Source organism: Rhizobium hidalgonense, from assembly GCF_005862185.2.
Lineage (GTDB): Bacteria > Pseudomonadota > Alphaproteobacteria > Rhizobiales > Rhizobiaceae > Rhizobium > Rhizobium hidalgonense.
Genome location: NZ_CP054027.1, coordinates 173,015 through 396,828, shown reverse-complemented (window position 1 = coordinate 396,828; position 223,814 = coordinate 173,015). Strand labels below are relative to the sequence as shown.

Below are 223,814 nucleotides of genomic sequence, written 5' to 3'. Positions count from 1 at the left end.
AATCGGCCTCCAGCTTTTCCTTGCGCTTGACGCGTTTGTCGAGCAGCACGGCGATGGTGACGTTGCGCGCGCCGCGCTCGAACAGCAATTCCTTGGCAAACAGCAGCGTCCGGCCGGACTCGAGAATATCGTCGATCAGCAGGACGTCGCGGCCATGGACGTCGCTGTCGATATCCTTGACGATGCGGACGCCCTGCGAAACCGTGCCGATGCCATAGCTCGACAGCGTGATGAACTCGACCTCCGGGGCAAGTCCGCTATCATGCAGAGCGCGGATCAGGTCGGCGGCGAAGATGAACGAACCCTTGAGCACGGCGATGACGAGCAGGTCCTTGGTCGGGCCGTTGGCGATCTCCCGCGCCATCGAATGATTGCGCTCGGCGATCTGCTCGGCAGTGAAGAGCGGCTCGATATTTTTTCCGCGCACGACAGGCATAAGGGCTTGCTCCATGAAAAGAAGGGTAAGCCGTTAGCACATATGCGAGCTTGAAACAGCCTCGTCAGCCATGAATTAACGGGATTGGCGCGACCTGCAGCGGGAATTTCCGCCACTCGGTGCGGAAGTGGCGTCTACGGCAGGAACGAGAGCCGGACCTCCGGTAGTTTTCCGCCGGCATGCTGGACGCGCGCCGAGAAGCCTCGGCTCTGGCCGCTATAGATGACATCGGAGGGCGGATTGATGACGATGCTTGCAGTCAGCCGCTCGTCGGTGACGAGATCGGCGCGGATCGGCTGCACCATCTGCGTAGTGCCGCTGTCGTTTTCGATGATGCCGTTGATGACGAGCACCCGCATGCCGTTCGCGTCGCGCGGCGCCACCGTCACATGGGTGAAATGCAGCGGCGCTCCGGAATAGGCCGGCTCTGCCGAAAAACCGGAAAAGCCGCCCGCAAGCCCGAAGACGAGCACGGCGAGCGCCAGCACCAAGCCTGCGAAGCTCCGCATCGACGCGCGCTGCAGGAAAGCTTCCGCATCGCGCAGAACAGTTGCCATTGCCGGCGCCTGCTGCGGCGGCGCTGCCTGTGTTTGGGCCGCGCGCCTGCGGTTGTCGTTATAGGTTCTTGCAGCAAACTCCGTCGGTCGGACTTTGCCGAGCGTTACGAATTCGGCGTCGGAAATATCGGCGGGACGCGCCGCGCGATATTGGCGGCGTGCGGGTTCCGGCGGCAGGAAATCATAGGCCTGGCCCGGCGTCCGGCGGCTGAAGGAGGATGCTTCCATGATGGCTGCCTCGCAGATGTCCACATGGTTTCGCTGCCAGGGGGAATCTTGGCATTGAAACGAATCCTCCTCAGTCGTAAATTTTAATGGTTAATGCTTCGCAAAGATCGCCATCAAACGGGCGTCTTTCCAGCAAAATTTACCGGCTGTTAACGGTGTTGGTTAACAAGTCACACGGTGAAACCAAGAACAGACTGAGCTGCCCGTTGATCCACTTCGAGAATGTCGGTTTGCGCTATGGCATGGGCCCGGAAATCCTCCGGGACCTGACCTTCGACATTCCGAAAAAATCCTTTCAGTTCCTGACGGGCCCATCGGGTGCCGGCAAGACGTCGCTGCTGCGGCTGCTCTTCATGTCGCTGCAGCCGACCCGCGGCCTGATCCGCATGTTCGGGCGCGACATTTCCGAAATTCCCCGCCCGGAACTGCCGCTGCTGCGCCGCCGCGTCGGCATCGTCTTCCAGGATTTTCGCCTGCTCGACCATCTGACGACCTATGAGAATGTCGCTCTGCCCTTACGCGTGCGCGGCAAGGATGAGAGTTCCTACAAGACCGACGTCCTGGAACTGTTGAAATGGGTCGGCCTCGGCGAACGCATCAACGTGCTGCCGCCCGTGCTCTCAGGCGGCGAGAAGCAGCGCGCCGCGATCGCCCGGGCACTGATGGACCGGCCGGAAGTGCTGCTTGCCGACGAACCGACGGGCAATGTCGACCCGCCGATGGCCAAGCGCCTGCTCAACCTTTTTCTCGAGCTGAACCGCCTCGGCACGGCCGTTGTCATCGCCACGCATGACCTGGCGCTGATGGAACAGGTGGAGGCCCGCCGCATGATCCTTTCGGGGGGGCATCTCGATATCTATGACTGAGCCCCCATCCAGAAACCCGGGCAAGGCGCCTGATAAGGCCGAGCAGAAGCGGCCGGAAATGCGCGTGCGTCCGACCGCGCCGATCCTGCCGCCGTCCAACATCCAGGGCAGCGCCTTGATGGTGGTGATATCAATCATGGCTTTTCTCGCCTGCCTGACGCTCGGCGGCGTCAGCATGGTGCGCTCGACGGCGGCAAGCTGGGAGAGCCAGATCTCCCGCGAGATCACTATCCAGATCAAGCCGGACGACAATCTCGACATGGAAAAGGCGCTGGCGCAGGCGCGCGACCTGGCGCTGACCTTCGTCGGCACCAAGAGCGGCCAGATCGTCGACGAGGCGGCGACCGCCCGACTGCTCGAACCCTGGCTCGGCCCCGGTCTCGATCTCAAGGATCTCCCCGTCCCCCGCCTGGTCGTCATTACCATCGACGAGAGCAATCCGCCGGATTTCGATGGCATGCGGGCGATGCTCAAGGACAGCATCCCGCAGGCCAGCCTCGACGATCACCGCACCTGGGTCGACCGGCTGGTGTCGATGGCGCACACGACCGTCATGATCGGCACGGGCATCCTCTTGCTGGTCTTCTCGGCCATGGTGCTGACCGTCGTCTTCGCCACGCGCGGCGCGCTGTCGGGCAACCGCCACATCGTCGAAGTGCTGCATTTCGTCGGCGCCGAAAGCTCCTTCGTCGCCACCGAATTCCAGAAGCATTTCCTCAAGATCAGCCTCAAAGGTTCGGCGATCGGCAGCGCCCTTGCCGCTCTCTTCTTCGCCACCGCCGGTTTCTGGCAGAGCCGCACGTTGGCCACCCCGGAGACGGACCAGGCCACCGCGCTTTTCGGCACCTTTTCCGTCGGCGTGCTCGGTTATGCCGGCATCTTCGCAACGATGATCGTCATCGCGCTGCTGACCACCTTCACCGCGCGCCTGACCGTCATGCGGACGATCTATGAAATCGATACATTGCGCTCGGACCCAACACGCACCGACGGCATTGCGAGTTGATCGTCACCATGCCGTTTTGTTCTGAAAGCGTCTGTTCCGCGCCGCAATCAGCGTATAGTCACGATTCATGACGATGGGAGATACGACACCCAACCCGATTCATCAGGGCCCGGAGCTTGACCGTCCGGCGGCTTTGCCGCCGCGGCGCGGGCTGATCCGCCGCTTGCTGCGCTGGGGCGGCTTTGCCTGCGTGCTGGCAATGGCGCTGGTGTTCGGCGGCTTCCTGCGTTTTGCCGATTCCGTCACGACTCTGAAGCCTCCGGTCGAGCCGAAGGCGGATGCGATCGTCGTACTGACGGGGGGCTACCAGCGTATCGACCAGGCCGTCGAATTGCTGCAGAAGGGCGCCGGCAAACGGCTGCTGATCTCCGGCGTCCACCCGACGACGACGCCACGGCAGATCCGCAGGATGACGCAGGGATCGGCCGACCTTTTTTCCTGCTGCGTCGACATCGGCCACGACGCCATCGACACGATCGGCAATGCCGAGGAAGCCTCTAACTGGATCCACGCCAACGGCTACAGGAGCGTCATCGTCGTCACCAACAATTACCATATGCCGCGAAGCCTCGCCGAACTCTCCTATGTCGACCCCGACATCGAATTCATCGCTTATCCCGTGGTCAATTCGGATTTAAAGAGCCGCAACTGGTTCACCGACCCGAACGCGATGCGCGTCATGCTTGCCGAATATGTAAAGGTGCTGCTGACCGGCGCCCGCAACATCACCGGCTTCGGCCGCCACACCGGGCTGCGCTCGGCAAGTGCGTCTGGCCAGAACTAGAGCCTTTCCTTGAGTCGGGAGAAATCGGCAAAATGCTCGAGGCTTTTGCATCGAGGCGTCATCAAACGCTTTTTATGGCGGCTAATATCGTGTAGGCCGGTCGCGTGAGCATGCCTCGGGAAAGTTTCATGATCGCTCTGCGTTCCGTCCTCTTCAACACGATCTTCTACGCCAACCTCATCATCCGGATGATCGTGCTCTCGCCATATTATTTTCTGGCGCCACGCCTGACCGCCTATGCGATCCCGAAGAACTGGGCGCGCTCCAACCACTGGCTGATGCGGGTGATCGTCGGCACCACCTTCGAGATCGAGGGTCTGGAGAACCTGCCTGATGGCAGCTACATCCTGGCGCCGAAGCACCAGTCCTTCTGGGATACCTATGCCTTGCTGCCCTGGCTGAAGGACCCGGTCTACATTCTGAAGCGCGAACTGATGTGGATTCCGCTGTTCGGCTGGTATGCCAAGAAGCAGCGGGTGATCCCCGTCGATCGCGGCGCCCGCGGCAAGGTGATGGTGGAAGTGTTGAAGCGCACAAAGCAAGAGCTTTCGACCGGCCGCCAGCTGATCATCTATCCCGAGGGCACCCGCCGCCCGCCGGGCGCCGAGCCGGTCTATAAATACGGCATCGCCCGTATGTACCGCGATCTCGCCATTCCCGTGGTGCCGATCGTCATGCATCCCGGTCTGTTCTGGCCACGCCGGAGCATTCGTCGTTATCCCGGCCATTTCAAGGTCAGGATCCTGCCGCCGATCCTGCCGGGCATGGATCCGGACGCGTTTTTCGCCCATCTGATCGAGGTTTCGGAACGGGCAAGCGACGAGCTTCTGCTTGAAACCGTCGAGGCGAACCCGCATCTGCCGCTGCCGCCGACCGCAGTCGAAAGGCTGGCGGAGCTGCGCAAGCTCAAGGCGGCGACCGCCTGAAGTCAAGCGGCGCGCAGCCGCTCCACTTCGTTGACGACCTGCTCCAGCCAGTGATCGCGAATGCCCATCTGCCTCAGATGTGCCAGCGTGTTGAAAACATAGGCATCGTTCGGCCCGGACTGGCCCGTGGCCTCGTTCACCACGCGCGCCGCCTCAAATGCGTCGAGCGTACCGGCATATTGCTCATGGTCGCGATCGGCAACATAAGTAACCGCACCCACCCTGCGGCCTCCGGCAAATTGCAGCCGCACCCGCCGCTCCAGATAGACATTGGTGACCAGTTCGCGGGCGCGCAGATAATCGATCACCTCATCCCATTTATCCGGGGAAATACGGAAGGCCATGCCGCGGCAGGCGCCGCCTCTGTCGAGGCCGAGGACGAGGCCCGGACTGTCGCGCGTGCCGCGATGGACGAAGGAGCGTACACAGAGCGAACGCCTGTAGCCGTGCACCAGAGCATCTGCCCGTTCCAAAAACTCGAAGCCCGGATTCCACATCAGCGAACCGTAGCCAAACACCCAAAATTCGTCCATATCGCACGCCAGACCGGAATCACATTTGCGATTCACCATTGGAGAACATCATGGCAGCGTCAAGCCAATCCGGCAGCAGCCAATCCGGTAGCAGTAAGAAATTCTGGCTGCTGGGCGGCGGCATCCTCCTGGTGATCGCGCTTTATACCGGCGGCTGGTTCTATGCGGCCTCGGCGTTGAAGACCACGGTGCTGAAGGCGATCGCGCCGCGCGACCAGGCAGGCGTGACCGGCGAATGCTCCGATATCGAATTCCGCGGCTATCCCTTCCGCATCGGCCTGTTCTGCTCCAAGGTCGATGTCGACGACAATGTCAACGGCGTCTCGGCCAGCTTCGGAGCGCTGCGCTCGGCAGCCCAGGTCTACGCACCCGGGAATATCGTCTGGGAACTCGATTCGCCGGCTGAGATCCGCACCACCAACGGCCTTTCGATCTCGGCGCAATGGACGGATCTGCAGGCGAGTCTGGCGACCAGGCTCAGGGGCATCAACCGCAGCTCGACCGCCATCGAGGGCCTGAAGGCGACGGCCGTCTCCTCCTACACCGGCCAGACAATCAGCTTCGATGCGGCTCGGACCGAAATCCATCTGCGCCAGAACGGCGGCGATCTGGACGGCGCGATCTCCGTGCAGGATGCGAATACGGCGATCAAGGACTGGCCGCAGATCTTCCCGAAATTCTCTGCCAGCATCGATCTGACCGTCGCCGGCAAAGCCGGCTTGATCGACGGCAGTGATCCGAGCGGCCTCAACGGCGCCAGCGGCGAACTGCGCCGCATCGTCGCCGACATCGGCGACGGCAAGGTAATGACGCTGACCGGCCCCTTCTCCTTCGACGAGCAGGGTCTGCTCTCCGGAAAATTCAAGCTGGAGATCGAACAGCTCGGCCCCTGGGGCCACAGCTTGAAACAGGCCTTTCCGGATGTTGCCTCGACCGTCGATACGGCGACGAAGCTCTTGAAATCGCTTGCCGGCGGCAAAGACAAGGTCTCGGTCGATCTCGTCGTCGATCACGGCAACGCCACCGTCAGTGGCTTCATCCCGCTCGGCCGGATTCCGCCTATCTAATCAATCCGTTTGACGAAGAACACCTCAGGCACCAATTGCAGGCCTGGCAGCTCGATCGCACCGGTTTCGGAAAATCCGTTGCGGCGATGCCAGTCCTGAGGACGGCTCTCGTCGCATTCGCTTGAGGTCATCAGCAGGCGGGCGCCCTCGCCGCGCATCGCCTCTTCCCAAGCGAGAAACAGTGCGGTCCCGACGCCCGACCGGTGGTGGCCGGGCAGGACGCGAATCATTTCCATATAGGGAACCCTGCCCCAGAAGCGGGAGAAGCGCAGGAAGCCGACGATCTCCCCAGCCTGCCTGGCGATGAGATATTCGCCAAGCGCCACGCATCGCGATACCCATGCCTTGCCGGCACTGGCATCCTCGCGAGCCAGCCAGTTGATATCCGCCTGACTTGCGCTCGCTACCTCCACCATCGCGAGGTTACTTCTTGTCCAGTGCGTGGGGGCGACCGAAATCCGGTGCGTCGACGTCCTGGCCGGCCTGGACGATCGAGCGGCGGATGGCGCGTGTGCGGGTGAAGAGTTCGAAGATCTTGTCGCCCTCGCCCCAGCGGATCGCCCGCTGCAGATAGGCGAGATCCTCCGAGAAGCGCGCCAGCATTTCGAGGATCGCATCGCGATTGTGCAGGCAGACATCGCGCCACATGGTCGGGTCGGAGGCCGCAAGGCGGGTGAAGTCGCGAAAGCCGGAGGCGGAATATTTGATGACTTCCGATTCCGTCACCGTCTCCAGATCGTCGGCGGTGCCGACGATGTTGTAGGCGATGATGTGCGGCAGGTGCGAGACGATCGCCAGCACCTTGTCGTGATGCTCCGCATCCATCTCATCGACCTTCGAGCCGAGCGCTTCCCAGAAGCCGCGCAGCCGCTTCATTGCCGTCTCGTCGGTGCCTGCGACCGGCGTGAAGATGCACCAGCGACCTTCGAAGAGACCGGGGAAGCCGGCATCCGGGCCGGATTTTTCCGTACCTGCCAGCGGATGGCCGGGAATGAAATGCACACCGGCCGGAATATGCGGCAGCATCTGCGCGATCACCGAGGCCTTGGTGGAGCCGACATCGGTGACGACAGCCCCCGGCTTCAGGCTTGCTGCTATCTCTTTGGCCACACTTTCCGAAGCGCCGACCGGCACCGAGACGATCACCAGATCGGCATCCCTGACGGCATCGGCCGAAGAGGTCGTGTAGCGGTCGCCGAGACCGAGTTCCTCGGCACGCTTCAGCGTATCGGGGCTGCGTGTGGCGACGACGATCTCTCTTGCCAGGCCGAGCCGCCGGATGTCGTAGGCAAGCGAAGAGCCGATCAGACCGATGCCGATCAGCGCGATACGATCGAACTGCACGTTCATACCTTGCGTCCCATGAATTCGCTGAGTGCGGCGATGACGCCGCGGTTGGCCTCTTCGGGGCCGATGCTCATGCGCAGCGCATTGGAAAAACCATAGCTGCGCACGGCGCGCAGGATGTAACCGCGGCTCGTCAGCAGCTCGTCGGCATCGGCGGCGCGCTTGCCGTCGATGTCGGGAAAATGGATAAGGACGAAATTGGCGACCGACGGCGTCACCTTCAGGCCGATCGCCTCAAGCGCCTGGGTCAGCGTCTCCACCCACATCTGGTTGAAGGAAACGGCCTGCTGCACGAAGGCTTGGTCGCGGATGGCCGCGGCACCCGCAGCGATTGCCGCCGCGTTCAGATTGAAGGGCCCGCGCACGCGGTTCACCGCGTCGACGATCTCAGCGGGCGCATACATCCAGCCGACGCGCAGCGCCGCAAGTCCGTAGGCCTTCGAGAAAGTGCGGGTCATCACCACGTTGGCATTGGAAGACACGACCTCGATGCCGGCCTCATAATCGTTGCGGCGGACATATTCGGCGTAAGCCGCATCGAGCACCAGGACGACATGTTTCGGCAGCCCGGCCTGCAGGCGGCGAATCTCGCTGACCGGGACATAGGTGCCCGTCGGATTGCCGGGATTGGCGATGAAGACGATCTTCGTCTTCTCCGTCACCGCGGCAAGGATCGCATCTACATCGACGGTATGATCCTTTTCCTTGACGACGACGGGCGTCGCGCCGGCGCCCATGATCTGGATCTTGTAGACCAGGAAACCGTGCTCGGTGATGATGCCCTCGTCGCCGGCGCCGAGATAGACATGGCAGAGCAGGCCGAGCAGCTCGTCGGAGCCGTTGCCGCACAGGATGTTCGCCGGGTTGAGTCCGTGCACGGTGGCGATCGCCTCACGCAATTCCACCGACTGCCCGTCGGGATAACGCCCGAGATTGTCGGCAGCCCCCTTGCAGGCTTCGATCGCCTTCGGGCTGGCGCCGAGCGGCGTTTCGTTGGACGAAAGCTTGTAGACGCGAGCAACCCCCGGCGCATGTTCCTTGCCCGGCACATAGGATGCGATATCGAGAATACCGGGACGCGGAACAGGCTTGCTCATCTCAACGCTCATGGGTCGACCTTGGAATTGCCGGAAATGACCACGTCGCATTAAAGCGGAATGCCGTTCTTGTCGAGAGCAGGCAACGGCGTCAGCGATTGCGTGTGGTCGGCACGCCGTGGGGTGCCAGAACCGGCACGAAGACGCGGCGGGAGGCGCGTGCAGCGACCGGCAGCCCCTGATAGAGCCGCTTCTGCGCCTCGACGATGATGACGCCTGAGAAGGCCGGCCACAGCGTCCGGCCGATCCGCTCGAAAGCGCGGCGAAGCCGCAGGATGGTCCTGAGCTTCGAGGGCGGGAAGAACAGCGCTTCAGCGGTCGCGCCGGGCGTGAAATTCGTCTCGCGCAGCAGATGGGTCAGCTGCCCGCGGGAATAGGGCCGGCCCGAGCCGAAGGGTGTATGTTCCATCCGCGCCCAGACACCGCGCCGGTTCGGCACGACGATGACCAGCCGTCCGCCCGGCGCCAGCACCCGCCAGAGCTCTTTCAGCGTTTCGCGCGGGCTTTCGGCGAATTCCAGCGAATGCACCATCAACACCCGGTCGATCGAGGAATCCGGCAGCGGCAGTTCCTCGTCGAAGACCAGTGTCGTCGTCGAGAGCGAGCCCATTGGCCAGTTAACCGCGCCCTGACCGGCCGGCATGAAGGCGAAGGTGCGTTCGGTGTCGGCCTGGAAGCGATCGAGGAAGGGCACGGCATAACCGAGGCCGACGAGACGCTCCTGCGGCAGCCGCACCCAGAGCGACGACAGCGCCATGGCGATCGACTGCTCGGCAAGACGCCCGAGCTCGGAGTGGTAGAACTGGCGTAGGTCGACGATATCGGCGTGCATTGCGATAAATGTTATCAGCGGGCGGTTGGACTTCAAGGCCGGACCCTCTACATTTCCGCGAGACTCGCATGACAAGGGATTATTGCACGATGAAACCTTTGGAATTGGACGTTTTTCTCTGCCGCACCGACAATTTCGGCGTTCTCGTCCACGACCCGGAAACAGAATTGACCGCGGCGATCGACGCGCCGGAGGAAGCGCCGATTCTGCAAGCGGCGGCGCGCCGCGGCTGGAAGATCACCCATATCTTTACCACCCATCACCACACCGACCATGTCGCCGCCAACCTGGCGCTGAAGGAACAGTTCGGCTGCGAGATCATCGGCCCGATCAACGAGGCCATCGCCATTCCCGGCCTCGACCGGACGATGGCCGATGGCGACAGCTTCCTTTTTGGCGATCACACGGTCAACGTCATCGAAACACCGGGCCATACCGCCGGCCATATCTGCTATCACTTCGCCGACGACAAGCTGCTCTTTGCCGCCGACACGCTGTTTGCGCTCGGCTGCGGCCGGCTGTTCGAACGCCCCGCCGCCGACATGTGGCATTCGCTGCAGAAGCTTGCCGTGCTGCCCGATGAGACCGCCGTTTATTTCGGCCACGAATATACGCTCTCCAATGCCCGCTTCGCACTGACGGTCGATCCCGGCAATGAACGGCTGAAAAGCCGTGCCGCCGAGATCGAGGCCTTGCGCACTGAGGGCAAATTCACCATTCCGACGACGCTGGGGCTGGAGAAGGAAACCAATCCGTTCCTGCGCGCCGCCGATCCGGCGATCCGCCGCAATCTGCTGATGGAAGGCAAGACCAACGAAGAAGTGTTTGCAGAGATCCGCAAGCGCAAGGACAATTTCTGATGTCGCCCGAGGATATCATCCGCGACCTCGGCATGCAGCCACATCCGGAAGGCGGCTGGTATGTGCAAACATTCCGCGACGCGGCAGGCGGAGAACGCGGCCACTCAACGGCGATCTATTACCTCTTGACCCGGGGACAGCGCTCGCACTGGCACCGCGTCCACGACGCCGCCGAGGTCTGGCATTATTACGCCGGCGCCCCGCTCTCGCTGCATCGCTCTGAAGACGGAACGACGAGCGAAACGCTGACGCTCGGAACAAACCTTTCCGCCGGCGAACGGCCGCAGGCGATCATTCCCGCCAATTGGTGGCAAGCGGCCGAAAGCCTCGGCGATTTCACCCTTGTGGGATGCACCGTCTCGCCCGGCTTCGAATTTTCCAGCTTCGAGATGGCGCCATCCGGCTGGACGCCCGGCGGCTAGATCATTCCGCCGCAACCGGCGGCTGGATCCTGCGGCGGAACATGTCCTGGGCGGCCAGCACCGCCCCGCCGGTGACGAGCAGGCAGGCGAGAGCGATGCGCCAGCTCGGCTCGGCAAAGCCGAACAACGTCAGGATCAGCGTCGACAGCAATGGTGCGGCATAACTGGCCGCGCCGAGAATCTGGATATCGCCGTTCTTGACGCCGTAGTCCCAGGCATAGAAGGCAGCCCCGACGGGCAGGAGCCCGAGCCCGATGACGGCGAGCCATTCGAAACCGGTTGCCGGCCAGACGGTCGTCTCCAGGCCGAGATGGCAGACGAGCGACAGGAGCGAGGTCGCCAGGCAGAAGCCGGTGACGACATCGGTGGAGACGGCGTCGAAGCGCCGGGTCAGCAGCGAGTAACCGGACCAGGTGAAGGCGCTGAGAAAGGCGGCCCCGTAGCCGACCGCATAAGCGCCGTTAAAATCGATGCCGTTGCGGGCGACGATCAGGAAGGTGCCGCAGAGCCCGGCGAGGGCGCCGGTAACATGATACCAGCGCAGCCGTTCGCCCGGCAGCAGCGCCGAGCCGACGACGATCAGCAGCGGCCAGAGATAGGCGACCAGCCCCGCCTCTACCGCCGGGGCGTTTCTGAGCGCGGTGAAATACAGGAAATGATATCCGAACAGGCCGGCGATGCCGGTCAACCAGACCTTGGCCGGCTGCTTCAGCAGCGCCAGGCGTGACGGGTTGACGACAAGCACGACGAGGCCGGGAATGCTGCCGATCGCAAAGCAGATGGCCGAAAGCTGAAACGGCGGCATCTTGCCGGAGGCTGATGTAAACAGCGCCAGGAACGACCACATCAAAATGGCCGTGAAACCGATCAATGTCGCGCGAAGCTTCACCCGCCCCCTTTGACGGAGACATGAACTCCGTTAGCTGCTGCCGTATTTGACGGCAGTGATCGTCACCATGCCATATTCGGTCGGAATGCGCACATAGACGGGAGCGTATACATTTGCCGCCTCCGACTTGGCAAACCAGATTTCCATCCGGTCGCTCTTGCTGAGATAGACGATGTCCTTGCGGCCCTTCTTGTAGCCCGAGCGCGGCACGAAGCGCACGCCGCAGACAATCGCCTTGCCCTTGAAGCCGTTGGTCGAAAAATCCTCGTCGCCCTTCGGCGACAGCACCAGATCCATGCGCGTCTCGCCGTCGAAGATCGGCAACGTCTGCGAGCAGACCTTGGTATCGCCGGTGAAGACCAGGCCGGAGATCGGATCCAGCACCGAGCGCATGTCGCCGGGCGTCACGTCGATCCAGTTCTTCGGCCGTTTCGGCGTCGGTGTCGTCGTCGCCGAGACGATGTTGCCGTTGCGGTAGCTGACCTCGTAGACGCGGGCCTTCTTGCCGGTCTTGTAATAGAGCGAATATTTCTGCGCCTGCAGCCGATCGTCTCGCACGACGCCGGTGACGCTGGTCTTGGCCGAAATCGTCGTGATGAGATCGGCAAGACCGGCCGAATTGATGCTGCCGGCAATCTTATAGCTGTGATCGTCCTCGATCTCCGTCAGGAACGCGGCGCGCGCGATCGGCAGGCCGGCAAGTGTCACCCGATATTCCGTCCGATGCTGGATTTCGGCCGCCGATGCCGGTATGGCAAGAAGCGCTGCGATGGCCGAAATGAAAATCCGTCTGCCCGAATGAGCCATGAAAAGAGCCTTGTCTTGCCGCGCGCCGGCAGCCTTTGCCGAGCGCTCTATACTCCTGCCGTGAAGGGAAGAAAACAGCAGCTTTTTGACAGAATTGCGGGAAAGGCCAAGGTTTGGCTTGACGCGAGCAGCCGGTCTGACTATAGAACCGCAACTTTCCAATCATGCCCGTTGGATTGCGCGCCTGGTTTTGACCGGGATGGCAATTCGATGGCCCGACAAAAACAAGAATAGGTGTTCCATGTCCCGCGTGTGCGAATTGACCGGCAAGGCCGTCCTGACTGGTAACAATGTCAGCCATGCCAACAACAAGACCAAGCGCCGGTTCCTGCCGAACCTGTGCCAGGTGACGCTAATTTCCGACGCTCTCAACCAGCGTTATCGTCTTCGCGTTTCGGCTGCTGCCCTTCGCTCGGTCGAGCATCGCGGCGGCCTCGATGCCTTCCTGATCAAGGCAAGCGAAACCGAACTGTCGATGCGCGCCCGCCTGCTGCGCCGCCAGATCGTCAAGAAGACCGCCGAAGCGGCTGTTGCTGCCTAAGCTTCTGCCCGTCTTTCATACGGCTTCGAAAGGCTTGCACGGATAAACCCGGTCAAGCCTTTTGCTTTGCCTGAGCACTCCAACTGGTGGCATCACCCAGGATAAAAAAATGCTGAAGACGCGCTATACGATCGCCTATGTCGCCCTGATGACGCTGGTCGTCGTCGCCTCCAACTTCCTCGTCCAGTTCCCGCTGAACGCCGAAGTCGCCGGCATCAACCTTGCCGATATCCTGACCTGGGGCGCCTTTTCCTATCCCGTCGCCTTCCTGATCACCGATCTGACCAACCGCCAGTTCGGCCCGCAGGCAGCCCGCAAGGTCGTGCTGGCCGGCTTCGTCGTCGGCGTGACGCTGTCCTTCTTTACGTCAGTGCCGCGCATCGCCATCGCCTCCGGCTCGGCCTATCTCGCCGGCCAACTGCTCGATATCGCCGTCTTCAATCGCCTCCGCCGCCAGGCCTGGTGGCGCGCGCCGCTCGTCGGCTCGCTGATCGGCTCGGCGCTCGATACGGTGATGTTCTTCTCGCTGTCCTTCGCCGCGTTTTTCGTTTTCCTCGGCCCGAACGAACCTTTCGCGCTGGAAGCCGCTCCCGTCTTCGGCGTTTTGACCACAGAGGCGCCGCGCTGGATTTCCTGGGCGCTCGGCGATTTTGCCGTCAAGATGATCGTCGGCCTGGTCATGCTGCTGCCCTACGGCGCCCTGATGAACGTGCTGCGGCCGATGCAGGCCGCCCGCGCCAGTTGAGCAACGAGATCACCGACGCCGCCGGACAGCCCCGGCGGCGATCACAGGGTGCAGAAGCACCTCTGCCGTCAGATCGTCGATCTCGCGTGATGAATCGAGCCGCAGCACCGGCGCCGTCTGCGTTTCCAGCCATTGCTCATGCGCGGAAAGACTGCGGCGTTCGGGACCTGCCGTATCGTAGCTTGCCGCCCATTTCAGGAACTGCCCGCTTTTCACTTCCATGTCACCGCCGGGTCCTATCCTGTTTCCGTAGCGGGCAATCTCCCGCGCACGGATGCGCGTCATGCGAAGCTCCGGCTCGATCCTGAGGAACACGATCAGATCGTAGAACGGCTCGATCGGCCTTCCCCATTTCAGCGCCGATCCGGAGAGAACCCAACCACCCGGCCGGCCCGTCTCCTTAAGCAGCAGCCGGATGCGCTCGTCTGCATCCCTCGACGTCGTGAACGGCGGATCGGTCGGCAGCCAGAAGAAATCGTCGGTGTCGAGATGGGCGATAGCGAGCTTTTCGGCAAGCGCCAGGCCGAGCGATGTCGTGCCGGAACCGGACGCGCCCATGACATGGATATGCACCATGATTTCCCTCCGAGAGCGGCGACAGGACCAAAGGCTCAGATCGACCGACTGCGGTTCAATCCGATAGCCAAAGCTTGTGACGTCAGTCTGACGCCGCCTGCTTCACATTGTCGGAAAGTCGGAATTCCAGCATCAGATTGCGCTGCAGGATCGAATGGTTGTCGTCCGATACCAGGATAATATGGGTCGTGCCGTCGGCGGCCTGGAACGTGTCGATCCCTTCCATATTGTCGATCTGCGAGTTGAAATTGCCTTCGAGCAGCAATTCGCCGTCGACGACGGCGCCGGGCCGGATATCGGCGCCCTTGATGCGCCGAAGGCGCATGCCGATGCCTTCGGCCATGTTGAAGCGGCGTTCCAGCAGCAGCAGGTCACCGTTCGGCAGGAAGGCGCCATCGGTGACGTCGAAACTGCCGTCGCGTGCGACCGCGAACTGCCCTTTCAGCGGCCCGCTCAGAATGGCCGCCAACCGGTTGCCGTCGCGGTCGAGACCGCGTTCCGAAACGATGACCACGCCGCCCTTGAGTGGGCTCGACGCGGGCGCGACGGTGATGGTCTCGATACCGCGGTTGTCCCTCAGCATCTTGCGCGGGATGAGGATCGGCAGAGTGCCGATCGCTCCCGATTGGGCAAAGCCCGGGTCGGGATAGACGTCGACGCGATGATCCTGCTCGAAGGAGACCAGGATACGGTCGCCATCAAACGCCAGGCCCTCGGCATCCATATGCCCCTTGCCCTCGAAGCTGCGCCCGGCGCTGTTCTTCATCGGGGTGATCTCGACATCGGAAAGGCCGGAAAGCCTGCCCTTGACGTCGCGCTCGATACTGCCGGTCAGCCATTGGCCGGTATCGAGCACCACGACGAAATGCCTTTGATCCTGCCGGAAGCGGATGGAGGAGAGCGAGCCGAACAGCGCTCTGCTCGAGACCATCTCCAGCCCGCCGAGAAATTCCAGCGATCCGAATTGCATCTGCGAAGAGCCGATCCTGAAATCGGATATTTGCCGGCTAATGACCGGCACTTCGCCCGCCCATGACGGGCACGCGCCGGCTGCGACGCAGAGAGCGATCGACGCCGCATGGCAGAGGCGCTTGCCTATCATTCCCGTTTCCCTGGAGCAGCGTCAGCCGGCACGGCGGAGCCGGCCGCCGCGCGGCTGGGTGGCTTGATCTTCGAACAGTGAGGCCAGCTGCTCGGTCATCGCGCCGGCGAGTTCGTCGGCATCGACGATCGTCACGGCGCGGCGATAGTAACGCGTCACGTCGTGACCGATGCCGATTGCCAGCAATTCCACCGGCGAGCGCGTCTCGATCCGTTCGATGACGGCGCGCAGGTGCCGCTCGAGATAATTGCCCGGATTGACCGACAGCGTCGAATCGTCGACCGGCGCCCCGTCCGAAATCATCATCAGGATGCGGCGCTGCTCGCGGCGGGCGAGCAGGCGGTTATGCGCCCAGATCAGCGCTTCGCCGTCGATATTTTCCTTGAGCAAGCCCTCGCGCATCATCAGCCCGAGATTGGCGCGCGCGCGCCGCCACGGCGCATCGGCCGATTTGTAGATGATGTGCCGCAGGTCGTTGAGGCGGCCCGGCGTCTGCGGCTTGCCGCCAGCCAGCCAGCTTTCACGCGCCTGCCCGCCCTTCCAGGCTTTCGTCGTAAAGCCGAGGATCTCGACCTTGACGCCGCAACGCTCCAGCGTGCGAGCGAGAATATCGGCACAGGTGGCAGCAACCGTGATCGGCCGGCCGCGCATCGAGCCGGAATTGTCGATCAGCAGGGTGACGACGGTGTCGCGGAACTGCGTGTCGCGCTCCATCTTGAAGGACAGCGCCTGCATCGGATCGATGATGATGCGCTGCAGCCGGGCGGGATCGAGATAGCCTTCTTCCAGGTCGAAATCCCAGGACCGGTTCTGCTGCGCCATAAGGCGGCGCTGCAGCCGGTTGGCGAGGCGGCCGACCGCGCCCTGCAGATGCGCCAGCTGCTTGTCGAGGAAGGCGCGCAGGCGTTCCAGCTCGGCGGCGTCGCAGAGTTCCTCGGCGGTGATGATCTCGTCGAACTCCTCGGTGAAGACGTGATAATCGACCTTCTCGTTGAAATCGGCGAAGGGTGTGTTCGGACGGCGGGTCTCGCCCGGCGTTTCCGAATCGTCCTCACCCTCTTCCATCATGTCGTCGTCGGAGATTTCGGCGCCTTCGGTCTCGCCGTCCTCCATCTGCTCGTCGGCGACTTCGCTGTCCTCGACCGGGGCGGCATCGGTGCCGGCATCCTCGTCGACCTCGTCCTGATCCTGCTCGTCGCCGCTCGGCTGGTCTTCCTGATCCGACTGGTCGTCATTGTCGGCGTCGCTGTCGTCGTCGCCGTATTCCTCGGCCATTTCCATGGCCGACAGCATGTTGCGGATGACCTTGGCGAAGGCCTGCTGGTCGTTGATCGCGCCCGACAGATTGTCGAGCTCGGTGCCGGCCTTGTCTTCGATGAAGCCGCGCCAGAGGTCGAGAACCTTGCCGGCGGAAGCTGGCGGGCGCTGCCCGGTCAGCTTCTCGCGCACCATCATCGCCACGGCTTCGCCGACAGGGGCGTCTTCCTGGCGCTCGATGCCGGTGAAATTCGCCTTGGAATATTTCTCTTCGGTCATGGAGCGCAGATTCGACGCCATGCCCTCCATGCGCAGCGCGCCGATCGATTCGACACGCGCCTGCTCGACGACGTCGAAGATCGCCCGGGCGTCGGAGCCCTGCGGCGCCATCGTCGCATGCATCTTCTCGTCATGGCAGGCAAGGCGCAGCGCCATGGAATCGCCGAGCCCGCGGGTAACCGCCAGCTCGTGCGCCGTCGGCCGCTTGGAAAGCTCCGGCAGCCGGATGCGCTCGCCGGTCATCCCCGGCCGTTCATTGGCGAACGTCACCTCGACATCGCCGTCGCCGGCGATCGAGCGCACGCAGCCGGTTATCGCCCGGCGCAATGGCTCGACGTCGACGGGCGCGCCGGGCTTTGCTTTCGAATTGTCACCGCGAGCTGCCATGATCGGTCGGGCCTCAGGCTCCGAGAACGATATTGGCGGCACTTTCCCTCAGCTCGACGCCGAAGGCCCGCTGATAATGCTCGGCAACCAGCGGACGCTCCAGTTCGTCGCACTTGTTGAGGAAGGTGACGCGGAAGGCGAAGGCGAGGTCGCCGAAGATCTCGGCATTCTCGGCCCAGGTGATGACGGTACGCGGGCTCATCACGGTGGAGAGATCGCCATTCATGAAGGCGGCGCGCGTCAGGTCGGCCACGCGCACCATCTTCGAAACGGTCTCGCGGCCTTCCCTGTCCTTGCCGAAGCTCTTCACCTTGGCGGCAACGATATTCACTTCGTGATCATGCGGCAGGTAGTTCAGCGTCGTCACGATCGACCAGCGGTCCATCTGTGCCTGGTTGATCTGCTGGGTGCCGTGATAGAGGCCGGTGGTATCGCCGAGGCCGATCGTGTTGGCGGTCGCAAACAGGCGGAAGGCCGGATGCGGCCGGATGACGCGGCTCTGGTCGAGCAGCGTCAGGCGGCCGGAAGATTCCAGCACGCGCTGGATGACGAACATCACGTCGGGGCGGCCGGCATCATATTCGTCGAAGACCAGTGCGACATTGTGCTGGTAGGCCCAAGGCAGGATGCCGTCCTTGAATTCGGTGACCTGCAGCCCGTCCTTGACGACGATCGCATCCTTGCCGACGAGATCGATACGGCTGACATGGCTGTCGAGGTTGATGCGCACGCAGGGCCAGTTGAGGCGTGCCGCCACCTGCTCGATATGCGAGGATTTGCCGGTGCCGTGATAGCCGGAAATCATCACGCGGCGGTTATGGGCGAAGCCTGCAAGAATGGCGAGCGTCGTGTCGCGGTCGAACAGGTAGTCGGTGTCGAGATCCGGCACATAGGCGTCGCCCTTGCTGTAGGCGGGAACGCGGATGTCGGAATCGATGCCGAAGGTCTCGCGGACCGAAACGGTGGTATCGGGCTGTTCTGAAATATCCAGGTCGATCTTGCTCATCATGTCTCCAAGGCGGGTGATGCCACCCGGCCATACTGTCTCAGCCATGTCGCAACCGTGACGCCGGGATTTTATTCCGCGCCCGTCCAGGTCGGAACGTCGGCGATGCTTCTCCGGGACTGAAACGAAACCTCGGCGGGATAATGACCGCGTGCGAGCATTCTTGAAGAGTCCCGGACAAGAAACGCCGCGTCCGGAAGGTCGGCGGAGGCGATGTCGGGAAAACGCACAAATATGAGCCGCGTTTGCCTGCGGCCTCAGCCGATTTGGACCATACCCGATTGAAGCCCAAGAGCAAGGACGGGAACTAACAAAAACCGTTCTGCTTCAACAATTGATAGGCCTGAATGACGGCGCGGAAACGCTCCTCCGAGCCACGGTCGCCGCCATTGGCATCCGGATGGTGCTTCTTGACCAGTTCCTTGTAGCGGCTCTTGATCTCCGCCGAGGTCGCATTGGCGTCGAGACCCATCGTATCGAAGGCCTTGCTTTCCAGCGATTTCAGCTTGCGCGCCTGGGGAAAACGCGGCCCGCTGCCCTTGCCGCCTTCCTTGACGAAGCCGAAGGGATCACGAACGCGCGTATAGGCGCCGGAGCGTATCTCCGAATGCAGCGGACTGTCCTTCGCCGACTTGTTGACGCCGACGGTCCAGGTCGGCCGGTGGCCGGTAATCGCCTCTTTCTGGTAGCGGGCGATCTCGCCGTCCGAAAGACCGGAGAAATAATTGTAGCCCTTGTTGTAGTCCTTGACGTGCTCGAAGCAGAACAAAAAGAACTGGCCTTCCGCATTGCGTCCGACAGGAGCGCGATGCGAGCCTTTCTTGTCGCAGCCGTCCCATTGACAGGTAGGCGGGGCCTGCTCTGTCTCCTGCTCGCGTTTGCGGCGTGTTCGGATGCGATCGAAATATTTGGAATCAAGTCTCATAGCGGCGCTAATTATGGGGCTGTCGTGAGGCGACGACAAGAATTGACAAATGGGTTTGTTGCTGGCTTGGTGGGAACCTTTTTCGCGAAACAGCAAGACCGGACGATGACCCTGCGAACCCGCATCGAAGAAAAACTAGTCGAAGCCTTCGCGCCGGAGCGCCTGAGCGTCATCGACGAAAGCCATCTGCATGCCGGCCATCAGCCTGACATTACTGGCACCGGCGAAACCCATATGCGGGTGAGAATCGTCTCGACCAAATTCGCCGGCATGTCGCGGCTGGCGCGCCACCGATCGATTACCGATCTGTTGAAACCGGAACTCGATGCCGGCCTGCATGCGCTGGCCGTCGAACCGGCAGCCCCCGGTGAGCCGACCCGCTGGTAGAAAAGCCTATATGGAGACTGATCGGCCGCGACCCAAGCCGGATCAGCCAGGTTTTGCGCCGTCTTCGCCGGCGGGCCGGATGCGCAGCTTGGTGATGCGGTTCTTTTCCCGCTTCATGACCACGAAACGCTTGCCATAAAAAGTGAAGGCCTGGCGCTCCTCCGGGATGGTCATCGATTCATGGATGACCAGGCCGGCAATCGTCGTCGCCTCCTCGTCGGGGAGATGCCAGTCGAGCGCGCGGTTCAAGTCGCGGATCGGCACGCCGCCGTCGACGACGACCGAACCGTCGGCCTCCTGGCGCACGCCCTGGATCTCGATATCGTGCTCGTCGGAAATATCGCCGACGATTTCCTCGAGAATATCCTCCAGCGTGACGATACCCTGCACCTCGCCATATTCGTCGACGACGACGGCAAAATGCTGCTTGCGGCGCAGGAAGGCGTTGAGCTGATCTTCGAGGTTGGTGCTGTCGGGCACGAACCACGGCTTCTGCGCGATCTTCACGATATCGAGGTTCTGCGGCTCCATGTTCGGCTCGGCAAGCGCCCGCAGCAGATCCTTGGCATGCACGACGCCGATGATGTTGTCGATCGTCCCGCGCCACAACGGCATGCGCGTATAGGGACTTTCGAGAATGGCGCGCACCACCGCTTCCGGCGGATCGTCGGCGTTGATCGCCCGCATCGCCGTGCGGTGGACCATGATGTCGGAGAGTTCGAGCTCGCCGAGATCGAGCACGCCGCCGAGGCGGTCGCGGTCGGCCTTCACCACCGATCCCTCGCGGTGCAACAGGTCGACGGCGCCGCGCAGCTCCTCATGCGCCGTCAGCATCGATACCTCGCGCGAGAGGTTGATGCCGAACAGCGCCAGGATCCGGCGGACGATCGCATTGACGAAGGAGGAAATCGGGCCGACGACGAGAACGAAGAGCCTGGCCGGAACGGCGATGGCAAGCGCGAAGCGGTCGGGCGTCGAAATCGCCCAGCTCTTCGGCAGCACTTCGGCGAAGATGACCAGAATGACGGTCATCGCCAGCGTCGCCAAAGCCACGCCGGAACTGCCGAACAGGCCGAGGAACAGGCTGGTGGCGATCGAGGAAGACAGGATATTGGCGAGATTGTTGCCGATCAGCAGCGCGCCGATCAGCCGGTCGCGCCGCTCGATCAGCTGCCGGACGAGGCCGGCGCGTTCGTCGCCGTTGACCTCAAGCGTATGGATGCGGCTGCGCGACACGGCGGTCAGGGCGGTTTCCGAGCCGGAAAAGAAGGCGGACATCAGCACGAGCGCGGTGATCGAAAGGATCTCCGGCCAATAGGTTGCAAGAAATGCCAGAGCGCCTTCAATCGTCGTCAAGGATGTTTTTCCCGGAGAAAGCTGATCACTTCGGAGGCCGGAACGTCGTCGGCGACGAAGGACTGGCCGATGCCGCGGGTCAGGATGAAGGTGAGCTTGCCGCTCTTGACCTTCTTGTCCTGGGCGATCGCATCCATCAGCGTTTCGGCCGGCGGCAGTTCGCCCGGAATCTCCGCCATGCGGGTCGGCAGACCGACCTCCTTCAGGTGCCGCTCGACGCGCCGCGCATCGTCGGGGCTTGCCAGATTCATCCGCGCGGAGAACTCATGGGCCAGCACCATGCCGATCGAAACGCCTTCGCCGTGCACGAGGCGGGAACTGTCATAGGCGGTCGCCGCCTCAAGCGCATGGCCGAAAGTATGGCCGAGATTGAGCAACGCCCGCTGGCCGTTTTCGCGCTCGTCGGCAACGACGACATCGGCCTTGGCCTGGCAGCTGGCGGCAATCGCCTCGATGCGTGCGGAGCCGCCTGCAAAAACCGCTTTCCAATTGGCTTCGAGCCAGGCGAAAAAATCCGGCTTGTCGATCAGCCCGTATTTGGCGACCTCGGCATAACCGGCGCGGAATTCGCGCTCGCTCAGCGTATTCAGCACGTCCGTATCGGCCAGAACCAGGTCCGGCTGGTGGAAGACGCCGATCAGATTCTTGCCGTGGCGGGAATTGATGCCGGTCTTGCCGCCGACAGACGAATCCACCTGCGACAGCAGCGAGGTCGGCACCTGCACGAAGCGCACGCCGCGCCTGACGATGCCGGCCGCAAATCCGGAGAGATCGCCGATGACGCCGCCGCCGAGCGCGATCACGCAATCGTTGCGCTCGACGCGGGCTTCGAGCACCTTGTCGCAGGCGGTCATCAGATGTTCGAAGCTCTTGGTCTTCTCGCCGGCCGGCAGCACGACCGCAGCCGAGGCGATGCCTGATGCATCAAGGCTGGCAACGAGGGCGTCGAGATAGAGCGGCGCGACATTTTCATCGGTGATGACAGCCGCCTTGCGGCCCTTGAGGCGGGAGGCGATTTCGGCGCCGGCCCGTGCGATCAGCCCCGGCCCGATCAGGATGTCGTAGGCCCGCTCGCCGAGCGGCACATGCACCGTCTGGACTGATGAGGCGGAGGGTATCGCATTCATGACGCTGCATTTTCCTTCTGAGCTTCGATCACCGCCTTCAGCACCTCGTCGGCCATGATTTCCTTGCGCACGTCGCGCGACAGCACCGTGAGGTCGGCCTGCGCATAGATCGGGTAGCGCGCATTCATCAGGCCTTCGAGCGTCTGCTTCGGATTTTCGGTTTTGAGCAAGGGCCGCGTGTCGCGCTTGTTGACCCGCTCCCAGAGCACCTCGAGATCCGCCTTCAGCCAGACGGAGACGCCGCCCTTCCTGATATGCCGGCGCGTCCGCTCGTTGATGAAGGCGCCGCCGCCGGTGGAGACGACCCGCGGCCCGCTCTTCAACAGCCGCTTCATCACCCGCGTTTCCAGCGCCCGGAATTCGTCCTCGCCATAGGCGGCGAAAAGTTCGGCGATCGTCATGCGCGAAACGCGCTCGATTTCGTGGTCGCTGTCGATGAAGGGAATGCCGAGCTGGCTGGCGACGATGCGGCCGACGGCGGATTTTCCAGCCCCCATCAGCCCGACGAGGATCAGATTGCGTGAACCGAGCGCGGCGCGAGCTCTGTCTTTCAAGCTGTCAGCAACGGTCAGCAGTGGTTCACTCATCGGTCCATTCACACTTTGTTTGCAAACCGTATCGACAAATGCAGGTAGAGCGTCAAGTCGCGGACAAGGGAATCATGGCTTGAATACCGCTTCTTGCACTTGCAGATACGCTTCTTATAACAGAAGCAGAGCATGAAGGAGTTGCCGGATGCCGACCCTGTTCCGTTTTCTGTTCGTCTGCGCGATCCTCGCCGGGACGGTCTACGGAGCGATGTGGGCGCTTGTGACCTTCGTCGAGCCGCAGCCGCGCGACGTGACGATCCGTATTCCGTCCGAGCGGGTCAATCCGCCGTCGACGGGCACGATCGACACGACCAGGAAGTGACCGCCATGGTGGATCTCAGCCGCGTCCATGTGGAGTCCTTCCTGGAAATGATGAGCGCCGAGCGCGGCGCGGCCGTCAACACGCTGCAATCCTATGAGCGCGACCTCGACGATATCCATTCGTTCCTGACCGGGCGCAGCGTGCGGCTGACCGAAGCCGCCTCCGCCGATCTGGCCGCCTATCTCGCCTCGCTCGCCCGAAAGGGTTTCAAACCCTCCTCGCAGGCGCGCCGGCTTGCCGCCATGCGGCAGTTCTACAAGTTCCTCTACGCCGAGGGCCTGAGGACCGACGACCCCACCGGCATTCTCGATGCGCCGAAGAAAGGCCGCCCGTTGCCGAAGACGATGGGTGTCGAGGAGGTCGGCAAGTTGCTTTCGCAGGCTGAGGCCGAGGCAGCCGATGCGGCGCCGGGCCAGTTGCAGCGCCTGCGCATGCTGGCGCTCTTGGAGCTGCTCTATGCCACCGGCATGCGTGTCAGCGAACTGGTTTCGCTTCCCGCCCGAGTGCTCGACCAGGAAGGCCGTTTCCTGATGATCCGCGGCAAGGGCAACAAGGAGCGGCTGGTGCCGCTGTCGCAATCGGCGATATCGGCGCTGAAATCCTACGGGCGCCTGCTGGCGGCGGAAAATGCGGCGGCCAAGGCGCCGCAGGAAAGCCCCTGGCTGTTTCCCGCCGCCTCGAAAGAGGGTTATCTGCCGCGCCAGGTTTTCGCCCGCGACCTGAAGAACCTGGCGATCCGCGCCGGCCTGACGCCGTCGATGATCTCGCCGCATGTCATGCGCCACGCCTTTGCCAGCCATCTGCTGGCCAACGGCGCCGATCTGCGCGTCGTCCAGGAACTCCTCGGCCATTCGGACATTTCGACCACACAGATTTACACGCATGTCCTCGAAGAGAGGCTGCAGCAGCTCGTCCAGACGCATCACCCCCTTGCCAAACAGGCGAAAAAGCACGAATAGGACCGGCGACAAGGGGCGGAGCCAGGAAAACGCCCCGCGGCACAAGGAACGGAAACGCACCTCATGCACAATTATCTCGACTTCGAAAAGCCGATCTCCGACCTCGAAGGCAAGATCATCGAGCTGAAGAAGCTCGCCACGGAAGACGAGAGCATCGACACCACCGATGAGATCGGCCGGCTGGAGGTTCGTGTCCGCGAGGCGATCGTCGAAATCTATTCCAAGCTCAATCCCTGGCAGAAGACCCAGGTCGCCCGCCATCCCCAGCGCCCGCATTTCGTCGACTACGCCAAGACCCTGTTCCAGGAATTCACGCCGCTCGCCGGCGACCGCAAATTTTCCGAGGATGCCGCGATCCAGGCAGGCCTTGCCCGCTTCCGCGGTCAGCCAGTCGCCGTCGTCGGCCAGGAAAAGGGCAACGATACCAAGACCCGTCTGAAGCATAATTTCGGCAGTCCCCGCCCGGAAGGCTACCGCAAGGCGATCCGCATCCTTGAAATGGCCGATCGTTTCGGCTTGCCGGTGATTTCGCTGGTGGATACGGCCGGGGCCTATCCCGGCGTCGGCGCCGAAGAGCGCGGCCAAGCCGAGGCGATCGCCCGCTCGACGGAAATGTGCCTCGGCATCAAGGTTCCGCTCGTTTCCGTCGTCATCGGCGAAGGCGGCTCGGGCGGCGCGATCGCCATCGCCACCGGCAACAAGGTCTACATGCTCGAGCATTCGATCTACAGCGTCATCTCGCCGGAAGGCGCCGCCTCCATCCTCTGGCGCGATTCCACCCGCGCCCGGGAAGCGGCGACCAATATGAAGATTACCGCCGAAGACCTGAAATCGCTCGGCGTCATCGACGGCATCATTTCCGAGCCGCTCGGCGGCGCCCATCGCGACCCCGACAGCGTCATCGCCGCGACCGGCGACGTGATCGCCAATGCGCTCGGCGAAATGGCCTCCCGCTCCGGCGAACAGCTGCGCAACGAGCGCCGTCAGAAATTCCTCAATATGGGCCGCAATCTCTAGAACAGGATGGTTTTAGGCCGGATCGGCCTAAAACCTGAATCCTGTCGCGCGGGTTCCGCAGGTCGATCACCCGGCGGGTGGGCGTGCTGAGTGCGGACACAATAATCTCCGCGCCCAGCCCCATCTTTCGCAAGCCGGCGTCTCAGCCGGCAGAGAACTTCTGGACGGCGGTAACGTCGAAATAGTCCCGCCACTCGACAATCTTGTCGCCCTCGAGTTCGAAAATGCCCATGATCATCACGCGTCCGATTTCGCTGCCGTCAGCACGCTCGAACCGGTCGAGCCTTTCGGTGAGAACGCGAGTCCCGTCAGTGGCGATCGCAAGCATGTCGATATGGACCGTGGAGATGCCCATCGACGTCTCCAGTCCATCGATCATTGCAATGGCCTCGTCGGCGCCGGTCGTGACTGAAATGCCTTCGTTGACCCAGCGCGTAGTGGGTGTGAACCAGCGCCGGACGGCTGGTCTTCCGCCGTCTTCAACGAACGTGGCGCAAAAAGCCGATACAGTTTCGATTGGGGTGGGCATGGCAGTTTCTCCTGGACCATCAGAAGCCCCGATGGCCTCTGTCTTGGCCCGATAGTAAGATTTGAACCCCAAGGCCACGATGCCGAAACTTCCATCACCCTTGCCTGATCTTCCGAAATGTTCGATAGAACTGGGCAATCGGTTTAGGATGGCTCAATGAGCGAACTCGAAAAAATGCGCGCCATCGCGATGCGCCACGCCGGCCGTCCGAGTCTTAAATTGCCGCGGCTGTTCGCTTACACCCTCGACCATACGACCGAGATCGACCCGCTGATCTACGATCCCGCGGCGTCCCTGGTAATACAGGGCACTCAGCGCATGTTTATCGGCGACAAGAGGTTCGAGTACGGACCCGGTCAAAGCATGATTGTCGCGGCCGAGATCGCCGCGTTGGGGCAGGTCTGCGAGGCTTCGCAAGATAGACCATTTGTCGCGGTCGGTCTATTTCTGGACCCGGCACTGCTGTCCGACCTCGTCCTTGAGATGGCAGCGATGCCAGAGCCGCCGATTGAATCGGGATACGGGGTTAGCACCGCGAGCGCGTCGCTTCTGGGCGCCTGGGGAAGACTGTTGGAGTTACTCGAGCGCCCAACCGAAATCCCCGTCATGGCTCAGTCCCTGGAACACGAGCTCATGTTTCGGCTGCTGATGGGACCGCATGGCGGCCTGCTCCGCCAGATTGCCGGATCTGACTCCCGCCTGATGCACATCCGAAAGGCCATGGCCTGGATCCGCGACCACTACACCGAGCGCCTCAATTTCAAGGCGGTCGCTGCGCTCGCGGGCATGAGCGTATCCGTCTTTTACGACCGCTTTAAAGCCGTCGCCGCCGTCAGCCCGCTTCAGTATCAGAAGTATATCCGGCTCCACGAGGCCCGCCGTCGCATGATCGCGAACCAGTCGAGTGCAGCCGAGGCGGGTTTCGCGGTCGGCTATGAAAGCGCTTCGCAGTTCAGCCGTGAGTACAAGCGTCTCTTCGGAGCGCCGCCGGGTCAAGACACCGGGAGAGCGAAGGCGGGCTTGGGGGGAATCAACCGGCCAAGAGCGCTTGGTGCTCGACCAGATGTTGATTGAAATGGCGAGCGTAGTCTCAACCCACGGCTACGACGACGCTCGCTCGTAAATGGACTTCTTCACAGCTCGTTACCATGCAGATTGAGGTACCGCCGGAATCGCTCGGCATAATCTCCTCCCACCGCGGCAACGACGCTTTGTCGTCCCGCCAGTGCCGCTCGCCACGCCGTGACGCGCGGAAGGTCCTCGAAGATCGACTGCGATACTGCAGCGTCAATAATGTCGAAATAGCGGAAGAGAGGCGCGTATACGGCATCGACCATGCTAAAGGCAGTTCCGCTGAAATAGGGTTCTGCTGCGATTACTGACTCCAGTCGCTGTAGCTTGTCCCGAAAGGCGGCACGTTTGGCGTCTGAGGTCGTGCGATCCTTAGCGTTAAGGAATTACCAGGCCTCGGCGAGGGTCGCCGTGCCATATTCGATCCACGCGCGCTGCTGCGCGCGCGACAGCGCATCCTCGGCGTAGAGCTTGCCGCCGCCCTGCGTCTCTTCGAGATATTCGCAGATCGCCATGCTTTCGAACAGAGTTGCGTCCCTGTCGCCTGCCCGCTCCACCTTCAGCAGCGGCACCTTGCCTGTCGGTGAAAGCGCCAGAAACCAGTCCGGTTTGTCAGCGAGATCGACGTTGACCCTTTCGAAGGTGACGTTTTTCTCCAGGAGAACAATGGCCGCGCGCTGAACGAAGGGGCATAGCGGATGGCTGATGAGGGTGAGCTTGCTGGTCGTCATGATGGCCTTTCGATATCTGGGGAGAGCTTGCCTGGTCTAAAGCAATTGTCCTCCCGAAATGTCGAACGTAGTGCCATTGGCCCAACCCATATCGTCGGACAGGATGGCGGCGACGGCACCGCCGACATCGTCGGGCAGCCCAACGCGGCCAAGCGCGATGCCCTGCGCCACATACGCGTTCACGCCCTCATTATCGCGCACTGCGCCGCCGCCAAAATCGGTTGCGATGGCGCCCGGCGCGATGGCGTTGACGCGAATCCTGCGTTCACCCAACTCCACAGCCAGATAACGCGAAAGCACTTCAACCGCCGCCTTCATAGCCGCGTAGAGGCTGTACCCCGGCAAGGTGAAGCGCACGAAGCCAGAGGACACGTTCAGGATGCGCCCGCCATCCGCGATCAGCGGCAGGAGCTTCTGGGTCAGGAAAATTGGCCCCTGGAGATGGGTAGAAACCAAGGAAGCAAACTGCTCCTCGGTCGCATCGACAAAGTTCGAGAACAGGCCGTTGCCAGCGTTATTGACGAGATAGTCGAAACGATCTCGGTGGAAATCCGCCTTGAGCGTCTCGGCAACGGCGCCTGCGAATGCCGCGAAGCTCGCCGTATCGGTCACATCGAGCGCCAGCATCGAGGCCTTCCCGCCCAGCGCTTCGATTTCCTGACGCAAGGCGTTGGCCTCGACCTCGCCAGTACGGTAGGTGCCGATAATGTGGACCTCTCGTTTGGCCAGCTGAAGCGCCATGTTACGGCCAAGGCCGCGGCTTGCGCCGGTGATAAGTGCGATTGGGTGGGTCATGGATGCCTTTCTCGGATCGTAGCGCCCTGAGGCGCGCTGTGTTCGGATCCAAGATAGGCTAATGCTGGGTTGGGAACCCGCCCGATCGGCTCAAGTTCTTGCCTGATCGTCTCAACGCCTTTGCTTTTCTGCAGAGCGGTGGCACACTGAAGAAATGACAGACGATCTCGCACCGCATCTGGACATTGTTTTGCGTCATGCCGCGACAGGCTTGACGGACACACCGATCCCCCGCCTCGACATGTTCGTAGGACAAGATTCTCCGGTCAACGTGCCTTGCCTTTATCGCTCAATGATCTGTTTCATCCTGCAAGGGTCTAAGCGCGTTGCAATCGGCGACACCCTTCTGAGTTACGACAGCGCGCAGTATTTCATCAGCGCTCTCGACCTGCCGCTGATTGGGCAAATCCTGGATGCCGGCAAAGGCCGCTCCTATGTCGCGGTCTCACTCGTCCTGGAGCCGGCGCTGCTGGCCGAGTTGGCTGCGACCATGCCCCCTATACGCGAGAGCGATCAGAAAGGCATGGGCGTCGCGGTCAATCCGATGATCGCTCCGCTTCGCGATACATTGCTCAGGTTGCTGTCGTTGCTCGATAACCCGGCGGACATTCCCATTCTCAGCCCGATGATCGAGCGCGAGCTACTCTACCGGTTGCTACAAGGTCCCCAGGGGCGATTGCTGCGTCAGATCGCACGGCCTGAAGGCGCCTTGGACCGCGTCCGGCGCGCCATCGCGTGGATTAGGGATCACCCCGACCAGCACCTTCGCATCGAGGCCCTTTGCGATGCCAGCGGGATGAGCCGCGCAAGCTTGCATCGCCATTTCCTGGCGATCACTGGCTTCAGTCCTCTTCAGTATCAAAAGCAGCTCAGATTGCAGGAAGCCCGCCAACTTTTGCTAGCGGGCGGCCATAGCGCGTCGGACGCGGCGTTCGCGGTTGGATACGAGAGCGCCTCCCAATTCAGCCGCGAGTATCTTCGGCAATTTGGCGCGCCGCCGGCGCGGCATGTCAAGGAGATGCGTCAAGCGATTAAACACCCGACGATGGCTTAGACCTGCGGGCGGGCCAATCTCCAAGACGCCGAGCCGAGTCCAGCGGCCTAATGTCGCCCGAAAACCGCTGACACTTTTCTGCATCATGCTCTGGAGAAGAGCGGCTTTCATCGATTGGGGCCAAATCTTGGCCACATTGATGTTATCTGTAACTTTCGCGCTTGCGGGGATGTTCAGGGCAGGTCATAGGCTGGTAAGCTTTTGTAAAGTATAAACCGCCTATGATTCCTTCCAATGCCCGAACTCCATAGGCGGACCGGGTCGCACAATCTTTATGGGCTAGTTTGGATGCGCATACGTCATTTTGCCTATGTTTCCCTCATGGCGCTGGCTCTGACCGGCTGCAATGACGCGTTGGAAACCGCGCAGGTCGACCTCTCCAAGGTCAAGAACAAGGTCGAGCAGCCGCTTCCCTCTCATATCCTCACCGCCATGGCCGCCAAGGGCATGGACCGCAATTCGCCGATCATGATCCGCATCTTCAAGGAAGAAGGTGCCATGGAAATCTGGAAGGCGAAGACCGACAACCGTTTCGACAAGATCGCCGATTACAAGATCTGCGCCTGGTCCGGCCGTCTCGGCCCGAAGGTCAAGACCGGCGACCGGCAGGCGCCGGAAGGTTTTTACGACCTGACACGCGCCAACCTGAACCCCAATTCCAAATATTATCTGGCAATCAACACCGGCTTCCCGAACCGCTATGACGCGGCCAACGGCCGCACCGGCTCGGATCTGATGATCCATGGCGCCTGCTCTTCCTCCGGCTGCTATTCGATGACCGACCAGCAGGTGCTGGAGATCTACGCTTTTGCCCGCGACGCCTTCAAGGGCGGCCAGGCGACGGTGCAGCTGCAAGCCTTCCCCTTCCGCATGACGGCGGAAAACATGGTCAAGCATCGCCTCGACTCCAGCTACGATTTCTGGAAGATGCTGAAGGTCGGCTACGACAATTTCGAAGTGACGAAACGCCCGCCCGAGGTGAACGTCTGCGAAAAGAAATACGTCTTCAACCAGCAGGCAACCGATGGCGGCGCCTTCAATGCCGCCGGCAAATGCCCTGCCATGTCGACGCCGCCGGCGCTGACGGCAGCCCTTGCCAACTACGGCAAGACCTATGATGCCGACTATGCCAAGGCGATGGGCAAATTCGACGGCATGGCCTGGTACGACCCGTCCGAAGCCGAGCGCAAGGCCGTTGTCGCCAAGACGCGCAAGGGCCGCGAACTGGCTTATGCCCCGACCGGCACCTCGCTGGAAGCCGGGCGCATGGTCAAGGTCGCCGAACTCGAAGACCTGATGGCCAAGCGCACCGCGCAGGGCATCGCCGCCAAGACCGCGACAGGCGCCACGCCGGCACCGCCTGCCGGGCCGCAGGCAATCTCCGCCCAGCCGCAGGCAACCGCAATCGCTGCCGCGACACCGGCGGTCGTGCCGGTCCCGACGCAGAACCCGCTGGCCTTCACGGCGCCCGAACCGCAGGAAACGGCGGAAGCCGCGGCAAAGAAGCCGTTCTGGAAATTCTGGGCGCGGAACTGAACGGCTTGAGCCCCGTTCTTTACGACCTTCGCGGCCTGAAATGCCCATTCCCCGTGATCAAGACGCGCAAGAAGCTCGCCGCCATGGCAAGCGGCACCCTCATCCGCGTCGACACCACCGATCCGCTGGCTGTGATCGACATGCCGCATTTCTGCAATGAGGACGGCCACGAACTGGTCGAGGCCGAAAAGACCGAAGACGGCCACCGCTTCCTGATCCGCAAGGGCTGATGCGCTTTGTTTTATGCATGTCGTTATCCCGGAACCGCTACACACTTCCGGGCGACATGCATCAAATTTTCATACCGGGAATGGCGAGCGGGTTGTCGGAGAGCGCAGCACGATCGGGCTTGTCGATGCGCGGCTTGCCGAGAAAGGCGTCGAACAGATCCTTCACGAAGGCTTCGGGCAGATCCTTGGTGATCAGCACCATGCGCGTGCGCCGGTCTTGCGGATCGGGCCAGGCGGGAAGCCGCACCGGCGGATGGAAGATGCTTTGCACGCCATGCAGCACCAGCGGCCGTTCCGGTCGGTCGGAGACGGCAACGATCGCCTTCATTCGCAGCAGCTTCTCGCCATGGGCGGAGCGCAGGAGATCGATGAACATGTCGAGCGCCATCGGGTCGATCGGCTTCGCCTCGATGATCGAGAAGGAGCGGATCGAGGCATCGTGACGATTGACGTCGTGCGCGTCCTGCTGGGCATGACCATGATGATCATGATGGTGGTGGCCGTGATCATCGTGATCATGATCATGGCCACCATGATCGTGATGATGATGCGCCTCGTGCGCGTCCTCGTCCTGCAGCCAGCGGCCGACATCGGCGATCTTCGTCGCGGGATCATAGAGCCCGTTGACCAGCACCGCGGCACTGCTCGCCTCGCTGCTGTCGGCATCCATCATCGCGGCGCGCGGATTGAGCGCCCGCAACCGCTTTTCCAAGGCATCCGTTCCAGCGCCGGCCATCGATTTTTTCGAGACGATCAGCCGGTCGGCGACCGCCGCCTGCTTGCGCGCTTCCTCGTGATTGTCGAGCGTCTGCAGCCCGTTGACCGCATCGACGACGGTGACGACGCCGTCGAGCTCGAAATTCGTGGCAATGACCGGATTGCCCATGATCGCCTGCATCACCGGCGCAGGGTCGGCAAGGCCCGTGGTTTCGATGACGACGCGCTTCACCGGCTTGACGCGGCCGGTCTGCACCGCATCCATCAGGTTGGCGAGCGTATCGACAAGCTCGCCGCGCACGGTGCAGCACAAGCAGCCGTCCGAGAGTTCGATAATCGAATCCCCGGAGCTTTCGACCAGCAGATGATCGATGCCGACATCGCCGAATTCATTGATGATGACGGCCGCATCCTTCATCTGGGGATGTTTGAGGATGCGGTTGAGCAGCGTCGATTTGCCGGCGCCGAGAAAGCCGGTCAGGATGGTGACCGGAATCCTGTCGTTAAGCGCGCTCATCTCATCTAACCTTGAAACTTAAAAGGAGGTCGGGCGCGGCATCGGCACCGGCACGTTGGCGATCCCTCCCGCCGTATCACCCCTTGCCATTTTTTCAGGCTGCGCCGCCGGCTGCGGATCCTGGCCGGGGATGAGCCCGGCAAAGACGAACCGCGGATCGTGATCCATTTCCAATATATAGGGCGACTGCACCCGCATGCGGCCGACCTCGTCGCGCGTTTCGCTGCGCACCTTGGCGCCCTTGGCGCTGCAGATGTCGGCGGAGATGTCGGTCACCTGGTCCTGTCCCTGCCCGTAGGGCTTCAGCGAACCCAGCGTGTCATTGCCGGGAAACTGGGTGGTGAAACCCTTCTGCAAAAGGTTCGCCGTCGCATCGGCGCGCGCCGCAAGGCTGTCGGTGCCGAGCACGACAGAGACGATGGTGCGGCCGTTGCGTGTCGCCGAACCGATCTGATTAAAGCCCGAGGCGCAGATGAAGCCGGTCTTCATGCCGTCGGCGCCGGCGAAGCGGCCGATCAGCATGTTGAGGCTCGGCACGTTCTGCTGGCCGTTGGTGAAACCTTCAAGTGCGAAATAACCGGCATATTGCGGAAAATCGCGGCGCAGCGCCACCGTCAGCACCGCAAGGTCGCGCGCCGTCGTATACTGTCCCTTGCCCGGCAGGCCGTTCGGATTGACGAAATGCGAATCCGTCATGCCGAGCTTCAGCGCCTCGCCGTTCATCCGGGTGACGAAGCCTTCCTGCGTGCCGCCGATGGCTTCGGCGACCGCAACGGCGATGTCGTTGGCCGATTTCACCATCAGGATCTTCAGCGCGCTGTCGAGCGTCAGCTTCTGCCCCGGCTTGAAATACATCTTGGCGGCCGGCTGCGCGGCGGCGCGCTTGCTCATGACGATGGGCGTATCGAGGCTGATCTGGCCGGCGCGGATCGCATCGAACACGGTATAGACGGTCATCAGCTTGGTCAGCGAGGCCGGATACCATTTGCGAAAGGCTTCTTCATGCTCGAGCACGCGGCCGGTCTGCACATCGACGAGAATATGCGGGTTGGCCTGGGCAAGCGAAACGGAGGCCAGAAAAACGGCAGTCGCCGCTGATACGAAAGAAAGCGGCCGCATGGCAGCAAACAAACGGAAGTGGCTCGTCGACACGGTTCGTCCTTCGGATATCAGGAAAATCTCGAAATCTTCCCCTATTTAGCCTATATGGCTATGACATGGCAAAGGTCATTGACTAAGTAATTTCCAAAAGCCTCACAGCCCAGCCTCAACACCCTTGTGATGCGATGAAAGATGGTCGGGTTTTCAACAGGAACGTCAGTATGCCGATTTTGAACAGAGCCGCGGAATTGCAGGACGAGGTCGCCGAGTGGCGCCGCCACATCCACGCCCGGCCCGAGCTGCTCTTCGCGGTGGAAAACACCGCCGCCTTCGTCGCTGAGAAACTCAAGGAATTCGGTGTCGACGAGATCGTCACCGGCATCGGCCGCACCGGCGTCGTCGGCCTGATCAAGGGCAAGGGCGAAGGCCACCGCACCGTCGGCCTGCGCGCCGACATGGACGCCCTGCCGCTCACCGAAATATCAGGCAAACCCTGGGCCTCGAAGACGCCGGGCAAGATGCATGCCTGCGGCCATGACGGCCACACCGCCATGCTGCTCGGCGCGGCGAAATATCTGGCCGAGACCCGCAATTTCAACGGCAATATCGCCGTCATCTTCCAGCCCGCCGAAGAAGGCGGCGGCGGCGGCAACCTGATGGTCAAGGACGGCATGATGGAGCGCTTCGAGATCGAAGAGGTCTACGGCATGCACAATCTGCCGGGCCTGCCGGTGGGACAGTTCGCCACCCGCAAGGGCGCGATCATGGCGGCGACCGACGAATTCACCGTCACCATCAAGGGCCGCGGCGGCCACGCCGCCCAGCCGCACCGGACGATCGACCCGATTGTGATCAGCGCCCAGATCGTCGCCAACCTGCAGATGATCGCCTCGCGCACCGCCGATCCGATCAGCTCGGTCGTCGTTTCGGTGACCAAGTTCAATGCCGGTTTCGCCCATAACGTCATCCCGAACGATGCGACCTTCGCCGGCACCGTCCGCACCCTCGACCCCGAGATGCGCACGCTGGCCGAGACGCGGTTCCGGCAGATCATCGAGGGCATGGTCGCAGCCCACGGCGCCGAGGCCGAAATCAGCTTCCACCGCAACTACCCCGTCACCGTCAACCATCCCGACGAGACCGAGCATGCGGTCGCAACCGCTGCCGCCATCGCCGGCGAGGCGAACGTCAATGCCGAGATCGACCCGATGATGGGCGGCGAAGACTTTTCCTACATGCTGAACGCCCGCCCCGGCGCCTTCATCTTCATCGGCAACGGCGACAGCGCCGGCCTGCACAACCCGGCCTACGACTTCAACGACGAAGCCATCGCCCACGGCATCTCCTACTGGGTTCGCCTGGCCGAACAACGGCTCGGCCTCTGACGACAATTAAGGCTTGGCTTCGCGCCAAGCCTTTTGTATGCATGGCATCAAGTGGTCCCGTAGCTCAGCAGGATAGAGCACCAGATTCCTAATCTGGGGGTCACGCGTTCGAATCGCGTCGGGATCACCATTTATTCTCAAATAGCTAAGGTGCTCGTGAAGGCACTGAAACAATGAAAACGCGGCTCGGGCTAACCTCGGGCTTACGAAATTGAATTCTCGTCGCGACGATTCGGCCCCGCCAGCAAGTTTCGAGCGCTTCGGGAGGCGATGGATGCAAAGGTTCCGGAGCTATCGACTATAGCGCCGGGAACATTTCGACGGCCAAAGCCCGCGATCCGATCATCGAACGGCAGATGCACGCGGCCGATGTATTGCGCCTCTTTCACCGCGCTCTCCGCGATCAAGGCTATTGGCTTGTGTGCAGGACATGCAGCGAAGGCTGCGCGGCTATTGCGGCCCAAATCAGCAACAATGCGCGGCAAGTGGATGGGGAAGAACACCTATGTGCCGGTTCACGAGCTTGACGGAGACGGCGATGTTGATGGAAGTGCCTGAGCCGCACTATTCCAAATTGGAACCGGGCTTGCGAACACGAAATGGAGCCCAGCATGACAAGCCTCGCGCAGATGACCGGGTCACTGCATATACAATTTCTATATCGGAAAGTTGAAAACTAAGCAGGAACAGCTTTTCGACAGCGATCCCGACCTGGCGATGCTTCTCGATAATTTGGCTGCGGTTTTATCAGAGCACGCTACGGAGTTGGCCGAGGACATCGCTGACATGGAAGATGACGAGTGACCCGAGATGCATCTGCCGCTGGATGGATCAATTTCGATGATCAAGCCTGAACTCGCATTCGTCATCATTTTTACGAGCAACTTCGTAGCTCCGCTCTTGGCTTTTATCGCTGGGCGGAAATGGCCAAGTTGCCGGAAGACATTGCATTTTTTGGCGCTGGTCTGGATCGTTCTGTCAGTCTACTTATGCGACAGAGTGACCTTCACACCAGCTATGACCACTGTGGATGACTCTTATGAGCCAGACGAAGTAAAACAGTTTCTTGCCATCGTCGCCGTCTTGTTGCAGCAGCTAGCAATTCTAGTGACCTATCTAGCTTGGTATGTGTGCCGCGCATTTGTTAAGCGGCTGCGGGCATCTCGAAGAGAAGCATGACGTTCGTGTGAAGGGAAGCCACCGACATTTCAACCATGCTGTAGGCGGCGGCAACATCCTCGCGGTGCGCGACCCCTTATCATGCTGAAGGGCGCCGCCGGACTATTGATTGCCTTGTGGAATTTTATAAGCTGCCGCTCATTTCCGAGAGCCGTTTGAGGGCGCTCCAAAGGGCATCCAGCATGAGGAGGATCCGATGATCCACGAATTGCGCATCTATACATGTCTGCCGGAGAGGCTGCCGGCACTGCAACAGCGTTTCGAGACCGCGACGCTGGCGATCTGGGAACGCCTCGGCATCCGCTCACTCGGCTTCTGGACGACGATGATCGGTTCTTCCAGCAACGATCTGACCTACCTGATCGAATGGCGGTCGCTGGCGGAGCGCGAGCAGAAATGGGCCGAGTTCATCGCCGATCCGGAGTGGCTGGAAGCGAAGGCGAGGAGCGAGGCGGATGGGCCCATCGTAGCCAACATCGTCAGTTCGCTGCTGAAGCCGACACGTTTCTACCGCGGCATCTCCGACCCGTCGGACTAGCGGCTACGGCCGGCCGAGCCCCATGACCATGCCCAACACCATCACCCTCATTGAAGACGCCGCCGATCGGATTGCCGATGTCTCCCGGGCTGATCTGCAGATCATCCTCCGCCGCGCCGCGCACACCTTTCTGTTCAACAAAACTAACGGAGCGGGTGGAGACCATGATGCGATTCGGCTAGTCGTCGTCCATGCTTAAGTTTGTAGAACTACAACTCGGCCAGGGTTGGGTTGCCGAGCCAAATGCCCCCCAGCCTGAAGTTTCAGTTGCGGGCTCCAAGGTCAACGTCTGTTTCCGCTCGCATAGGCCCGTGCGAGACGAAAAACCGTCGGGTATTCTTAGGGCTTTGAACCTATTTTCGAAGGCCGGCCCGAAGTTTGATGAGACATGGGGCACTCTAAGTTTCATTTGCTGCTGCCGGTGGCGCTGGGACGACACCAACGATCATGAATGGTATAAGGTAGATGGCCATGGTCGCTACAGTGGCATAGCTCCCCGATGGGGCGAGTTCTATGAGTTAGTTGGCCACGACCCGATCCGCGATGCCGTGCCGTGGGAAACAATCCAGGAAGACACCGCTAACTCACGACATTTCCTCTATTATTTTCGCGACGAAACGCTTGAATTCATGGCCGAGGAGTGGTCGTTCATCCCTAGCCTGACGGTCTAATTTTGCGGTCGTTTGGCGCTGAGACTTTCTTGTCGTGACGCTGTGGTCCGAGTTCCATGACCGCCGCGCTATCCTGCTCCTCCCTCAACCCCTTATATGATGGATGCCGCAGCTTCCCGTCACGCGTCCAGTCTCGATATTCGATCTCAGCAACAAGCTTCGGATCAACGAAGACCGCATCTCGTTTCCGCCCGGTATCGACCGCAGGCTTGTTGATCATCAGCTTGTCCATCTGCTGCCGGAGCTCGACTGCGGAACGCTCGTTCAAGCCGGTCCCCACTCCCCCGACATAGACGAGCTCCCCTCCCTTGCGCGCGGCGAGCAGAAGCCGTCCGATACCCCCGAACGATGCGGTGGACTTCTCATAGCCGATGATCACGAACCCATCGCTATGGATGCATTTGATCTTCAGCCACTCGCCACCGCGGCCGCTGCGATAGGTGCTATTCCGATCTTTCGCTATGATGCCCTCGAGCCCATGCTCGCAGGCGATGCGCAGAAGCGTTTCTCCATCTGCCTCGATCTCCTCGGAGAGCCGAATGGCCTCTTCCCCGCCGGCTGGCACCAGACCCTCGAGGAGATGGCGCCGCGCGGTGAGCTCGATTCCGGTGAGGTCATGGCCATCAAAATAGAGAAGATCGAACACCAACAAGACCGCTTCCCGGGACGTCCGCTTTCCGCCGCGTCCGCCTAACGACTGCTGAAGCCGACCGAAATTAGAACGGCCCTGCTCATCGAACACGACGGCTTCACCGTCGAGGATCGCTGTCGAAACGGGAAGGCGTTTTGCTTCGGCCGCGATTGCCGGAAAGCGGTCGGTCCAGTCAAGGCCGCCGCGCGTCAGGATGCGAACTCCCGACGGCTCGACGTGGAGGGCTAGGCGATAACCATCCCACTTGATTTCATAGATCCATTGGCTGCCCTTCGGCGGCCGCGGCTTCGGCTGCGCCAGACAGGGCTCAACGCGCGCCGGCATAGGGTCCAGAGGAAGATTAGGCTGGGTGGGATCTCGGCGCCGGCGCGGCCGGCTGCGGAGCGGCGCGTCGGCTTCACCGAGCAGCGGCATGGATGGCTTGGGCGTCGTTGTCATGCAGGCAGTTCATCAGCAACACTTAAAAAAGCAATTTGCCCAGATTGATTATTGACTCATCTTTCTCCGCGAACATAATAAGAACATCGGCGTGCGGCCGCCAATCTGACAAACGAAGATGTGGAGAACGGATATGCGAGAGCAGCCGATCGGCGAAGCCGTGGAAGATGATGAATTGGATCTAACCGGGGTGATGTGGCCGCCGGGGACGGAGATCGAGGTCTCCGAGGTCCACGCGAGCCTGGCCAAGGCCATCGCAGGCAGTCGCGGCGTGAGGTTTTTTGCTACTCGCCTGATTGACGTTCCCAGCGACTGCCATTTGGGAAATTTACAGATGGCTATCGATGAAACAGCAGGCGAGGCATGTGGCATCTATCTGACCACTCACATAACTGACCTGGATGCAGAAACCGGAGAGCCCGTTCTGGTAGAGGAGGCCACGCGGCCATTCAAGTTCCCGTGCACTGGTGGTGTTGAGGAAGCTATATCCAGCCTTTGCGAAAAGATGACACTGGCAGGCGTGATCCCTTGAGTGCAGCAATGAAACCTGAAGGGTCCCCGAAACCAGCGGATAGCGAGCTCGCTGAGGTGATCGCCTATCACGAAGGCGATATGCAAGCCGCGATAAACACGCCGCTTGGTGATGTCCGCCATTTGCGCCAGCAGCTTGCGTTGGCGGAAGTCGCCCTGAGCCGCGGCATGACGCGCGGCTGGCGGCCGAGTTACGATCGAGACTGACAATGCCGGAAATGAACGAAGCCAAGAAGTTGCGCGGGTGGAGCCTGCGCGACGCGGCCGAGGCCGGTCAACTGCTGGAAGTCAGATGTCAATTCTGCCGAAGGACATACCGCTTCTTTCCGCGGGACTTGCTGCAACTGACGACGAATGTCAGCCTGGACCGCTTGGCTAACCGCTTCCGCTGCGAGCGCTGCAACCGCAGGGACTACATGAGCTTGAAAGTCGTCCAAATTTGGGGGTCCGAACCTGGCAAGCTCACGGTGCGGCGGCTGGTCAGGGTCACCAGCGTCAAGAAGCCGATATGGGAAGACGGAGTTTTATAGGATGGCGTCCCGCCGAGATAATCCGCTCGCCCGCTGGCGGCTAAACGCCGAGCTTCCCCAACACGTCATCATCTGGTGGGGCAACTATAATTCCGGGGAACATCCCCATGACTTTCGCCAGAGACGCGAGATCATCAATTCTGCGCTGGCTCTCGATGGCGCATCGAAATCATATTCCGCTGCCATAGAGCCGGACCAATACCTTGTTTTCTGTTTTGGGAGCCGCGAAGCTGCTGAGCATTTTAGGGACCGCTGGAACGGCCAGTTCATCGATACGGATGAAGTAAACCGGAACGGCGCGTGGACGCCCAGGGAGGGAGATGTGTGCAATCTATACCAGATGATGAGCAATCAGGAGGCTATCCGCGCGATCACCGGCGCGATGGTGGACAGCACCGGCAATCTGGAACCGCTTCAAGAGATCTGGCCCGACCGAATGGCGCCGATTGTCCGCAACACCCCGGCAGGTCGAGAACTGGCAAACGTCCGATGGGGATTGCCGAGCTCCTCAAAAGCACTCTTTGACGCGGCGTCCAAACGCGCGGACGGGCTGCGCAAGAAGGGGAAAGCAGTCGATTTCGACGAACTCCTCAAGATGGAGCCGGACGGCGGCACGACAAATGTCCGCAATGTCAGCAGCAAGCACTGGAGACGCTGGCTTGCGGTCGAGAACCGATGCCTGGTCCCTTTCACCCGCTTTGCCGAGCCAGACCCCGCAAACAAGCCAGAAGGCGGCAAGACACCAAATGCTTGGTTCGGAGCACCCGACGAATCTCTGATGTTCTTCGCGGGTTTGTGGACGCCACAGTGGACGTGCGTGCGGAAGATCAAAGAGGGAATGACGACGAACGATCTGTTCGGGTTCCTGACCACCGAGCCGAACGCCGTGGTCGCGCCGATCCATCGGGCAATGCCAGTGATCCTCTCGACCGAAGAGGAAATCGAAACGTGGCTTACGGCACCTTGGGAGGATGCAGGCAAGCTGCAGCGGCCGCTGGCGAACAATAAGATTGTCTTGCTGCCGCCGCAGCCTACGCTGATTTGAGCAGGTGAAGCCAAGTTAATCGGCCGCTTGAGCCGCAAATAGCCACCATTCGCAGCATCCACGGGCGTTTACCCTGAGCCGACACCAAACTAGCTTGCAATTGCGAGAGTAGGGCTCAAACGGACGGACGGGATCAACCTATGTGGATCAGCAGTCTGCGCTCGCCGCACGGTCAACTCACCCGACGAACGCCCTTCGGTCTCGGCACAACCCGCCGCGCCCCCAATCCCAACAGCGCCGCCACAACCCAGCCACCGATAAAACCGATCGCGCCCCAGACAAGCCCTGCAAAGCTGACCGGCACGCCCGGCACAAAATCCCGCCAGGTATTGGCGAAAACGACGTCGTCCGGTTCTCCCAGCAACACGAAGGGCTTGGCGACGGGGGCGGCGGTGCCGAGTTTCAGTTGCTGCGACAGCAGTGTTTCGTAGCGCGTGATCGTGCTCTGCATCGAGACGCCGCGGTCGCGCAGGAAATCGTCGGAGGATTGCGCATAGGTGTTCAGCGCCTGCTGGCGATCGAGATGGTGGTCGGCTGCCTGTTTGTTGAAATCCTCGACGATGACGCGCAATTCGTCGATCGCGCCGCCGATCCGCTGGCGGTATTGCTGCGCAAATTCCGGCGCCTGGGAAAAGACCGTGCCGCCGGCAAGCCCGGCGACGATGGCGATAATCCTTGCAATCGGTCCCATTCTCGATCTCTCCGGCTCTCCCCAGCACTAAAGCGAGTTTCGATACGCTGGTCGCGCTTTAGTTCTTTGTTTTACGCACGTCGTTATCGCAAACCGCGGACACTTTTGCGCGACATGCTTTAACGATCCGCGGCCGCAAAGGTTTCTCTTCGACACAATCGGTAACGCTATGTGATTGAACCGACAGCGCTTCCGCCGAGTTGATCCGATGACCAACTCAAAAAGAGAGGCTTGTCATGAAACAGATTATCCTTGCCTGCACGCTCGCTGCTGCATCCATTTTTTCCGCCATGCCGTCGCAAGCGGCCAGCGTCACCATCACCACGGATGACGCCCGCCCCTACTATCGTGATGCGGAACGCCCTTATTATCGTCATGCGGAGCGGCCCTATTACCGCGAGCATATGCGGGCGCGCCACGTGTCCCGCGATTGCTTCACCAAGACGGAAAAGATCCGTCGTCATGGCCATACGGTCATCAAGGAAACCAGGGTCTGCCGATAGGCGATCCAACCACGAAGCCCGGCCGATCAGCCGGGCTTTTCATTTGATCTTTCGATGCGGAACTTCGGCCATATCAGCCGCGTTATGGGCGAAAGGGAGAAGCGTCATGCGTATCAAGCTCAGTCTTTTGGCCATCGCCTATGTCGCCGTCAGCGCCGTCCTTCTGGCAATCGCCTATCACCCACAGGGATCGGGTGCCATGCAGAAGACAGATCGCCTGGCCGGTTCGTCCTTCCTGGTCGAACGTTTCGCTGGTTGAGGCTGAGCGCTGGATTGGGAGACGCGAAGGCGCCCCCTCAATGCCGCTCATTGATCGCAGGACCGCCGAGCAGTATCCGGTTCTGCACCGAATGCACGCCTTCCACGGCCATGGCTACCGCGGTCGCCCGTTCGATTTCGCCGACTGTGCCGACCGTACCGGTCAGCACGATCTGATCATTTTCCATCGTCACTTCGACATCGGCCGCGTCGATGCCGCCGGCAATTGCCAGGGCGTTGGCGACGGCCGCTTCGACCGATGCGCGATTGGCAATTTCCGCTTCGATCTCGGGCTCGAGCCCGTGAAATGTCTGTTCCTTGAAAACCATGATCCGTTTCTCCGTAGAAGCTGGGCGTCAAACCTTCGGAGGAAACGCCCGTCGGCTGGATTTGGTTTCAGGCCCGCTACCAATTGAGGCGATAGCGCAGATTGACGCTGCCGGCCTCAGATGGTGAAAACGGGTTGCTCACCGAGGCATCGAGATTGAGGTTCGGCAGGATCGCCTGGTTGACGGCAACCGAACTCGAAAAATCGCCGCTGGCATTGCTGATGCCGGCACCCGCCGAAAGCGAGGTTCCCGTCCAGGGATGGATCAGCTTCAGCGCCTGCGACGCCGTCACCGAAGCCTGTTTGATATCGACCGCGTCATATTGGACACTGATCGACCGGCTCGATTGCATATCGAGCGAGTCCGATAGGATCCAACTGCGTGAGCGGCTGAGCGTCAGCGCGCCGCTGCCGCGCAGCGTATCGACGCTGATCCTTGCGCCCCGCTGGGATTGGCCTGCCGGCGTGACGTTTGTCCTGACGATCCGTCCCCAGAGCATGGCCTGTTCGGAATCGGGCAGCGGCGCTCCGCCTTTGGTCGAGGCGAGCGCAATATCGGCGCCGGCGCTGGTTTCCCATTCGGCCGGCAGGCGAAAACCCATCGTCGCCTTGTAGGAGCGGTCGGAGAGTTTTGCCGGCGACCAGATCAGCAGGTCGTCGGCCTTTGCAGCCGAAGTGAGCGACGGCAGGGCCGCCAGAAGAATGCAGGCTGTTTTGAAGATCGTCATGAAATCCAACATTTTGACCAGGCACAGGGCTGCGGCGCCGACACCGCAACAGCAGGTATGAATGCGCTTGCAGCGCACGCGATGAGGGATCGCGGCCAAGCCGTCTATCCCGGTTTCATCCTCGATTTTCATGTTTGGCCGAAGGCCGCCGGCACCTCAGTACCGGTTTCGATGGGTGCCGCAGCGTCCCGAATTGCCTCTGCGACCGTGAACGGCGCGACGAATTTCGAATCCGCCAGCAACGTCACAAGGATCACATCCAGCCGCCGCTCTGTAAACCCCTTGAGGGATGAAATCTGCTGCACTGCACACTTGCCGCCCCCCGCAAAGCCTAGTAGAGCCTGAGCCTACAAGGGAAATTTTCGCGAAATTGCAGATAATGACCGGCAAAACCGCGCCGCGGCGCCTCAGCATCTTCGGCTCGACCGGCTCGATCGGCCGGAACACCCTCAAGGTCGTCGATCACCTGGGCGGGCGGGAAAACTTCGAAATCTCCGTGCTGACCGGCAACGGCAATGTCGAATTGCTGGCCAAGCAGGCAAAAGCCTTCGGCGCTGGGATGGCGGTGACGGCAAATGACCGGTTTTACGAATCACTGAAAAACGAACTTTCCGGCAGCGGCATTGCGGTCGCATCGGGAAAATCCGGCCTGATGGAAGCGGCCGACCGCGACGCCGACTGGGTGATGGCGGCGATCGTCGGCACGGCCGGCCTGGCGCCGACGCTGGCAGCAGCCAAGCGCGGCGCCGATATCGCCCTTGCCAACAAGGAATGCCTGGTCTCGGCCGGCGATCTGTTCATTGCAGCGATCCGCAAGGGCGGCGGCCGGCTGCTCCCGGTCGATAGCGAGCACAATGCAATTTTTCAGGTACTGGAGGAAAACCAGCGCCATGCCATCGAGCGGGTCGTGCTGACGGCCTCGGGCGGCCCGTTCCGCACCGCCTCGCTGAAGGAAATGGCCGGTGTGACGGCGGAAACCGCGCGCGCCCACCCGAACTGGTCGATGGGCTTGAAGATCTCGATCGACAGCGCCTCGATGTTCAACAAGGCGCTGGAGATGATCGAAGCCCGGCATCTGTTCGGCCTGACGCCCGAACAGATCGAGGTCATCATCCATCCGCAATCGATCATCCATTCGATGGTCGGCTATACCGACGGATCGGTGCTGGCCCAGCTCGGCGCGCCGGATATGCGCACGGCGATCGGCTATGCCCTGTCCTTTCCGCGCCGGCCGAACCTGCCGATCGAGCGGCTGGATTTCGCCAGGCTCGCCAGGCTCGATTTCGAGGCGCCGGACGAAGTTCGGTTTCCGGCATTGCGGCTGGCGCGGCTGGCGATGACACGCGGTGGCGTTCAGGGCGCGGTGCTGAACGGCGCCAAGGAAGTGGCACTCGAAGCCTTCATCGAAGGGCGGCTGCCCTTCCTCGCCATGGCCGAGATCACCGAACGGGTGATGGACGATCTGGCCGGCCTGCCGCCGGCCACCACCATGGACGAGGTCTTTGCCGCCGACAGGCAGGCGCGGCAAAGGGCAGCTGATCTGATGAACCTGGAGGTCGCTGGCTAGCTCTTACCGCAGCCGGTTGCCAGCCTCGTCGAACAATCGGCAATCCGCCGGTTCGAACAGCAGGCCGACCTCTTCGCCCGCCGCGATGCCGATCGGTGAGCGGTGCTCGACCGTCAGCGACTGGCCATCGGCAAGCTGGCAGTAGAGATATTGCGTTCCGCCGAGATATTCCGAGAAATCAACCCTGGCGGTCAGCTTGCCCGACTGATCGGCCGCCACCTTCAGATGCTCCGGCCGCAGACCGAGCGTCACCGCGCCTCCGGCTGGCCGGTCCGTCCCGATCAAGGCGGTTTCGATGCGAGCGCCGGCGACCTCGACGCCCCCCTCTCCCCAGCGGGCATTCAGCAGGTTCATCCTCGGCGAGCCGATGAAGCCCGCCACGAAGGTATTGGCAGGATCTTCGTAGATCTGCCGTGGCGTTCCGGCCTGCTCGACCCGGCCGTCACGCAGCACGACGATCTTGTCGGCGAGCGTCATCGCCTCGGTCTGGTCGTGCGTGACATAGATCATCGTGTTGCCGAGCTCGCGGTGCAGGCGGGCAATCTCGATGCGCATCGAAACGCGCAGTTCCGCATCGAGATTGGACAGCGGTTCGTCGAACAGGAAAACGTCCGGCTTGCGCACGATCGCCCGGCCGATCGCCACCCGCTGACGCTGGCCGCCGGAAAGCTGGCCCGGCCGCCGGTCGAGAAGGTGGTCGATCTTCAGGATGGCGGACGCAGCCTTCACCCGCGTCTCGATCTCCGTGGCATCGGTGCGCGCCATCCTCAGCCCGAAAGCCAGGTTGTCGCGCACGCTCATATGCGGATAGAGCGCATAGGACTGGAAAACCATGGCGATGCCGCGTTCGGACGGGTCGAGATCGGTGACCATGCGTCCCTTGATCTCGACCTCGCCGTCGGTGACGTCCTCCAGGCCGGCGATCATGCGAAGCAGCGTCGATTTTCCGCAGCCGGACGGGCCGACGAAGACGACGAACTCCCCTTCTTCGATCGTCAGGTCGATCCCGTGGACCACCTTCAGATTGCCATAGCTTTTTCGCACGTCCTGGAGCACGACGCTCTTGTTAGCCATACCGTTCGTCATCCCCAAACGACCTACTTGTCCGACTGGACCCAGACGAGCATCTCGCCGGGCGCACGGTTATCCCAGAGATGATAGGGCACGAAACGCGCCGTGGCGACCTGCCTTTCGGCCGGCGCCTTGCGGTAGAGCGGCGCGCCCCAATTCGACGTCTCCTCGCGCTCGACCTTGAGATCGAGGGCGACTGCATCGTTGAGGTCCTTCAGCACGACGGCTTCGGCCGCCGGCAGCTCGCGTGGCAGGACGATGGCATTGAGATCCTGGCCGTTGTCCGTTGTCTCGACGCAATAGACCAGCGGGCCGCGCATCAAGGCGACGCGGCCAGCATCCTGGCGCACCTTCGGATTGGCATATTGCGGGCGAAGCGATAGCGGCAGGAAAAGATCGACACGATCGCCATCGGCCCATTGCCGATCGAGCCTGGCATAGCCGTCACGCATGGTGGCGCCGAGATCGAGCCTTTCCCCATTGACGCTGAGGGTAGCCCCCTCCGCCCAATCGGGAATGCGCAGCGACAGCGCGAATCTCGCCGGCGTCTTGAGCTTGGTGGCAAAGGCGACCGCACCGTCCCACGGATAGTTGGTCACCTGCTGGAGTTCGACTTCGGCGCCGTTGGCAAGCTTCAGCCGGGCGGTGCTTTCGCCATAGAGATGCACGGCGATTTCATCGTCGGCAACCGCATACATATAGGAGCCGATCGAGGTCACCAGCCGGGCGATATTCGGCGGGCAGCAGGGGCAATGATGCCATTTCCAGCGGTGGTGCTTGCCCGCACTTTCGAGCGGATTGTCGTAGAAGAAGCTCTTGCCGTCGGTGGAAAGGCCGGGCAGCGCGCCGTTATAGAGTGCCTGCTCCATGATGTCGGCATAACGCCGGTCCGGCCCGCGGCCGAGCATGCGGCTTGCCCAGAAGACCAGGCCGACGGAGGCGCAGGTTTCCGCATAGGCCGTATCATTGGGCAGGTCGTAATAGTCGGTGAAGCCTTCATTGGAGGCTGCCGGGCCGATGCCGCCGGTGATGTACATCTGCTTGGTGGTCAGATCGTCCCAGAGCGTTTCCAGCGCCGCCGTCAGGCTGTCGTCCTTATATTCGGTGGCGATATCGGCCATGCCGGAATAGAGGTACATGGCGCGCACCGCATGGCCGACGACCTTCGTCTGCTGGCGCACCGGCTGGTGTGCCTGGCCATATTCATAGGTCTTCTGATGGAAGTCGGCAGCGCTCCGGCCGTCGCGAGCGGCTTCCGCCGTGAAGAAGTGCGGCTCGGTGCCGCGCTCGTCGATGAAGAACTTCGAAAGGTCGAGATATTTCTTCTCAGCCGTGACACGGGCGAGCTTGACCAGCGCCAGCTCGATTTCCTCATGGCCGCAATAGCCCGGGAGCTGGCCTTCGCCATGGCCGAACATGGTGATCATGTAATCGGCAAAACGGCACATGATATCGAGCAGCTTGCGCTTGCCGGTCGCCTGATAATAGGCGACCGCGGCCTCCATCAGATGGCCGGCGCAATAAAGCTCGTGATGGTCGCGCAGGTTGGTCCAGCGGCGGGCGGGCTCGACGCGCTGGAACCAGGCATTCAGATAACCGTCCTTATCCTGCAGTCTCTCATACATGTCGATGATTTCGTCGGCGCGCGCCTCCAGCTTCGGGTTCGGCCGGCGATAGAGCGAATAGGCGATGGTCTCGATCGACTTGCCGAGATCGGAATCCCAGAACATCTGCGTCGTGCCGCCCCAGGGCTGAATGGGAATGACGACGCCGGGGCTCGGCTGATTGACGTCGATCGCCTTCAGCATGCCGGCCTCGACGCAGCGGTCGAGCAGGGTTTCGGCGGTGGAGTTACAGACGGCGTCCTGCCATCTGCCCCAGAAGCCGCCGAGCTCGACATCGGGAACGGCGACGGGACGAAACTGGCGGTCGTTGCTTGATTTGGTCATGGCTCGACTTTCCCTATGATCATTTCACCGCGCCGGCCATCAGCCCGCGCATGTAGTAGCGTTGCAGCAGCAGGAAGACGATCAGGCAGGGGATCGTCATGACGACGACACCGGCCTGCACCGCTCCCCAGTTAATGGCGCCGAGCCGTCCGGCGCGAACCGCCGTCATCAGCACCGGCAAAGTGTATTTCTCGTTGCTGGAGAGCAGTACGAGGGCGGCCAGAAACTCGTTCCAGGCATTGAGGAAGGCAAAGATCGCCACTGTCGCCACCCCCGGAAGCACTAGCGGCAGCAGAACGCGCGCAAGCAGCCTGAGGTCGCGGGCGCCGTCGATGCGCGCCGCCTCTTCGATCTCCTTCGGCACGGCATCGAAGGCATTGCGCATCATGAAGACCGAGAAGGGCAGCTGCAGCGTCACATAGACCAGCGTCAGCCCAAGCAGCGAATTGTTGAGGCCGAGCTTTGCCAGAATGATGAACAGCGGCGTCAGGATCGACTGGAACGGGATCATCAGCGTGGCGATGATCAGCACGAAAAGCGCATTCTTCATCGGGAAGCGATAGCGCGAGAAGCCGTAGCCGGCGAGCAGGCTGACGGCGACGGTCAGCACAACGGTGGCGACCGAGACGAACAGCGAATTGATCATATGCCGCCAGATGCCGGCGCCGAACGTGTCGAGCAGCGCATAGGAATCGATGCTGACGCCCGAGGTCGGCCATGGCGGCAAGGGCGGCAGGCTGGCCTCGGTGCCATGCCGGAAGGAGGACAGCAGCGTGATCGCAAACGGCGCCAGGAAGAAGATCGAGATGGCGATGCCGGTGAGATGATAAGCGGATTTCACGCGGATCGCTTTGCGGGCGCGGCGTTGCCGTGAGGTGCTCATGGGCGTTCCTCCCCGACGCGCAGCAGCCAGAGCTGCACGACGCTGATCGCCATCAGGATGGCGAGCAGCACGATCGACAGTGCCGCGCCATAACCGAGATTGAACGACACGAAGGACTGGTTGAAGATGTAGTAGACCACCGAGATCATCTTGTTCTGCGGTCCACCCGCCGTCATGATGTAGAACTGGTCGAAGGCGAGGATAGAGCCGGTGACCGAGACGATCAGCGCCAGCGCGATCGTCTTGCGCATCAGCGGCAGCGTCAGGTGACGGAAACGCTGCCAGCGGCCGGCGCCATCGATGCGGGCGGCCTCCGTCAGTTCGGACGGAATGGCCTGCAGCCCGGTCAATAGAATGATCATGGTGAAACCGGCGATCTTCCAGACGACCATCACCACGATTGTCAGAAAGGCGGTGTCGAAGGTCGCCAGCAGATTGGGGCTTTTTTCGACAAGACCGAGCGCTTTCAGGGCCGGGCCGATAAAGCCGCTATCGACATTGGCAAGCCAGACCCAGAGCAGCGAGGCGGTGGCAAGACCGACGACGACGGGCAGGAAGATGATGGTGCGATAGGCACTGACGAACTGCCGTTCCTTCTCGACGAAGATGGCGAGTGGAAAGGCGATGGCGAAAATCGCGATGGTGACGATCACGGTATAATAGGCGGTGAAATTCAGCGCCGTCATGAAGCGGGTGTCGTTGACCATGCGGTAATAATTGTTGAGGCCGATCCAGCGCGACGCGCCCATCAGCGGCCAGTTATGCAGGCTCATCCAGCCGGTGAAGACCACCGGCATGACGAAGAAGACGATGACCAGCGCCATAGCCGGCGCGATATAGGCAAGGCCGCGCCAATTCGATTGGCGCCGTCGCCTGCGCCGAGGCAATAGGGTCTCTGAACCGGAACCGGTCATCAACACGCTCCGCATCTGTCAATTGAAATTGGCCGGGAAGCTGCCACCGCTCCCCGGCCGCGGCCTTGGGAGAGTTATTGGCCGCTATCGATGATCGATTGCATTTCCGACTGGGCGCTGGAGAACGCACCGTCGACATCGTCGCCGAAGATCGCGGCGTTGGTGAAGCTTGCCCACGGGCCGTTGGCGCTGTTGATCAGATCGTTGAATTGCAGCGTATAGGGCGTCTTGGCGACACTGATCGCCTTCAGGCCGACCTGCATGCGCGGATCGAGACCTTCCAGCACCTTGTCGGCGATATCGCCGCGCGTCGGCAGGCTGCCGTATTTCGCCATGATCTTCTGGCCGTCCATCGAATAGATATATTCGAGGAAACCCTTCACCGCGTCGATCTTCTTGGTGCCCTTGGTGATGACGAAATTGTCGCCGCCGGCAAAGGACGACGGCTTGCCGTCGACGCCGGGAATGAGGGTGACGCCGAAGTTGATATCGGGATGCTGGGTCACCAGCGTGCCGATCGCAAAGGCGCCGAGGCTCTGCTGGCCGATCTTGCCGTTGGTGAAGGACAGGAAGTTGGCTCCGTTATCGCTGGCCGCACCCGCCGGCACCAGGTCCTTCTTGACCATGTTGCGGTAGATATCGACGGCCTTGCGCATCTGAGGCGTATCGAGCGTCGCTTTCTTGCTGTCGGTCGACAGGATATCGGCGCCGGCACCCCAGGTGAGCGGCGTGAAAGTGAAGATCATGCAGCCGCCGCAGCCGCCGCCGGAGAAATAGAAGCCGTAGGTATCGTCACCAAGAGCCCGGATCTTCTCGGCATTGGCGGTGATTTCATCCCAGTTATCAGGCGCCTTTTCCGGGTCGAGACCGGCCTTCTTGTAGAGATCCTTGTTCCAAGCGAAGACCGATGTCTCGACGGAGAGCGGCAGGCCGTAAATCTTGTCCTGATAGGTGCCGAGGCGGACATGCGACGGCGACAGCGAATTGAAATAGGGCAGCGATTTTGCCCAGTCCGTCAGGTCTTCCAGCTGGCCGGCCGCGGCAAAGGCGGGATTGTAGATGAGGTCCATCGACAGCGCGTCCGGCGCCTGTCCGCCGGCGATCGCCGTCGCATATTTCTGCACCAGCTCGGAGAACGGCACCTCGGTCATCACGACCTTGTTCTCATGGCTGGAATTATAGGATTCGACCACCTTCTTGAAGGCGTCGCCGATGCCGGAACGAACCCACATTTCGACATTTTCAGCCGCCGATGCGGCCGAAAACAGACATAGGGTAGCGATGCTGGTCGCCGCCAATAGACGCTTGATCATGACTTTCCTCCCGATATGGCGCATCTCCCTGCGCCCTTGCTCATTTCCTGCTTCTCATTCCTTGGGGGCATTGCCCCCGCATGATTGCCGGACGATCAGCCGGCACGGCAATTTCCGGACACCCGGCTCGACGGACCGTCCTTCCGCAAGCGCCAGCACCGTCAATCCGGCCTGCCGCCCGAGCTCCTTCAACTCCATATCCACCGTCGTCAGCGGCGGCCGCGTCTGCGCCGCGACAATCTCCCAATTGTCGAAGCCGATCACCGAAACGTCCCGCGGCACCTTGACGCCGCGCTCGCGCAGCGCATCCGAGGCGCCGCGGGCGATCTGATCGTTGCCGCAGAAGAGCGCGTCCGGTTTTTCTCCCGGCCTCTTCCAGAGCTGTTCGACCGCCTCATGGCCCCAGCTTTCCGCCCAGACGCCGTAAAGCACCGGCTCGCGATGGCCTGCCACCTCATGATAGGCGCCGGCCCGTTCGCGCACCGAGAAGAACTCCTCCGGCCCGGTGATATGCGCAATCCGCCGCCGACCGGCCTTGACTAGCCATTCCACCGCCAGTCGCGCGCCCTGTTCGTCGTCCGAACGAAAGGTAACGCTGTTCGGCGTCCCCTCGGTGAAGGCGTAGACGACAGGCACATGCAAATTCGACAGATCGACAGGCAGACGCCTGTCCAGGCGCTTTCCCGTGGCGATGATGCCGTCGACCTGCTTGTCCAGCATCGCATCGACATGGATCTGGGCGAGCGCCGGATCGTCTTCGATGGCGCACAGGAAAACCGAAACCCCGTGATCGACGAGCGCGTCCGAAATACCCGCCATCACAGGCAGCGTGAAACGACCGTAGGTGTCGTTGGTCAGCAGCCCGATGGTGAAGCTGCGTTTGCTGAGAAGACCTCGCGCCAGCGCGTTCGGCCGATATCCGATTTCGCCAGCGATCCGCTTCACCCGTTCGCGCGTTTCCGCTCCCATCCGACCGGTGTCGTTGAGCGCCTTCGACGCGGTCGAGATACTCACCGCGGCAGCCGCCGCCACCTCATGGATGGTGATCCTGCCTCTTTTTCCTCCCGATATGTTCAGACCGTCCTCCTGCTGAATTGGCTTGAGAAAAGCTTTTACCAACCTCAGTGTCAAGTGAGAAAAGGTTTTCTCATGCAATTCGAAAGAAGGATGGAGGCGGCAGGCGCAGCGGGGAAGGAATGCAGGGGAAGACAGATCCCCATCGACCAAGCCGGCTTGCGACATACGCGGCCGCTGAGCGCAGCAGCACAGCGGCGGCAACGGATGCTCTTGCGGGGCGATCGGGGATTTGTGGGGGAGCTCGGGCGCGCAGAAGCGAGCGCGGTCAGAACCTCCGAGGGAGGTCCTGATTCGCGGTTTGAACCCGGGCGATCATCGAATGATCAGGCGACGTGCCTTGCCAGCGCGCAGCGCGACCAGAGCGAATGCAGCGCCTCGACCAGATGGGCGATATCGGCGTCGGAATGCAGCGGCGTCGGCGTGATGCGCAGGCGCTCGGTCTTCTTCGGCACTGTCGGATAGTTGATCGGCTGGACATAGACGCCGCAATTGTCGAGCAGCAGGTCGGAGATCCACTTGCATTTGGCGGCATCGCCGACCAGCACCGGCACGATATGGCTCGGATTGGGCACGTGCGGAATGCTGCGCTGGTCGAGCAGCGCCCGCAGCTTGCGCACCCGGTCCTGATGGCGGGCGCGCTCGAACTGGCTGACCTTCAGGTGCTGGATCGAGGCGACCGCACCGGCGGCAAGCGCTGGCGGCAGCGCCGTGGTGAAGATGAAGCCGGAGGCGAACGAACGAATGAAATCGCAAAGGGCCGCCGACGCGGCGATATAGCCGCCCATCACCCCGAAAGCCTTGCCGAGCGTGCCTTCGATCACCGTCAGCCGGTCCATCAGCCCCTCGCGCTCGGCAATGCCGCCGCCGCGCGGGCCGTACATGCCGACCGCATGCACTTCGTCGAGATAGGTCATCGCGCCGTATTTGTCGGCGAGATCGCAGATCTCCTTGATCGGGGCGATATCGCCGTCCATCGAATAGACGCTCTCGAAGGCGATCAGCTTCGGCGCCGTCGGATCGGCGGCAGCAAGCTTGGCTTCGAGATCGGCGACGTCGTTATGCTTCCAGATCACCTTGCCGCATTTGGCATGACGGATGCCCTCGATCATCGAGGCGTGGTTCAGCGCGTCGGAGAAGATGATGAGGCCAGGAATCTTGGCGCCGAGCGTGCCGAGTGCTGCCCAGTTGGAGACATAGCCGGAGGTGAAGATCAGTGCTGCTTCCTTGCCGTGCAGATCGGCAAGCTCACGCTCGAGCATGACGTGATAGTGGTTGGTGCCAGAAATATTCCGGGTGCCTCCCGCACCCGCGCCACAGTGGTCGATGGCGTTTTTCATCGCCTCGATCACCTTCGGGTTCTGGCCCATGCCGAGATAGTCGTTGGAGCACCAGACCGTGACTTCCTTTACGCCATCGGCCGTATGGCGCGTCGCGCGCGGAAAATTGCCGCGGTGACGTTCGAGATCGGCAAAAACGCGGTAACGGCCCTCGGCATGAAGCCCGTCCAGTTCGTTTTTGAAAAACGCTTCGAAATCCATCATATGCTCCAGTATCGCGCGGCCGTTCTTGCCGACCGGACGTCCGCGCGTCAATGCTTACCCTTTGCTTTAACATCAACTGCGGCAAAAGGCCCAGTTTTTTGAATGATTCCAGATAAAAAATCTGCACGCCGCGAGCAAGGAAATTGATGCCGTAGACGCAGTCGGGTTTGCGATCCCTGGGGGAGGACGTCGACCGCCCCTATCGCAAAAAAAACAGTGCAGTAGTGGACAACCCTTTCTTCCGACATAGTTTTCGAGCTAGCGTGCCAAAAAACAATAGGGACGGCCTATGCCCATTGGGCGACAACCCAGGAGAAAACGATGAAAAAAGCTGTCATACTTGCATTGATCGGCCTGTCGATCGCAAGCTGCACCCCGACTCAGCAGGGGGCCGGCATCGGCGCTGCATCCGGTGCGGTCATCGGCGGCGTCGTCACCGGCGATGTTCGCGGCGCAGCGGTCGGTGCCGCTATCGGCGGCGTCTCCGGCGCCTTGATCGGCAGCGTCGCCGAACAGCCCGGCCAGTGCTACTATCGCGACCGTTACGGCCGCCGCTACATCGATGCCTGCCCGCGCTGAGACCGCTTGGCAAATCGGCAAAAACAGGAAATCCCGGACACACCTCCGGGATTTTTTGTGCTGAAATAACGCGCTGGCAATTTAAAATGGTACACCCGGCGCAATTTTGCCGCTAAGCTGTTCACGGCTGGGCAACGAAGCTTCATTTTAGACGTAACCAAAAGCGGCGTATGCGGATTAGAGGGACAGGCCCGAAAACAGGTATTGCGTATCGGCGAACAGGCACCATGATGGTGGTCGCAGCGGCAGCTGCGTTCTCACCGGTCCTGATCGGCGACGCTTACGCCTTCAAGCTTTTCGGCATCACCATCTTCGGCAAGGACGAGGACGAAGCTCAGCAAGTGCCCGATCCGGTGCGCTATGAGGTCGACCTCAAAGCCGAAACCGCCGATCCCGACCTGAAAGAAGCGCTGCAAAACAGCTCCCGCCTCCTCAGCGACCAGAAGCAGCCGGTTTCCGGCGATCTCGGCGTCGTTGTCAAGGCGCGCGACGACCGCGAGCGGCTGATCGCAGCCTTATATGAAAAAGCCCGGTATGGCGGCGTGGTGACGATCACGATCGACGGCAAGGATATCGACGCCCTGCCGCCCAATCCGACCTTCGACCGGGCGGGGCCGGTCCCGGTCACCGTCGACATAACCCCCGGCCCGGTTTTCAAGGTCAGGGAGGTCCAGTTCGGCGGCGATGCCGCAAACCATAATCCCGCCGATTACGATCTGGCCCCGGGCGCCGAGGCCGGATCGCTTGCCATCATCAAGGCCGGTGACAAGATCGTCGAACAGTTGAAGAGCGAGGGCCGGCCCTTCGCCAAGCTGACCGAACGCAAGGTGGTCGCCGACCACAGGAGCGATACCGTCGATATCGTCCTTGCTGCCGAAGGCGGCCCGGTCGCCCCGATCGGCGATGTCGGCGTCACCGGCGAAAAGACCGTCAAGCCGGCTTTCATCCAGCGTTATTCCCGGCTCGACAAGGGCGAAGCCTATTCCCCGGAAGCGCTGAAAAAAGCCGGCGAGCGGCTTCGCGCCCTCGGCGTCTTTTCGAGCGTCACCATCCACGAAGGCGATGCGCTGGCCCCGGATGGCACGCTGCCGATGACGATCGAGGTTTCCGAAGGCAAGCGGCGCTATTTCGGTGTCGGCGCGCAATATTCCACCACCGACGGCTTCGGTCTTCAGGGCTATTGGGGCCATCGCAACCTGTTCGGCGAAGCCGAAACGCTGCGGATCGAGGGATCGGTCTCGCGACTGGGCGAAACCACCGATCTCGGCAGCCTCGACTATTCCGCCGGTATCCTCTTCACCAAGCCCGGCGCCTTCTTCCCGGCCGCCACACTGAAGGCCGGCATCGTCGCCAAGACCGAAAACCCGGATGCCTATAATGCGACGCTCGTCACCGCCTCGCTCGGCCTCTCCTACGAATTGACCGACCGCGACACCGTCTCGGCAAGCGGCGAGGTCAGCTGGGAGCGCGACGACGACGCTTTCGGCATCAACGACTATCTGACCTTCACCCTGCCGCTTCAATATGACCGCGACGCCCGCGACGACAAGTTCAACCCGACCGAAGGCTATCGCGCGACATTTTCGGCCAAGCCGGGTTACGAGATCTTCAACGCCACGCCCTATGCCGCCTTTCAGGGCTCGGTCTCCGGTTATCTGCCCTTCGGCGCCGAAGATCGCCTGGTGCTCGCCGGCAAGGTCGCCGCCGGTGTGCTGATCGGCGGTGATGGCATCGAGAATATTCCCGCCACGCAGCGCTTCTTCGCTGGCGGAGGCGGCTCCGTGCGGGGCTACAGCTATCAGGAAATCTCGCCCTATAACGACAATGGCGACCCCACCGGCGGCCGGTCCTATGTCACCGGTTCGCTGGAGGCCCGCATCAAGATCACCGATACGATCGGCATAGTGCCCTTCGTCGACGTCGGCACCGTATCGGACAGCACTTTTCCCGGCTTTTCCGATATCCGCGCCGGCGCCGGTGCGGGAATACGATATGCCACACCTTTCGGCCCGCTGCGGCTTGATTTTGCCGTGCCACTGAACAAGTACGAAGATGGCACAGATTATGGAATCTACGCCGGCATCGGCCAGTCCTTCTAGAATGACCAATGCCGATTTGTGAGCCATTATGAAAACGGGGTAGTGTCCGCGCCGATGCAAACGCTGGCAAAAATCGTCAACTGGTTCCTGCGGCTCACCGCCTATGGTGTGGGCGCCACCTTGATTCTTGCCGTCATGGCACTGGCGATCTTCGGCTTTACCGCCTTTGGCGCCCGCATCGTCACCGAAAAGATCGCCTCGACGCTTTCCAACCGCGACATGACAATTACGGTGCGTGAACCGCAAGGTCTTTTGACCGGCGGGCTTCGCGCCGCCGACATCACGGTCTCCGACACCAGGGGCGTGTTTGCGGAAATTCATGGGCTGGCGATCGACTGGAACCCGCTGGCGCTGCTGACCGGGACCTTCCACGCCAAACGCTTCGAGATCGAAGCGATCAACGTGCTGCGCAAGCCGGTGCGCACCCTGCCCTCGCGGCCCAAAGCAGAAGATGCCGGTGGCTTCGCTCTTCCGATCAAAGTCGATATCGACCGTGTGGCGCTGCCCGATATCAAACTGGCCGAACCCTTTGCCGGCCGCGCCTTCGCGCTCGCCGCCGAGGGTAGCCTGTCGGCAAACCGCGAGGGCGGCGAGGCAATCGTCAATGTTCGCCGGCATGCCGTCCCGGATGCACGGCTCGCCGCCGATATCGCCTATGCGCCGGCCGAAAACCGGCTGCGGCTGAAGGCGCAGCTTTCCGAACCGAAGGGCGGGCTGCTGGCGGGCTTTCTCGGCCTGCCCGACAATCCCGCCGTCAACGTCGATCTCGACGGTCAGGGACCGATATCCGACTGGCGGGGCAAAGTGCAGGCCGCTCTCGACGGCCAGCAGCGCGCCGCAATCGAGGCCCGGCATCAGATCGGTGCAGACGGATTGCACCACCTCGACCTCAAGGGCGGCGGCGACCTGAGCTCGCTGCTTCCATCGGCATTCCGGCCGCTTTTTGCCGGCCAGACCAATATCGATCTCGCCACCACCTTCGACGATCACGGCAGGATCGATATCCAGACCGGCAATATCGCCACCGGCAGCGTCGTCATCGCCGCCTCAGGCACGCTCGATCCGGCCGGCAACAACAGCCTAAACGCCAATCTGCTCGGTACATCGGGGCCTGTCGATTTCCGCTGGCCGCTCGCCGAAGGCGAAGCTCGCTTTTTGATTTCCGGTCTCAACCTGGCACTGACGGGCGATGCTCGCGCGGCGCGGCTGAATGTCAGCGGCTCGCTCGACACCGCAACCCTGCCGCAGGGCAATATCGGCAATATCAAGCTGACGGCAAAGAGTGATGCCTTCAATCTCGCCGCCCGGTCCGGCAGCGTCCAGCTGCGTCTCGTTGCCGGCGACATGACCTTTACGGAGCCGAACCTCAATCGCGCCGTCCAGGGCCCGGTCACGATCGCCTCGCCTCTGCAGATAACGCCCGGCAGCATCGGCTTTAACGGCACCACCGTCGAAAGCGCCAATATCAACGGCGGCCTCAACGGTTCCTACCGGCTGACAGACCAGGCGCTGACCGGCAACGTCAAGCTGACCATCGCGCCGGCAGCCCTGCCAGTTGCGGTCTCAGGCAGGTTTGACGGACCGATCTCGCTCGAAAGCCAGCTGGCCGGCACCATCCCATCGAAATTCGCGCTGTCCAACCTGGTCTTGAACTCCGGCACGCTTGAGGCCTCCGGCAATGTCGCGATCGACGGCTCGAAGTTGAATGCCGATCTCTCCGGCCGGCTGCCCGACATCGGCAAACTCATGACTGGCGGTAGCGGCGGGGCTGGTTACGCGTTGAGAGTTGGCGGCGAGCTGCCGGCAATCTCGGTGACGGCCAATCTCAAGGCCCCCCGCGTTGAGATGGCCGACCGCGTACTCGGCAATCTTAATATCGACCTGTCGGGTCTTGCCGATCCCAAGGCGCCGCAGGGCAAGATCGCCGCCACCGGCACGATCGATGGCCAGCCGATTGGCATCAACGGCGACATCCGCTCCGAAGACGGCAAGATCAGCATTCCGGCGCTGACCGCCGATATCGGCGGCAACCGGCTGACCGGCAATCTGGATTTTTCGCCGGCCCTGGAACCGACAGGCGCCCTGAGCTTCGACTTCCCCAATATCGGCCTGCTCGCCGCCCTCGGCGGACAAAGGCTGAGGGCGATCTGAAGGGGTCGCTCGGCGTCGAGAGCGACGGCAGCAAGATCGCCCTGAAGCTACTGGCATCGGGCGGCTCGATCCGCCGCGACACGCTTGCGATCGTCAAGCCGGATATCGATGTCAACATCAGCGATCTCCGCGCCCTTGCGGCAAACGGCACGGTCAAGGCCGACGCGGTGGCGGCCGGAGAAAACAGGCTCGCCGACCTTTCGCTCGGTTTCACCAAGCAGCAGAACCACACCGATTTCGATCTGAATGCCGCCTATGACGGCAATCCGGTTGTCGCGGCAGGCAATATCGAGGCCGCAGGCGGCGTGATCGACCTCAACCTCGATCGCTTCTCGGCAAGCCCCCGCAATATCCCGGTCGAGCTTGCCGCACCGACAAAGGTCGCCATCGGCGGCGGTGCCGCCAGTCTGAACGGGCTGACGCTGAAGACCGGCACCGGTTCTGTGAGCGTCACCGGTTCCGCCGGCGAGACGCTGAAGCTCAATGCCGACATCCACGAACTGCCGGCGGCGCTGGCCAATGGTTTCGTGCCGAACCTTTCCGCTGGCGGCACGATCTCCGGAACGATTGCGGTGACAGGAACGCCGGCCGCCCCCGTCGCCGATTTCAAGCTCGACTGGAAGGATGCGACGACCGGCCAGACCAAGGGCGCCGGGCTGGCGCCGCTCGGCATCACTGCGGGCGGCAGGTTCGCCGACAACAGGCTCGATTTCGATACGACGATGGGCAGTGATGACGGCCTGTCGCTGAAGGCCGCCGGCAATGTCGGGCTCGCCGACCCAAAGGCACTGGTCCTGGATGTTAACGCCGATATAATCAACCTGCCCGCCCGCATCGCCAATGGTTTCGTTGCCGATCTGGCCGCCGAAGGCACGGTTTCCGGAAAGGTCTCGGCGACCGGGCCCGTTTCCGCTCCGATCGCCAATTTCGATCTCGATTGGAAAGGTGCTGCAACGAGCCACACGAAACGGGCTGGCCTTGCGAATCTCGCCGTGAAGGCTTCGGGAAAATTCGCCGACAGCAAACTCGATTTCGACACGGCGATATCGGGCGCCGACAAGCTGTCGCTGAAAGCAAACGGCAATGTCGACATCACAGATACGACAATCGGCAACGCCAATGTCGATGCAGTGCTGGCGAATGTTCCGGCTGGTATCGCAAATAGTTTCGTCGCCGATCTCGCCGCCGAAGGCACGATCTCCGGAAAGCTTTCGGCCGCAGGTTCCTTAGCCGCTCCCACTGCGAATTTCGATCTCGATTGGAAAAAGGCAGCGACGAGCCAAACGAAACGTGCCGGCCTTGCCGCCGTCGATCTGATCGCATCGGGAAAGTTTGCCGACAACAAGCTTGATTTCAACGCGGCGGCCAGCGGTGACGAAGGTCTCTCGCTGAAAAGCGCGGGCAATGTCGCCATATCAGGCACGACGGTCGAGAACATCAAGGTCGATGCAACGCTGGCAAATATTCCAGCAAGGCTGGCAAACGGCTTCGTTGCCGATCTTGCAGCCGAAGGCATGATTTCCGGGAAGGTCTCGGCGAGCGGTTCACTTTCGACTCCAACCGCGAATTTCGATCTTGATTGGAAAGACGCGGCGACGAGCCACACGAAACGTGCCGGCCTTGCGGGCCTCGACATGACCGCATCTGGAAAATTCGCCGACAACAAGCTTGATTTCAATGCGGCAGCGGGCGGCGACAAGGGCCTGTCGTTGAAAGCCGACGGTAACGTCGCGCTGGCCGGCACGACGATCGACAGCGTCAAGGTCGATGCCGAGATCGGGAAGGTTCCGGCCAGTCTCGCCAATGCCTTTGTCCCTGACCTAGCGGCAGAGGGCACAATATCGGGCGGCCTTTCCGCCGCCGGCAAAATCGCCGCACCGACGGCCGAGTTCAAACTCGCCTGGACGGATGCCGCGACCAGCCACACGAGAACTGCTCATCTCTCGGGCCTCGCGCTTGCCGCATCGGGTCGTTTGGCCGACAACCGGCTCGATTTCGATGCCAATCTCGGGGGCCAGGATGGCCTCTCGCTGAAAGCCGCAGGCAATATCGCCATGTCAGGCACGTCGGTCCGCAACCTTGACGTCAAGGCCGATCTCAACAACTTGCCCGCGGCCCTTGCCAACGGCTTCGTCCCCGGTCTTGCCGCCGAAGGCACGGTGTCGGGAACGGCATCCGCCTCCGGCGCGCTTCCCAAACCGGCCGTCGATTTCAAGCTCGACTGGAAGAACGCCGCCACGGCCCAGACCAAAAGCAGCGGCCTTTCGGGCCTGAATGCCGCGGCATCCGGAAAATACGCCAATGACCGGGTCGACTTCGACGCCAACCTTGCCGGCAAGGACGGGGTGCTGGCCAAGGCGACCGGCGGCGTCACCATCGCGGGTACCGCCATCCGCGACCTTTCGGTCAATGCCGATATTCCCGCACTGCCGGCCAATATCGCCAATGCCTTCGTTCCCGGTCTCGGTGCCGAAGGCACGCTTTCGGCAAGCGCCGTCACTTCGGGAACCTCGACCAATCCGATCGTCGATTTCAAGCTCGATTGGAAAGATGCCGCAACCAGCCACACCAAGGCTGCCGGCCTCTCCCGCCTGGCGCTGGCGGCGACGGGTAAATACGCAGGTGACCGGCTCGATTTCGATGCCAATCTCAGCGGCGGCGGCGGCATTGCGGTGAAAGCCGCCGGCAATCTTTCGCTCGCCGGCACGTCGATCCGCGCGGTCGATGTCACGGCAAATGCCGCCAATGTTCCGGCTGCGATCGCCAATGGCTTTGTTCCGGGCCTTGCGGCCGAGGGCGCGGTTTCGGCGACCGCAAAGGCCACCGGCGCGCTATCGGCGCCCTCCGTCGATTTCAAGGTCGACTGGAAAAACGCCGCAACCAGCCAGACAAAAGGCGCCGGCCTTTCGCCGTTCACCATCGGGGCATCAGGCAAGCTTGCCGGAAACAGGTTGACGGTCGACACCAGCCTTGCCGGCGATGCCGGCATGTCGCTGAAGGGCGGCGGCAGCGTGGTGATATCAGGCAATCGCGCCCTCGACATGCGCTTCAACGGCAATCTCCCCTTCGCCGTGCTCGGCGCGCCGCTGGCGGAGCAGGGACTCGTCGCCGACGGCGTCGCCACCGTCAACCTGCAGGTTGGCGGAACGGCCGCAGCACCCGTCATCAACGGCACCGTCTCGACATCAGGCGCGAAGCTGGTCGATGTCCGGCGCAATCTCGCCGTCAACAATCTGACGGCGGCCGTCACCTTCAACGGCAGCCAGGCCGTGATATCGCGCCTCAACGGCAATCTCGGTGGCGGCGGCACGATTTCGGCGAGCGGCACCATCGGCATCCAACCGGCCGGCGGCTTTCCCGCCGATATTTCGATCAAGCTCGACAAAGCGGTCTATGTCGATGGGACGCTTGTCGTCTCGACGGTCGACGGCACGCTCGGTCTGCGCGGGCCGATCATGAATTCGACGTTGACCGGCAAGCTTCGCCTGGACAAGACTTCGATCACCGTGCCTGAAAAATTGCCGACCTCGCTCAGGGAAATCGATATCCGCCACAAGAATGCGCCCCGAGCGGTGCTTGCGCAGTTGCGCGACGATGGCGAGCGGAAACCCGGCGAGAAATCCTCGACGATGACCCTCGATCTCGTAATCGACGCGCCTTCGCATATTTTTGCACGCGGCCGCGGCATCGATGCCGAGCTCGGCGGCCAGGTGACGATCCGCGGAACGGCGGCTGCACCCATCGTGACCGGCGGATTTACCATGCGCCGCGGCCGCCTGACCATTCTCAACCGCCGTCTGGATTTTACCGACAAAAGCAGGATCACATTTGCCGGTGACCTGACGCCGGCCCTTGATATGGAAGCGAGCTCAACCTCCGGCTCGACGACACTGACCGTCGACGTCGCGGGCCTCGCCACCGATCCGGCGATTACCTTCTCCTCTTCGCCGCAGCTGCCGCAGGATGAGGTGCTGGCGCAGCTGATCTTCGGCCAGTCGATGTCAAAACTTTCGCCGGTGCAGATCGCCCAGCTCGCCGACGCCGTCAGCCAGCTGGCCGGCAACCGCTCGACCTCGCTTTTCGAAGGCCTGCGCAATCAGCTCGGCGTCGACGATCTCGATATCAGCACCGATTCCAAGGGCCAGACGAGTGTCAGCGTCGGCCGTTATCTGAACGACCGCACCTATTTCGAATTGCAGCAGGGCGGTGCGGCCGGAGCTAAGGCGATCATCAACCTCGACGTCGGCCGCGGCGTCAAGCTCCGCGGCGCGGCCGGCGGCAACGGCGCCGGCGAAGCGGGCATCGTCTATGAACGGGAATATTGAGCCGGCTTAATTCAGGAGAAGCACGTAGCGGATGGTGGTCCAGTTCGAATCCCAAAACTGCCCCACACCCTAACCCTCTCCCGTTTTGACGGGAGTGGGGACGTGCCACGCGAAAGGTTGGAGAGGGACGGAGAGGTCGCGTGCGGGGAGAAGGTGGCGGCAGCCGGATGAGGGGCTAGTTCCGCAGATCATACGCTAAAAACCCGTCTTGCTGGTCTTGAGCAGAATATTGCTCTCCGTCGAGTTGATGCCGTTGATCAGCCGGATGCGGCGCAGCGTCTCGTCGAACGAAACGAGGTCGCGATCCTCGAGTTCGGCGACGAAATCCCATTTGCCGTTGGTGCTGTGCAGGGCACGGACCTGCGGCAGGCCACGGAGCTGATCGGCCACCCGGTCGGCGAGTTTGCCGAGCACCTCGATCATCACGATGGCGCGCACGCCGGCCGACCGCGTCTCATGACCGGTGCGGATGGTGAAGCCGACGATGGTACCGCCGGCGACCAGCCGGTCGATACGGGCGGCAACCGTTGCCCGCGAGGCGCCGGTCATAGCCGCAAGCGAGGAAACGGAAATCCGGGCATTGTGGCGAAGTGCACTCAGAAGTTCGGTATCGAGATCGTCCACGCTGATCACTTTGTCAAAATAGATTTATCAATTTGCGCAATCATAATCCATTTCTGACACTTTTCCATCTTTTTGCCGTCAGCGCTTTATCCCACTATCGGCCCAAACAGGCCTCAACACGGAGCCCTTCGAATGAATGCCCAATCGCGATCTGTCACCCTCATCGGCGCGCCGCTGGAAGAAGGCTCCGGCCGCAGGGGCGCTGCCATGGGGCCTGCGGCCCTGCGCATCGCCGGCGTCGACCAGACGCTGATCGAGCTCGGCCATGACGTCGCCGATATCGGCGATCTCAGGATCGTGCCGGCGATGGACCTGCCAAACCATCCGAAAGCTCACAATCTGAGAATCGTCGGCGCCTTCACCCGTGCGCTCGAAAGCAGCGTCCACGACGTCGCCGCCTCCGGCCGCTTCCCGCTGATTCTCGGCGGCGACCACAGTCTTTCCATGGGCAGCGTCTCCGGCATGGCCCGTTATGCCACCGGCAAAGGCCGACCGCTTTTCGTGCTCTGGCTCGATGCCCATGCCGATTTCAACTCTCCCGCCACCTCGCCCTCCGGCAATATTCACGGCATGCCCGTCGCCTTCTTCTGCGGCGAGGCGGAGTTCGCTGAGATCCTGCCGAAGGATCGTCCCTTCGTCGACCCGAAGAATGTCTTCCAGGTCGGCATCCGTTCGGTCGATGCGCGTGAGCGCGAGGAAATTCACGAACACGGCGTCAACGTCTTTGATATGCGCGCGATCGACGAGCAGGGCATCGGCGCCATCATGCGGGAGATCCTCGATGCCGTCGCCAGGGCGAACGGCCTGCTGCATGTCAGCCTCGATCTCGATTTTCTCGATCCCGAAATTGCCCCCGGCGTCGGCACGACGGTGCCCGGCGGCGCGACCTTCCGCGAGGCGCATCTGGTGATGGAAATGCTGTCCGACAGCGGCCTCGTTTCGTCGCTCGATCTCGTCGAACTCAATCCGTTTCTCGACGATCGCGGCAAGAGCGCCCGCGTCCTGGTGGAACTGACGGCAAGCCTGTTCGGCCGCCGCATCTTCGATCGCCCGACACGTGCGGCTTAAAAGGCACGCGCCGCCTGGAACTCACATTTTTCGGCCATGATCTAGAGGGGAAGAAACATGAACACTTCGGAAAAACTGATCGCCACCGAACAGCGTCTCGGCGCCAACAACTACAAGCCGCTCGACGTTGTTCTGACGCGCGGCGAAGGTGTTCATGTCTGGGATACCGACGGCAATCGTTATCTTGATTGCCTCTCGGCCTATTCCGCCGTCAACCAGGGCCATTGTCACCCGAAAATCCTCGCTGCCATGGTCGAGCAGGCGGGCAGGCTAACGCTCACCTCCCGCGCCTTCCGCAACGACCAGCTCGCTTATCTCTACGAAGAACTTGCGGCGCTCACCGGCTCGCACAAGATCCTGCCGATGAATTCCGGCGCCGAAGCGGTGGAGACCGCCATCAAGGCGGTGCGCAAATGGGGATACGAGGTCAAGGGCGTGCCGGAAGGCCAGGCCGAGATCATCGTCTGCGCCGACAATTTCCACGGCCGGACGCTGAGCATCATCAGTTTCTCCACCGATCCCGACGCCCGCACCGGCTTCGGCCCCTACACTTCGGGCTTCCGCACCATTCCCTTCGGCGATGCCGAGGCCTTCGAGTCCGCCATCAATGGCAATACGGTCGCCGCGCTGATCGAGCCGATCCAGGGGGAAGCCGGCGTCATCATCCCGCCGGCAGGATATTTCACCCGCATCCGCGAGCTCTGCACCGATAGCAACGTCACCCTCATCCTCGACGAAATCCAGACCGGCCTCGGCCGCACCGGCAAGCTGCTGGCCGAGGAGCACGAAGGCATCGAGGCCGATGTGACACTGATCGGCAAAGCGTTGTCCGGCGGCTTCTATCCCGTCTCGGCAGTGCTTTCCAATTCCGCGGTACTGGGGGTGCTGAAGCCCGGCCAGCACGGCTCGACCTTTGGCGGCAATCCGCTCGCCTGCGCGGTGGCGCGCGCAGCACTCAAGGTGCTGACGGAAGAGGGCATGATCGAGAATGCCGCTGTCATGGGCGACTATTTTCTCGAAGGCCTCAGGTCGATCCGCTCGAACATCGTCAAGGACGTGCGCGGCCGCGGCCTGATGATGGCTGTCGAACTGGAACCCGAAGCCGGCGGCGCGCGCCAATATTGTCATGCGCTGAAGGAACGCGGCCTGCTCGCCAAGGATACGCACGACCATACGATTCGCCTCGCTCCGCCGCTGGTGATCACGAGGGAGCAGGTCGATTGGGCGGTCTCGCAGATCGAAAAGACCATTAGCTGACCTCAATCGAGGACCAAACCTTCGCAAATCCGGTTGCCGATTTAGATTTGGGCAACACTCTTCCGTTAATGTCGTCGATAACCGTAACGATGCTTGGCCGAGCGCAAAGCCATCGCGTGGTGTGAAGGCAAAGCTCGTCCGCGCCAATGGTGGCGCGCCCGCTTCTGCCCTGGCTTACGACAGTTGGGAAGAATTCTATGACCACGATCAATTCCACTAGCTTCAGCGGCGATACGCTCGAGATCATTGCCTTCCGCCTGCATGATCAGGAATTCTGCGTCAAGACGACGACCATCCGCGAAATCCGCGGCTGGGCGCCGTCGACGCCGATCCCGCATGCGCCGGCCGATGTTATCGGCGTCATGAACCTGCGCGGCTCGGTCATCCCGATTATCGACCTTGCCTATAAGCTCGGCATGAAGAGCACGGTCGCCAATGAACGCAGCGCCATTGTCGTCGCCGAAGTGCACAGCATGGTCATCGGCATGCTCGTCGACCGCGTTTCGGATATTCTCACCATTTCGTCCAGCCAGGTCCAGCCGGTGCCCGAAGTGACCGCCTCCTTCGATCGCGCCTATTGCGAAGGCATCATCGCATCGGAAAATGGCATGATCTGCTTCCTGAACCTCGCCAAGATGTTCAAGGAAAACGAGACGGATGAACTGGCGGCCTGAAAGGCCGTTATCATTCGTAACTTGAAAGCCGCCCTACCGGGGCGGTTTTTTATTGCCGTCTTCGCCAAACTTGCTGTATCACTACCATATTATTAGCATTAGCTTTTATACGTAATATTAACCACGCTCCCTCAGCATCGTCAGGAAGCATACGGATGGCAAATCCGGCGCAGACGGAACGATAAGCGAATATTGTTTCTTCCCGGCACCGGCATACCTCGTCCGCCCTCTCGCTTCTCCAGCCAAACAGCAGACGCTGTGCATCTCAAAGGGACAGAAATGCTTGGTCTCACCTCCGATTCGAAATATATTCTCGACGCCATCTCCAAATCGCAGGCGATCATCGAATTCGATCTCAGCGGCAATATTCTCACGGCGAACGAGAATTTCTGCAACGCGCTTGGTTATCGCTTGAACGAGATCATCGGCAAGCACCACAGTATGTTCTGCGAGCCGGCCTATACGGCAACGCCTGAATATCGCGCCTTCTGGGCGCGGCTCGGACGCGGCGAATATGATGCCGGCGCCTATAAGCGTCTTGCCAAGGGCAGCAGGGAAATATGGATCCAGGCGTCCTACAACCCCGTTACAAAAGGTGGAAAGCCATTCAAGGTGGTGAAATTCGCCGCCGATATCACGGCGGCGAAGAAGCAGGCGGTCGAAGATGCGGGCAAGCTGGAGGCGATCTCGCGCTCGCAGGCGGTGATCGAATTCACTCCGAAGGGTGAAATCCTGACAGCGAACGAGAATTTCTGCCAGGCCATGGGATATTCGCTGGCCGAAATCGCCGGCAAACATCACAGCATCTTCTGCGACCCGGCCCATATCCGCACCGAGGAATACGGCAACTTCTGGCGCCGTCTTGCCGATGGTGAATTCATCGCCAACGAATTTGTCCGTTTCGGCAAGGGCGGGCGCGAAATCTGGATCCAGGCAGCTTATAATCCGATCGTCGATGCCGACGGCAAGGTCTACAAGGTCGTCAAGTTTGCGACCGACGTCACCCAGCGGATGAGCGCAATTTCCCAACTCGGCGGTGCGCTGCGCCTTCTCTCGGAGGGCGATCTGACGAAGACGGTAGATACCCCCTTCGTCCCCTCGATGGAGCAGTTGCGCCACGATTTCAACACTACCATTCAAGGCCTTGCTGAGACGATGAAGACGATCGGCGAGAATGGCGGCGCGATCGCCGCCGGCTCGCGCGAGATCGGTGCATCGGCCGACTCCTTCTCCAAGCGAACGGAACAACAGGCTGCATCCGTGGAGGAGACGGCAGCAGCGCTGGAAGAGATCACCACCACGGTCAACGATTCCAGCCGTCGCGCCGACCAAGCAGGCCGCCTTGTCGCCAAGACCAAACAAGGTGCCGAACAATCCGGCACGGTCGTCCGCAATGCCGTCGCGGCCATGGATCAGATCGAACAATCTTCACGCGAAATCACCAACATCATCGGCGTCATCGACGACATTGCCTTCCAGACCAACCTGCTGGCGCTGAATGCCGGCGTCGAGGCGGCGCGCGCCGGTGAAGCCGGCAAGGGCTTCGCGGTCGTCGCCCAGGAGGTTCGCGAACTCGCTCAGCGCTCCGCCAAGGCCGCCAAGGAGATCAAGGCGCTGATCAACACCTCGAGTGAGCTCGTCAAGAACGGCGTCGGCCTCGTCGGCCAGACCGGCAAGGCACTCGAGGAGATTGTCGCTCAGGTTGGCGATATCAACGGCAATGTCGTCGCGATCGTCGAAGCATCGAGGGAACAGGCAACCGGCCTCAAGGAGATCAACCAGGCGGTCAATTCGCTGGATCAGGCAACCCAGCAGAATGCCGCAATGGTCGAGGAAAGTACCGCCGCCAGTCACAAGCTTGCGACGGAAGCCGAAACGCTGCGTGTCCTCCTGTCGCGGTTCCGCCTCCCGGGCGAAGTCCAGAGCCCTGGCAGGCACGACGTAAAACAGGGCTCGCCGGCGCTGCATCTCGTTTCGCGGGTGGCAAGGGCGCATGGCGCGACCGTAGCTGGCGCCAAAAGCTGGGAGGAGTTCTGACCCTGTCCTCCGTTCCCGGCATAAAGCCGACAGCGTTTTAAAATAACAACAGGCACAAAACAGGGATAGGCGCGCCGCATGAGGTTCATGCGGCGCGCTTTCTATATGTCAGCCGAACAGCGCGAAGGTCGCCTTCAACGTTACCCAGACACCCCACAGCAGCGGAATGCCGACGACGGCCCAGGCAAGCACCGCCTTGGCGTCCAGCCCGCCGGTGCCGATGCCGAAGGAACCCGTCGGTCCGGCATTGGCGGCCGCCGACTTTGCCTGCAGCGCGGCGACCTCGTCATCGGACATGAACCACTTGTCCGATAACGGCCTGATCAGCGCGTTGGCAACCAGCCCGAGGGCCAACATTCCAGCGAGGATATACATCGTGCCGGTGTAGAGGCTCGGTCCGGGCGCAACGCCGGCGGCAATCTGTGCTTCGCGGGTATAGTTGACGACGACAGGTCCGACGATGCCGGCCGTTGCCCAAGCCGTCAGCAGCCGGCCGTGGACGGCGCCGACGAACTAGCGCAGGCAGCGAACTGCCGCCTCCTCCCGCATGCGTCGATCGTAATTACCGGACTTGGTTAGCCTCCGCCGCAGGTTTGCGGATCATGGGAGCGGCCTGGAGCACGAGCGCATCCAGGCCGTTTTCCTCCGTCTCGAGGATTTCGAACAATTGCCGCCGCATGCGCGGCTCCCAGAATTTATTGATATGATTGGCAACCCCCTCCACGGCCTCGCTTGCCGGCTGGCTTTTGAAGAAAGTGGCGATCTGGTTTGCCATATAGACGAGCTTGGACTTGGTATCATGCGACATCGGCGATGCTTCCAGGCAAGATGCGGTGCGGGTGGGTGAAAATCTCGAAATCCTCGCCGCGCACCAGCGCGACGAGCGTCATGCCGGCTGCTTCGGCCGTGCGGATGGCCAGAGCCGTCGGCGCTGAAATGGCGATCAGCACCGGGCTGCCAAGGATCGCCGTCTTCTGCACCATCTCGACAGACAACCGACTGGTAACGACGACAACACCGTCCCCGCCTTTTTGGCCCGAGCCGATGACAGCGCCGCAGAGCTTGTCCAGCGCATTGTGCCGGCCGACATCTTCACGCACGGCAAACAGTTCCCTGCCGGGAAGATAAAAGGCGGCGCCATGTACCGCCCGCGTCTCGCGATGCAGCGGCTGCGCCTCGTTCAGAAGCGAAACTGCCCGAACGATATCCGCGTGCGATAGCCCCAGCGGCGATGCCGAGACATCCGGCACGGGCCGGACCGCCTGTTCGATCGATTCGATGCCGCAAAGCCCGCAACCGACCGGCCCCGCCATGCTGCGGCGGCGCGCCCGCAGCCGGTCGGCGACGTCATCGACGAGACTGACCTGCACGTCGATGCCCTGCTCACCCTCGAGGATCTCAATGCCTGATATCTCCGCCCGCCCGGTGATGATGCCTTCGGTCAGACTGAAGCCGACGGCAAAATCCTCGAGATCGGCGGGCGTCGCCATCATCACCGCATGCGAACTGCCGCCATAAGAAAAGGCGATCGGCACTTCCTCCGGCACGATACGAGAGCCGCTGTGCATGAGGCCGTTGCGGCGGGCGGTTTCGGGGGCAGGGGCGGTGGTGATGAATGCGCGCTCCCCCCTCTCCCCAGCGGGGGGCCGAAGGGGAGAAGGGGAGGCCTCGTCGACAAAGCCGGACCGTTTCCCCATCCTCACTCCGCTGCTTCGAGTTTGCCGGCGATGCGGCGCGATTGCCGTGCCTGCTCGTCATATTCCATCTGCCAGTCGCTCGGCCCGTTGGAAGGCGAGACCTGCACCGCGGTCACCTTGTATTCCGGGCAGTTGGTAGCCCAGTCGGAAAAGTCGGTGGTGATGACGTTCGCCTGCGTATTCGGATGATGGAAGGTCGTGTAAACGACGCCCGGCGCCACGCGATCGGTGATCAGCGCCCTCAGCGTCGTGTCGCCGGAGCGGCTGACGAGCTTCACCCAGTCGCCGTCGCGAATGCCGCGCTGTTCGGCGTCGTGCGCATGGATTTCCAGCCGGTCCTCCGCATGCCAGGCGACATTCTCGGTCCGGCGCGTCTGCGCCCCGACATTGTACTGGCTGAGGATTCGGCCGGTGGTGAGCAGCAGAGGAAAGCGCGGGCCGGTGCGCTCGTCGGTCGCCACATATTCGGTCCGGATGAACTTGCCCTTGCCGCGCACGAAACCGTCGACATGCATGATCGGCGAGCCGAGCGGGTTCTTTTCGTTGCAGGGCCACTGCACCGAGCCAATCTGGTCGAGATAGTCGTAGGAAACAAGCGCGAAACTTGGCGTCGTCATGGCGATCTCGTCCATGATCTCCGACGGATGGGCATAATTCCAATTAAGCCCCATCGCCTGGGCAAGCTTCTGCGTCACCTCCCAGTCACCATAGCCGTTGCGCGGCGACATGACCTTGCGCACGCGGTTGATACGGCGTTCGGCATTGGTGAAGGTGCCGTCCTTCTCGAGGAAGGTCGAGCCCGGCAGGAAGACATGGGCGTAATTGGCGGTCTCGTTGAGGAACAGGTCCTGCACGACGACGCATTCCATCGCCGCCAGCCCGGCCGCGACATGTTTGGTATCGGGGTCGGACTGGAGAATGTCCTCACCCTGGACGTAGAGACCCTTGAAGGAGCCGTCGACCGCCGCATCCAGCATGTTCGGAATGCGCAGGCCCGGCTCGTTGTCGAGCTTCACGCCCCAGAGCTTTTCGAAGATGTCACGAGTCGCATCGTCGGAAATGTGCCGGTAGCCTGGCAGCTCGTGCGGGAAGGATCCCATGTCGCAGGAGCCCTGCACATTGTTCTGGCCGCGCAACGGGTTCACGCCGACGCCCGGACGACCGATATTGCCGGTCGCCATCGCCAGATTGGCGATCGCGATGACCGTGGTCGAGCCCTGGCTGTGTTCGGTGACGCCGAGGCCGTAGTAGATCGCGCCGTTGCCGCCCTTGGCATAAAGCCGTGCCGCGCCGCGCAGATCCGCCGCCGGCACGCCGGTGAATACCTCGGTCTGCTCCGGACTGTGCGTCGGTTCGGCGACGAAGGCGGCCCAATCCTCGAATTCCGACCAGTCGCAGCGCTCACGGATGAAGCGCTCGTCATAGAGCCCTTCGGTGACAAGCACATGCGCCAGCGCCGTCATGACGGCGACGTTGGTGCCGGGCTTCAGCGGCAGGTGGTAGGAGGCCTCGATATGCGGCGACCGGACGATATCGGTGCGGCGCGGATCGATGACGATGAGTTTGGCGCCCTGACGCAGCCGCTTCTTCAGCCGCGAGGCGAACACCGGATGCCCGTCGGTCGGATTGGCGCCGATGATGACGACGACATCGGATTGTTCGACGCTGTCGAAATTCTGCGTGCCGGCCGAGGTGCCGAACGTCTGGCCGAGGCCATAGCCGGTCGGCGAATGACAGACGCGGGCGCAGGTATCGACATTGTTGTTGCCGAAGCCGGCACGGACCAGCTTCTGCACCAGGTAGGTTTCTTCATTGGTGCAGCGCGACGAGGTGATGCCGCCGACCGCCTCGCGGCCATATTGATACTGGATGCGACGAAACTCCGATGCAACATGTGCGAAGGCCTCGTCCCAGCTCACCTCGCGCCAGGGATCGCTGACCTTTTCACGGATCATCGGGTTGAGAATGCGGTCCTTGTGGGTGGAGTAACCGTAAGCAAAGCGGCCCTTGACGCAGGAATGGCCGCGATTGGCCTGGCCGTCCTTCCAAGGCACCATACGCACCAGCTCCTCGCCACGCATTTCCGCCTTGAAGGAACAGCCGACGCCGCAATAGGCGCAGGTGGTAACGGCCGAGTGCTCGGGCTGGCCGATCTCTATCACCGACTTCTCCGTCAGCGTCGCCGTCGGGCAAGCCTGGACGCAGGCGCCGCAGGAGACACATTCGGAATCGATGAAACTTTCGTGCGCACCCGCTGAAACGCGCGAGCCGAAACCACGCCCCTCGATCGTCAGCGCGAAAGTGCCCTGGACTTCCTCGCAGGCCCGCACACAGCGCGAACAGACGATGCACTTGGAAGAATCAAAGGTGAAATAGGGATTGGACTCGTCCTTCGGCATCCATTGCAAATTGATGTCGCCGTTGTTGCGCGCCCTGACGTGGTTATCGCCATCATAGCCGTAGCGCACATCGCGCAGACCGACGGCGCCCGCCATATCCTGCAATTCGCAATCGCCATTGGCGGCACAGGTCAGACAGTCGAGCGGATGGTCGGAAATATAGAGTTCCATCACGCCGCGGCGGATATCTTTCAGCCGTCCCGTCTGCGTGTGCACCACCATATTGGCCGCCACCGGCGTCGTGCAGGAGGCCGGCGTACCATTGCGGCCCTCGATCTCGACAAGGCAGAGTCGGCAGGAGCCGAAGGCGTCGATCATGTCGCTGGCGCAGAGCTTCGGCACCGTGATGCCGGCCTCCATCGAGGCGCGCATGATCGACGTGCCTTCCGGCACGCTGATCTGTTGCCCATCGATGGTGAGCGTCACCATGGTTTCGGATGTCGAAGCGGGAGTGCCGTAGTCGATTTCATGGATGAGAGACATGGTCGGCCTCCTGTATGGAAATAGAATTGAGCAAGTCAGGGCGGCGTTCGAGGTCCCCCACAAGTGGGGAGATCACAAGCGGCTCACACCTCCAGTTTTGGCGTTTCACCGCGCTACGGGAATTGTTTGGGGAAACCAGCGCGCCCAGCCAATCTCCCCACCTGTGGGGGAGATGGCCGGCAGGCCAGAGGGGGGCTGGCACGTAGAAAGTCATCATTCCGCCGCCTCCGCGATCGGTGCCGGCGAAAAATCTTCCGGGAAATGCGTCATGGCGCTCATGACCGGATAGGGCGTGAAGCCGCCGAGCGCGCAGAGCGATCCGAACTTCATCGTGTTGCAGAGATCGGTGAGCAGCGCCCGGTTTTTCTCCGGCTCGATGCCATGGGCGATCTTGTCAGCTGTCTCGACGCCGCGTGTCGAGCCGATGCGGCAGGGCGTGCACTTGCCGCAGCTTTCGACGGCGCAAAATTCCATGGCGAAACGCGCCTGCTTCAGCATATCGGCGGTGTCGTCGAAGACGACGATGCCGGCGTGACCGATGAGTCCATCCTTCGCCGCGAAAGCTTCATAATCGAACGGCGTATCGAACAGCGCTCTCGGGAAATAGGCGCCGAGCGGCCCGCCGACCTGCACGGCCTTGACAGGCCGTCCCGTCGCCGTGCCGCCGCCGATCCTGTCGACGATATCGCCGAGCGAAAGACCGAAGGCTGTTTCGTAAAGCCCCCCATATCGGACATTGCCGGCGATCTGCAGCGGAATGGTGCCGCGCGAGCGGCCCATGCCGAAATCGCGGTAGAAGGCGGCGCCTTTCTCCATGATCACCGGGACGGAGGCAAGCGAGATCACGTTGTTGATGACGGTCGGACAGTCGAACAGTCCCTTATGCGCCGGCAGCGGCGGCTTGGCGCGCACGACGCCGCGCTTGCCTTCTAGGCTGTTCAGCAGAGCCGTTTCCTCGCCGCAGACATAGGCGCCGGCGCCGGTGCGCACCTCGATATCGAAGGCGCGGCCGGAGCCGAGCACCGACAGGCCGAGAATGCCGGCCTGCCGAGCGATGCCGACGGCTTCGGTCATTACAGCGATCGCATGCGGATATTCCGAGCGCGTATAGACGAAACCCTTCGTGGCGCCGGTGGCGAGGCCCGCGATCGCCATGCCCTCGATCAGCACGAAGGGATCGCCCTCCATGATCATCCGGTCGGCAAAGGTGCCGCTGTCGCCCTCATCGGCATTGCAAACGATATATTTGCGGTCGCCGCCGGCATCGAGAACGGTCTTCCACTTGATGCCTGTGGGGAAGCCCGCACCGCCGCGGCCTCGCAAGCCGGAATCGGTGACTTCCTTGACCACTTCGGCAGATGTCATCGAAACGGCGCGGCGAAGGCCGGCAAGGCCGCCATGCGCTTCGTAATCGGCCAGCGAGAGCGGATCGATGACGCCGCAGCGGGCGAAAGTCAGGCGGGTCTGTTCTTTCAGGAACGGGAGGTCTTCAACCTCCCCGAGACAGAGTGGGTGTTCGCCGCCGCTCATCATTCCTGCCTCGAACAGCGCAGCTACATCCTTGGCTTTCACCGGTCCGTAGCCGATGCGCTTGCCGGCCACCTCGATTTCGACCAGCGGTTCCAGCCAGAACATTCCGCGCGAGCCGTTGCGCACGATCTCGGCATCGAGGCCGCGGGCGGCGATCTCCTGGGTAATCGCCTTTGCCACCTTTTCGGCCCCGAGCGCCAGCGCAGCGGCATCGCGCGGAACATAAATCCTGACTGTCATCGGCGGGCCTCCGTAACGAGTTCGGCCGCCAGCTGCTCGTCGATCCGGCCATAGACCTCGCCGTCGAGCATCGCCGACGGAGCGCAGGCGCAGAGCCCGAGACAGTAGACCGGCTCCAGCGTCACGCTGCCGTCGAGCGTCGTCTGGTGAAAGTCGATGCCGAGCAGCGCCTTGACGCGCTCGGCCACCGCATCGCCGCCCATCGACTGGCAGGCCTCGGCACGACAGAGCTTCAGCACATGCCGGCCGGGCGGGTGGTCGCGGTAATCGTGATAGAAAGTCACCACGCCATGGACCTCGGCACGGGAGAGGTTCAATTCTTCGGCAATCACAGGGAGAGCTTCCGGCGGCACATAGCCGAATTCTTCCTGAACTTCGTGCAGAATGGGAAGCAGCGGCCCTTCGCGGAAGCGAAGATCGGCGATGATGGCACGAGTGCGCGCTGTGATATCGCCTTCGGCGATATGAATGGTCATAAGGCAGCCCTCCCGACGGCTTGCTCGTTGCGGAATGGCGGCCTCCCCAGCCCAAGTGCTATTCCGTGGGCAGCATCTCAGGGAAGCCGCTAGCGATCAATAACGCTATCACGTCGGTTGATAGGTTTTTCCTATCAAAGTTCTTCATCTCGAACGAGCACTCTGGCTTCATGCAGCAAGGCCGAGACGAGCGGCGTGAAGGGCTCGCGATAAGGCGCGACAAGGCCGACCAGATGATGCGCCTCCGGCTCGACGATCGGGATCATCCGGATTTCCACCGGAAAACCAAAGGATTTCGCGACGTTGCGCGGCATGATGCTCGCCCAGCGTCCGGTCCTGACATGCGAAAACAGCACGATCATCGAATTGGACTCGAGCGTCGGATGGACCGTGGCGCCCGCTTCCGTCAGATGCCGGTTGATGATGCGGCGGTTCTGCATGTCGGCGGTCAATAGACAAAGCCGAAGATCACCGACTTCCTTCCAGGTCACATTGTCGCGATCGGACAGCGGGCTGCCTGCAGCGGTGATCAGATGATAGCGCTCGGCATAGAGCGGAACGCTGGTGACACGGCCGAGCGGCTCGTTTTCGAGATAGGTGATGCCGGCATCGATTTCGAGGTTTTCCAGCATGCTCAGCACCTGCAGCGAATTGCGCGAGACGATCGAAAAGGTGACGCCGGGATGCCGTTCCTGAAAGGGCGTGGTGATGCGCGAAAGCATGGCGAGCGCCGTCGGAATGGCGGCAAGGCGAATGTGGCCGGAAAGGCCGCGGCGGGCGGCGCGCATTTCCTCGCGCATGGTTCGGGCATCGCCGACGATGCGCCGGGCCCATTCCAGCACGCGCTGCCCCTCCGGCGTCAGCCCCTGGAACCGCGAGCCGCGCTGCACCAGCATGACCCCCAATTGATCTTCGAGCTGCCGGATGGCGGCCGACAGCGTTGGTTGCGAGATCCCGCACTCCTCGGCGGCGCGGCCGAAATGCTTTTCATTGGCGAGGGTGATGAAGAATTCCAGCTTGTCGATCATCCGGTCTCCCGCGACATTTCGCGTCCGGCCTCATCTTCGACGTAGCAGCCGTGCTCCGCAAGGGCGGTCGCTGAAGCGCGTCGCGATCTTTCAGATTCGCTTGTCGCACTTTTAAATGTTTTTTCGCGTGTCGTTATCTCAAAACCGCCGCTCACTTTTGCGCGGCGGGTTTCAATAGCTTTCGACAATCGGAAAAAGCTCGAACAGTGATTCGAGGAAGGCAAGCACGCTGACATTGCCGATACTGTAATAAACCAGCCTGCCCTGGCGGCGCGTATTGACCAGGCCTTCGAGCCTCAAACGCGCAAGCTGCTGCGAAACCATCGCCTGCTGTATGCCGAGAATATTTTCGATTTCACCGACCGTCCGCTCCTGTTTCGCCAGTATGCAGAGGATCAGAAGGCGGGTGTGATGCGCCAAAGCCTTCAGCAGATCGCTCGCTTCATGGGCTTTTCCAGCGAGTATGTGCAAGTCCTGGCCGGTCATCCCCGGCTCCGGTTTAGGCAACGGCATTCGATATCTCGGAAGGGAGAAAGTGTAGTCAATCAGCACAATAGCATATTCGCACAAGCGAATTGGTCAATAGCGATGAAATGCCAAAAAAGGTCCAAACAAATCAGCAGATAAGCTGTCCGCCATTGATCTCGATCACCTGGCCGGTAATGTATCCCGATAGTAAGGGAGCCGCCAGGAACAGATAGGCGGGAGCGCAATCCTCCGCCGTGCCGAGCCGCTGCAGGGGGATGGATTTCCGGGTTTGCTCCAGCTTTTCTCGGGAGGAATAGCGCTCGTGGAAATCCGTCTCGATCGTTCCCGGCGAGACGCAGTTGACGCGGATGCCATCCGGGGCAAGCTCGCGGGCAAGCGCCTTGGAATAGGTCGCAACGAAGGCTTTCGAGGCCGAATAGATCGAGGAGCCGGGGCTGCCGCCGGTCAGCGCCGAGATCGATACGGTGTTGACGACGGCAGCACCCTCGGCCGCCTTCAATGCCGGCAGCAATGCGCGCGTCAGCGCCACCACCGACGTCTGGTTCAACCGTATGACCGCCTCGTACTCCGCGTCGGTCAGCGTGGCAGCGGGAAAACGGCCAAGCATGGTGCCGGCATTGTTGACGAGCACATCGACCCTGTCGAAGAAACCGAGAACATCTTCGGCAAATTGCGCCGCCCCGCCGGCGGCGGAGAAATCGGCATGCAGCAGCAGCGCCCGTCTTTCCGATTCAGCCGTCAGCAGGAAATCCGGCAGGTCCCGCCCCGGCTTGCGCCCGGTATGGACGATCACCTTGGCACCGCAATCCAGGAACTGCCGAGCGACTTCGAGGCCGATGCCGCGGCCGGCGCCGGTGACGACGACATTGCGATTTTCGAACAGTCTGGGATGAAACACGAAGCCGTCCTCTTAGAGCATGACGCCGAAAAGTGTGAGCGGTTTTCGGACGACGTCATGCTCTGGCTCTAGAATTTGGAACAGGATTCAGATTTGAGGCCGACACGGCCTAAAATCATCCTGTTCTAGCGGCCAGTGCCGCCGGTTGCAGCACTCGCCCTTAACATATGAGCGCGCCGGCCGAAAGAAAGGAGCGTATCGATCTTTCCGCGGGAGCTCGTCTAAACCCCTTGCTTAGCTTTCGGTCTCCAGCAGCCGCGCCCCCGGCCCTTCCTTGCCGAGCCGGTCGCCGGGATTGCGCAGCGGACAGCTATCGACCGACAGGCAACCGCAGCCGATGCAGCCGGTCAGGCGGTCGCGCAGCAGGCTGAGCCGGCTTATTCGCGCGTCGAGATCGTCCTTCCAGCGCGCCGACAGCGTCTGCCAATCGGCGGCCGTCGGCGTGCGCCCCTGCGGCAGAGATTCGAACGCCGCCTGGATTTCGGCAAGCGGAATGCCAACCCGCTGCGCCACCTTGATGATCCCGAGCCGGCGAAGCACATCACGCCCATAACGGCGCTGGTTGCCGCGGGTGCGAATGCTCGAGACCAACCCCCTGGTCTCGTAAAAATGCAGCGCCGAGACCGCAATGCCGCTGCGTTCCGCCACCTCGCCGACCGTCAGCAGCTTGCCGAGCGGAGTTGCAGGAATCCTATCCATTGCCTCTTGACCTCAATATTGGTTGAGGTTTTATATCTCTTGCTCCAGCAATCGTAAAGCCCAATCGGGCGCTCGCACCTTATGCCGATATTGCCGCCTGAGGCAGCAAGCTGTCGTCCCGTTCCCGGCAGGTACGGGACCGCCGAGGACCACCCGAGCGGGATCCCGCTCGGGTGTTTCCCTGACATTGGGTCCCTTCCGACCACGCGGACCGGTTGGCAATTTTGCGGTTGCCGGAAGAAAAGCCGGGTGATAGTTTCCGCCGAAATAACAGGGGAGCTCCGTATCGCCGGGGCTGAGATGTGAGGCGCAAACCTCTGGACCCTTCAAAGCTGATCTGGGTAATGCCAGCGGAGCGAGGTTCAGATGGTCTCAGGCGCACAAGTGTCACTCTATCCGATGTCCGGCAATTTCGTCGGCATCATCCGCGATGCCGTCACGGCGCCCGATCCCTATCGCGACCGGCTGCGCATCGAGACCGACCATATATCCTGAAATCGAGCGCTGATGACACCGTCGCAACCTTCCCGCCTCGCCGCGCTCGGCGCCGCTCTCACCCGGGGCATACCCGCCTTGCTCGCAGGCTGCGCCTTTTTGGCGGCATGGGAACTCTATGTCGATCTTTCCGGGATCAAACCGTCCATCCTGCCGGCGCCTTCGCGCATCGTCACCCAGGGCTGGCTGAACCGCGAGGCGTTGATCGCAAATACCTGGCCGACGCTCGGCGCCACACTCGGCGGCTTCGCGCTGTCGCTGGCCTTCGCCTTCGTCGCATCGATCCTGATGGATTTCATGCCCTTCATGCGCCGGGCATTGCTGCCGATCTTCATCGCCAGCCAGACCCTGCCGCTAGTGGCGATCGCACCGCTCGTCGTCCTCTGGTTCGGTTTCGGCCTCCTACCGAAGATTCTGCTGGTGGCGCTCGTTACCTTCTTCCCGCTGCTCGTCGCCCTGCTGCAGGGCTATGAATCGACCGACCGCGACATCGCCGAATTGCTGCATTCGATGAAGGCGAGCCGCTGGCGCATTTTCCGCCTGGCACGGCTTCCCTCCGCGCTGCCCTATTTCTTCGCCGGCCTGAGGATCTCGATCACCTATGCCGTCGTCGGCGCGATATTTGCCGAATATGCCGGCGCCGCCCGCGGCCTCGGCATCTACATTCTCAACGCCAAGAACAATTTCCGTCCCGATCTCGTGCTCGCCGCCGTCCTCGTCAGCGCCGTGCTCACCCTCTGCCTGTTCGGGCTGACGCTATTGATCCAGCGCCTGCTGATGCCCTGGCAACCATCCGGGGAGCGGCGCCGATGAGCGACAGAATGGTTGAACTGCGCAATATCTCGAAATCCTTCGACGGCATGCAGGTGCTGGGCGATATTTCGCTCAACGTCGCAGACGGCGAATTCGTCTCGATCGTCGGCCCGTCCGGCTCCGGAAAATCGACGGTGCTGCGACTGCTGACGCAGGCACTTCGTCCCGATTCCGGCGCACTGCTTTTCAACGGCACGCCACTGGAACAGGCACCGCATGCCTTCGCCTTCATGCCACAGCGCGATGCGCTGATGCCCTGGCGCCGGATCATCGACAATGCGGCACTTGGCCTCGAGGTGCGGGGCATGGGCCGACGGGCTGCCCGCAATGTTGTGGCGCCCCTGTTCGAAAGCTTCGGTCTTGCCGGCTTCGAACACCATTATCCCTCCGAACTGTCAGGCGGCATGCGCCAGCGCGCCGCCCTGCTGCGCACCGTCGTCCAGACCCAGGACATGCTGCTGCTCGACGAACCGTTCGGCGCGCTCGACGCGCTGACGCGCACGCAGATCCAGGAATGGCTGCAGGGCATGTGGACGGAACACCGCTGGACGGCGCTGCTGATCACCCATGATGTTCGCGAGGCCGTGTTCCTCTCGGACCGCATCTACGTGCTTTCGGCCCGCCCGGCGCGTATCATCCGTGAATTCCGCGTTCCCCTGCCCCGCCCGAGAAGCCTTGCCGATCTCGGCTCGCCGGCGGCCCAGGCGATCGAAACCGAAATCCTGCAAACCCTGCTTCATCCGCTGGAACAGGATGATTTTAGGCCGATCGGCCTAAAATCGGAATCCTGTTCGAATTTAAAGAGTTAGAGCATGATGCCGAAAACAGCTCACGCATTTCGGCACCATGCTCGAGAGACCTGAGGAGGTCACAATGCTGCTTCTCACCCGTCGCCAGACGATCTTCGCCGCCATCGCGGCAAGCCTTGTCGGCCGGCCTGCCTTCGCCCAGTCGGCGCCCGCAAAGGCTCGCATCGCACTCGACTGGACGCCCAACACCAACCATATCGGCATCTATGTCGCCAAGGCGAAGGGCTTTTATGCCGCGGCTGGCCTCGATGTCGAAATTCTTCCCTTTGCCGATACCAGCGCCGGAACGCTGGTATCGAACGGTGTCGCTGATTTCGGTATCAGCAGCGAGATCGAGGCGATCACGCAGCGCGCCGCCGGCGGCGACGTGAAAATGGTCTACGGCGTCGTCCAGACCGAAACAGCGCGGCTGATCTTCAAGGGCGGACGCGACGACATCAAGAGCCCCAGGGACCTCGACGGCAAGACCTATGGCGGCTTCGGCGGCACGTGGGAAAGCGCGTTGGTCTCTGCGATGATCCGCAATGATGGCGGCAAAGGCGAGGTCAAGACTGTCACCCTCGGCACCTCCGCTTACGAGGCGCTGGACAACGGCTCGATCGACTTCACCCTGGAGATCTATACCTGGGAAGGCGTTGCTGCCGAATTGGAAAACAGGAAGATTGCCCGGTTCCACTATTCCGACTATGGCATTCCAGACGAGCAGACCACGGTCATCGTTTCCAGCGATACCTATCTCTCGGCCAATCGGGACAATGCCCGCGCCTTCATTCAGGCGACGCGAAAAGGTTATGCCTATTCCATCGATCATCCCGACGAAGCCTGCGCGCTGCTGATATCAGAGAGCAACGGCGCGCTGATGAATACCGAATTGGTGAAAGCTTCGCAGACGGCACTGATCGAAGGACACTTTTTGAAGTCCGAGGCCGGTGTGATCGGCACCCTCGATCCGACAAAGGCCGATGCGATCGGCGGCTTCCTGGTCGAGAACGGCATTCTGGTCGATGCGAATGGCGCCGCACTCAAGGACAAGCCGGACTTTTCGACCTTTTATACCAACGAACTGCTGGACTGAGCTCAGCCCCGACCTTGCCCGCCGCGGCGTTCCACGGCAAAGTCCTCGGGCACTGCATGATTTCTTAAATCGGAATCGGTATAAGAAAAATGATGCAGCATTCAAAGTGTTACAGCGCCTTTGCGCATCGCTAGAGCAATCCCAGGAAAAGCGCGACGTGGTTTTCCGTCCGGGATTGCGTAAAAACAAAGGGTAGAGCGGTTCGGCGCTTCCGTGAGAACTTGAACCGCTCTAGGACCGCGCGGCGCTGTAAGGCGAGGACAAGATGCGACAACAGGAGCGACTGGCCGGAGCCGACTTTCTGCGCGCAACGGCCTGTCTTCTGGTGCTTGCCCATCATCTGACGCTCCGGCTGGATATGCGCAGAATTCCCGACGAATTGGGGCCGGCCGCAAACATCCTCCGCTTCGGCAATTTTGGCGTCGCCATCTTCTTCGTGCTCAGCGGCTTTCTTCTTGCCCATCCCTTCTGGCGCGCGCTCGACGCGGGCGGCAACATGCCGAGCCTTGGCCATTACACGATCCGCAGAGCGGCGCGCATCGCACCGGGCTTCTGGGTGGCCGCAACCGTCAGCTTCGCCCTCAGCCTGACGCTGCTTGCCCTACCGCTGACGCCGGAGTTGACACTTCGCTACGTCTCCGGGCTGATGTTCATGAGCCAGTGGCATTGGCGCACATTGTTTCCCGTCGAAGCCGACGGGCCGCTGTGGTCCATTCCCTTCGAGGTCACCAGCTATGTGCTCCTGCCGATCTGCTTTCTCCTGCTGTTTCGTTTGCCTCTTCTCAGGCGGCATCCACTGCTTGCCCGCGTCGCCTGGCTTTGCGTCATCGCAGGCGTACTCCTCGTCCATCTGCTGATCCTCACCGTCTTTCCGCTGGACGACATCGGACGCGGCTGGGATTACGGCCTCCAGGGCGGGGCGAAGGAGTGGATGCCGAGATTTAATCCGATCGGCTTCTTTTCCATCTTCGCCCTCGGCGCGTTCGCCGCCGGCGTCGAGGGCATGCTGAGAAGACGGTCCACCTTCTGGTTCGATGCTGCAGCGCTGCTGGCCCTTGCCGTTGCCGGCTACCGCCTCGCCATATCGCTCGGCGGCACCCCTGAAGCTTACGGCTGGCTCGGCATGCCCTATGGCTTTCCGGTCTTTCCCCTGGCGATCGCAACGGCGCTGGTTTCGCTCTGTCATTCACAGCACCTGGGCAGGCTGCTCGACAATGCGCCCGTCCGCTACATCGCCAAGATCTCCTTCGGCATCTATATCTGGCAGGAGATCATCCTGATATCGATCCAGAGGCTCGACCCCGGCTCGTTCGGCGTGTCCACGGAAAATGTCGTCACCGGCTGGCTGCAGTCCTGCGGACTGGCGGCCACACTGGTCCTTCTCGTCGCCAGCCTCAGCTACCACCTGCTGGAGAGACCGGCGATCGACCTCGGCAACCGCCTGACATTCAACCCATCCAATCGGGCTACTCCTTTCAAAGTATAAATTTCCGACCATTTCAACTAAGGCGCTAAGGTTAATGGCGTAATACTCCCATTTTTGGCTACTTTATGATTACGGGATTCTTATTTATACCGATGACAAACGATACATGACGATGTATCTGTCTCCCTACAGTTCAGTATCGCATCTAAACTTGTGGGCCTTGCGTAATGAATGCTTATACTTCGAAGACGAATTCACGCTTCGATCCGTCTCAGCGTCAGGACAAAATCAGGTCCCTGGTTGTCGCGAATTCCAACATTCGCCAGCCGGACAGCTTTTCGCCTGTCGACAGAAAGATGGCTACGCGACTGGGCGTCAAGCGGCTGTTCGACATCGTCGCCTCAGTCAGCGCCCTCACCGTGCTGGCGCCATTTTTTCTGGCGATCGCGCTCTTCATCAAACTCGACGATGGCGGTCCGGTATTTTTTCGGCAGATCCGCTGGGGCCTGAACGGCCGAAAGATCGTGGTCTTCAAGTTCCGCTCGATGCGCGCCGAAGATTGTGATCCGAGCGGCATTCAGCAGACCGTCGAGGGCGACAGCCGGATGACCTCCATCGGAGCGGTCCTCCGAAGGACCAACATCGACGAGCTGCCGCAGCTTTTCAACGTGCTTATCGGCGAGATGTCGCTGGTCGGTCCGCGCTGCCATGCGATCAATATGCGTGCTGCCGGCAGGCTTTACGAGGAGCTGGTGCCGGACTACCACCAACGCCACATCATGCGCCCCGGCATTACCGGCCTTGCGCAGACACGCGGCTGGCGCGGCCCGACGGCGCGACCGCTGCAAGCGCGCGCCCGCATCGCCTGCGATATCTACTATGTCCGGAATTTCAGCCTGTTGCTCGACTTGAAGATTTTATTGAAGACACTGGTCATCGAGCTGCGTGGCGGCACCGGCTTCTGAGACGCGTTGATAATGCGACGGTCCTAGCCGGTTTTTCGCCAACAGGCAGCCCGATGGCGCTGCCGTCCGCCTGCCGACAGGTCAACGGACGCAAAAAAGGCGGCTGTTGCAGCCGCCTTTGATCATCGCAGTCGATTGCGATCAGTCCTGTTGAACGATGCCGCTCAGATGCGTCAGTTCCATGATGAAGTGCTCGAGCTTCGACTTGTGTTCGTGCAGCTCGGCATGTTCGAGCTCCAGGCGGGCAGCTTCAATCCGACGGGTCAACTCGTCCTTGTGGAGTTCCTCGACCGGAACGGCGGATTCGGCAAGCAATGTGCAGCCGGTCGGCAGAATATCGGCAAAGCCGCCGAACACGACGTAGTCCTGCTTCTTGCCGGAGGCCGAACGCACGCTCACGACACCGGGCTTGACCGTCGTCATCGTCGGCGCATGGTGCGCCATGACGGTCATTTCGCCTTCAGTCGCGGGAATGACGACCTCGGTCACCATCTCCGACAGCAGCAGACGCTCCGGCGAAACGAGCTCAAAGTTGAAATTGTCAGCCATCAGTGACTTACCTTCTCGGCTATGGCTTTCGCATCTTGCAATTGGGTCCCGCAGAACGGGCAGTGCATTATCGCTTGGTCGAGATAACCGAGGCCTTCCTCGCTCTGGACCAGACCGACCACCATCATCAGCACGCCGTTATCTGCGCGATAGATGGTCGGTGCGGCTGGTTCCGGGAGATCCGCCACGACCCCTTTCAGAGAATCGCAGCAGAATATCTCGTCTAGCGCGTCGCTCATCAAGCAGCTGCGAGCTTCTTGGCCTTTTCGATCGCTTCTTCCATCGAGCCGACCATGTAGAAGGCAGCCTCCGGCAGGTGATCGTATTCGCCATTGACGAGGCCCTTGAAGCCCTTAATCGTGTCTTCGAGAGCAACCAGCTTGCCCGGCGAGCCGGTGAAGACTTCGGCGACGAAGAACGGCTGCGACAGGAAACGCTCGATCTTGCGGGCGCGGGCGACGGCAATCTTGTCCTCTTCGGACAGTTCGTCCATGCCCAGGATGGCGATGATGTCCTGCAGAGCCTTGTAGCGCTGCAGCGTCGACTGAACCTTACGAGCGACTTCGTAATGCTCTTCGCCGACGACCATCGGGTCGAGCATGCGCGAGGTCGAGTCGAGCGGATCGACGGCCGGGTAGATGCCCTTTTCAGCGATCGAGCGCGACAGAACCGTCGTCGCGTCAAGGTGCGCGAACGAGGTTGCCGGCGCCGGGTCGGTCAAGTCGTCGGCCGGGACGTAAATGGCCTGGACCGAGGTGATCGAACCTGTTGTCGTCGTGGTGATGCGCTCCTGCATCTGGCCCATGTCGGTTGCGAGCGTCGGCTGATAACCGACGGCCGACGGGATGCGGCCGAGCAGAGCCGATACTTCGGAACCTGCCTGGGTGAAGCGGAAGATGTTGTCGACGAAGAACAGAACGTCCTGGCCCTGATCGCGGAAATGTTCGGCGACCGTCAGACCGGTCAGAGCGACGCGGGCGCGGGCGCCCGGCGGTTCGTTCATCTGGCCGTAAACAAGTGCTGCCTTCGAGCCTTCGCCGCCGCCAAGCTTGTTGACGTTCGATTCGATCATTTCATGGTAAAGATCGTTGCCTTCGCGGGTGCGTTCACCGACGCCTGCGAAAACCGAATAACCACCATGCGCCTTGGCGACGTTGTTGATCAGTTCCATGATCAGAACGGTCTTGCCGACGCCGGCGCCGCCGAACAGGCCGATCTTGCCGCCGCGTGCATAGGGTGCCAGAAGGTCGACGACCTTGATGCCGGTGACCAGGATCTGCGCTTCCGTCGACTGTTCGACGTAGGAAGGTGCGTCCTGGTGGATGGCGCGCTTGTGGGCGGTGACCAGCGGACCGGCTTCGTCGACCGGCTCACCGATGACGTTCATGATGCGGCCGAGCGTCTCGTTGCCGACCGGGACCAGGATCGGTTCGCCGGTGTCTGTGACTTGCTGGCCGCGAACGAGACCTTCGCTCGAGTCCATCGCGATGGTGCGGACTTCGTTTTCGCCAAGGTGCTGCGCAACTTCGAGAACCAGACGGTTGCCGTTGTTGGTGGTTTCCAGCGCGTTCAGGATCTTCGGCAGTTCGCCTTCGAAAGCAACGTCGACGACGGCGCCGATAACCTGGGTGACTCTGCCGACAGAGCCGGTCTTGGGGGTAGCTGCCTCAGCCATTTTCTGACCCTCTTTTCCTAGCTTCAGAGCGCTTCCGCGCCCGAAATGATTTCAATGAGTTCCTTGGTGATCTGCGCCTGACGCTGGCGGTTGTAGCTCAGCGTCAGCTTATTGATCATCTCACCGGCATTACGCGTCGCATTGTCCATCGCGCTCATCTTGGCGCCCATTTCGCCGGCGACGTTCTCTAAGAGCGCGCGGAAGACCTGGACAGAGATGTTGCGCGGGATCAGATCGTCGAGGATCGACGCCGGATCCGGCTCGTATTCGTAGACGGCGCCGGCATGCGCTTCATCCTCGGCAACAACGTCAGGAGCTTGGGCAGGGATAAGCTGCTGCGCCGTCGGAATCTGCGAGATGACCGATTTGAACTCGGAGTAGAACAGCGTGCAGACGTCGAACTCGCCGGCCTCGTACATCTCGATGAGACGCTTGCCGATCTGGTCGGCATTCTCGAAGCCGATGCGCTTGACGTCGCGCAGTTCCTTGCGCTCGACGATCAGCGAAGCATATTCGCGGCGAAGGATGTCGTAACCCTTCTTGCCGACGGTGAAGATCTTCACCGTCTTGCCCTCGGCAATCAGCCTGCGGACGTGATCGCGGGCAAACCGCGCAATCTGCGAATTGAAGCCACCGCAAAGACCGCGTTCGGCGGTGCAGACCACCAGCAGATGGACCTGGTCCTTACCGGTACCGGTCATCAGCGTCGGCGCGCCATCTGCATCGGTGACTGCCTTGGCGATGTTCGCCAGAACCGCACCCATGCGCTGCGAATAGGGCCGGGCGGCCTCGGCCGCCTCCTGCGCACGCCGAAGCTTCGCCGCGGCGACCATTTTCATCGCCTTGGTGATCTTCTGCGTCGCCTTGACGGAGGCGATCCGGTTTTTCAGATCCTTAAGTGAAGGCATCCGTGATCTGTCCTAACTTAGGGCCTGATTACGAGAAAGACTTTGCGAAGCTATCGAGAGCAGCGGTGAGCTTGCCCCTGGTATCGTCGCTGATTGCCTTTTCCGTGCGGATCGCGTCGAGGATGGCGGAGCCTTCCGAACGCAGATACGAGAGGAAGCCCTGCTCGAACTTGCCGACCGAAGCAACCGGCAGCTTGTCGAGATAGCCGTTGACGCCGGCAAAGATCACGGCGACCTGCTCTTCCGTCTTCAGCGGCGAGAACTGCGGCTGCTTCAGGAGTTCGGTCAGGCGCGCGCCACGGTTCAGCAGGCGCTGCGTCGCAGCGTCAAGGTCCGAACCGAACTGGGCGAAGGCGGCCATTTCGCGATACTGGGCGAGTTCGCCCTTGATCGAGCCGGCAACCTGCTTCATCGCCTTGATCTGCGCCGACGAGCCGACGCGGGAAACCGAGAGACCGACGTTCACGGCCGGGCGGATACCCTGGTAGAAAAGGTCGGTTTCGAGGAAGATCTGGCCGTCGGTGATCGAGATCACGTTGGTCGGAATGAAGGCCGACACGTCGTTGCCCTGCGTTTCGATGACCGGCAGAGCGGTCAGCGAACCGGCGCCCTGATCGTCATTCATCTTCGCAGCGCGCTCGAGCAGGCGCGAATGCAGGTAGAAAACGTCGCCCGGATAGGCTTCGCGGCCCGGCGGGCGGCGCAGCAGCAGCGACATCTGGCGGTAGGACACGGCCTGCTTCGACAGGTCGTCGTAACCGATCAGCGCATGCATGCCGTTGTCGCGGAAATATTCACCCATGGCGCAGCCGGCAAACGGTGCCAGATACTGCATCGGCGCCGGATCGGAAGCGGTGGCGGCAACGATGATCGAATACTTCAGCGCACCGCGCTCTTCGAGCACCTTGACGAACTGGGCGACGGTCGAACGCTTCTGGCCGATGGCGACGTAGACGCAGTAAAGCTTTTCGCCTTCCGGACCGTTGTCGTGAATGGCCTTCTGGTTGAGGAAGGCGTCGAGAAGAATAGCGGTCTTGCCGGTCTGGCGGTCACCGATGACCAGTTCGCGCTGGCCGCGGCCGACCGGGATGAGCGCATCGATGGCCTTGAGGCCGGTCGACATCGGCTCATGAACCGACTTGCGCGGAATGATGCCGGGAGCCTTGACGTCGACGCGCGAGCGGCGCGTCGCGTTGATCGGGCCCTTGCCGTCGATCGGGTTGCCGAGCGCGTCGACGACGCGGCCGAGCAGTTCCGGACCAACCGGAACGTCGACGATGGCGCCGGTCCGCTTGACGGTGTCGCCTTCCTTGATGTCACGGTCGGAGCCGAAGATAACGACGCCGACATTGTCGGATTCGAGGTTCAGCGCCATGCCGCGGATGCCGCCCGGGAACTCGACCATTTCACCGGCCTGGACATTGTCCAGACCGTAGACGCGGGCGATACCGTCACCGACGGAGAGAACCTGGCCGACTTCCGAGACTTCTGCCTCTTTGCCGAAATTTTTGATCTGGTCTTTGAGAATTGCGGAAATTTCCGCGGCGCGGATATCCATCAGCCAACCTCTTTCAATGCGAGCTTAAGAGTGGAGAGTTTGGTACGAAGAGACGTATCAATCTGGCGGGACCCGACCTTGACGATCAGACCACCAAGAATTGACGGATCAACCGCGACGGCAATCGTCACGTCTTTGCCGGTAACGCTCTTGAGTGCCACCTTCAATTCGGTTTCCTGCGCTTGCGAAAGCGCATGCGCCGAGGTGACCTCGGCGGAGATTTCACCGCGATGGTTCGCGGCGATGATGCGGAAGGCCTTGATCATGCCCGGCAGGGCAAACAGGCGGCGGTTGCGCGCCACGACCTTCAGGAAATTGGCGAAGAAGCCGCTGATTCCGGCCTTCTCGCTGATGGCGACGATCGCCTTCAGCTGGTCCTCGGCAGAGAAAACCGGGCTTACGACGAAACGCTTCAGATCGGCACTCTCGTCCAGCATGGCCTGGAAACGGTCAAGATCGGCGGTTACGCTGTCGACGGCGCCCTGCTCGAGCGCCAGATCGAAAAGCGACGAGGCATAGCGCTCGGCAACACCAGATGTAAGCTGGGACGTGTCTGCCACTGGCACAAATTTCCCTGATTTCAACCCAAAATCCGGCTCTCGGCGGGCGCCGAACCTATGATCTTGAATTCGTTTTGATTTCCCCCAGAAATCACAAGAGAAGCCTCTTGCTTCTTCCGAAATTCGGGGTCCGTCTAACATAGGATGTTCGGACTCGCAACACGCGTAATGCCCGAATACGCCTTTCACATGAATTTCTGTTCGCAAAATTGCGCGATGGTCTGGACGCAGGCCGAAGAAGCCGCCCGCGGACTGCGAGATTCACGTTTGGATGAAGCCGAAAACATAGAGCAGCGGCAGCGCAGCCAAGGCAATTTGCACAACCAGGAGTAAATAGTTGACGATATTACTCCCCTTATCGGACAGGATCGATATGATGCGGGCAAAGGCCGCCATCGCAAAGGAGGCGCCGAGCGCCATGTAAATCCAGTCCTGGGCGAGCATGATCGCCGACAGGCCGAAGCCGAGATAGAAACCGCCCATCGAGCGGCCCTCGCCAAAACCTTCCGGCCGCCCCTCCTGCGCCGGGAGGCCGAGAAGGCGGAAGGTCTGACCTGGCGCAAACATCATGATGAAACCGGCGAGCGCCGTAAAAGCGGCGGAGCAAAAGGCAAGCTGCTCGCCAAGCTCGGTCGGGAAATAAAAATCCATGCATCAGCCCCAAATCGCCCGGATGATTCGGTGTTTTATCGCATGCGCCGGAAACGGAGGAAATGGCGGCGCACTGTTTTAGAGAAAACTCTGCGGATCGATATCGAGCTGCACCTGCACCGAGCCGCGCTCCTTGGGCGATTGCGACAGCATCGCCCGCAGGAACCCCTGCATGTCCGAGTTGCGCCGACCGTGCACCAGGAGGCGGAAGCGATGGCGGCCGCGCACCAGCGCCAACGGGGCTTCGGCCGGGCCGAGCACCGAAATGCCGGAAATCTGCGGCGCCGCATTGCGCATGCCGCGCGCATGGTTTTCGGCATCGTGGCGGGTTTCAGCCGAAACGATGATCGAGGCGAGCCTGCCGAAGGGCGGCAATATGGCGCGTTCGCGTTCGCCAATCTCGCGCTCATAAAAGGCGTCGGAATCGCCCGACACAATCGCTTGCATGACGGGATGCTGGGGCTGGTAGGTCTGCAGCAGCCCCTGGCTTTTGAGACCAGTGCGCCCGGCGCGGCCCGTCACCTGCGACAAAAGCTGGAAGGTGCGTTCGGCAGCGCGCGGATCGCCATTGGCCAGGCCGAGGTCGGCATCGACGATGCCGACCAGCGTCATCAGCGGAAAGTTATGTCCCTTAGCGACGAGCTGCGTGCCGATGACGATATCGGCCTCACCCTTGGCAATCGCCTCCAGCTCCAACCGCAGCCGCTTCACCCCGCCCATGATATCGGAGGAGAGAACGATCGTCCGCGCCTCCGGAAAATGCCGCTCCACCTCCTCGGCGATGCGCTCGACGCCTGGTCCGCAGGCAACGAGATGGTCGAGTGTGCCGCATTCCGGGCATGCCTCCGGCGTGCGCTCGGCATGGCCGCATTGATGGCATTGCAGCTGTTTGCGGAAGCGGTGCTCGACCAGCCAGCTCGAACATTGCGGGCATTGGAACCGGTGACCGCAGACCCGGCAGAGCGTCAGCGGCGCATAACCGCGCCGGTTGAGAAAGAGCAGCGCCTGTTCGCGCCTTTCCACCGTCTTGCCGATTGCCCGGATCAGCACCGGCGACAGGAAACCGCCGCGCTCCGGTGCGTGCCGGCGCATGTCGACAAGATGCAGGTCCGGCAGCGCCGCGTCGCCGAAACGCGTCGGCAGATGGACGGTGCTGTAGCGCCCGCTCTGACCGTTGACCTGGCTTTCGACCGAGGGGGTCGCCGACACCAGAATGACGGGAAAATCACCGATGCGACCGCGCACCACGGCCATGTCGCGGGCATTGTAGAAGACGCGATCCTCCTGCTTGTAGGCGGGATCATGCTCCTCGTCGACGATGATCAGGCCGAGATCCTCGAAAGGCAGGAACAGCGCCGAGCGGGCGCCGGCCACGACGCGCACCTCGCCGGTCACCGCCTGGCGCCAGACCTTTTCACGCATGCGCGGCGCCAGATCGGAATGCCATTCGGCCGGCTTTGCCCCGAAGCGATCCTGGAAGCGCTCCATGAAACTTGCTGTCAGCGCGATCTCCGGCAGCAGGATCAGCACCTGCTTGCCGCGTTTCAGCGTCTCGGCGATCGCCTCGAAATAGACTTCGGTCTTGCCGGATCCGGTCACCCCGTCGATCAGCGACACCGAAAATTCGCCCTTGCGGATGTCGGAAACGATCTCCGCCGCCGCCTCCTTTTGCGGCCCTTCGAGACGGGCGGCGGCAAATTCCGGATCGGGCAATGCCACGACCGGCGGCGGCGGCAGAAATATGGTTTCGAAGATGCCGAGCGTGATCAGCCCGTCGACGACGCTGGTCGAAACACCCGCCGCATGTGCCAGGCCGCTACGTGTCCAGGACAGGCCGTCGGAGGCCGTTTCAAGTACCCGGGCGCGCGCCGGCGTCATCCGCTCCGGTTCGCCGCCGACAAATTTCAGCCCCTCGACCATCGGTTCCGGTTCGAAGGCGTTCGGTGCCCTGAGCGCCATACGGGCGACGAGGCCGGGCGGCGAGAGCGTATAGGCCGCAACCCAATCGATGAAATCGCGCATCTCCCGGGAAAGCGGCGGGCAGTCGAAGACATGGCTGATCGGCCGAAGCTTCTTCGGATCGACACCATCCTCGCCGCCGTCCCAGACGACGCCGATCACCTGCCGCGGCCCGAGCGGCACCTGTACGACCGAGCCGGGCTCGACCGCCATGCCATCCGGCACCGAATAGGAATAGGGTTTGGGCGCCGGCATCGGCACCAGCACGGGAACCGTTCGGTTCGCGGGCGGTGCCTCGAAAAGCGCGCCAAAGAGATCGGACGAATCTATGCTCATCGCGCGAGACCATGCCCGCAAATCGACGGAATTGGAACCGTAAAGACAAGGCGGCGCCTCCGTCGGTAAATGTGGATGACGAAGCTGTACGGCGATTTCCTGGACCCGAACGAAAAGGTTGCTGGACAAGCGGTTGGCCGCATAGATTGCCGAAAGATCTTATTCGAAATGCCGAAGCGTTGCTCTTCGGCCGCTGAAACGGAGAAGACGAATGGCCAGACTGACCGAAGATGCCAAGGGCGTCTATGTCATTGCCGTGACCCCGTTCACCGATGACGGCGCGCTCGATCTCGGCAGCATCGACCGCATGGTCGATTTCTACGAGGGCGCCGGCGTCAGCGGCCTGACGGTGCTTGGCCAGCTCGGCGAGGCCCCGAAGCTGACCGCCGCGGAATCGCGGACCGCAGTCGAGCGTGTGCTGAAGCGCCTCGACGGGCGGCTTCCCGTCGTCGTCGGCGTGTCGGCGCCGGGGCTTGCGCCGATGCACGAACTGGCCGAAGCCGTCATGGGCGAAGGCGCCGCCGGCGTCATGGTCGCACCGCCCTGGACCGTCAAGACCGACGACCAGTCTTTCGCCTTCTACCAGTCGGTCGGCGAGACGCTCGGCGATACGCCCTTCGTGCTGCAGGATTATCCGCTCACCACCAATGTGACGATCGCGCCCAAGCTTATCGAGCGCATCGTCAACGAGGTGCAAAATTGCGTCATGCTCAAGCACGAGGACTGGCCGGGGTTGTCAAAAATCACCGCACTCCGCACCGCCAGCGACAAGGGCAGCATGCGGCGCATCTCCATCCTCTGCGGCAATGGCGGGCTCTTTCTGCCCGAAGAGATGGGCCGCGGTGCAGATGGCGCCATGACCGGTTTTTGTTATCCCGAGATGATGGTCGGCGTCGTCGCGGCCTATGCATCCGGAAATCCGGATCGCGCCCACGAAATCTTCGACGCCTATCTGCCGCTCGCCCGCTACGAACAACAGCAGGGCATCGGGCTTGCCTGCCGTAAATACGTTCTTGCCAAGCGCGGCGTGATCAGATCCGCCACTCTGCGCAAGCCGGGCGCCAAGCTTTCGGCGCTCGATATTGCCGATATCGAGCGGCTGCTGGCGCGCCAGGCCATTCGTCTCAAAGAGATCGGGGCCTAAAGCTTAAAGCGTGTGGAACGAGCCTGAAACATCCCGACCGGAGGGCATGGGGGCAATGTCGAGACAAAGTGTATCGCCGTCCGGCGCACAGGGCCGAAAACCGAGAGCCTCCCAGAACCTGGCTGCGCCGGGATTGCCCGGATGAACGGTGACAACACGGCAGAAATCCCGCGCATGATCGAGCAGAGCCAGGGCCAGCAGCCGACCGATGCCGCACCCGCGCATCGCGGGACTGAGGTAGAAACGCCGCATCCGCAACGCCCCCGATAGGGCAGGCTCGACGGTCATGCCGCCGACGCCGGCAAGCGTCTCCCCGACATAGGCGCCGAGGAGCCTTTCGACGATACGCTCGAACCTGACGTCGCCTGCCGACCATTCGTCGACAAGGCGGGTGATATGGCGATACCCTTCCTGCCGGGCCTCACTGTCGAGGTCGCCGATCTCCCGCGGCAATCGATCGCGGATCATACGGATGTCGACCAGCATGGCAAAACCTGTTTAGACCGCAGGAACGGCAAGCTCTCGCGGCGTTGCAGCGGCCGGAAGGCTGACCGGCACGAAGGTCGCGTCGCCATCCCTAGCCATGTCGTGCACCGTATGTTGCTCCAGCGCCTTGGTCACCTCATTGAGATCGCCGTCCAGATGTTCGGCCGGAATGAGATTGCCGATCAGGAAATCGAAGCGGTCGCCGCGTTTGTTCAAGAGCTCGTGGAACACCGTCATGTCGCGGAGCTCCGTCGACCATTTCGCCAGCCAATAGAACAGGCCGGAATTGCGCGCCGTCATATGGACGGGAAGGATCGGCAGATTGTATTTGCGCGCCAGCCCGACCGCCGAGGTCTTCCACGGGCGCTCGTTCAGCCGGCCGTTCGCCCAGTAGGCGATGCGGCCTGATGGGAAGAGCACCGTCGCCTTGCCTTCCCTGACCGCATGGTTGGTCAACTGCAGCGTCTCGCGCGCCTTGAGCTTGCTCTTGTGCTCCTCCCGCCATTCGACGGGGATGATCATCTCGGCAAACCGTGGATTGACGCGGATCGCATCGCGATTGGCAAAGAACATCATATCCGGCCGGCGCGTCTTCAACAGATCGAACACGGCAACACCGTCGGCAATGCCTGTGGGGTGATTGCTGACCAGGATGAAGCCGCCGGTATCGGGGATGCGTTCACCATTGGTGATGCCGATATCGAGTTTCAGCACGTCGCTCAAATATTCGAACGACTGGAAACCCGGCATCTTGGCCACCGCATTGGCAAATTCGATCGCCTTGTTGTAACGCAGCAGCGTGTAGAGGAACGGGCGCATGACCGGCCAGAGCGGATTTTTGACGATCCTCCGGCCACGTTCGGCAATCAGCGTATCGACGATATGACCCGGCTTTCCCTGTGAAACGAGAGCGATCGCTTCCGCGAGCTGTCCGAAAGCCGTCATGGAGTCGCGCCGTGCCATGAAAGATCCTGTCTATGGGCTATAAGCTATCGCAGTGGAATATGATCTAAGGATGACAAAGGCTTGGCCGGCATTAGCAATTCCATAACCGTTCCTGCTTCAAATTGGCGGACTTGAAGGCAAATTCAAGGCCCCGCGACGTGAACGAACTGCTTGTTATCGCCGATCCCAGCCTGATGGCGGAACGGGCCGCATGGCTCGAAAACCTCGCCCGCGAGCGCCGTCTTTCCGAGCATACACTCGATGCCTATGAGCGCGACACCCGCCAGTTCCTGACCTTTCTGACCGGCCATCTCGCCGGCCCGGCGACGCTTGGGGATATCAGGGAGCTGCGTCCCGCCGATTTCCGCGCCTTCCTGGCGGCCCGGCGCAAGCAGGGCTCCGGCGCCCGCTCGCTTGGCCGCAATCTCGCCGGCCTTCGTTCACTGCTGCGCCACCTCGAAAAGAAGGGCTTGGTCAATGCCGCCGGCGCCGGCGCGATCCGCTCGCCGAAACAGCCGAAATCGCTGCCCAAACCCCTCTCGGACACGCAGGCGATCACCGTCGTAAGCAACGAAGCCCAACTCCACGACGAACCCTGGATCGCCGCGCGCGATGCGGCTGTCATGACGCTGCTTTACGGTTGCGGCCTGCGCATCTCCGAAGCGCTGGATCTCATTCCCTCAGAGCTGAAGAAGGGCGCCACAACGCTGCGCATTACCGGCAAGGGCAACAAGACGCGGCTGGTGCCGTTGCTGTCGGTGGTGTTCGACGCGGTCGAGAAATATCGCACGCTCTGCCCCTATGATCTCGAGCCCGGCGAACCGCTGTTTCGCGGCGCCCGCGGCGGCAAGCTACAGCCCGCGATCATCCAGCGCGCCATGCAGAAGCTGCGCAGCGCCTTCGGCCTGCCGGAGACGGCAACACCGCATGCGCTTCGCCACTCCTTTGCCACCCACCTGCTGGCCGGCGGCGGCGACCTGCGCACCATCCAGGAACTGCTCGGCCATGCCAGCCTTTCGACGACACAGGTCTATACCGGCGTCGATGCATCGCGCCTGCTTGAGGTGTATGATCGTGCTCACCCACGCGCGTAGAGCCTTTTCTGGTCAGATTGCAACATTCTGCCGAAGCAAGAGGACTCTAAGCTTTCGTTAACGCATTCTCTTAAAGGATTATGCGCAAGCCGGGCGTAGAGCATGAAACAATAAGGCATGTGACCGGAACATCATCATGACGACATCAATCGGCCGCCGAACTTTTCTCGCAGCACCGGGCAATCTGCTGCTCTGGCTGATTGCGGCCTTTCATATCCTGCTTCTTGCCGCCCTGTTTGTGGCCTTCCTGACTGCAAGGCCGGCGGCGGCCGAAGACGCGGCCTGCACCGGTCGCAACCTGATGGTCGAGCTGCAGCAGAACGATCCCGCCCGCTATGCCGAGGCGCTGAAGGAAGCCGACGCTACGCCAAACGGCAAGGGCATCTTCTGGAAGATCGAGAAAGCAGGACTTCAGCCTTCGTGGCTGCTCGGCAGCATGCATGTCACCGATCCGCGCGTACTTGCCCTGCCGCCGCGTGCCCAGGCAGCCCACGACGCGGCCAGTACGATCCTTATCGAATCCGATGAGATACTCGATGAACGCAAGGCGACCGCGGCCCTGCTCGCAAAGCCGGAGCTGACGATGTTCACCGACGGCACGACGATCGACAAGCTGCTCTCTCCCGAGGATTACAAGCGCCTCGAAGCCGGCCTCAAGACGCGGGGGATTCCGCTCAGTGCGGTCTCCCGCATGCGGCCCTGGATGATCTCGAGCGCCGTCGCCCTGCCGGCCTGCGAAATCGCGCGCAAGGCCAAGGGCGTGCAGTTCCTCGACCAGAAGATCGCGACCGATGCCGTTTCTCAGGGCAAACAAGTCAAGGGGCTGGAGACACTAGCCGAGCAGATCCAGGCCATGGCCGACCTGCCGATCGAATTCCATCTGAAGTCACTGATCGAGACGCTGGAACTCGGCGACAAGATGAGCGACGTCGTCGAGACGATGACCGACCTCTATCTCTCCGGCGATATCGGCATGACCATGCCGATGCTGAAGACCGTAACGCCGGAGACGGAAGGCGAAGATAGCGACTACGCCGCCTTCGAACAGCGCGTCATCCTCGACCGCAACAAGGTGATGGCCGAGCGCGCCGCCCCCATTCTCGACGGCGGCAACGTCTTCATGGCGGTCGGCGCCCTGCACCTGCCCGGCAAGGCCGGCGTCATCGAACTGCTGCGCCAGCAGGGGTTTACGGTGACGGCGGTGAATTGAGTCAGCCGAGCGTCATGCGGCGCAGCACATTGGTTTTCCAGTAGAACTGGTGCACGAGCGCGCCCGCGACATGCGCCGCGATCAGCGCCCAGAGAATGATCTTCAGGATATCCGCGTGGAACGACCCGGCGGGATTGATGCCGAAATAATAGGCGGCGATGCCCGAAAGCGGCATGGCGAAGATCAAGATGTAGAGGCCGGCATGGGCAAGCTTCGCCGCGAGGCGGAAGATCGGCGGCTCCGCCGCCGCCTCGGCCGGCACGCCCTTGGCAAAACGCAGTCCGAGCCTGACGACGGCGAGCAGCAGAATGGCGATGCCGACATAGGCATGGATATTCGCCGACGCAATCTGCTCGGGCGTCGGCACCTCGCCCCTGCGCATCAGCCGATGCCAGGTATTCATGCCGTCGGGAAACAGCAGATTGAAGAAGATCAAAAGCGCGATCGCCCAATGCAGGAAGCGTTGGTTGAGACTGTAAGCCATGGTGGACGGCTGCTGCATTTTCTCGACCTTGGTCAAATGTTTATCTCTGCGATTCACAAACATTAGACTAAGGGTAATCCATGGCTAAGTTGTTCCCGAGTGGTTTGTTTTCCGCCACTCTTCGTACTCTTCGCGGGCGTCGTCATGCAGCGGATAGTAACGCTGCAGCGACCCGCCCCCCATCAGCTTCACTCGCGAGAACTCCTCCCAATCGTGATGCTTCTGCGATTCTTCGATGACCTTGGCGGCCATCGCGACTGGAAGCATCACCACCCCGTCGTCGTCGGCGACGATGATGTCCCCGGGGATGACAGTGACTCCGCCGCAAGCAATCGGAACGTTGACGGCGTTGGGATAGATGCCAGTCTGCACATGATAGTTGGGCGTCCAGCCGCGCAGCCATAGAGGGATATTCAGCTTCTCGACATTGGGCCGATCGCGCATGCATCCATCGATCACGATGCCGGCGCCGCCTCTGCCCTTGAAATACGTCGACATCATATCGCCGAAGACGCCCGAGCTCATGTCGCCGCGCGCGTCAACCACGACCACATCGCCCTCCTGCACGTGGTAAAGCACGTGGCGGTGCAACTGCGTCTCCGGATCTGCATATTCTCCCTCGGTGAAAAGGTCCGGCCGCTGCGGCATGAATTGAAGCGTCAGGGCCGGCCCGACGACCGACCTCCCGCGGTTCTGCGACACGGGACCGACCATGTGCGGATTGCGAAAGCCCATGTGGCCAAGCGTGCCGGCAACCGTCGCGGCGCCAATTTCCTTCAGCGCGTCGATCAGCTCTTTGGGCGGTCGCGTAATGTCGGGCGTCTGCGTCATTTTAGGCTCCGGTGGATGAAACTACCAGTTTGTGACAGAACCGTCGCGGCGCTTCAGGTGGGGCGCTTCCCAGAAACGAAAGCTCTCTGCCTTGACCACCTCTTCGTTGACATCGACGCCGAGCCCCGGCAGGTCGCTGACCGGATAGTCGGGGCCGTCGAGCCGGGGTTGCACGGGGAAGAAGTCGGAATTATCGAAGCCGAGCTTTGCTTCGGGCGCCCTGGTCTCAAGCCAAGCGAAATTCGGTACCGCGGCGGCGAGATGGATGGTCGCGGCCGTGCAGACTGGGCCGAGGGGATTATGCGGCATCAGGTCCACATAATGTGCTTCGCTCCAGCCAGCGACCTTCATCGCTTCAGTGAGCCCGCCCACATTGCACACATCGAGCCGGTTGAACTGATGGATGCCACGTTCGATGTAGGGCAGGAATTGCCACTTGCTGGCAAACTCCTCGCCGATGGCGAACGGGATGTCGGTCATCGTGCGCAGGGATTCATAGGCCTCGGGTGTCTCGTCTCGTATCGGCTCCTCGAGGAAATCAAGCACGCCACGACCGAGCTTGTTACAGAAGCTCGCGGCTTCCGCCACCGACAGCCGATGATGATAGTCGATGCCGAGGACGACCTCGTCGCCCAGCGCCTCGCGCGCTTTGTTTAGCATCGCTGCGGTCGCGCCGATCGACTCCCGCGGCTCAAAGATGTCCTTGTTGTTTTGCCCGATGGGGAAGAAGCGGATCGCCTGCCATCCTTGTGCGCGGAGTTCCCGGGCTCGTTCGATGGCAACATCGCCCTCGGCCTCGTCGCCGGTCGAGGCGAAGGTCGGAATGCGGTCGCGCTGCTTGCCGCCCAGCAGCTCGTAGGCCGGCACCCCCAGCGCTTTGCCCTTGATGTCGTGAAGGGCAATATCGATGGCGGAAATCGCCGCCTGCAGGACACGCCCGCCTTCGAAGTATTGGCTGCGATAGATTTCCTGCCAGATCCGACCAATCTGCATCGCGTCGCGGCCGATGAGAAATTCGCGATAGTGCTCGATCGCGCCGGCCACCGCCTTCTCGCGACCGCTCAAGCCGCTCTCGCCCCAGCCGAAGATGCCGTTGTCGGTCTCGACCTTGACCAGCATCTGATTGCGCGTTCCTACCCATACTGGATAGGGCTTGATCGCCGTGATTTTAAGCTTCGTCGTCATCCATGCCCTCGTTTTCACGCGCATCCACGCGGTCATCAGTTGGCCCTGAGGGCCATTTCTGTTTCGCCGTCGAACAGATGCATCCGCTCCTGATCGAACTCGAGCCAAATCTGTTCGTCGGGCGCGACGGCAATGGTTGGCGGCACGCTGACATTGACGATGGCGCCGGACAGGAACGCTTGTACGAAGGTGACGTCTCCGGTCGGCTCCACCGTGTATGCCTTGGCCGGCACGCTTCCAGGAATCGCGCTCTTGTGCAGCTTGATCGTTGAGTGACGCGCGCCGAGCACGACCTTTCTGGTTGTTGCCCTCGCGACCTTCTGTGCGTTCTGGGGCGAGAGCTCGAGGCGCCAGCCCTCCGCGCCGGTCAATACAGTGTTGCCGCTTGCCGTCGATGCCTCCAGCGGAACAAGGCTCATCGCCGGGCTGCCGACGAAGCTAGCGACAAACATGTTCACCGGATGGGCAAAGACCTGCGCCGGTGAATCGTATTGCTGCAGGTAGCCGCCGTTCATCACCGCCATCCGGTCAGCCATGGTGACCGCTTCGAGCTGGTCATGGGTCACGTAGATGATCGTCGCCCTGAGGTCCTGGTGAAAGCGCTTGATCTCCGACCGCATCTGCACGCGCAGCTTTGCGTCGAGGTTTGAGAGTGGTTCATCCATCAAAAATACCGCCGGATCGCGAACGAGGGCACGGCCGAGCGCCACGCGCTGCTGTTGCCCGCCCGAAAGTTCGCGCGGCTTGCGCTCAAGCAGCTGCGTCATGTCGAGCACGCGCGCTGCTTCCTTGACCTTCTTGTCGATCTCGTCTCTTGGCAGTTTGCGCATCTGCAACGGGAACGCCAGATTTTTGTAGACCGATTTCTGCGGATAGAGCGCGTAGTTCTGGAACACCATTGCGATGTCCCGGTCCTTGGGGTCGAGGTCATTGACCACCCGGTCGCCGATGACGATGTCGCCAGATGTGATGGGGATGAGCCCCGCCACAAGGTTGAGCGTGGTTGTCTTGCCGCAGCCGGAAGGGCCGACGAGCGCAACGAATTCGCCGTCGTTGACCGTCAGCGAAACGTTGTTGACAGCTTTGAAGCTGCCGTAGGTCTTGACCAGATCTTTGAGGACCACGTGGGCCACCGGCAACTCCCCTAGAGCATGATGCCGAAAAGTGTGAGCGGTTTTCGGAAGACATCATGCTCTAACTCTTTAATTTAGAACAGGATTCAGATTTTAGGCCGACCGGCCTAAAATCATCCTGTTCTAGTGCTTGACTGCACCTTCCGTGAGGGCGCGTACGAAGTATCGCTGCAGGACAAGGAACAAGACCACGACGGGCACGCTCATCATGAAGCTGGCCGCCATAAGGCCCGGAAAGTCCGTTGTATTTTCCGAGAAGAAGCGCTGGATGCCGACTGGCAGTGTCAGCTGCTCGTTCTTGGAGAGAAAGGTGTAGGCGTAAATGTACTCGTTCCACGCGCCGATGAAGGAATAGATCGCCGTGGCGATGATACCTGGCGCCGAGAGCGGCATCACGATCAGGATAAAGGCCTGGAACCGCGTTGCCCCGTCGATGCGGGCCGCCTGCTCGAGTTGCACCGGGATGTTGTCGTAGAAGCCCTTGAGGAGCCAAATTGCCAGCGGCAGGCCGAATGTGAGGTAGGTCAGGACGAGCGACGCATGCGTGTTCACCAGCCCGATTGCCCGCATCAGGATGAAGAGCGGCACGAGGAAGATCACCGCAGGGAACATATTGCGGAGCAAGACGGCGAAGAACAGAAAGTTCCGGCCCGGGAAGGTGAAGCGTGAAAAGGCGTAGGCCGCAGGAACCGCCACGATCACCGAAAGGATGGTCGTGGCGGTGGAGACGAAAAGGCTGTTCCAGAAGAAGCGCAAGAAGTCCTGGCCGACGCTGTTTTGCGGATCGAGCAGCTTCTGGTAGCTGGCGAGGGTGGGTTGATCCGGCCACCATTGCGGCGGGAACTGCATGGCCGCGAAGCCGGACTTGATCGAGGTGATCAGCATCCAGATCATCGGCAATGCGGTGTAAAGCAGCATGAACACAAGGAAGACGCGTCCGCCCCACCGCCATCCATCGATGCGCATACGGCGGTGCGCCTGGCCTCGATGGGCAATCTCGGCAATCGTGCTCATGCGCTCCCGTCCTTCTGCTCGTTGCCGCTCAGCGCACGGACGTAGAAGTATCCGAGCGACATCAGGATCACGAACAGCAGCACCGAATAGGCCGATGCCACACCCCAGCGCTGGCGGCCGAAGGCGAGTTCATAAATATGGGTGATCCAGATATGCGATGCGTTCGACGGCCCGCCGCCGGTCATGATCCAGGGGATGATGAAAGAATTGAAGTTGGCCACCGCCAGCAGAAGGATCGTCACCGTCGAGACGTTTCTCAAGTGCGGAAAGGTGACGTGCCAGAACCGCTGCCATGCATTGGCTCCATCGACTTTTGCGGCGCGCAGCAACTGGTCGGGAACCGTCTGCAGGCCGGCCATCATCATGATCATGGCAAACGGAAACTCTCGCCAGATATTGACGACGATCAGCGAGGGCAGCACGGTGCTGACGCTGTCGATGAAATTCGGCGGCCGGTCGGCCAATCCGAGGCCGACCAGCACCGCGCCAATGATCCCGAAGTCCGAATGGTAGATCCACTTCCAGATATAGGATGCCGCAACCGCGCTGATGACCCAGGGAATGATCAGGACGGCGCGTAGAATCCCACGGCCGACAAAGTCACGATGGAGCGCCAGGGCGCAGGCAAACCCCAGGACAAATGAGATGAGCGTGGATCCCAGCGTCCAGATAAGAGTGTTCGAGGTGACCTTCCAGAATACCGGACTTGTGAGGATGGAGGTGTAGTTGTTGAGACCGATGAAAATCTTGTCCCGGAGCTGCAGGCCGGGCGGCGTATTGAAGAACGACAGCTCGATCGTGTAGTAGATAGGGTAGGCAATGACGATGAGCATCACGGCGATCGCCGGAAGCACATAAGCGTAGTCAGCGCGATGCTCCCAAATCTTTCGCAGCAACCCGGACCTATCGGGTTGCGGTCTTCGACGAGCCTCGGCCTTGCCAGTCAATATCGTCACTGTGCCCGTGCCCTTATTCTTGGGAATAAACCGGCTGCACGCGAGGCGCAGCCGGTCAAATCGTCAGGCTGGACTAGAGCCCGCCGTCCATCAGGTCTTTTACCTTTTTGGCTGCGTCGTCCGCGGCCTGGTCGACGCTCATGGCTCCGGTCAGGGCATTTTGCAGCATGTCCGGGACGATGATGTTCATGATCTCGGGGGACTGTGGCAGCGCTGGGAACGGAATGCCGTATGGCAACATCGAGGTCGTGACATCGAGGAACTTGATGCTATCAAGACGTTCCTTCATCCATTTGGTCTTGAAGCCATTGAGGTTTCCCGGGTTCGAGCCGGCATAGGCCATCTTCAGCGACCATTCGGGGCTCGTCCACATGCAGATGATCGCCTTTGCGGCCGGCTCGTCTACCTTGCCGCCCTCGACATATTCGGGCTTCAGGATGTGAATGTTGGAGCCGCCGAACACGACGGCACGCTTGCCGTCGGGGCCAGTCGGAATCAGGCCGTAGCGCATGTTGTCGATGACGGTCTGCGCCTTGTCCTTGTCGGTATCCGTCGCCTTTTTCTGCAAGTCGAGCATGACGTTGTAGTCGGACGGGTGCGAGATCATCATGCCGAGCTGGCCCGCAAGGAAGAGGGGCTGGTTGTCGGCTTGCTGGTTGGTGAGCGCCGAAACCGGAACCGACTTGTCGCGAACATACATATCGTAGGAGGCTTGCAATGCCGCCTTGCTCTGCGCGCTATTGAGCTCGACCTGCTTGTAGGTCGGGTTGGCGGTCGCTTCGTCGAAAACCCCGCCGCCATAGGCCCACAGCTGCGGCATGAAGCGATATGGCGTATTGCCGGCATTCTTGCGAGCCACGAGGCCGTAACCGGCAATGCCGAGCTTGTCGTGGATCTGTTTGGAATATTTGACGACGTCGTCCCAGGTTGCCGGGGCCTTGTCCGGATCGAGGCCTGCCCGCTTGAAGATGTCGGCGTTCCAGATGAAAGCCATCGTCTCGTTGTTGGTTGGAATGCCGTAGGTCACTCCCTCCCAGGTTACAGCCTTCATTGCGCCGGGCCAGAAATCCTCGGTCGAATACCCGACATCTTCGGGCTTGAGCGGCTCCAGATAACCCTTTGAGGCGAACTCGGTGCCGCCCAGGATCTGCAGTCGGACCGCCATCGGCGCTGCATTGCCGAGGAGCGCGGTCCGGAACTTGTCCAGCAGGTCGTTATAGGTGAGGGCCTGCTCCTCAAGCTGGATATTTGGATAGGTTTTGCGGAAGGTTTCGAAGAACTCCTTATAATACTGGCGCAGGAGGTCGGGGTCGCCCTCGAACACGCCCTGGTACCAGAAAGTCAGTCGCCCCTTATAGTCGAGTGGGGTGACCTTGCCGCAATCGGCCGCCGTGTCAAAATCCTGCGTGCCGGCAATCGAGCGCACATATTGCGGCGACCACTTGCTCAGGTCGACCGGCGCCCCCAGCGCAGACGCGGACATCAACGATACCATCAAAGCAGTGGAGACAGTGCCGCGCAGGACGGCACCACCGAGTGAAATCCTCGTCATAGGTATCCTCCAGGTTCTCTCCCATGCCGCGCTTCTCGAGGCGGGCGGTCTTTGCTCGCTGGCCGCGGGATGTTTTCAGCCAATGTATCACTTTGAGCTTATCATACGTTTTCAGATCACAGATTGCGTGTCAACTAGCGAAATCGTACATTGTTTACGGGAACCTCGCGTGATATTCGAGCGATATGTGGATTGATTGGGGACAGCTTTGACCGAAACAAGCGATTTTAAAGCACAGCCACCCGAAGGGATCGACGCGATCGGGGCCTCCAGCGAGGGTGCCTCGCTTTATCAGCTGATCAGGGAAGACATCATCGAGGGGCGGCTCGCGGCCAACGAACGGCTTGTGATCACCGATCTCGCCCGGCGCCACGGCACCTCGACCAACCCCGTGCGCGAGGCTCTGCAACTGTTGCGCGGGGAGGGCTTTGTCACTTTCGTTGCCAACCGCGGAGCGCGCGTCCGGCCCATAGATCAGGATTTTGTTCGGGACATCTACGAGATAGGAGTTTTGATCGAGCCGGCACTGACGCGATGGTTTGTGAACATGGCCACTGTCGAGGACATTGCTGAACTCGAACGCATCCAAGGCTTGATTGAAGAGAACGACTTCGCCGACACGTTCCGGCACAGCGAGCTGGACACCGCCTTTCACACCGTGATGTACCAAAGGCACTACAACCGCCATGCCGCCGAACTTTGGTGGAAGCATCGCGAAGTGCTTCGAGCCGTGAGCCGGCGTTTCAACTTCACGCTCGCCCGGCGTGCCGCGATCCTTGGCGAGCATCGCGAGCTCATCGCGCATGTCAAAGCGGGAAATGCCAACGAGGCGGGCGAACTCATTGCACGCCATGTCGAGGGCTCGGGCCGGCACATCCTCGAACACATGCGAGCGCGTAACGCCGCCCGGGCAGGATAGAATGCACGCCTGAAACGTCGTTATCCCCACCACTTCACACAAAGGCAGTTCAGATGAAAATCACCAGCGTTCGGCCGTGGCTGATCAAGTCCGATGCTTCCTATTGGGGAGAGTTTCTGTTCGTCGAAGTGACGACCGATGAGGGGGTCAGCGGCTGGGGCGAGATCACCACCACGACAAGACTTGCCAATCGCGCCCTCTGCACGATCCTGCGGCAGATCGGGGCCGCTGTGACAGGCGAGGACCCGGCGCGCATTGAGCATCTGTGGCACAAGATATTCCGCAGCTTCACCTACATGGGCAGTCGCGGCGCCGCAGTCGAATGCGTGAGCGGCATCGACATCGCCCTCTGGGACATCCGAGGCAAAGTCCTGGGCAAGCCGATATACGAGCTGTTGGGTGGACCGGTGCGCGATGAAATTGCGCTCTACACCCATCCCAACCAGGCCAAGTTTACCAGCAATGAGGCTGTGGTCCGCGAAATCAGAGATATCGTCGAGTCCGGTCACACGGCGCTCAAGTTCGATCCTTTCCCCTACCAAGGCCGCACCGCCGATGGACTGCCTCGCGAACAGCGGGACGGCTACCTCGACGGCAGCATGACCCGCAAGGATGAGCGCGAAGCCGCCGAACTCACGGCCCTTATCCGCGAAACGGCGGGCCCTGATGTCGATATCCTTATCGATGCGCATGGCCGGTTCGACGTTCCCACCGCCATTCGCCTTTGTCGGAGCCTCGAGGAAGCTGGTCAGATCGACTGGTTCGAGGAGCCCTGTCCGCCGGAGAGCCTCAACGCTCTCAGACAGGTCCGCGAGAAGGTCAGCGCCGCCATCTCGTGGGGCGAGCGCGGCCACACGAAGTGGGATTTCGTGCCGGTGCTCGAAAACAAGCTCGCCGACTACATCATGCCTGATGTCACCTGGACCGGCGGCATTACCGAACTCAAGAAGATTTCTGCCCTATGCGAAGCCTACTACATCCCCGTCTCGCCGCATGACGCCGCGGGGCCGATCAACGTGGTTGCGGGCGCGCAGGTGATGATGACCATTCCCAACTTCTACAAACTCGAAACGTCGGAGTGGAACCTCAGCAAATACGATCACCTCATCGACAGACCACTCGATGTTTCGAACGGCAACCTCAAGCTGACACCCAAGCCTGGTCTCGGTGTCGAAATGAACCGCGACTACCTTCAAAGCCACGAAATAGAACTGCACTAGCAACGCTTTACGCCGTGCGAGCGTACGCGGCGACCCCCGCCCACCAGAACGAGGATAAATCATGCCAGAGGCAGATGGAGCCGACGAGGCGCTCAATCGGGTGAACACGCATTCCAAGCCGTCCGACCTTCGCATCACCGACTTGCGGGTAGCCGAAATTGTCGGCGCGCCATTCACCTCGGTGCTGCTCAAGATTTACACCAACCAGGGCATCGTCGGGCTTGGCGAGGTGCGCGACGGCGCCAGCGCCAGCTATGCGCTGATGTTGAAGAGCCGGTTGCTCGGCGAGAACCCTTGCGACATCGATCGACTGTTTCGCCGGATCAAGCAGTTCGGCGGGCACGGCCGGCAAGGCGGCGGCGTATCGGCGGTGGAAATCGCGTTGTGGGATCTTGCCGGCAAGGCTTATGGCGTCCCCGTCTACCAGATGCTCGGCGGCCGTTTTCGGGAGAAAGTGCGCGTCTACTGCGATACCGACGCCACCGTGCCGAGCGGCACCGAGACGGGCAAGCGCCTCAAGCAGCGCATGGAGCTCGGCTTCACCTTCCTCAAAATGGATCTGGGACTGATGCAGATCGCCGATGTGCCCGGTGCGGTCGTGTTTCCTGCCGGCTCACTGGAAGGCTACCGCGACCATCCCAGTCGCGGGCCGCTGAAGACCATTGAAGAGCGGCGTGTCCGCAACGCTGCCTACGATTTGCATAACATCCAGCACCCGTTTACCGGCCTCCATTTTTCCGACAAGGGCCTCGACCTGCTCGAGCAATACATTGCCGAGGTTCGTGAGGTCATCGGCATGGATGTGCCACTGGCGATCGACCATATCGGCCATATCTCGATGCAGAACGGCATTCGCCTGGCCAGGCGAATTGAGAAATACGTGCCGGCCTGGCTCGAGGATGTGATCCCATGGCAATATACCGAGCAATACCGACAATTGCAGGACGCCACCACGGTGCCGATCTGCACTGGCGAGGACATCTACCTCAAGGAAGGCTTCGAGCCTCTGCTCAACAGCGGCGGCGTCTCCGTTATCCATCCTGACCTGCTCACCAGCGGGGGCATCCTCGAGACCAAGAAGATCGGTGATATGGCGCAGGACCGGGGTGTCGCCATGGCCATCCATATGGCAGAAAGTCCGATCGCAGCCATGGCCGCGGCACATGTCGCGACCGCGACCGAAAACTTCATGGCGCTCGAATACCATTCTGCCGATGTCGACTGGTGGGACGATATCGTCACGGGCCTTCCCAAACCGCTGGTGAAAAACGGCTTCATCACGGTTCCGGATAAGCCGGGCCTCGGGATTGAAGACATTGTCGACGAGGTGATCTCGCAGCATCTGCGGCCGGCTGTCACCGGCATTTGGCAACCGACTGACCAGTGGGATGATGAATATTCCTGGGATCGCACCTGGAGCTGAGGCGAAAAGGAACGAGGATGAAGATCACTGATTTGCGCTGCGCCGTTATCGGCAAACACCCGATCGTCCGCATCGTGACAGACGAGGGCCTCTACGGTTTGGGCGAAGTCGAATTCACCAAGTCCTATCTCAAGCCCTGGGTGCTGCATTTCCGCGAGGCACTGGTCGGCGAGGACCCGACCGACGTCGAGCGAGTCATGCTGAAAATCCGCCAACGCGGCTCTTTCAAGCCCTACGGCGCGGCGGTGAGCGCTATTGAGCACGCGTTGTGGGATATTGCTGGCAAGGCCGCGGGTGTGCCCGTCTACAAACTGCTCGGCGGCAAAGTCCGGGACAAAGTCCGCGTCTACAACGGCTCGGTTCGCCAGAAACGCACTGGCGATCGGCCGGAAGATTACGCCGCCGACGTCAAATGGATGATGGAGCAACCCCAGAATTTCTTCATGGTCAAGCAAGGCATCTCGTTCCACTCCAACATGAAGGACAGCATCGAGGACTTCCATTACGGCGTGACCCAGAAGAAGGCCGGCTATCACGGCGCCATGGATCAGGGTTTGATCAGCGAGCGCGGTTTCAATCACATGCTCGACTGCGTGATTGCGATGAAGGAAGTGCTGGGCGACAAGGTCAGCCTGGCGCTCGACTGCGGCCCGGGCTGGATGCTGCCCGATGCGATTAAGTTCGCGCGCGCGGTCGAGAAGTACAATTTGATGTGGCTGGAGGACATGCTGACCGGCGACTACGTGCCTTGGGTCAATCCGCAGGCCTATCGGGAACTGACAACCTCCACCTCGACGCCAATTCACACTGGTGAGCAAATCTACCTGCGGCACAATTTCAAGGAACTGATCGAGACGCAGGCGGTCCGCGTCATCGGCCCCGATCCCGCCGATGTTGGCGGCATTGCCGAGCTAAAATGGGTCGCCGAGCACGCCTACATGCACTCGATCCTGATGGCACCGCACGGCACCGCTAACGGCCTGCTCGGCCTCGGCGCCTTGATCAATGTCTGCGCCACCTTGCCGGCAAATTACATCGCATTCGAATATCCGACCGCCTCCGACCCCTGGTGGGAGGATCTGGTAATCGGCTTGCCGCCGCGGATCGTGAAGGACAGCATGGTGGACCTGCTGGAAGCGCCGGGGCTGGGCCTCGATATCGACGCTGAGGGGGCCAGGAGGTACCTCAGGGAAGAGGATGCGGGCTTTTTCGACTGAACCTCCCTCCACCTATCGCGGCCAGCTTGTCGGGCACCAGGCAATAGAACGAAAACAGCCGCCTGCCTCGCGGCAAGCGGCTTTGTGCTTTGTTAAGATTATCTAAGATTACATATGGATCGGCTTGAAGAAGGTCGCAAGCGCGGCTTCCTTCACCGCTTCCGACATCGTCGGATGCGCATGGCAGGTGCGGCCGAGATCTTCCGACGACCCGCCGAACTCCATCAGCACGGTGATCTCGTGGATCATCTCGCCGGCGCCGAAGCCGACGATATGGCCGCCGAGCACGCGGTCGGTTTCCTTATCGGCAAGGATCTTGACGAAGCCGTCGGTCGCCAGCATCGCGCGGGCGCGGCCGTTTGCGGTGAACGGGAACTTGCCGACCTTGTAGGCGATACCAGCCGCCTTCAGCTCTTCCTCGGTCTTGCCGACCGAAGCGATCTCCGGCTGGGTATAGACGACACTCGGGATAACGTCGTAATTGACGTGGCCATGCTGGCCGGCGAGGATTTCAGCGAGCGCCACGCCCTCGTCTTCGGCCTTGTGCGCCAGCATCGGGCCCTTGACCACATCGCCGATCGCATAGATGCCGGCGACATTGGTCTTGAAGTGACCGTCGATCTCGACGCGGCCGCGATTATCGAGCGCGACACCGGCCTGTTCCAGGCCGAGCCCCGCCGTATAGGGCTTGCGGCCGGTGGCGATCAGCACGACTTCGGCGTCGAGCGTCACCTTGTCGCCGCCCTTGACCGGCTCGAACGTGACCTTGGCGCCCTTTTCGCCCTTTTCGACGCCGGTGACCTTGGCGCCGAGATGGAAATCGATGCCCTGTTTGGCGAGCATGCGCTGGAACTGTTTGGAGACTTCGCCGTCCATGCCGCCGAGGATGGTGTCGAGATATTCGACGACAGTGACCTTGGCGCCGAGGCGCGACCAGACCGAGCCGAGCTCGAGGCCGATGACGCCGCCGCCGACGACGATCAGCGTTTCCGGCACTTTCTCCAGCGCGATGCCGCCGGTGGACGAGATGATGGTCTTCTCATCGATCTCGACCTGCACACCGGGAATGCCGGCGACGTCCGAGCCGGTGGCGATGACGATGTTCTTGCCTTCGATCTCCTGCACCGTGCCGTCGTCGGCGGTGACGGCGACCTTGCCGGCCGAGACGATCTTGCCGCTGCCCTGGAAGGCATCGATCTTGTTCTTCTTGAAGAGGAAGGCGACACCGTCGACATTCGACTTCACCGTCGCGTCCTTGTGGGCCATCATATTGCCGAGGTTGAGGGTCGGCGGCGCGATATCGATGCCGAGTGCGCTCATGCCATGACCGGCCTGATGGAACATTTCGGAGGCATGCAGCAGCGCCTTCGACGGAATGCAGCCGACATTCAGGCAGGTGCCGCCATAGGTCGCGCGCTTTTCGACAACGGCGACCTTGAGGCCGAGCTGGGCTGCCTTGACGGCGCAGACATAGCCACCCGGGCCGGTTCCGATAATGATCACATCGTAGGACATTGCTTCTTTTCCTTTGGATTTTTCAATTAGTCGGCCGCGCGCGTGAGCGCGAGGCGGAAGCCGAAGCCGACGAGCGCCGCTCCGGTAATGCGGTTGAACCATTTGCCGCTGGCGATGAAGCGGTCACGGATCGCCTTGACCGTGAAGAAATAGGCGACCGAGAAGACGGCCATCATGCCGAGGAATTCGAGAATAGACTGCATGCTATTTTTCGCCCTGTCGCTCTAGCGGCCGCCGCTCACATTGAGGATCGCGCCGGTTACATAGGAAGCCGAAGGAGAAAGAAGATAGAGGATTGCATTCGCCACCTCCTCGGGCGTACCGGCGCGCTGCATCGGGACTGACGGCGCCATTTCGCGCGCCCGGTCCGGCAGGCCGCCCGAAGCATGGAGGTCGGTTTCGATGATGCCGGGCCTGATGGCGTTCACACGGATGCCCTCGGCGGCAACCTCGCGCGAAAGCCCCACCGTGAACGTGTCGACCGCCGCTTTCGAGGCGGCATAATCGACATACTGCGTCGCCGAACCGAGGATCGCCGCCATCGACGAGACGTTGACGATCGCGCCGCCCTGGCCACCATGGCGGCTCGACATGCGGCGTATGGCCTCTGCGGCGCAGAGTATGGAGCCGGTGACATTGACGCGCAGCATGCGCTCGATCCGCTCTGCCGACATCTCGTCGACCCGCTGCGGATAGTCGACGATGCCGGCATTGTTGACGAGGCCGTCGAGCCGGCCGAAATGGCGGTCGACCGTGGCAAACATCGCGGGGATATCCGCAGCCTTGCCGACATCGCCCTCAATCGCCACCGCCTCGCCGCCATCCTCGACGATCGAAGCCACGACGGCATCCGCAGCCTTGCGGTTGGAGGCGTAATTCACCGCGACGCGCCAGCCCTGGCGAGCGGCGAGGCGGCAGACGGCAGCGCCGATGCCCCGGCTTCCGCCGGTCACCAGAACAACAGGGGTATCGCTCATGTCGCACACTCCTTGAAAACAAGCACGTCCCAGGGCGCCACGGAAGCCTTGCCCTCGCCCCAGGCGCTGGATTCGCGAATTGCCGGACCAAGCCCCGGAAGCACCAGCTTTTCAGCCGCTTCGGCGCCTTCCGGCTGCAGATTGTCCATCTCGCCCTCGGCATCGATGCCGTAGACGGCGCCCTGCCAGACCGTGCAGGCATTGAGATCGGCGCCGGTCGCATCACCCTCGGGGCAATTGAACATCAGGATGCCGATGGCACGCACCGGATCTTCCGATGCCATGACATAGCCTTCCATCACGACGGCTGTCCTGAGGGCGCTGACCTTGAACTGATTGCTGGCGGCAGCGGATGGCGAATTCAGCGGCGTAAACCGCAATTCATACGCCGCGTCGCGATCGACGTAGACGGCCTGTTCCTGCTTGCAGGCGGCGCCGAAGGCAGTCACAGGAACGCCGAAGAATGCAGCGGCCGCAATTGCAGCCACGCCCTTCCGCCCCCCCGTGATCCTGATCCCCGCGCTCATTGCAGCTTTGGCTCCCTTCGCCCGTCAGCATTCTCGATCACGCTGAAATCCGTCAGCAGCACCAGCGCCCGGCCGTCTTTGTCGAGCCCCCAGAAAACCGGATAAAAACCGTCGCCCCAGCCGCTCCAGAACACTGCGACATTGCCCTTCTTGCCGGCAACCGGCCGGTGCAGCGCATAGGTGCCCTTGTTGGCATCGAGATCGGCGGCCAGCACGTCGTCGTAGTAATTGATATCGGCGTCAGGTTTTTGCGCCTGCACCTGCGCTTGACGCTCGTCGATCAAAGCAAGCGTCTGCGCATCCATGTAGCAGCCGACGCCGGCATCGACCGGATAGCCGAAAATCTCGTCATCCTTCAGCGTCGCTGGATCCTGCCCAGGCAGGACCGCGAGTTCCCAACGATCCGGCTTACCCTCGGCAAACCGCATACTGGCGGCGGCAATGCGCCCGAAGGCCTGGTAGAGCGTCACCGGATAGTCGCCCGGCGCAACCGTTTTTGCGAGTGCTGGACGATCGGGCTGGGCGAGAGGGTCGGCCGCGACGATACGTCCCGAGGTCAGCTCGACATTGCCCATATGGATCACGTTGATCGACCGTCCGGAAAGTTCGGCGTCGCTGAGCGCCACCAGCTCGAAATTGCTGCTGATCCAGCCGGCCGCCGACGCGGAGACCGGGACATGCGCGGCGGCAGCGCAAAGAACAAGGCGCGCCGCTCGCATGATCCGGTTCCGCATCGAAACGCTCCTTAGAGATCGAGAACCAGACGCTCCGGATCTTCCAGGCTTTCCTTGACGCGCACGAGGAATGTCACCGCTTCCTTGCCATCGACGATGCGGTGATCGTAAGATAGAGCCAGATACATCATCGGACGGATGACCACCTGGCCGCCGATCGCCACCGGCCGCTCCTGGATCTTGTGCATGCCGAGAATGCCGGATTGCGGCGCGTTGAGGATTGGCGAAGACATCAGCGAACCGTAGACGCCGCCATTGGTTATGGTGAAGGTGCCGCCCTGCATGTCGGCCATGGAGAGCGAGCCGTCACGGGCTGCCTTGGCAAGACGGCCGAGTTCCTTCTCGATTTCGGCGATCGACATCTGGTCAGCATCGCGGATGACCGGAACGACGAGACCCTTGTCGGTGCCGACGGCCATGCCGACATGGCAGTAGTTCTTATAGATGACGTCAGTGCCGTCGATTTCGGCATTGACCGCCGGCAGTTCCTTCAGCGCATGCGTCACCGCCTTGGTGAAGAAGCCCATGAAGCCGAGCTTGACGCCGTGCTTCTTCTCGAAAATGTCCTTGTACTTGTTGCGCAGATCCATGACCGCCTTCATGTCCACCTCATTGTAGGTGGTCAGCATGGCGGCGGTGTTCTGCGCATCCTTGAGGCGCTTGGCGATCGTCTGGCGCAGGCGCGTCATCTTCACGCGCTCTTCGCGCGAGGCATCTTCGACCGTCGACGGGCCGCGCGCGGCGGCAGGGGCGGCGGGTGCTGCCGCCGGAGCCGAAATGCCCTTGGCGACGGCGGCAATGACATCGCCCTTCAGCACCTGGCCGCGTTTGCCGCTACCATCGATCTGATCGGCGGAAAGGTTGCTTTCGGCAAGCATCTTCGAAGCCGCCGGTGCCGGCGGCATGGTGGAGACGGAGGCGCTCGATGCTGATGCGGCAGCAGCGGCAACCGGCGCCGGCTGAGCGGGAGCAGCCGCGGCCGGCTGGGCAGGAGCGGCAGCCGGTGCAGCAGCAGCTGGTGCGGCGCTAGCCGCGGCACCTTCGGCGATCTGGCCGAGCAGCGCGCCGAGGCCGACGGTCTCGCCGGCTGCGACAACGATTTCCGAAAGCGTGCCGGAGGTGGGTGCCGGAACTTCGATGGTCACCTTGTCGGTTTCAAGCTCGAGAATCGGCTCGTCGGCCTTGATGGCGTCGCCGACCTTCTTGAACCAGGTGCCGACGGTTGCCTCGCTGACGGATTCACCGAGAGTTGGAACGCGGATTTCTGTGGCCATTGTTCAGATCCTGATTTCGTGTGTGTTCGTTTTAAGCGTTTCAGACGGCGGGCGGCCGCAAGATGATCGAGGGCATCGGCAGGATATCGAAACGGAAACCGAAACCGGAAGCAATGATCGGGTCGCCGTCGGCAAGAAGCTGTGCCGCCGCCTGATCCTCGACTTCGACGATCGCCATGCCGAAGGCGCCTTCACCCTCGAAGACGGGGCCGACGACGATCGCCGTTCCCGCAAGGGCGTGCCGATGCCAGTATTCGACATGGCGTTTCATCGCCGCCATTTCCTCCCCGGTCCCGTCATGCGGGAAAGTGGGGCGCGGCGGCAGCAGTCTCAGAAAGAAATAAGCCATTTGCGCCCCCTTGTGTTAGCCGCCCAGTGCATCCTCGAGGAATGCGGCGAGCTGCGACAGATGCTTGGACATAAGACCCGTCGCCGGCGAGGCGGCGGCCGGACGGCCGGTATAACGGACGCGCTGGTACTTTGCATCGATGTGGGCAAGGACCCATTCCAGGAAGGGATCGATGAACGACCATGCGCCCATGTTCTTCGGCTCTTCCTGGCACCAGACCATCTCGGCATTGCGGAAGCGCGACAGCTCGTTGATCAGCGCCTTCGCCGGGAACGGATAAAGCTGTTCGACACGCAGGAGATAGATGTCGTCGATACCGCGCTTTTCTCGCTCTTCCAGAAGATCGTAATAGACCTTGCCGGAGCACATGACGACGCGGCGGATCTTGTTGTCCTTCTGCAGCTTGATCGGGCCGTCCTTGATCACCTCGGCATCGTCCCAGAGCAGGCGATGGAAGGCAGATTCGCCGGCCATTTCGGCGAGCGTCGAGACCGCCCGCTTGTGGCGCAGCAGCGACTTCGGCGTCATCAGGATCAGCGGCTTGCGGAAGTCGCGCTTCAGCTGCCGGCGCAGGATGTGGAAGTAGTTCGCCGGCGTCGTGACGTTGGCGACCTGCATGTTGTCTTCAGCGCAAAGCTGCAGGAAACGCTCGAGGCGGGCCGAAGAGTGTTCCGGGCCCTGACCTTCATAGCCGTGCGGCAGCAGGCAGACGAGGCCCGACATGCGCAGCCATTTGCGTTCGCCCGACGAGATGAACTGGTCGAAGACCACCTGCGCGCCGTTGGCGAAATCGCCGAACTGGGCTTCCCAGAGCGTCAGCGCATTCGGGCGGGCGAGAGAGTAGCCATATTCGAAACCGAGCACGGCCTCTTCCGACAGCATCGAATTGATGACTTCGTAGCGCCCCTGCGTCGGCGAAAGATTGGCGAGCGGGATGTAGCGTTCTTCGGTTTCCTGATCGTAGAGAACTGAATGGCGCTGCGAGAAGGTGCCGCGTTCGCAATCTTGGCCGGACAGGCGGATCTTGCTGCCTTCGACGCAAAGCGCGCCGAAGGAGAGCGCTTCGGCCATTGCCCAGTCGATACCCTCGCCGGTGGCGATCATATTGGCGCGGTTTTCCATGAAGCGCTGGATCGTGCGATGGGCATTGAAGCCCGCCGGGATCTCCGACAGCTTGCGGCCGATCTCCTTCAGGGTCTTCATCGGCACGGCGGTCTTGCCGCGGCGCTGCTCGTCGGCATTGTCGGCCGCGCGCAGGCCCGACCACTCACCGTCCAGCCAGTCGGCCTTATTCGGCTTATAGTGCTGGCCGGCCTCGAACTCCTGTTCGAGATGAGCTCGCCAGTCAGCCTTCATCTTCTCGACTTCACCGTCGGTGAGCAGGCCTTCGGCGACGAGGCGCGCCGCATAGATCTGCAGCACGGTCTTGTGGCCGCGGATGACCTTGTACATCTTCGGCTGCGTGAAGGACGGTTCATCGCCTTCATTGTGGCCGTAGCGGCGATAGCAGAACAGGTCGAGCACCACAGGCTTGTGAAACTTCATGCGGAATTCGGTCGCCACCTTGGCCGCATAGACCACCGCTTCCGGATCGTCGCCGTTGACGTGGAAGATCGGCGCCTCGATCATCTTGGCGACGTCGGACGGATAGGGCGACGAACGCGAGAAGGCGGGGTTCGTGGTGAAGCCGATCTGGTTGTTGATGATGACGTGCATGGTGCCGGCGACGCGGTGGCCGCGCAAGCCGGAAAGGCCGAGGATTTCGGCAATGACGCCCTGGCCGGCAAAAGCCGCGTCGCCATGGATCAGCAGCGGCAGGACCTTGGCGCGTTCGGAAAGCGGAATGATGTCACCGTCCCAGACGGCGGCGTTCATGTCCTGCTTGGCGCGGGCCTTCCCCATGACGACAGGATCGACGATTTCCAGATGCGAGGGGTTTGCCGTCAGCGAAACATGCACCTTGTTGCCGTCGAATTCGCGGTCGGAAGAGGCCCCGAGATGGTACTTGACGTCGCCCGAACCTTCGACTTCGTCGGGTGCGTAGGAGCCGCCCTTGAACTCGTGGAAAATCGCCCGGTGCGGCTTGCCCATGACCTGGGAGAGCACGTTGAGGCGGCCGCGATGGGCCATGCCGAAGACGGCTTCCTTAAGGCCGAGATGACCGCCGCGCTTGAGGATCTGCTCCAAGGCCGGGATCAGCGACTCGCCGCCGTCGAGGCCGAAGCGCTTGGTGCCCTTGAATTTGACGTCGAGAAACTGCTCATAGCCTTCGGCTTCGACCATCTTGGCGAGGATCGCCTTCTTGCCCTCAGCTGTGAAAGCCACGCCCTTGTCCGGGCCCTCGATGCGTTCCTGAATCCAAGCCTTCTCTTCCGGGTTGGAAATATGCATGAATTCGACGCCGAGCGTCGAGCAATAGGTGCGCTCGAGAATATCGATCATCTCGCGGATGGTCGCGTATTCCAGGCCGAGCACGTTGTCGATGAAGATTCTGCGGTCGTAATCGGCTGATGTGAAGCCGTAATTCTCCGGCGACAGCTCGCGATAGTCGTCGACCGAAGCGGCGATGCCGAGCGGGTCGAGCTTGGCATGAAGGTGACCGCGCATGCGGTAGGCGCGGATCATCATAATAGCGCGCACGGAATCGCGCGTCGCCTGCAGAACGTCGGCGCCGTCGGCAGGCTTGCCCTGAGCTTCGGCCTTGGCCTTGACCTTGGTCTCGATGACCTTCTCGACAACGCCCCAATCACCATCGAGAGCCGACACCAGATCGCCGCCGGCCGCAATCGGCCAGTTCTTCTTGCGCCAGGAAGCCCCCTTGGCCGCCTTTTTCACATCGCTGGGATCTTCGTCCAGCGCCTTGAAGAAGGTGCGCCACTGATCGTCGACCGACGCTGGATCCTCTTCGTACCGCGCATAAAGCTGCTCGATATAGGCAGCGTTGGCGCCATCCAGAAACGAGGTGACCTGAAACTGCTCGTTGGCTTCTTGCCGTGCCATGGTGTTATGCGGACGCTTCCGTCCGCCTCCTGACTTTGATGATTTTGCCGGCTCGATCACCGGCTGCCGCATTTCGATTGCCGCCTGTCCGCGGCGCATCTGCATGTCTCGTGCCGTCAAGGCCGGGCGAAAGGCTGAGATGCCGCTCCTCCGCCCGGGTATAAGTTGGATTAGCCCTTGAGGACTTCAACCAGTGTCTTGCCGAGGCGGGCCGGAGACGGCGACACTTTGATGCCTGCCGCTTCCATCGCCGCGATCTTCGATTCCGCATCGCCCTTGCCACCGGATACCACGGCGCCGGCATGACCCATGGTGCGGCCCTTCGGTGCGGTGCGGCCGGCAATGAAGCCGGCCATCGGCTTCTTGCGGCCCTTCTTGGCCTCGTCGATGAGGAACTGGGCCGCGTCTTCTTCAGCTGAGCCGCCGATTTCGCCGATCATGATGATCGAGGTCGTGGCTTCGTCGGCGAGGAACATTTCCAGCACGTCGATGAACTCGGTGCCCTTGACCGGGTCGCCGCCAATGCCGACGGCCGTCGTCTGGCCGAGGCCTTCGTTGGAGGTCTGGAACACGGCTTCATAGGTCAGCGTACCCGAGCGGGACACGATGCCGACCGAGCCCTTGCGGAAGATCGAGCCCGGCATGATGCCGATCTTGCATTCTTCCGGGGTCATGATGCCCGGGCAGTTCGGCCCAAGCAGTCGCGACTTGGAGCGGTCGAGGCGAGCCTTGACGCGCACCATGTCCATGACCGGGATGCCTTCGGTGATGCAGGTGATGAACGGGATCTCGGCGTCGATCGCCTCGATGATCGCATCGGCAGCACCGGCCGGCGGAACATAGATGACCGATGCGTTGGCGCCGGTCTTTTCCTTGCCTTCGGCAACGGTTGCGAAGATCGGCAGGCTTTCACCCTTCGAGCCGGCCCAAGTTTCGCCACCCTTCTTCGGGTGGATACCGCCGACCATCTGCGTGCCGTAATAGGCGAGCGCCTGTTCGGTGTGGAAGGTGCCGGTCTTGCCGGTCAGGCCCTGCACGAGAACCTTGGTGTCTTTGTTGACGAGAATGGACATGCGAGGCCTTTATTTAGGAGAGGTTGGAAGACGTGGAGGACGCGCGACGATAGATGCCGCTGACGACCTCCTGCCAAGTATCGCTGCCTGCAGGCGAAAAGCTGACGCCCATCCGGTAGCAGTCTTCATTTTCAAAAGTGAATGCGGTGCGCTGTCTGCCCCGCGGCGAAGTCTTCATCAGCACCAGGTCGTTGCCATTCCAGGTGCCGGAAGCCGGCGAGGGAGGCGCAAAACCGGCGCTGTCGAACTGGTAGAGCTTGTAGCTCTCATCCGAAGCATCGAAGCCGAAAACATTTCGGGCCTCGAAGGAAACAGCCCCGTCACGCGTCTGGCGATAGCGCTGCTCGATGAAGAACCCGCCGAACAGGGCCTCGCCGGAAAGCGCGGCACTGGCCTTGCCTTCAGTCGTCCACGCCGACGCCGCAATACGCTCTTCCCCGTCCCATGCGCCGGCGAAGGCGTTGAGGCGGAAATGCGCTGCGGAGGGCGTGGACTGGAAGGTCATGATCGTCTCAGCCTTTGATCGCCGCGACGATCTTCTTGGCCGCATCGTCCAAGTCGTCGGCCGCCGTGATGGCGAGACCCGACTCGTTCAGGATCTTCTTGCCGAGCTCGACATTGGTGCCTTCAAGGCGCACGACGAGCGGAACCTTGAGGCCGACTTCCTTGACCGCGGCAATGACACCCTCGGCAATGACATCGCACTTCATGATACCGCCGAAAATGTTGACGAGAATGCCTTCGACCTTGGGGTCGGCGGTAATGATCTTGAAAGCCGCAGCAACCTTCTCCTTGCCGGCGCCACCGCCGACGTCGCAGAAGTTAGCCGGCTCTTTACCGTAGAGCTTGATGATATCCATCGTCGCCATGGCAAGACCGGCACCGTTGACCATGCAGCCGATATTGCCGTCGAGCGCGACATAGGCGAGGTCCCATTTCGAGGCCTCGATTTCCTTGGCGTCTTCTTCGGTTTCGTCGCGCAGCAGCTTGACGTCGTCGTGACGGAAAAGCGCATTGCCGTCGAAGGACATCTTCGCATCGAGAACGCGCAGATGACCATCCTTCATGACGATCAGCGGATTGACCTCGAGCAGCGCCATGTCCTTCTCGTTGAAGGCCTTGTAGAGCGCCGGGAAGAGCGACTTCGCATCTTCGGCGGCAGCGCCGTCGAGCTGCAGAGCTTTGGAGATCGCGGCCACGTCGGCAGCCGTCACGCCGGTTTCCGGATCGATGGCGATCGTGTGGATCTTCTCCGGCGTGTCGTGGGCGACAGCTTCGATGTCCATGCCGCCTTCGGTGGAAACCACGAAAGCCACACGACCGACCGAGCGGTCGACCAGCAACGAGCAATAGAGCTCGCGAGCGATGTCGGCACCGTCTTCGATATAAAGGCGATTGACCTGCTTGCCGGCGTCGCCGGTCTGGGCCGTCACCAGCGTATGACCAAGCATTTCCTTGGCATGGGCGACCACTTCGTCGATCGACTTGGCGAGACGCACGCCGCCCTTGGACTCAGGCGACAGTTCCTTGAACTTGCCCTTGCCGCGGCCGCCGGCATGGATCTGGCTCTTGACCACGTAAAGCGGGCCGGGAAGCGACTTGGCGGCAGCCTCGGCTTCCTCGACCTTGAGAATTGCCACACCCTCGGCAACCGGCGCGCCATAACCCTTCAGCAGAGCCTTGGCTTGATATTCATGAATGTTCATGGGTCTGTCCCTGTTTTATGACTTCAGCGCAGGCGCGATGTTGATGCAGGCTTCGCAGAGACCGGCGACGGCACCGACGGATTTGTCGAAGGCTTCCTTCTCGGTCTTGTTGAGGTCGATCTCGATGATGCGCTCGACGCCGCCCGCACCGATGACGGTGGGAACGCCGACATACATGTCCTTGACGCCATACTGGCCGCTCAGATGAGCCGCGCAGGGCAGAACGCGCTTCTTGTCCTTGAGGTAGGATTCGGCCATCTCGATCGCCGAAGCGGCCGGCGCGTAATATGCCGAACCGGTCTTCAGCAGGCCGACGATTTCAGCGCCGCCATCACGCGTGCGCTGAATGATCTCTTCGAGACGTTCCTTGGTAACCCAGCCCATGGTGACGAGGTCGGTGAGCGGAATGCCGCCGACGGTGGAGTAACGGGCGAGCGGCACCATGGTGTCGCCGTGGCCGCCGAGCACGAAGGCGGTCACGTCCTGGACCGAGACGTTGAATTCCTTGGCGAGGAAAAGGCGGAAGCGCGAGGAGTCGAGAACGCCGGCCATTCCGACGACCTTGTTGGCCGGGAGGCCGGAAAACTTCTGGAGCGCCCAGACCATGGCGTCGAGCGGGTTGGTGATGCAGATCACGAAGGCGTTCGGGGCATATTTCTTGATGCCGGCGCCGACCTGTTCCATCACCTTGAGGTTGATACCGAGAAGATCGTCGCGGCTCATGCCCGGCTTGCGAGCAACACCGGCGGTGACGATGCAGACGTCAGCGCCTTCGATCGCGGAATAGTCGCTGGCGCCCGTCAGATTGACGTCGAAGCCTTCGACCGGCGAGGACTGGGAAATGTCGAGACCCTTGCCCTGGGGGATGCCGTCCGCAATGTCGAAGAGGACGATGTCGCCCAGTTCCTTCAGGCCGGCGAGGTGTGCCAGCGTGCCACCAATCATGCCAGAACCAATGAGTGCGATCTTGTTACGCGCCATTTCGCTGTTTCCTTTGCGATCAAATTCGTCGAGCGACGCGCAACAAGGCACCGCTCAATGACGAAATCGCATAGACCGAAAGCCTAAAAATGGCAATCCATTAATTTTGATGCAGCGTTTTCAATCGTTTAGATACAAAAATTCTTACGTAAACGTAAGACAATCTGTCACCGGATTGTTACTCGGCCGCGCGCTTTTCATGGTGCAGCGCCAGATATTCGGCACTGCGCATCTCGAACAGGCGCGAGGCCGTGCGGTCGAATTCGAAACCTTCGGTGCCGCGGCGGTGCACTAAAAGTTCCTCCGGCATCGCGGCGGCGGAAATGTAGAGGCGCACGGCATGATCGTAGAATGTATCGACGAGAATGATGAAGCGTTTGATCTGATTGCGTTTTTCCGGCCCCAGCAAGGGAACGTGATCGACGAAGACCATGTCGAAACGCTCGGCGATGGCCAGGAAGTCGGTCGCCCCCAGCGGCTTCTCGCACAGATCGGCGAAGGAGAATCGCGCCATGCGGTCGACGGCGAGCGGCACGTGGATGTGGCGCCCCTTCATCGGAATGTCCAGCGGCTGCGCCTTGCGCCCGTGCAGCGCCTGCGTCCAGGACGCGTCCATCGCCATGTCGTTGTGATCGTTGATCGGCACCAGATAGACCGGCTGGCTGCTCAGCTTCTCCATCCGGTAATCAGTTGGCGAATCCAGGGTGACGACGTCGACATGCTGCTTGAGCAGGCCGACGAAGGGCAGGAAGAGGCCGCGGTTGAGGCCATCCATGTAGAGATTGTCGGGCTCGACATTCGAGGTCGCGACCAGCACGCAGCCACGCGCGAAAAGCTCGGAGAACAGCCGCGACAGGATCATCGCATCGGCAATATCGGTGACCGTGAATTCGTCGAAGCAGAGCAATTCCGCTTCCTCGTAAAGGGCTGCGGCGACCGGCGGCATCGGATCGGCCTGCTTGGTCTCGCCGTTCTTGAGCTTCAGCCGGTGCGCTGCAATGCGATTATGCACGTCCGCCATGAATTCGTGGAAATGCGCCCGGCGTTTCTTCCGGCACGGCGCCATCGCAAAGAACATGTCCATCAGCATGGTCTTGCCGCGGCCGACGCTGCCGTGAATGTAAAGCCCCCTGGTGCCGTCGGCGGATTTCTTCTTGGCGGCGAACAGCCAGCCGAGCGCGCTCGATTTTGCCGCCGGCCGCCGCTGTTTCAGCCCGGCCAACACCCTGTCGAGGTTCTTTGCCACCTCCATCTGGGCGGAATCGATCTGCAGCATACCCGAGGCGGTCAGCGCTTTGAGCTGTTCGCAGACGCTGAGCGCGTAATCCGGCATGGGTTGCATGAGGGCATCCGCCTGTCAGTCATCGGCGGAGACCGCCGGATCGTTTACCGCGCCGGTTGGTTTACCGCGCCGGTTGGTTTACCGGCTGAGGCTGATCTGCTGACCCGTGCTGGTCTGGCCCTCGAAGCGGTTGTCGGCCGTCTTGTAGACGCTGCCGAGCTGGTTGCCCGAGCGGTCCTTGAGCAGCACCTGCTTGCCGGCAACCTCCCAGGACCCCATCGCCGTCAGCTCGCCGACGCAGCCGCGCGTGCCGCCGCGCGAACCGCTGCCGAGATTGGTCAGCGTCAGGAACATGTCGCAGCTGCCATTGACGCGCCAGCTTCCGACCATCGATTCCTTGGTGACATCAAGCGCATTTGCGGTCATTGCGCCAGGCTGAGCCCCACCCTGCATCGGCGCCGTCGTCGTCGGCGCCGCCGGAAACGACGAATTGTTCACCGGCGGAAGCTGCCCGCCCTGCACCGAGGGTACCGGCTGTGCCGTCAGCGGCGTCGGCATCGAATTGGGGCTGGAGTTGTAATTATATGCCGTCCGATCACAACCGGCTAGCGCGAGAGCCACCACCAGACCTGTCATCGCATATCGCAACTGCATCATCATACTCCTGAATTCGGCTATCGCCGCAAAGAAACGGGCGTGAGACAAGTCCGATTATCGTAATTCGCTTTGGTTAATCAAGTCGAACTGCATAAATTGACCGTGACAACCACTAACCGAAAAACGATACAGTTCAACTGCCCCGCTGCAGAACTTCCTGCACATAGAATTTGTCAGCAAGGTGTTGCGCGCGTTGATCTCTGTCCGGACCCCTGTCGAACTCCCGCAATATCTCGGAATAAGGCTCGACACGAGCTCTCCACCAGCACTGCGGCGCGACCTGGCCTGCGAAACGGCTCGAAGCCGTCTCTTCAGCCGTCGGCATGCATCCTGATCAGACCCGGCGCTCGACCATCATCTTCTTGATTTCGGCGATCGCCTTGGCCGGGTTGAGGCCCTTCGGGCAGGTCTGCGCACAGTTCATGATCGTGTGGCAGCGATAGAGGCGGAACGGATCCTCGAGATTGTCGAGGCGTTCGCCGGTTGCCTCGTCTCTGGAATCGATCAGCCAGCGATAGGCCTGCAGCAGAACGGCCGGACCGAGATAACGGTCGCCGTTCCACCAGTAGCTCGGACAGGAGGTCGAGCAGCAGGCGCAGAGGATGCATTCATAGAGGCCGTCGAGTTTCTGCCGGTCCTCGTGGCTCTGCTTCCATTCCTTGGCAGGCGCCGGCGACACCGTCTTCAGCCAGGGCTCGATCGAACGATGCTGGGCATAGAAGTTGGTGAGGTCCGGCACCAGATCCTTGACGACCGGCAGATGCGGCAGCGGATAGATCTTCACCGCGCCCTTGATGTCGTCGAGGCCCTTGGTGCAGGCAAGCGTGTTGGTGCCGTCGATATTCATCGCGCAGGAGCCGCAGATACCCTCGCGACAGGAGCGGCGCAGCGTCAGGGTCGGGTCGATCTTGTTCTTGATGTAGAGCAGACCGTCGAGCACCATCGGGCCGCAATCGTCGACATCGATATAGAAAGTGTCGATCGACGGGTTCTGCCCGTCATCCGGGCTCCAGCGGTAAACGCGGAACTCACGGGTGTTCTTGGCACCCGCCGGCTTCGGCCAAACCTTGCCTTCGCGCATCTGGGAATTCTTGGGGAGAGCGAGTTCAACCATATCCGGTTCCTCTTGAGATCAGTACACGCGAGCTTTCGGCTCGATCTTGTGCGGATCGATGCCTTCGGCGATGAGCTCGGTGTGAACCGGCCGATAATCGAGCTTGACGTCACCCGCCTCGCCGACCCAGGCAAGCGTATGCTTGCGCCAGTTGACGTCGTCGCGGCCGGCGAATGCACCTTCGGTATAATCCTCGCGGGCATGCGAACCGCGGCTCTCCTTGCGGGCCTCGGCGCCGTAGATCGTCGTGATGGCGTTGGCCATCAGGTTCTGCAGCTCCAGCGTCTCGACCAGATCCGAGTTCCAGATCATCGAACGGTCGGTCACCTTGATGTCGCGCATTTCCTGCCAGATCGCCGAGATGCGCCGGCAACCGGATTCCAGCGATTCCTGGGTGCGGAAGACGGCGGCGTCTTCCTGCATGGCGCGCTGCATTTTCTCGCGCAGTTCCGCCGTCGGCGTACCGCCGCTGGCGTGACGCAGTCCGTCGAAGCGGTCCATGATCTTGTCGCAGGAAGCAATATTAAGATGCGGGATCGGCGCTGCGCGGTCAATCACCTCGCCGGCGCGGATCGCAGCGGCGCGGCCGAAGACCACGAGATCGATCAGCGAGTTGGAGCCGAGGCGGTTGGCGCCGTGCACCGAGGCGCAGCCGGCTTCGCCGACGGCCATCAGCCCGGGGATGATCCGTTCCGGATTGGCGCTGTCGGCATTCAGCACTTCGCCCCAGTAGTTCGTGGGAATACCACCCATATTGTAGTGAACGGTCGGCAGGACCGGGATCGGCTCGCGCGTGACGTCGACGCCGGCAAAGATCTTGGCGCTCTCGGAAATGCCCGGCAGGCGTTCATGCAGAACGGCCGGATCGAGATGGTCGAGATGCAGGAAGATGTGATCCTTGTTCTTGCCGACGCCGCGGCCTTCGCGGATTTCCAAGGTCATGCAGCGCGAAACGACGTCACGCGAAGCAAGGTCCTTGGCCGACGGCGCATAACGCTCCATGAAGCGTTCGCCCTCGGAGTTGACGAGGTAACCACCTTCGCCGCGCGCGCCTTCAGTGATCAGACAGCCCGAACCATAGATGCCGGTCGGGTGGAACTGGACGAATTCCATGTCCTGCAGCGGCAGGCCTGCACGCGCTACCATGCCGCCGCCGTCGCCGGTGCAGGTATGGGCAGACGTTGCCGAGAAATAGGCGCGGCCGTAGCCGCCGGTCGCCAGCACCACCATCTTGGCGGCGAAGCGATGGATCGTGCCGTCATCGAGACACCAGGCGACGACGCCGGTGCAGCGGCTGCCGTCTTCCGACATGATCAGGTCGAGCGCGAAGTATTCGATGAAAAATTCGGCGTTGTGGCGCAGCGACTGGCCATAAAGCGTATGCAGGATGGCGTGGCCGGTGCGGTCGGCAACGGCGCAGGTGCGCTGCACCGGCGGGCCTTCGCCGTAATTCTGCATATGGCCGCCGAACGGGCGCTGGTAGATCTTGCCTTCCTCATTGCGCGAGAACGGCACGCCGTAATGCTCGAGTTCATAGACCGCCTTCGGCGCTTCCATGGTGAGATACTGCATGGCATCGACATCGCCGAGCCAGTCGGAACCCTTGACGGTGTCGTAGAGGTGCCACTGCCAACTGTCGGGCGTCATGTTGCGCAGCGAGGCGGCAATGCCGCCCTGGGCGGCGACCGTGTGCGAGCGGGTCGGAAACACCTTGGTGATACAGGCGGTGCGAAACCCCTGCTCAGCCATGCCGAGCGTGGCGCGCAGGCCGGCGCCGCCGGCGCCGACGACGATCACGTCGTAGGAGTGATCGACATATTTGTAGGCCTTGCCGTTCTGGGCGGGTGAAGTCGGTGCCATATCGAGCTTATCCTACGAATGCGATTTTCAGAATGGCGAAGAGACAGAGGCCGGCGATCAGGATCGCAAAAAACGTGTTCAGCATCAGCAGCGCGATCTTGCCGAACTCGCCATGCACGTAATCCTCGATGATCACCTGCATGCCGAGCTTCATATGGATGACACCCGATATCACCATCAGCCCCATGACGACCGCGACGAAAGGGTTCGACAGCGCGCGGACCACATCCGCATAGGGCGCGCCGGCATAGGCGATCATGAAGAAGAGGAAGAACAGGATGAGCGGGACGTTGGCGACCGCGGTCAGCCGCTGGCGCCAGAAATGGTCCGTGCCGTCCTTGGCGGAGCCGAGCCCGCGAACCTTGCCGAGGGGGGTGCGCATATCCATGAGAGAACCTTTAGAAGCGAATGAGGAAACCGATCACCCAGACCAGCACGGTCAGACAGAGCGACCCGATGACATTGGCGATGGCGAGCTTGGTCGAGAATTCCTTCTCGAAGCCGTAGCCGAGATCCCACATAAAGTGGCGGAAGCCGCCGAGCATGTGGTGCAGCAGCGCCCAGGTATAGCCGAGCAGCACGAGCTTGCCGAGAAGGCTGCCGAGCACCCAGTTAGCCCAGTCATAGGAGCTCTGGCCGCTTGCCGCCGCGATCAGCCACCAGGCGACCAACAGCGTGCCGACGTAGAGCGCGCCACCGGTAATGCGGTGGACGATCGACATGACCATGGTGGGAATAGGTTTGTAAATTTGCAAATGCGGCGACAGGGGCCGATTATTTGTCACGTTCGCCATCAGAACCTCGCGGCGGCTTCTCTGCGCTCCCGGATTTCGGAGCATGCTCAGTCAACCACACGAATGACGAATTCTCTGTGTGCGTTGCATCAATTGCGACGTTTAATCACCGGAAACGCCGACGACAAGCACAATCGCTGTCTCGCCTTAATTTAATCGATTCGGGTTACCAGGAAATTTGCAGGCTAACGAAACTGGGGTTTTCGGCTCAATAATCAGGCCGATCTCCTGAGCCGCATGGACAAGCTGCCGCTTTTGGCGCAATCTTGCGTTAACGATTTGTTAACCCTCGGAATTCCGGAGGCCGGCGCCCATGTTTCGCAGTCTATCCGCAGTCACTCTGCTTGCTCTGTCTGCACTTGCCGTGTTCCCCGCTACCGCCGGCGAGCGCCGTCTTGATCATCGCTTCCCCGATCATCGCTTTTCCGGCCATCGCCACGCCGTCCATAACGGATTGTTTCTCGGTGAGCGTGCAGGCTGGCGCAATCGCGGCATCCGTTTCGATCATGCTTTCGGCCACCGATACGTCAGGGAGCGGATGCCGTTCTTGAAGCAGTATTCATCTCCGGCGACAAATCGCGTCGCTCGCGGCGCTCTGGTCATCATCGCTCCCCAGGCGCCACGTGGCGACAGCGGCGGCACCTATGCCGGCTCATCCTATGCCTATCAGGTCGATGGCGGAACGTATGTCGGCGGCTATGGCTATGGATACTATCCCGCAGCACGGCCCGAGCCGCAGGCCCCGAAGGCGAAGGTCATCGACGTCGCCATCCAGGACGACCCTTGCACCTACGAGGCCAATGTCTGCGTCATTCGGCCTTAGAATATTGCCGAACGCAGGCGGCTCAAATTTGCCCGGTCCCGCTTTTTCGCGACGCGGCTACGTCGATACGGATGGCGCACATCGGTGGGAGATTCTTGTCCTCGAACGTCGCCCGCCGCGGCGTTCCGCCATCCGGCATCCAGGCATCCCAGGCTCTGTTCATTTCCTCGAATGAGGCAAGGTCCCTGAGCCAGATGTTGGCGAGAATGATCTCCGACTTGTCTGTACCTTCGCGCAGCAGCAAATCATTGATACGCTCCAGTATTTCGTTGGTTTGCGCTGTCACGCTCGCTCCCCTCGTCAGGTTTGCGACCTGGCCGGGCAGATAGGCGGCATCTGCGAGGAGAGTTTCGTCAACTTTGGCTTGGCCCATCATCGTATTCGCAGACTTCCATGAATGCTGGAGATCGGGCCGTCGACCCTTCGTCGGATCACTATGGAGCTTCGCTCGCCATCCCGGTAGAGAGAATAAAATTGACCCGATATAATGGAAGCTGAACGCGCCTAAAGCGCGTCGCGATCTTTCAGCATCGCTCTTAGACCAATTCCAGGAAAAGTGAATTAACTCGACAATATCGCGGTATGCCGCGAAATGAAATCCACGAGGTACCGCGCGCCTTCGGCCGTCTCGGACTGAGCATACAGACCGATTTCGATGCGTACCGGACCGGGCAGGTCCGTCGATCTGTCAAGTGTCCGGCAGCCTTCCGGTTTCGTTGTAAGCATCATCGGTGCGATACCGATACCGACGCGAACCGCGGTCGCCATGGCCACCAGCGTCGATGCGACGCATGCCGTCTTCCACGTGAAGCTGCGCTGCGACAGAGCCGCAATCGTCGGGAGCGTCCAGGGACACTCCTCCTCGAACATAATGATGGGAAGCGGTTTTTCCGCATCCACCACAAAGTCGGATCTGACCGTCCACATCAAATATTCGGTCCAGATCAGGGTCGGCTTTCGCGAGAGACAGGTAATGTCGCAAACCACGAGATCCAGCTTCCCGTCTTCAAACAGATGGGCGAGGCGGCGATTCGGTTCGACAATGATGTCGATGTCGACCTTCGGGTTCTGGGCTCTGAAATCGCTCAGAATGTCGATCAGGTGGCCGGCAGCGAAGTCCTCAACGACGCCGAGGCGAATGCGATCCTCGATCATCTTGCCGGTCAGTCTTTTCTCGACTTCGTCGCTGAGGGCGACCAATTCGCGGGCATAGGCCAGCATGATCTGCCCATGGCTCGTGAGCTCGAGGCCTTTTGACGAACGCGAAAACAGCGCAACGCCGACCAGCTCCTCCAGCTTGCGGATCTGCATGCTCACGGCCGCTTGCGTTCTGTTGAGCTTAACCGCTGCTCCATTAACGGTGCCGATCTCAGCGACGGTCAGAAACGCGCGAAGCAGATAGGAATCAAGATCAAGCATCGGAAGCCGCATTCCATACTTTGTGACGCTCGAGAGCCGAGGGCCTCTCTGCTATAACCGATATTGGACGAACCATGTTCTTCCGGCAACTGGCGATCCTGCGCCCGTCAATGAGAGTTTATCGCGCGAAGAGAACGCATGCCTCGGGGGGAATGGAAACGCTGACCTCCTGCCCGCGAGTGAAAGCTATGTCTGGACGGTTCGTGCAAGCCGAGATTATGCGGTCGCCACTGACCAAGTCGAGAACGACATGCCTGAAGGCACCGAGTGTCACCACGTCGGCAACACGTCCGGGCATGGCACCGGAGCTCGGAGCGCCGGACGATATCTCGACGCTTTCCGGCCTCACGCAAATCTCGGCGGCACCTGAAATGTGTTCCCTTGACGCGACCGAAAATTCCCAGCCGAATTCGGAGCGAAATTTGCGGGCCGTTTCGCCCGCTGCCGAAATCGAGCCGTGGATCCAATTCGTCCGCCCCATGAAATCCGCGACGAAACGCGAATCTGGACGCCAATACACATCATCCGGCCTGCCGGATTGCATGATTGCGCCGCGATTCATCACGAATATGCGCTCCCCAAGGCTCATCGCCTCCTCCTGGTCGTGGGTTACCACGATTGCGGTCGAGCCGACCGCGGCAAGCACATCCTTCAGTTCGGTGCGCAGCTCATGCCGAAGTTTGGCGTCGAGCGCCGACAGGGGCTCATCCAGAAGAACGAGGCTCGGATGGGTGGCGAGCGCCCGCGCAAGCGCAACGCGCTGCTGCTGGCCGCCGCTCAACTGGTGCGGCCGCCGCTGTCCGAAACCGACGAGCCGGACGAGCTCAAGCATCTCGGCAATGCGGCGCGGTATTTGCCCCGGCGGATGGTTGCGATGGCGAAGTCCGTAGCCGATATTCTGTTCGACGGTCATATGCGGGAAAAGAGCATAGTGCTGGAACAGCAGCCCGACGTTGCGTTCATAGGGTTTCAATCCAGCCATCGGCATGCCGTCGATCAAGATCGACCCTTTGTCAGGCCGCTCGAATCCGGCAATAAGACGAAGAATGGTGGTCTTGCCGCAGCCGCTCGGTCCAAGCAGTGCAATTGTTTCACCTGGGTTCACCGAAAAGGAGATATTACCGAGGGCGACGGTTTCGCCGAAGCGCTTGCTCACCCCTTGAAATTCCACGGCAGAAATCATCGTATTGTCCTCAAGAACGAAACAAACCCTGACCCACGACCGTGTCGAAGCCGACGACACGCTCCAGTATGACGATCAGCAACGCGGTGACGGCAATCAGCACCACGGCCGCTGCAGCGATCGTCAGATCGAAAGCCGCGCGCATGTTGCTGACCAGCGTAACAGGCAAGGTCGTTGCGGACGGATCGCTCAGGAAGAGACTGATGGACACGTCATCTATCGAAATCGCGAAGGCGAAGATCGCACCGGTGACGACGCCCGTCCGCATGAGCGGCAGGGTAATGGACCAGAAGGCCTGGCGCTCGGTAGCACCGAGAACCATCGCGGCTTCCGTCAATCGTCGGTCGCTGCCGAGAAGGCTGGCGAGACTCGTCCTTATGCAGTAGGGCAGCGTCACGATCACGTGGCCGAGGAGCAGGCGCGCCATACCATTTGCAATACCGACCTTGGAAAGGAAAAGCAGCAGGCCGAAGCCGATGACGACCGGCGGGACGATGAGTGGCGAGAGAAAGACCGAAGTCAGCGCTCCCTTTCCTGGAAAATTGCCACGGGCAAGGCCGACAGCCGCCGCAGTTCCGATCGTCACGGACAGAACCGTCGTGAGGACAGCCAAGATGAGGCTGGTGCGCAGGCTGGCAAGGATATCCGCCTGGGAGACGAGCCGTTCGAACCAGTGAAGCGACAAGGCAGGCGGCGGCAGTGGACCAAGGTAGGTCCTAGCGTCGAAAGCCATGAGACATGTTATCGCCAACGGAATGGCGAGGAACGCCAATCCAAGGCCGATGACACCGTAGGCGAAGGAACCGGCGATCCGGTCTCCGGTTCGCGCTGCAAGAGACTGTATGCTCATCGGGAAACCCTCCAGGGCTGCGCAAACGTTATGACAGCGACAACCGCCAACGCCACGGCAAGCATGACGAGCGAGATCGCCGCGCCGCTCGGATAGTTGGCGATATCGCTGAACCGGGTGTAGATGACGTTCGACATGAAAAGCACCCGGCCCCTCCCGAGCACCATGGGAATAACGAAGGCGCTGATCGCGAAAGTCAGCGAGACAAGCGCGCTTGAGATCAGAGCCGGGAAGCTTAAGGGAAGCGTGATCGACAGATGGGCTTTCCATCCCGGCGCGCCGAGGGATTGGGCGGCATCGAGCAGACGCGGATCGATCGATTGCATCGCGCCGATCATTGTCAGCGTTGCGACCGGTATGATCGAGTGAACGAGACCCGCGGTAACGACGATATTGATATATTCGCGGCTGTTGGGCGAAAGGCCAAGCGTCAGGAGGAGGGGTCGGAAGATGCCGACCGACCCGAAGGTCAGTTCGATCGCATAGGTCTTGATCAGGACGCTGGATAGAACAAGCGTAATCAAAAAACCAAGGGTGAGTGCGCGCATCCGCGGGGAAATGCGCCGCACGATGACGTAGGCCAGAGGAAACGCCACAAGCTGACCGATGATCGCAGCGGCTCCGCCGATCCAGAAGGTTGTCAGCAGCACACTCGCAAACGCCTGGTTTGCAAGCTCGTAATAGTTTTGAACCGTTGCCGCGGCATTTTCAACGGAACCGACACGCCCCGGCGTAAACTCCTTCAGGCTTTCGACTGCCAGATTGACTAGCGGTGACAGAAAACCGAATGCGAACACCAGGAGAGCCGGCCCGAGCGTCAGGGCAGCATCTCGGCGATCGGGAATTGAAATGGCAACAGGTTGCCGCCTTGCTTTGGTCATGATGGAACAGCCTTTTCCTCGCCCTTGACCGGGCATGAGAAAGGGAGGTTATCGAAGTCCGCATTCACGCCTTCGATAACCTGCCGCGAGGTGCCTTCGAGCACTTCCGTGAAAACCTGAACCGCTCTAGAGCAACGGGGCGATGTCCTGTTCCCAGCGTTTGGACCAGGCATCCTGCTGTTCGAGAACGACATTATAATCCGGCACGTAAACGAAGTTCGAAAACTCGTCCGACGTGAAGGACAGATGCTTGAGACTGTCCGGCGTGACCGCCTCGCTGTTCAACGGCGCTTCACCAGCCACCTTGGCATAGAGCGAGTTCATGTCCGGGCTGATCGCGAAGTTGACGAAATCGAGCGTTGCCTTGGTGTTCGGTCTATTCTTCAGGACGCCGAAACCGCTCTGGTAGAGGAAGACCTTGAAATTGTTGTCCTTGGTAAAGCGAGTAACGGGAAAGTTCTTCGCCACGGCCGCCCAACCGGGCTCAGCGAAGAAGCCGACGGAGGTCTCGCCCGACGTCAGCGAATTGGTGAAGTCGATGTCGGTGACGGCGACGCGGCCGATATTGCCGGATTTCGCCAATTCCTTCATGAGCTTCCATCCGGGCTCCATATTCGTTTCACTGCCTCCGGCGTGAAGGGCGAGCGCGACAATCTGGAGCATCATGCTCTGTGTCGGGCCCGGCCAGCAGATCGCGCCCTTAAGATCGGGACTCAGCAGATCATCGATGGTTTTCACGGCGAGAGGAGCCGTGTCGGTTCGGGCACCGAAATACATGCCGCCGACCGCGCGTGGCACCGCTTTGATATTACCCTTGCCGTCACGAATGATGATTTTCTCAGGAATATTCGCAAGGTTGGGAATATCGGCAGGATTGATGGTCTCGAGCCAATCCTCCTTCACCATGCTGTTGAATGAGCCTTCCCACCCGGCGACATAGTCGTAGTCGACATTCGGCCAGACGGCCTTGATCTTTGGAAGGATCGCGCCCGCGCCGCCCTGATGAAGAACCCAGTTGAATGTCGCTGCACTCTGGTCGGCGGCAATCTGCTTCATGGCTTCGACGACATCGCCGCCCCATTCGACGGCGGTCAGATTGCCGCTGCCGGCTGCGGCGGATCTCGCAAACCCGGTCATCGTGCCGGCAATCCCCGCGGCAGCGGCGGACCCGAGGAAGCGGCGGCGTGTCATATCGTGCAACATGGTAGTTCCCTTTGTTGTCGGCCCTCTGCCGGACCGTTCGCATCGGAGACTGCTTGGAGGTTGCCAACCGCGGTAGTGGGAAAATTCTCGCCGGGTTATAAGGTTTTCTGAATATCTCGATGAAACGCGCTGCCCGCATCGCTGAGCTCAGCGGATCGAAGCTATCAATAATCGTTATATCCCCTCTCGAATTTTCGCGGTTCCAACAGTAGCAGGCGGAGCCGATGATGATGTCAGCATCAATACCGTGGGAGCCTGCCTTGACCATTGACCGGGATTTTCTGGAAGACTTGAGAAAGCGCTTCGGCAGCGCCGCGGGCGGGGAGATGGAAGATCCGCACTTCCGTGCCGTGGCGGCGAGTGTATTCAAGGACGGCGACAGCCGCAAATGGCCCTTCGCCGATCCTGCGACCTTTCTGGACGCCCGTTTCATCGAGAACGGCTTGCGGCCCGAGGTGCTCGAGGCGCTTGACGTGGCTCTGATCGGCGTGCCGATGGACCTCGGCGTCACCAATCGCGCCGGCGCGCGGCTGGGGCCGCGGGCCGTCCGGGCGATCGAGCGTATCGGTCCCTACGAACATGTTCTGCGTGTCGCGCCGATGGGAGGGCTAAGGGTCGCCGATGTCGGCGACGTGCCGATGCGCAGCCGGTTCGGCCTGGCCGAATGCCATGCCGACATCGAGGCATGCTATCGGATGATCGCGGCAACCGGGGTTATCCCGCTGTCGGTCGGCGGCGATCATTCGATCTCCGGCGCCATCCTCAAGGGCCTAGCGGCCAGCCAGCCGGTCGGCATGATCCATATCGACGCTCATTGCGACACCGCAGGTCCCTATGAGGGCTCCAAGTTCCATCACGGCGCGCCTTTTCGCGAGGCGGTTCTGGCCGGCGTGCTCGATCCGAAGCGTACGATCCAGATCGGCATCCGCGGCGGCGGCGAATATCTCTGGGAGTTCTCCTTTGCCTCCGGGATGACCGTCATCCACGCGGAAGAGGTGGCGGAGATGGGTCTCAAGGCGGTGATCGCAAAGGCTCTGGAGGTTGTCGGCGCCGGTCCAACCTATCTCAGTTTCGACGTCGACAGCCTTGATCCGGCTTTTGCTCCGGGAACCGGCACGCCAGAAGTGGGCGGGCTTCAGCCGAGGGAGGCCCTGACCTTGCTGCGCGGCTTCAAAGGCATCAACCTCATCGGCGGCGACGTCGTGGAAATCGCGCCGCAATACGACAACACCACCAACACTGCGCAGATCGCCGCGCAGGTCCTGTTCGAACTCCTGTGCCTCGCGATGTTCAGTCCCGCGGTCAGGACAAACGTGACTTGAGACCCAGCTTACAGCGGGAGCGGGCCTGGTGCCCGTTGCCGTCCAACGCCTGTCGCACAATACATCTCAAAAAGGGGAACGACATGAATGCTCTTATGAAATTGCGCTACACCGCCACCGCGGCAATTGCCGTGTTCGGCATTCTGGCAGGGGCCGCTCAGGCCGACGAACTTGCCGATATCAAAGCCGCAGGCGAGATTAACATCGGCATCTTCTCCGATTTCCCACCCTTCTCTTCGGCAAGCGCCGATATGAGCATCAAGGGCTATGACATCGACGTCGCCCAGAAGATCGCCGATGGGCTCGGCGTGAAACTCAATCTCGTCAGCGTCACCGGCCAGAACAGGATCGCCTACCTGAACGACGACCGCGTCGACCTGCTGATGAGCGTCGGCTATTCGAAGGAGCGCGCCGAGGTTATCGATTTTGCCGCCCCGTACGCCCCCTATTATATCGCCGTCATCGGTCCGGCTGCGCTGAAGGTGAGCGGCAAGGAAGATCTTGCCGACAAAACCGTTGCCGTCAATCGCGGGACGCTCGAAGACACGTCGCTGACCGCCGCCGCTCCCGGCTCGGCCGCGATCCAGCGCTTCGAGAACTACAATTCGGTCATCCAGGCCTTCATTTCAGGCCAGTCCGAGTTGATGGTGGTCGGCAACGATGTCGGTGCGCAGGTTCTGGCACGACAGGACGCCCTGAAGCCGGAGCAGAAATTCCAGCTGCTCAGCTCGCCCTCGCACATTGCGCTCCGCAAGGGCGAGGAAGGCCTGAAGAAGGCTGTCAATGACAGCGTCGCCGCAATGGTCGCCGACGGTTCACTCGACGCAAGCTCGAAGAGCTGGCTGAAAGCGCCGCTCAACCCTGAAAATCTGAAGGACTGACGAGGCCGGCCTCCCGCTCAGCAGAGCATGATGCCGAAAACCGTGAGCGATTGCGGTGGCATCATGCTCCAATTCTCTGGTTGAGAGGCGGATCCGGATTTCGAACCGACCCGGCCCGGATCATCCGGCCCCAAAGGACAAGCGATGAGATACAGCCTCGATTTCAATTGGCTTTGGGACGGAATGGGAGCTCTGGCTTATGGCGCAGGCACGACGCTTGCATTGACAGCCTCGACAACGATGCTCGGGATCGTTCTCAGCGTTCTCGGCGCGGCCGCGCGCCGAGGACCTTATCCATGGTTGCGCAAGGTCGTCGGCCTGTATGTGGAAGTCATGCGCAATACGCCATTCCTGGTGCAGCTGTTCTTCATCTTCTTCGGGTTGCCTAGTCTGGGCATTCGCCTCGATCCGATTTCTGCCGCCGTACTCGCCATGACCCTCAACATGGCGGCCTACACGATCGAAGTGGTCGGGGCCGGGCTCGATGCCATACCGAGAGGGCAGAAGGAAGCGGCGCAGGCACTCGGCCTCCGGCCTCGGCTCGTATTCTTCAAGATCGTCCTGCCGCAAGCGCTCGCCATCATCTTCCCGGCGCTGACAAGCCAGATCATCATCATGATGCTGGAATCGGCGGTGGTTTCGCAAATATCCGTCCGCGAGCTGGCGCAGGAAGCCGATCTGCTTCAGTCGCGCACCTTCCGCTCCTTCGAGACCTATCTGGTGGCGACGGTGATCTATCTTTCGATGTCCGCCGCACTTCGCCGGCTTCTTTTCGCCGGGAAACGCCGTTTTCTGGGAGCTGGTCTGGCATGATCGAGTTCACGTTCTGGGACATTCTGCGCAATCTCGTTTTCGCGACACGCTGGACCCTGCTGCTTTCGCTCGCGGCCTTTGCCGGTGGCGCCATCGTTGGCCTGGCGATCCTATCTGCACGGATATCGGAAATGCGCTGGCCGCGCAGCTTGGCGTCCGGCTACATCGCCCTGTTTCAGGGAACGCCGCTGCTCATGCAGCTCTTTTTGATGTTCTTCGGCCTGCCGATGCTCGGCTTCCGGATCGAGTCATGGACCGCCGCCGTCTGCGGCCTGACATTCTATGCCAGCGCTTATCTCGCCGAAATCTGGCGGAGCGGCGTCGAAGCGGTGCCGCGCGGGCAATGGGACGCCGCATCCAGCCTGGGTTTGCATCGTCTCCTCGAACTTCGCCTTATCATCCTTCCGCAGGCTTTCCGGATTACGCGCGCGCCGACCGTCGGGTTCCTGGTCCAGTTGATCAAGAGTACCGCACTGGCCTCGATCCTCGGCTTCGAGGAACTGCTGAAAACCGCAAACGCCATCAACAACGCGACCTTCGAACCTTTCAAGGTCTACGGTCTCGTCGCGGTGATCTTCTTCGCCCTGTGCTATCCGCTAACGCAATTCGCCAGAATTCTGGAGAAGAAAGCGGCGTTTGGCTGAGTGCCCAAAAGGCCGATGCCGGTTGAAAAGCTGGTGCGCCGCGCAGCGGCGACGCTGCTCTCGTTCAATCACACAGAACTCGCCTTGTCCAGCAATCGGAACGTCCTGAGAGATCGCTTCAATGACCGACACACAAATCCGTATTCTCGATGCCCGGACGACGGGCGAGCTTCTCCCTTTCGGCGCGCTGGTCGCGAACTTGCGGCAAGCATTTGCCGAAGGCTGTGTTGTCCCGGTACGGCATCACCACACGATAGCCAACGGCGACGAGCCGGACGCGACGCTGCTTCTGATGCCGGCCTGGCATGAAACGCACCGGTCCGAGCGCTATCTTGGCATCAAGATCGTTACCGTCTTTCCGGGCAACACGGCGCGCGGCATTCCCGGTTTGACCTCGACTTACATGCTCTATGATGGCCGCACCGGGATGCAGCTTGCGCTCCTTGACGGAAACACGATCACGGCGCGCCGTACGGTAGCGGCATCGGCCCTTGCCGCGGACTATCTCGCCCGAAAGGACGCGAGCCGTCTGCTGGTGATCGGCGCGGGCCGCGTCGCGGGTCTCATACCCGATGCCTACCGCGCCGTCCGGCCGGTCGCACAGATCGATATCTGGGATATCGATCCCGCCAGCGCAGAACGGCTGGCACAGAGCCTCCGGCAACGGGGACTCCAGGCCACTGCCGTCACGAATCTGGAAGCCGCGGCGCGGCAAGCCGATATCGTCAGCGCTGCGACGCTGGCGACCGCACCGCTGATCCGGGGCGAATGGCTGAGGCCGGGCACCCATGTCGATCTGATCGGCGGCTTCACCCCGGCGATGCGCGAGGCCGATGACGAGGCGGTTCGGCGCTCCTCGGTCTATATCGACACTCACGAAGCCCTTCACGAAGCGGGCGATCTGGTTCAGCCGATCGGCGCAGGCGTCATTTCTCAAGATGCGGTGCGTGCGACACTGAACGAGCTGTGCCGCCGGGATATTCCGGTGCGGGTGTCCAACGATGAGATCACTCTCTACAAGGCAGTCGGAACGGCGTTGGCTGATCTTGCCGCCGCAACGATGGTATATGAAGCCGCCTTGATTGTCGGCTGACATCTTCGGGCCCGGCGATCGCGAATGATCGATCCGACCTAAGAAACGAACCGCCACACCGTGGTCTTCTTGATTTCGCTATCCTCCAGCGCCCGCGTTACCGGCACCTCATAGACCGCGCAGAATTCCAGCCGATCTCTAGGCAGGTAGCTGCGCCCGGGATCGCCGACCAGCACCAATTTGCCGTCGACCGCCAGCCTGGCGAGCCAGGGAACGAGCGCAGCCGCGAAAGCGCTGTCGTAGAAGACGTCGCCGGCAAGCACGATATCCGCATCGACGGCCTTGCCGATCAGGTCGGCGCCGGTAAATCCGAGCGAAACGCCATTGACCTCGGCATTCAGCCGGACCGCCGTCTCCGCCCAGGGATCGATATCACAGGCCGAGACCTCAAGGGCGCCGGCCATGACGGCCGCAATGCCGACGAGGCCGGAACCGCTGGCGAAATCCAGCACGCGCTGGCCGCCCACCATTTCCGGGTTATCGAGGATGTAGCGGGCCAGTCCCTGGCCGCCCGCCCAGGCGAAAGCCCAGAAGGGCGGCGGCAGGCCGATCGCTTCGAGCTCCTCCTCCGTCTTCAGCCAGAGCTCATGCGCCTCGCTCGCCAGATGAAGCGAAATTTCCGGCACATGCGGTGGCGCCATCACGCTGGTATGGGCGCGGATGAAGGCTTGCGGATCGGTTTTCACCGCGGCGGATTGTCCAGCCCGCCCATGCGGCAGACTTCGGCCCATTCGTCATCCGTCACCGGCTGCACGGAAAGGCGCATGGAGGTGACGAGCGCCATCTTGGCAAGCTTCTCGCTCGCCTTGACGTCCTTCAGCGTCACCGGCTTCGGCATGTCCATGACGGCGCGGATGTGGACGCAATCCCACTTCGGATCGCCCTTGGCGGTAGAATCGGGCTGCGACAGGGCTGAGACTTCGACGATCCCGACGATCTCTAGCCCGTCATTGGAATGATAGAAGAAGCCCTTGTCGCCGATCTGCATCGCCCGCATGTTGTTGCGCGCCAGATAGTTGCGGACACCCGTCCATTCCGTGCCCGTTTCGCCGGCAGCCTTCTGCTGCTCCCAGGACCAGGAGGCGGGTTCGGATTTATAGAGCCAGTGCGCCATGCTTATGCTTCCGGTTTGTTGAAGACCCAGTTGTAGGCCTTGACGTCAACACTTTCGAACAGCCCGGCCTTGGCGTAAGGATCGGCATCGGCAAGCGCACGCGCCGCCTCTTTCGATGCCGCTTCGACGATGATCAGGCTGCCGCAGGCCTTACCCTCATCATCGAGAAACGGGCCGGCGATCTTCAATATGCCCTCGGCGTTCAGCCCGTTCAGATACTCAAGATGCGTCGGCCGCGTTTCCATCCGCACGTTTAGATGTCCCGGCTTGTCCTTGCAGAGAAGGGCGAAAAGCATGTCTGTCTCCTATTCGGTGGTGATCGGGCGCGTCATCAGCTGCTCTATCGCCTCTGATAAATCGAGCTTGCCGTCGATGATGGCGGAAATGGCATCGGTGATCGGCATGCTGATCCCAAGCTCGGCCGCAAGCCGCGCGGCGACGGAAGCGGCAAGCGCGCCTTCGACCAGCGCGCCCTGCAGCGGATCGACCTTTTCGCCGCGCCCGAGCGCGATGCCGAAGCGCAGGTTTCGCGATTGATGGCTGGTTGCCGTCAGCACCAGGTCGCCGAGCCCCGAAAGCCCGCGCACCGTATCGGCCTGCCCCCCCTTGGCGACGACGAAACGCGACATTTCTGCAAGCCCGCGGGCAATTAGCGCCGCACGGGCGGAATCGCCGATGCCGCCGCCTTCGACGATGCCGCAGGCAATCGCCAACACATTCTTCAACGCGCCGCCGAGCTGCACGCCGATGCGGTCGTTAGAAGCGTAGAGCCGAAAGGTTCGGCCTGATATCGCCTGGGCGAGCCGCTCCGCAGTCTCCAGGTCAGCTGCCGCGATCGCCATCGCCGTCGGCAGGCCCTTGGCGATATCGGCGGCAAAACCCGGGCCGGAGAGCACGGCAACGGCATGGTCGGGCAGTTCCCGTTCCAGCATGTCGGTCAGAAGATTGCCCGTCGCGCGCTCGATGCCCTTGGCGCAAGTGACGACAATGGCGTCCTTCGAGAGATAGGGGCCGTATTGCCGGGCCGCATCGGCCTGCGCCTGCGACGGCATCGCAAAAAGCACGATGGAGGCGTCGGCGACTGCTTCCGCCTCGGCGGCAAATTCCAGCGTATCGGGCAGGAGAATGCCGGGCAGCGCTGCATCATGCAGGCGTTCGGCCTTCAGATCTGATATCAGCGACGGATTGCGCCCGACAAGCGTCACCGCGCTGCGGCCGGCAAGCGCGATGACGGCGGCAAGCGCCGTTCCGAAAGCCCCCGATCCGACAACGGCGATATTTTCGCTCATGCCTTGGCCCCTCTCTTTCCGAATCCGATCAGCGTTTCCGCATTGGAATCAAGCGGCCAGCGCGAACGCGGCTGGACGTCGAGCGGATCAGGCGCGGCACCCGTCGCCATCCGCTCCAGCCCCGCCCAGGCGATCATCACGGCATTGTCGGTGCAGAGGTGCAGCGGCGGCGCGATGAAGCGGAAGCCGTTTTTGTCGCATAGTGTCTGCAGCGTGCCGCGCAATTCGAGATTGGCGGCGACACCGCCGGCAACGACAAGCGCCGGCTTTTCGCCAGTCGCCGGGGCAGCCGCTGGAAATGTCGCGGCAAATTCCGTCTTGAACCGCTGCAGGCCGCGGCCGATCCGGTCCTTCAGCGTCCGCGAAACCGCCTTCTGGAACGACGCGCAGATATCGGCCACGTCCTGATCGCTGAGCGGCGCAATATCCTGCGCCGCCTGCCGCACCGCCGTCTTCAGGCCGGAGAAGGAGAAGTCGAGCCGCGCCTCGCCGACCAGCGGCCGCGGAAACGCGAAGCGATCGGCATTGCCGTCCCGCGCCATCCGTTCCACCGCCGGGCCGCCGGGATAGGGCAGACCAAGCAGCTTTGCCGTCTTGTCGAAGGCCTCGCCGAGCGCATCGTCGATCGTCGTGCCCCAGCGTTGATAATCTCCGACACCGCGCACCAGGATGAGCTGGGTATGGCCGCCGGAGACGAGCAGCATCAAATAGGGAAAGGAAAGCCCGTCCGTCAGCCGCGCCGTCAGCGCATGGCCTTCGAGGTGGTTGACCGCATAAAGCGGTTTGCCGGCGGCTCTCGCGATCGCCTTGCCGGTCATCAACCCCACGAGCAGCCCGCCGATCAGCCCCGGCCCTGATGTGGCGGCGATGGCGTCGACCTCGTTGAGCGACACGTTGGCGCGCGTCAGCGCCTCCTCGATCAGTTCGTCCAGCGCCTCGACATGGGCGCGCGCCGCGATCTCCGGCACCACGCCGCCATAGGCGCTATGCTCGTCGAGCTGGGACAGCACGACGTCGGACAGCACCTTGGAATGTCCCTCCGCATCGCGCTCGACGACGGCGGCCGCGGTCTCGTCGCAGCTCGTTTCGATGCCAAGGATGCGCAGAAAGGGAACCATGAGGCCTGTTCGTTGATTGCGATGGGATGGAAACCCGTTTACGAGAACTCCGGTAACAACGGAACTGAGCGGATGCAAACAAAACCTTTCCGGATCGGCACGCGCGGCAGCCCGCTGGCGCTCGCTCAGGCGCACGAGGCCCGCGACAGGCTGATGGCGGCGCACCATCTGCCTGAGGAAATGTTCGAGATCGTCGTGCTGACGACCAAGGGCGATCGCATCACCGACCGGTCGCTCTCCGAGATCGGCGGCAAGGGCCTGTTCACAGAGGAGCTCGAACAGCAGCTTGCATCAGGCGAGCTGGATTTTGCCGTGCACTCCGCCAAGGACATGCCGACCCACCTGCCGGACGGCCTTCATCTTTCCGCCTATCTGCCGCGCGAGGATATTCGCGACGCCGTCATCGGCCGCACTGCGCGCAAACTGATCGACTTGCCGCATGGCGCCACCGTCGGTTCCTCGTCACTGCGCCGCCAGGCGCTGATCCGCCGCATGCGGCCGGATATCAACGTCGTGACTTTCCGCGGCCTGGTGGAAACGCGCCTGCGCAAGCTCGAAGAGGGCCAGGTCGACGCGACCCTGCTGGCGCTCGCCGGCCTGAAACGCCTCGGCAAGGTCGAGGTGATTACCGATATCCTCGACCCCGACACCTTCCCGCCGGCGCCGGCGCAAGGGGCGATCTGCATCGAAAGCCGCATCGGCGACACTGGGATCGACGATCTGCTGGCGCCGGTCAACGATGCCACGACCTTCGACACCGTCTCCTGCGAACGAGCCTTCCTCGCCGCCCTTGACGGCTCCTGCCGCACGCCGATCGGCGGTTATGCCGTCTGCGAAGGCGACCTGATCCGCTTCTCCGGCCTCATCATCACCCCCGATGGCCGCAGCCAGCATGCGGTAACAACAGACGGCCACCGCCGCGATGCGGCCGCACTCGGCACCCGCGCCGGCCAGGACGTGCGCGCCAGGGCCGGCAGCGCCTTCTTCGACGACTGGCACTGAGGCCGCCATGCGCGTGCTCGTCACCCGCCCCGCGCATTCGGCGACGAAAACCGCACAACGTCTGCGCGATATGGGCCACGAGCCGCTGCTGCTGGCGCTGCGCCGGCCGGTGCATGACAGCGCCGCAGCCGCAGCCGCGCTTGCAAGAACCAGCGGCGCGATCGCCGTGACCAGCGCCGAAGCCGTCAGGGTCATCTCCGCGCTCGGCGAACGACTCCGTCCGCATCTTGCCCGCCGGCTTTTCGCGGTCGGAGATGCGACAGCGGAAGCAGCGAAGCGCCTCGGCTTCCGATCGGTTTTCTCATCTGAGGGCAATGGCAGCGATCTCGCCGATCTCGTCGCGGCGCAGGGCGCGGACGGACTGCTCTATCTCGCCGGCATGCCGCGCGCCGAAACTTTCGAAGGAAAATTGCGCGAACGCGGCATCCGCTTTTCCGTCGCTGAATGTTATCGCATGCAGCCGGTTGCCCCCGACCCGGCGGAGATCGAAGCAGTTTTTGCGGGCGGTCGGCCGGATGCGGTTCTGTTCTATTCCCGGCAGACGGCCGACGATTTTTTTGGCGTAGCGGAACTCCGCTCGGCCCTGCCGGAGGAAAGCGCAATCCGCCTTCTCTGCCTCAGCCAAGCGGTGGCTGAAGCCGTTCCGGCAGCCTTGAAAAAAAACGCGGCGATTGCGCCGATGCCGGATGAGAAAAGTCTTTTGTCGCTGCTTTGAATGCTTTAGCCGCCCAAATTTGATCTAACCTCTTCCCTTAATTGGCATCACTGTCTAGTTTCGTTGCAATGCAGGATAAAGAGGACCTCATGGTATCGGGAAACCCGCCACGCCATTCGAAGAGCGCCGACGAGCCGGTCACGATCGACCTCGAAGCACAGGATTTCGCCTCTGCAGCCGATACCGAAAAGCCGGTGGAGAATGATGTCGGCGACGCCGCCAACAGCGCCGCCGGCGCCGGCGTGACGCCCGAAACCGAGGCTGCGCCGCAGTTGGAACAGGGACGGGCCGAGCAGGAAGACGCCGAACACGAACAAGCCGAACACCAGGACCGGCCTGCGGTGCCCGAGGAGCCGGCAGCCCCCGAGCCTGCCTTCATGCCTCCTCCCGAACAGCCGCGCCGCGCCGCCACCTCCGGTCTCATCGCCGCCGGCATCTTCGGCGGCCTCGTGGCGCTGCTTGGCGCCGGCGCCATTCAATATGCCGGCTATCTCCCCGGTTCCCCCGCGCCGCAGACGACCTCGCCTGATGTCGCCGATCTCTCCGGCGAGATCGACGGCCTGAAACAGGCGGTCGCCAACCTCGCCGCCAATCCGGCGAGCGCAGATGACGGTGAGATTGAAAAGCGCCTCGCCGCGCTGGAAACGGCTGCCAAGACGCCGGCAGCCGCCGCTCCGGCCGATTCGGCAAATGTCGAGGCGCTCAACCAGAAGATTGTGGAATTGAGCGGTCAGCTCGACCAGCTGCGCGCCACACTTGCCCAATCCTCCGAGCAGCAGACGAGCAGCGGCGCCGATATCGCCAAGCGCCTCGCCGAGGCCGAAAAGAAGCTGAACGAGCCGCGCGAGGATGTCGCCGTCGCCAAGGCGATCGCCGCGGCCGCCCTCAAGGCGGCGATCGATCGCGGCGGGCCGTTCCTGGCCGAGCTCGATACCTTCGCCGGCGTCGCAGCCGACGATCCCACCGTCGCCGACCTGCGCGGCTTTGCCGAAACCGGCATTCCCTCACGCGCCGAACTCATGCGTCAGGTTCCCGATGTCGCCACCGCGATCGTCGAAGCCGTCAACCAGCCGGATCCGAATGAGAGCTGGTCGGACCGGCTGATGTCGAGCGCCAAGTCGCTGGTATCGGTCCGCCCCGTCGGCAATATCGAAGGCGACAGCGTCGAAGCCATCGCCGCCCGCATGGAGGATAAGGTGAAGAGCGGCGATCTGCCGGGCGCTTCCGCCGAATGGAACAAGCTGCCGGCTCCCGGCAAGCAGGCTTCCACCGCCTTCAAGCAGTCGCTCGAAGCGCGCATCCGCGTCGAGGAACTGGTCGGGGGCGCGCTGTCGAAAGCGGTTTCCGGCACCGGCAAGGAAGGATAAGACCATGCTGATCCGTCTTGTCGCCTTCGCCCTCTTCGTGTTGGCCCTCGCCTATGGTTTCTCCTGGCTTGCCGATCGTCCCGGCGACCTCTCGCTGATCTGGGAGGGCCAGATCTATCAGACGAAGCTGATCGTCGCCGCCAGCGCCATCATCGCTCTGGTCGCCGCCGTGATGATCACCTGGTGGTTCATCCGCCTGGTCTGGACCTCGCCGCATTCGGTCACTCGTTATTTCCGCGCCCGCAAGCGCGACCGCGGTTATCAGGCGCTGTCGACCGGCCTGATCGCTGCCGGCGCCGGCAATGCGCTGCTCGCCCGCAAGATGGCAGCCCGCTCGCGCGGTCTCATCCGCGCCGACCAGGAGCCGCTGATCACTCTGCTCGAGGCCCAGGCCGCCCTCATCGAAGGCCGCTATGACGAGGCGCGCGCCAAGTTCGAGGCCATGGCCAACGATCCAGAAACACGCGAACTCGGTCTGCGCGGCCTGTATCTGGAAGCCCGCCGCCTCGGCGCCAACGAGGCCGCCCGCCAATATGCCGAGAAGGCTGCCGACAGCGCGCCTTATCTGCCCTGGGCCGCACAGGCAACGCTCGAATATCGCAGCCAGTCCGGCCGCTGGGACGATGCGATCCGCCTTCTCGAACAGCAAAAGGCCGCCCGCGTCGTCGAAAAGGCCGAGGCCAACCGTCTGCACGCGGTCCTCTTGACGGCGCGCGCCGGCGAAAAGCTGGAAGGCAACCCGACCGGCGCCCGCGACGACGCGCAGCAGGCACTGAAGCTCGCCGCCGATTTCATTCCGGCAGCCCTCATTGCCGCAAAGGCGTTGTTTCGCGAGGGCGGCGTGCGCAAGGCCGCCTCGATCCTCGAACAGGCATGGAAATCGGCGCCGCATCCCGAGATCGGCCAGGCCTATGTCAGGGCCCGCAGCGGCGATTCCACGCTCGACCGGCTGAAGCGCGCCGAACGACTGGAGGGGCTGCGCCCGAATAATGTCGAATCCCTTCTCGTCGTCGCCCAGGCCGCACTCGACGCGCAGGAATTCGCCAAGGCCCGCGCCAAGGCGGAAGCGGCAGCGCGCATGCAGCCGCGGGAAGCCGCCTTCCTGCTGTTGGCCGACATCGAAGAAGCCGAGACCGGAGACCAGGGCCGGGTGCGCCACTGGCTGGCCCAGGCGCTGAAAGCCCCGCGTGATCCAGCCTGGGTGGCTGATGGTTTCGTCTCCGACAAATGGCTGCCGGTATCGCCCGTGACCGGCCGCCTCGACGCCTTCGAATGGAAGGCGCCCTTCGGTCAGATCGAGGGTCCGCTCGAAGACGGTTCGGCGCCGGCCTCGATCGAGACCGCCCTGAAGACCTTGCCGCCGCTGCGCGACGTCAGGCCGGAAAGTCCGGTCAACGACCATCGCATCATCGAACTGGAACGCGCCGCGACGATCGCCGAGGCCGTGCGCCCGGCGCCGGCACCGGCACCGGCGAAACCGAAGCCCGTCGAACCCGTCAGCGATAAAGCGCCTGCACCGGGCGAAGCGAAACCTTTCTTTGGCGGCCTGCCGGATGATCCCGGCGTTCGCGACCCCAGGGTGGAACCGGGACCCAAGACACGGCTCCGCCTTTTCTGAAATGGAACGAAAACCGCATGTTCGAACGCTTTCAGGCATTCTTCCAGAAGCTCACCGCCGACCACCCCAGGAAAGGTTTTGCCCCTGACGACCCCCGCATCGCGGTGGCAGCCCTCTGCATGCAGGTCATGGAGGCCGACGGTCAGATCAAGGCCAGCGAGAAGAAGCGGCTGCGCAAGCTGTTGAAGGAGCAATATGCACTCGACGGCAAGCAGCTGGATGCCCTGATGGCGGCCGGCCTCGAGGCCGAAAGCACCGCCGTCGATTATTATCGGTTCACCGCCGACCTGAAACGCCATCTCAATACCGAGCAACGGCTGGAGCTGATCGGCATTCTCTGGGACATCGTCTATGCCGATGGCGAACGCAGCGAAATGGAAGACCATGTGATCTGGCGAATCGCCGATCTGCTCGGCGTCTCCTCACGCGAGCGCATCCAGAAGCGGCAGGAGGCGGCCGCCAGGGTGACGGATGTCCGGGTTGCGCAAGATGATAGCGACTGAGCAAAACACGAACCACGACCGGCGCCCGATCCTCATCGTCCTGCACCAGGAGCGGTCGAGCCCCGGGCGTGTCGGCCAATTGCTGGTCGAGAAGGGTTATCGCCTCGATATCCGCCGCCCGGTTCTCGGCGAAGTGCTGCCGACGACGCTTGAAAACCATGCCGGTGTCGTCGTCTTCGGCGGGCCGATGAGCGCCAATGATCCCGAGGACTTCGTCAAAAAGGAGATTGGCTGGATCGATGTTCCGTTGCGGGAAAAACGCCCCTATCTCGGTATCTGCCTCGGCGCGCAGATGCTGGTGCGTCATCTCGGCGGCAAGGTGCAGTCGAATGCCGACGGCTCGACGGAGATCGGCTGGTATCCGCTGCACCCGACCGAGAAAGGCCGCCTGCTGATGCATTGGCCGAAGATGGTCTATCACTTCCACCGCGAAGGCTTCGAACTGCCGCACGGCGCCGACCTGCTGGCCGAAGGCGATGCCTACCCGAACCAGGCTTTCCGCTATGACGGCAACGCCTGGGGCCTGCAGTTCCATGCCGAACTCACCCGGGTGATGATGCATCGCTGGGTGGTGCATGGCGCGCACCGCTTCATCCTGCCGAACGCCCAGCAGGGCCGCGAACATCTCGAAGGCCGCATGCGGTTCGATGCGCCGCTGAAAGCCTGGCTGAACGAATTCCTGGATATCGTCTTCGAAGGCAAGCCGGCAAAGGCCGCATCCCCGATCACGCTTCCCGCATAGAGCCCCACCGCTGGCAGCGCGCGCTATTATGTACTGGGCGCGTCGAGCGTATCGATCCTGCGCAATTTGGGGAAACTCGAAGCCCAGATCGCCGCCACCGCCAAAGTCCCGATTCCGCCGATAACAACCGCCGGCACCGCGCCGAAGATCGATGCCATCGTACCCGCCCTGAATTCCCCGAGTTCGTTCGAGGCGCCGACGAAGACCATGTTGACCGCGTTGACGCGGCCGCGCAGCTGATCCGGCGTCCAGAGCGCAATCAGGCTCTCGCGCACATAGACCGACACCATGTCGGCCGCCCCCATCAGCGCCAGCGCCGCGATCGAGACTTCGGTGTTGGTCGATAGGCCGAAGACGATGGTTCCGACGCCGAACAGGGCGACGCCGATGAACATATAGATGCCGGCGCGGTGTTTGAGCGGATAGGCGGCCAGGAAGATCGCCATGACGATGGCGCCAAGCCCAGGTGCTGCGCGCAGCAGCCCCAGCCCCCAGGGACCGAGCGTCAGGATATCGCGGGCGAAGATCGGCATCAGTGCCGTCGCCCCCCCGAGCAGCACGGCGAAGAGATCGAGCGAGATCGCCCCGAGCACTACTCTTTCGGCGCGGATGAAGCTGAAGCCGCCGAGGATCATCGCCCAGCTCTTGGTCTCGCCCGTGGTCTTTTGCTCCGGCTTCGGGATCATGTAGAGAAGCGCCGCACCGAGCACTGAAAAGATCACCGCCACCGTATAGGCGGTCGTCGCGCTGACGCCGTAGAGCAGGCCGCCGATCACCGGCCCGGTGATCGCGGCGAGCTGCCAGGACGACGAGTTCCAGGCAATCGCATTGGAAAGTGCGTGCTCCGGCACGAGATTGGGCGCCAGAGACTGCACCGCCGGCGACATGAAGGCGCGTTCGATGCCGAAGATCAAAAGCACGGCGAAAACCGGCAGCGGCGTGAAGGTTCCCATGACGGTCATGACCAGCAGCGCCAGCGTGCAGAGCGCACTCACCAGCGAGCAGAGTGCGGCGATCGCCCGACGATTGTACCGGTCGGCCACCGAACCGGTGACGAGCATGAGCAGCAGCGACGGCAGGAACTGTACGAGACCGATCAGGCCGAGATAGATCGCCTTGCCCGTCTGGTCGTACATCTGCCAGCCGACGGCGACGCTGACGATCTGCTGCGAGAAGGACAGCAGGAAACGCGCGAAGAAGAACCGCGTGTAGGACGAATGCCGGAACGCGGCAAAACGGTCTCCGGTGGGCGAAAACGACATGGATGTTTTCCGAGGAGACGGGCGCCGGAATAGCTGCAAGGCCGCCCGTTAAACATGATTCACCGCGCGTTCCCACACGGCACTTGCTCGTTTAGTCACCAATGTCTACATGTCTGTCAACAACGAATTGGAGAAGACGATGTTTGCGCTGTTTCAAACCATTGATTTGGCTTTGAATATTTACACCTGGATCCTGATTGCCAGTGCCATTTTTTCCTGGCTCTATGCCTTTAACGTCATCAACTCCAGCAATCAGTTCGTCAATTCGGTCGGCACATTCCTCTATAACGTCACCGAACCGGTGCTGAAGCCGATCCGCAGCCGCTTGCCGAACCTTGGCGGCATCGACATTTCGCCGATCATCCTGCTGCTGATCATTTTCTTCCTGCGCACCTTGCTTTGGACAACGCTGTACCCGCTGGTCGCTTGAGCCGTCCCTGGAGCCTTTTCGGCGATCATCTGCGCCTCGCCGTCCGGCTGACGCCGAATGGCGGGCGTGACGGCATCGATGGCATCGAGGCGGATGGAGAGGGCGAAACGCACCTGAAGGCGCGCGTCACATCAGTCCCGGAAAAGGGTAAGGCCAACAAGGCCCTGATCCTTCTCGTCGCGCAATCGCTGCGCATCCCCAAATCCAGCATCAGCCTCGTCTCCGGCGACACCGCGCGCAAAAAAATCCTCCGGATCGACGGAGACCCGGAGGATTTGGCAAAAAAACTAGAAGCACTTTTCGGCTGAGCGATCAGCCCTTTGTCTTGGCGCGCTCGACGGCTTCGAGAATGAGCTGGCCGGCTTCCTTGGAATCGCCCCAGCCGTAGATCTTCACCCACTTGCCCGGCTCCAGATCCTTATAGTGCTCGAAAAAGTGCTCGATCTGCTTCAGCGTGATCTCGGGAAGATCGGTGTAATCCTTCACCTTCTCGTAGCGCAGCGTCAGCTTCGGCGACGGCACGGCGATGATCTTCTCGTCCTTGCCGGAATTGTCTTCCATCTTCAGGACGCCGATCGGGCGCACATTGATGACGCAGCCCGGAACCAGCGGACGGGTGCTGGCGATCAGAACGTCGATCGGGTCGCCATCCTCAGACAGCGTGTGCGGCACGAAACCGTAATTGCCCGGATAGGTCATCGGCGTATAGAGGAAACGATCGACCACCAGCGTGCCGGCTTCCTTGTCCATTTCGTACTTGATGGGATGGCCGCCAACCGGAACCTCGACGATAACGTTGACGTCCTCAGGTGGATTATTACCGATGGAAATGGCGTCGATGCGCATAGGAACTCCCGCGAGGTTGAATTGCTGGCAGCCAGATAATCAGTTTCATGTCGCAACGCAACATTTGAGATCACCAATGCGTGATGGCGCCGGCGCAGAGAGCTCGAATCTTTCGAATAGGAAACAGGCGATTGCTGACCAAGCCGGTCAGTTCCAGATGAAGCCGATCTTCTTCAACTGCTTGTGGTCGAAATTTTCCATGCCTTCGCAGAAATCGACACCGCCGTGATGGCGATAGAAACGGCCGGCGGTCTCGTTTTCCTCGAGGCACCAGACGACCATCCCGTTGCAGCCGAGCGACTTCAGCAGCCGCCGCGCCTCGCCGAACAGCATGCGGCCGAGACCGATGCCCTGATACTCCGGCCGAAGATAAAGCTCGTAGATTTCGCCTTCCTGCGGCAAAGCGCGGGCGCGGTTGAGGCCGAGAGTCGCGTAGCCGGCAACCGTTCCGGCGACATCGAGAACCAGCAGCGTCGCCGGTCCGCGCGTCGCCTTGCGCCACCAGTTTTCACCGCGCCGCTCGATCATCTGCGTCAGCGCCCGATGTGGGATAATGCCTGCGTAAGTGTGCTGCCAGGCAAGCCTGTGCGTTTCCGATATGGCTCGGGCATCGTGTGGTTCGGCCCGCCGAACATCGATCGACAACGTCTTCATAACGTTTACTCTGGTCCCGCCAAAGGCAATTAACCATATGCGGTCAGCGCATCGTGATCGATTGCCCACAGACTTGATATGTGGACGACGGATAAAATTTAACGCTTTTTTAACGATTGTCACAAGTCGGAATCAGCGCGGCGCACAATAAAAAACCCCGGCACGAAGGCCGGGGTTTCAAAGGGTGTTTGAAGCTCTCAGAGAGCCGCTTTGGACTTTTCGAAACGCTTGCGATCGTTTGCGTCGAGATACATCTTGCGCAGACGAATATTCTTCGGCGTCACTTCCATCAGCTCGTCATCCTGGATCCAGGAGAGCGCGCGATCGAGGGTCATGCGGATCGGCGGCGTCAGCTTCACCGCTTCGTCCTTGCCGGCGGCGCGGATGTTGGTGAGCTGCTTGCCCTTCAGCACGTTGACTTCGAGGTCGTTGTCGCGCGAATGGATGCCGATGATCATGCCGGCATAGACCTTTTCACCCGGCTCGATGATCATCGGGCCGCGATCTTCCAGGTTGAACATCGCATAGGCGACGGCTTCGCCGGAAGCGTTGGCGAGCAGAACGCCGTTGACGCGGCCACCGATCACACCCTTGTAGGGCTGGTAGTCGTGGAACAGGCGGTTCATGATCGCCGTGCCGCGCGTATCCGTCAGCAGCTCCGACTGGTAGCCAATCAGGCCACGGGTCGGTGCGTAGAAACGCAGGCGAAGACGGTTGCCGCCCGACGGACGCAGCTCGACCATTTCGGCCTTGCGCTCGGACATCTTTTGCACAACGACGCCGGAATGTTCTTCGTCGACGTCGACGACGACCTCCTCGATCGGCTCCAGAAGCTGACCGCTTTCATCCTTGTGCATCACGACGCGCGGACGCGACACGGCAAGCTCGAAGCCTTCGCGACGCATGGTTTCGATGAGAACGGCAAGCTGAAGTTCGCCGCGGCCAGATACGTAGAACGAGTCCTTGCCTTCGGCTTCTTCGATCTTCAGCGCGACGTTGCCTTCGGCTTCCTTGAAGAGACGGTCGCGGATGACGCGCGAGGTCACCTTGTCGCCTTCGGTGCCCGCCAGCGGGCTGTCGTTGACGATAAAGGACATGGTCACCGTCGGCGGGTCGATCGGCTGCGCCTTCATGGCTTCCGAGACGGCCGGATCGCAGAAGGTGTCGGCGACGGTCCCCTTGGAGAGACCAGCGATCGCGACGATGTCGCCCGCATGTGCTTCTTCGATCGCGGTGCGCTCAATGCCGCGGAAGGCGAGAATCTTGGAGATGCGACCGGTTTCGATCAGCTTGCCATCCTGGCCGAGAACCTTGACGGCCTGGTTCGGCTTGATCGAGCCCGATGCGATGCGGCCGGTGATGATGCGGCCGAGGAAGGGGTTGGCCTCGAGGATCGTGCCGATCATGCGGAACGGGCCTTCTTCGACCGTCGGCTCCGGAACATGCTTGAGCACCAGGTCGAGAAGCGGTGCAAGACCCTCATCCTTCGGCCCTTCCGGATTGACGTTCATCCAGCCGTCGCGGCCCGAACCGTAGAGGATCGGGAAGTCGAGCTGCTCGTCGGTCGCGTCGAGATTGGCGAAAAGATCGAAGACTTCGTTGATGACTTCTTCGTGGCGGCCATCGGGACGGTCGATCTTGTTGATCGCGACGATCGGGCGAAGGCCGACCTTCAGCGCCTTGGAGACGACGAACTTGGTCTGCGGCATCGGCCCTTCGGAGGAGTCGACGAGAACGATCGCGCCATCCACCATCGAGAGAATACGCTCGACCTCACCGCCGAAGTCGGCGTGGCCGGGTGTATCGACGATGTTGATACGGACACCCTTCCACTCGACCGAGGTTGCCTTGGCGAGAATGGTGATGCCGCGTTCTTTTTCGAGATCGTTCGAGTCCATCACGCGTTCAGCGACACGCTGATTTTCGCGGAACGAGCCGGACTGCTTGAGAAGCTCATCCACCAGGGTCGTCTTGCCATGGTCAACGTGCGCGATGATCGCGATATTGCGAAGTGCCATATGTGAAATCTCTGAGGCTGCGGCGCACGCTCTTGAGGACGCGCCTATTGGTTTGGGGCGTCCATACAGTTTTTTTTGCGTTTGCGAAAGAGGGGAACGCGCAAAAGCTGCGGCATGGCTGCCGCCATGCCGCATCGAAGCGTGTCATCAAATTGTCTTAGGCGTCGCTGCCTGTCAATTCCTCGAAGGTCGAAAGCCCCTTTTTCACTAGCATCGCATCCGGGCTCGGCAGCTTGCCGCGGAAGGCCTTGTAGGCGTCCTCCGGATCAATCGAGCCGCCGACGGAATAGATGTTTTCCCTGAGCTTGCGCGCCATCTCGCCGTTGAAGGCGTCGCCCGTTTCCTCGAAGGCGGCAAAGGCGTCGGCATCGAGCACCTCCGACCACATATAGGAGTAGTAGCCGGCCGAATACCCGCCGGAGAAAATGTGCTGGAAGTGCGGCGTCGCGTGGCGCATGACGATCGATTTCGGCATGCCGATCTCGGCCAGCACTTCGGCCTGCACCGCCATTGGATCCTCGACGGCCGTTCTCGTGTGGAACGCCATGTCGACAAGCGCCGATGAGGTGAACTCGACGGTGTTGAAACCGGCATTGAAGGTGCGGGCGGCCAGCACCTTGTCGAGCAGCGCCTGCGGCATCGGCTCGCCGGTTTCGACATGCACGGCATAGCGCTTCAGAATAGCGGGCACCGTCAGCCAATGCTCGTACAGCTGCGATGGCAGCTCTACGAAATCGCGCGAAACGCCGGTGCCGGAGACCGAGGGGTAGGTGACATTCGAGAGCATGCCGTGCAGCGCGTGGCCGAATTCGTGGAACAGTGTGCGCGCATCATCGAGCGACAGCAGCGCCGGCTTGCCCTCGGCCGGTTTGGCGAAGTTGCAGACATTGTAGATGATCGGCAGCTCGCCATGGCGGCCGTTCTTCAGCTCCAGTCTGTGCTGCGATTGCAGCGAACTCATCCATGCGCCCGATCGTTTCGAGCCGCGGGCGAAATAATCGCCGAGGAACAGCGCCACCAGCCGGTCTTCGCGGTCCCTGATTTCGAATACCCTGACATCCGGATGATAGACCGCCACGCCTTTCTTCTCGACGGCGCGGATACCGAACAGCCGGCCGGCCACATCGAAGCAGGCCTCGATGATCTTCTCGAGCTGCAGATAGGGCTTGAGTTCAGCCTCGGAGAAATCGAATTTCCGCGCCCGGATCTTTTCGGCGTAGTGCCGCCAGTCCCAGGGCATCACCTCGTGGTTACGCCCCTCCTCGGCGATCAGCGCCGATATATCGACCTCCTCCTCGCCGGCGCGTTTGACCGCCCGCGCCCAGACCGCTTTCAGCAGGTCATTCACCGCCTCCGCCGTTTTCGCCATTGTGTTGTCGAGCTTCAGCTCGGCGAAATTGCCGTAACCAAGCAGGCTCGCCACCTGATGGCGCAGTGCCAGCGTTTCCTTGATGACGGCGCGATTGTCCGTCTCGCCGTCATTTTCGCCGCGCGCCACCCACGCCTTGAAAGCCTGCTCGCGCAGGTCACGGCGCTCCGAAAAGGTCAGGAATGGCTCGATGATCGAGCGTGACAGCGTCACCGCATATTTGCCCTCCTCGCCGCGTTCGCGCGCAGCTGCGGCCATTGCGTCGCGCAGGAATTCCGGCAGCCCGTCGAGCTCGGCTCCATCAGAGAGCACCAGTGCCCAGGCTTTCTCGTCGGCCAGCACGTTCTGGCCGAATTGCGTGCTGAGTCCGGCAAGCTTTTCATTGATCGCTGCGAGTTTCTCCTGCTCGGCCTTCTCGAGCTTGGCGCCCGACTTGACGAAGCCTTTCCAGTGGCGCTCGAGCACGCGTGTCTGTTCGAGCGTCAGGCCGAGGCTTTCGCGTTTTTCCCAAAGCGTGTCGATGCGTGCGAAAAGTGCGGCATTCATGCCGATCTTCGAATAGTGGCGCGACATCTTCGGGGAGATTTCCCGCTCCAGCGCCTGGATCACATCATTGGTATGGGCGCCCGCCTTGTTCCAAAACAGCGCCGAGACGCGCGACAGTGCATCGCCGGCGATCTCCAGCGCCGTGACCGTATTGTCGAATGTCGGCGCCTCGCCATTTCCGGCGATCTCGTCGATCTCCCGTTCATGGGCGGCAAGCGCCGCTTCGAAGGCGGCGGCGAAATCGCCGTCATCGACAGCATCGAAACGTGGCAGGCCGTGTAGACCGTCCCAGTTGACCAGCGCCGGATTGAAATCAAGGGGAGAAGGCATCGAAGAATTCCTTTTTGGCATGCACGGGTTCGTCAATATAGGAGAGCTGTCGTAGAATTGGTATGCGGGCAGGGCCATTTGCCTCGCCTGCAAAATCTGGTGGACAAAAATTGACGCGCTAGAATTAACCAACCGTTAACGATTGACGCGAATCAGGGCCGAGCGCTAGTTTCCCCATGTTTCTTCTTGTCCGGGGACATGCGCCATGGAAATTTTTTCTGTGCGGTCTTCTCAGAGTTTGCTATTTAAAAACAATCCTAATAACGCAAAAAGTTCGAAGACCTCTGATATTGAAATCGAGACCAGAGCTTCCGCCCCGGCCTCATTCCAGCTCGACGACAATCTCGACGAAGGGCCGGATTTCACCGCGGTCAGCCCTGGCGAATTGCGCAATTACGCGCGTCAGAGTTTCGACAGCGGCCTGATCGACCAGAGCACCTACGCCGCGATCTCCGAGCCGCTGCCGATGCATGCGATCGATCCGCTCGGCAATGTCATCGATCTTTCCAGTGTCACCGACGGCACCAGCTTCAATTTTCTCGATTATTACAAAAATCAGTTGCAGATCGCCATGTCGATCGGCGATCCCGATGAGGTCCAGACGCTGAAATCGATCGTCAATTTCCTGGATAGTTGAATTAAGCCTTGCGCCAGCCGATGAGGCCGGGGGTTGCGTGCCAGAGTGCCTGGGCAGCAAACCCCATGAAAAGCACGCCGGAGCAGCGCACAATCAGCCGTTCATGCGCGCGATAGAAGCGCCGCACCGCGCCGGCGCCGATGACGCCGATCAGGATGATGTCTGCCGTCACGAAGCCGACGAAGGACACGCCGAGAAGCATCGGCAATGCCTCGAAATCAAGCGCCCCGGCCGAGCCCGCAACCAGTGCGGTGAAGGTGGCGAGGGCCACGGGATAGCCCTTCGGATTGGTGACGCCGAAGATCAGCCCGCGACGAAACGGCCGCTCGACCACCATGAGAGCCTGTCCCTCGGCTTTCGGCTTGGCATTGACGGCGCTCCAGCCGATCCAGGCGAGATAGAAACCGCAGGCAAGGCCGAGCAGGTCGAAGACGAAGGTTCCGATCGTCTTCGCGCCGACGATCGCGATCAGCGCCAGCGACGACCAGATCAGATCCCCGACTAGATGCCCCATCATGAAGAAGGCGCCAGCCTTGCGGCCTTGCCCGGCACCGATGCCGAGCAGCTGCAAGAAGGCGGGCCCCGGAATGAGCACGTAAAAGAGCGCCGCCAGAAAGGCGCCGAAGACCAGGGACTGCGTCATGGAGATGCTCCGGAGGATGATCGCGGCAGAGTAAGCCATCCCGGGCATCCGTCAAGGGCGACGAATGCCGATGAAAAGGGGATGAGGTAGCAAACGCCGCTGGCGGCAGCTGCCGGCTCGAAGCGGACGCAGCCGAATTGAGCCACTATGTCGGAGTGACCTCTAATGGTGCGCGCTGTCGATCGCCGGGACAGTGAACTTCACAGCCTTTCCGCCAAGCACCTCGTGTTCCGGCGTGGCGATTTCGATCAGCACCTTGTGTTCGCCTGGCGGCAAGCCTGTCAGGACTACAGCGCCGGTACCACCCGCATCAGCCCACCGCCAAGGCAGGCCGTCGGTGCTGACATGGAGATGGCCGGCCCTTGGCGAGACGTCGCTGGCGCTGGCGCCAAAGATTGGCAGGATGCGGAAATTCTCGGTTCGATAGGGAATGATGACCACCGCTCTGCTCGCCAGTGGTCCCGGAAGGGGCTGATCCACGAACAATTGGGGCGCAGGCTCGTCCTTGATGGGAAGAAACTGCGTGGCTGCGGGATACGGTGTTTGCGCGTAGACGGGTGTGCTGGCGGCAAACAGAAGACCTGCCGTTGCGAGAGCTCTTGCGATCACGGTCATGACAAAATCCCTGCGTAGTGCGCCGGTTATGACCGACGACTGTCGGGACGCCGGCGCAATGTTGGGGTGGAGAGCGCTTGATCGGAGACCGATCAAGCGACGTTCAGTTCGACGGCGATGTTGCCCCGGGTGGCCTTGGAATAAGGGCAGAGCTGGTGAGCACGTTCGATCAGGGACTTGGCGAGGTCCGCCGCGATGCCCGGCAGCCTCACATTAAGCCGCGCCTGCAGCTCATAGCCGTCGTCATTCGAAACCAGGTCGATCTCGGTATTGATGGCGGCGTCGGCGGGGACGCGCAGCTGGCGCTCGGCGGCCGCTCTCCCGATCGCACCGAGGAAACAGGCGGACCAGCCCGCAGCGAAGAGCTGCTCGGGATTGGTGCCCGAGCCCGCGGAACCGGGCGGGGACAATTTCACGTCGAGGCGCCCATCGGAACTGCGAGACGCGCCGTCACGCCCGCCGATGGTGTTGGTGGTGCCAGTGTAGATGACTGTCGACATTCAGATACTCCTTGTTGGTTTGACGAACGCCGCCCAGGATCAAGGGGCCGCGCGATGACGAGAAGATGAGCGTCGCAAGTCCGGCCCAGTAGTGAGCTGAAACGAGAGTGAGCCTCTCGTTTTCGATCGGCATGTGAGCAGCAAAGATCATATCCGCAGCGCGCCAGGCGATCGGCGTAGACAAGGCCAGTCACACTGGGTGCATGAGTGGTGGAGCTCGGGGCGCGTTGGCGACAGGGGAGTTTGTCGCTTCTCGACCGATCTCACGGTTTCCCGGCCGTTGAGACCTTTCAGGATTCAAGAGGCTGGCTCTCGGGTTCTCTCGCTACCGCCGATGCCGGAATTGCGCGATCGTCACAGCGCCAACCCGGGGTCGCAACCGCTGAAGCGATCCCGCTTTCACATCCAGCCGGGAGACCGACATGAACACGGATTTCAAACGTAAGATCGTCTTCGCTCTGTCGATGGGCATCGTAACGACAGAGCTGATTTCCTTCACGCTGATTGCGCTCAATCTGGGCTTTTCGAAAGGATTCGCCCTGACATGGCTCCGCTCGTGGAGCATCGCCTATCTCATCGTCATTCCCGCCATCCTGCTGGTCGGTCCCCGCCTTCAGGCGCAGGTCGATCGCGTCGTTCGTTGAGGCGAAAGAGGAGCCACCGAGATGACAATGATGGGCGACTACGGCATATCGCCATAGTTGCTGCAAGCCGCGCGAAGCCGGGGCAGCGCCCAATCGACGAAGGCACGCACCTTGAGGGCGAGTAAGCCCTGACGCGAATAGACGATGTTGATCGGCTTGGACTCGCCGCCATAGTCCTTCAAAATCTGCACGAGCGCGCCCGAGGACACTTCCTCCGGAACTTGATAGTCGAAGAGCCGGGCGACGCCGGCTCCATTGAGCGCGGCGGCGACGCAATTGGCGGCCGTGTTCACCTCGATCCGGCTCTGGGGCAACAGTTCGACGGACTTCCCGTCGATCTCGAAACTCCAAAAGAACGACCGGTTGTGGAACATGATCCCATCGTGATTGATAAGCTCGGTGGGATGTTGGGGAACGCCATGCCGTTCCAGATAGGCCGGGCTCGCGCAGGTCAACAGACGAAACTCGCCGGCCTTGACGGCGTGGAGCGAACTGTCGACCAAATCACCAAGCCGGATGGCGACATCGACCTGTTCATTGACGAGATGGACAGAGCGGTCGAGTGAAAGAACGTTCAATATCACCTCCGGATGCTTGTCCATGAAGTCGAGTGCAATCGGCAGGACATACCGGTGGCCAAACTCGATCGGCATCGTGACGGTCAGCAATCCCCGGGGCGTCTGATACTCACCTGACGCCCTGCGTTCGACCTCCTCCAGATCGGCAATAATCTTGCGCGCCGCGTCGACATAGTCGCGACCGGCATCGGTGAGTTGCAGGTTGCGGCTTGTTCGGATGATAAGGTTTGTGCCGAGATATCGCTCCAGATCGGCAACCTTGCGGCTGACGCTCGGCAGCGGTGCGTTCAGCTTCCGGCTGCCCGCCGACAAGCTCCCGGCGTCAACTACGGCAAGCAGAACCCGCATTGCATCAAGCCGATCCATAACGCCCCGACAATTAGAAGCCTTGATATTTGAGGATATGAGGAATCGCTTCCGGTGAATAGGCGGCACAGCGCGGTTGCCCCAGAAGTGTCGCGGCCACATCGCTGCAGGCGACGCTCGAGAAGCGGGGAGCAATGGTCGGGGCATTGCACCATCATCGCGCCGGATAGGCCTCCTGCCGTTCAACTCGGCCTCGGAGCAGAACTGATTGGCGATTGCCTGGATGAGCGTCGAGAGGGTGGTTCTCATTTTCGCTGGCTACCGGTCAGGGCTTTCGGCAAGTAACTTTCGCCCATTCGATCAAGGGTTTCCCTTGATAGCGAACCGACTGTCGGCGTCACCGGAGTCAAGGCTCAGCGACGCAACTTCAAGAGGGTGAACATTATGGACAGACTCTTCCATGTTGGCGTGTCAGCCGCTCTCTTTGCGACCTTTGCCTTTTCGCTCAACTTTGTTGTGCCCTTCATCATCGGTGACTATTCCACCTTTGATTTTGCCCTCATCCGTCATGTTGTCTCGGGTCTGGTGGGGTTCTACATTCTGTTTTCGGAGAAGCGTGTAATGCGCCACGTCACGCTTCGGAACTGTTTGCAGGCCATCTGGCTCGCCTTCGTCGGATATGTCGGCTACTTCCTGACGGTGACCGGAGCGGCCGTCTTTGCCGGCCCGGTAATCGCTCCGGCCTTTCTCGGTCTGGTACCGATCGTATTGATGGTCATTGGCAACCAGCGTCAGGGATCATTGCCGTGGCGATCCCTGATGATGCCTTTGGCGCTGGTGCTGGTCGGCCTTGTTCTCGTCAATGGCACGGCATTCACGGTTGAAGGATTGAGCTCCGTCGAATCATTGTGGGTTGGCGTGCCGCTAGCGCTTGCTGCCGTGGGGCTTTGGGTCTGGTTCGCGCTCGCCAATCAGGCTGCACTCGCCGCCCGACCAGACATGCCCTCCAGTGTGTGGTCGGCGCTGATATTGGTCGGAGGTGGTGTCTTGATGCTGGCCTTCTATCCCGTCGGTGCCGAGATCGGCCTCTTCCAGCTTCCAGCATTGGGGTTCGGCTGGAGTGCCGCCGGTAACCTGTATATCTGGGGTGCATCGTTCGCGCTGCTGGCAACCGTAGGCGGCGTCTGGGCCTGGAACATTGCGTCACGGAGCCTGCCCGTCGCCCTGGCGGCGCAACTGATCGTTTCGGAAACAGCCTTCGGTGTCATTGGGGGACTTGTCGTGCATGCTCGTTGGCCAACCCCGATCGAAGTCGCTGGCGTGGTTGTCCTGATCGCCGGCGTCGTTCTGTCAGTGCGGATTTTCTATGATCGCCAATTTGCATCGGGAAAGACATTGCTTGCGCACGAATGATCTGTCGAATGCAGAGCCAGGAAGAGGCGCGTCCTTCTGGTCGCTCAAATTCGCCGATCGAACACAGCGACCGGCGTCTTCAACCGATAGAGCGTCGTCGGTCGCCGGGCTCGCTCGGTCTGTCGTTTTTCGCCCTCGACGACTTCGAGCAGATCAAGATCGTTGATCTTGCGGCGAAAGGCGCTCTGGTCCAGTCGCTCGCCCATCACCGTTTCATAGATGGCCTGAAGTTCGGACATTGTGAAGATCTCGGGAAGCAGCCTTGCCGGAATGGTCGAATAGGCGCCCTTGCCGCGCAACCGCTCCAGCGCCGCTTTGAGGATCTCATTGTGGTCGAAAGGCAGTTTGCCGGCGGCCTCGGCCGGCCGCAATTCCAGAGGGCTTGTGCCGCCCTCCAAGGCTCCCTGTGGGACCAGCGCAAAATACGCAATCGATACCGACCAGTCGCGGGGGTCGCGCCGCGCCGAAGCGAAGGTTGCGAGTTGTTCGAAGAATATGCCGCCGAGCCCCGCCTTGACGCTGAGGATACGCCGCACCGCCGCCTCGGCATCGGCGTCCTCATCGATGTGCAGATAGCCGCCGATCAGCGCCGGAACGCCGGCAAACGGCTCGGCGGACCGAGGCAGCAGCGCGGTGCACAATCGTCCTTCGTGCAGCGTCAGCAAGACGATGTCGACCGTCACGATCGGTCGTGCGAATTCTGCCTCTGCCATCAGGATCCTCCTTGGCTCATGAAAGTCATCCGGAAGAGCGCAGCGGATCCGGGATAACGATGTGACGCGCTCTTGCATTCTCAGGCTCTCATAACCGCCAACCTCAAAAATAACAATTTGCAAATAGCAACTTGCAAAATGCAATTTGCAAGTCTATATAGTTCTTAACGAGGGCAGCGGGCAGAACCGGCGCCTGATCGCCAAGGCAACAGCAAAGGAGTAATGCCATGGGTATGGGACGTTTCAGCACAGCCGATTGGGCGGCCTACAATGCACGCCATGTGGATGGTCGCAGCCGGTCGGAAGTTTTCGGCGCCACCGGCATCGACCCGCGGTTCGATCCGGCGCGCTTTTCCACCCGCGAGAGCCGCGACAGCCCCTACAATCCACAATCGACCCCGATTATTCTGGCCTCGGATGTGACCGGCTCGATGGGCATGATCGCCCACGAACTGATGCGTGGCGGGCTCATCACCCTGACATCGGAGATCTACGACCGCCGTCCGGTATCCGATCCGCATATCATGGTGGCGGCGGTCGGAGATGCGGATACTGATGTGGCACCGTTGCAGGCTACCCAGTTCGAGGCCGACATCTCGCTTGCCAGCCAGATCCGCGCCTTGTGGCTGGAAGGCAATGGCGGTGGCAATGACGGCGAGAGCTACAGCGCCGCCCACCTTCTGGCAGCGCTCAAAACCTCGACCGATGCCTTCGAAAGACGCGGCCGCAAGGGCTATCTCTTCACCATCGGCGACGAGCCGGTTCACAATGGCCTGACCGCCCCTCAGATTGCCCGCATCTTCGGCATCGCACCGCCGCGCGGTCTGAGCGCCCGGGAATGCCTGGCGATGGCGCAAAGATCCTATGAGGTCTTCCACATCGTCATCCGCGAGGGCTATGCGGCCAGGAGGCTCGGCCGGGTGCTCGAAAGCTGGCAGCCGCTGCTGCCCGGTCGCACCTTCGTGCTCGATGATCACAGGCGCATTGCCGAGCTGGTGGTTTCGATCATCGAAATCACCGAGGGTCGTGACGCCGACGACGTAGCCGCCAGTTGGCCGGGTTCGGCGGCTGCAGTCGTCGCCAAAGCCATCGGCGAACGCCCGAAGCGGCACCTGCTGCCGTTCTTCTAATCCGGGACAGTGCTGCGCGCTTTCCCCGGTTATTTAAAACCAAAGGTTGGAGCGGTTCTGAGCTGCCATAAAGAGCTGAACCGCTCTGCCCATATCTTCCAGTACAAAAGCCCCGGTGCCCTCCGGGACCCATTTTGAGGAGCAGAACATGAGCACCCAGGCACAAGCCGTGATCGGCGCGCTTTATGGCGACGAAGGCAAGGGGCTGATGGTCGATCGGCTCGCTGCAGCCACGCCGGGAGCCGTGGTGGTTCGCAGCAATGGCGGTGCTCAGGCCGGCCATACCGTGGTCGATCCCGCCGGGGTGCGCCATGTCTTTCACCACATTGGCGCGGGCAGCTTTGCCGGCGCTGCCACCCATTTCAGCCGCTTCTTCGTCGCCCATCCGATGCTGCTGCTCGATGAATTGACCGCCCTCGGCCAGCTGGGTGTGGAGCCCGAGATCAGCAGCGACCCGCGTGCCCCGGTCACCACACCCTTCGACGTCATCATCAACCAGGCCTTGGAGCTGGCGCGCGGCACTGCCCGTCACGGCAGTTGCGGCCTCGGCTTCGGCGAGACCATCGAGCGCAATCTGCGCCCGGAATTCGCCCTCTCGACGAAGGATCTGTTTCGCCCCGATCTGCATGCCCGGCTTGTTTCCATCCGCGATGCCTGGGTGCCTGTCCGGCTGGCCGCGCTCGGCATCACCGCCCTGCCCGCGGAACTGGCCGCCGCACTGGCTGACGACATCACCACCGCCCGCTTCGAAGCCGATTGCGCCGCCTATCTCGACCGCGCCGCGCTCTGGCCCGACCGGCGACTGTGCGAACGCGGCCCTGTCATCTTCGAAGCGGCACAGGGTCTGGAGCTTGATCAGGACCGCGGCGTGTTTCCCCACGTCACCCGTTCGAATACCGGGCTCGCGAACATGCTCGCGATCTCAGTCGAGGCCGGCATCACAGAGCTGGCCGCGACATATGCGACGCGCTGCTACACCACCCGGCACGGCGCAGGTCCCCTCAAGGGGGAAGTTCCCGCACTATCAGGCATCAATATCGTCGACCCCACCAACGCACCGAACGAGTGGCAAGGTACTCTGCGGCTCGCTCCGCTCGATCTCGACACGTTGCGCCAGGCCATTGCCCGCGATCTGACGTTGGATCGCGGCGGCATCACAATCAGAGGCGGACTGGCCGTCACCTGTCTCGATCAGGCCGAAGATGGGTTTGCCATCACGGATCACGGCGAGGCCATCCGGCTTGATCCTGCCGAAGCGGCGTCCGAGATAGCCGATCTTGCCGGCCTGCCGCTCTGGGCCGAAAGCTGGGGACCGCGTCGCGGCGAAGTCAGGCTGCGTATGGATGCAGCCGCCGCGTGAACCACGGCAAAAAAAGAGCCCGCGCGGCAATGCCGGCGGGCTCCTATTCAACTCGAAAAGCGAGCGTGATTACTTCACGAGGTTGCGCTTGCCGAGCGTGCGCAGGCGCAGCGCATTGAGCTTGATGAAGCCGGCCGCATCCTTCTGGTCGTAGGCACCCTGGTCGTCCTCGAAGGTGACGAGCTTGTCGGAATAGAGCGACTTTTCGCTTTCACGGCCGATGACCATGACATTGCCCTTGTAGAGCTTCAGCGTCACTTCGCCTTCGACATGCTCCTGGCTCTTGTCGATCAGCGCCTGCAGCATCTCGCGCTCCGGCGAGAACCAGAAGCCGTAATAGATCAGCTCGGCGTAACGCGGCATGATCTCGTCCTTGAGATGGGCCGCACCCCGGTCGAGCGTGATCGATTCGATGGCGCGGTGCGCCGAAAGCAGGATCGTGCCGCCGGGCGTCTCGTAGACGCCGCGCGACTTCATGCCGACGAAACGGTTCTCGACGAGGTCGAGACGGCCGATGCCGTTATCGCGTCCGTAATTGTTGAGGGTCGCGAGCAGCGTCGCCGGCGACATCTCGACACCGTTGATCGAGACGGCGTCGCCCTTGCGGAAGCCGACCTTGATCACCGTCGCCTTGTCGGGCGCAGCCTCAGGCGAGATCGTGCGCATATGCACATATTCCGGCGCCTCCTGAGCAGGGTCCTCGAGAACCTTGCCCTCGGAAGAAGAATGCAGAAGGTTGGCGTCGACGGAGAACGGCGCCTCGCCCTTCTTGTCCTTGGCAACCGGGATCTGGTGCTGTTCGGCAAAGGCGAGCAGGTCGGTGCGGCTCTTGAACGCCCAGTCGCGCCACGGCGCGATGATCTTGATGTCGGGGTTCAAAGCATAGGCGGACAATTCGAAACGAACCTGGTCGTTGCCCTTGCCGGTCGCGCCATGGGCGATCGCATCGGCGCCCGTCTTGCGGGCGATATCGATCAGATGCTTGGAAATCAGCGGCCGGGCGATCGAGGTGCCGAGCAGATAGACACCCTCATAGACGGCATTGGCGCGGAACATCGGAAAAACGAAATCGCGCACAAATTCCTCGCGCACGTCCTCGATATAGATCTCCTTGATGCCGAGCATCTCGGCCTTCTTGCGCGCCGGCTCCAGCTCTTCGCCCTGGCCGAGATCGGCGGTGAAGGTGACGACTTCGGCGCCGAGCTCGGTCTGCAGCCACTTCAGGATGATCGAGGTGTCGAGGCCGCCGGAATAGGCGAGCACGACTTTCTTCACGTCTTTATATGATGCCATGATGATGAGGTCCGTTGCATAAAAGGCCGGCGAAAACCCGGTATCGCGGCACTTTTAGCGAGATTGACGCGTGACGCAAGGGCAAGTGCGGCACCGCCGGCGCGATAGCGTTGACAGCGCGAAAGCGGAGCCCATATTCGCCAACGTCAGAGCAACGACCGAGGAGGGGCTCCCCGTGACGAATATTCAAGACATTTTCAAGAAATCCAATGTTGCAGTCGTCACCGGCGGCGCGTCCGGCATCGGCCTGGCTGCCGCAAGACACTTTGCCAAGGCCGGCATGAGCGTGGTCATCGCCGATCTCGGCGGCGACCGGCTGGCGGGCGCCGCAGACGAACTCAAGGCCATTGCCGGCGAGGAAGAGGTGATGGCGGTCGAGACCGACGTCGCCAGCCGGGACTCCCTCGAGGCGCTCGAACGCGCCGTGCTCCAGCGTTTCGGCCGCGTCCATGTGCTAATGAACAATGCTGGCATCGGCCCGGAAACCTCGATCTTCAGCCCGCAGGCGAATTGGGACCATATCTTCGCCGTCAACCTGATGGGGGTGATCAATGGTACGCGCACCTTCGGCCCGAAGATGCTGTCGCATGGCGAGCCTGGGCTGATCATCAACACCGGCTCGAAGCAGGGTATCACCACGCCGCCCGGTAATCCCGCCTACAATATCTCAAAGGCCGGGGTGAAGGTCTTTACCGAAGCGCTCGAGCACGAGCTTCGCAACATCGAAGGCGCGAAAATCTCCGCGCATCTTCTGATCCCCGGCTTCGTCTTCACCGGCCTCACCAAGGGCGACCGCGCGGAAAAGCCGGCCGGCGCCTGGACGCCGGAGCAGACTGTGGATTTCATGGTCGAGAGCCTCAAGCGCGGCGATTTCTATATCCTGTGCCCCGACAATGACGTGGCCCGCCCGGTCGACGAGCGCCGCATGGCCTGGGCTGCTGGCGACATCATCGAGAATCGCCCGCCGCTGTCACGCTGGCACGAGGACTATGCCGACAAGTTCAAGGCCTTCCTCGAACAGAAATAATGGCACTCATGCATGTCGCCCGGAAGTGTGCAGCGGTTCCGGGATAATGACATGCATAAAACAACAGCGAATGCGCGTGGCATGGATCAAGTTTAATGCGACGCGCATTCGAAGGTTTGATTGGTAATTTTCTGAAAGCCGGGTAAAAAATCCTCCGATCTTCCCGGCTTTCAGAGCGTGTCATGGATTTCCTGCCCAGCCTGTCGACTCTTTTGGCCTTTGCCGCCGCGACCCTGCTGCTCGCCGCGACGCCGGGTCCCGACATGACGCTGTCGATCAGCCGTGCGCTAGCCCAGGGCAAGAAAGCGGCTCTTTTCGTCGTCATCGGCACCAGCCTCGGCATCGTCGTCCACACCATGCTGGTCGCCTTCGGCATTTCGGCGCTGATCACGGCCTCGCCGACCGCCTTCCTGTTCCTGAAGACCGGCGGCGCCGCCTATTTGCTCTGGCTGGCGGTGCAGGCGATCCGCTTCGGTTCGAAGCTCACTGTCGCCAAGGTCGAGGCGCAGAAGGGCACGGCGCTTGCGAACATCTCGTCGGGCTTCTGGGTCAATCTTCTGAACCCGAAGGTCATTATCTTCTTCATGACCTTCCTGCCGCAATTCGTCAGCGCCGGCGACCCGGCCGTGACGCAGAAGCTGCTTTTCCTGGGCTTCTGCTTCATCCTGTTCGGCATGCCGGTCAATGCCGGCGTGGTCCTTGCTGCCGACTGGCTGGCCTCCTGGCTGCAGAACAACAGGAAGGTGCTGCGCGGCATGGACTATACCTTCGCCGGCGTCTTCTCGATCTTCGCCGCGAAGATCCTGCTCACCCAGGCCAGATGATCAGCGGATCCGCTGTCGGTTAACCGATCAGCACGCTGTTGGCTTAGCCAATCAGCAAAGCATCGTCGTCGAGCGTCTGGCCGCGCATCTTGCGGAACATGGCGATCAGGTCCTCGACTTGCAGGTTCTTTCGGTTGTCGCCCGCCACGTCGAGAACGATCTCGCCGCCATGCAGCATGATGGTGCGGTGGCCGTAATCCAGCGCCTGGCGCATGGAATGCGTCACCATCATCGTCGTCAATTTGCGCTCGGCAACGATCTTCTGCGTCAGGTTCATCACGAACTCGGCCATGCCGGGATCGAGGGCGGCCGTATGTTCGTCGAGCAGCAGCACTTCGGAACCGGCAAGCGTTGCCATCACAAGCGACACGGCCTGCCGCTGCCCGCCGGAGAGCAGATCCATGCGGTCCTTCAGCCGGTTTTCCAGCCCGAGATTCAGCTCCGCGATCCGCTCCTTGAAATAATCCCGACGTTTGCCGCCTAATGCCGGCGCAAGCCCGCGCTTTTCGCCCCGGCGGGCAGCCAGAGCAAGATTTTCTTCGATCGACAGCGAACCGCAGCTTCCCGTCAGCGGATCCTGGAACACCCGCGCTACCAGACCTGCGCGTGATGCCGTCGACTTGCGCGTCACATCGCTCTTGCCGATCAGCACCTGTCCCTCGCTCGGCAGGACGTCGCCGGCGAGCACACCGAGCAGCGTCGATTTGCCGGCGCCGTTGGAGCCGATGACGGTGACGAAGGAGCCTTGTTCGATGGTCAGGCTGACGCCGTTCAGCGCCTGCTTCTGCAGCGGCGTGCCGCGCCCGAAAACAACCTTGATATCCTTAACGCTGATCACGATGCGGCACCTCCGCGAAGACGGGGAAGGATGAGCGCCACGGTTACCAGCACCGCCGTCACGAAATTGAGGTCGGAAGCCTGCAGGCCGATGACGTCGCTCGACAGCGCCAACTGGATCGAGATGCGGTAGAGGATCGAGCCGAGCACGCAGCCGATCAGTGCGATCAGCAGACCGCGGCGCCCGAGCAGCGTCTCGCCGATGATGACGGCGGCAAGCCCGACGACGATCGTGCCGACGCCTGAAGTGACGTCGGCAAAGCCGTTCGTCTGGGCAAACAGCGCGCCGCCGAATGCCACCAGCGCATTCGATATCGCCATGCCGAGATAGATCTGCCGGCTGGTATCGACGCCCTGGGCGCGCGCCATTCGCGCATTGGCGCCGGTCGCGCGCATGGCCAGCCCGGCATCGCTTTCGAGGAAGCGCCAGACCAGGATGAGGGCGACGATCACAAGAACGCCGACGAAGAGCGGCCGCACATAGAAATCGCGAAGGCCATGGCCGAAGAACGGGCTGATCATCGTATCGGCATTGATGAGAGCGACATTCGGTTTGCCCATCACCCTGAGATTGACCGAAAACAGCGCAATCATCGTCAGGATCGAGGCGAGCAGATTGAGGATTTTGAAGCGCACGTTGAGCAGCGCCGTCACCATGCCCGCGCCCGCGCCGGCAGCCATCGCGATCAGAGCTGCAAGCCAGGCATTGACGCCGGCAATGATCAGCACGGCGGTCACCGCCGCACCGAGCGGAAAGGAGCCGTCGACCGTCAGATCGGGAAAGTCGAGAATGCGGAAGGCGAGATAGACCCCAAGGGCGACGAAGGAATAGACCAGTCCTAGTTCGACGGCCCCCCAGAATGCGATTTGGCTCAAGGCTTTCAGCCCCTTTTTTCCGTTTCTGTTCCGCATGCCTGCGAAACATTTAGGCTTCCAATAGCATCAGCCGCCCTTGTGTGGAACGAGAGCGGCTGCAAACTTGACCGACGGCGGCAGCCGCGCTGTCTATTCGATGACTTTGTTGGCGCGGGAAAGCACGCTCTGCGGCAAGGTGACGCCCATCTTGGCAGCCGCCGCCTTGTTGACGACGAGATCGCTGCCGGCGGCGGTCTTGACTGCGATATCGCCCGGGTTCTCGCCCTTCAGCACACGTACGACGATGTCGCCCGTCTGCTTGCCGACATCGTAATAGTTGAATCCGAGGGCTGCGACCGAACCGCGCGAAACCGAATCGGTATCGGCGGTGAAGAGCGGCAGCTTGCTCTCTTCGGCAACGGCAACGGCGCCTTCGAGCGCAGAGATGATCGTGTTGTCGGTCGGGATATAGATCGCATCGGCACGGCCGACGAGGGCGCGAGCCGCACCCTGGACCTCGGCCGATTTTGTGGCGGCGGATTCCACCACCTTCAGGCCGGCCTTTTCGGCCTCGGGCTTCAGCACGGCGAGGAGCGAAACGGAGTTGGCCTCGCCTGAGTTGTAGAGATAGCCGACGGTTTTCACATCAGGCAGGATTTCCTTGATCAGCGCCAGGTGCTCGGCGACCGGTGACATGTCGGAAAGGCCGGTGACGTTACCGCCGGGCTTGTCCATGTTCTTGACAAGCTGGGCGCCGAGCGGATCGGAGACCGCAGTGAAGACAACGGGAATGTCGCGCGTCGAGGAGACGACGGCCTGAGCCGAGGGTGTGGAGATCGGCACGATCACATCCGGCTCGTCGCCGGCGAACTGGCGGGCGATCTGGGCTGCGGTCGCCGGATTGCCCTGCGCCGACTCGAACAGGAATTTCAGGTTCTCGCCTTCCTTGTAGCCGGCGGCCGTCAGCGCATCGAGAACGCCCTTGCGGGCAGCGTCCAGCGCCGGATGCTCGACGATCGCCGTCACGGCAACGGTCACGTCATCGGCCTTTGCAGGCAGCGAAAGCGCCAAAGTGGCGGCAAGAGCGAGCAGAATCGGGCGCATTATATCCTCCTGATTGATTTTGGCGGCACTATTAGGAAAAGCGCATGCTTAAATCAATGCAGGAGAATTGTAGCGAGGATCAAACTTGCTGATCAGTCGTCGGCGCCGTGATTGGCGATCATCATCGCCTCGAAGGCCAGGCGCTCGGTCTTGCGCATGCGTTCGGATTCCGATTTCAGCTGGCCGCAGGCTGCCAGAATATCGCGGCCGCGCGGCGTGCGGATCGGCGAGGCGTAGCCTGCCGAGTTGATGAAATCGGCGAACTTCTCGATCTGCTCCCAGTCGGAACATTGGTAATTGGTGCCGGGCCAGGGGTTGAAGGGAATGAGGTTGATCTTCGCCGGCACGCCCTTCAGGAGCTTGATCAGCCCCTTGGCGTCCTCCAAACTGTCATTGACGTCCTTCAGCATCACATATTCGAAGGTGATGCGCCGCGCATCGGAAAGGCCGGGATAGGCCTTGCACGCCTCGATTAATTCCTTCAGCGGATACTTCTTGTTGATCGGCACCAGAATGTCGCGCAGATCGTCGCGCACCGCATGCAGCGAAATAGCCAGCATGACGCCGATCTCCTCGCCGGTGCGGAAAATCTCCGGCACGACGCCGGAGGTCGAAAGCGTCACCCGGCGCCTGGAGAGCGATAGGCCGTCGCCATCCGTGGCGATCAGCAAGGCCTGCTTGACGGCATCGAAATTGTAGAGCGGCTCGCCCATGCCCATCATCACGATATTGCTGACCTTGCGGCCCTCAGCAGGCATGATCGTGCCCTGCGGCGCTTCGCGATCCGGGAAGTCGCCGAGCCGGTCGCGAGCAAGCAGCAGCTGCGACAGGATTTCCTCCGCCGTCAGGTTGCGCACCAGGCGCTGCGTACCGGTATGACAGAAGGAACAGGTCAGCGTGCAGCCGACCTGGCTGGAGATGCAGAGCGTGCCGCGGCCCTCTTCCGGAATGTAGACGGCTTCGATCTCGACCGGGCGGCCGGCGCCGCGCGGCGGAAACCGCAGCAGCCATTTGCGCGTACCGTCATTCGAAACCTGCTCCTCGACGATCTCCGGACGCGCGATGGTGAAATGCTGCTTCAGCATCTCGCGCATGTCCTTGGCGACGTTGGTCATATGGTCGAAATCGGAGACGCCGCGCACGTAGATCCAGTTCCAGAGCTGCGCGACGCGCATCTTGATCTGCTTCTCGGCTACGCCCTTATCCCGCAGTGCCGCCGCCATCTCCTCGCGCGACAGCCCGATCAAGGACGGCTTTTCGAGGCTGGCGGACGTGCGCGCCTGCGGCTTGGTGACATCTATCGCTTCCATGACGGACATAGGCATTCATCCCGAATTCGAACATATAACCGCCCTACAAGCCCGCGGACTTCAGGACAGACCGGAAGACTTGCGAGCACATGGCGGCACATGGGCAGAAATTGAATGGCGGAGCGGCGATTGATATCGCGATCTGTCCGCTGTTGGCGCGGGCTTTAGCATCATTTTGCCCGCGCGTCACTAATGCATGTCGCCCGAAAGTGTGCAGCGGTTTTGGGACAACGACATGCATAACGTCAAAGATCCAAGCGTGTTGCGTGATGCGATACGCTTGGAGATGGAAACGACAAAGGCCGGCGCAAGGCCGGCCCGTGAGATTTTTGCGGGCGAAAAGCCGCTTACTTGCAGCTTTCGATCTGCTTCAGCGCAGCCGAGATGCCCGAGAGCGAATAGCTATAAGAGGTGCCGGTACCCTTGCGCGAGACGGCATTGACCGTCATCGAATGACCGGTCTTCATCGCCGCGACCAGAGCGGGCTCCTGCGCCGCATTCTCGACCCAGCCGGCCTTGTCCTTGGTGAACATCACGAAGGTCTTGTTGTCGATGACGACGTTGATCTTCGAATTTTCCTTCACCGTATAGCCCATCATCGCCTGCGGCTCATAGGAGATGTTCTGGCCCGGACGTTGCGAGACGATGAAGAAGTTGTCGCCATGGTCGACGCTTGCCGGCTGCTTTGCCGTCGGAACCGACAGCACATAGCAGACGGTGCTGTTGCCCGACTTGTAGGAATAGGCGCCCCATGCCTGGAACTGCTGGATGCGGTTCGGCGCGGCCTGCTGCGCTGCCGCAACTCCGGCCATGACAAGGGTGAGTGCGAGAGCGGATACGATACTTTTTACAAACATGGATTCCTGCCGGTTCTTGCGATCAAGGCCCGAAGCGATCATTGCGGGCGCCGCATAATCACGATCTGCTTTATTTTGACTTAATTCAGGTTACCAAATGGTCAACAATGGCTGCGATTTGTATCTGCCTGTGTCATTTCAGCTCGGGTAACAATTTTCGCCCTTTGACGGTAATGGCCGTGACACCGTGACCCGATGGCACCGGCCGTCCGTTCGGCTGAATTTAAGACACAAAGATTCAGGCAAGAGTTTGACCTTTCAGAATTCCGTTGTACCTCAGTAAAGCTTGGAAATTCGGTCCGAAAATTTCGCCGCAGGGGGCTCGTGAGGGGACATGGATGCCGAGGAAAGACAGCGTTTCGCTGCCCTCGCAAAGGCCGTCGCCAGGGATCGCGACCAGCAGGCCTTTTCCATCCTGTTCGACTATTTCGCACCCCGGCTGAAGGCTTGGCTGATGCGCCAGAAGATGACATCAGGCGAGGCCGAGGAACTGGTCCAGGAGGTCATGATCGTGCTTTGGCATAAGGCGGATCTCTACGATTCCACGCGATCTTCGCTCTCCACCTGGCTTTTCCGCATTGCCCGCAACCGCCGCATCGACCTGCAGCGCCGCATCAATACCCGCATCTTCGATGAGACCGACCCGGCCCTGCAGCCGCCGGCCGAGATCGGCGCGGAAGACATCATCGCCAATGACGATCGCGACGCCAAAATCCGCGCCGCCGTCGGCCAATTGCCGGAGGAGCAGCGCGACATGCTGCGCGCCGCCTTCTTCCTCGGTCAATCGCATTCGGAAATCGCCGAATCGACCGGGCTGCCGCTCGGCACGGTGAAATCGCGCATTCGGCTTGCCTTTGGCAAACTGAGGAAGGTGCTGGAGCGCGAAACCGCCTAAATCGTCTTCATCGTTTCCTCAGACGAGTCGGCGAGAACGCGATCGGCGGCCTCATAATGGCCTGGGCGGATATGGCCGCGCACCATGGCGAACGCGGCTGACAGGACGGCGATATCGTCGGAAAAGCCGATGACGGCGAAGACATCCGGGATCATGTCGATCGGCATGACGAAATAGGCGAGCGCTGCGAGAAGCACGCCGCGCACCTTCGTCGGCGTCTGCGGGTCGAGCGCGCAATAAAAACCGGCGACGACATCGCGGGAGAAGGGAATTTGCCGCACAGCCCGCCGGAAGGTCGGCCAGAATTTCTGCCTTACGGTCTTTTCCCGTCGGCTCTGGGTGTCCTCGTCGCCCGGCAACAGGATTTCCCCGAATTTGACCTCATCCATCCCTGCATCCCTTTTGTCCAAGCGAACATATGGTGATGGCGGCCCGCCTTTCAAATGGCCCCGCTTTCAAACCATACGTCGCGCCGCAGCCTTCTCCATGGCCTTGGCGAGCTTGAAATCCAGCTCCGTCAGCCCGCCGGCATCATGCGTGTTCAGCGTCACATCCACCCGGGAATAGACGTTGAACCATTCGGGATGGTGGTTGAGCTTCTCGGCCGTGATCGCTGCCTCCGTCATGAAGCCGAACGCCTCGATGAAATTCGAAAACTTGAATGTCTTCGATATCGCGGAGGCCGCCTCATTCAGTGTCCAGCCCGCAAGCCCGGCCAGTTGCGCCTCGACCGCCGTCCGTTCCAGTTTTTCCATTTTCATGCGATCGTCCTTTCATCTGTCGACAGGTCTACCGATGAAACGCATCAGCATCCTCTTCGTCTGCATGGGCAATATATGCCGTTCTCCGCTCGCGGAGGGAATTCTTCGTCACCTCGTCGCCGAGGCAGGTTTGACTGGCCAGTTTACGGTCGATTCGGCCGGCACCGGCGGCTGGCACAAGGGCGAGCCGCCCGACCGGCGTTCGATCGCCACCGCGCAACGCCACGGCATCGATATATCGGCACAGCGTGCCCGCCGCATCCGACCGGGAGATTTCAGGGGTTTCGACCTCGTCCTCGCCATGGACCGCGACAATGTGGCGGCGCTCGCCGAAATCGCGGCGCCCGAGGCGAACATCCGTCTTTTCGGCGATGCCGCACTCAGAACCGGAGAGGATATCCCCGATCCCTATTATGGCGGCCCGGACGGTTTCGAGCTGGTCTATACCAGGCTCTTGACCGGCTGCAGCAGCTTGCTCGAAACGCTGGGCGTCGAGCGTGCCTCATGCAGCGGGAACACTTCCTCGGTGAGGTAAGGCCCGCCGCCGACCGATTCGCGCGACGACAGCAGCACGAAGCGCGGCGCCGTGAAGGTCGATGTGTGGAAGTTGCCGCGCCCGGCCAGATATTGCACGACATCGTCGAGCCGCGACGATTTGAGCCGCGCCAGCGTCACATGTGGCATGAATTTGCGCGGATCCGGCGGCAGGCCGATACGCTGGCAGATGCGCTCGATCTCGCCCTGCAGGGCGTACATTTCAGGCGATTGCGAAACGCCGGCCCAGACCGAATGCGGTTTCTTCGAGCCGAAGGAACCGATGCCTTCGAGCCGGAACTGGAATTCCGGCCGGTCGATGCGGTCGAGACGTTCTACGATTTCATCGGCCGTGCGGCCGTCGACATCGCCAATGAAGCGCAGGGTGATGTGGTAATTTTCCACATCGATCCATCGTGCTCCGGGGAGGCCACCGCGCAGCAATGAAAGGCTCATCGCCGCATTGCGCGGAATTTCGAGGGCGGTAAACAGTCTCGGCATAACGAGCACTCCCCGAATCTTTTGCAGGTGCTTACACGGAATCACGCAATCAATGAGCGCGCAAGTCCCTATTTCTTCACAGTAGAAATCGTTCCGACGAAATTTGTGACATCGGCTTCCATCTTCCCGACCATAATGTCGACGCCTTTCGCATTGGGATGCATGCCGTCCTCGAGTTTCAGCGCCGCATCGAGCGCCACGCCGTCCAGGAAGAAGGCATAAAGCCGAACTCCGTGTTTCTCAGAAAGTTTCCGGTAAATCGGATTGAAGCGTGCGGCATAATCCGCCCCCATATTGGGCGGCGCCATCATGCCGACGAGCAGCACATCGATGCCACGCTGCTTCAGCCGGGCAATCATCTGATCGAGGTTCTTCTCGCTCACCTCCGGCGGGATGCCGCGCAGCGCGTCGTTGGCGCCGAGCTCCAGAATGACGCCGTCGGTACCGTCGGGCACCGACCAGTCGATCCGCGCAAGCCCCCCTGTCGTCGTGTCGCCGGACACCCCGGCATTGGCGACGGCGACGTCGAGCCCCTTCGCCTTGAGGGCCGACTGCAGCTTTTCCGGAAAGCCGTCGCCGGGAGGCAATTGATAGCCCGCCATCAAACTGTCCCCGAAACCGACGAGATTGATCGTCCGGGCATTCGCTGCGGCGGTAAAGATCAGTGAGACGGCAATGACGGTGAATTGAAGCGCGGCAACTTTAAATCTCATTCTGGCTTCCCTAGATTGGCGAAGTGCCGTTATGCGGCCATTCGATTATGGATTTATATAGGGCGATTTCTGTTGGCAAAAACCATCATCGAGTTGAAGGGCGCCGATCTGACCCTTGGCAGTGCGGCCGCTTCCGTGCACGTGCTGAAGGGGATCGATCTCGATATCGATGCCGGCGAATCCGTCGGCATTGTCGGCCCGTCCGGGTCCGGCAAGTCGACCCTGCTGATGGTGCTTGCCGGGCTGGAGAAGCTCGACAGCGGCGAAATCAATATCAACGACACGCCGATCCACGCGCTGAGCGAGGATCAGGTGGCCGATTTCCGCGGCCGCAACATCGGCATCGTCTTCCAGTCCTTCCACCTGATCGCCAACATGACGGCGCTGGAAAACGTCGCCGTGCCGCTCGAACTCGCCAATGTTCCCAACGCCTTCGAGATTGCCCATCGCGAGCTGAAATCGGTCGGCCTCGGCGAACGGCTGAACCACTATCCCGGCCAGCTTTCCGGGGGCGAACAGCAGCGCGTGGCGATCGCAAGGGCGCTCGCTCCCTCGCCCGCCCTGTTGATCGCCGACGAACCCACAGGCAATCTCGATACCGAGACCGGCCGCCAGATCGCCGACCTCTTGTTTTCCAAGCAGGCCGAACGCGGCATGACCCTGCTTCTCGTCACCCATGACGTCTCGCTGGCCAATCGCTGCTCGCGCCAGATCCGTGTCCGTTCCGGCAGGATCGAAGGCGACAGCGCCGCCCGTCACAGCGAGGCGGCGATCGCATGAGGGTGATCACGCCGCGCGTCTCGCTCGCTTTTCGCCTGGCGCTGCGCGAGCTGCGCGGTGGCATCCGCGGCTTCTACATTTTTCTCGCCTGCATCGCCCTCGGCACCGGTGCGATTGCCGCCGTCAATTCCGTTTCGCAGTCGATCACCGATACGATCGCCACGCAGGGGCAGGAACTGCTGGCCGGCGACGTCCGCTTCGAACTTAACAACCGCGAAGCGACGCCTGAGGAAATGAGTTTCCTCGAAGGCCTGGGCAGCGTTTCGGTGTCGACGGGCCTGCGTTCGATGGCGCGCAAGCCTGACGGTTCCGATCAGGCGCTGGTCGAGGTCAAGGCCGTCGACGATGCCTACCCGCTCTACGGCAGCTTCGTGGCCAAGCCGGATTACCCGCTCGCAGCCCTGCTTTCAGGCCAGGGCGGCACCTATGGCGCCGTCGCAGCCCCGCTGCTTCTCGATCGGCTCGGGCTTGCGGTCGGCGATGAATTGCTGCTCGGCAATGTTAAGCTCAGCATCACCGGCACCGTCAAAACCGAGCCGGACGCGCTGTCGGAAGGTTTCGGCTTTGCGCCGCGTCTGCTTGTCAGCCGCCGGGCACTGGAAGCCTCCGGATTGATCCAGACGGGAAGCCTGGTCGAGCATGCCTACAAGATCCGGCTGGAAGACAAGGGTGCGATGTCGGGCATCCAAGCGCGCGCGACCAAGGAATTTCCCTCCGCCGGCTGGGCCGTTCGCACCAGCGACCGCGCTGCGCCCTCGCTCACCGAAAACATCACCCGATTCTCGCAGTTTCTGACGCTGGTCGGCCTAACCGCACTGATCGTCGGCGGCGTCGGCGTCGCCAATGCCGTTCGCGCCTTCCTCGACGGCAAGCGCACCACAATCGCCACCTTCAAATGTCTCGGCGCACCGGCGCAGGTCGTCGTTCTGATCTATCTCTTCCAGATCGCCATCATCGCCCTTGGCGGGATCCTGATCGGCCTCGTTATCGGCGCCCTGTCGCCGATCTTCGCCGCCCAGTTCCTAGCGCAATTCCTGCCGGTCTCGACGACGCCGACGCTTTATCCCGGCGCCTTGCTGCTGGCGACGCTGTTCGGCATCCTGACGACACTCGCCTTCGCCATCCTGCCGCTCGGCCATGCCCGCGAAGTGCCCGCCACCGCACTCTTCCGCGAACAGGGCTTCGAGGCCCGCCGCCTTCCCTCCTGGCCCTACATCCTGCTGGCCGCGCTGTTCATGGCGGCCCTTGCCGGCCTTGCCGTCGTCACCGCCTATGACCGGTTCATCGCCGTCGTCTTCGTCGGTGCGATCGTCTTCGCCTTCGTCGTGCTGCGCCTCGTCGCGGCGTTGATCGCCTGGCTTGCGCGCCGCAGCCCGCGCGTCAACTCGCCGGCATTGCGGCTTGCGATCGGCAACATCCACCGCCCCGGCGCGCTGACGCCCTCGGTCGTGCTCTCGCTCGGCCTCGGCCTGGCATTGTTGGTAACTTTGACCCTGATCGACGGAAACCTGCGCCGGCAGCTCACCGGCCGCATGAACGAGGGCGCGCCGAACTTCTTCTTCGTCGATATCCAGAGCGCCGAGGTCGATGCTTTCCGTGCTCTCGTCCAGGCGCAGGCGCCGAAGGGCAAGCTCATGGAAGTGCCGATGCTGCGCGGCCGGATCGTCGCTTTTAACGGTGAGGACGTCAGCAAAATGAACGTGCCGGCCGCCGGCCGCTGGGTGCTGAACGGCGACCGCGGCATCACCTATGCCGATACCCTGCCGGAAAATGCCGCCCTTACCGAAGGCAGCTGGTGGGACAAGGATTACAGCGGCGAGCCGCTCGTCTCCTTTTCCTCGGAAGAGGCGCACGAACTCGGCCTGAAGATCGGCGACAAGGTCACCGTCAACGTGCTCGGCCGCAACATCACCGCAAAGATCGCCAATCTCCGCCGCGTCCAATGGGAATCGCTATCGATCAATTTCGTCATGGTCTTTTCGCCGAACACCTTCAGCGGCGCCCCGCATGCATGGCTGGCGACGCTGACGGATCCCTTCTCGACACCGGCCGAAGATGCGGCGATCCTGAAATCCGTCACCAACACCTATCCGACGATCACCAGTGTCCGCGTCAAGGACGCGATCGACATCGTCAACCAGCTGGTTGCGCAGCTGGCGACCGCAATCCGCGCCGCCGCTTCCGTCGCCCTCATCGCCTCGATCCTCGTCCTCGCCGGGGCGCTTGCTGCCGGAAACCGGGCGCGCACCCATGATGCCGTGGTGCTGAAGACGCTCGGCGCCACCCGCGCCATGCTGATTCGCGCCTTCAGCTACGAATATCTGATCCTGGGGCTGGCGACCGCCATCTTCGCGCTGATCGCCGGCGGTGTCGCCGCCTGGTTCATCGTCGCCCGCATCATGCGCCTGCCCTCGACCTTCTTGCCCGATGTGGCGGGGCTGACGCTGTTGACCGCCCTCGTGCTGACCGTCGGCATCGGCCTGATCGGCACCTGGCGCATCCTCGGGCAGAAGGCCGCGCCCGTCCTGCGCGAGCTTTGACCGGAGAACGGCGCTCAAACCCTTCACCTTACGGCGATTTAACCGGCCGGGCCTTTGCAACCCTCTTGTTTGCAAGAGGCGAAAGCCTCATATTGTTTGCAGGCATGCTGGAGCTCCGCAGCGGCGCCCGGGTCGAAAACCCCGACACCGTATCTCCATCGGAGCTTGTAAGAGGAAACTATGGCTGACCTTCGTAACTATCAAAGCCGCGCTCAGACCGGCGAGATGATTGATCAAGGCCTGCGCGCTTATATGCTCAAGGTTTACAACCTGATGGCGCTGGGTCTGGCGATCACCGGTGTGGCCGCATATCTCGGATTCAACTTCGCTGTTCAGGACGGCCAACTCACCCAGTTCGGCGTACTCCTGTTCCAGTCGCCCTTGCGCTGGGTCGTCATCCTTGCGCCCCTTGCGGCCGTCTTCTTCCTGAGCTTCCGCATCAATAGCATGAGCGTGGCCGCCGCACAGACGACCTTCTGGGTCTATGCCGCACTGGTCGGCCTGTCGCTCTCGTCGATCTTTCTGGTCTACACCGGCCAGAGCGTCGTTCAGACTTTCTTCGTCACCGCCGCCTCCTTCGGCGCGCTGTCGCTTTACGGCTACACGACGAAGCGTGACCTGTCGGCGATGGGCTCGTTCCTGATCATGGGTCTTTTCGGCCTGATCATCGCTTCGATCGTCAACATCTTCCTGGCTTCGTCGGCCATGCAGTTTGCGATCTCGGTGATCGGCGTTCTGATCTTCGCCGGCCTCACCGCCTACGACACGCAGCGGATCAAGGAACTTTACCTGGAAGCCGATGACGTCGCCGTGGCCGGCCGCAAGGCGATCATGGGTGCGCTGACGCTCTATCTCGACTTCATCAACCTCTTCATGTTCCTGCTGCAGTTCATGGGCAACCGCAAATAACAGGACGGACTGAGATCGAAAAGGCGGCTTCGGCCGCCTTTTTTATTGCGCTGATTTTCTTCAGATGGTTTTAGAGGGGCTTGCCTCCTGATGGACCCGCCGCCGAAATGTCCTTTCTCCTGCGCGATGGCTCTGAAGCCGATATTCCCGCCATTACCGGTATCTACCGGGAATCCGTCCTGAACGGCACCTCGAGCTACGAGATCACGCCGCCCTCCGAGGCCGAGATGGCGCAGCGTTTTTCGGCAATCGTCAGCCAGCGCTATCCCTATATCACTGCAGCCGGTGCGGATGGAGGCCTGCTCGGCTATGCCTATGCCTCGGCCTTTCGCGTCCGCCCGGCCTATCGATGGATGGTCGAGGATTCGATTTATTTGGCGCCCGAGGCCCGCGGCCGCGGCATCGGCAAAGCGCTGATGACCGAGTTGATCGACCGCTGCACCGGTCTCGGTTTTCGCCAGATGATCGCCGTCATCGGCGGCGCCAGCCCCGCCTCGATCGCGCTTCATCTCAAGGCGGGCTTTGTGGAGGTCGGTTTGATGAGGGGCGCCGGCTACAAACACGGCCGCTGGCTGGATACGATGCTCATGCAGCGCACCCTCGGCGACGGCATGACGACCGATCCGGATCCCTCCGCCTATCCCGGCACGCTGTTTAGCGCATAACCGACAAATCGGAATCGATTTTCGGAAAGGCAAATTCAAAGTATTAGAGCGTCCTCAGCGCGTCTCGTTAGACGCGCAGCGCTCTAACGGCTGATAGCGCCTACTTGTCGACGAGCTTCAGCGCCTTGTCGAACACCTTCAGCACCTGGTTCAACTCGTGACCGCGCTTCAGGATGGTGCCGTGGACGTTGATCACAGAATAGGCGCCCTGTTTGGCGGCGAGCTTGGGATTTTTCTCGATGCGGAAGAGTGGCATTTCACCGGAGCGTTTGAACACAGAGAAGACCGCCCTGTCTTTCAGATGATCGATGGCGTAGTCGCGCCATTCGCCGTCACCGACCATACGGCCGTAGATCCAGAGGATCGCATCCAGTTCGCGCCGATGAAAGGTCACCGGAAGCGGGTCCTTGCTCTGCTTGTATTCCCTGAGATCGACGACGACTGAAGAATTCTTGTCGACGGAACGGCTTTCGCCGTGTCGTAAATCCGGCTGATCTGTCATTCAGTCTCCAAGGCCTCTGCGTGTGACAGGAGGGTGACAGTGTGCCCGAGCCGCCGCAAATTGCAAGAGCGCCGGCCGTTACATTCGGCCGCGCCTGACAGCGCCGCGCGTCTGCCGAGGCGCGCAAAGGACGCTGCGGCACTTTGAATCTGCGCATCGTACAATGCCCAGAGGAGCGCTGACGCTTTCTCGGCAACGCCGCATTTCAGTCAAAACAGCGCCTCATTTGCAGGGGAATTATGAATCCCGGTTTGGCGCCAGCGCGCCAAAGGGCCCGGCGGAGCGTATCGACCTTAACCCCAGCCCCGAATACGCTCAGCCGGGCCGCCCGGTACTTCACCCGCAAGCGGATGAAATCTCAGATATTTTTTCCAGCCATCACCACGGTCGCGCCAAGGATCGCAGCCGGATCACCATTGTCGGTCGCCGATTGCAGCAGGATCGCGCAGCCCTCGAGTTGCGGCCGCTGCAACACGCTCGCCGGCAGTGTCAGGCTGGTCGCTTTGCCGTCCCACATGCCGACCGTTTCGACATTAGTGACGCTGTGCAGATAGGATAGCTTCTTTCCGCTGTTCTCGCCTTTTTCGACCTCGATCGTCTTTTCCTTGTCGAAATAGACCATCACCACATTGGCTTTGCCCTGTCCCGCGCCGATCTTGATCTCCAGCTCGTCACCGCGCATCGCCGCGCTGATCGGAACGGTCAGCCCGTTGCCTTCGCCGCTATAAGTATCGATCTTGCCGTTGATGCCGCTGAGATCGGCGCCGGCCAGATGGCCGCGGCCGTTGACGATCGCCTGCGGCGTATAGACGTTGCTGCGGCCCATCGTTCTGGCATAGCCGTATTGCCGCTCGGTATTTTCCTTGGAGCTCAGCGTATCGGCCCAGCCGAGGTAGTTCCAGTAATCGACATGGTAGGCAAGCGCGATCACATCGCCTTGGCTCACCAGCTTGCGGAAAGCGGCGTCAGCAGGAGGACAGGAAGAGCAGCCCTGCGCGGTGAAGAGTTCGACGACGCCTTTCGGCGTGCCGTCTTCGGCCTGCAACGAGCCTGCGAGAACAACACCGGCGATCAGCGGAATCAAGAAACGGGGGGACATTCACCTGCACCTCTTTTTCAGCGCCGCCGGCGGGTTGGAACGGAAGCTCTGACATATGAACGTACGAATAATCCTTCCGGGTCCAAACGAAAAGTCACGAACGGGTGAGACGCAGCGCCATCGGAAGGCGCGGAAAACAAATCATCGTGAGCCCCTCGAAACCGTCGCCCGTAAAGAAAAGCCGCCGGAAATTGCTCTCCGGCGGCCATTATCATGCGAGGCTATTAACAATCAGGCAGCGAGGTCGCGCAGAACCGTCTGCAGGATGCCGCCATTGTTGAGGTAGACCACCTCGTCGAGCGTATCGACGCGCGACAGCAGCGGAACGTCCTTCACGGTGCCGTCGCTATAGGTGATCCTGGCGATCTTCTTCTCACGCGGCTTGATCTTGTCGAGGCCTTCGATGGTGACGAGCTCGTCGCCCTTCAAGCCGAGGCTCTGCCAGGTCGTGCCCTCTTCGAAGACGAAGGGGATGACACCCATGCCGACCAGGTTCGAGCGATGGATACGCTCGAAGGACTGGGCGACCACGGCCTTGACGCCGAGCAGGTTGGTGCCCTTGGCAGCCCAGTCGCGGGAGGAGCCATTGCCATATTCGACACCGGCGAAGATGACGAGCGGCACGCCTTCGGCCTTGTACTGCATGGCGGCGTCGTAGATCGAGGTCTCTTCCTTCGACGGGTAGTGGATGGTGTAGCCACCTTCCTTGCCGTTCGGGCCAAGCATGTGGTTGCGGATGCGGATATTGGCAAAGGTGCCGCGCATCATCACTTCATGGTTGCCGCGACGCGTGCCGTACTGGTTGAAGTCGGCCACGGCGACGGCGTGGTCGATCAGATAGGCGCCAGCCGGCGAAGCCGCCTTGATCGAACCGGCCGGGGAAATGTGGTCGGTGGTGATCTTGTCGCCGAACAGGCCAAGGACGCGGGCGCCCTTGATGTCGGAAACGCCGGTGCCCTTCTTGCCCATGCCGACGAAGTAGGGCGGGTTCTGAACATAGGTCGAATCGTCGTCCCAGGCATAGGTCTGTCCCGGGGGAACCTGCACGGCCTGCCAGTTGACGTCGCCCTTGAAGACGTCGGCATACTTGCTCTCGTAAAGTTCGCGAGTGACGTATTTCTGGATGAACTCCTGCACCTCGTGCGAGGTCGGCCAGATATCCTTGAGATAGACCGGGTTGCCGTTCTGGTCTTCACCGATCGGCTCCTTGGTCAGATCCGTCTGCACCGTGCCGGCAAGCGCGTAGGCGACGACGAGCGGCGGCGAAGCCAGATAGTTCGCCTGAACATCCGGAGAAATACGGCCTTCGAAGTTACGGTTGCCCGAGAGTACGCCCGATACGATCAGGCCCTTGTCGTTGATCGTCTTCGAGATCGGCGCCGGCAGCGGGCCGGAATTGCCGATGCAGGTGGTGCAGCCGAAGCCGACGAGGTTGAAGCCAAGCTTGTCGAGATCGGCCTGCAGGCCCGATTTGGAAAGATATTCGCCGACGACCTGGGATCCCGGTGCCAGCGAGGTCTTGACCCACGGCTTGGTCTTCAGGCCCTTGGCAACGGCGTTTCGGGCGAGAAGGCCGGCAGCGATCAGCACCGACGGATTGGAGGTGTTGGTGCAGGAGGTGATGGCGGCGATCGCCACGTCGCCATGGCCGAGATCGAAATCCGTGCCTTCGACCGCATAGCGGTTGTTGATCTGGCCCGGCTTCTTGTAATCGGCATCCATCGAACCGGCGAAACCGGAAGCGATATTCTCCAGCGCGATACGGCCTTCCGGACGCTTCGGACCGGCCATCGACGGCACGACGTCGCCGAGGTCGAGTTCCAGCGTATCGGTGAAGACGAGATCGGAGCCGTCGCCGTCGCGCCACATGCCCTGGGCCTTCGAATAGGCTTCCACGAGAGCAATCCGGTCATGTGTGCGGCCGGACATGGTGAGGTAGTTGATGGTTTCGCCATCGACCGGGAAGAAGCCGCAGGTGGCGCCGTATTCCGGGCCCATATTGCCGATCGTCGCGCGGTCTGCGAGCGGCATGTTGTCCATGCCGGGCCCGAAGAATTCGACGAATTTCGAAACGACGCCCTTCTTGCGCAGCATCTGCACGACGGTGAGGACGAGGTCGGTCGCGGTGACGCCTTCCTTGAGCTTGCCGGTCAGCTTGAAGCCGATGACTTCAGGCAGCAGCATCGAGACCGGCTGGCCGAGCATCGCCGCTTCCGCTTCGATACCGCCCACGCCCCAGCCGAGAACGCCGAGACCGTTGATCATCGTTGTATGGCTGTCGGTGCCGACGCATGTATCCGGATAGGCGATCGTCTCGCCGTCCTCTTCCTTTGTCCAGACGGTCTGGCCGAGATATTCGAGGTTGACCTGGTGACAGATACCGGTGCCGGGAGGCACGACGCGGAAATTCTTGAACGCCTGCTGACCCCACTTCAGGAAGCGATAGCGCTCGCCGTTGCGCTGGTATTCCAGCTCGACGTTCCTCGCGAAAGCCTGGGGCGTGCCGAATTCGTCGACGATGACGGAGTGGTCGATGACGAGGTCGACGGGAACGAGCGGGTTGATTTTCTCGGGATCGCCGCCGAGCGACACCATCGCGTCGCGCATCGCGGCAAGATCGACGACGGCGGGAACACCGGTGAAGTCCTGCATCAGCACGCGCGCCGGGCGATAGGCAATCTCGTTTTCGACCGCACCCTTATTGTTCAGCCATTCGGCAACGGCCAGGATGTGCTCCTTGGTGACCGACTGGCCGTCTTCGAAGCGTAGCAGGTTTTCCAGCAGCACCTTCATCGAATAGGGAAGCTTCGACACGCCGGGCAGACCGTTTGCCTCAGCCTTGGGCAGGCTGTAATAGACATAGTCCTTTCCACCAACGGAAAGCGTGGAACGACAATTGAAACTGTCAAGAGATTTAGACACGAGAGACCCCGTTTCTGATAGCCAACACAGTCGTGCGAACGCCTATGCACTTAATGCACATCAGGATGCGGGTACGGCCATTTCCGCTGTCCGCACGTGGAACGAATGCTCCAAGTTCGGCGCAAGGATGAAATTCACGCCGACCGCTGGCGTGGTTGCGGGTCTTATAGATAATTTCCTAAAAACTTGCCATACCCGAGCACGGTCAAAACCGGAGATTTTTTGACCCTCCCGCGAGCCGAAACCAAGAAAGAGCCGACGCATGCATCTCACCGCCGAAAATCTGGCTGCAAGGCGCGGTGAGGATTTAATTTTCGCTAATATTTCCTTTCACTTGGCAGCCGGCGAGGCGCTTGTGCTGACGGGGAGAAATGGATCGGGAAAGTCCACTTTACTGCGCGTCGTCGCCGGCCTCCTGAGGCAGGAGAAAGGCACCGTCATTTTCTACGAAGAAGCAAGCGCGAAAGGCCGGCCTCCCTGTGAGGCCAGCCACTACCTCGGCCACAAAAATGCAATGAAGAATGAACTTACGGTTGCAGAAAACCTGGATTTCTGGCGGAGCTTTCTCGGCAGTCCGGACACCCCCGGCCTCTCCATCGAGGACGCCGCCGAAGCCGTCGGCCTCTCGGGTATCACCCATCTTCTCTTCGGTTATCTCTCCGCCGGCCAGCAGCGCCGCTTCGCCTTCGCCAAGCTGCTCGTCGCCCACCGCCCCATCTGGATCCTCGACGAACCCACAGCAGCGCTGGACACCGCCGCCGACCGGCTCTTTGCGGCACTGATCGAAGCGCATCTTGCCAAAGGCGGCATCGTGCTGGCGGCGACGCATCAACCGCTGGGGCTGAAGAGTATGCAGGAATTGAAGATGGCGGGCTTTGCCGGTGTGGAGCAGGAGTTATGGGGTTGATGTTTCTCGGTGTGGCTACCCTCCTCTGCCCTGCCGGGCATCTCCCCCACAAGGGGGGAGATTGGCAAGACGCGCCCACCTCCCGAAATCTTGGACCTGCGCCGAGCGGCGTCGATCACCTGCGGCGATCGGAGTGCCGAACGCTCGGCAGGTGTGTCCCGTCCACCGCCCATGCAGAGAGCCGCCCCGCATGACCTCCCTCTTCCTCCGCGACCTCAAGCTCTCCATCCGCGCCGGCGGCGGCGCGCTGATCGGCGTGCTGTTCTTCCTCACGATCGTCGCCGTCATTCCCTTCGGCGTGGGTCCCGATCTCAAGCTGCTGTCGCGCATCGGCCCTGCCATCGTCTGGATCGGCGCGCTGCTGGCCGCCCTTCTCGGCCTCGACCGCCTATTCCAGGCCGAGCGCGACGACGGATCGCTCGACCTGATGCTGATGCAGGACACGCCGCTCGTCCTGACCGTGCTGATCAAATGCCTCGCCCACTGGACGGCCACCAGCCTGCCGCTGGTTATCGCCTCGCCGCTGCTTGGCCTGTTCATGAATATGGACGAGGCAGCGATCGGTGCGACCGCGCTGACGCTGCTTGTCGGATCGCCGGCCATCACCTTCATCGGTGCCGTCGGCGCCGCCGTCGCCGTGGCGCTACCCCGCGGCGGTCTGCTGGTTTCGATCCTCGTGCTGCCGCTGACCATCCCGGTGCTGATCTTCGGCGTCAGCGCCACCTATGCCGCGGTCGAGGATCCCGCCCCGTTCCTGCCGCCTTTTCTCATCCTGATCGCGCTGACGCTCTTCTTTACCGTCATCGGCCCGGCTGCCGCCGCCCTGGCGCTGCGAAACACGGCGGATTGATGGGCCATTCGATTGCGGGAAAAGCCGGATCAAGGTAAGGAAGCGGTCATGAGCCAAACGAGCCTTGCCATCAGCAAATTCAGCGATCTCGCAAACCCGACGCGGTTTCTGGCGCTGGCGGCGCGCACCATTCCGTGGATGGCGGGGATTACCGCTCTCTGTTTCGCGGTCGGTCTGTATCTGAGCTTCGCCACTGAAGGCGATTATCAGCAGGGCGAGACCGTGCGCATCATGTATATCCATGTGCCGGCAGCCTGGCTGTCGATGATGTGCTACACGATCATGAGTATCTCGGCGATCGGCACGCTGGTCTGGCGCCATCCGCTGGCCGACGTCTCCGCCAAATCGGCAGCGCCGCTCGGCGCCGCCTTCACGCTGCTCGCGCTTGTCACCGGCTCGCTCTGGGGCAAGCCGATGTGGGGCACCTGGTGGGTCTGGGATGCGCGGCTGACCTCCGTCTTCGTCCTCTTCCTGATGTATCTCGGCCTGATTGCGCTCAGCCGCGCCATCGACGACCCGTCAAAGGCCGCGCGCGTTTCCGCCGTGCTCATCCTGGTCGGCTTCGTCAATATCCCGATCATCAAATTCTCTGTGGAATGGTGGAACACGCTGCATCAGTCGGCAAGCGTGCTGCGCCTCGACGGCCCGGCGATCGATCCGGAATTCCTGCGGCCGCTCTTCGTGATGGCGCTCGCCTTCACCCTGCTCTTCTTCACCCTGCACATCATGGCGATGAGGAACGAGATCTGGCGCCGCCGCATTTCCGCCCAGCGCCGTCTTGCCGCCCGCATGGCGAGCCGCGAGGAATAGACCATGACGCACGCCTTCTACGTCTACGCCTCCTATGGCTTCGCGACCCTCGTGACGGTCGCCGTCACGCTCTGGACCTGGGCCGATGGCCGGGCGCGCCGCCGGGAACTCGCGAGCCTTGAAGCCGCCGGCATCCGTCGCCGCTCGGCACACACAAAGGGCGGCGAATGAGCGAGACGCCCGAAACAACGACCGCCAAGCCGCAAGGCCGCGGCAGCTACGTGCTGGCGCTTCTGCCGCTGATCGTCTTCGGGGGCATTGCGGCAACCGCCGCAAAGATGCTCTACGACCAGGATTTTCACGGCAAGAACATCACCGAAATTCCCTCCGCCCTGATCGGCACCAAGGCGCCGGCGCTGAACCTTCCGCCGCTCGACGGCGCCAACCTGCCGGCACTGACCGATGCGGCGATCAAGGGCAAACTGACCCTCGTCAACGTCTTCGCCTCCTGGTGCGTCCCCTGCCGGGACGAACACCCGGTTTTGAAAGAACTGGCAAAAGACGGGCGGCTGAATATCGTCGCGATCAACTACAAGGACCAGAGCGACAACGCCCTGCGTTTCCTCGGCGAGCTCGGCAACCCCTTTCAGGCGATCGGCATCGATCCGAACGGCAAGGCGGCGATCGACTGGGGTGTTTACGGCATTCCGGAAAGTTACCTCGTCGGCCCCGACGGCACCATCCTCTACAAGCGCGTCGGCCCCTTCGACGATATCAGCCTGAAGGAAGGCCTGTTTCCGGCAATGGAAAAGGCGCTGGGCAAGCCGGCTTCATAAGTCTAAAGCCCGCCCTGCCAGACCTTGATCGCCTCGACCGGCCAGATCAGCATCACCACGTTCAGCGTCAGATTATCGCGGATCACATAGCCGGTGAAAATCTCGAAGAAGATGGCGATCGCCACCGTCAGCGCCACTGGCGCACGCGATGCGAAGAAGAAGCCGACGCACATGAAGACGGTATCCATCGACGAATTCAGGATGCTGTCGCCGTAATAGTCGAGCGCGATCGTCGCCGTGCGGTAGCGGTCGATGATCAGAGGCGAGTTCTCCAGCAGCTCCCAGCCGGATTCGATGATGAGCGCCAGAAGCAGCCGTGCCGCCATCGGCTTGCGGCGCAGCACGAGATGACCGAGCCCGTAGAACAGGAAACCGTGGATGATATGCGACGGCGTGTACCAGTCCGACATATGCTGCGAATTGCCGCTGGTATTGACCCCGCCCTCCCACAGTTTGACATAACCGCAGGCGCAGATCGGCACGCGCCCCATCAGATATTCGGCGACGATCTGGGCGACCAGCACCGCAAGGCAGGCGATAAACCAGTAGGTCTGGTGTCTCACACGATATTCGACGTCCGCAGCACTCACTTCTCGCCGTCCGTTTCCAGGTTGACGCTATGCTTGAGCACCAGCGGCATCTGCGCCAGCGTGAAGATGATGGTGATCGGCATCGTGCCCCAGACCTTGAAGGCGACCCAGGTATCGTCCGAAAAATTGCGCCAGACGACTTCGTTCAGCACCGCGAGGAAGAGGAAGAAGATGCCCCAGCGGATGGTGAGCTTGCGCCAGCCCTCGGCATCGAGCTGGAAGGCGGCGTTGAAGACATAGCCGAGCAGCGACCGGCCGAAGGCGAGCCCGCCGAGCAGCGTCACCCCGAAGAGCGCATTGACGATGGTCGGCTTCATCTTGATGAAGGTCTCGTTCTGCAGCCAGATCGACAGCGAGCCGAAGATCAGAACGACGATGCCGGAGACGAAGGGCATGATCGGCAGATGACCGAGCACGATCTTCGAAACGACAAGCGAAAGGATCGTCGCCGCCATGAACAGCCCGGTTGCGACGAACAGCGGACCGCCGAGCTCGGAAAGAGCCGGAAACTTCTCCACTAGCCACGGACCGCGCAGATTGGCAAAGAAGAAGATTAACAGCGGCCCGAGTTCCAACGCCAGCTTCAGCAGCGGATGATGCCGGTCGGCCGCGGATGGGGTGATATCGCTTTCGGTGCTCATGCCTTCTTCAAACCTGTTCTACTGGAAACCTGCATGCCGGCCGCGCCTTGCAGGCTTCGGCGGCTTATCTGTGGCATCATTGGGGAAGCCCGGCAATGGCGTGCGCAAAATCCTCGGCCTCGAACGGCTCGAGATCGTCGACCCCCTCGCCGACACCGATGAAATAGACCGGCAGTCTGTGCTTGGCGGAAATGGCGACGAGGATGCCGCCGCGTGCCGTGCCGTCGAGCTTGGTCATGATCAGGCCGTTGACACCGGCGACATTGCGGAAGATCTCGACCTGGCTCAGTGCATTCTGTCCCGTCGTCGCGTCGAGCGTCTGCAGCACGGTATGCGGCGCATCGGGATCGAGCTTGCCGAGCACGCGCACGATCTTTTCGAGCTCAGCCATCAGCTCGGCCTTGTTCTGCAGGCGTCCGGCGGTATCGACGATCAGCACGTCGCATTTGCGGGCCTTCGCCTGTTCGAAGGCATCATAGGCAAGGCCGGCGGCATCGGCGCCGAGCTTGGTGCCGATGAATTCGGAATTGGTCCGCTCGGCCCAGATTTTCAGCTGCTCGATCGCCGCGGCGCGGAACGTATCGCCGGCGGCCAGCATTACCTTCAGCCCGGCGCCGGAAAGCTTGGCCGCCAGCTTGCCGATCGTCGTCGTCTTGCCGGTGCCGTTGACGCCGACGACGAGGATGACATGCGGTTTGTGCGAGAGGTCGAGTTGCAGCGGCTTGGCGACGGGCTTCAAAACCTTGGCGATTTCGGACGCCATGATCCGGCTGACATCCTCGCCGGTGACATCCTTGCCGTAGCGCTCGGAAGCGAGCGTATCGGTGACGCGCAACGCAGTCTCAACCCCAAGATCGGCCTGGATCAGCAGGTCTTCGAGCTCCTGCAGCGTCTCGTCATCGAGCTTGCGCTTGGTGAAGAGCGCGGTGATCTGGCCGGTCAGCTGCGAGGAAGTGCGCGCGAGACCATTGCGCAGGCGCTGGAACCAGCTGAGCCTCGGCTGCGGGACAATGGGCTGCGCTTCGACGATCGCAGGGCCGGTGGCGAAGCCTTTGGGGAGGATGGGAGATTCAGGTTTCGGCCGTTCCGCGGTCGTCTCGGCAGGCTCGGCGGGTGTGATACCCCCCTCTGCCCTGCCGGGCATCTCCCCCACAGGGGGGGAGATCAGCTGAACGGCGATCTCGTGCTCCACATCAAGCTCAGGCGAAATCTCTCCCGGAAGTGCGTCTGCGGCTTCCGCGGTCTCCTCGATCGAAGCCGGCGCCTCGAGCTCCGAACGATCTCCCCGGGGGAGATGTCCCGGAGGGACAGAGGGGGATATTTCCGCAACCGTTTCAACGGGCGTCTGGATTTCGGCCTGCACTTCCGCGACAGCCTCGGCCTCCAGCAATGAAAGTGGCACGATGCCCATTTCGCTCAACTGGTCCGCAGCTGGCAGAACCTGTGATTCCACATCCTCTGCTTCGACAACCTCCTCAAGGTCGTCCTCGTCAATATCAGCCGCAGGGCCGCCGGCCGTCTCCATTTCCTCGGGAAGAACAGGATCGTCGGCGACCGGCAGATCTTCATCGCGCGAGCGTGGCTCCAGCTCCTTTTCCACGGCCACAGGCACAGGCTGTTCGGCCGGCTTGCCGAAGGTGAAGACCTTTTTGATGAAACTGAGCGCCATGGGGATTCCGTGAAAGTCAGGCCGCGGCTGCGGCAGTCAATTGCATGTCGAGATGCTTGCCATTGTGGCCGGTGATCGTGGCCGGCACAAGTTCGCCGGGACAAAGGCCGGGGGCTGCGGCCAGCGTGAAGTTTTCCGTATGCGCCAGGCCGTTGTTTTCAACAAGCAGCCATTGCCGGGTGCCGATCATGCCGTCGAGATGGGATTGATGCAGCCTATGGCCAGTGGCGCGCAGCCTTGCCGCGCGATCCTTGACCAGCGACCGGTCGAGCTGCGGCATGCGGGCAGCGGGCGTGCCCGGACGCGGGCTATAGGGAAAGACGTGCAGATGCGCGATGCCAGCCTGTTCGGCGAGCCGGACGGCATTGTCGAACATCTCTTCGGTTTCGGTGGGAAAACCGGCGATCATATCGGCGCCGAAGCTCATCTCCGGGCGAAGCCGGCGTGCATCCTCGATGAAATGCAGCGCATCGGCGCGCGAATGCCGGCGCTTCATGCGTTTCAGGATCATGTCGTCGCCATGCTGCAGCGACAGATGCAGATGCGGCATGAAGCGCGGCTCATCGGCGATCAGATCCATCAGATGGGCATCGGCCTCGATGCTGTCGATCGAGGAAAGCCGGAGGCGGCGGATATCGGGGAGCTGCTTCAGGAGCGTCTTCGCCAGAAGCCCGAGCGTCGGCGCGCCCGGCAGATCGCCGCCATAGCTGGTGGCGTCGACGCCCGTCAGCACGATTTCTCGATAGCCGCTGTCGACGAGTTTGCGCGCCTGGTCGACGACCGCTCCCATCGGGACGGAGCGGGAATTGCCGCGGCCATAGGGGATGATGCAGAAAGTGCAGCGATGATCACAGCCGTTCTGTACCTGGATGAAGGCGCGCACATGGCCGTCGATGTGCCGGACCATCTGCGGCGCCGTCGCCTTGACGCTCATAATGTCGTTGACGCGGAGCTTCTCTTCGGCCGAAACGCCGAAATCCGGCAGGCTGCGATAGGAGGCGCTCGAAAGCTTCTCCTCGTTGCCGAGCACCGCGTCGACCTCCGCCATCGCCGCGAAGGTCTGTTTTTCCGTCTGCGCGGCACAACCGGTGACGATGATGCGGGCATGCGGATTATCGCGCCGTGCCCGCCGGATTGCCTGGCGGGCCTGACGCACGGCCTCGCCGGTCACCGCACAGGTATTGACCAGGATGGCATTGTTGAGCCCGGCCTTTTCAGCCTGCGCCTTCATCACTTCGGATTCATATGTGTTGAGGCGGCAGCCGAAGGTAATGACCTCGACGCCGCTCACCGCGCCCCCGCCTCTTGGGTACCATCGCGCGACCAGAGACCGGTCGACGGATCGAGCCTGCCCGACCATTCCCATTCGGCCGGGCCGGTCATGATAACGTGATCGTCACGCTCGCGCCATTCGATCGAAAGTGTCGCCGGCGGCTTGGCGCTCGCCACATTGATCGTCACCATCCTGCCGGTGCGGCCGGTGCGTGCAGCACTGACCGCGGCAGAACAGGCAGCCGAGCCGCAGGCAAGCGTCAGTCCGGCGCCGCGCTCCCAGGTGCGCGTCGTCATCGATGTCGGCGAGGTCACCTGCGCCAGGGTGATATTGGCGCGCTCGGGAAACATCGGATGGTTTTCGAGCAGCGGGCCGAAGCGGGCGAGATCGTAAGACATCACATCCCGGTCCACCCAGAAGATCGCATGCGGATTGCCCATCGACATTGCCGAGGGCGAATGCAGCACCGGATTGTCGATCGGGCCGATCTGCAGTTCGATGCGGCTGGTGTCGTGAAATTCTTCCACCAGCGGGATCTTGTCCCAGTCGAAGACCGGTCGGCCCATATCGACGGATATCGTCCCGTCTTCATGCTCGACAGCGTTGAGGATGCCGGCGACCGTCTGGAAGGTAAAAGCCTTGCGGCCGGTCTCGGCGGCAAGGGCCTGCACGACGCAGCGCGTGCCGTTGCCACAAGCCTGCGCCTTCGAGCCGTCGGAATTCAGGATATCGATGAAGGCATCGGTACCATCGGCCTTCGGATCGTGGATCGCCATGATCTGATCGAACTCGGTCTGCGGATCGGCATTGAGCGCGATTGCCGCCGCGGGCGTCACCTTATCAGGCCGGCCGCGCATATCGACGACCAGGATCTTGTTGCCAAGCCCATTCATCCTTGCGAATTCGACCGTTGCGCTCATGATATCATTCCGTCCGTCTTTCCGCTGTATATGGCGGAAACGCGAAGGAATTACCAGTGGGTGCCGGGCAGACGCTTGCTTCGAGCCGGTCCGGCTTTACCGCTCAGCGCCGTCGGAAGCGAAAGACGCCGCATGCGCCTCGACGATGGCGGCGGTGATGACCTTTCTCAGCTCGTAGACCAGCGAGCGGGACCGTTTGCGATCAAGATCCTGTGCCGCCTTGGCAAGACTAAGGCCTTCGTTCAGGACAATATGGTGGGCCCGTGCCAGTGCCCAGCTCTCAATATCATGACTTATCATTCGATATCTCCGCCGGATCATCCGGCATCAAGGATATTTACGAATCATTTCACAGGATGCACTTAAGTAGAAAGTAGAATCATAAGTGGAATATTTTGCAACTGGCTCCTCCAGCGAATTCAGGCCGCCAGCCGGAATTTTGACTGGCGATGCGCGTCACACAGGCTTCCGGACCGTCCGCCATGTAGTCATTCCATGCGTCCGCCTTGACTTTCCCGCCACTTTCCTGTTTATCGCGCCCAATCCGCGACGAGCCGCAAGACTCCGAGCCGCCGACCGGGACTTCGAGATCCCGGAGGTCAACACCCGACAGCGCGATGCGCCCTCGGGTGCTTTTTGGCTTTGCGTCTTGTTTTCGTCACGGAAAAGCACGACGTTTCCGGGCATCCAACCCGCCCGAAACGTATCAAGGAAGAGCCGATGTTTGAAAACCTCCAGGACCGTCTTGGATCCATTCTGAATGGACTGACAGGCCGTGGCGCGCTTTCGGAAGCCGATGTTTCCGCAGCGCTGCGCGAGGTTCGCCGTGCGCTGCTGGAGGCCGACGTCGCGCTCGACGTCGTGCGTTCCTTCACCGACCGCGTGCGTGAGAAGGCCGTCGGCGCCGAGATCCTGAAGTCGATCAAGCCGGGCCAGATGGTCGTCAAGATCGTCCATGACGAACTGATCGAGATGCTGGGCGGCGAAGGCGTGGGCATCGACCTGCATGCGGCCGCTCCCGTGGTCGTCATGATGGTCGGCCTGCAGGGCTCCGGCAAGACGACGACGTCGGCCAAGATCGCCCATCGCCTGTCGACGCGCGACAAGAAGAAAGTGCTGATGGCGTCGCTCGACACGCGCCGTCCGGCCGCCCAGGAGCAGCTACGCCAGCTCGGCGCCCAGGCCAGTATCGATACGCTGCCGATCATCGCGGGCCAGTCGCCAACCGACATCGCCGCCCGCGCCGTGCAGGCTGCGAAGCTCGGCGGCCATGACGTCGTCATCCTCGATACCGCCGGCCGCACTCATATCGACGAGCCCTTGATGGTCGAGATGGCCGATATCAAGAAGCGCTCGAACCCGCATGAAATCCTGCTGGTCGCCGACTCACTGACCGGTCAGGATGCCGTCAATCTCGCCCGCAACTTCGACGAACGCGTCGGCATCACCGGTCTGGTTCTGACCCGCATGGACGGCGACGGCCGTGGCGGTGCGGCCCTTTCGATGCGCGCCGTCACCGGCAAGCCGATCAAGCTGATCGGTGTCGGCGAGAAGATGAGCGAGCTCGAGGAGTTCCATCCTCGCCGCATCGCCGACCGCATTCTCGGCATGGGCGATATCGTCTCGCTCGTCGAACGTGCCGCGGAGAATATCGACGCCGAGAAGGCGGCCGCCATGGCCGCCAAGATGGCCAAGGGCAAGTTCGATCTCGACGACCTTGCCGATCAGCTGCGCCAGATGCAGAAGATGGGCGGCATGGGCGGCATCATGGGCATGATGCCCGGCATGGCCGGCATGAAGGACAAGATGGCCGCAGCCGGCCTCGACGACAAGCTTTTCGGCCGCCAGATCGCCATCATCCAATCGATGACGAGGGCCGAGCGTGCCAATCCCGACCTGCTCAAGCATTCGCGCAAGAAGCGCATCGCCGCCGGCTCCGGCACCGATGCCGCCGCCATCAACAAGCTTCTGAAGATGCACCGCCAGATGGCCGACATGATGAAGATGATGGGCGGCAAGGGCAAAGGCGGCATGATGAAGCAGATGATGGGCGGCCTTGCCGGCAAGATGGGACTTGGCGGCGGTATGGGAGGCATGCCCGATCTCTCGAATATCGATCCCCGCCAGCTCGAGGCCCTGCAGAAGCAGGCCGAAGCGGCGGGGCTTGGAAAACCGGGTGGGGGTATGCCCGGTCTCGGCGGTCTGTCGGGTGGTTTGCCGGGCCTCGGCGGCGCCAAGCTGCCGGGCCTCGGTGGTGGTTTCCCGGGATTGCCCGGATTGCCGAAGAAGAAGTGAGAGGATCGCTTGCCCCATGATTGATCCAAACGTCAAAGCCCAGCTCGCGAGCTATCGTCAGTCGATCGACAATATCGACGCCGCTCTCGTGCACATGCTGGCCGAACGCTTCCGCTGCACCAAAGAGGTCGGCGTGCTGAAGGCCAAATACAATTTGCCGCCGGCCGACCCGGCGCGCGAGGAATACCAGATCGAACGCCTTCGCCAGCTGGCGAAAGCCGCCAATCTGGACCCGGATTTCGCCGAGAAGTTCCTGAACTTCGTCATCAAGGAAGTCATCCGGCATCATGAGCAGATCGCTGCGGATCACGCTGAACAGAGCGCCGCAGCCCGATAACCACACCGCTTACGAAGCGGTCAAGAAAAGCCTAAGGAGTAAAGAACATGGCACTGAAAATTCGTCTCGCCCGCGGTGGCTCCAAGAAGCGTCCGTATTACCACGTCGTTCTCGCCGATGCGCGCAGCCCGCGTGACGGCCGCTTCCTCGAGAACCTCGGTTCCTGGAACCCGATGCTCGCCAAGGACGACGAGAAGCGCGTTCAGCTGAACGCCGAGCGCATCAAGCACTGGATCGAAAACGGCGCCCAGCCGACCGACCGCGTTCTGCGCTTCCTTGATGAGGCCGGCGTTGCCAAGCGCGAAGTCAAGAACAACCCGGAGAAGGCAAAGCCCGGCAAGCGCGCCCAGGAACGCGCTGCGGAAAAGGCTCAGAAGGTTGCTGACGCCGCCGCTGCTGCTGCCGACGCCGCGGAATAATCGGGATAGTCCCTTATCGAACGGGCGGCATGGCGACATGCCGCCCGTTTTCGTTTCCAATCCTGCGCACTTCGTTTATGAGAAACCTGTCTTTCGGCTTCACATGAAGGAACCCATGACAAAGCTTGAAAACCCCGTTCTGATGGCGACGATCGGCGGCGCGCAAGGCCTCCGTGGAGAGGTGCGCGCCAAGGCCTACACGGCCGATCCGAGCGCCCTTGGCGACTACGGCCACCTGCACAGCATGGACGGCCGCAGCTTCGAAGTGCTCGAAATCCGCGAGACGAAGAATGTCGTCGTCGTCCGTTTCCGCGGCGTCAACGACCGCAATGCCGCCGAGGCGCTCAACGGCCTGGAACTCTATATCGAGCGTGACAACCTGCCCGACGAGGAGTTGGAGGACGACGAGTTCTACTACGCCGATCTCGAGGGTCTCGAAGCGCGGGATGACCAAGGCGTGAGTTATGGCACGGTCACCGGTGTCTTCGATTTCGGCGCCGGCGATCTCTTGGAGCTCAAGGGTCCGGGCAAGCGCCCGGTGCTGATCCCCTTCTCCGAAGCCTCGGTGCTGGAGATCGACCTCGAAGCCGGCACGCTGCTGATCGATCCGCTGGCGGCAGGGCTGGTCGACGATGCCGAAGAGCTTTCGAAATTCACCGCGGACAAGCCGAAAAAGAACAAGTGATGGCCTTCCGGGCGAGCGTGCTGACACTTTATCCGGAAATGTTTCCGGGACATCTGGGCTTCTCGCTCGCCGGCAAGGCGATGGAGCGCGGGCAATGGGCGCTTGACGCGGTACAGATCCGCGATTTCGCCACCGATAAGCACCGCACCGTCGACGACACCCCGGCCGGCGGCGGCGCCGGCATGGTGCTGAAATCAGACGTTCTCGCCCGAGCGATCGACAGCACCTCGCAAAACGATACCCGCCCTCGCCTGCTGATGAGCCCGCGCGGCCGGCCGCTGACACAGGCACGCGTGCGCGAGCTTGCGGCCGGCGACGGCGTCATCATCGTCTGCGGCCGCTTCGAGGGCGTCGATCAGCGGGTGATCGAGGCGCGCGGACTGGAAGAGGTCTCAATCGGCGACTACGTGCTGTCTGGCGGCGAGCCGGCGGCGCTGATCCTGCTCGACGCCATCATCCGCATCCTGCCCGGAGTCATGGGCAACGATCTTTCCGGCCTGCACGAGAGCTTTGAAGGCGGCCTGCTGGAACATCCCCATTATACCCGGCCGCAGGCGTGGGAAGGCCGGGAAATCCCGTCGATCCTGACCTCGGGCAATCACGGCGCCATCGAGAAATGGCGGCACGAAGAGGCGGTGCGGCTGACGCGCGAGCGGCGGCCGGACCTCTTCGAAGGGGCGAAAACCGAGAAAAGCGGCTGATTCAGGCTTCCCCTTCACAAAAACGTAGTGCGAGGGATGACAAGCCCCGGCCTTTCGTGTATTGGCGCACGCGGAAATGGGGTTAGCCCCGTCTGCCAGCAAACAAAGAATGGCGAACCCGCTCCCGCCCTGAAGGGCAAAGTCCTGAGGCCAGTTCCAAAGGATCAGTGTCGAGCGCTCTGGCTGTTTCAGAAGAACCAAAGGTTAAGACGATGAACATCATTCAGCAGCTTGAGGCCGAACAGGCCGCCAAGATCGAAGCCAAGCGCACGCTTCCCGAATTTTCCCCGGGCGACACCGTCCGCGTCAACGTGAAGGTCACGGAAGGCACCCGTACCCGCGTTCAGGCCTATGAAGGCGTCTGCATCGCCCGCTCCGGCGGCGGCCTGCAGGAAAACTTCACGGTCCGCAAGATCTCCTACGGCGAAGGCGTCGAGCGCGTATTCCCGGTTTACTCGCCGATGATCGAAAGCGTCGACGTCGTTCGCCGCGGTAAGGTACGTCGCGCCAAGCTGTATTACCTCCGCGACCGTCGCGGCAAGTCCGCTCGTATCGTTGAAGACACCGGCGTCCGCGCCCGCAAGCTCAACGACGCCGAGCGCGCCGCCATGGCCGAGGAAAAGGCACGCATCGAAGCTGAAAAGGTTGCAGCAGCCCAGGCGCTCGCCGCCGAGAAGGCAGCAGCAGAAGCTGCCGAAGCCAAGGCCGCTGCTGAAGCAGCCGCCGCTGCCGCCGCAGCTGAACCGGCAGCAGAATAAGATCTGCGCAAAATTCTATTCCTGGAAAGGCGGCCTTCGGGTCGCCTTTTCTGTTTTTTGCTTCGGCACGCAGCTGCCGGCCTTGCCTCAGGCCTATCTTCCGTGACAGTTTTTGCCGTTCAATTGAGGGAACCGTCCAATGTTGTTTCGCCGCACCGTTCTTGCCGGCTTTGCCGCCCTTGCTCTTCTGCCGCTTGCCGCATCGGCCGCCGAGCTGCCGGATCTCGGCGGCAAGAGCGTCGTCGTCGTCACCGAGAATGCCTATCCGCCGCTGCAGTTCATCGATCCCAAATCCGGCAAGGCGATCGGCTGGGAATATGATGCAATGAACGAGATCGCCAAGCGGCTGAATTTCAAGGTCGAATACCAGAACACCAGCTGGGATGCGATGATCCAGGCGGTTTCCGACGGCCAGTACAACATCGGCATGACCGGCATCACCATCAAGGATGACCGCAAGCAGAAGGTGGATTTCTCCGATCCCTACATGCGTTCGCAGCAGTTCATGCTGGTGCGCGGCGACGAGAAGCGCTTCACCGACGGCAAGTCCTTCGCCGAACTCAAGGATGGCCTGGTCGGCGCCCAGCCCGGCACCACACCTTTCTATACCGCTGTCTATGAAGTGCTCGATGGCAACGAACAGAACCCGCGCATCAAGCTCTTCGAAACCTTCGGCGCCACCGTTCAGGCGCTGAAGGCCGGCGACGTCGATGTCGTGCTGACCGACGGCACCGCCGGCAAGGGTTATGTCGACGCCTCGAACGGCGCCCTAAAGCTGATCGGTGGGCCGCTCGGCACCGAGGATTTCGGCTTCATCTTCCCGAAGGGCTCCGATCTCGTCGCCCCGGTGAACGCAGCCATCGCTGCTCTTAAGGCCGACGGCGCGCTGGATGCGCTGAACAAAAAGTGGTTCCTCGACTACAAGATGGGCGAATGACGCCGAGCAATTATTGATGGCCCTGCGACCATCTCCCGACAGACACGTCAAGGACGACTATCCCTGGTGGCTGGTCACGCTCGTCGCGATCGGCATCGTCCTTGCCGCCGTCATTGTCACCAACGGTATCTACGCTCAGGTTTTCCGCACCGTCGTCAACGGTGTCGGCATCACCGTCTTCGTCACGCTGGTCGCCTTCGTGCTCGCCACCGTGCTCGGTCTCGGCATCTGCCTGCTCGGCATGGCCGACAGCCAGGTACTGCGCCAGATCGCGCGTTTCTACATCGAGATCATCCGCGGCATCCCGATCCTCGTGCTGTTGTTCTACGTCGCCTTCGTCGGCGCGCCGGCGCTGGTCGGGGCCTATAATTTCCTGATTTCGCCGCTGGTGACCGCAGGCATGGCCGAGCCCATTCTGGTGCGCGATCTCTCGTTGATGTGGCGGGCGATCATTGCGCTGACGATCGGTTACTCCTCCTTCATCGCCGAAATCTTCCGGGCCGGATTCCAGTCGGTCGATCTCGGTCAGATCGAGGCGGCCAAGGCACTCGGCCTCTCCCGCTACCGGCGCTTCCGCTCCGTCGTCTTCCCGCAAGCGATCCGGGTAATCTTCCCGCCGCTTTCCAACGACTTCGTCTCGATGGTCAAGGATAGCTCGCTCGTCTCCGTGCTCGGCGTCGCCGACATCACCCAGATGGGAAAGGTCTATGCCGCCGGCTCCTTTCGCTTCTTCGAGACCTATTCGATCGTCACCTATATCTACCTGATCCTGACAATCGGCCTGTCGCTGGCGCTACGGAGGACGGAGAAGTGGATGAAGTCGCGGTAAATGCGCCAGTAGCCGCCAGGCCGCAGAGGGCCTCTAATGATTCAAATTGAAGCCGCAGCGAAAAATCGTTATATGCAGGCGATGGAATCCAAGTTCAGATGCATTGGCGCGCATATTTTCGTGCTGCAGGATCATTATCGCCTGCCGGCGCGGTTCTTTGCCTGCGTGTCCGGTGCGCTCAACAGCCGACTTCGTTGATCGAATGACGGCCGGCGGAGCTTGATCCGCTTTTTCTCGATTTTCCAAAAGCATCCAAAAACGGACTTAACGCCATGAGCGCACCGCGTACCCTCTACGACAAGATCTGGGACGATCATTTGGTCGACGAACAGGCAGACGGCACCTGTCTTCTCTACATCGACCGCCATCTGGTCCACGAAGTCACCTCGCCGCAGGCGTTCGAAGGTCTGCGCATGACCGGCCGCAAGGTTCGCGCCCCGGAAAAGACGCTGGCCGTCGTCGACCATAACGTTCCGACCTCGCCCGATCGCCATCTCGGCATCAAGAACGAGGAAAGCCGCATCCAGGTGGAAGCGCTCGCCACCAACGCCGCCGAATTCGGCGTCGAATATTATTCGGCAAGCGACAAGCGCCAGGGAATCGTCCACATCGTCGGTCCGGAACAGGGCTTCACCCTGCCCGGCATGACTATCGTCTGCGGTGACAGCCACACCTCGACGCACGGCGCCTTCGGCGCGCTGGCGCATGGCATCGGCACCTCCGAGGTCGAGCATGTTCTGGCGACCCAGACGCTGATCCAGAAGAAGGCGAAGAACATGCTGGTGCGTGTCGACGGCCTGCTTCCGCCGCACGTCACCGCCAAGGACATCATCCTCGCCATCATCGGCGAAATCGGCACCGCCGGCGGCACCGGCCATGTCATCGAATTTGCCGGCGAAGCGATCCGCTCGCTGTCGATGGAAGGCCGCATGACCATCTGCAACATGACGATCGAAGGCGGCGCCCGCGCCGGCCTGATCGCGCCTGACGAAAAGACCTTCGAATATATCAAGGGCAAGCCCCGCGCGCCGAAGGGCGAGGCGCTGGAACAGGCGATCGCCTATTGGAAGACGCTGCAGACCGACGAAGGCGCTCACTATGACCGCGTCGTCGTTCTCGATGCCGCCAGCCTGCCGCCGATCGTCTCCTGGGGCTCCTCGCCCGAGGACGTCATCTCCGTCCAGGGCATCGTGCCGAACCCCGACGAGATCCAGGACGAGACCAAGCGCACCTCCAAGTGGCGCGCGCTCGACTATATGGGTCTGAAGCCGGGCACGAAGATGACCGACATCACCCTCGACCGCGTCTTCATCGGCTCCTGCACCAACGGCCGCATCGAGGATCTGCGCGAAGTTGCCAAGGTCGTCGAAGGCAAGACGGTTGCTCCAACCGTCGACGCGATGATCGTTCCCGGCTCCGGCCTCGTCAAGGAACAGGCGGAAGCCGAAGGCCTCGACAAGATCTTCAAGGCCGCCGGTTTCGACTGGCGCGAGCCGGGCTGCTCCATGTGTCTTGCCATGAACGACGACCGCCTGAAACCGGGCGAGCGCTGCGCTTCGACCTCTAACCGCAACTTCGAAGGCCGTCAGGGCTTCAAGGGCCGCACACACCTCGTCTCGCCGGCAATGGCCGCCGCCGCCGCGATCGCCGGGCACTTCGTCGATATCCGCGAGTGGAACTGATCTGTCATCGGACAGGAGAGAATCAAAACCGCCCGATGCGTCCAGCGCATCGGGCGTTTCATTTTTCATGGCGCTGCTGCTTCGGTTCCCGACAGTTATGACAGAGCGGGCAAGCCCGTTTGTGCATGGCCTAGCCTTTCCAATTTCATCCTTTCGGGCAATCGACATCGGAAAACGCGTGTGGCCTCATTGATATAGGCGCGATACGCGACTGATACCGTTCAGGCTCCGGCGAACACCGCGCCATCGGGGTAATGGCCATGAGGCAGAAGAGGGTACGGAGTCTACTGCAAGCCAGCCTGATCGTGTTTGCATCGCAGGCACCGATCGCCGCCGCCGCGCCGATCCATCCAACGATACCGCCGCTCATGGCCTCTTCGGGCCTGCAGCACCAGATCGCGCAAATCAAGATACCCTATCTCAACGGATATCGGGGCTATAGCAGCGCCCGGTCCGGCTATATCAAGAGCGCGAACGGCTATTGGTATCCGGCGCGCGCCTTCAACGATTATTATACCGGCTCGGTCGGACGGCCGCAGCGCCTGAACGATCGCTGCGACCACGGCTTTGCGCCGACCCACGGATCCTCGAACTGCGATTATTGAAGAAGGCTGCATGCCTGCTTTCAAACGGCCGCCGGTCGAACAATCAGAGCATATTGTCCGAACACGCTCGCACGTTCGGCATCATGCACTGTAGATCCCAGGGGTCAGAAGGTTGCCGTCATCGGATCCGGTCCCATGCGCGCGCCGGCGCTGTCGAGCCTGGCGATCGCCGCCAAGTCGTCGGCATCGAGCTTGAAATCGAACACCTGGAAATTCTCCTCGATACGCGACGGCGTCACCGACTTCGGGATGACGACGAGGCCGCTATCGATGTGCCAGCGGATGATGACCTGGGCCGGCGTCTTGCCATGTTTGCCGGCGATCTCGCCGATAACAGGATTGGCGATGAACTTGCCCTGGCCGAGCGGGCTCCAGGATTCGGTGGCTATGTTCAGCTTTTTGTGGGCTTCCTGCGCCGCCTTTTGTTGGAAATCGGGATGCAGCTCGATCTGGTTGATGACGGGAACGACGCCGGTTTCGCCGATGATGCGCTCCAGATGCTCCGGAGTGAAATTCGACACGCCGATCGAGCGGGCGCGGCCCTCTTCACGGATGCGCACGAAGGCCTTCCAGGTCTCGGTGTAGAGGCCGCGATGCGGCGACGGCCAGTGAACGAGATAGAGGTCGACATAGTCGGTGCCGAGCTTCTTCAGGCTGCCGTCGAAGGCGCGTAGCGCCTTGTCGTAGCCCTGGTCGGTATTCTTCAGCTTGGTGGTGACGAAGATATCCCTGCGGTCGAGACCCGAGGACTTGATGCCTTCGCCGACCCCCTCTTCGTTGTCGTAGCCGGACGCCGTATCGATATGGCGATAGCCGGCGGCGATCGCGGTGCGCACCGTCGGGGCGGCAATATCCTGCGGCGTCTGCCAGACACCGAGGCCGACCTGGGGAATGGAATGTCCGTCATGGAAAGTGATGATGGGTTGAGCGGTCACAATATATCTCCGGGAGTTTGAAGAATTGGACGAGGCATGAATTGCGCCCGCGCATGCGTGGACGTCCCGCAACGCATTTCAGCCGCAGCGCTCGGTCACCGGAAACATATAGGCAGCGCCATCCGGAAGACAATCAGAGGACGCGGACAATCGTTCCCTTTCGGATGTGGGGCAGAAGGCGACGCATGTCGCGGAGGCTAACCGCCACGCAACCGGCCGTCGGCTCGTAGCCCGGCCTGATCAGATGGAAAAAGATCGCCGAGCCGCGATAACGCACCCGCGAGGAAATGTTCCAGTCCATCACCAGGCAGATATCGTAGAGCCCGTCGCCGCGCCGCATCTCTTCATGGCTTGCACCGAACGGTGCCCTGACGAGGCGGTTATAGCAGGCATTGTCAGGCTGATCGCACCAGAGCATGTCGCCACGGATGCGGCGCAGCGCAAGTGGAGTGACGAGCCGGCCATTCCGCTCGCCACGCCGGAAGCCGGATATCAGCCTCATCGAGGCGATCGGCGTGGCGCCGTCGCCCTCGCGTTTGATCACGGTGCGCCCGGACCGGCCGATCGCCGCGGGCACTGTGATCGCACCGAGCCGGACGATAGCCCGGCTGTTCCTTCCCGGCGCCGGCCGCACCACGATCGTCGGCGGCTTCATCCCCGGCTCCCGCCTTGTTTTTTCCATTTTTCTTGCATGTCTTGGATTGTCTGGGACTTCAATTGAAATCATATGAAAAGCTGCGCGGCAACGGTCCGCCGCCCGATCCTTGCCAAACCAGGAATTTGGCGTAGGACTAGGGAACTTAACATGAGGACGCAACGGCATGACCGCACGCACCATTCTTCTGGTGGATGACGACGAAGACCTTCGTCAGACGCTGACGGAGCAATTGTCGCTGTATGAGGAATTTTCGGTTCTGCAGGAAGCCAATGCCGGCAAGGGTGTTGCGACCGCCCGCTCGACACCGGTCGACCTGCTGATCATGGATGTCGGCCTGCCCGATATGGATGGCCGCGAGGCGGTGAAGCTGCTGCGCAAGGGCGGCTTCAAGGCGCCGATCATCATGCTGACCGGCCACGATACCGATTCGGATACGATCCTCGGCCTCGAAGCCGGCGCCAACGACTATGTCACCAAGCCTTTCCGCTTCGCCGTCCTGCTCGCGCGCATTCGCGTGCAACTGCGCCAGCACGAACAGAGCGAGGACGCGACCTTCACCGTCGGCCCCTACCTGTTCAAGCCGAGCCAGAAGCTGCTCACCACCGACAATGGCCAGAAGATCCGGCTGACGGAAAAGGAGGCGGCGATCATTCGCTATCTCTATCGTGCCGAACAGAAAGTCGTCACCCGCGACGTGCTGCTCGAAGAGGTGTGGGGCTATAACTCGGGCGTGACGACGCATACGCTGGAAACCCACGTCTACCGCCTGCGACAGAAGATCGAGCGCGACCCCTCCAATGCCGAAATCCTGGTGACGGAAAACGGCGGCTATAAGATCATACCCTAGGGCATTTCGGTTTTTCTCCGAATCACGGAATACTCTATCTCTTTGTTTTCACGTCATTCCAACAAAATCCGCTCCGCGCTTTTGCTGGAATCGCTCTAAGGCGAAAAGCCCGCATGGCGCTGACCGACGACATCCGCATGCTCGCGCAGCTTCCTTTGTTCAAGGACATGAACGAGGATCAGCTGCGGTTGATCGCCTTCGGCGCCGACCGGCGCCTGATCGCAGCAGGCCAGATGCTGTTTCGCCAGGGATCGCCAGCCGAAAGCGCCTATGTCATCCTCAGCGGAAGCCTGGAGCTGAGCGCAACGAGCAGCGACGGCATCCAGAGGACGGGAGGGATCGCCGGTCCCGGAACACTGGTTTCTGAACTGGCGCTGGTCACGCTGGTGGAACGCAAATTCACCGCAATTGCCCGCGAGGACACCAGCATCATCCGCATCACCCGTGCCCTGTTCCACCGGCTGATCGAAGAATATCCGGACGCCGCCCGGCTGATCGAGAACCGCATCCGCGACAATCTCGCCGAACTTGCGGCCAAGGCCGCAAGCCAGTTTTATCGCTTCAGCTGATCGCTGTCAGAAATCGAAATGCGCCGTCACCGGCACATGGTCGGAGGGTCGATCCCAGCCGCGCGCTTCCTTGAGGATCTCGATGCGCTTCAGATGCGGCCCAAGGTCCGGTGACGACCAGATGTGGTCGAGACGGCGGCCGCGATCGGCCGCCTCCCAGTCCTTGGCGCGGTAGCTCCACCAGGTATAGAGCTTTTCGCTTTCCGGCACGTGCTGGCGCATCAGGTCGTGCCAGCCGCCGCGCTTCATCACCTCGAGCAGCCCGTCGGTCTCGACGGGCGTATGGCTGACGATCTTCAGCAGCTGCTTGTGCGACCAGACATCATGCTCCAGCGGCGCGATGTTCAAGTCTCCGACAAGGATCGACGACGTATGCGCCTCACCATTGGCTTTCAGCTGCTTCATCTCCTCGATGAAATCGAGCTTGTGACCGAATTTCGGATTGATCGTACGATCAGGCTCGTCGCCGCCGGCTGGAACGTAGAAATTATGCAGCCGGATACGACGATTGCCGCGCTCGACGACCGCCGAGATATGGCGGGCGTCGCCGACCCCGCAATAATCCTGCCGGTGATCCTCCGTCAGCGGAAGGCGCGAGGCAATCGCCACGCCGTGATAGCCTTTCTGGCCGTGGATGATGATGTGATCGTAGCCCATCGCCCGCAAGGGTGCGGCAGGAAAGAGCTCGTTCGGCACCTTTGTTTCCTGCAGGCAGAGAATATCCGGTCTGTGCTTGAGAACGAGCTGTTCGACGATCGGCATGCGCAGCCGCACCGAGTTGATGTTCCAGGTGGTGATCGAAAAGCTCATGCCCCATGCCCTCTCACGCTTTCATGAAAGGGCTTTAGAACAAAGGCGGACCCGAGGGAACTGCCCGCATACGGCGATCAACCGAAAACGCCTCAATCACGCGACTGAGGCGTGCCCGGAATGGTCTCATAGGGCACGCGGAACACGCGATCGTCGAACTGCATGCCCGTCTTGACGTTGAAGATCATCACCGACGTGTCCTTGCCCTGGTTGTCGGTGATCGTCCATTGACGCAGGTCGTAGGTTTTCGGGTCGAACATCATGGTGATGGTCGAGTTGCCGAACACCGTATTGTTGCCGAGCGCGATCGTCGTCAGATCGGACTCTTCCTTCACGCCCTTCACCATGCCGGCCGACAGGTCGATACGCTGCGCGAGCAGCAGGCTGAGCGGCGTCTTGGAGAGAGGATAGAGATCCCAGGTTTTCAGCTTGGTATTGCCGATGGCGACGTTTTTGCCGTCGGCGATCACCCGCATCGGCGACGGGTCGTCATAGTTGAAGCGCAGTTTGCCGGGGCGCTGGATGAAGAACTTGCCGCCGGTCTGCTCGCCGCGCGGGCCGAACTGCACAAATTCGCCCTGCATCGTAGTAACGCCGGAGAAATGGTCGGCAATCGCCTGCGCCGTGCCGGAGGCGGGGGCTGCCGCCTGGGCGTGGGCGCCGAGGGGAATGGCGCTCGCCACCGCAGAGATAGCAAAGGCACCGAGGAGATCGCGCCGCGTTACCGTCAGGCCGGAGAGGAAGGCGTCGGAATTACTCATCTAAATCTCCTTTATGCGATCTGCATGCTGCCGAAAGGCGGCGTCTTCAAGGCGTTGCGACCGGGCCTGCGTGAGGTAACGGCTTGGCTGCCGTCAGGTTTCCGCAAAAGCAGTCCCCATGGGAAATATATGCCGATTATTTCAGCGGTCGAGGATGTCGCCTTCTGTCGGAACGAGAATTTCGCGTTTACCGGCATGGTTGGCTGGCCCGATGATGCCTTCCTTCTCCATCCGCTCGATAAGCGAGGCTGCCCGGTTGTAACCGATGCCGAGCCGGCGCTGGACGTAGGAGGTCGAGGCTTTGCCGTCCCGCAGCACGATGGCGACGGCCTGATCGTAAGGATCTTCCGAATCCGAAAGGTTCGACGTGCCGGCCGGGCCGCCACCGCCGCCGTAATCGCCGTCCTCGTCGTCGTCGGCGGTGATCGCATCGAGATATTGCGGCGAGCCCTGGCTCTTCAGGTAGGAAACGATCTCTTCCACCTCGACATCCGAGACGAACGGGCCGTGCACGCGCTGGATACGGCCGCCGCCCGCCATGTAGAGCATGTCGCCCATGCCGAGCAGCTGTTCGGCGCCCTGTTCGCCGAGAATGGTGCGGCTGTCGATCTTCGAGGTCACCTGGAAGGAGATGCGGGTCGGGAAGTTCGCCTTGATCGTGCCGGTGATGACGTCGACCGAGGGGCGCTGTGTTGCCATGATCACGTGGATGCCGGCGGCGCGCGCCATCTGGGCCAACCGCTGCACGGCGCCTTCGATATCCTTGCCGGCGACCATCATCAGGTCGGCCATCTCGTCGATGATGACGACGATATAGGGCATCGGCCTGAGGTCGAATTCTTCGGTCTCGTACATGGCCTCGCCGGTATGGCGGTCGAAGCCGGTCTGCACCGTGCGCGAGATCGCCTCACCCTTCGACAAGGCCTGCTCGACGCGGGTGTTGAAGCCATCGATGTTGCGCACGCCGATCTTCGACATCTTCTTGTAGCGCTCTTCCATCTCGCGCACGGTCCATTTCAGCGCGACGACGGCCTTCTTCGGATCGGTAACGACGGGCGAGAGCAGATGCGGGATGCCGTCATAGACGGAGAGTTCGAGCATCTTCGGGTCGATCATGATCAGACGGCACTGCTCCGGCGTCATGCGATAGAGCAGCGACAGGATCATCGTGTTGATGGCGACCGACTTGCCGGAACCGGTGGTGCCGGCAACGAGCAGATGCGGCATCTTGGCGAGATCGGCGATGACGGCTTCGCCGCCGATCGTCTTGCCCAGCGCCATGGCGAGCTTTGCCTTGCTGCCTTCGAAATCCCGCGACGCGATGAGTTCACGCAGATAGACGGTTTCGCGCGTCTGGTTCGGCAGTTCGATGCCGATCGCGTTGCGGCCGGGCACGACGGCGACGCGAGCGGCAATGGCGCTCATCGAGCGGGCGATATCGTCGGCAAGACCGATGACACGCGACGACTTGATGCCGGGCGCCGGCTCCAGTTCATAGAGCGTGACGACGGGACCCGGACGGACATGGATGATCTCGCCCTTGACGCCGAAATCCTCGAGCACGCCTTCGAGCATGCGGGCGTTCTGCTCCAGCGCATCGGCTGAAAGCGTGGAGTCGCGCACGACATTCTTCGGTTCGGCAAGCAGATGCATCGAGGGAAGCTGAAAACCCTCGGGACGGATGAACGAGCCCTGCGCCTCCCGCTCGATGCGGGCGCTGGGCTTCGGACGTGCGACCACGGGGACGACGCGTGGTTCCGGCTTGCCGGCAGCCTTTGCCGGCGCGCGGATCATCCAGTCGTCGTCATCATCGTCGGGCAGGATATCGGCCGGGCGCGGCGGCATGTCGGCATCGAAGGGCAGATCGTCGTCATCCTCGTCATCGATGGAAAGCGACGGCGCCGCGACGATACGGCGCGGCGAAGCCGTCCGCGGCTCCATCGACGGCTCCATCCGCTCGCCGCGGACGGTGGGCGCCTTGGCGCGGACCGGTTCGTTCAGCGTGCCGAACTCGTCATCGTTGAAATCATAGGGTGATTCGAAATCGCCTTGACGGCGCTTGCGCGGCCCCATGCCGAAGAGCCGGCGCAGCCGGCCCTGGCTCATGTACCAGGCATGCGTCATCGCACCGCTGAAAGCGACCCAGCGCGATTCGTCGTCCTCGTCTTCGTCGCCGACGACGCGGGCCTTGCTTGTTCTATCGACGTAATCGTCCTCGATCTCCTCCTCGGCGTCGCTGCGGCCGACGAGGCCCGAGGCAAAGAGCATCATCCAAGCGGTCGGTGCGGCAAAGATGCAGCCGACGACCATGGCGAAGGTGCCGGTGGGATAGGCGCCAACGAAGAGTGCCGGAAAACGCAGGATCATATCGCCGACGACACCGCCGATGCCGTTCGGGATCGGCCAGGTCAGCGGCGGCGGAAAGCAGCCGATGACGGCGCAGGACAGCACCGTGCCGGCAAGCCAGGCGCCGGCTCGGGCGGGGATACGGCTGAAGCGGCGGCCGGAGATCAGTGTCAGCGCCCAGGCGACGATCGGCAGCATCGAAACGACGCTGGCAAGGCCGAGGAACTGCATGACGATATCGGCGAAGGCAGCCCCGCTGTAACCGAGGATATTCGTCGGCAGGTTGGCCGTGGCATAGGAATAGCTCGGATCCGCGACGTTCCATGTCGCCAGCGCCGCGACGCAAAGTGCCAGCAGCAGAAAGATCGCAAAGCCGATGAGCGCCTGGATCTGCCGCAGCATGAATGCCGAGAAGGAGAACCGATCCGGACGGCCATCCATCGCCGGCGACGTGCTTCTTGCCATGTGTCTAACCCGTCCAATGCCTGAGGGCATGCGAATCACCGATGCTTCGCCATGCCAAAATGCGTCCGCTCTACCTAATCAGAGCCGGGTTAAAGCGATGTTAACCATGCAGGCCTGGGCGTGCATTCCCGACAGGGAAATGAAAAAGGCCCGAACCTTGAAAGGTCCGGGCTAAATGCGGTCTATGGTTAGAGCTTTTCCGGGTCTAGCCCGGACAAGCTCGATATAGGCCGCGACGGGCCGTGAAGCGGCGCCCTTCTGCCGGGCGCCGCAATCCCCTGTGATCAGGAAGAGTGGTAGGCAGCTTCGCCGTGGGTCGAAAGGTCGAGGCCTTCGCGCTCGGCTTCGACGCTGACGCGCAGGCCGATGACGACGTCGACGATCTTGTAGAGGATCGCCGAGCCGATGCCCGACCACAGCAGCGTCGTCAGCACGCCCTTGGCCTGGGCCAGCACCTGGGTTGCCGTGCCGGCATAGGAGGCAGCGAAATCGGCCGTCGAATAATCGACGATGCCTGCACCGCCGAGCGCCGGGTTGACGAGGATCCCGGTGCCGAGGGCGCCGAGGATGCCGCCGATGCAATGCACGCCGAAGACGTCGAGGCTGTCGTCGTAGTTGAACTTGTTCTTCACGACATCAACGAAGAAGTAGCAGACCGGCGAAACGATCAGGCCGAGAACGATCGAGCCCATCGGGCCGGCAAAACCTGCTGCCGGGGTGATGGCAACCAGACCGGCAACCGCACCGGAAGCACCGCCAAGCATCGAGGCCTTGCCGCGGGTAAGGCTTTCGACAATGCACCAGGAGACGGCGGCAGCTGCAGTCGCAACGAAGGTGTTGATAAAGGCAAGCGAGGCATAGCCATTGGCTTCGAGGTTGGAGCCGGCATTGAAGCCGAACCAGCCGACCCAGAGAAGCGAGGCGCCGACCATGGTCAGCGTCATCGAATGCGGAGCCATAATTTCCTTCTTATAGCCCGTGCGCTTGCCGAGCATGATGGCGCCGACGAGACCGGCGATACCGGCATTGATGTGAACGACCGTGCCGCCGGCGAAGTCGATTGCGCCATAGGAGAAGATCAGACCGGCCGGCGAGGTGTAAGAGCTCGGACCGCCCCAGAACCAGACCATGTGTGCCATCGGGAAGTAGATGAAGGTGACCCAGAGCACGACGAAGAGCATGACGGCCGAGAACTTGATACGCTCGGCGAATGCGCCGACGATCAGGCCGGGCGTGATGCAGGCGAAAGTCATCTGGAAGACGATGAAGGTGTATTCCGGAATGGCGACGCCCTTCGAGAAGGTTTCGGCCAGCGACGATGTGTTCACGCCGGCGAGGAAGGCCTTGGAGAAGCCGCCGACGAAGCTGTTCAGCGAGCCGCCGTCGGTGAAGGCGAGCGAATAGCCGTAGGTGACCCAGAGCAGCGCCACGACGGCGGTGATCATGAACACCTGCATCAGCACGGAGAGCATGTTCTTGGCGCGCACGAGGCCGCCGTAGAACAGCGCAAGGCCGGGGATGGTCATCAGCAGGACGAGTGCCGAGGAAATGAGCATCCAGGCATTGTCACCCTTGTCCATGGTGAAGGCAGGAGCGGCAGCAGCGGTGGCGGCGGCGGGCGCAGCCTCCTGCGCGAAAGCGACAACCGGCGCCAGAAGCGCAGCCGTTGCTACGCCGATCAGCGCAAAGGGGGAAGAAAACTTCGAAGTCGACATTGAAAAAAGCTCCTTGGTCCGCCGCTTACAGCGCTTCTGAATCGGTTTCGCCCGTACGGATGCGCACGGCATGATCGATCGAATAGACGAAAATTTTGCCGTCGCCGATCTGACCGGTCTTGGCCGACGCCGCGATGGCTTCGACCGCCCTGTCGACGAGTTCCGAGGCAACGGCGATTTCGATCTTGAGCTTCGGCAGGAAGCTGACCGCATATTCGGTGCCGCGATAGATTTCGGTATGCCCCTTCTGGCGGCCGTAGCCCTTCACTTCGGTCACGGTCAGCCCCTGAATGCCGATCGCCGTAAGAGCTTCGCGGACCTCATCGAGCTTGAACGGCTTGATAATAGCCATCACAATTTTCATCTGGTTTCCCATCCTTCGTTATCCTCGGCACGGAGCCGACTCTCCTTGCCGCTGACGTTCCTGAACAGCGACCGGCGATATACATTCAAAGGGCGTGCCAGATTCGAGATGAGGTATAACGTATTGAAAAGTAACACTTATATGGAAGCATGCCAAAAATCAGGCAAATGACCGGCCAATAAGCGCATAAATAATGCGCAAATTTTCAAAGTTGCACATTATTTATTCATTTGCCTTTTTCCGAATCAAACCCTCCTGCGCAACCGAGGCGATCAATTCACCCGATCGGGTAAAGAGGCTGCCCAGGGTCAGCCCTCTGGCGCCCGAAGCCGAGGGACTGTCCTGGGTATAGAGCAGCCAGTCGTCGAGCTTGCAGGGCCTGTGGAACCACATGGAATGATCGAGGCTCGCCACCTGCAGGCTCTGGTCGAAGATCGAGGTGCCATGCGCATAAAGTGAGGTATCGAGCAGCGTCATATCCGAGAGATAGGCAAGCACTGCCGCCTGATAGAGCCGGTCGTCGGGAACCGGGCCAGTGGCGCGTACCCAGACGTCCTGTCTGGGGTCGAGCTTCCTGTCGGAAAAATAATGCGTCAGCGAGACGGGGCGGATCTCGATCGGCCGCTCGCGCTGCCAGTATTTTCGGATCGCCTCCGGCGCATGCGTCAGATACTGCTCCTTGATCTGCTGTTCGCCGAGCAGCGCTTCCGGCATCTGGACCTCGGGCATGGCGATCTGGTGATCGAAGCCCGGCTCCTCCACCTGGAAGGAAGCCGACAGCGTGAAGATCGCCTTGCCATGCTGGATGGCGACGACGCGCCGGGTATTGAAGCTCGATCCGTCGCGGATGCGCTCCGCCTGATAGATGATCGGCACCGAGGGGTCGCCGGGCCGCATGAAATAGGCATGCAGCGAATGCACGAAACGCTCACCCTCGATGGTCCGCTGCGCCGCCATCAGCGCCTGGCCGATCACCTGACCGCCGAAGACCCGCTGCCAGCCGGCCTGAGGGCTGCGGCCGCGAAAAATATCGACCTCGATCGGCTCCAGGTCGAGCGTCGAAAGCAGCGTCTCCATTGCCGAAGGCCCTGATGTCTCGCGCGTCATTTTGTATGTCTCCCGGCGGTAGGAAGTGAAGTGGCGATGATCTATATAGATCACATCTGAGGTACAGGGTACGGGAGCGGCGCGATGCTTGATATGCTGGTTGTGGGCGGGGGTTATGTCGGCCTTTCCGCCGCTGTCGCGGTCAAACAGGCAGCACCGCATCTGAATGTCGCCGTTGTCGAGGCGGCCCCGGAGCATGTCTGGAAGAACGATACCCGCGCTTCGGCGGTCATCGCTGCGGCGGCGAAGATGCTCGAGGTCTTCGGCATCTGGAACGAGATCGAGCCGGAAGCCCAGCCGATCACCAAGATGATCGTCACCGACTCCAAGACCTCCGATCCGGTGCGCCCGGTGTTTCTGACCTTCGACGGCGAAGTGGCTGAAGGCCGGCCTTTTGCCCACATGATACCGAACGTGACAATGGTCGCAGCCCTGCGCGGCCTCTGCGAGCGGCTTGGCATCGAGATCCGCCACGGGCTGAGCGCCACCGAAATGAAGACCGACGACACCCATGTCACCGTCACGCTTTCGGACGGCAGCACGCTGGAGAGTCGGCTGCTGGTTGCCTGCGACGGCGTGCGCTCGACGCTGCGCGATCTCGCCGGCATCAAGACCGTCACCTGGAACTACGGCCAGTCCGGCATCGTTGCCACAGTCGAACACGAGCGGCCGCATGAGGGCTGCGCCGAGGAGCATTTCCTGCCGGCCGGCCCTTTTGCCATCCTGCCGCTGAAGAACAACCGCTCCTCCCTGGTCTGGACGGAGCGCACGCACGATGCCGACCGACTGGTCGCCGCCGACGATCTGGTTTTCGAGGAAGAGCTCGAACGACGCTTCGGCCACAAGCTCGGAGCGTTGAAGGTGATCGGCGACAAGCGTGCCTTCCCGCTCGGCCTGACGCTCGCCCGCGCCTTCGTCGCACCGCGTTTTGCCTTAGCCGGCGACGCCGCCCACGGCATTCACCCGATTTCCGGCCAGGGCCTCAATCTCGGCTTCAAGGATGTGGCGGCACTCGCCGAAACGATTGTCGAGGCCGATCGCCTCGGCCTCGATATCGGCTCGATCAACATTCTCGAGCGTTACCAGACCTGGCGGCGCTTCGACACGTTCCGCATGGGCATGACGACCGACGTGCTGAACCGGCTATTCTCCAACGACGCAACGCCGATTCGCATCGCCCGCGACGTCGGCCTCGGCATCGTCGACCGGCTGCCGCGCCTCAAATCCTTCTTCATCGGCCAGGCGGCCGGAACGACGGCAAAGGACAATCCGCGGCTGCTGGCCGGCCAGACGATCTGAAGCAGGTTTAAGGAAACAGGTTACTCGTCGAGGCGACGGGCTTCGGACACCAGCATGATCGGAATGCCGTCGCGGATCGGATAGGCGAGCTGCGCCTTTTCCGAAACGAGCTCATTGTGTTCGCGATCATAGGAAAGCCGGCCCTTGGAGAGCGGGCAGACCAAGAGTTCGAGCAGTTTCGGATCGACGCGGCTGAGTTTTTCGTCCATGGCCGAAGTCTACTGCAGAACCGTGTCGGAGTCACCGAAGACACGCGCCAGCACGATCTCGGTAATGGCGATCAGCGTTTCGGCCCGCGTCTTCAGATCGGGCGCCTCCAGCAGCGCCTGTTTTTCAGCCGGGCCGAACGGCGACATCATCGCCAGCGAATTGACGAGCGTCAGATTGCTCGCCCGCTCGACGCTCTCCCAGTCGGCTTCCAGCTTATTGGCATCGAGATAGGCCTTGAAGGCGGTCAGAAGTGCGGCGCGGTCGACCGCCTCCTCCTCGTTTGCGGCCGATAGATCGGCGATGAATGGGGCGATACGGAAGGTGCGGAAGGGGTCGCTGGTAGCTTTCTCCTCCAGCAGCCGAAAGCGGCAGACGCCGGTCAGCGATACGATATAGCGCCCGTCGCCGGTCTCGGCAAAGGAGGTGATGCGGCCGAGGCAGCCGACAGCGGCAAGGTGGGGATCGCCGCCCTTGTCCTCGTGTTCGCCGAGCGCCGGCTGCACCATGCCGACCAGCCGGTTTCCCGTCAGTGCTGCATCCAGCATCGCCAGATAACGCGGCTCGAAAATGTTGAGCGGAAGTTGCCCGGCCGGCAGAAGCAGGGCACCGGTCAGTGGGAAGACGGCGATCGTATCAGGCAGATCGCCCGGCTTCAGGTATCTGGCATTCCCGACTTGCATGAAACCGTCCCGCATTCTTGTAACGGGCATGCCCGTCCTCACGAGAATGTGGTGCCCTCCTCCAAAAACGCAAGGGCAGATATTCGAAACTTAATGCGTGCCGGCCGGAATGGGGCCTGGCGCGCTTACGAGAACAGCATCGCCGAAAGCTTGCGCCGGGCCGAAATCGTCGCCGGATCCTTGAAGCCCCAGACCTCGAAGAACTGCAGCAGCTGACGACGGGCGCCGTCATCGTCAAAGGCGCGGTCCTTGCGCATGATCAGCAGCAGGTGCTCGGCCGCTTCGTCGCGCCGGCCTTCGACATTGAGGATCTTGGCGAGCTTCAGCCGCGCCTCATGGTCGTCGGGATTGGCAGCCAGATCGCGTTCGAGCGCAACGGGATCGCCGAGCTTGCGGGCCTCCTCGATCTGTTCGAGTTTTTTCAGCACCGCCTGAATGCCGGCGTCTTTCGCGAGCTCTTCCGGCAGATCAGCCAGGGTTTCGCGCGCCCGCTCATGCTGGTTTGCGGCAATCATGCATTCTGCCATTCCGGCAATCGCCTTGGCGTTTTCCGGATCGGCCTGCATCACGGCGGCGTAGAGCTGAGCGGCCTCATTGATATTGCCGGCGGCCAGCAGTTCTGACGCTTCGGTGAGCACGGCCTCGATCTCGGCCGCCTCGTCGGCGCCGGCCGGGCCGGCGATGCGGTCGATGAACTGCTGGATCTGGCTTTCCGGCACCGCGCCCATGAAGCCGTCGGCGGGGCGGCCGTTGACGAAGGCGATGACGGCGGGGATAGACTGGATGCCAAGCTGGCCGGCGATCGAGGGATGGTCGTCGATGTTCATCTTGACCAACCGGACGCGGCCCTTGGCTTCGTTGACCACCTTCTCCAAGACCGGAGTCAGCTGCTTGCACGGGCCGCACCAGGGCGCCCAGAAATCGACCAGCACCGGTTGCTTGCGCGATTCCTCGATGACGTCCTTGCCGAAATTCGCCGTCGTGGTGTCGGTGATGTAGCTGCCTGCCGCAGCCGCAGCCGCGGGTGCCGGCGTAGCGCCGAAGCTTGTTGTCGCCGTCATCTGATTTCCGAAGGAACCGTTATAGGGGTTGTCGCTGCCGCTCATAGGTGTCTCCCGCCGCGCCGATCCTGCCGGCATCATTGTAGCGCTAAAATCGTATGTCAGGACGTTACTTTCAAGACAAGCGGCTTGTGTCCGGTCGCCTCCATGAAACGGATCAGATCGCTGCTCGCAATCGAGGTCGTCGCATCGTTGGACAGCGGATGGCAGTTGACGATCTCCTCGCGCATCAGATCGGCATCGAGCACGAAGGTGACATTCCCTGCCGTATCGTTGATCGCGCCGAAGGCGGTGACCGCGCCGGGAGCGACGCCGAGATAGTCCATCAGCTTCTCGGCCCTGCCGAAGGAGACCCGGCCGGAGCCGCCGATCAAACCATGCACCTGCTTGAGGTCGACCTCGGCATTTTCCTCCACGGTCAGCAGAAAATACCTGTCCTTCTTGTCCTTGATAAAAAGATTCTTGGTGTGGCCGCCGGGGATTTCGTCCCGCAGCGCCACCGATTCGGCCACGGTGAAGACAGGCGCATGATCGACCGTCTTATAAGCAATGCCGAGCCCGTCGAGGAAAGCAAACAAATCATCTCTTGTCTTGGCAGCGGTTTCGGGCATCGGGCAATCCATTGGTGGCAAGGAAAAAGCGAGGCGTCCTGATTACGTCCGTCCACAGCGTTTGGCAATCTTCTCCACCGACGCTTTACCCCCGCATTTGCGGCCTTTCCGCCCGCCTCATGCGACCTTACGAATTTTTCTTCGCCTCTTCTTCATTTCCCTGTTGCATTTGAAAATCCGTTAGGCCATATAGCGCCCGTCGCCGCAAGGCGCCGCCCACGGTCCAACAACTACCCCGGACCGATGTGGATTGAGCGGGTGTAGCTCAGGGGTAGAGCACAACCTTGCCAAGGTTGGGGTCGAGGGTTCGAATCCCTTCGCCCGCTCCAGTTTCTCTCTTCTCCATACCGAAGACCTAGGTAACAACCTCGAACGGGTTATCCGCGTCGCCACGCCGTCGCCGCATGAATTCCGCCATCGTTCGTCTTCAGACGTTTGGCCCGTCTGTTTTTCGCAGAGAAACTCCGGTTTGGCCAATCGCGGCGTATCGATTGATCCTGCTCAATGCAAACTATGCGGCTATCTGCCTAAACTTTACCGAGTTCAGCGAGGGGCGGAGAAAGCGCGCGACGACAATTCGATCGTCTGCGCAACGTAGGTTTTTCGACGCAGCGGTTTTTGTGAAAAAGGCCACTCCTTCAGCGTCCTTCAAGTAGCAATGAGGCTTGATCGGACTTAGCCGGAGTTAGATCGACATGCTCGTCAAAGACGTAATGACGACGACGGTCGTCACCCTATCACCTGACAATAGCGTTCGGCATGCTGCCAAGCTGATGTCCGATCAGCATGTAAGCGGCGTTCCCGTCGTTGACCATGATGGGTGCGTGCTGGGGGTCATCAGCGAAGGTGATCTGATCCGTCGAACGGAACTGTCGAACGGGGCATTTGTCCTGAAGGCGGACATGGGACTTGGGCCCGACGACAGGGCGAACGCTTTTATCAAGCGATGCGCATGGAGAGTGGGCGACGTCATGACGCCCGATCCGGTTGTTATCGACGAGGAAGCACCCCTTTTCCGTGTCGCCGTGCTCATGCAGGACCGCGGCATCAAGCGCATTCCTGTCCTGCGTGACGGCAAACTCGTCGGCATCGTCAGCCGCGCCGACCTCCTGCAGGTCATTTACTTGGCAAGACCGGACGATACGGCAGCCGGCGACGAAGCCATCCGACGAAGCATTCTTGTCCGGCTCGGCGAAAATACCGGCCTGGAAGATTTGGAGGTGTCGGTCACGGTTACTGAAGGGATCGTGCATTTTTGGGGTAAAGTCGAGACGCCGGCCGGCCGCCGAGCTGCGCGGATTCTGGCAGAGGGCATCCACGGAGTTCGCGGCGTGGTGGAGCATTTCCCGGAACCTCCTCCTCGCTGATGCATTCGCCAGCTCATACCGAAGCGGAAAATTGGCCGGAAGCGGAAATTTGGCAGCTCGCCGTCGCATCGACACGAGACTGAGCCGGCCTTCGTGAAATCGAGCAGCGAGATTCAGCAATGTCATTTTGATTGGGAGAGTGAGATGGCTTCACCTGACACGACAGTGATGAACAAACCAGCCTCGACAACGGCAGAGGGAAAAATAACGCTTTCGGCCAAGGAGCTCCGCCTGATGGACGCTTACTGGCGGGCATCGAACTATCTGTCGGTCGGGCAGATCTATCTGCTCGACAACCCGTTGCTCAAAAAACCGCTCGCACGCGCGCATATCAAGCCGCGGCTGCTCGGCCATTGGGGAACCTCGCCCGGCCTCAACATGCTCTATGTGCACCTCAATCGGGTGATCAAGCGGGACGATCTCAACATGATCTATGTGATCGGCCCCGGCCACGGCGGGCCGTCGCTTGTTGCGCATGCCTATCTGGAAGGAACCTACAGCGAGTTCTACCCGAATATCGGCCAGGATGAGGAGGGAATGAAAGGACTGTTCAAGCAGTTCAGCTTTCCCGGCGGCATCCCCAGCCACGTCGCTCCCGAAACACCGGGGAGTATCCATGAAGGTGGCGAACTCGGTTATGCGCTCAGCCACGCCTATGGCGCGGCCTTCGACAATCCCGATCTGATCGTCGCCTGCGTCGTCGGTGACGGCGAAGCCGAAACCGGGCCGCTCGCGACGGGATGGCATGGCAACAAATTCCTCAATCCTGCCCGTGACGGCTGCGTTCTGCCTATCCTGCACCTCAATGGCTACAAGATCGCCAATCCCTGCTTCCTCGCCCGTATTCCCAAGGAGGAATTGGCGAAGTTCTTCGAGGGCATGGGATATGCGCCTCTCTTCGTGGAAGGCCACGAGCCCGACCAGGTGCAGCAGCAGCTTGCCGCAGCCATGGATACGGCCGTCGCGGCGATCAAGACGATCTGGGCCGAAGCGCGGAACAAGAAAAATGTCCGCCGCCCGGCCTGGCCGATGATCGTCTTCCGCACACCGAAGGGCTGGACTTGCCCTTCCGAAATCGACGGCAAGAAATGCGAAGATTATTGGCGTTCGCACCAGGTTCCGATGGGCGATATGGACAAGCCTGAGCATATCAAGGTGCTTCAACACTGGATGAAGACCTACAGGCCCGAAGAGCTTTTCGACGGCGACGGCAGGTTGCGGGCTGAACTGGCGGCGCTGGCGCCGACCGGACATCGCCGGATGAGCGACAATCCGCATGCAAATGGCGGCCTGTTGCTGCGCGATCTGAAGATGCCGGATTTCCGAGACTATGCCGTTCAGGTGCCCAAGCCCGGATCTGTGACCGCAGAATCGGCCCGCTGCATGGGCAAATTCCTGCGCGACGTGATGAAGCTGAACCTCAGCAGCAAGAATTTTCGCCTGTTCAGCCCCGACGAGAACAATTCCAACCGCTGGCAGGATGTGCTGGAGGTGACGGACCGCTGCTATATGGCCGAGATCTATCCTGAGGACGATCACCTTTCGCCCGACGGACGCGTCATGGAAGTCCTAAGCGAGCATCAATGCCAGGGCTGGCTCGAAGGCTATCTGCTGACCGGGCGCCACGGCTTCTTCTCCTGCTACGAAGCCTTCATTCACATCATCGATTCGATGTTCAATCAGCACGCCAAATGGCTGAAAGTGTGCAATCACATTCCCTGGCGGCGACCGGTCGCTTCGCTCAACTACTTCCTGAGTTCACATGTCTGGAGGCAGGATCACAATGGCTTTTCTCATCAGGATCCGGGCTTCATCGACCATGTGATCAACAAGAAGGCGGAGGTTATCCGGGTCTATCTTCCGCCGGATGCCAATACGCTCCTGTCCGTCACCGATCACTGCCTGCGCAGCCGCAATTATGTGAACGTCGTGGTGGCCGGCAAGCAGCCGGCACCGCAATGGCTGACGATGGACGAGGCCATCAAACACTGCACCGAAGGTCTCGGCATCTGGGAATGGGCCAGCAATGACCGCGGCTCGGAACCGGATGTGGTCATGGCCTGCTGCGGCGATGTGCCGACCTTGGAGACGCTCGCAGCCGTCCAACTGATCCGTGAGCACCTTCCTGAATTGAAGGTGCGGGTCATCAATATCGTCAATCTGATGAAGCTGCAGCCTTCGAGCGAACATCCTCACGGGCTTTCGGATCCCGACTTCGATGCGCTGTTCACCAAGGACAAGCCGATCATCTTCGCATTCCATGGATATCCCTGGCTGATCCACCGGCTGACGTATCGGCGAACCAACCATAAGAACCTGCATGTGCGAGGCTACAAGGAAGAAGGGACGACCACGACGCCATTCGACATGGTGGTTCTGAACCAGCTCGATCGCTTTCATCTCGTTGAAGACGTCATCGATCGGCTGCCGCAGCTCGGCGCGCGGGCGGCCTATTTCAAGCAGGCGATCCGCGGAAGGCTGATCGAACATCGGCAATATATCGAGGCGCATGGCGATGACATGCCCGAGATCAGCAGCTGGACATGGGGCGTCAAGAGCACGGGAAAAGCGAAGGCGGCGACCTCTACGGAGGGGGACAATGCCTAGAGCACTCCAGCAAAAACTGTGCAGCGGTTTTGCCAGGCAAAGCCGAAGCGTTATTGCCGGCAATTGCGTGAAAACAAAGAGATAGAACATTCTCGTGATTCGAAGAAAAAGCGAAAATGCTCTAGGCGACGCGTTGCACGCAGACGATCATGCCGGAGGCGTCCGACCAGGGTCGCCTCCGGATGCTCGACGAAACCATCTGATCTCCTCGGTTATCCTGTCATGTCGGAGTTACTGTCCACCGATCCCGAGCTGAACCGAATGCCGACGGAGGAGGATCTCGGTCGCCTTCAGTTCACGACATTGCTCTACTATCTGCAATGCACCAATCCGGACAACGGATTGGTCCGCGACAAGACACAGGCGGGCGCACCGGCAAGTATCGCGGCCGTCGGCATGGCGCTTGCCACGATTCCCGTCATCGTCGAGCGCGGCATCGTCATTCGCGCATTTGCCGCCAAGATCGCCCGGCGCCGACTGGAATTCCTGATGTCCTGCCACCAGGGGCCGGAACCGGACGCGTCCGGCTACAAGGGCTTCTTCTACCACTTCCTGGATATTGAGACGGGGAGACGGGTCTGGCAGTGCGAACTGTCAACGATCGATTCGGCCTTCCTCTTCGCTGGCGCTTTGACCGTCGCTGCCTACTTCGATGCGGACACCGAAGACGAGGCGAAGGTTCGCGCACTTGCCAAATCGCTCTACGAGCGCGTGGACTGGAATTGGGCACGCGATAACGGCGCGACGCTTACGCATGGCTGGCGGCCGGAAAACGGCTTCATTCCCTATCGTTGGCGCGGCTATGACGAAGGCCTGCTTCTTTACATCCTCGGGCTCGGCTCGCCGACCCACCCGCTGCCGCCGGAAAGCTTCACAGCCTATACGGAGAGCTACGAATGGCGGAATATTTTCGGTCGGGAATTGCTCTATTCCGGCCCGCTCTTTACCCATCAGCTTTCACATATGTGGATCGATTTTCGCGATATTCGCGACAGTTTCATGCGCGCGCATGACAGCGACTATTTCCAGAACAGCCGACACGCCACCTTCGTTCAGCAACAATATGCGATCCGCAATCCGCTGAACTTCAAAGGCTACGGCGAACATTGCTGGGGGTTCACGGCAAGTGACGGCCCCGGCTGGACGAAGCGGAGCATCGACGGTATCGACAGGGAATTCTTCGACTACATCGCGCGTGGTGCACCCTATGGCCCGGATGACGGCACCGTATCACCCTGGGTCGTGGTGGCTTCGCTGCCATTCGCTCCGGAAATCGTGATCCCGACCGTGCGAAACTTCGCTCGAATGCAGCTTGGCATGACACGCCTCTACGGCTTCAGGCCATCGTTCAACCCGACATATGCGATTGAAGACAAGGACCAAGCATGGTGGGTCAGCCCCTACCATTTCGGCATCGACCAGGGGCCCGTCGTCCTGATGATCGAAAATTACCGAACAGGCCTGCTGTGGAACGTCATGCGTCGATGCGAGCCGGTCGTGGTCGGCCTAAGGCGAGCGGGGTTTTCAGGCGGCTGGTTGTGACGGCCAGCAATTCCAGGAAAACTGCGAAGCGGTTTTCCCAGGCTTTTGCCGGGATTGGCGTCAGTACAAAAGGTTGGAGCGGCTCTGCATTTCCGTGAAAACCTGAACCGCGCTGGCGCCGACGCAAGAGGGTGAACGCGATCGTCACCCCCTCTGTTTTTGATCGATCCACGTCCAGGAACCGTCCGAACGATAGTCGAGAACGGCGTCATAGGCTGCACGCGGAGCACCCGGTTCTGCAAAATTGACGCAGCCAATTCCTCGTCAGCCAGGAGCCTGAGGATGTCGGGCAGAAGTTCACGGCCGAACACGGCATCGGCTTTCTCCGGAAGGATATAGGAAGGTGCCGCGATCATCGCGCTCGCAAGCGCAACGAGCCGCTGTTCGCGCGGCGAAAGCAAGGTGGACCAGTCTTGCTCGCTCTCCAGATCGGCGCAGAGTTCCCAGGGCCGGAATAGGTGCGCTGGCTAAGAAAGCGAACATGTCGTCGCGGGGGAATGACGATGCGTCCATTTCCTGACGCCCCAAGTCCCGCCGTGGCCCGGAACAATGCGGTGCTCCCGGCATCGCCCTCACCCGCTACGATCACTCTTGCGTCGGAGGGGAGAAGGACCGACAGGTCCTTCCGCAACGCATTCCCTGCCGGCGAAGTCAGCGTCAGCTTCTCATAACTGAGGTTTCCCTCGACCTCGACGAGTTCAACGTTAATGGCTTGATGCGTTCGATACCTGCCGAGCCTCAGCCACCAGACCGACAGCTTCGACAGGTTGTAGAGCCCGTTGGGGCTGGCAAAGGGCAGGCCTTTTAAGCCAGGGTCATGCCGCCGTCGACATGAAGCTCGATCCCGTTGACAAAGCTTCCTGCATCGGAGGCGAGGAAGAGTGCGGCGCGCGCCAACTCTTCCGGTCGGCCGAGACGGCCGGCGGGGATCAGGGAAGCCATGTAATCTTCGAATGCCGGCCGCTCGGCCTCCGATACGCCCAGCTTGGCGAGGATTTCCGTCTCGACCGGTCCCGGGCTCAGGATGTTGACGCGGATCCGCCGCGACTTGAATTCGATCGCCCAGTTTTTCGCAAAGGCGGCGGTTGCTGCCTTTGAACCGGCATAGACGGTATGGTCCGGGAGGACCTTCGTGGCCGCCAGCGAGCTCGTAACGATGATGTTTCCGCCGTCGCGGATCAGAGGGGCGATCGTCTGCACGCCGAAGAACACCCCGCGCGTATTGATTGCGAAATGCCGGTCATATTCTGCCGGAGTCACTTCGGCGGAGGTGGTGAGATTGATGATCCCAGCATTGGCCACGTAGATGTCGAGCCCGCCGAAGCGGCTCTTCACGGTGTCCGCCAGCCTGCGATGATCTTCCAGGTCGGCGGCGTCACCCACGAAGCCGATAGCCGACGGACCGATTTCTTGCACGGCGCGGTCGACAGCATCCTGCCGGCGCCCGGAAATGATGACCTGCGCTCCTTCTTCCACGAACAGCCGAGCGGTCGCCTTGCCGATGCCGCTATTGCCGCCGGTGATGACGGCGACCTTGTCTTTGAGGTGTTGCATTGTTTATCTCCTTTCAACGAGAAATTAGATAAACGCTGCCACCCTTCGTCATTAGATCATGGGCGGGCACATGATCTGTGCCGCGGAGGTGCAAATGTCGAATCTGCTCAACGAGATGCCCGGATTGACGGCTTTTGTGCGGACGGTAGAGGCCGGGTCGTTCAGCGCCGCGGCCCGCGATCTGGCGACGACACCGTCAGCGGTGTCGAAGAGCGTGGCGCGGCTGGAAAAGAAGATTGGCGCCCGGCTGTTCCTGCGCTCCACGCGCGCCCTGACGCTGACCCAGGACGGGCAACTTTTCTTCGACCGCGTTGCGCCGCTGTTGCGGGACCTGGATGAAAGTGAAGAGGCGATCAGGTCCGACGTTGCGCCCTCGGGTCGCTTGCGCATCAGCATGCCTAGCGAAATGGCGCCTCTACTGCTGCCCCGCCTCTTCGGAAGATTTGCAGCCGACTATCCGAACCTGCATCTCGAAGTCGGACTTACGGATCGGTTCGTCGATCTGATCAGGGAAGACTACGACGTTGCGCTGCGCGTGGGAAATCCCGCGCCGGGAGACCTCATGGTTCGTCACCTGGCCGACCTGCCGATGGCGATCGTCGGGTCTCCGGCCTTTCTGAAGACCT

The 223,814-nt window shown here is 61.5% G+C and carries 227 protein-coding genes, 2 tRNA genes, 6 pseudogenes and 1 riboswitch (2 of these 236 running past the window's edge); of the genes and pseudogenes, 102 read left to right on the top strand and 133 right to left on the bottom strand.

Annotated features, from left to right (window positions below):
• Positions 1–436 carry the 5' portion of a hypoxanthine phosphoribosyltransferase gene (gene hpt, locus FFM81_RS01905; RefSeq protein WP_003567049.1) on the bottom strand. Its footprint begins 107 nt before the window's first position, so the window shows 436 of its 543 coding nt (coding positions 1–436); the start codon lies at positions 434–436; its stop codon lies off the left edge, out of view.
• Between the two features lie 134 nt (positions 437–570).
• Entirely contained in the window at positions 571–1,221 is a 651-nt protein-coding gene (locus FFM81_RS01900) for a hypothetical protein (RefSeq protein WP_003567050.1), read from the bottom strand.
• Between the two features lie 206 nt (positions 1,222–1,427).
• Between FFM81_RS01900 and ftsE the strand changes: the two genes are divergently transcribed.
• The 4 genes from ftsE (at position 1,428) to FFM81_RS01880 (ending at position 4,803) form a co-directional block, all read left to right on the top strand.
• Complete coding sequence (gene ftsE / locus FFM81_RS01895) at positions 1,428–2,087, top strand: cell division ATP-binding protein FtsE (protein ID WP_003567051.1); 660 nt, start codon at positions 1,428–1,430, stop codon at positions 2,085–2,087.
• A complete protein-coding gene (locus FFM81_RS01890) occupies positions 2,080–3,093 on the top strand; it encodes a cell division protein FtsX (protein WP_025417179.1) in 1,014 nt (337 codons plus the stop codon). The genes ftsE and FFM81_RS01890 overlap by 8 nt, the downstream gene beginning before the upstream one ends.
• Before the next feature lie 67 nt (positions 3,094–3,160).
• Positions 3,161–3,877 (top strand): YdcF family protein, encoded by a 717-nt coding sequence (locus FFM81_RS01885; protein ID WP_003567056.1) that lies wholly within the window; start codon positions 3,161–3,163, stop codon positions 3,875–3,877.
• Positions 3,878–4,005: 128 nt separating this feature from the next.
• Complete coding sequence (locus tag FFM81_RS01880; protein WP_003567058.1) at positions 4,006–4,803, top strand: lysophospholipid acyltransferase family protein; 798 nt, start codon at positions 4,006–4,008, stop codon at positions 4,801–4,803.
• Between the two features lie 2 nt (positions 4,804–4,805).
• Here the strand turns inward: FFM81_RS01880 and FFM81_RS01875 are convergent, their stop codons facing one another.
• Positions 4,806–5,336, bottom strand: coding sequence for a gamma-glutamylcyclotransferase (locus FFM81_RS01875; protein WP_025417180.1), 531 nt, complete (start codon positions 5,334–5,336; stop codon positions 4,806–4,808).
• Positions 5,337–5,386: 50 nt separating this feature from the next.
• On the opposite strand from FFM81_RS01875, the gene FFM81_RS01870 reads away from it, so the two are divergent.
• Entirely contained in the window at positions 5,387–6,403 is a 1,017-nt protein-coding gene (locus FFM81_RS01870) for a DUF2125 domain-containing protein (protein WP_025417181.1), read from the top strand.
• On the opposite strand, the gene FFM81_RS01865 is transcribed toward FFM81_RS01870, so the two are convergent.
• From FFM81_RS01865 to FFM81_RS01850, 4 genes are all read right to left on the bottom strand, one after another.
• Entirely contained in the window at positions 6,400–6,819 is a 420-nt protein-coding gene (locus FFM81_RS01865; protein WP_003567063.1) for a GNAT family N-acetyltransferase, read from the bottom strand. The two genes, FFM81_RS01870 and FFM81_RS01865, sit on opposite strands and share 4 nt — an antisense overlap.
• A gap of 7 nt (positions 6,820–6,826) precedes the next feature.
• A complete protein-coding gene (locus FFM81_RS01860) occupies positions 6,827–7,753 on the bottom strand; it encodes a prephenate/arogenate dehydrogenase family protein (RefSeq protein ID WP_003567065.1) in 927 nt (308 codons plus the stop codon).
• Positions 7,750–8,847: a histidinol-phosphate transaminase gene (gene hisC / locus FFM81_RS01855; RefSeq protein WP_025417182.1), complete on the bottom strand. Its 1,098-nt coding sequence runs from the start codon at positions 8,845–8,847 to the stop codon at positions 7,750–7,752. The genes FFM81_RS01860 and hisC overlap by 4 nt, the downstream gene beginning before the upstream one ends.
• Before the next feature lie 91 nt (positions 8,848–8,938).
• Entirely contained in the window at positions 8,939–9,715 is a 777-nt protein-coding gene (locus tag FFM81_RS01850) for a class I SAM-dependent methyltransferase (RefSeq protein WP_003567069.1), read from the bottom strand.
• A gap of 53 nt (positions 9,716–9,768) precedes the next feature.
• Between FFM81_RS01850 and gloB the strand changes: the two genes are divergently transcribed.
• Together gloB and FFM81_RS01840 are read left to right on the top strand one after the other, a co-directional pair.
• On the top strand, positions 9,769–10,539 hold the full coding sequence (gene gloB, locus FFM81_RS01845) for a hydroxyacylglutathione hydrolase (protein WP_025417183.1): 771 nt from the start codon (positions 9,769–9,771) through the stop codon (positions 10,537–10,539).
• On the top strand, positions 10,539–10,961 hold the full coding sequence (locus FFM81_RS01840; RefSeq protein WP_003567072.1) for a cupin domain-containing protein: 423 nt from the start codon (positions 10,539–10,541) through the stop codon (positions 10,959–10,961). The genes gloB and FFM81_RS01840 overlap by 1 nt, the downstream gene beginning before the upstream one ends.
• A 1-nt stretch (position 10,962) precedes the next feature.
• Here FFM81_RS01840 and yddG read toward each other — a convergent pair whose 3' ends face one another.
• Positions 10,963–11,850, bottom strand: coding sequence for an aromatic amino acid exporter YddG (gene yddG / locus FFM81_RS01835; RefSeq protein ID WP_138385204.1), 888 nt, complete (start codon positions 11,848–11,850; stop codon positions 10,963–10,965).
• 30 nt (positions 11,851–11,880) lie between these two features.
• On the bottom strand, positions 11,881–12,657 hold the full coding sequence (locus FFM81_RS01830; RefSeq protein WP_138385205.1) for a DUF3108 domain-containing protein: 777 nt from the start codon (positions 12,655–12,657) through the stop codon (positions 11,881–11,883).
• Positions 12,658–12,898: 241 nt separating this feature from the next.
• Between FFM81_RS01830 and rpmB the strand changes: the two genes are divergently transcribed.
• Complete coding sequence (rpmB, locus tag FFM81_RS01825) at positions 12,899–13,198, top strand: 50S ribosomal protein L28 (protein ID WP_138385206.1); 300 nt, start codon at positions 12,899–12,901, stop codon at positions 13,196–13,198.
• Between the two features lie 109 nt (positions 13,199–13,307).
• Positions 13,308–13,943, top strand: coding sequence for a VUT family protein (locus tag FFM81_RS01820; RefSeq protein WP_138385207.1), 636 nt, complete (start codon positions 13,308–13,310; stop codon positions 13,941–13,943).
• A 9-nt stretch (positions 13,944–13,952) separates the two neighbouring features.
• Here FFM81_RS01820 and FFM81_RS01815 read toward each other — a convergent pair whose 3' ends face one another.
• The 5 genes from FFM81_RS01815 to FFM81_RS01795 form a co-directional block, all read right to left on the bottom strand.
• The gene (locus FFM81_RS01815; protein WP_138385208.1) at positions 13,953–14,519 is read right to left on the bottom strand and encodes an ATP-binding protein; all 567 of its coding nucleotides are present in this window, start codon (positions 14,517–14,519) and stop codon (positions 13,953–13,955) included.
• Between the two features lie 82 nt (positions 14,520–14,601).
• On the bottom strand, positions 14,602–15,621 hold the full coding sequence (locus tag FFM81_RS01810) for an esterase-like activity of phytase family protein (protein ID WP_138385209.1): 1,020 nt from the start codon (positions 15,619–15,621) through the stop codon (positions 14,602–14,604).
• 21 nt (positions 15,622–15,642) lie between these two features.
• Positions 15,643–17,544 (bottom strand): cobaltochelatase subunit CobT, encoded by a 1,902-nt coding sequence (gene cobT, locus FFM81_RS01805; RefSeq protein WP_003567085.1) that lies wholly within the window; start codon positions 17,542–17,544, stop codon positions 15,643–15,645.
• A 13-nt stretch (positions 17,545–17,557) separates the two neighbouring features.
• Complete coding sequence (cobS, locus tag FFM81_RS01800) at positions 17,558–18,550, bottom strand: cobaltochelatase subunit CobS (RefSeq protein WP_138385293.1); 993 nt, start codon at positions 18,548–18,550, stop codon at positions 17,558–17,560.
• A gap of 307 nt (positions 18,551–18,857) precedes the next feature.
• Positions 18,858–19,475 (bottom strand): J domain-containing protein, encoded by a 618-nt coding sequence (locus FFM81_RS01795; protein ID WP_025417190.1) that lies wholly within the window; start codon positions 19,473–19,475, stop codon positions 18,858–18,860.
• Between the two features lie 105 nt (positions 19,476–19,580).
• Between FFM81_RS01795 and FFM81_RS01790 the strand changes: the two genes are divergently transcribed.
• Positions 19,581–19,862, top strand: coding sequence for a BolA family protein (locus FFM81_RS01790; RefSeq protein ID WP_128397367.1), 282 nt, complete (start codon positions 19,581–19,583; stop codon positions 19,860–19,862).
• 42 nt (positions 19,863–19,904) lie between these two features.
• On the opposite strand, the gene FFM81_RS01785 is transcribed toward FFM81_RS01790, so the two are convergent.
• Genes FFM81_RS01785 through FFM81_RS01775 form a run of 3 tightly spaced genes read right to left on the bottom strand, consistent with a single transcriptional unit; the run spans position 19,905 to position 22,932 of the window.
• Positions 19,905–21,218: an HlyC/CorC family transporter gene (locus FFM81_RS01785; protein WP_128397368.1), complete on the bottom strand. Its 1,314-nt coding sequence runs from the start codon at positions 21,216–21,218 to the stop codon at positions 19,905–19,907.
• A complete protein-coding gene (aroB, locus tag FFM81_RS01780; RefSeq protein WP_138385210.1) occupies positions 21,215–22,345 on the bottom strand; it encodes a 3-dehydroquinate synthase in 1,131 nt (376 codons plus the stop codon). The genes FFM81_RS01785 and aroB overlap by 4 nt, the downstream gene beginning before the upstream one ends.
• Positions 22,342–22,932, bottom strand: coding sequence for a shikimate kinase (locus FFM81_RS01775; protein ID WP_025417194.1), 591 nt, complete (start codon positions 22,930–22,932; stop codon positions 22,342–22,344). The genes aroB and FFM81_RS01775 overlap by 4 nt, the downstream gene beginning before the upstream one ends.
• A 148-nt stretch (positions 22,933–23,080) precedes the next feature.
• On the opposite strand from FFM81_RS01775, the gene FFM81_RS01770 reads away from it, so the two are divergent.
• The 3 genes from FFM81_RS01770 (at position 23,081) to FFM81_RS01760 (ending at position 25,233) form a co-directional block, all read left to right on the top strand.
• Positions 23,081–23,257: a hypothetical protein gene (locus FFM81_RS01770; RefSeq protein WP_003567096.1), complete on the top strand. Its 177-nt coding sequence runs from the start codon at positions 23,081–23,083 to the stop codon at positions 23,255–23,257.
• Positions 23,258–23,262: 5 nt separating this feature from the next.
• Positions 23,263–24,216, top strand: a complete 954-nt coding sequence (xerD, locus tag FFM81_RS01765; protein WP_138385211.1) for a site-specific tyrosine recombinase XerD — start codon at positions 23,263–23,265, stop codon at positions 24,214–24,216.
• Positions 24,217–24,279: 63 nt separating this feature from the next.
• Positions 24,280–25,233, top strand: a complete 954-nt coding sequence (locus FFM81_RS01760; RefSeq protein ID WP_003567102.1) for an acetyl-CoA carboxylase carboxyltransferase subunit alpha — start codon at positions 24,280–24,282, stop codon at positions 25,231–25,233.
• A gap of 142 nt (positions 25,234–25,375) precedes the next feature.
• On the opposite strand, the gene FFM81_RS01755 is transcribed toward FFM81_RS01760, so the two are convergent.
• Entirely contained in the window at positions 25,376–25,762 is a 387-nt protein-coding gene (locus FFM81_RS01755; protein ID WP_003567103.1) for a limonene-1,2-epoxide hydrolase, read from the bottom strand.
• Positions 25,763–25,918: 156 nt separating this feature from the next.
• Between FFM81_RS01755 and FFM81_RS01750 the strand changes: the two genes are divergently transcribed.
• Positions 25,919–26,836, top strand: a complete 918-nt coding sequence (locus FFM81_RS01750; protein WP_003567104.1) for an AraC family transcriptional regulator — start codon at positions 25,919–25,921, stop codon at positions 26,834–26,836.
• Positions 26,837–26,895: 59 nt separating this feature from the next.
• Here the strand turns inward: FFM81_RS01750 and FFM81_RS01745 are convergent.
• Positions 26,896–27,564 (bottom strand): annotated as a pseudogene (locus tag FFM81_RS01745) (glutathione S-transferase family protein).
• Positions 27,565–27,600: 36 nt separating this feature from the next.
• Positions 27,601–28,359: an SDR family NAD(P)-dependent oxidoreductase gene (locus FFM81_RS01740; RefSeq protein WP_003567106.1), complete on the bottom strand. Its 759-nt coding sequence runs from the start codon at positions 28,357–28,359 to the stop codon at positions 27,601–27,603.
• A gap of 154 nt (positions 28,360–28,513) precedes the next feature.
• On the opposite strand from FFM81_RS01740, the gene FFM81_RS01735 reads away from it, so the two are divergent.
• The 3 genes from FFM81_RS01735 (at position 28,514) to FFM81_RS01725 (ending at position 31,179) form a co-directional block, all read left to right on the top strand.
• Positions 28,514–29,413 carry an AraC family transcriptional regulator gene (locus FFM81_RS01735; protein WP_003567108.1) on the top strand — a complete coding sequence of 300 codons (900 nt, stop codon included), beginning with the start codon at positions 28,514–28,516 and terminating at the stop codon, positions 29,411–29,413.
• A gap of 288 nt (positions 29,414–29,701) precedes the next feature.
• On the top strand, positions 29,702–30,949 hold the full coding sequence (locus tag FFM81_RS01730) for a L,D-transpeptidase family protein (RefSeq protein ID WP_037091791.1): 1,248 nt from the start codon (positions 29,702–29,704) through the stop codon (positions 30,947–30,949).
• A 5-nt stretch (positions 30,950–30,954) separates the two neighbouring features.
• Entirely contained in the window at positions 30,955–31,179 is a 225-nt protein-coding gene (locus FFM81_RS01725; protein WP_003567115.1) for a sulfurtransferase TusA family protein, read from the top strand.
• Positions 31,180–31,240: 61 nt separating this feature from the next.
• On the opposite strand, the gene FFM81_RS01720 is transcribed toward FFM81_RS01725, so the two are convergent.
• On the bottom strand, positions 31,241–32,413 hold the full coding sequence (locus FFM81_RS01720; protein WP_003567116.1) for a CobW family GTP-binding protein: 1,173 nt from the start codon (positions 32,411–32,413) through the stop codon (positions 31,241–31,243).
• An 18-nt stretch (positions 32,414–32,431) separates the two neighbouring features.
• Entirely contained in the window at positions 32,432–33,565 is a 1,134-nt protein-coding gene (locus tag FFM81_RS01715) for a D-alanyl-D-alanine carboxypeptidase family protein (protein ID WP_003567117.1), read from the bottom strand.
• A gap of 170 nt (positions 33,566–33,735) precedes the next feature.
• On the opposite strand from FFM81_RS01715, the gene FFM81_RS01710 reads away from it, so the two are divergent.
• The 7 genes and pseudogenes from FFM81_RS01710 (at position 33,736) to FFM81_RS01680 (ending at position 37,287) form a co-directional block, all read left to right on the top strand.
• On the top strand, positions 33,736–34,899 hold the full coding sequence (locus FFM81_RS01710) for a M20 aminoacylase family protein (RefSeq protein WP_003567121.1): 1,164 nt from the start codon (positions 33,736–33,738) through the stop codon (positions 34,897–34,899).
• A 53-nt stretch (positions 34,900–34,952) separates the two neighbouring features.
• Positions 34,953–35,029, top strand: a tRNA-Arg gene (locus FFM81_RS01705).
• A 539-nt stretch (positions 35,030–35,568) separates the two neighbouring features.
• Positions 35,569–35,703 (top strand): hypothetical protein, encoded by a 135-nt coding sequence (locus FFM81_RS33115; RefSeq protein WP_280790736.1) that lies wholly within the window; start codon positions 35,569–35,571, stop codon positions 35,701–35,703.
• A 6-nt stretch (positions 35,704–35,709) separates the two neighbouring features.
• Complete coding sequence (locus FFM81_RS01695) at positions 35,710–36,078, top strand: hypothetical protein (protein WP_246401159.1); 369 nt, start codon at positions 35,710–35,712, stop codon at positions 36,076–36,078.
• A 196-nt stretch (positions 36,079–36,274) separates the two neighbouring features.
• Positions 36,275–36,616: an NIPSNAP family protein gene (locus tag FFM81_RS01690; RefSeq protein ID WP_138385212.1), complete on the top strand. Its 342-nt coding sequence runs from the start codon at positions 36,275–36,277 to the stop codon at positions 36,614–36,616.
• Positions 36,617–36,638: 22 nt separating this feature from the next.
• A pseudogene (locus FFM81_RS01685) lies at positions 36,639–36,737 on the top strand (CopG family transcriptional regulator); the annotation flags it as partial.
• Between the two features lie 70 nt (positions 36,738–36,807).
• Positions 36,808–37,287, top strand: a complete 480-nt coding sequence (locus tag FFM81_RS01680; RefSeq protein WP_003567124.1) for a hypothetical protein — start codon at positions 36,808–36,810, stop codon at positions 37,285–37,287.
• Here FFM81_RS01680 and ligD read toward each other — a convergent pair.
• Positions 37,271–38,377: a non-homologous end-joining DNA ligase gene (gene ligD / locus FFM81_RS01675; protein WP_138385213.1), complete on the bottom strand. Its 1,107-nt coding sequence runs from the start codon at positions 38,375–38,377 to the stop codon at positions 37,271–37,273. The two genes, FFM81_RS01680 and ligD, sit on opposite strands and share 17 nt — an antisense overlap.
• A 133-nt stretch (positions 38,378–38,510) precedes the next feature.
• Between ligD and FFM81_RS01670 the strand changes: the two genes are divergently transcribed.
• From FFM81_RS01670 to FFM81_RS01655, 4 genes are all read left to right on the top strand, one after another.
• Entirely contained in the window at positions 38,511–38,909 is a 399-nt protein-coding gene (locus FFM81_RS01670; RefSeq protein ID WP_138385214.1) for a hypothetical protein, read from the top strand.
• An 8-nt stretch (positions 38,910–38,917) separates the two neighbouring features.
• Positions 38,918–39,115, top strand: a complete 198-nt coding sequence (locus tag FFM81_RS01665; RefSeq protein ID WP_025417206.1) for a hypothetical protein — start codon at positions 38,918–38,920, stop codon at positions 39,113–39,115.
• Positions 39,116–39,117: 2 nt separating this feature from the next.
• Positions 39,118–39,438 carry a hypothetical protein gene (locus FFM81_RS01660; protein WP_025417207.1) on the top strand — a complete coding sequence of 107 codons (321 nt, stop codon included), beginning with the start codon at positions 39,118–39,120 and terminating at the stop codon, positions 39,436–39,438.
• 322 nt (positions 39,439–39,760) lie between these two features.
• Positions 39,761–40,483, top strand: coding sequence for an SOS response-associated peptidase (locus FFM81_RS01655; protein ID WP_025417208.1), 723 nt, complete (start codon positions 39,761–39,763; stop codon positions 40,481–40,483).
• A gap of 172 nt (positions 40,484–40,655) precedes the next feature.
• Here FFM81_RS01655 and FFM81_RS01650 read toward each other — a convergent pair whose 3' ends face one another.
• Positions 40,656–41,174 carry a DUF2937 family protein gene (locus tag FFM81_RS01650; protein WP_003567130.1) on the bottom strand — a complete coding sequence of 173 codons (519 nt, stop codon included), beginning with the start codon at positions 41,172–41,174 and terminating at the stop codon, positions 40,656–40,658.
• A 236-nt stretch (positions 41,175–41,410) separates the two neighbouring features.
• On the opposite strand from FFM81_RS01650, the gene FFM81_RS01645 reads away from it, so the two are divergent.
• Positions 41,411–41,677 carry a hypothetical protein gene (locus tag FFM81_RS01645; protein ID WP_003567131.1) on the top strand — a complete coding sequence of 89 codons (267 nt, stop codon included), beginning with the start codon at positions 41,411–41,413 and terminating at the stop codon, positions 41,675–41,677.
• A gap of 106 nt (positions 41,678–41,783) precedes the next feature.
• Complete coding sequence (locus tag FFM81_RS01640) at positions 41,784–41,936, top strand: hypothetical protein (RefSeq protein ID WP_003567132.1); 153 nt, start codon at positions 41,784–41,786, stop codon at positions 41,934–41,936.
• 37 nt (positions 41,937–41,973) lie between these two features.
• Here the strand turns inward: FFM81_RS01640 and FFM81_RS01635 are convergent, their stop codons facing one another.
• The 3 genes from FFM81_RS01635 to FFM81_RS01625 all read right to left on the bottom strand — a co-directional run bounded on the left by FFM81_RS01635 (position 41,974) and on the right by FFM81_RS01625 (position 43,296).
• On the bottom strand, positions 41,974–42,264 hold the full coding sequence (locus tag FFM81_RS01635) for a BON domain-containing protein (RefSeq protein WP_003567133.1): 291 nt from the start codon (positions 42,262–42,264) through the stop codon (positions 41,974–41,976).
• Positions 42,265–42,340: 76 nt separating this feature from the next.
• A complete protein-coding gene (locus FFM81_RS01630) occupies positions 42,341–42,991 on the bottom strand; it encodes a hypothetical protein (protein WP_025417210.1) in 651 nt (216 codons plus the stop codon).
• 128 nt (positions 42,992–43,119) lie between these two features.
• Positions 43,120–43,296 carry a hypothetical protein gene (locus FFM81_RS01625; protein ID WP_155256643.1) on the bottom strand — a complete coding sequence of 59 codons (177 nt, stop codon included), beginning with the start codon at positions 43,294–43,296 and terminating at the stop codon, positions 43,120–43,122.
• Between the two features lie 71 nt (positions 43,297–43,367).
• Between FFM81_RS01625 and dxr the strand changes: the two genes are divergently transcribed.
• The gene (gene dxr / locus FFM81_RS01620; RefSeq protein WP_138385294.1) at positions 43,368–44,558 is read left to right on the top strand and encodes a 1-deoxy-D-xylulose-5-phosphate reductoisomerase; all 1,191 of its coding nucleotides are present in this window, start codon (positions 43,368–43,370) and stop codon (positions 44,556–44,558) included.
• A gap of 3 nt (positions 44,559–44,561) precedes the next feature.
• Here dxr and FFM81_RS01615 read toward each other — a convergent pair whose 3' ends face one another.
• From FFM81_RS01615 to hemA, 7 genes are all read right to left on the bottom strand, one after another.
• Positions 44,562–45,644: an ABC transporter ATP-binding protein gene (locus FFM81_RS01615; RefSeq protein ID WP_138385216.1), complete on the bottom strand. Its 1,083-nt coding sequence runs from the start codon at positions 45,642–45,644 to the stop codon at positions 44,562–44,564.
• 11 nt (positions 45,645–45,655) lie between these two features.
• Positions 45,656–47,578, bottom strand: a complete 1,923-nt coding sequence (locus FFM81_RS01610; RefSeq protein WP_138385217.1) for a glycoside hydrolase family 127 protein — start codon at positions 47,576–47,578, stop codon at positions 45,656–45,658.
• Positions 47,579–47,597: 19 nt separating this feature from the next.
• A complete protein-coding gene (locus FFM81_RS01605; protein WP_003567139.1) occupies positions 47,598–48,461 on the bottom strand; it encodes a carbohydrate ABC transporter permease in 864 nt (287 codons plus the stop codon).
• Positions 48,458–49,375, bottom strand: a complete 918-nt coding sequence (locus FFM81_RS01600) for a carbohydrate ABC transporter permease (RefSeq protein ID WP_138385218.1) — start codon at positions 49,373–49,375, stop codon at positions 48,458–48,460. The genes FFM81_RS01605 and FFM81_RS01600 overlap by 4 nt, the downstream gene beginning before the upstream one ends.
• A gap of 74 nt (positions 49,376–49,449) precedes the next feature.
• Complete coding sequence (locus FFM81_RS01595; RefSeq protein ID WP_138385219.1) at positions 49,450–50,688, bottom strand: ABC transporter substrate-binding protein; 1,239 nt, start codon at positions 50,686–50,688, stop codon at positions 49,450–49,452.
• Between the two features lie 54 nt (positions 50,689–50,742).
• A complete protein-coding gene (locus FFM81_RS01590) occupies positions 50,743–51,720 on the bottom strand; it encodes a LacI family DNA-binding transcriptional regulator (protein ID WP_025417216.1) in 978 nt (325 codons plus the stop codon).
• 368 nt (positions 51,721–52,088) lie between these two features.
• Positions 52,089–53,303, bottom strand: a complete 1,215-nt coding sequence (gene hemA, locus FFM81_RS01585) for a 5-aminolevulinate synthase (RefSeq protein WP_138385295.1) — start codon at positions 53,301–53,303, stop codon at positions 52,089–52,091.
• 324 nt (positions 53,304–53,627) lie between these two features.
• Between hemA and FFM81_RS01580 the strand changes: the two genes are divergently transcribed.
• From FFM81_RS01580 to FFM81_RS01570, 3 genes and pseudogenes are all read left to right on the top strand, one after another.
• A complete protein-coding gene (locus FFM81_RS01580; RefSeq protein ID WP_003567150.1) occupies positions 53,628–53,885 on the top strand; it encodes a YMGG-like glycine zipper-containing protein in 258 nt (85 codons plus the stop codon).
• A 170-nt stretch (positions 53,886–54,055) separates the two neighbouring features.
• Positions 54,056–55,984 carry an autotransporter assembly complex protein TamA gene (locus tag FFM81_RS01575; protein WP_172643021.1) on the top strand — a complete coding sequence of 643 codons (1,929 nt, stop codon included), beginning with the start codon at positions 54,056–54,058 and terminating at the stop codon, positions 55,982–55,984.
• Positions 55,985–56,038: 54 nt separating this feature from the next.
• Positions 56,039–62,460 (top strand): annotated as a pseudogene (locus FFM81_RS01570) (translocation/assembly module TamB domain-containing protein).
• Between the two features lie 195 nt (positions 62,461–62,655).
• On the opposite strand, the gene FFM81_RS01565 reads toward FFM81_RS01570, so the two are convergent.
• Positions 62,656–63,093 (bottom strand): Lrp/AsnC family transcriptional regulator, encoded by a 438-nt coding sequence (locus FFM81_RS01565; RefSeq protein ID WP_003567156.1) that lies wholly within the window; start codon positions 63,091–63,093, stop codon positions 62,656–62,658.
• 123 nt (positions 63,094–63,216) lie between these two features.
• Between FFM81_RS01565 and rocF the strand changes: the two genes are divergently transcribed.
• The 4 genes from rocF to FFM81_RS01545 all read left to right on the top strand — a co-directional run bounded on the left by rocF (position 63,217) and on the right by FFM81_RS01545 (position 68,120).
• Entirely contained in the window at positions 63,217–64,152 is a 936-nt protein-coding gene (rocF, locus tag FFM81_RS01560; RefSeq protein WP_138385220.1) for an arginase, read from the top strand.
• Positions 64,153–64,209: 57 nt separating this feature from the next.
• On the top strand, positions 64,210–65,409 hold the full coding sequence (gene rocD, locus FFM81_RS01555) for an ornithine--oxo-acid transaminase (protein ID WP_097533317.1): 1,200 nt from the start codon (positions 64,210–64,212) through the stop codon (positions 65,407–65,409).
• A gap of 197 nt (positions 65,410–65,606) precedes the next feature.
• Entirely contained in the window at positions 65,607–66,083 is a 477-nt protein-coding gene (locus tag FFM81_RS01550) for a chemotaxis protein CheW (RefSeq protein ID WP_003567163.1), read from the top strand.
• A gap of 279 nt (positions 66,084–66,362) precedes the next feature.
• Entirely contained in the window at positions 66,363–68,120 is a 1,758-nt protein-coding gene (locus FFM81_RS01545; RefSeq protein WP_138385221.1) for a methyl-accepting chemotaxis protein, read from the top strand.
• A gap of 108 nt (positions 68,121–68,228) precedes the next feature.
• Here FFM81_RS01545 and FFM81_RS01540 read toward each other — a convergent pair.
• The 10 genes and pseudogenes from FFM81_RS01540 to soxR all read right to left on the bottom strand — a co-directional run.
• Positions 68,229–68,633, bottom strand: a pseudogene (locus FFM81_RS01540) (MFS transporter small subunit); the annotation flags it as partial.
• A gap of 49 nt (positions 68,634–68,682) precedes the next feature.
• Positions 68,683–68,928, bottom strand: coding sequence for a formate dehydrogenase subunit delta (locus FFM81_RS01535; RefSeq protein WP_003567166.1), 246 nt, complete (start codon positions 68,926–68,928; stop codon positions 68,683–68,685).
• Positions 68,918–69,688 (bottom strand): formate dehydrogenase accessory sulfurtransferase FdhD, encoded by a 771-nt coding sequence (fdhD, locus tag FFM81_RS01530; protein ID WP_046154805.1) that lies wholly within the window; start codon positions 69,686–69,688, stop codon positions 68,918–68,920. The genes FFM81_RS01535 and fdhD overlap by 11 nt, the downstream gene beginning before the upstream one ends.
• Positions 69,689–69,819: 131 nt before the next feature.
• The gene (gene fdhF, locus FFM81_RS01525; RefSeq protein ID WP_138385223.1) at positions 69,820–72,699 is read right to left on the bottom strand and encodes a formate dehydrogenase subunit alpha; all 2,880 of its coding nucleotides are present in this window, start codon (positions 72,697–72,699) and stop codon (positions 69,820–69,822) included.
• A gap of 213 nt (positions 72,700–72,912) precedes the next feature.
• Positions 72,913–74,469, bottom strand: a complete 1,557-nt coding sequence (locus tag FFM81_RS01520) for a formate dehydrogenase beta subunit (protein WP_003567172.1) — start codon at positions 74,467–74,469, stop codon at positions 72,913–72,915.
• Positions 74,466–74,945: a formate dehydrogenase subunit gamma gene (locus FFM81_RS01515; RefSeq protein WP_025417223.1), complete on the bottom strand. Its 480-nt coding sequence runs from the start codon at positions 74,943–74,945 to the stop codon at positions 74,466–74,468. The genes FFM81_RS01520 and FFM81_RS01515 overlap by 4 nt, the downstream gene beginning before the upstream one ends.
• 134 nt (positions 74,946–75,079) lie before the next feature.
• Complete coding sequence (locus tag FFM81_RS01510) at positions 75,080–75,973, bottom strand: LysR family transcriptional regulator (RefSeq protein WP_003567175.1); 894 nt, start codon at positions 75,971–75,973, stop codon at positions 75,080–75,082.
• 171 nt (positions 75,974–76,144) lie between these two features.
• On the bottom strand, positions 76,145–76,486 hold the full coding sequence (locus tag FFM81_RS01505; RefSeq protein WP_003567178.1) for an ArsR/SmtB family transcription factor: 342 nt from the start codon (positions 76,484–76,486) through the stop codon (positions 76,145–76,147).
• 103 nt (positions 76,487–76,589) lie between these two features.
• Positions 76,590–77,360 carry an SDR family NAD(P)-dependent oxidoreductase gene (locus tag FFM81_RS01500; protein WP_003567180.1) on the bottom strand — a complete coding sequence of 257 codons (771 nt, stop codon included), beginning with the start codon at positions 77,358–77,360 and terminating at the stop codon, positions 76,590–76,592.
• Between the two features lie 234 nt (positions 77,361–77,594).
• A complete protein-coding gene (gene soxR / locus FFM81_RS01495) occupies positions 77,595–78,059 on the bottom strand; it encodes a redox-sensitive transcriptional activator SoxR (protein ID WP_003567182.1) in 465 nt (154 codons plus the stop codon).
• Between the two features lie 262 nt (positions 78,060–78,321).
• Positions 78,322–78,435: riboswitch (TPP riboswitch) on the top strand.
• On the opposite strand from soxR, the pseudogene FFM81_RS01490 reads away from it, so the two are divergent.
• The 6 genes and pseudogenes from FFM81_RS01490 to FFM81_RS01465 form a co-directional block, all read left to right on the top strand.
• Positions 78,426–78,551 (top strand): annotated as a pseudogene (locus tag FFM81_RS01490) (YkoF family thiamine/hydroxymethylpyrimidine-binding protein); the annotation flags it as partial. It overlaps the preceding riboswitch by 10 nt.
• A gap of 15 nt (positions 78,552–78,566) precedes the next feature.
• Positions 78,567–79,367: an ABC transporter permease gene (locus FFM81_RS01485; protein ID WP_025417224.1), complete on the top strand. Its 801-nt coding sequence runs from the start codon at positions 78,567–78,569 to the stop codon at positions 79,365–79,367.
• Positions 79,364–80,176 (top strand): ABC transporter ATP-binding protein, encoded by an 813-nt coding sequence (locus FFM81_RS01480; RefSeq protein WP_138385224.1) that lies wholly within the window; start codon positions 79,364–79,366, stop codon positions 80,174–80,176. Before FFM81_RS01485 ends, FFM81_RS01480 begins: the two co-directional genes overlap by 4 nt.
• 64 nt (positions 80,177–80,240) lie before the next feature.
• Positions 80,241–81,251 carry an ABC transporter substrate-binding protein gene (locus FFM81_RS01475; RefSeq protein WP_003567190.1) on the top strand — a complete coding sequence of 337 codons (1,011 nt, stop codon included), beginning with the start codon at positions 80,241–80,243 and terminating at the stop codon, positions 81,249–81,251.
• 265 nt (positions 81,252–81,516) lie between these two features.
• Positions 81,517–82,737, top strand: coding sequence for an acyltransferase family protein (locus tag FFM81_RS01470; RefSeq protein WP_138385225.1), 1,221 nt, complete (start codon positions 81,517–81,519; stop codon positions 82,735–82,737).
• A gap of 167 nt (positions 82,738–82,904) precedes the next feature.
• Positions 82,905–83,642, top strand: coding sequence for a sugar transferase (locus tag FFM81_RS01465; RefSeq protein WP_025417226.1), 738 nt, complete (start codon positions 82,905–82,907; stop codon positions 83,640–83,642).
• A 141-nt stretch (positions 83,643–83,783) separates the two neighbouring features.
• On the opposite strand, the gene FFM81_RS01460 is transcribed toward FFM81_RS01465, so the two are convergent.
• The 8 genes from FFM81_RS01460 to FFM81_RS01425 form a co-directional block, all read right to left on the bottom strand.
• Positions 83,784–84,191 (bottom strand): F0F1 ATP synthase subunit epsilon, encoded by a 408-nt coding sequence (locus FFM81_RS01460; RefSeq protein ID WP_003567194.1) that lies wholly within the window; start codon positions 84,189–84,191, stop codon positions 83,784–83,786.
• Positions 84,191–84,430, bottom strand: a complete 240-nt coding sequence (locus tag FFM81_RS01455) for a hypothetical protein (RefSeq protein ID WP_003567196.1) — start codon at positions 84,428–84,430, stop codon at positions 84,191–84,193. The genes FFM81_RS01460 and FFM81_RS01455 overlap by 1 nt, the downstream gene beginning before the upstream one ends.
• Positions 84,430–85,866 carry a F0F1 ATP synthase subunit beta gene (gene atpD, locus FFM81_RS01450; protein WP_003567198.1) on the bottom strand — a complete coding sequence of 479 codons (1,437 nt, stop codon included), beginning with the start codon at positions 85,864–85,866 and terminating at the stop codon, positions 84,430–84,432. The genes FFM81_RS01455 and atpD overlap by 1 nt, the downstream gene beginning before the upstream one ends.
• 23 nt (positions 85,867–85,889) lie before the next feature.
• Positions 85,890–86,774: a F0F1 ATP synthase subunit gamma gene (locus tag FFM81_RS01445; RefSeq protein WP_003567200.1), complete on the bottom strand. Its 885-nt coding sequence runs from the start codon at positions 86,772–86,774 to the stop codon at positions 85,890–85,892.
• A 28-nt stretch (positions 86,775–86,802) separates the two neighbouring features.
• Positions 86,803–88,332 carry a F0F1 ATP synthase subunit alpha gene (atpA, locus tag FFM81_RS01440; RefSeq protein ID WP_003567202.1) on the bottom strand — a complete coding sequence of 510 codons (1,530 nt, stop codon included), beginning with the start codon at positions 88,330–88,332 and terminating at the stop codon, positions 86,803–86,805.
• A complete protein-coding gene (locus FFM81_RS01435; protein WP_173883809.1) occupies positions 88,332–88,898 on the bottom strand; it encodes a F0F1 ATP synthase subunit delta in 567 nt (188 codons plus the stop codon). Before FFM81_RS01435 ends, atpA begins: the two co-directional genes overlap by 1 nt.
• Positions 88,899–89,153: 255 nt before the next feature.
• Positions 89,154–89,543 (bottom strand): AGROH133_08824 family phage infection protein, encoded by a 390-nt coding sequence (locus FFM81_RS01430; RefSeq protein ID WP_138385226.1) that lies wholly within the window; start codon positions 89,541–89,543, stop codon positions 89,154–89,156.
• 78 nt (positions 89,544–89,621) lie between these two features.
• Positions 89,622–91,838, bottom strand: a complete 2,217-nt coding sequence (locus tag FFM81_RS01425) for a primosomal protein N' (protein ID WP_138385227.1) — start codon at positions 91,836–91,838, stop codon at positions 89,622–89,624.
• A gap of 211 nt (positions 91,839–92,049) precedes the next feature.
• Here FFM81_RS01425 and FFM81_RS01420 point away from each other — a divergent pair, with 211 nt between their 5' ends.
• Complete coding sequence (locus FFM81_RS01420; RefSeq protein WP_138385228.1) at positions 92,050–92,982, top strand: dihydrodipicolinate synthase family protein; 933 nt, start codon at positions 92,050–92,052, stop codon at positions 92,980–92,982.
• A gap of 3 nt (positions 92,983–92,985) precedes the next feature.
• On the opposite strand, the gene FFM81_RS01415 is transcribed toward FFM81_RS01420, so the two are convergent.
• Together FFM81_RS01415 and FFM81_RS01410 are read right to left on the bottom strand one after the other, a co-directional pair.
• Positions 92,986–93,468: a GNAT family N-acetyltransferase gene (locus FFM81_RS01415; protein WP_138385229.1), complete on the bottom strand. Its 483-nt coding sequence runs from the start codon at positions 93,466–93,468 to the stop codon at positions 92,986–92,988.
• 12 nt (positions 93,469–93,480) lie between these two features.
• A complete protein-coding gene (locus tag FFM81_RS01410; RefSeq protein WP_025417232.1) occupies positions 93,481–94,431 on the bottom strand; it encodes a GNAT family N-acetyltransferase in 951 nt (316 codons plus the stop codon).
• A gap of 140 nt (positions 94,432–94,571) precedes the next feature.
• Between FFM81_RS01410 and FFM81_RS01405 the strand changes: the two genes are divergently transcribed.
• Both FFM81_RS01405 and FFM81_RS01400 read left to right on the top strand, forming a co-directional pair.
• Positions 94,572–95,507, top strand: coding sequence for a tyrosine recombinase XerC (locus FFM81_RS01405; protein ID WP_003567216.1), 936 nt, complete (start codon positions 94,572–94,574; stop codon positions 95,505–95,507).
• 136 nt (positions 95,508–95,643) lie between these two features.
• A complete protein-coding gene (locus FFM81_RS01400) occupies positions 95,644–96,717 on the top strand; it encodes a TraB/GumN family protein (RefSeq protein WP_025417233.1) in 1,074 nt (357 codons plus the stop codon).
• Between the two features lies 1 nt (position 96,718).
• Here FFM81_RS01400 and FFM81_RS01395 read toward each other — a convergent pair whose 3' ends face one another.
• The 7 genes from FFM81_RS01395 to FFM81_RS01365 all read right to left on the bottom strand — a co-directional run bounded on the left by FFM81_RS01395 (position 96,719) and on the right by FFM81_RS01365 (position 103,872).
• Positions 96,719–97,219, bottom strand: a complete 501-nt coding sequence (locus tag FFM81_RS01395; RefSeq protein ID WP_003567220.1) for a cytochrome b — start codon at positions 97,217–97,219, stop codon at positions 96,719–96,721.
• A 66-nt stretch (positions 97,220–97,285) separates the two neighbouring features.
• Positions 97,286–98,032 (bottom strand): ribonuclease activity regulator RraA, encoded by a 747-nt coding sequence (locus FFM81_RS01390; protein ID WP_003567222.1) that lies wholly within the window; start codon positions 98,030–98,032, stop codon positions 97,286–97,288.
• A gap of 21 nt (positions 98,033–98,053) precedes the next feature.
• Positions 98,054–99,217, bottom strand: coding sequence for a mandelate racemase/muconate lactonizing enzyme family protein (locus FFM81_RS01385; RefSeq protein ID WP_003567224.1), 1,164 nt, complete (start codon positions 99,215–99,217; stop codon positions 98,054–98,056).
• A gap of 35 nt (positions 99,218–99,252) precedes the next feature.
• The gene (locus FFM81_RS01380) at positions 99,253–100,350 is read right to left on the bottom strand and encodes an ABC transporter ATP-binding protein (protein ID WP_003567226.1); all 1,098 of its coding nucleotides are present in this window, start codon (positions 100,348–100,350) and stop codon (positions 99,253–99,255) included.
• Between the two features lie 123 nt (positions 100,351–100,473).
• Positions 100,474–101,364 carry a carbohydrate ABC transporter permease gene (locus FFM81_RS01375; RefSeq protein ID WP_003567228.1) on the bottom strand — a complete coding sequence of 297 codons (891 nt, stop codon included), beginning with the start codon at positions 101,362–101,364 and terminating at the stop codon, positions 100,474–100,476.
• Positions 101,361–102,320 (bottom strand): carbohydrate ABC transporter permease, encoded by a 960-nt coding sequence (locus tag FFM81_RS01370; protein ID WP_138385230.1) that lies wholly within the window; start codon positions 102,318–102,320, stop codon positions 101,361–101,363. Before FFM81_RS01370 ends, FFM81_RS01375 begins: the two co-directional genes overlap by 4 nt.
• A 73-nt stretch (positions 102,321–102,393) precedes the next feature.
• A complete protein-coding gene (locus tag FFM81_RS01365) occupies positions 102,394–103,872 on the bottom strand; it encodes an ABC transporter substrate-binding protein (protein ID WP_025417238.1) in 1,479 nt (492 codons plus the stop codon).
• 208 nt (positions 103,873–104,080) lie between these two features.
• On the opposite strand from FFM81_RS01365, the gene FFM81_RS01360 reads away from it, so the two are divergent.
• From FFM81_RS01360 to FFM81_RS01345, 4 genes are all read left to right on the top strand, one after another.
• Positions 104,081–104,791 carry a GntR family transcriptional regulator gene (locus tag FFM81_RS01360; RefSeq protein WP_003567234.1) on the top strand — a complete coding sequence of 237 codons (711 nt, stop codon included), beginning with the start codon at positions 104,081–104,083 and terminating at the stop codon, positions 104,789–104,791.
• Between the two features lie 53 nt (positions 104,792–104,844).
• Entirely contained in the window at positions 104,845–106,011 is a 1,167-nt protein-coding gene (locus FFM81_RS01355) for a mandelate racemase/muconate lactonizing enzyme family protein (protein ID WP_003567236.1), read from the top strand.
• A 61-nt stretch (positions 106,012–106,072) separates the two neighbouring features.
• On the top strand, positions 106,073–107,434 hold the full coding sequence (locus FFM81_RS01350) for a mandelate racemase/muconate lactonizing enzyme family protein (protein WP_003567238.1): 1,362 nt from the start codon (positions 106,073–106,075) through the stop codon (positions 107,432–107,434).
• Positions 107,435–107,451: 17 nt separating this feature from the next.
• On the top strand, positions 107,452–108,651 hold the full coding sequence (locus tag FFM81_RS01345; RefSeq protein ID WP_128397393.1) for a mandelate racemase/muconate lactonizing enzyme family protein: 1,200 nt from the start codon (positions 107,452–107,454) through the stop codon (positions 108,649–108,651).
• A 108-nt stretch (positions 108,652–108,759) separates the two neighbouring features.
• Here the strand turns inward: FFM81_RS01345 and lpdA are convergent, their stop codons facing one another.
• From lpdA to sdhC, 18 genes and pseudogenes are all read right to left on the bottom strand, one after another.
• Positions 108,760–110,166, bottom strand: coding sequence for a dihydrolipoyl dehydrogenase (lpdA, locus tag FFM81_RS01340; protein WP_138385231.1), 1,407 nt, complete (start codon positions 110,164–110,166; stop codon positions 108,760–108,762).
• 26 nt (positions 110,167–110,192) lie between these two features.
• A pseudogene (locus FFM81_RS01335) lies at positions 110,193–110,324 on the bottom strand (LysE family translocator); the annotation flags it as partial.
• A gap of 66 nt (positions 110,325–110,390) precedes the next feature.
• Positions 110,391–111,143, bottom strand: coding sequence for an SDR family oxidoreductase (locus tag FFM81_RS01330; protein WP_138385232.1), 753 nt, complete (start codon positions 111,141–111,143; stop codon positions 110,391–110,393).
• Positions 111,140–111,670 carry a hypothetical protein gene (locus tag FFM81_RS01325; RefSeq protein WP_138385233.1) on the bottom strand — a complete coding sequence of 177 codons (531 nt, stop codon included), beginning with the start codon at positions 111,668–111,670 and terminating at the stop codon, positions 111,140–111,142. Before FFM81_RS01325 ends, FFM81_RS01330 begins: the two co-directional genes overlap by 4 nt.
• Entirely contained in the window at positions 111,667–112,404 is a 738-nt protein-coding gene (locus FFM81_RS01320) for a DUF4241 domain-containing protein (RefSeq protein WP_138385234.1), read from the bottom strand. The genes FFM81_RS01325 and FFM81_RS01320 overlap by 4 nt, the downstream gene beginning before the upstream one ends.
• Positions 112,405–112,415: 11 nt before the next feature.
• Positions 112,416–113,678: a 2-oxoglutarate dehydrogenase complex dihydrolipoyllysine-residue succinyltransferase gene (gene odhB / locus FFM81_RS01315; protein WP_003567249.1), complete on the bottom strand. Its 1,263-nt coding sequence runs from the start codon at positions 113,676–113,678 to the stop codon at positions 112,416–112,418.
• Between the two features lie 40 nt (positions 113,679–113,718).
• On the bottom strand, positions 113,719–114,027 hold the full coding sequence (locus FFM81_RS01310; RefSeq protein WP_003567251.1) for a YciI family protein: 309 nt from the start codon (positions 114,025–114,027) through the stop codon (positions 113,719–113,721).
• Positions 114,028–114,042: 15 nt separating this feature from the next.
• Positions 114,043–117,027: a 2-oxoglutarate dehydrogenase E1 component gene (locus tag FFM81_RS01305; RefSeq protein ID WP_037091895.1), complete on the bottom strand. Its 2,985-nt coding sequence runs from the start codon at positions 117,025–117,027 to the stop codon at positions 114,043–114,045.
• A 170-nt stretch (positions 117,028–117,197) separates the two neighbouring features.
• Positions 117,198–118,100 (bottom strand): succinate--CoA ligase subunit alpha, encoded by a 903-nt coding sequence (sucD, locus tag FFM81_RS01300; protein ID WP_003567255.1) that lies wholly within the window; start codon positions 118,098–118,100, stop codon positions 117,198–117,200.
• 13 nt (positions 118,101–118,113) lie between these two features.
• Complete coding sequence (locus FFM81_RS01295) at positions 118,114–118,605, bottom strand: DUF1579 family protein (RefSeq protein WP_003567257.1); 492 nt, start codon at positions 118,603–118,605, stop codon at positions 118,114–118,116.
• 7 nt (positions 118,606–118,612) lie between these two features.
• Positions 118,613–119,806: an ADP-forming succinate--CoA ligase subunit beta gene (gene sucC, locus FFM81_RS01290; protein ID WP_003567259.1), complete on the bottom strand. Its 1,194-nt coding sequence runs from the start codon at positions 119,804–119,806 to the stop codon at positions 118,613–118,615.
• A gap of 15 nt (positions 119,807–119,821) precedes the next feature.
• A complete protein-coding gene (mdh, locus tag FFM81_RS01285; RefSeq protein WP_003567261.1) occupies positions 119,822–120,787 on the bottom strand; it encodes a malate dehydrogenase in 966 nt (321 codons plus the stop codon).
• A 178-nt stretch (positions 120,788–120,965) separates the two neighbouring features.
• Entirely contained in the window at positions 120,966–122,129 is a 1,164-nt protein-coding gene (gene zapE / locus FFM81_RS01280; protein WP_003567263.1) for a cell division protein ZapE, read from the bottom strand.
• A gap of 78 nt (positions 122,130–122,207) precedes the next feature.
• Positions 122,208–122,723, bottom strand: a complete 516-nt coding sequence (locus FFM81_RS01275) for a protease inhibitor Inh/omp19 family protein (RefSeq protein ID WP_003567266.1) — start codon at positions 122,721–122,723, stop codon at positions 122,208–122,210.
• Positions 122,724–123,060: 337 nt separating this feature from the next.
• Positions 123,061–123,840, bottom strand: coding sequence for a succinate dehydrogenase iron-sulfur subunit (locus FFM81_RS01270; protein WP_003567268.1), 780 nt, complete (start codon positions 123,838–123,840; stop codon positions 123,061–123,063).
• 18 nt (positions 123,841–123,858) lie between these two features.
• Positions 123,859–125,700: a succinate dehydrogenase flavoprotein subunit gene (sdhA, locus tag FFM81_RS01265; protein WP_003567270.1), complete on the bottom strand. Its 1,842-nt coding sequence runs from the start codon at positions 125,698–125,700 to the stop codon at positions 123,859–123,861.
• A gap of 7 nt (positions 125,701–125,707) precedes the next feature.
• On the bottom strand, positions 125,708–126,088 hold the full coding sequence (gene sdhD / locus FFM81_RS01260) for a succinate dehydrogenase, hydrophobic membrane anchor protein (RefSeq protein WP_003567272.1): 381 nt from the start codon (positions 126,086–126,088) through the stop codon (positions 125,708–125,710).
• A gap of 10 nt (positions 126,089–126,098) precedes the next feature.
• Positions 126,099–126,494 (bottom strand): succinate dehydrogenase, cytochrome b556 subunit, encoded by a 396-nt coding sequence (gene sdhC / locus FFM81_RS01255; protein WP_003567274.1) that lies wholly within the window; start codon positions 126,492–126,494, stop codon positions 126,099–126,101.
• Positions 126,495–126,807: 313 nt separating this feature from the next.
• On the opposite strand from sdhC, the gene FFM81_RS01250 reads away from it, so the two are divergent.
• Entirely contained in the window at positions 126,808–127,317 is a 510-nt protein-coding gene (locus FFM81_RS01250) for a hypothetical protein (RefSeq protein WP_003567276.1), read from the top strand.
• Positions 127,318–127,339: 22 nt separating this feature from the next.
• Here FFM81_RS01250 and FFM81_RS01245 read toward each other — a convergent pair whose 3' ends face one another.
• The 6 genes from FFM81_RS01245 to FFM81_RS01220 form a co-directional block, all read right to left on the bottom strand.
• Complete coding sequence (locus tag FFM81_RS01245; protein ID WP_003567278.1) at positions 127,340–127,693, bottom strand: RidA family protein; 354 nt, start codon at positions 127,691–127,693, stop codon at positions 127,340–127,342.
• 185 nt (positions 127,694–127,878) lie between these two features.
• Positions 127,879–128,748: a LysR family transcriptional regulator gene (locus FFM81_RS01240; protein WP_025417250.1), complete on the bottom strand. Its 870-nt coding sequence runs from the start codon at positions 128,746–128,748 to the stop codon at positions 127,879–127,881.
• A gap of 106 nt (positions 128,749–128,854) precedes the next feature.
• A complete protein-coding gene (locus FFM81_RS01235; protein WP_003567283.1) occupies positions 128,855–129,919 on the bottom strand; it encodes an ABC transporter ATP-binding protein in 1,065 nt (354 codons plus the stop codon).
• Positions 129,920–129,929: 10 nt separating this feature from the next.
• Positions 129,930–130,769, bottom strand: a complete 840-nt coding sequence (locus FFM81_RS01230) for an ABC transporter permease (protein ID WP_003567285.1) — start codon at positions 130,767–130,769, stop codon at positions 129,930–129,932.
• Positions 130,766–131,650: an ABC transporter permease gene (locus FFM81_RS01225; protein ID WP_003567287.1), complete on the bottom strand. Its 885-nt coding sequence runs from the start codon at positions 131,648–131,650 to the stop codon at positions 130,766–130,768. The genes FFM81_RS01230 and FFM81_RS01225 overlap by 4 nt, the downstream gene beginning before the upstream one ends.
• Before the next feature lie 126 nt (positions 131,651–131,776).
• Complete coding sequence (locus FFM81_RS01220; protein ID WP_138385235.1) at positions 131,777–132,853, bottom strand: extracellular solute-binding protein; 1,077 nt, start codon at positions 132,851–132,853, stop codon at positions 131,777–131,779.
• A gap of 260 nt (positions 132,854–133,113) precedes the next feature.
• Between FFM81_RS01220 and speB the strand changes: the two genes are divergently transcribed.
• The 5 genes from speB (at position 133,114) to lhpI (ending at position 137,606) form a co-directional block, all read left to right on the top strand.
• Positions 133,114–134,175, top strand: a complete 1,062-nt coding sequence (gene speB / locus FFM81_RS01215; RefSeq protein ID WP_025417252.1) for an agmatinase — start codon at positions 133,114–133,116, stop codon at positions 134,173–134,175.
• An 83-nt stretch (positions 134,176–134,258) separates the two neighbouring features.
• Entirely contained in the window at positions 134,259–135,056 is a 798-nt protein-coding gene (locus FFM81_RS01210) for a transporter substrate-binding domain-containing protein (protein WP_138385236.1), read from the top strand.
• Positions 135,057–135,200: 144 nt separating this feature from the next.
• Complete coding sequence (locus tag FFM81_RS01205) at positions 135,201–135,869, top strand: amino acid ABC transporter permease (RefSeq protein ID WP_003567295.1); 669 nt, start codon at positions 135,201–135,203, stop codon at positions 135,867–135,869.
• Positions 135,866–136,513 (top strand): amino acid ABC transporter permease, encoded by a 648-nt coding sequence (locus tag FFM81_RS01200; protein WP_003567297.1) that lies wholly within the window; start codon positions 135,866–135,868, stop codon positions 136,511–136,513. Before FFM81_RS01205 ends, FFM81_RS01200 begins: the two co-directional genes overlap by 4 nt.
• Positions 136,514–136,634: 121 nt before the next feature.
• Positions 136,635–137,606 (top strand): bifunctional Delta(1)-pyrroline-2-carboxylate/Delta(1)-piperideine-2-carboxylate reductase, encoded by a 972-nt coding sequence (gene lhpI / locus FFM81_RS01195; protein ID WP_025417255.1) that lies wholly within the window; start codon positions 136,635–136,637, stop codon positions 137,604–137,606.
• A gap of 38 nt (positions 137,607–137,644) precedes the next feature.
• Here the strand turns inward: lhpI and FFM81_RS01190 are convergent, their stop codons facing one another.
• From FFM81_RS01190 to tsaD, 5 genes are read right to left on the bottom strand one after another with little or no spacing between them, the layout of a single operon-like run.
• Positions 137,645–138,292, bottom strand: a complete 648-nt coding sequence (locus FFM81_RS01190) for a class I SAM-dependent methyltransferase (RefSeq protein ID WP_138385237.1) — start codon at positions 138,290–138,292, stop codon at positions 137,645–137,647.
• Complete coding sequence (locus tag FFM81_RS01185; RefSeq protein ID WP_025417257.1) at positions 138,289–138,720, bottom strand: EVE domain-containing protein; 432 nt, start codon at positions 138,718–138,720, stop codon at positions 138,289–138,291. The genes FFM81_RS01190 and FFM81_RS01185 overlap by 4 nt, the downstream gene beginning before the upstream one ends.
• A 2-nt stretch (positions 138,721–138,722) precedes the next feature.
• Positions 138,723–139,016 carry a YciI-like protein gene (locus FFM81_RS01180; protein WP_097533280.1) on the bottom strand — a complete coding sequence of 98 codons (294 nt, stop codon included), beginning with the start codon at positions 139,014–139,016 and terminating at the stop codon, positions 138,723–138,725.
• 9 nt (positions 139,017–139,025) lie between these two features.
• Complete coding sequence (locus tag FFM81_RS01175) at positions 139,026–140,009, bottom strand: NAD(P)H-dependent glycerol-3-phosphate dehydrogenase (protein ID WP_138385238.1); 984 nt, start codon at positions 140,007–140,009, stop codon at positions 139,026–139,028.
• A complete protein-coding gene (gene tsaD / locus FFM81_RS01170) occupies positions 140,006–141,127 on the bottom strand; it encodes a tRNA (adenosine(37)-N6)-threonylcarbamoyltransferase complex transferase subunit TsaD (RefSeq protein ID WP_138385239.1) in 1,122 nt (373 codons plus the stop codon). Before tsaD ends, FFM81_RS01175 begins: the two co-directional genes overlap by 4 nt.
• 72 nt (positions 141,128–141,199) lie before the next feature.
• On the opposite strand from tsaD, the gene hemC reads away from it, so the two are divergent.
• From hemC to FFM81_RS01140, 6 genes are all read left to right on the top strand, one after another.
• Complete coding sequence (hemC, locus tag FFM81_RS01165) at positions 141,200–142,129, top strand: hydroxymethylbilane synthase (protein ID WP_138385240.1); 930 nt, start codon at positions 141,200–141,202, stop codon at positions 142,127–142,129.
• A gap of 7 nt (positions 142,130–142,136) precedes the next feature.
• Positions 142,137–142,844: a uroporphyrinogen-III synthase gene (locus tag FFM81_RS01160; RefSeq protein ID WP_138385241.1), complete on the top strand. Its 708-nt coding sequence runs from the start codon at positions 142,137–142,139 to the stop codon at positions 142,842–142,844.
• Between the two features lie 68 nt (positions 142,845–142,912).
• Positions 142,913–144,211, top strand: a complete 1,299-nt coding sequence (locus FFM81_RS01155) for a COG4223 family protein (RefSeq protein WP_173883747.1) — start codon at positions 142,913–142,915, stop codon at positions 144,209–144,211.
• Between the two features lie 4 nt (positions 144,212–144,215).
• Positions 144,216–145,829 carry a heme biosynthesis protein HemY gene (locus tag FFM81_RS01150; protein ID WP_025417263.1) on the top strand — a complete coding sequence of 538 codons (1,614 nt, stop codon included), beginning with the start codon at positions 144,216–144,218 and terminating at the stop codon, positions 145,827–145,829.
• Between the two features lie 17 nt (positions 145,830–145,846).
• Positions 145,847–146,332 carry a tellurite resistance TerB family protein gene (locus tag FFM81_RS01145; protein WP_003567319.1) on the top strand — a complete coding sequence of 162 codons (486 nt, stop codon included), beginning with the start codon at positions 145,847–145,849 and terminating at the stop codon, positions 146,330–146,332.
• Positions 146,301–147,074, top strand: a complete 774-nt coding sequence (locus FFM81_RS01140; RefSeq protein WP_138385243.1) for a glutamine amidotransferase — start codon at positions 146,301–146,303, stop codon at positions 147,072–147,074. The genes FFM81_RS01145 and FFM81_RS01140 overlap by 32 nt, the downstream gene beginning before the upstream one ends.
• 26 nt (positions 147,075–147,100) lie before the next feature.
• Here FFM81_RS01140 and FFM81_RS01135 read toward each other — a convergent pair whose 3' ends face one another.
• Positions 147,101–148,336 (bottom strand): MFS transporter, encoded by a 1,236-nt coding sequence (locus tag FFM81_RS01135; protein ID WP_003567323.1) that lies wholly within the window; start codon positions 148,334–148,336, stop codon positions 147,101–147,103.
• A gap of 139 nt (positions 148,337–148,475) precedes the next feature.
• On the opposite strand from FFM81_RS01135, the gene FFM81_RS01130 reads away from it, so the two are divergent.
• Positions 148,476–148,766, top strand: coding sequence for a YggT family protein (locus FFM81_RS01130; protein WP_003543619.1), 291 nt, complete (start codon positions 148,476–148,478; stop codon positions 148,764–148,766).
• Positions 148,763–149,074 carry a DUF167 domain-containing protein gene (locus tag FFM81_RS01125; RefSeq protein WP_025417265.1) on the top strand — a complete coding sequence of 104 codons (312 nt, stop codon included), beginning with the start codon at positions 148,763–148,765 and terminating at the stop codon, positions 149,072–149,074. Before FFM81_RS01130 ends, FFM81_RS01125 begins: the two co-directional genes overlap by 4 nt.
• A 4-nt stretch (positions 149,075–149,078) precedes the next feature.
• On the opposite strand, the gene ppa is transcribed toward FFM81_RS01125, so the two are convergent.
• From ppa to FFM81_RS01105, 4 genes are all read right to left on the bottom strand, one after another.
• Entirely contained in the window at positions 149,079–149,612 is a 534-nt protein-coding gene (gene ppa / locus FFM81_RS01120) for an inorganic diphosphatase (protein ID WP_003567327.1), read from the bottom strand.
• A 147-nt stretch (positions 149,613–149,759) separates the two neighbouring features.
• Positions 149,760–150,266, bottom strand: coding sequence for a GNAT family N-acetyltransferase (locus FFM81_RS01115; RefSeq protein WP_003567329.1), 507 nt, complete (start codon positions 150,264–150,266; stop codon positions 149,760–149,762).
• A gap of 197 nt (positions 150,267–150,463) precedes the next feature.
• Positions 150,464–152,284 (bottom strand): translational GTPase TypA, encoded by a 1,821-nt coding sequence (gene typA, locus FFM81_RS01110; RefSeq protein ID WP_003567330.1) that lies wholly within the window; start codon positions 152,282–152,284, stop codon positions 150,464–150,466.
• A gap of 157 nt (positions 152,285–152,441) precedes the next feature.
• Positions 152,442–154,529 carry a M3 family metallopeptidase gene (locus FFM81_RS01105; RefSeq protein WP_003567332.1) on the bottom strand — a complete coding sequence of 696 codons (2,088 nt, stop codon included), beginning with the start codon at positions 154,527–154,529 and terminating at the stop codon, positions 152,442–152,444.
• A gap of 205 nt (positions 154,530–154,734) precedes the next feature.
• Here FFM81_RS01105 and FFM81_RS01100 point away from each other — a divergent pair, with 205 nt between their 5' ends.
• Positions 154,735–155,166, top strand: coding sequence for a hypothetical protein (locus FFM81_RS01100; RefSeq protein WP_003567334.1), 432 nt, complete (start codon positions 154,735–154,737; stop codon positions 155,164–155,166).
• 1 nt (position 155,167) lies between these two features.
• Here the strand turns inward: FFM81_RS01100 and FFM81_RS01095 are convergent, their stop codons facing one another.
• The 3 genes from FFM81_RS01095 to FFM81_RS01085 all read right to left on the bottom strand — a co-directional run bounded on the left by FFM81_RS01095 (position 155,168) and on the right by FFM81_RS01085 (position 156,924).
• The gene (locus tag FFM81_RS01095) at positions 155,168–155,809 is read right to left on the bottom strand and encodes a LysE family translocator (RefSeq protein WP_003567336.1); all 642 of its coding nucleotides are present in this window, start codon (positions 155,807–155,809) and stop codon (positions 155,168–155,170) included.
• A 162-nt stretch (positions 155,810–155,971) separates the two neighbouring features.
• Positions 155,972–156,424 (bottom strand): DUF6130 family protein, encoded by a 453-nt coding sequence (locus tag FFM81_RS01090; RefSeq protein WP_003567338.1) that lies wholly within the window; start codon positions 156,422–156,424, stop codon positions 155,972–155,974.
• A gap of 92 nt (positions 156,425–156,516) precedes the next feature.
• Positions 156,517–156,924, bottom strand: coding sequence for an organic hydroperoxide resistance protein (locus FFM81_RS01085; protein WP_003567339.1), 408 nt, complete (start codon positions 156,922–156,924; stop codon positions 156,517–156,519).
• A gap of 422 nt (positions 156,925–157,346) precedes the next feature.
• Here FFM81_RS01085 and FFM81_RS01080 point away from each other — a divergent pair, with 422 nt between their 5' ends.
• Positions 157,347–157,568, top strand: a complete 222-nt coding sequence (locus FFM81_RS01080) for a DUF2798 domain-containing protein (RefSeq protein WP_025417267.1) — start codon at positions 157,347–157,349, stop codon at positions 157,566–157,568.
• Positions 157,569–157,606: 38 nt separating this feature from the next.
• Here the strand turns inward: FFM81_RS01080 and FFM81_RS01075 are convergent, their stop codons facing one another.
• On the bottom strand, positions 157,607–158,512 hold the full coding sequence (locus FFM81_RS01075; protein ID WP_025417268.1) for a LysR family transcriptional regulator: 906 nt from the start codon (positions 158,510–158,512) through the stop codon (positions 157,607–157,609).
• 384 nt (positions 158,513–158,896) lie between these two features.
• Here FFM81_RS01075 and FFM81_RS01070 point away from each other — a divergent pair, with 384 nt between their 5' ends.
• Positions 158,897–159,865 (top strand): DMT family transporter, encoded by a 969-nt coding sequence (locus FFM81_RS01070; protein ID WP_138385244.1) that lies wholly within the window; start codon positions 158,897–158,899, stop codon positions 159,863–159,865.
• 44 nt (positions 159,866–159,909) lie between these two features.
• Here FFM81_RS01070 and FFM81_RS01065 read toward each other — a convergent pair whose 3' ends face one another.
• Positions 159,910–160,578 (bottom strand): NUDIX hydrolase, encoded by a 669-nt coding sequence (locus FFM81_RS01065; RefSeq protein ID WP_003567346.1) that lies wholly within the window; start codon positions 160,576–160,578, stop codon positions 159,910–159,912.
• Positions 160,579–160,805: 227 nt separating this feature from the next.
• Between FFM81_RS01065 and FFM81_RS01060 the strand changes: the two genes are divergently transcribed.
• Positions 160,806–161,708: a vWA domain-containing protein gene (locus tag FFM81_RS01060; RefSeq protein WP_138385245.1), complete on the top strand. Its 903-nt coding sequence runs from the start codon at positions 160,806–160,808 to the stop codon at positions 161,706–161,708.
• Between the two features lie 148 nt (positions 161,709–161,856).
• A complete protein-coding gene (locus FFM81_RS01055; RefSeq protein WP_138385246.1) occupies positions 161,857–163,068 on the top strand; it encodes an adenylosuccinate synthetase in 1,212 nt (403 codons plus the stop codon).
• A gap of 69 nt (positions 163,069–163,137) precedes the next feature.
• Here FFM81_RS01055 and FFM81_RS01050 read toward each other — a convergent pair whose 3' ends face one another.
• Positions 163,138–164,361, bottom strand: coding sequence for an argininosuccinate synthase (locus FFM81_RS01050; RefSeq protein WP_003567353.1), 1,224 nt, complete (start codon positions 164,359–164,361; stop codon positions 163,138–163,140).
• 175 nt (positions 164,362–164,536) lie between these two features.
• Between FFM81_RS01050 and FFM81_RS01045 the strand changes: the two genes are divergently transcribed.
• Together FFM81_RS01045 and FFM81_RS01040 are read left to right on the top strand one after the other, a co-directional pair.
• Positions 164,537–165,388, top strand: coding sequence for an SDR family NAD(P)-dependent oxidoreductase (locus tag FFM81_RS01045; protein WP_003567355.1), 852 nt, complete (start codon positions 164,537–164,539; stop codon positions 165,386–165,388).
• 182 nt (positions 165,389–165,570) lie between these two features.
• Complete coding sequence (locus FFM81_RS01040; protein ID WP_128397414.1) at positions 165,571–166,212, top strand: LysE family translocator; 642 nt, start codon at positions 165,571–165,573, stop codon at positions 166,210–166,212.
• Positions 166,213–166,255: 43 nt separating this feature from the next.
• Here FFM81_RS01040 and FFM81_RS01035 read toward each other — a convergent pair whose 3' ends face one another.
• From FFM81_RS01035 to FFM81_RS01015, 5 genes are all read right to left on the bottom strand, one after another.
• A complete protein-coding gene (locus FFM81_RS01035) occupies positions 166,256–167,050 on the bottom strand; it encodes an ABC transporter ATP-binding protein (protein WP_003567360.1) in 795 nt (264 codons plus the stop codon).
• Positions 167,047–167,925, bottom strand: coding sequence for an ABC transporter permease (locus tag FFM81_RS01030; RefSeq protein ID WP_037091900.1), 879 nt, complete (start codon positions 167,923–167,925; stop codon positions 167,047–167,049). The genes FFM81_RS01035 and FFM81_RS01030 overlap by 4 nt, the downstream gene beginning before the upstream one ends.
• 129 nt (positions 167,926–168,054) lie before the next feature.
• Complete coding sequence (locus FFM81_RS01025; protein WP_138385247.1) at positions 168,055–169,008, bottom strand: ABC transporter substrate-binding protein; 954 nt, start codon at positions 169,006–169,008, stop codon at positions 168,055–168,057.
• A gap of 92 nt (positions 169,009–169,100) precedes the next feature.
• Positions 169,101–170,327 carry a dual-specificity RNA methyltransferase RlmN gene (gene rlmN, locus FFM81_RS01020; protein WP_138385248.1) on the bottom strand — a complete coding sequence of 409 codons (1,227 nt, stop codon included), beginning with the start codon at positions 170,325–170,327 and terminating at the stop codon, positions 169,101–169,103.
• Between the two features lie 338 nt (positions 170,328–170,665).
• A complete protein-coding gene (locus FFM81_RS01015) occupies positions 170,666–171,175 on the bottom strand; it encodes an invasion associated locus B family protein (RefSeq protein WP_003567368.1) in 510 nt (169 codons plus the stop codon).
• A gap of 334 nt (positions 171,176–171,509) precedes the next feature.
• On the opposite strand from FFM81_RS01015, the gene FFM81_RS01010 reads away from it, so the two are divergent.
• Positions 171,510–172,070: a sigma-70 family RNA polymerase sigma factor gene (locus FFM81_RS01010; RefSeq protein WP_138385249.1), complete on the top strand. Its 561-nt coding sequence runs from the start codon at positions 171,510–171,512 to the stop codon at positions 172,068–172,070.
• Here FFM81_RS01010 and FFM81_RS01005 read toward each other — a convergent pair.
• Together FFM81_RS01005 and FFM81_RS01000 are read right to left on the bottom strand one after the other, a co-directional pair.
• On the bottom strand, positions 172,067–172,459 hold the full coding sequence (locus FFM81_RS01005) for a YkvA family protein (RefSeq protein WP_003567371.1): 393 nt from the start codon (positions 172,457–172,459) through the stop codon (positions 172,067–172,069). The genes FFM81_RS01010 and FFM81_RS01005 overlap by 4 nt on opposite strands.
• A gap of 66 nt (positions 172,460–172,525) precedes the next feature.
• Positions 172,526–172,831, bottom strand: a complete 306-nt coding sequence (locus FFM81_RS01000) for a 4a-hydroxytetrahydrobiopterin dehydratase (protein ID WP_003567373.1) — start codon at positions 172,829–172,831, stop codon at positions 172,526–172,528.
• A 34-nt stretch (positions 172,832–172,865) separates the two neighbouring features.
• On the opposite strand from FFM81_RS01000, the gene FFM81_RS00995 reads away from it, so the two are divergent.
• Positions 172,866–173,366, top strand: a complete 501-nt coding sequence (locus FFM81_RS00995; protein ID WP_138385250.1) for a low molecular weight protein-tyrosine-phosphatase — start codon at positions 172,866–172,868, stop codon at positions 173,364–173,366.
• On the opposite strand, the gene thpR is transcribed toward FFM81_RS00995, so the two are convergent.
• Both thpR and FFM81_RS00985 read right to left on the bottom strand, forming a co-directional pair.
• Positions 173,273–173,866 (bottom strand): RNA 2',3'-cyclic phosphodiesterase, encoded by a 594-nt coding sequence (thpR, locus tag FFM81_RS00990; RefSeq protein WP_003567377.1) that lies wholly within the window; start codon positions 173,864–173,866, stop codon positions 173,273–173,275. The two genes, FFM81_RS00995 and thpR, sit on opposite strands and share 94 nt — an antisense overlap.
• A gap of 68 nt (positions 173,867–173,934) precedes the next feature.
• Positions 173,935–174,579, bottom strand: coding sequence for an arylesterase (locus tag FFM81_RS00985; protein ID WP_003567379.1), 645 nt, complete (start codon positions 174,577–174,579; stop codon positions 173,935–173,937).
• Between the two features lie 72 nt (positions 174,580–174,651).
• Here FFM81_RS00985 and FFM81_RS00980 point away from each other — a divergent pair, with 72 nt between their 5' ends.
• From FFM81_RS00980 to FFM81_RS00965, 4 genes are all read left to right on the top strand, one after another.
• A complete protein-coding gene (locus tag FFM81_RS00980; protein WP_003567381.1) occupies positions 174,652–175,359 on the top strand; it encodes an ABC transporter ATP-binding protein in 708 nt (235 codons plus the stop codon).
• The gene (locus FFM81_RS00975) at positions 175,356–177,899 is read left to right on the top strand and encodes an ABC transporter permease (RefSeq protein WP_097533267.1); all 2,544 of its coding nucleotides are present in this window, start codon (positions 175,356–175,358) and stop codon (positions 177,897–177,899) included. Before FFM81_RS00980 ends, FFM81_RS00975 begins: the two co-directional genes overlap by 4 nt.
• A gap of 180 nt (positions 177,900–178,079) precedes the next feature.
• The gene (locus FFM81_RS00970) at positions 178,080–178,808 is read left to right on the top strand and encodes a Bax inhibitor-1/YccA family protein (protein ID WP_003567385.1); all 729 of its coding nucleotides are present in this window, start codon (positions 178,080–178,082) and stop codon (positions 178,806–178,808) included.
• Positions 178,809–178,915: 107 nt separating this feature from the next.
• A complete protein-coding gene (locus tag FFM81_RS00965; protein WP_003567387.1) occupies positions 178,916–179,473 on the top strand; it encodes a GNAT family N-acetyltransferase in 558 nt (185 codons plus the stop codon).
• Between the two features lie 100 nt (positions 179,474–179,573).
• Here the strand turns inward: FFM81_RS00965 and FFM81_RS00960 are convergent, their stop codons facing one another.
• The 3 genes from FFM81_RS00960 to acnA all read right to left on the bottom strand — a co-directional run bounded on the left by FFM81_RS00960 (position 179,574) and on the right by acnA (position 183,996).
• Positions 179,574–179,975 carry a DUF2794 domain-containing protein gene (locus FFM81_RS00960; RefSeq protein WP_003567389.1) on the bottom strand — a complete coding sequence of 134 codons (402 nt, stop codon included), beginning with the start codon at positions 179,973–179,975 and terminating at the stop codon, positions 179,574–179,576.
• A 358-nt stretch (positions 179,976–180,333) separates the two neighbouring features.
• Entirely contained in the window at positions 180,334–181,074 is a 741-nt protein-coding gene (locus FFM81_RS00955; RefSeq protein ID WP_003567391.1) for a DUF1223 domain-containing protein, read from the bottom strand.
• Positions 181,075–181,305: 231 nt separating this feature from the next.
• A complete protein-coding gene (gene acnA, locus FFM81_RS00950; RefSeq protein ID WP_138385251.1) occupies positions 181,306–183,996 on the bottom strand; it encodes an aconitate hydratase AcnA in 2,691 nt (896 codons plus the stop codon).
• Between the two features lie 262 nt (positions 183,997–184,258).
• On the opposite strand from acnA, the gene ccmA reads away from it, so the two are divergent.
• The 5 genes from ccmA (at position 184,259) to FFM81_RS00925 (ending at position 187,339) form a co-directional block, all read left to right on the top strand.
• Positions 184,259–184,903, top strand: coding sequence for a heme ABC exporter ATP-binding protein CcmA (gene ccmA, locus FFM81_RS00945; RefSeq protein ID WP_138385252.1), 645 nt, complete (start codon positions 184,259–184,261; stop codon positions 184,901–184,903).
• 190 nt (positions 184,904–185,093) lie between these two features.
• Positions 185,094–185,753, top strand: a complete 660-nt coding sequence (gene ccmB, locus FFM81_RS00940) for a heme exporter protein CcmB (protein WP_003567397.1) — start codon at positions 185,094–185,096, stop codon at positions 185,751–185,753.
• 48 nt (positions 185,754–185,801) lie between these two features.
• Positions 185,802–186,563, top strand: coding sequence for a heme ABC transporter permease (locus FFM81_RS00935; protein WP_138385253.1), 762 nt, complete (start codon positions 185,802–185,804; stop codon positions 186,561–186,563).
• Between the two features lie 3 nt (positions 186,564–186,566).
• Positions 186,567–186,734, top strand: a complete 168-nt coding sequence (gene ccmD, locus FFM81_RS00930; RefSeq protein WP_003567400.1) for a heme exporter protein CcmD — start codon at positions 186,567–186,569, stop codon at positions 186,732–186,734.
• On the top strand, positions 186,731–187,339 hold the full coding sequence (locus tag FFM81_RS00925; RefSeq protein ID WP_138385254.1) for a DsbE family thiol:disulfide interchange protein: 609 nt from the start codon (positions 186,731–186,733) through the stop codon (positions 187,337–187,339). The genes ccmD and FFM81_RS00925 overlap by 4 nt, the downstream gene beginning before the upstream one ends.
• Before the next feature lie 2 nt (positions 187,340–187,341).
• On the opposite strand, the gene FFM81_RS00920 is transcribed toward FFM81_RS00925, so the two are convergent.
• The 6 genes from FFM81_RS00920 to FFM81_RS00895 form a co-directional block, all read right to left on the bottom strand.
• Positions 187,342–187,929: a DUF2585 domain-containing protein gene (locus FFM81_RS00920; RefSeq protein WP_138385255.1), complete on the bottom strand. Its 588-nt coding sequence runs from the start codon at positions 187,927–187,929 to the stop codon at positions 187,342–187,344.
• Positions 187,926–188,570, bottom strand: a complete 645-nt coding sequence (locus FFM81_RS00915; protein ID WP_003567406.1) for a septation protein A — start codon at positions 188,568–188,570, stop codon at positions 187,926–187,928. The genes FFM81_RS00920 and FFM81_RS00915 overlap by 4 nt, the downstream gene beginning before the upstream one ends.
• A 76-nt stretch (positions 188,571–188,646) precedes the next feature.
• Complete coding sequence (gene ftsY, locus FFM81_RS00910; RefSeq protein WP_003567407.1) at positions 188,647–190,239, bottom strand: signal recognition particle-docking protein FtsY; 1,593 nt, start codon at positions 190,237–190,239, stop codon at positions 188,647–188,649.
• 16 nt (positions 190,240–190,255) lie between these two features.
• Complete coding sequence (gene mtaB / locus FFM81_RS00905) at positions 190,256–191,530, bottom strand: tRNA (N(6)-L-threonylcarbamoyladenosine(37)-C(2))-methylthiotransferase MtaB (RefSeq protein WP_003567409.1); 1,275 nt, start codon at positions 191,528–191,530, stop codon at positions 190,256–190,258.
• Positions 191,527–192,432 (bottom strand): diaminopimelate epimerase, encoded by a 906-nt coding sequence (gene dapF / locus FFM81_RS00900; protein ID WP_003567410.1) that lies wholly within the window; start codon positions 192,430–192,432, stop codon positions 191,527–191,529. The genes mtaB and dapF overlap by 4 nt, the downstream gene beginning before the upstream one ends.
• 96 nt (positions 192,433–192,528) lie before the next feature.
• Positions 192,529–192,753, bottom strand: coding sequence for a hypothetical protein (locus tag FFM81_RS00895; protein ID WP_025417289.1), 225 nt, complete (start codon positions 192,751–192,753; stop codon positions 192,529–192,531).
• A gap of 399 nt (positions 192,754–193,152) precedes the next feature.
• On the opposite strand from FFM81_RS00895, the gene ffh reads away from it, so the two are divergent.
• The 11 genes from ffh (at position 193,153) to FFM81_RS00840 (ending at position 201,680) form a co-directional block, all read left to right on the top strand.
• Entirely contained in the window at positions 193,153–194,727 is a 1,575-nt protein-coding gene (ffh, locus tag FFM81_RS00890; protein WP_138385256.1) for a signal recognition particle protein, read from the top strand.
• Positions 194,728–194,743: 16 nt separating this feature from the next.
• Positions 194,744–195,064: a chorismate mutase gene (locus tag FFM81_RS00885; RefSeq protein WP_003543666.1), complete on the top strand. Its 321-nt coding sequence runs from the start codon at positions 194,744–194,746 to the stop codon at positions 195,062–195,064.
• Between the two features lie 47 nt (positions 195,065–195,111).
• Complete coding sequence (gene rpsP, locus FFM81_RS00880; protein WP_003567417.1) at positions 195,112–195,483, top strand: 30S ribosomal protein S16; 372 nt, start codon at positions 195,112–195,114, stop codon at positions 195,481–195,483.
• A 115-nt stretch (positions 195,484–195,598) separates the two neighbouring features.
• On the top strand, positions 195,599–196,168 hold the full coding sequence (gene rimM / locus FFM81_RS00875) for a ribosome maturation factor RimM (protein WP_037091904.1): 570 nt from the start codon (positions 195,599–195,601) through the stop codon (positions 196,166–196,168).
• A complete protein-coding gene (gene trmD / locus FFM81_RS00870) occupies positions 196,168–196,869 on the top strand; it encodes a tRNA (guanosine(37)-N1)-methyltransferase TrmD (RefSeq protein ID WP_003567421.1) in 702 nt (233 codons plus the stop codon). The genes rimM and trmD overlap by 1 nt, the downstream gene beginning before the upstream one ends.
• Before the next feature lie 212 nt (positions 196,870–197,081).
• Entirely contained in the window at positions 197,082–197,627 is a 546-nt protein-coding gene (rplS, locus tag FFM81_RS00865) for a 50S ribosomal protein L19 (RefSeq protein ID WP_003567425.1), read from the top strand.
• A 139-nt stretch (positions 197,628–197,766) separates the two neighbouring features.
• Positions 197,767–198,564, top strand: a complete 798-nt coding sequence (locus FFM81_RS00860) for a transporter substrate-binding domain-containing protein (protein ID WP_138385257.1) — start codon at positions 197,767–197,769, stop codon at positions 198,562–198,564.
• Positions 198,565–198,580: 16 nt separating this feature from the next.
• Positions 198,581–199,393: an amino acid ABC transporter permease gene (locus tag FFM81_RS00855; RefSeq protein ID WP_138385258.1), complete on the top strand. Its 813-nt coding sequence runs from the start codon at positions 198,581–198,583 to the stop codon at positions 199,391–199,393.
• 36 nt (positions 199,394–199,429) lie between these two features.
• The gene (locus tag FFM81_RS00850) at positions 199,430–199,591 is read left to right on the top strand and encodes a hypothetical protein (protein ID WP_003567430.1); all 162 of its coding nucleotides are present in this window, start codon (positions 199,430–199,432) and stop codon (positions 199,589–199,591) included.
• Between the two features lie 74 nt (positions 199,592–199,665).
• Positions 199,666–201,075 (top strand): 3-isopropylmalate dehydratase large subunit, encoded by a 1,410-nt coding sequence (leuC, locus tag FFM81_RS00845; RefSeq protein ID WP_025417294.1) that lies wholly within the window; start codon positions 199,666–199,668, stop codon positions 201,073–201,075.
• Between the two features lie 260 nt (positions 201,076–201,335).
• Positions 201,336–201,680 (top strand): cell surface protein, encoded by a 345-nt coding sequence (locus tag FFM81_RS00840; protein ID WP_128398602.1) that lies wholly within the window; start codon positions 201,336–201,338, stop codon positions 201,678–201,680.
• Positions 201,681–201,784: 104 nt separating this feature from the next.
• Here the strand turns inward: FFM81_RS00840 and FFM81_RS00835 are convergent, their stop codons facing one another.
• Together FFM81_RS00835 and FFM81_RS00830 are read right to left on the bottom strand one after the other, a co-directional pair.
• Positions 201,785–202,615 carry an aldo/keto reductase gene (locus tag FFM81_RS00835; RefSeq protein WP_138385259.1) on the bottom strand — a complete coding sequence of 277 codons (831 nt, stop codon included), beginning with the start codon at positions 202,613–202,615 and terminating at the stop codon, positions 201,785–201,787.
• A 133-nt stretch (positions 202,616–202,748) separates the two neighbouring features.
• Complete coding sequence (locus FFM81_RS00830) at positions 202,749–203,270, bottom strand: L,D-transpeptidase family protein (protein WP_097533252.1); 522 nt, start codon at positions 203,268–203,270, stop codon at positions 202,749–202,751.
• 166 nt (positions 203,271–203,436) lie between these two features.
• Between FFM81_RS00830 and FFM81_RS00825 the strand changes: the two genes are divergently transcribed.
• Together FFM81_RS00825 and FFM81_RS00820 are read left to right on the top strand one after the other, a co-directional pair.
• On the top strand, positions 203,437–204,120 hold the full coding sequence (locus FFM81_RS00825) for a response regulator transcription factor (protein ID WP_025417297.1): 684 nt from the start codon (positions 203,437–203,439) through the stop codon (positions 204,118–204,120).
• Between the two features lie 113 nt (positions 204,121–204,233).
• Positions 204,234–204,689, top strand: coding sequence for a cyclic nucleotide-binding domain-containing protein (locus tag FFM81_RS00820; protein ID WP_025417298.1), 456 nt, complete (start codon positions 204,234–204,236; stop codon positions 204,687–204,689).
• Between the two features lie 6 nt (positions 204,690–204,695).
• Here FFM81_RS00820 and FFM81_RS00815 read toward each other — a convergent pair whose 3' ends face one another.
• The 6 genes from FFM81_RS00815 to tesB form a co-directional block, all read right to left on the bottom strand.
• A complete protein-coding gene (locus FFM81_RS00815) occupies positions 204,696–205,499 on the bottom strand; it encodes an exodeoxyribonuclease III (protein ID WP_128398599.1) in 804 nt (267 codons plus the stop codon).
• Positions 205,500–205,591: 92 nt separating this feature from the next.
• Positions 205,592–206,260: an outer membrane lipoprotein carrier protein LolA gene (locus tag FFM81_RS00810; RefSeq protein ID WP_003567448.1), complete on the bottom strand. Its 669-nt coding sequence runs from the start codon at positions 206,258–206,260 to the stop codon at positions 205,592–205,594.
• Between the two features lie 141 nt (positions 206,261–206,401).
• A complete protein-coding gene (locus FFM81_RS00805) occupies positions 206,402–209,071 on the bottom strand; it encodes an FtsK/SpoIIIE family DNA translocase (protein ID WP_138385260.1) in 2,670 nt (889 codons plus the stop codon).
• A 284-nt stretch (positions 209,072–209,355) separates the two neighbouring features.
• Positions 209,356–210,786 carry an ammonium transporter gene (locus tag FFM81_RS00800; RefSeq protein WP_003567452.1) on the bottom strand — a complete coding sequence of 477 codons (1,431 nt, stop codon included), beginning with the start codon at positions 210,784–210,786 and terminating at the stop codon, positions 209,356–209,358.
• A 25-nt stretch (positions 210,787–210,811) separates the two neighbouring features.
• Positions 210,812–211,162 carry a P-II family nitrogen regulator gene (locus FFM81_RS00795; RefSeq protein WP_003543684.1) on the bottom strand — a complete coding sequence of 117 codons (351 nt, stop codon included), beginning with the start codon at positions 211,160–211,162 and terminating at the stop codon, positions 210,812–210,814.
• Positions 211,163–211,372: 210 nt separating this feature from the next.
• The gene (tesB, locus tag FFM81_RS00790) at positions 211,373–212,257 is read right to left on the bottom strand and encodes an acyl-CoA thioesterase II (protein WP_138385261.1); all 885 of its coding nucleotides are present in this window, start codon (positions 212,255–212,257) and stop codon (positions 211,373–211,375) included.
• Positions 212,258–212,341: 84 nt separating this feature from the next.
• On the opposite strand from tesB, the gene FFM81_RS00785 reads away from it, so the two are divergent.
• Entirely contained in the window at positions 212,342–213,556 is a 1,215-nt protein-coding gene (locus tag FFM81_RS00785; RefSeq protein ID WP_025417301.1) for a ubiquinone biosynthesis hydroxylase, read from the top strand.
• A 20-nt stretch (positions 213,557–213,576) separates the two neighbouring features.
• On the opposite strand, the gene FFM81_RS00780 is transcribed toward FFM81_RS00785, so the two are convergent.
• The 4 genes from FFM81_RS00780 to FFM81_RS00765 all read right to left on the bottom strand — a co-directional run bounded on the left by FFM81_RS00780 (position 213,577) and on the right by FFM81_RS00765 (position 216,118).
• Positions 213,577–213,765, bottom strand: a complete 189-nt coding sequence (locus FFM81_RS00780; protein WP_003567459.1) for a Trm112 family protein — start codon at positions 213,763–213,765, stop codon at positions 213,577–213,579.
• Positions 213,766–213,774: 9 nt separating this feature from the next.
• Positions 213,775–214,461 (bottom strand): LON peptidase substrate-binding domain-containing protein, encoded by a 687-nt coding sequence (locus FFM81_RS00775; RefSeq protein WP_025417302.1) that lies wholly within the window; start codon positions 214,459–214,461, stop codon positions 213,775–213,777.
• Positions 214,462–214,571: 110 nt separating this feature from the next.
• Complete coding sequence (gene trxA, locus FFM81_RS00770) at positions 214,572–215,552, bottom strand: thioredoxin (protein ID WP_138385262.1); 981 nt, start codon at positions 215,550–215,552, stop codon at positions 214,572–214,574.
• A gap of 56 nt (positions 215,553–215,608) precedes the next feature.
• Positions 215,609–216,118, bottom strand: a complete 510-nt coding sequence (locus FFM81_RS00765; RefSeq protein WP_138385263.1) for a prolyl-tRNA synthetase associated domain-containing protein — start codon at positions 216,116–216,118, stop codon at positions 215,609–215,611.
• Positions 216,119–216,372: 254 nt separating this feature from the next.
• Between FFM81_RS00765 and FFM81_RS00760 the strand changes: the two genes are divergently transcribed.
• From FFM81_RS00760 to FFM81_RS00745, 4 genes are all read left to right on the top strand, one after another.
• Positions 216,373–216,447 (top strand) — tRNA-Gly (locus FFM81_RS00760).
• A 366-nt stretch (positions 216,448–216,813) separates the two neighbouring features.
• Positions 216,814–217,485, top strand: coding sequence for a CBS domain-containing protein (locus FFM81_RS00755; protein ID WP_003567466.1), 672 nt, complete (start codon positions 216,814–216,816; stop codon positions 217,483–217,485).
• A gap of 168 nt (positions 217,486–217,653) precedes the next feature.
• A complete protein-coding gene (locus FFM81_RS00750; RefSeq protein WP_025417305.1) occupies positions 217,654–220,092 on the top strand; it encodes a phosphoketolase family protein in 2,439 nt (812 codons plus the stop codon).
• A 222-nt stretch (positions 220,093–220,314) separates the two neighbouring features.
• Entirely contained in the window at positions 220,315–221,634 is a 1,320-nt protein-coding gene (locus tag FFM81_RS00745; RefSeq protein WP_037091812.1) for a glucoamylase family protein, read from the top strand.
• Between the two features lie 804 nt (positions 221,635–222,438).
• Here FFM81_RS00745 and FFM81_RS00740 read toward each other — a convergent pair.
• Positions 222,439–223,188, bottom strand: coding sequence for an SDR family NAD(P)-dependent oxidoreductase (locus FFM81_RS00740; protein ID WP_128398596.1), 750 nt, complete (start codon positions 223,186–223,188; stop codon positions 222,439–222,441).
• Positions 223,189–223,246: 58 nt separating this feature from the next.
• On the opposite strand from FFM81_RS00740, the gene FFM81_RS00735 reads away from it, so the two are divergent.
• A protein-coding gene (locus tag FFM81_RS00735) for a LysR family transcriptional regulator (RefSeq protein ID WP_246401154.1) crosses the window boundary here: on the top strand, positions 223,247–223,814 show its 5' portion. It continues 419 nt past the right edge of the window; only the first 568 of its 987 coding nucleotides appear in the window; it begins with the start codon at positions 223,247–223,249; its stop codon lies beyond the right edge, outside the window.

Coding starts and splice junctions, on each gene's coding strand:
- FFM81_RS00740 (WP_128398596.1), bottom strand. CDS start 223,188: ATGCAACACCTCAAAGACAAGGTCGCCGTCATCACCGGCGGCAATAGC.
- lhpI (WP_025417255.1), top strand. CDS start 136,635: ATGACCGACACACAAATCCGTATTCTCGATGCCCGGACGACGGGCGAG.
- FFM81_RS01310 (WP_003567251.1), bottom strand. CDS start 114,027: ATGGCTTATTTCTTTCTGAGACTGCTGCCGCCGCGCCCCACTTTCCCG.
- FFM81_RS01820 (WP_138385207.1), top strand. CDS start 13,308: ATGCTGAAGACGCGCTATACGATCGCCTATGTCGCCCTGATGACGCTG.
- FFM81_RS01295 (WP_003567257.1), bottom strand. CDS start 118,605: ATGACCTTCCAGTCCACGCCCTCCGCAGCGCATTTCCGCCTCAACGCC.
- hemC (WP_138385240.1), top strand. CDS start 141,200: ATGCAAACAAAACCTTTCCGGATCGGCACGCGCGGCAGCCCGCTGGCG.
- FFM81_RS01250 (WP_003567276.1), top strand. CDS start 126,808: ATGTTTCGCAGTCTATCCGCAGTCACTCTGCTTGCTCTGTCTGCACTT.
- sdhD (WP_003567272.1), bottom strand. CDS start 126,088: ATGGATATGCGCACCCCCCTCGGCAAGGTTCGCGGGCTCGGCTCCGCC.
- FFM81_RS01115 (WP_003567329.1), bottom strand. CDS start 150,266: ATGAAGACGTTGTCGATCGATGTTCGGCGGGCCGAACCACACGATGCC.
- FFM81_RS01320 (WP_138385234.1), bottom strand. CDS start 112,404: ATGCGGAACCGGATCATGCGAGCGGCGCGCCTTGTTCTTTGCGCTGCC.
- ccmD (WP_003567400.1), top strand. CDS start 186,567: ATGACGCACGCCTTCTACGTCTACGCCTCCTATGGCTTCGCGACCCTC.
- FFM81_RS01475 (WP_003567190.1), top strand. CDS start 80,241: ATGCTGCTTCTCACCCGTCGCCAGACGATCTTCGCCGCCATCGCGGCA.
- FFM81_RS01330 (WP_138385232.1), bottom strand. CDS start 111,143: ATGAGCGATACCCCTGTTGTTCTGGTGACCGGCGGAAGCCGGGGCATC.
- FFM81_RS01355 (WP_003567236.1), top strand. CDS start 104,845: ATGAAAATCACCAGCGTTCGGCCGTGGCTGATCAAGTCCGATGCTTCC.
- FFM81_RS01775 (WP_025417194.1), bottom strand. CDS start 22,932: ATGAGTGAACCACTGCTGACCGTTGCTGACAGCTTGAAAGACAGAGCT.
- leuC (WP_025417294.1), top strand. CDS start 199,666: ATGAGCGCACCGCGTACCCTCTACGACAAGATCTGGGACGATCATTTG.
- FFM81_RS01245 (WP_003567278.1), bottom strand. CDS start 127,693: ATGATGGGCCAAGCCAAAGTTGACGAAACTCTCCTCGCAGATGCCGCC.
- FFM81_RS00955 (WP_003567391.1), bottom strand. CDS start 181,074: ATGTCCCCCCGTTTCTTGATTCCGCTGATCGCCGGTGTTGTTCTCGCA.
- FFM81_RS00820 (WP_025417298.1), top strand. CDS start 204,234: ATGGCGCTGACCGACGACATCCGCATGCTCGCGCAGCTTCCTTTGTTC.
- FFM81_RS01275 (WP_003567266.1), bottom strand. CDS start 122,723: ATGCAGTTGCGATATGCGATGACAGGTCTGGTGGTGGCTCTCGCGCTA.
- sdhA (WP_003567270.1), bottom strand. CDS start 125,700: ATGGCACCGACTTCACCCGCCCAGAACGGCAAGGCCTACAAATATGTC.
- mdh (WP_003567261.1), bottom strand. CDS start 120,787: ATGGCGCGTAACAAGATCGCACTCATTGGTTCTGGCATGATTGGTGGC.
- hemA (WP_138385295.1), bottom strand. CDS start 53,303: ATGGATTTCGAAGCGTTTTTCAAAAACGAACTGGACGGGCTTCATGCC.
- FFM81_RS01730 (WP_037091791.1), top strand. CDS start 29,702: ATGCGCATACGTCATTTTGCCTATGTTTCCCTCATGGCGCTGGCTCTG.
- FFM81_RS01175 (WP_138385238.1), bottom strand. CDS start 140,009: ATGAGCGAAAATATCGCCGTTGTCGGATCGGGGGCTTTCGGAACGGCG.
- FFM81_RS01710 (WP_003567121.1), top strand. CDS start 33,736: ATGCCGATTTTGAACAGAGCCGCGGAATTGCAGGACGAGGTCGCCGAG.
- FFM81_RS00960 (WP_003567389.1), bottom strand. CDS start 179,975: ATGACAGATCAGCCGGATTTACGACACGGCGAAAGCCGTTCCGTCGAC.
- FFM81_RS01105 (WP_003567332.1), bottom strand. CDS start 154,529: ATGCCTTCTCCCCTTGATTTCAATCCGGCGCTGGTCAACTGGGACGGT.
- FFM81_RS01095 (WP_003567336.1), bottom strand. CDS start 155,809: ATGACGCAGTCCCTGGTCTTCGGCGCCTTTCTGGCGGCGCTCTTTTAC.
- ffh (WP_138385256.1), top strand. CDS start 193,153: ATGTTTGAAAACCTCCAGGACCGTCTTGGATCCATTCTGAATGGACTG.
- FFM81_RS01580 (WP_003567150.1), top strand. CDS start 53,628: ATGAAAAAAGCTGTCATACTTGCATTGATCGGCCTGTCGATCGCAAGC.
- FFM81_RS01480 (WP_138385224.1), top strand. CDS start 79,364: ATGAGCGACAGAATGGTTGAACTGCGCAATATCTCGAAATCCTTCGAC.
- soxR (WP_003567182.1), bottom strand. CDS start 78,059: ATGGATAGGATTCCTGCAACTCCGCTCGGCAAGCTGCTGACGGTCGGC.
- FFM81_RS01065 (WP_003567346.1), bottom strand. CDS start 160,578: ATGGCAGAGGCAGAATTCGCACGACCGATCGTGACGGTCGACATCGTC.
- gloB (WP_025417183.1), top strand. CDS start 9,769: ATGAAACCTTTGGAATTGGACGTTTTTCTCTGCCGCACCGACAATTTC.
- FFM81_RS01050 (WP_003567353.1), bottom strand. CDS start 164,361: ATGGCATCATATAAAGACGTGAAGAAAGTCGTGCTCGCCTATTCCGGC.
- tesB (WP_138385261.1), bottom strand. CDS start 212,257: ATGACGCGCGAGACATCAGGGCCTTCGGCAATGGAGACGCTGCTTTCG.
- FFM81_RS01205 (WP_003567295.1), top strand. CDS start 135,201: ATGAGATACAGCCTCGATTTCAATTGGCTTTGGGACGGAATGGGAGCT.
- FFM81_RS00745 (WP_037091812.1), top strand. CDS start 220,315: ATGTCGGAGTTACTGTCCACCGATCCCGAGCTGAACCGAATGCCGACG.
- trxA (WP_138385262.1), bottom strand. CDS start 215,552: ATGAGCGGCAGCGACAACCCCTATAACGGTTCCTTCGGAAATCAGATG.
- FFM81_RS00755 (WP_003567466.1), top strand. CDS start 216,814: ATGCTCGTCAAAGACGTAATGACGACGACGGTCGTCACCCTATCACCT.
- typA (WP_003567330.1), bottom strand. CDS start 152,284: ATGGCACTTCGCAATATCGCGATCATCGCGCACGTTGACCATGGCAAG.
- FFM81_RS00995 (WP_138385250.1), top strand. CDS start 172,866: ATGAAACGCATCAGCATCCTCTTCGTCTGCATGGGCAATATATGCCGT.
- FFM81_RS01185 (WP_025417257.1), bottom strand. CDS start 138,720: ATGGCGCACTGGCTCTATAAATCCGAACCCGCCTCCTGGTCCTGGGAG.
- FFM81_RS00800 (WP_003567452.1), bottom strand. CDS start 210,786: ATGTCGACTTCGAAGTTTTCTTCCCCCTTTGCGCTGATCGGCGTAGCA.
- sucD (WP_003567255.1), bottom strand. CDS start 118,100: ATGTCCATTCTCGTCAACAAAGACACCAAGGTTCTCGTGCAGGGCCTG.
- FFM81_RS01325 (WP_138385233.1), bottom strand. CDS start 111,670: ATGAGCGCGGGGATCAGGATCACGGGGGGGCGGAAGGGCGTGGCTGCA.
- FFM81_RS01000 (WP_003567373.1), bottom strand. CDS start 172,831: ATGAAAATGGAAAAACTGGAACGGACGGCGGTCGAGGCGCAACTGGCC.
- FFM81_RS01510 (WP_003567175.1), bottom strand. CDS start 75,973: ATGATCGACAAGCTGGAATTCTTCATCACCCTCGCCAATGAAAAGCAT.
- rlmN (WP_138385248.1), bottom strand. CDS start 170,327: ATGTCCGTCATGGAAGCGATAGATGTCACCAAGCCGCAGGCGCGCACG.
- FFM81_RS01080 (WP_025417267.1), top strand. CDS start 157,347: ATGAACACGGATTTCAAACGTAAGATCGTCTTCGCTCTGTCGATGGGC.
- FFM81_RS01645 (WP_003567131.1), top strand. CDS start 41,411: ATGAAACAGATTATCCTTGCCTGCACGCTCGCTGCTGCATCCATTTTT.
- FFM81_RS01390 (WP_003567222.1), bottom strand. CDS start 98,032: ATGACGCAGACGCCCGACATTACGCGACCGCCCAAAGAGCTGATCGAC.
- FFM81_RS01665 (WP_025417206.1), top strand. CDS start 38,918: ATGAAACCTGAAGGGTCCCCGAAACCAGCGGATAGCGAGCTCGCTGAG.
- ccmB (WP_003567397.1), top strand. CDS start 185,094: ATGACCTCCCTCTTCCTCCGCGACCTCAAGCTCTCCATCCGCGCCGGC.
- FFM81_RS01535 (WP_003567166.1), bottom strand. CDS start 68,928: ATGTCGCATGATACCAAGTCCAAGCTCGTCTATATGGCAAACCAGATC.
- FFM81_RS01575 (WP_172643021.1), top strand. CDS start 54,056: ATGCGGATTAGAGGGACAGGCCCGAAAACAGGTATTGCGTATCGGCGA.
- FFM81_RS01150 (WP_025417263.1), top strand. CDS start 144,216: ATGCTGATCCGTCTTGTCGCCTTCGCCCTCTTCGTGTTGGCCCTCGCC.
- rocF (WP_138385220.1), top strand. CDS start 63,217: ATGAATGCCCAATCGCGATCTGTCACCCTCATCGGCGCGCCGCTGGAA.
- FFM81_RS00935 (WP_138385253.1), top strand. CDS start 185,802: ATGAGCCAAACGAGCCTTGCCATCAGCAAATTCAGCGATCTCGCAAAC.
- cobT (WP_003567085.1), bottom strand. CDS start 17,544: ATGGCAGCTCGCGGTGACAATTCGAAAGCAAAGCCCGGCGCGCCCGTC.
- ligD (WP_138385213.1), bottom strand. CDS start 38,377: ATGACAACGACGCCCAAGCCATCCATGCCGCTGCTCGGTGAAGCCGAC.
- FFM81_RS01160 (WP_138385241.1), top strand. CDS start 142,137: ATGCGCGTGCTCGTCACCCGCCCCGCGCATTCGGCGACGAAAACCGCA.
- FFM81_RS01345 (WP_128397393.1), top strand. CDS start 107,452: ATGAAGATCACTGATTTGCGCTGCGCCGTTATCGGCAAACACCCGATC.
- FFM81_RS01425 (WP_138385227.1), bottom strand. CDS start 91,838: ATGAGCATAGATTCGTCCGATCTCTTTGGCGCGCTTTTCGAGGCACCG.
- FFM81_RS01180 (WP_097533280.1), bottom strand. CDS start 139,016: ATGCTTTTCGCCCTTCTCTGCAAGGACAAGCCGGGACATCTAAACGTG.
- FFM81_RS00780 (WP_003567459.1), bottom strand. CDS start 213,765: ATGGACGAAAAACTCAGCCGCGTCGATCCGAAACTGCTCGAACTCTTG.
- FFM81_RS01400 (WP_025417233.1), top strand. CDS start 95,644: ATGACGACATCAATCGGCCGCCGAACTTTTCTCGCAGCACCGGGCAAT.
- FFM81_RS01610 (WP_138385217.1), bottom strand. CDS start 47,578: ATGACCAAATCAAGCAACGACCGCCAGTTTCGTCCCGTCGCCGTTCCC.
- FFM81_RS00830 (WP_097533252.1), bottom strand. CDS start 203,270: ATGAAGCCGCCGACGATCGTGGTGCGGCCGGCGCCGGGAAGGAACAGC.
- FFM81_RS01415 (WP_138385229.1), bottom strand. CDS start 93,468: ATGCTGGTCGACATCCGTATGATCCGCGATCGATTGCCGCGGGAGATC.
- FFM81_RS01880 (WP_003567058.1), top strand. CDS start 4,006: ATGATCGCTCTGCGTTCCGTCCTCTTCAACACGATCTTCTACGCCAAC.
- FFM81_RS01740 (WP_003567106.1), bottom strand. CDS start 28,359: ATGACCCACCCAATCGCACTTATCACCGGCGCAAGCCGCGGCCTTGGC.
- FFM81_RS01545 (WP_138385221.1), top strand. CDS start 66,363: ATGCTTGGTCTCACCTCCGATTCGAAATATATTCTCGACGCCATCTCC.
- FFM81_RS00965 (WP_003567387.1), top strand. CDS start 178,916: ATGTCCTTTCTCCTGCGCGATGGCTCTGAAGCCGATATTCCCGCCATT.
- FFM81_RS01230 (WP_003567285.1), bottom strand. CDS start 130,769: ATGAGCATACAGTCTCTTGCAGCGCGAACCGGAGACCGGATCGCCGGT.
- FFM81_RS01240 (WP_025417250.1), bottom strand. CDS start 128,748: ATGCGGCTTCCGATGCTTGATCTTGATTCCTATCTGCTTCGCGCGTTT.
- FFM81_RS01770 (WP_003567096.1), top strand. CDS start 23,081: ATGCCGACCCTGTTCCGTTTTCTGTTCGTCTGCGCGATCCTCGCCGGG.
- FFM81_RS01515 (WP_025417223.1), bottom strand. CDS start 74,945: ATGACCATTCATATCGCCGAAGGCGATATCACAGCGCGCACTCGTGCC.
- FFM81_RS01640 (WP_003567132.1), top strand. CDS start 41,784: ATGCGTATCAAGCTCAGTCTTTTGGCCATCGCCTATGTCGCCGTCAGC.
- FFM81_RS00970 (WP_003567385.1), top strand. CDS start 178,080: ATGGCTGACCTTCGTAACTATCAAAGCCGCGCTCAGACCGGCGAGATG.
- ftsY (WP_003567407.1), bottom strand. CDS start 190,239: ATGGCGCTCAGTTTCATCAAAAAGGTCTTCACCTTCGGCAAGCCGGCC.
- FFM81_RS00805 (WP_138385260.1), bottom strand. CDS start 209,071: ATGGCAAGAAGCACGTCGCCGGCGATGGATGGCCGTCCGGATCGGTTC.
- FFM81_RS01485 (WP_025417224.1), top strand. CDS start 78,567: ATGACACCGTCGCAACCTTCCCGCCTCGCCGCGCTCGGCGCCGCTCTC.
- FFM81_RS01465 (WP_025417226.1), top strand. CDS start 82,905: ATGAATGCTTATACTTCGAAGACGAATTCACGCTTCGATCCGTCTCAG.
- FFM81_RS00915 (WP_003567406.1), bottom strand. CDS start 188,570: ATGAGCACCGAAAGCGATATCACCCCATCCGCGGCCGACCGGCATCAT.
- FFM81_RS01695 (WP_246401159.1), top strand. CDS start 35,710: ATGCATCTGCCGCTGGATGGATCAATTTCGATGATCAAGCCTGAACTC.
- FFM81_RS01860 (WP_003567065.1), bottom strand. CDS start 7,753: ATGAACGTGCAGTTCGATCGTATCGCGCTGATCGGCATCGGTCTGATC.
- FFM81_RS01520 (WP_003567172.1), bottom strand. CDS start 74,469: ATGACAGTCAGGATTTATGTTCCGCGCGATGCCGCTGCGCTGGCGCTC.
- FFM81_RS01720 (WP_003567116.1), bottom strand. CDS start 32,413: ATGAGCGCGCTTAACGACAGGATTCCGGTCACCATCCTGACCGGCTTT.
- FFM81_RS00895 (WP_025417289.1), bottom strand. CDS start 192,753: ATGATCCGGCGGAGATATCGAATGATAAGTCATGATATTGAGAGCTGG.
- FFM81_RS01100 (WP_003567334.1), top strand. CDS start 154,735: ATGGAAATTTTTTCTGTGCGGTCTTCTCAGAGTTTGCTATTTAAAAAC.
- FFM81_RS00785 (WP_025417301.1), top strand. CDS start 212,342: ATGCTTGATATGCTGGTTGTGGGCGGGGGTTATGTCGGCCTTTCCGCC.
- FFM81_RS01750 (WP_003567104.1), top strand. CDS start 25,919: ATGAGCGAACTCGAAAAAATGCGCGCCATCGCGATGCGCCACGCCGGC.
- FFM81_RS01140 (WP_138385243.1), top strand. CDS start 146,301: ATGTCCGGGTTGCGCAAGATGATAGCGACTGAGCAAAACACGAACCAC.
- FFM81_RS00815 (WP_128398599.1), bottom strand. CDS start 205,499: ATGAGCTTTTCGATCACCACCTGGAACATCAACTCGGTGCGGCTGCGC.
- FFM81_RS01200 (WP_003567297.1), top strand. CDS start 135,866: ATGATCGAGTTCACGTTCTGGGACATTCTGCGCAATCTCGTTTTCGCG.
- FFM81_RS01235 (WP_003567283.1), bottom strand. CDS start 129,919: ATGATTTCTGCCGTGGAATTTCAAGGGGTGAGCAAGCGCTTCGGCGAA.
- zapE (WP_003567263.1), bottom strand. CDS start 122,129: ATGCAACCCATGCCGGATTACGCGCTCAGCGTCTGCGAACAGCTCAAA.
- sucC (WP_003567259.1), bottom strand. CDS start 119,806: ATGAACATTCATGAATATCAAGCCAAGGCTCTGCTGAAGGGTTATGGC.
- rpmB (WP_138385206.1), top strand. CDS start 12,899: ATGTCCCGCGTGTGCGAATTGACCGGCAAGGCCGTCCTGACTGGTAAC.
- FFM81_RS01885 (WP_003567056.1), top strand. CDS start 3,161: ATGACGATGGGAGATACGACACCCAACCCGATTCATCAGGGCCCGGAG.
- FFM81_RS01385 (WP_003567224.1), bottom strand. CDS start 99,217: ATGACGACGAAGCTTAAAATCACGGCGATCAAGCCCTATCCAGTATGG.
- FFM81_RS01270 (WP_003567268.1), bottom strand. CDS start 123,840: ATGGTTGAACTCGCTCTCCCCAAGAATTCCCAGATGCGCGAAGGCAAG.
- FFM81_RS01395 (WP_003567220.1), bottom strand. CDS start 97,219: ATGCAGCAGCCGTCCACCATGGCTTACAGTCTCAACCAACGCTTCCTG.
- fdhF (WP_138385223.1), bottom strand. CDS start 72,699: ATGTCTCTCATCCATGAAATCGACTACGGCACTCCCGCTTCGACATCC.
- FFM81_RS01155 (WP_173883747.1), top strand. CDS start 142,913: ATGCAGGATAAAGAGGACCTCATGGTATCGGGAAACCCGCCACGCCAT.
- FFM81_RS01635 (WP_003567133.1), bottom strand. CDS start 42,264: ATGGTTTTCAAGGAACAGACATTTCACGGGCTCGAGCCCGAGATCGAA.
- FFM81_RS01055 (WP_138385246.1), top strand. CDS start 161,857: ATGAGCACCCAGGCACAAGCCGTGATCGGCGCGCTTTATGGCGACGAA.
- FFM81_RS00860 (WP_138385257.1), top strand. CDS start 197,767: ATGTTGTTTCGCCGCACCGTTCTTGCCGGCTTTGCCGCCCTTGCTCTT.
- FFM81_RS01145 (WP_003567319.1), top strand. CDS start 145,847: ATGTTCGAACGCTTTCAGGCATTCTTCCAGAAGCTCACCGCCGACCAC.
- FFM81_RS01600 (WP_138385218.1), bottom strand. CDS start 49,375: ATGACCGGTTCCGGTTCAGAGACCCTATTGCCTCGGCGCAGGCGACGG.
- FFM81_RS01005 (WP_003567371.1), bottom strand. CDS start 172,459: ATGGATGAGGTCAAATTCGGGGAAATCCTGTTGCCGGGCGACGAGGAC.
- FFM81_RS00765 (WP_138385263.1), bottom strand. CDS start 216,118: ATGCCCGAAACCGCTGCCAAGACAAGAGATGATTTGTTTGCTTTCCTC.
- FFM81_RS01220 (WP_138385235.1), bottom strand. CDS start 132,853: ATGTTGCACGATATGACACGCCGCCGCTTCCTCGGGTCCGCCGCTGCC.
- FFM81_RS01670 (WP_138385214.1), top strand. CDS start 38,511: ATGCGAGAGCAGCCGATCGGCGAAGCCGTGGAAGATGATGAATTGGAT.
- sdhC (WP_003567274.1), bottom strand. CDS start 126,494: ATGGCGAACGTGACAAATAATCGGCCCCTGTCGCCGCATTTGCAAATT.
- FFM81_RS01505 (WP_003567178.1), bottom strand. CDS start 76,486: ATGCCGTTGCCTAAACCGGAGCCGGGGATGACCGGCCAGGACTTGCAC.
- FFM81_RS01875 (WP_025417180.1), bottom strand. CDS start 5,336: ATGGACGAATTTTGGGTGTTTGGCTACGGTTCGCTGATGTGGAATCCG.
- FFM81_RS01795 (WP_025417190.1), bottom strand. CDS start 19,475: ATGAGACTTGATTCCAAATATTTCGATCGCATCCGAACACGCCGCAAA.
- cobS (WP_138385293.1), bottom strand. CDS start 18,550: ATGAGCAAGATCGACCTGGATATTTCAGAACAGCCCGATACCACCGTT.
- hisC (WP_025417182.1), bottom strand. CDS start 8,847: ATGAGCAAGCCTGTTCCGCGTCCCGGTATTCTCGATATCGCATCCTAT.
- FFM81_RS00985 (WP_003567379.1), bottom strand. CDS start 174,579: ATGAGATTTAAAGTTGCCGCGCTTCAATTCACCGTCATTGCCGTCTCA.
- FFM81_RS01420 (WP_138385228.1), top strand. CDS start 92,050: ATGGCCAGACTGACCGAAGATGCCAAGGGCGTCTATGTCATTGCCGTG.
- FFM81_RS01460 (WP_003567194.1), bottom strand. CDS start 84,191: ATGGCTGACAATTTCAACTTTGAGCTCGTTTCGCCGGAGCGTCTGCTG.
- FFM81_RS01445 (WP_003567200.1), bottom strand. CDS start 86,774: ATGCCTTCACTTAAGGATCTGAAAAACCGGATCGCCTCCGTCAAGGCG.
- FFM81_RS01815 (WP_138385208.1), bottom strand. CDS start 14,519: ATGGTGCATATCCATGTCATGGGCGCGTCCGGTTCCGGCACGACATCG.
- FFM81_RS00840 (WP_128398602.1), top strand. CDS start 201,336: ATGAGGCAGAAGAGGGTACGGAGTCTACTGCAAGCCAGCCTGATCGTG.
- FFM81_RS01025 (WP_138385247.1), bottom strand. CDS start 169,008: ATGCGCCCGATTCTGCTCGCTCTTGCCGCCACTTTGGCGCTTTCGCTG.
- lpdA (WP_138385231.1), bottom strand. CDS start 110,166: ATGTCCTACGATGTGATCATTATCGGAACCGGCCCGGGTGGCTATGTC.
- atpA (WP_003567202.1), bottom strand. CDS start 88,332: ATGGATATCCGCGCCGCGGAAATTTCCGCAATTCTCAAAGACCAGATC.
- FFM81_RS01225 (WP_003567287.1), bottom strand. CDS start 131,650: ATGACCAAAGCAAGGCGGCAACCTGTTGCCATTTCAATTCCCGATCGC.
- rocD (WP_097533317.1), top strand. CDS start 64,210: ATGAACACTTCGGAAAAACTGATCGCCACCGAACAGCGTCTCGGCGCC.
- atpD (WP_003567198.1), bottom strand. CDS start 85,866: ATGGCTGAGGCAGCTACCCCCAAGACCGGCTCTGTCGGCAGAGTCACC.
- FFM81_RS01070 (WP_138385244.1), top strand. CDS start 158,897: ATGGACAGACTCTTCCATGTTGGCGTGTCAGCCGCTCTCTTTGCGACC.
- FFM81_RS01375 (WP_003567228.1), bottom strand. CDS start 101,364: ATGAGCACGATTGCCGAGATTGCCCATCGAGGCCAGGCGCACCGCCGT.
- FFM81_RS01365 (WP_025417238.1), bottom strand. CDS start 103,872: ATGACGAGGATTTCACTCGGTGGTGCCGTCCTGCGCGGCACTGTCTCC.
- FFM81_RS01550 (WP_003567163.1), top strand. CDS start 65,607: ATGACCACGATCAATTCCACTAGCTTCAGCGGCGATACGCTCGAGATC.
- FFM81_RS01810 (WP_138385209.1), bottom strand. CDS start 15,621: ATGATAGGCAAGCGCCTCTGCCATGCGGCGTCGATCGCTCTCTGCGTC.
- dapF (WP_003567410.1), bottom strand. CDS start 192,432: ATGAGCGCAACGGTCGAATTCGCAAGGATGAATGGGCTTGGCAACAAG.
- FFM81_RS01870 (WP_025417181.1), top strand. CDS start 5,387: ATGGCAGCGTCAAGCCAATCCGGCAGCAGCCAATCCGGTAGCAGTAAG.
- FFM81_RS01085 (WP_003567339.1), bottom strand. CDS start 156,924: ATGTCGACAGTCATCTACACTGGCACCACCAACACCATCGGCGGGCGT.
- ppa (WP_003567327.1), bottom strand. CDS start 149,612: ATGCGCATCGACGCCATTTCCATCGGTAATAATCCACCTGAGGACGTC.
- FFM81_RS01605 (WP_003567139.1), bottom strand. CDS start 48,461: ATGAGCACCTCACGGCAACGCCGCGCCCGCAAAGCGATCCGCGTGAAA.
- thpR (WP_003567377.1), bottom strand. CDS start 173,866: ATGCCGAGACTGTTTACCGCCCTCGAAATTCCGCGCAATGCGGCGATG.
- FFM81_RS01075 (WP_025417268.1), bottom strand. CDS start 158,512: ATGGATCGGCTTGATGCAATGCGGGTTCTGCTTGCCGTAGTTGACGCC.
- rimM (WP_037091904.1), top strand. CDS start 195,599: ATGACAAAGCTTGAAAACCCCGTTCTGATGGCGACGATCGGCGGCGCG.
- FFM81_RS00850 (WP_003567430.1), top strand. CDS start 199,430: ATGATTCAAATTGAAGCCGCAGCGAAAAATCGTTATATGCAGGCGATG.
- FFM81_RS01470 (WP_138385225.1), top strand. CDS start 81,517: ATGCGACAACAGGAGCGACTGGCCGGAGCCGACTTTCTGCGCGCAACG.
- FFM81_RS01865 (WP_003567063.1), bottom strand. CDS start 6,819: ATGGTGGAGGTAGCGAGCGCAAGTCAGGCGGATATCAACTGGCTGGCT.
- FFM81_RS01790 (WP_128397367.1), top strand. CDS start 19,581: ATGACCCTGCGAACCCGCATCGAAGAAAAACTAGTCGAAGCCTTCGCG.
- aroB (WP_138385210.1), bottom strand. CDS start 22,345: ATGAATGCGATACCCTCCGCCTCATCAGTCCAGACGGTGCATGTGCCG.
- FFM81_RS01650 (WP_003567130.1), bottom strand. CDS start 41,174: ATGGGACCGATTGCAAGGATTATCGCCATCGTCGCCGGGCTTGCCGGC.
- FFM81_RS01410 (WP_025417232.1), bottom strand. CDS start 94,431: ATGGCACGGCGCGACTCCATGACGGCTTTCGGACAGCTCGCGGAAGCG.
- FFM81_RS01015 (WP_003567368.1), bottom strand. CDS start 171,175: ATGTTTGTAAAAAGTATCGTATCCGCTCTCGCACTCACCCTTGTCATG.
- ccmA (WP_138385252.1), top strand. CDS start 184,259: ATGCATCTCACCGCCGAAAATCTGGCTGCAAGGCGCGGTGAGGATTTA.
- FFM81_RS00825 (WP_025417297.1), top strand. CDS start 203,437: ATGACCGCACGCACCATTCTTCTGGTGGATGACGACGAAGACCTTCGT.
- rplS (WP_003567425.1), top strand. CDS start 197,082: ATGAACATCATTCAGCAGCTTGAGGCCGAACAGGCCGCCAAGATCGAA.
- trmD (WP_003567421.1), top strand. CDS start 196,168: ATGGCCTTCCGGGCGAGCGTGCTGACACTTTATCCGGAAATGTTTCCG.
- FFM81_RS01760 (WP_003567102.1), top strand. CDS start 24,280: ATGCACAATTATCTCGACTTCGAAAAGCCGATCTCCGACCTCGAAGGC.
- FFM81_RS01840 (WP_003567072.1), top strand. CDS start 10,539: ATGTCGCCCGAGGATATCATCCGCGACCTCGGCATGCAGCCACATCCG.
- FFM81_RS01060 (WP_138385245.1), top strand. CDS start 160,806: ATGGGTATGGGACGTTTCAGCACAGCCGATTGGGCGGCCTACAATGCA.
- FFM81_RS01755 (WP_003567103.1), bottom strand. CDS start 25,762: ATGCCCACCCCAATCGAAACTGTATCGGCTTTTTGCGCCACGTTCGTT.
- FFM81_RS01135 (WP_003567323.1), bottom strand. CDS start 148,336: ATGTCGTTTTCGCCCACCGGAGACCGTTTTGCCGCGTTCCGGCATTCG.
- FFM81_RS01040 (WP_128397414.1), top strand. CDS start 165,571: ATGGATTTCCTGCCCAGCCTGTCGACTCTTTTGGCCTTTGCCGCCGCG.
- tsaD (WP_138385239.1), bottom strand. CDS start 141,127: ATGGTTCCCTTTCTGCGCATCCTTGGCATCGAAACGAGCTGCGACGAG.
- FFM81_RS01660 (WP_025417207.1), top strand. CDS start 39,118: ATGCCGGAAATGAACGAAGCCAAGAAGTTGCGCGGGTGGAGCCTGCGC.
- FFM81_RS01430 (WP_138385226.1), bottom strand. CDS start 89,543: ATGGATTTTTATTTCCCGACCGAGCTTGGCGAGCAGCTTGCCTTTTGC.
- FFM81_RS00975 (WP_097533267.1), top strand. CDS start 175,356: ATGAGGGTGATCACGCCGCGCGTCTCGCTCGCTTTTCGCCTGGCGCTG.
- FFM81_RS01690 (WP_138385212.1), top strand. CDS start 36,275: ATGATCCACGAATTGCGCATCTATACATGTCTGCCGGAGAGGCTGCCG.
- FFM81_RS01680 (WP_003567124.1), top strand. CDS start 36,808: ATGCTTAAGTTTGTAGAACTACAACTCGGCCAGGGTTGGGTTGCCGAG.
- FFM81_RS01900 (WP_003567050.1), bottom strand. CDS start 1,221: ATGGAAGCATCCTCCTTCAGCCGCCGGACGCCGGGCCAGGCCTATGAT.
- FFM81_RS01350 (WP_003567238.1), top strand. CDS start 106,073: ATGCCAGAGGCAGATGGAGCCGACGAGGCGCTCAATCGGGTGAACACG.
- FFM81_RS01630 (WP_025417210.1), bottom strand. CDS start 42,991: ATGACGATCTTCAAAACAGCCTGCATTCTTCTGGCGGCCCTGCCGTCG.
- FFM81_RS00855 (WP_138385258.1), top strand. CDS start 198,581: ATGGCCCTGCGACCATCTCCCGACAGACACGTCAAGGACGACTATCCC.
- FFM81_RS01615 (WP_138385216.1), bottom strand. CDS start 45,644: ATGACGAACGGTATGGCTAACAAGAGCGTCGTGCTCCAGGACGTGCGA.
- FFM81_RS01735 (WP_003567108.1), top strand. CDS start 28,514: ATGACAGACGATCTCGCACCGCATCTGGACATTGTTTTGCGTCATGCC.
- odhB (WP_003567249.1), bottom strand. CDS start 113,678: ATGGCCACAGAAATCCGCGTTCCAACTCTCGGTGAATCCGTCAGCGAG.
- FFM81_RS00750 (WP_025417305.1), top strand. CDS start 217,654: ATGAACAAACCAGCCTCGACAACGGCAGAGGGAAAAATAACGCTTTCG.
- FFM81_RS00810 (WP_003567448.1), bottom strand. CDS start 206,260: ATGAGTAATTCCGACGCCTTCCTCTCCGGCCTGACGGTAACGCGGCGC.
- FFM81_RS01830 (WP_138385205.1), bottom strand. CDS start 12,657: ATGGCTCATTCGGGCAGACGGATTTTCATTTCGGCCATCGCAGCGCTT.
- FFM81_RS00775 (WP_025417302.1), bottom strand. CDS start 214,461: ATGCGGGACGGTTTCATGCAAGTCGGGAATGCCAGATACCTGAAGCCG.
- FFM81_RS01090 (WP_003567338.1), bottom strand. CDS start 156,424: ATGACCGTGATCGCAAGAGCTCTCGCAACGGCAGGTCTTCTGTTTGCC.
- FFM81_RS00925 (WP_138385254.1), top strand. CDS start 186,731: ATGAGCGAGACGCCCGAAACAACGACCGCCAAGCCGCAAGGCCGCGGC.
- rpsP (WP_003567417.1), top strand. CDS start 195,112: ATGGCACTGAAAATTCGTCTCGCCCGCGGTGGCTCCAAGAAGCGTCCG.
- FFM81_RS01010 (WP_138385249.1), top strand. CDS start 171,510: ATGGATGCCGAGGAAAGACAGCGTTTCGCTGCCCTCGCAAAGGCCGTC.
- FFM81_RS01595 (WP_138385219.1), bottom strand. CDS start 50,688: ATGATCAAGCGTCTATTGGCGGCGACCAGCATCGCTACCCTATGTCTG.
- FFM81_RS00795 (WP_003543684.1), bottom strand. CDS start 211,162: ATGGGAAACCAGATGAAAATTGTGATGGCTATTATCAAGCCGTTCAAG.
- FFM81_RS00885 (WP_003543666.1), top strand. CDS start 194,744: ATGATTGATCCAAACGTCAAAGCCCAGCTCGCGAGCTATCGTCAGTCG.
- xerD (WP_138385211.1), top strand. CDS start 23,263: ATGGTGGATCTCAGCCGCGTCCATGTGGAGTCCTTCCTGGAAATGATG.
- FFM81_RS01455 (WP_003567196.1), bottom strand. CDS start 84,430: ATGAGCGACGCGCTAGACGAGATATTCTGCTGCGATTCTCTGAAAGGG.
- FFM81_RS01210 (WP_138385236.1), top strand. CDS start 134,259: ATGAATGCTCTTATGAAATTGCGCTACACCGCCACCGCGGCAATTGCC.
- FFM81_RS01130 (WP_003543619.1), top strand. CDS start 148,476: ATGTTTGCGCTGTTTCAAACCATTGATTTGGCTTTGAATATTTACACC.
- FFM81_RS01305 (WP_037091895.1), bottom strand. CDS start 117,027: ATGGCACGGCAAGAAGCCAACGAGCAGTTTCAGGTCACCTCGTTTCTG.
- fdhD (WP_046154805.1), bottom strand. CDS start 69,688: ATGCACAGCGGCTCTCGTATCGTGCCGGAGGAAGTGCCGATCGCCTTT.
- FFM81_RS01890 (WP_025417179.1), top strand. CDS start 2,080: ATGACTGAGCCCCCATCCAGAAACCCGGGCAAGGCGCCTGATAAGGCC.